General features: G+C 73.5%; 166 protein-coding genes and 6 pseudogenes (1 of these 172 only partly in view). 97 read left to right on the plus strand and 75 right to left on the minus strand.

What is annotated here, in order from left to right; genetic code table 11:
* Nucleotides 1-1,553 carry the 3' portion of a SpoIIE family protein phosphatase gene (locus tag ACFYMM_RS18225; RefSeq protein ID WP_388387550.1) on the plus strand. 610 nt of this gene lie to the left of the window's left edge, so 1,553 of the gene's 2,163 nt are visible here — the last part of the coding sequence; its start codon lies beyond the left edge, outside the window; its stop codon occupies nucleotides 1,551-1,553.
* Between the two features lie 82 nt (nucleotides 1,554-1,635).
* Here the strand turns inward: ACFYMM_RS18225 and ACFYMM_RS18230 are convergent, their stop codons facing one another.
* From ACFYMM_RS18230 to ACFYMM_RS18260, 7 genes are all read right to left on the minus strand, one after another.
* Nucleotides 1,636-2,820, minus strand: a complete 1,185-nt coding sequence (locus ACFYMM_RS18230) for a type III polyketide synthase (RefSeq protein ID WP_388387552.1) — start codon at nucleotides 2,818-2,820, stop codon at nucleotides 1,636-1,638.
* A gap of 250 nt (nucleotides 2,821-3,070) precedes the next feature.
* The gene (locus ACFYMM_RS18235; protein WP_388387554.1) at nucleotides 3,071-5,011 is read right to left on the minus strand and encodes an ArnT family glycosyltransferase; all 1,941 of its coding nucleotides are present in this window, start codon (nucleotides 5,009-5,011) and stop codon (nucleotides 3,071-3,073) included.
* Between the two features lie 56 nt (nucleotides 5,012-5,067).
* Nucleotides 5,068-6,150: an NlpC/P60 family protein gene (locus ACFYMM_RS18240; protein WP_388387556.1), complete on the minus strand. Its 1,083-nt coding sequence runs from the start codon at nucleotides 6,148-6,150 to the stop codon at nucleotides 5,068-5,070.
* A gap of 43 nt (nucleotides 6,151-6,193) precedes the next feature.
* Nucleotides 6,194-6,676, minus strand: coding sequence for a poly-gamma-glutamate biosynthesis protein PgsC/CapC (locus ACFYMM_RS18245; protein WP_388387558.1), 483 nt, complete (start codon nucleotides 6,674-6,676; stop codon nucleotides 6,194-6,196).
* Nucleotides 6,673-8,136 (minus strand): poly-gamma-glutamate synthase PgsB, encoded by a 1,464-nt coding sequence (pgsB, locus tag ACFYMM_RS18250; RefSeq protein WP_388387560.1) that lies wholly within the window; start codon nucleotides 8,134-8,136, stop codon nucleotides 6,673-6,675. Before pgsB ends, ACFYMM_RS18245 begins: the two co-directional genes overlap by 4 nt.
* Before the next feature lie 15 nt (nucleotides 8,137-8,151).
* A complete protein-coding gene (locus ACFYMM_RS18255) occupies nucleotides 8,152-10,401 on the minus strand; it encodes a HAMP domain-containing protein (protein ID WP_388387562.1) in 2,250 nt (749 codons plus the stop codon).
* Between the two features lie 308 nt (nucleotides 10,402-10,709).
* Nucleotides 10,710-12,071 (minus strand): alpha/beta hydrolase family protein, encoded by a 1,362-nt coding sequence (locus ACFYMM_RS18260; protein ID WP_388387564.1) that lies wholly within the window; start codon nucleotides 12,069-12,071, stop codon nucleotides 10,710-10,712.
* A 495-nt stretch (nucleotides 12,072-12,566) separates the two neighbouring features.
* Here ACFYMM_RS18260 and ACFYMM_RS18265 point away from each other — a divergent pair, with 495 nt between their 5' ends.
* From ACFYMM_RS18265 to ACFYMM_RS18290, 6 genes are all read left to right on the plus strand, one after another.
* Nucleotides 12,567-13,778: a glycoside hydrolase family 3 N-terminal domain-containing protein gene (locus tag ACFYMM_RS18265; protein ID WP_388387566.1), complete on the plus strand. Its 1,212-nt coding sequence runs from the start codon at nucleotides 12,567-12,569 to the stop codon at nucleotides 13,776-13,778.
* Nucleotides 13,779-13,875: 97 nt separating this feature from the next.
* On the plus strand, nucleotides 13,876-14,844 hold the full coding sequence (locus ACFYMM_RS18270) for a cyclase family protein (protein WP_388387568.1): 969 nt from the start codon (nucleotides 13,876-13,878) through the stop codon (nucleotides 14,842-14,844).
* 115 nt (nucleotides 14,845-14,959) lie between these two features.
* The gene (locus ACFYMM_RS18275; RefSeq protein WP_388387570.1) at nucleotides 14,960-17,788 is read left to right on the plus strand and encodes a SpoIIE family protein phosphatase; all 2,829 of its coding nucleotides are present in this window, start codon (nucleotides 14,960-14,962) and stop codon (nucleotides 17,786-17,788) included.
* Nucleotides 17,789-17,816: 28 nt separating this feature from the next.
* A complete protein-coding gene (locus ACFYMM_RS18280; RefSeq protein ID WP_388387572.1) occupies nucleotides 17,817-19,364 on the plus strand; it encodes a sugar ABC transporter ATP-binding protein in 1,548 nt (515 codons plus the stop codon).
* Nucleotides 19,361-20,440 carry an ABC transporter permease gene (locus ACFYMM_RS18285; protein WP_388387574.1) on the plus strand — a complete coding sequence of 360 codons (1,080 nt, stop codon included), beginning with the start codon at nucleotides 19,361-19,363 and terminating at the stop codon, nucleotides 20,438-20,440. The genes ACFYMM_RS18280 and ACFYMM_RS18285 overlap by 4 nt, the downstream gene beginning before the upstream one ends.
* A gap of 71 nt (nucleotides 20,441-20,511) precedes the next feature.
* Nucleotides 20,512-21,666, plus strand: coding sequence for a substrate-binding domain-containing protein (locus ACFYMM_RS18290; protein ID WP_388387576.1), 1,155 nt, complete (start codon nucleotides 20,512-20,514; stop codon nucleotides 21,664-21,666).
* Between the two features lie 10 nt (nucleotides 21,667-21,676).
* On the opposite strand, the gene ACFYMM_RS18295 is transcribed toward ACFYMM_RS18290, so the two are convergent.
* The 3 genes and pseudogenes from ACFYMM_RS18295 to ACFYMM_RS18305 all read right to left on the minus strand — a co-directional run bounded on the left by ACFYMM_RS18295 (nucleotide 21,677) and on the right by ACFYMM_RS18305 (nucleotide 24,812).
* The gene (locus tag ACFYMM_RS18295) at nucleotides 21,677-22,735 is read right to left on the minus strand and encodes a dihydrolipoamide acetyltransferase family protein (RefSeq protein WP_388387882.1); all 1,059 of its coding nucleotides are present in this window, start codon (nucleotides 22,733-22,735) and stop codon (nucleotides 21,677-21,679) included.
* Nucleotides 22,712-23,680, minus strand: a pseudogene (locus tag ACFYMM_RS18300) (alpha-ketoacid dehydrogenase subunit beta); the annotation flags it as partial. The gene ACFYMM_RS18295 and the pseudogene ACFYMM_RS18300, both read right to left, overlap by 24 nt.
* A 1-nt stretch (nucleotide 23,681) precedes the next feature.
* The gene (locus ACFYMM_RS18305; RefSeq protein WP_388387578.1) at nucleotides 23,682-24,812 is read right to left on the minus strand and encodes a thiamine pyrophosphate-dependent enzyme; all 1,131 of its coding nucleotides are present in this window, start codon (nucleotides 24,810-24,812) and stop codon (nucleotides 23,682-23,684) included.
* A 251-nt stretch (nucleotides 24,813-25,063) separates the two neighbouring features.
* Between ACFYMM_RS18305 and ACFYMM_RS18310 the strand changes: the two genes are divergently transcribed.
* From ACFYMM_RS18310 to ACFYMM_RS18330, 5 genes are read left to right on the plus strand one after another with little or no spacing between them, the layout of a single operon-like run.
* Complete coding sequence (locus ACFYMM_RS18310; protein ID WP_388387580.1) at nucleotides 25,064-26,374, plus strand: cysteate synthase; 1,311 nt, start codon at nucleotides 25,064-25,066, stop codon at nucleotides 26,372-26,374.
* On the plus strand, nucleotides 26,371-34,185 hold the full coding sequence (locus ACFYMM_RS18315) for an amino acid adenylation domain-containing protein (RefSeq protein ID WP_388387582.1): 7,815 nt from the start codon (nucleotides 26,371-26,373) through the stop codon (nucleotides 34,183-34,185). The genes ACFYMM_RS18310 and ACFYMM_RS18315 overlap by 4 nt, the downstream gene beginning before the upstream one ends.
* Nucleotides 34,186-34,191: 6 nt before the next feature.
* The gene (locus ACFYMM_RS18320) at nucleotides 34,192-41,889 is read left to right on the plus strand and encodes an amino acid adenylation domain-containing protein (protein WP_388387584.1); all 7,698 of its coding nucleotides are present in this window, start codon (nucleotides 34,192-34,194) and stop codon (nucleotides 41,887-41,889) included.
* A gap of 32 nt (nucleotides 41,890-41,921) precedes the next feature.
* A complete protein-coding gene (locus tag ACFYMM_RS18325; protein ID WP_388387586.1) occupies nucleotides 41,922-45,935 on the plus strand; it encodes an amino acid adenylation domain-containing protein in 4,014 nt (1,337 codons plus the stop codon).
* Complete coding sequence (locus tag ACFYMM_RS18330) at nucleotides 45,932-46,144, plus strand: MbtH family protein (RefSeq protein WP_388387588.1); 213 nt, start codon at nucleotides 45,932-45,934, stop codon at nucleotides 46,142-46,144. Before ACFYMM_RS18325 ends, ACFYMM_RS18330 begins: the two co-directional genes overlap by 4 nt.
* Before the next feature lie 22 nt (nucleotides 46,145-46,166).
* Here ACFYMM_RS18330 and ACFYMM_RS18335 read toward each other — a convergent pair whose 3' ends face one another.
* From ACFYMM_RS18335 to ACFYMM_RS18360, 6 genes are all read right to left on the minus strand, one after another.
* Nucleotides 46,167-47,945, minus strand: coding sequence for a hypothetical protein (locus tag ACFYMM_RS18335; protein WP_388387590.1), 1,779 nt, complete (start codon nucleotides 47,943-47,945; stop codon nucleotides 46,167-46,169).
* Nucleotides 47,942-51,565, minus strand: a complete 3,624-nt coding sequence (locus ACFYMM_RS18340) for a DUF5682 family protein (RefSeq protein ID WP_388387592.1) — start codon at nucleotides 51,563-51,565, stop codon at nucleotides 47,942-47,944. Before ACFYMM_RS18340 ends, ACFYMM_RS18335 begins: the two co-directional genes overlap by 4 nt.
* A 5-nt stretch (nucleotides 51,566-51,570) precedes the next feature.
* Nucleotides 51,571-52,740, minus strand: coding sequence for an AAA family ATPase (locus ACFYMM_RS18345; protein ID WP_388387594.1), 1,170 nt, complete (start codon nucleotides 52,738-52,740; stop codon nucleotides 51,571-51,573).
* Between the two features lie 34 nt (nucleotides 52,741-52,774).
* Complete coding sequence (locus tag ACFYMM_RS18350; protein WP_388387596.1) at nucleotides 52,775-57,772, minus strand: hypothetical protein; 4,998 nt, start codon at nucleotides 57,770-57,772, stop codon at nucleotides 52,775-52,777.
* Nucleotides 57,769-58,623: a DUF4132 domain-containing protein gene (locus ACFYMM_RS18355; RefSeq protein WP_388387598.1), complete on the minus strand. Its 855-nt coding sequence runs from the start codon at nucleotides 58,621-58,623 to the stop codon at nucleotides 57,769-57,771. The genes ACFYMM_RS18350 and ACFYMM_RS18355 overlap by 4 nt, the downstream gene beginning before the upstream one ends.
* An 88-nt stretch (nucleotides 58,624-58,711) precedes the next feature.
* Entirely contained in the window at nucleotides 58,712-59,104 is a 393-nt protein-coding gene (locus ACFYMM_RS18360) for a DUF5997 family protein (protein ID WP_388387600.1), read from the minus strand.
* A 59-nt stretch (nucleotides 59,105-59,163) separates the two neighbouring features.
* Here ACFYMM_RS18360 and ACFYMM_RS18365 point away from each other — a divergent pair, with 59 nt between their 5' ends.
* On the plus strand, nucleotides 59,164-59,916 hold the full coding sequence (locus ACFYMM_RS18365) for a LysR family substrate-binding domain-containing protein (protein ID WP_388387602.1): 753 nt from the start codon (nucleotides 59,164-59,166) through the stop codon (nucleotides 59,914-59,916).
* Between the two features lie 60 nt (nucleotides 59,917-59,976).
* Here ACFYMM_RS18365 and ACFYMM_RS18370 read toward each other — a convergent pair whose 3' ends face one another.
* Both ACFYMM_RS18370 and ACFYMM_RS18375 read right to left on the minus strand, forming a co-directional pair.
* Nucleotides 59,977-61,434, minus strand: a complete 1,458-nt coding sequence (locus tag ACFYMM_RS18370) for an MFS transporter (RefSeq protein ID WP_388387604.1) — start codon at nucleotides 61,432-61,434, stop codon at nucleotides 59,977-59,979.
* Nucleotides 61,435-61,524: 90 nt separating this feature from the next.
* Entirely contained in the window at nucleotides 61,525-62,001 is a 477-nt protein-coding gene (locus tag ACFYMM_RS18375) for an Lrp/AsnC family transcriptional regulator (RefSeq protein WP_388387606.1), read from the minus strand.
* Between the two features lie 168 nt (nucleotides 62,002-62,169).
* On the opposite strand from ACFYMM_RS18375, the gene ACFYMM_RS18380 reads away from it, so the two are divergent.
* Together ACFYMM_RS18380 and ACFYMM_RS18385 are read left to right on the plus strand one after the other, a co-directional pair.
* Nucleotides 62,170-63,648 carry an FUSC family protein gene (locus tag ACFYMM_RS18380; RefSeq protein ID WP_388387884.1) on the plus strand — a complete coding sequence of 493 codons (1,479 nt, stop codon included), beginning with the start codon at nucleotides 62,170-62,172 and terminating at the stop codon, nucleotides 63,646-63,648.
* Nucleotides 63,649-63,735: 87 nt separating this feature from the next.
* Entirely contained in the window at nucleotides 63,736-64,770 is a 1,035-nt protein-coding gene (locus ACFYMM_RS18385; protein ID WP_388387608.1) for a lactonase family protein, read from the plus strand.
* 82 nt (nucleotides 64,771-64,852) lie between these two features.
* On the opposite strand, the gene ACFYMM_RS18390 is transcribed toward ACFYMM_RS18385, so the two are convergent.
* The 4 genes from ACFYMM_RS18390 to ACFYMM_RS18405 form a co-directional block, all read right to left on the minus strand.
* The gene (locus tag ACFYMM_RS18390; RefSeq protein WP_388387610.1) at nucleotides 64,853-65,776 is read right to left on the minus strand and encodes a sirohydrochlorin chelatase; all 924 of its coding nucleotides are present in this window, start codon (nucleotides 65,774-65,776) and stop codon (nucleotides 64,853-64,855) included.
* Between the two features lie 150 nt (nucleotides 65,777-65,926).
* Entirely contained in the window at nucleotides 65,927-66,916 is a 990-nt protein-coding gene (locus ACFYMM_RS18395; protein ID WP_388387612.1) for an N-acetylglucosamine kinase, read from the minus strand.
* Nucleotides 66,913-67,590, minus strand: a complete 678-nt coding sequence (locus ACFYMM_RS18400; protein ID WP_388387614.1) for a uracil-DNA glycosylase — start codon at nucleotides 67,588-67,590, stop codon at nucleotides 66,913-66,915. Before ACFYMM_RS18400 ends, ACFYMM_RS18395 begins: the two co-directional genes overlap by 4 nt.
* An 18-nt stretch (nucleotides 67,591-67,608) precedes the next feature.
* The gene (locus tag ACFYMM_RS18405; RefSeq protein WP_388387616.1) at nucleotides 67,609-68,694 is read right to left on the minus strand and encodes a WD40/YVTN/BNR-like repeat-containing protein; all 1,086 of its coding nucleotides are present in this window, start codon (nucleotides 68,692-68,694) and stop codon (nucleotides 67,609-67,611) included.
* A 334-nt stretch (nucleotides 68,695-69,028) separates the two neighbouring features.
* On the opposite strand from ACFYMM_RS18405, the gene ACFYMM_RS18410 reads away from it, so the two are divergent.
* On the plus strand, nucleotides 69,029-69,613 hold the full coding sequence (locus ACFYMM_RS18410; protein WP_388387618.1) for a hypothetical protein: 585 nt from the start codon (nucleotides 69,029-69,031) through the stop codon (nucleotides 69,611-69,613).
* Between the two features lie 62 nt (nucleotides 69,614-69,675).
* On the opposite strand, the gene ACFYMM_RS18415 is transcribed toward ACFYMM_RS18410, so the two are convergent.
* Both ACFYMM_RS18415 and ACFYMM_RS18420 read right to left on the minus strand, forming a co-directional pair.
* Nucleotides 69,676-71,670 (minus strand): HEAT repeat domain-containing protein, encoded by a 1,995-nt coding sequence (locus tag ACFYMM_RS18415; protein ID WP_388387620.1) that lies wholly within the window; start codon nucleotides 71,668-71,670, stop codon nucleotides 69,676-69,678.
* Nucleotides 71,671-71,805: 135 nt separating this feature from the next.
* Nucleotides 71,806-73,473, minus strand: coding sequence for an acyl-CoA dehydrogenase family protein (locus ACFYMM_RS18420; RefSeq protein WP_388387622.1), 1,668 nt, complete (start codon nucleotides 73,471-73,473; stop codon nucleotides 71,806-71,808).
* A 73-nt stretch (nucleotides 73,474-73,546) separates the two neighbouring features.
* On the opposite strand from ACFYMM_RS18420, the gene ACFYMM_RS18425 reads away from it, so the two are divergent.
* Nucleotides 73,547-74,329, plus strand: coding sequence for a PaaX family transcriptional regulator C-terminal domain-containing protein (locus tag ACFYMM_RS18425; protein WP_388387624.1), 783 nt, complete (start codon nucleotides 73,547-73,549; stop codon nucleotides 74,327-74,329).
* Between the two features lie 66 nt (nucleotides 74,330-74,395).
* On the opposite strand, the gene ACFYMM_RS18430 is transcribed toward ACFYMM_RS18425, so the two are convergent.
* Nucleotides 74,396-75,199, minus strand: a complete 804-nt coding sequence (locus ACFYMM_RS18430; RefSeq protein ID WP_388387626.1) for a pectate lyase — start codon at nucleotides 75,197-75,199, stop codon at nucleotides 74,396-74,398.
* 579 nt (nucleotides 75,200-75,778) lie between these two features.
* On the opposite strand from ACFYMM_RS18430, the gene ACFYMM_RS18435 reads away from it, so the two are divergent.
* The 3 genes from ACFYMM_RS18435 (at nucleotide 75,779) to ACFYMM_RS18445 (ending at nucleotide 82,051) form a co-directional block, all read left to right on the plus strand.
* Complete coding sequence (locus ACFYMM_RS18435; protein ID WP_388387886.1) at nucleotides 75,779-77,083, plus strand: SGNH/GDSL hydrolase family protein; 1,305 nt, start codon at nucleotides 75,779-75,781, stop codon at nucleotides 77,081-77,083.
* A gap of 138 nt (nucleotides 77,084-77,221) precedes the next feature.
* Nucleotides 77,222-77,734 (plus strand): hypothetical protein, encoded by a 513-nt coding sequence (locus ACFYMM_RS18440; RefSeq protein ID WP_388387628.1) that lies wholly within the window; start codon nucleotides 77,222-77,224, stop codon nucleotides 77,732-77,734.
* A gap of 9 nt (nucleotides 77,735-77,743) precedes the next feature.
* Nucleotides 77,744-82,051: an HAD-IC family P-type ATPase gene (locus ACFYMM_RS18445; protein WP_388387630.1), complete on the plus strand. Its 4,308-nt coding sequence runs from the start codon at nucleotides 77,744-77,746 to the stop codon at nucleotides 82,049-82,051.
* A gap of 75 nt (nucleotides 82,052-82,126) precedes the next feature.
* Here ACFYMM_RS18445 and ACFYMM_RS18450 read toward each other — a convergent pair whose 3' ends face one another.
* The 3 genes and pseudogenes from ACFYMM_RS18450 to ACFYMM_RS18460 all read right to left on the minus strand — a co-directional run.
* Complete coding sequence (locus tag ACFYMM_RS18450; RefSeq protein WP_388387632.1) at nucleotides 82,127-83,425, minus strand: alpha/beta hydrolase; 1,299 nt, start codon at nucleotides 83,423-83,425, stop codon at nucleotides 82,127-82,129.
* Between the two features lie 151 nt (nucleotides 83,426-83,576).
* A complete protein-coding gene (gene rfbC, locus ACFYMM_RS18455; RefSeq protein WP_388387634.1) occupies nucleotides 83,577-84,173 on the minus strand; it encodes a dTDP-4-dehydrorhamnose 3,5-epimerase in 597 nt (198 codons plus the stop codon).
* Nucleotides 84,174-84,567: 394 nt separating this feature from the next.
* Nucleotides 84,568-84,741: pseudogene (locus ACFYMM_RS18460) on the minus strand (glycosyltransferase family 2 protein); the annotation flags it as partial.
* A 221-nt stretch (nucleotides 84,742-84,962) separates the two neighbouring features.
* Here ACFYMM_RS18460 and ACFYMM_RS18465 point away from each other — a divergent pair.
* From ACFYMM_RS18465 to rfbD, 3 genes are read left to right on the plus strand one after another with little or no spacing between them, the layout of a single operon-like run.
* Nucleotides 84,963-86,030 carry a glucose-1-phosphate thymidylyltransferase gene (locus ACFYMM_RS18465; RefSeq protein WP_388387636.1) on the plus strand — a complete coding sequence of 356 codons (1,068 nt, stop codon included), beginning with the start codon at nucleotides 84,963-84,965 and terminating at the stop codon, nucleotides 86,028-86,030.
* Nucleotides 86,027-87,010 carry a dTDP-glucose 4,6-dehydratase gene (gene rfbB, locus ACFYMM_RS18470; protein WP_388387638.1) on the plus strand — a complete coding sequence of 328 codons (984 nt, stop codon included), beginning with the start codon at nucleotides 86,027-86,029 and terminating at the stop codon, nucleotides 87,008-87,010. Before ACFYMM_RS18465 ends, rfbB begins: the two co-directional genes overlap by 4 nt.
* Nucleotides 87,011-87,042: 32 nt before the next feature.
* Nucleotides 87,043-87,891, plus strand: coding sequence for a dTDP-4-dehydrorhamnose reductase (rfbD, locus tag ACFYMM_RS18475; protein WP_388387888.1), 849 nt, complete (start codon nucleotides 87,043-87,045; stop codon nucleotides 87,889-87,891).
* A gap of 77 nt (nucleotides 87,892-87,968) precedes the next feature.
* Here the strand turns inward: rfbD and ACFYMM_RS18480 are convergent, their stop codons facing one another.
* The 4 genes from ACFYMM_RS18480 to ACFYMM_RS18495 all read right to left on the minus strand — a co-directional run bounded on the left by ACFYMM_RS18480 (nucleotide 87,969) and on the right by ACFYMM_RS18495 (nucleotide 91,179).
* Nucleotides 87,969-88,631 (minus strand): TetR/AcrR family transcriptional regulator, encoded by a 663-nt coding sequence (locus tag ACFYMM_RS18480; protein ID WP_388387641.1) that lies wholly within the window; start codon nucleotides 88,629-88,631, stop codon nucleotides 87,969-87,971.
* Between the two features lie 143 nt (nucleotides 88,632-88,774).
* Entirely contained in the window at nucleotides 88,775-89,464 is a 690-nt protein-coding gene (locus tag ACFYMM_RS18485) for an HAD family hydrolase (protein WP_388387644.1), read from the minus strand.
* Nucleotides 89,465-89,574: 110 nt separating this feature from the next.
* Nucleotides 89,575-90,510: a M56 family metallopeptidase gene (locus ACFYMM_RS18490; protein WP_388387646.1), complete on the minus strand. Its 936-nt coding sequence runs from the start codon at nucleotides 90,508-90,510 to the stop codon at nucleotides 89,575-89,577.
* Between the two features lie 96 nt (nucleotides 90,511-90,606).
* The gene (locus ACFYMM_RS18495) at nucleotides 90,607-91,179 is read right to left on the minus strand and encodes a DUF5134 domain-containing protein (RefSeq protein ID WP_388387648.1); all 573 of its coding nucleotides are present in this window, start codon (nucleotides 91,177-91,179) and stop codon (nucleotides 90,607-90,609) included.
* A gap of 145 nt (nucleotides 91,180-91,324) precedes the next feature.
* Between ACFYMM_RS18495 and ACFYMM_RS18500 the strand changes: the two genes are divergently transcribed.
* Complete coding sequence (locus tag ACFYMM_RS18500) at nucleotides 91,325-92,962, plus strand: FUSC family protein (protein WP_388387650.1); 1,638 nt, start codon at nucleotides 91,325-91,327, stop codon at nucleotides 92,960-92,962.
* The gene (locus ACFYMM_RS18505) at nucleotides 92,959-93,504 is read left to right on the plus strand and encodes a MarR family winged helix-turn-helix transcriptional regulator (protein WP_388387652.1); all 546 of its coding nucleotides are present in this window, start codon (nucleotides 92,959-92,961) and stop codon (nucleotides 93,502-93,504) included. The genes ACFYMM_RS18500 and ACFYMM_RS18505 overlap by 4 nt, the downstream gene beginning before the upstream one ends.
* A gap of 39 nt (nucleotides 93,505-93,543) precedes the next feature.
* On the opposite strand, the gene ACFYMM_RS18510 is transcribed toward ACFYMM_RS18505, so the two are convergent.
* On the minus strand, nucleotides 93,544-93,936 hold the full coding sequence (locus ACFYMM_RS18510) for a VOC family protein (RefSeq protein ID WP_388387654.1): 393 nt from the start codon (nucleotides 93,934-93,936) through the stop codon (nucleotides 93,544-93,546).
* Between the two features lie 69 nt (nucleotides 93,937-94,005).
* On the opposite strand from ACFYMM_RS18510, the gene ACFYMM_RS18515 reads away from it, so the two are divergent.
* Entirely contained in the window at nucleotides 94,006-94,545 is a 540-nt protein-coding gene (locus tag ACFYMM_RS18515) for a GNAT family N-acetyltransferase (RefSeq protein ID WP_388387656.1), read from the plus strand.
* A 3-nt stretch (nucleotides 94,546-94,548) separates the two neighbouring features.
* Here ACFYMM_RS18515 and ACFYMM_RS18520 read toward each other — a convergent pair whose 3' ends face one another.
* A complete protein-coding gene (locus ACFYMM_RS18520; RefSeq protein WP_388387657.1) occupies nucleotides 94,549-95,232 on the minus strand; it encodes a glycerophosphodiester phosphodiesterase in 684 nt (227 codons plus the stop codon).
* 428 nt (nucleotides 95,233-95,660) lie between these two features.
* Between ACFYMM_RS18520 and ACFYMM_RS18525 the strand changes: the two genes are divergently transcribed.
* From ACFYMM_RS18525 to ACFYMM_RS18540, 4 genes are all read left to right on the plus strand, one after another.
* A complete protein-coding gene (locus ACFYMM_RS18525) occupies nucleotides 95,661-97,058 on the plus strand; it encodes a DUF6421 family protein (protein ID WP_388387660.1) in 1,398 nt (465 codons plus the stop codon).
* Between the two features lie 38 nt (nucleotides 97,059-97,096).
* Nucleotides 97,097-97,843: an SDR family NAD(P)-dependent oxidoreductase gene (locus ACFYMM_RS18530; protein WP_388387662.1), complete on the plus strand. Its 747-nt coding sequence runs from the start codon at nucleotides 97,097-97,099 to the stop codon at nucleotides 97,841-97,843.
* A complete protein-coding gene (locus tag ACFYMM_RS18535) occupies nucleotides 97,840-98,910 on the plus strand; it encodes a threonine aldolase family protein (RefSeq protein WP_388387664.1) in 1,071 nt (356 codons plus the stop codon). Before ACFYMM_RS18530 ends, ACFYMM_RS18535 begins: the two co-directional genes overlap by 4 nt.
* Nucleotides 98,911-98,996: 86 nt before the next feature.
* A complete protein-coding gene (locus tag ACFYMM_RS18540) occupies nucleotides 98,997-99,599 on the plus strand; it encodes a transglutaminase domain-containing protein (protein ID WP_388387667.1) in 603 nt (200 codons plus the stop codon).
* A 252-nt stretch (nucleotides 99,600-99,851) separates the two neighbouring features.
* Here the strand turns inward: ACFYMM_RS18540 and ACFYMM_RS18545 are convergent, their stop codons facing one another.
* Complete coding sequence (locus ACFYMM_RS18545; protein ID WP_388387669.1) at nucleotides 99,852-100,580, minus strand: lysophospholipid acyltransferase family protein; 729 nt, start codon at nucleotides 100,578-100,580, stop codon at nucleotides 99,852-99,854.
* Between the two features lie 230 nt (nucleotides 100,581-100,810).
* Here ACFYMM_RS18545 and ACFYMM_RS18550 point away from each other — a divergent pair.
* The 5 genes and pseudogenes from ACFYMM_RS18550 to ACFYMM_RS18570 form a co-directional block, all read left to right on the plus strand.
* Nucleotides 100,811-101,157 (plus strand): annotated as a pseudogene (locus tag ACFYMM_RS18550) (TlpA family protein disulfide reductase); the annotation flags it as partial.
* Between the two features lie 220 nt (nucleotides 101,158-101,377).
* Nucleotides 101,378-101,887, plus strand: coding sequence for a flavin reductase family protein (locus tag ACFYMM_RS18555; protein ID WP_388387671.1), 510 nt, complete (start codon nucleotides 101,378-101,380; stop codon nucleotides 101,885-101,887).
* Between the two features lie 219 nt (nucleotides 101,888-102,106).
* On the plus strand, nucleotides 102,107-102,892 hold the full coding sequence (locus tag ACFYMM_RS18560; protein WP_388387673.1) for an electron transfer flavoprotein subunit beta/FixA family protein: 786 nt from the start codon (nucleotides 102,107-102,109) through the stop codon (nucleotides 102,890-102,892).
* A 72-nt stretch (nucleotides 102,893-102,964) separates the two neighbouring features.
* Complete coding sequence (locus tag ACFYMM_RS18565; RefSeq protein WP_388387675.1) at nucleotides 102,965-103,927, plus strand: electron transfer flavoprotein subunit alpha/FixB family protein; 963 nt, start codon at nucleotides 102,965-102,967, stop codon at nucleotides 103,925-103,927.
* Between the two features lie 173 nt (nucleotides 103,928-104,100).
* Entirely contained in the window at nucleotides 104,101-105,405 is a 1,305-nt protein-coding gene (locus ACFYMM_RS18570) for a DUF6986 family protein (protein ID WP_388387678.1), read from the plus strand.
* A 30-nt stretch (nucleotides 105,406-105,435) separates the two neighbouring features.
* On the opposite strand, the gene ACFYMM_RS18575 is transcribed toward ACFYMM_RS18570, so the two are convergent.
* On the minus strand, nucleotides 105,436-106,497 hold the full coding sequence (locus ACFYMM_RS18575; protein WP_388387681.1) for a LacI family DNA-binding transcriptional regulator: 1,062 nt from the start codon (nucleotides 106,495-106,497) through the stop codon (nucleotides 105,436-105,438).
* A 239-nt stretch (nucleotides 106,498-106,736) separates the two neighbouring features.
* Here ACFYMM_RS18575 and ACFYMM_RS18580 point away from each other — a divergent pair, with 239 nt between their 5' ends.
* From ACFYMM_RS18580 to ACFYMM_RS18615, 8 genes are all read left to right on the plus strand, one after another.
* Nucleotides 106,737-107,687 carry an ROK family protein gene (locus ACFYMM_RS18580; RefSeq protein WP_388387683.1) on the plus strand — a complete coding sequence of 317 codons (951 nt, stop codon included), beginning with the start codon at nucleotides 106,737-106,739 and terminating at the stop codon, nucleotides 107,685-107,687.
* A 536-nt stretch (nucleotides 107,688-108,223) separates the two neighbouring features.
* Nucleotides 108,224-108,427 carry a hypothetical protein gene (locus ACFYMM_RS18585; RefSeq protein ID WP_388387685.1) on the plus strand — a complete coding sequence of 68 codons (204 nt, stop codon included), beginning with the start codon at nucleotides 108,224-108,226 and terminating at the stop codon, nucleotides 108,425-108,427.
* A gap of 124 nt (nucleotides 108,428-108,551) precedes the next feature.
* Entirely contained in the window at nucleotides 108,552-109,595 is a 1,044-nt protein-coding gene (locus tag ACFYMM_RS18590; RefSeq protein WP_388387687.1) for an NUDIX domain-containing protein, read from the plus strand.
* A 266-nt stretch (nucleotides 109,596-109,861) separates the two neighbouring features.
* Nucleotides 109,862-111,682 carry an ABC transporter family substrate-binding protein gene (locus tag ACFYMM_RS18595; protein WP_388387689.1) on the plus strand — a complete coding sequence of 607 codons (1,821 nt, stop codon included), beginning with the start codon at nucleotides 109,862-109,864 and terminating at the stop codon, nucleotides 111,680-111,682.
* An 85-nt stretch (nucleotides 111,683-111,767) separates the two neighbouring features.
* Nucleotides 111,768-112,754 carry an ABC transporter permease gene (locus ACFYMM_RS18600; RefSeq protein ID WP_388387691.1) on the plus strand — a complete coding sequence of 329 codons (987 nt, stop codon included), beginning with the start codon at nucleotides 111,768-111,770 and terminating at the stop codon, nucleotides 112,752-112,754.
* On the plus strand, nucleotides 112,747-113,667 hold the full coding sequence (locus tag ACFYMM_RS18605; RefSeq protein ID WP_388387694.1) for an ABC transporter permease: 921 nt from the start codon (nucleotides 112,747-112,749) through the stop codon (nucleotides 113,665-113,667). Before ACFYMM_RS18600 ends, ACFYMM_RS18605 begins: the two co-directional genes overlap by 8 nt.
* Nucleotides 113,664-114,764 carry an ABC transporter ATP-binding protein gene (locus tag ACFYMM_RS18610; protein ID WP_388387696.1) on the plus strand — a complete coding sequence of 367 codons (1,101 nt, stop codon included), beginning with the start codon at nucleotides 113,664-113,666 and terminating at the stop codon, nucleotides 114,762-114,764. Before ACFYMM_RS18605 ends, ACFYMM_RS18610 begins: the two co-directional genes overlap by 4 nt.
* Complete coding sequence (locus ACFYMM_RS18615; RefSeq protein WP_388387698.1) at nucleotides 114,761-115,831, plus strand: ABC transporter ATP-binding protein; 1,071 nt, start codon at nucleotides 114,761-114,763, stop codon at nucleotides 115,829-115,831. The genes ACFYMM_RS18610 and ACFYMM_RS18615 overlap by 4 nt, the downstream gene beginning before the upstream one ends.
* Here ACFYMM_RS18615 and ACFYMM_RS18620 read toward each other — a convergent pair.
* The 3 genes from ACFYMM_RS18620 to ACFYMM_RS18630 all read right to left on the minus strand — a co-directional run bounded on the left by ACFYMM_RS18620 (nucleotide 115,804) and on the right by ACFYMM_RS18630 (nucleotide 119,074).
* Nucleotides 115,804-116,865: a protein kinase family protein gene (locus ACFYMM_RS18620; protein WP_388387700.1), complete on the minus strand. Its 1,062-nt coding sequence runs from the start codon at nucleotides 116,863-116,865 to the stop codon at nucleotides 115,804-115,806. The two genes, ACFYMM_RS18615 and ACFYMM_RS18620, sit on opposite strands and share 28 nt — an antisense overlap.
* A gap of 74 nt (nucleotides 116,866-116,939) precedes the next feature.
* A complete protein-coding gene (locus tag ACFYMM_RS18625; protein ID WP_388387702.1) occupies nucleotides 116,940-117,656 on the minus strand; it encodes an MBL fold metallo-hydrolase in 717 nt (238 codons plus the stop codon).
* 62 nt (nucleotides 117,657-117,718) lie between these two features.
* The gene (locus ACFYMM_RS18630; RefSeq protein WP_388387704.1) at nucleotides 117,719-119,074 is read right to left on the minus strand and encodes a dipeptidase; all 1,356 of its coding nucleotides are present in this window, start codon (nucleotides 119,072-119,074) and stop codon (nucleotides 117,719-117,721) included.
* A 131-nt stretch (nucleotides 119,075-119,205) separates the two neighbouring features.
* On the opposite strand from ACFYMM_RS18630, the gene ACFYMM_RS18635 reads away from it, so the two are divergent.
* Nucleotides 119,206-120,468, plus strand: coding sequence for a geranylgeranyl reductase family protein (locus tag ACFYMM_RS18635; RefSeq protein WP_388387706.1), 1,263 nt, complete (start codon nucleotides 119,206-119,208; stop codon nucleotides 120,466-120,468).
* Here the strand turns inward: ACFYMM_RS18635 and ACFYMM_RS18640 are convergent.
* Nucleotides 120,452-120,919, minus strand: a complete 468-nt coding sequence (locus tag ACFYMM_RS18640) for a nitroreductase family deazaflavin-dependent oxidoreductase (protein WP_388387708.1) — start codon at nucleotides 120,917-120,919, stop codon at nucleotides 120,452-120,454. The two genes, ACFYMM_RS18635 and ACFYMM_RS18640, sit on opposite strands and share 17 nt — an antisense overlap.
* A 126-nt stretch (nucleotides 120,920-121,045) precedes the next feature.
* Between ACFYMM_RS18640 and ACFYMM_RS18645 the strand changes: the two genes are divergently transcribed.
* From ACFYMM_RS18645 to ACFYMM_RS18655, 3 genes are all read left to right on the plus strand, one after another.
* The gene (locus ACFYMM_RS18645) at nucleotides 121,046-121,747 is read left to right on the plus strand and encodes a TetR/AcrR family transcriptional regulator (RefSeq protein ID WP_388387710.1); all 702 of its coding nucleotides are present in this window, start codon (nucleotides 121,046-121,048) and stop codon (nucleotides 121,745-121,747) included.
* A gap of 103 nt (nucleotides 121,748-121,850) precedes the next feature.
* Nucleotides 121,851-123,065 (plus strand): sensor histidine kinase, encoded by a 1,215-nt coding sequence (locus ACFYMM_RS18650; protein WP_388387712.1) that lies wholly within the window; start codon nucleotides 121,851-121,853, stop codon nucleotides 123,063-123,065.
* Entirely contained in the window at nucleotides 123,062-123,727 is a 666-nt protein-coding gene (locus ACFYMM_RS18655) for a response regulator (RefSeq protein WP_388387714.1), read from the plus strand. The genes ACFYMM_RS18650 and ACFYMM_RS18655 overlap by 4 nt, the downstream gene beginning before the upstream one ends.
* Here the strand turns inward: ACFYMM_RS18655 and ACFYMM_RS18660 are convergent.
* A complete protein-coding gene (locus tag ACFYMM_RS18660) occupies nucleotides 123,688-123,972 on the minus strand; it encodes a DUF6332 family protein (RefSeq protein ID WP_388387716.1) in 285 nt (94 codons plus the stop codon). The genes ACFYMM_RS18655 and ACFYMM_RS18660 overlap by 40 nt on opposite strands.
* Nucleotides 123,973-124,054: 82 nt before the next feature.
* On the minus strand, nucleotides 124,055-125,545 hold the full coding sequence (locus ACFYMM_RS18665; protein ID WP_388387718.1) for an MFS transporter: 1,491 nt from the start codon (nucleotides 125,543-125,545) through the stop codon (nucleotides 124,055-124,057).
* A gap of 88 nt (nucleotides 125,546-125,633) precedes the next feature.
* Between ACFYMM_RS18665 and ACFYMM_RS18670 the strand changes: the two genes are divergently transcribed.
* Nucleotides 125,634-126,026, plus strand: a complete 393-nt coding sequence (locus tag ACFYMM_RS18670) for a MarR family winged helix-turn-helix transcriptional regulator (protein ID WP_388387720.1) — start codon at nucleotides 125,634-125,636, stop codon at nucleotides 126,024-126,026.
* A gap of 6 nt (nucleotides 126,027-126,032) precedes the next feature.
* Here the strand turns inward: ACFYMM_RS18670 and ACFYMM_RS18675 are convergent, their stop codons facing one another.
* Nucleotides 126,033-126,779, minus strand: a complete 747-nt coding sequence (locus tag ACFYMM_RS18675; RefSeq protein WP_388387722.1) for a maleylpyruvate isomerase family mycothiol-dependent enzyme — start codon at nucleotides 126,777-126,779, stop codon at nucleotides 126,033-126,035.
* A 114-nt stretch (nucleotides 126,780-126,893) separates the two neighbouring features.
* Here ACFYMM_RS18675 and ACFYMM_RS18680 point away from each other — a divergent pair, with 114 nt between their 5' ends.
* From ACFYMM_RS18680 to ACFYMM_RS18700, 5 genes are all read left to right on the plus strand, one after another.
* Complete coding sequence (locus tag ACFYMM_RS18680; RefSeq protein WP_388387890.1) at nucleotides 126,894-127,676, plus strand: hypothetical protein; 783 nt, start codon at nucleotides 126,894-126,896, stop codon at nucleotides 127,674-127,676.
* 76 nt (nucleotides 127,677-127,752) lie between these two features.
* Nucleotides 127,753-130,935 (plus strand): amidohydrolase family protein, encoded by a 3,183-nt coding sequence (locus ACFYMM_RS18685; protein ID WP_388387724.1) that lies wholly within the window; start codon nucleotides 127,753-127,755, stop codon nucleotides 130,933-130,935.
* A 313-nt stretch (nucleotides 130,936-131,248) separates the two neighbouring features.
* The gene (locus ACFYMM_RS18690; protein ID WP_388387726.1) at nucleotides 131,249-131,644 is read left to right on the plus strand and encodes a luciferase family protein; all 396 of its coding nucleotides are present in this window, start codon (nucleotides 131,249-131,251) and stop codon (nucleotides 131,642-131,644) included.
* 102 nt (nucleotides 131,645-131,746) lie between these two features.
* Nucleotides 131,747-132,628 (plus strand): SIS domain-containing protein, encoded by an 882-nt coding sequence (locus tag ACFYMM_RS18695; protein ID WP_388387728.1) that lies wholly within the window; start codon nucleotides 131,747-131,749, stop codon nucleotides 132,626-132,628.
* Between the two features lie 28 nt (nucleotides 132,629-132,656).
* Nucleotides 132,657-133,544: a ketose-bisphosphate aldolase gene (locus ACFYMM_RS18700; RefSeq protein ID WP_388387730.1), complete on the plus strand. Its 888-nt coding sequence runs from the start codon at nucleotides 132,657-132,659 to the stop codon at nucleotides 133,542-133,544.
* Here ACFYMM_RS18700 and ACFYMM_RS18705 read toward each other — a convergent pair.
* On the minus strand, nucleotides 133,531-134,667 hold the full coding sequence (locus tag ACFYMM_RS18705) for a methyltransferase (protein WP_388387732.1): 1,137 nt from the start codon (nucleotides 134,665-134,667) through the stop codon (nucleotides 133,531-133,533). The two genes, ACFYMM_RS18700 and ACFYMM_RS18705, sit on opposite strands and share 14 nt — an antisense overlap.
* A 78-nt stretch (nucleotides 134,668-134,745) precedes the next feature.
* Between ACFYMM_RS18705 and ACFYMM_RS18710 the strand changes: the two genes are divergently transcribed.
* The 4 genes from ACFYMM_RS18710 to ACFYMM_RS18725 all read left to right on the plus strand — a co-directional run bounded on the left by ACFYMM_RS18710 (nucleotide 134,746) and on the right by ACFYMM_RS18725 (nucleotide 137,809).
* Nucleotides 134,746-135,396 carry an alpha-ketoglutarate-dependent dioxygenase AlkB family protein gene (locus tag ACFYMM_RS18710; protein WP_388387734.1) on the plus strand — a complete coding sequence of 217 codons (651 nt, stop codon included), beginning with the start codon at nucleotides 134,746-134,748 and terminating at the stop codon, nucleotides 135,394-135,396.
* A 36-nt stretch (nucleotides 135,397-135,432) separates the two neighbouring features.
* Nucleotides 135,433-136,671: an ROK family protein gene (locus tag ACFYMM_RS18715; RefSeq protein WP_388387736.1), complete on the plus strand. Its 1,239-nt coding sequence runs from the start codon at nucleotides 135,433-135,435 to the stop codon at nucleotides 136,669-136,671.
* Nucleotides 136,668-137,414 (plus strand): NUDIX hydrolase, encoded by a 747-nt coding sequence (locus ACFYMM_RS18720; RefSeq protein ID WP_388387738.1) that lies wholly within the window; start codon nucleotides 136,668-136,670, stop codon nucleotides 137,412-137,414. Before ACFYMM_RS18715 ends, ACFYMM_RS18720 begins: the two co-directional genes overlap by 4 nt.
* Nucleotides 137,415-137,518: 104 nt before the next feature.
* Nucleotides 137,519-137,809: an SHOCT domain-containing protein gene (locus tag ACFYMM_RS18725; RefSeq protein ID WP_388387740.1), complete on the plus strand. Its 291-nt coding sequence runs from the start codon at nucleotides 137,519-137,521 to the stop codon at nucleotides 137,807-137,809.
* A 129-nt stretch (nucleotides 137,810-137,938) separates the two neighbouring features.
* On the opposite strand, the gene ACFYMM_RS18730 is transcribed toward ACFYMM_RS18725, so the two are convergent.
* Entirely contained in the window at nucleotides 137,939-138,490 is a 552-nt protein-coding gene (locus ACFYMM_RS18730) for an ATP-binding protein (RefSeq protein WP_388387742.1), read from the minus strand.
* Nucleotides 138,491-138,684: 194 nt separating this feature from the next.
* Nucleotides 138,685-139,008: a hypothetical protein gene (locus ACFYMM_RS18735; RefSeq protein WP_388387744.1), complete on the minus strand. Its 324-nt coding sequence runs from the start codon at nucleotides 139,006-139,008 to the stop codon at nucleotides 138,685-138,687.
* Nucleotides 139,009-139,353: 345 nt separating this feature from the next.
* Between ACFYMM_RS18735 and ACFYMM_RS18740 the strand changes: the two genes are divergently transcribed.
* Nucleotides 139,354-140,478, plus strand: coding sequence for a PLP-dependent cysteine synthase family protein (locus ACFYMM_RS18740; protein ID WP_388387747.1), 1,125 nt, complete (start codon nucleotides 139,354-139,356; stop codon nucleotides 140,476-140,478).
* Nucleotides 140,479-140,491: 13 nt separating this feature from the next.
* On the opposite strand, the gene ACFYMM_RS18745 is transcribed toward ACFYMM_RS18740, so the two are convergent.
* From ACFYMM_RS18745 to ACFYMM_RS18770, 6 genes are all read right to left on the minus strand, one after another.
* Nucleotides 140,492-140,965 (minus strand): SRPBCC family protein, encoded by a 474-nt coding sequence (locus tag ACFYMM_RS18745; RefSeq protein WP_388387749.1) that lies wholly within the window; start codon nucleotides 140,963-140,965, stop codon nucleotides 140,492-140,494.
* A gap of 53 nt (nucleotides 140,966-141,018) precedes the next feature.
* On the minus strand, nucleotides 141,019-141,849 hold the full coding sequence (locus ACFYMM_RS18750) for a DeoR/GlpR family DNA-binding transcription regulator (protein WP_388387751.1): 831 nt from the start codon (nucleotides 141,847-141,849) through the stop codon (nucleotides 141,019-141,021).
* Nucleotides 141,850-142,043: 194 nt separating this feature from the next.
* Entirely contained in the window at nucleotides 142,044-144,488 is a 2,445-nt protein-coding gene (locus ACFYMM_RS18755; RefSeq protein ID WP_388387753.1) for a right-handed parallel beta-helix repeat-containing protein, read from the minus strand.
* Between the two features lie 126 nt (nucleotides 144,489-144,614).
* A complete protein-coding gene (locus tag ACFYMM_RS18760) occupies nucleotides 144,615-145,220 on the minus strand; it encodes a hypothetical protein (protein ID WP_388387755.1) in 606 nt (201 codons plus the stop codon).
* Between the two features lie 219 nt (nucleotides 145,221-145,439).
* Complete coding sequence (locus ACFYMM_RS18765) at nucleotides 145,440-146,261, minus strand: MOSC domain-containing protein (protein WP_388387757.1); 822 nt, start codon at nucleotides 146,259-146,261, stop codon at nucleotides 145,440-145,442.
* Nucleotides 146,262-146,303: 42 nt separating this feature from the next.
* On the minus strand, nucleotides 146,304-146,738 hold the full coding sequence (locus ACFYMM_RS18770) for a DUF6643 family protein (protein ID WP_388387759.1): 435 nt from the start codon (nucleotides 146,736-146,738) through the stop codon (nucleotides 146,304-146,306).
* Nucleotides 146,739-146,960: 222 nt separating this feature from the next.
* Between ACFYMM_RS18770 and ACFYMM_RS18775 the strand changes: the two genes are divergently transcribed.
* Nucleotides 146,961-148,283 carry a TerD family protein gene (locus tag ACFYMM_RS18775; RefSeq protein WP_388387761.1) on the plus strand — a complete coding sequence of 441 codons (1,323 nt, stop codon included), beginning with the start codon at nucleotides 146,961-146,963 and terminating at the stop codon, nucleotides 148,281-148,283.
* Between the two features lie 19 nt (nucleotides 148,284-148,302).
* Here the strand turns inward: ACFYMM_RS18775 and ACFYMM_RS18780 are convergent, their stop codons facing one another.
* Nucleotides 148,303-149,478, minus strand: a complete 1,176-nt coding sequence (locus ACFYMM_RS18780; RefSeq protein WP_388387763.1) for a glycosyltransferase — start codon at nucleotides 149,476-149,478, stop codon at nucleotides 148,303-148,305.
* A gap of 57 nt (nucleotides 149,479-149,535) precedes the next feature.
* Between ACFYMM_RS18780 and ACFYMM_RS18785 the strand changes: the two genes are divergently transcribed.
* Both ACFYMM_RS18785 and ACFYMM_RS18790 read left to right on the plus strand, forming a co-directional pair.
* A complete protein-coding gene (locus ACFYMM_RS18785; RefSeq protein WP_388387765.1) occupies nucleotides 149,536-150,321 on the plus strand; it encodes a glutamate racemase in 786 nt (261 codons plus the stop codon).
* An 80-nt stretch (nucleotides 150,322-150,401) separates the two neighbouring features.
* Entirely contained in the window at nucleotides 150,402-150,947 is a 546-nt protein-coding gene (locus ACFYMM_RS18790) for a hypothetical protein (RefSeq protein WP_388387767.1), read from the plus strand.
* 478 nt (nucleotides 150,948-151,425) lie between these two features.
* On the opposite strand, the gene ACFYMM_RS18795 is transcribed toward ACFYMM_RS18790, so the two are convergent.
* Entirely contained in the window at nucleotides 151,426-152,463 is a 1,038-nt protein-coding gene (locus tag ACFYMM_RS18795; protein ID WP_388387769.1) for an O-antigen ligase family protein, read from the minus strand.
* Nucleotides 152,464-152,697: 234 nt separating this feature from the next.
* Between ACFYMM_RS18795 and lnt the strand changes: the two genes are divergently transcribed.
* The 4 genes from lnt (at nucleotide 152,698) to ACFYMM_RS18815 (ending at nucleotide 155,980) form a co-directional block, all read left to right on the plus strand.
* Nucleotides 152,698-154,314, plus strand: coding sequence for an apolipoprotein N-acyltransferase (lnt, locus tag ACFYMM_RS18800; RefSeq protein WP_388387771.1), 1,617 nt, complete (start codon nucleotides 152,698-152,700; stop codon nucleotides 154,312-154,314).
* Nucleotides 154,315-154,330: 16 nt separating this feature from the next.
* Complete coding sequence (locus ACFYMM_RS18805) at nucleotides 154,331-154,810, plus strand: NUDIX domain-containing protein (protein WP_388387773.1); 480 nt, start codon at nucleotides 154,331-154,333, stop codon at nucleotides 154,808-154,810.
* 93 nt (nucleotides 154,811-154,903) lie between these two features.
* A complete protein-coding gene (locus ACFYMM_RS18810) occupies nucleotides 154,904-155,371 on the plus strand; it encodes an SPW repeat protein (protein ID WP_388387775.1) in 468 nt (155 codons plus the stop codon).
* Nucleotides 155,372-155,434: 63 nt separating this feature from the next.
* The gene (locus tag ACFYMM_RS18815; protein WP_388387777.1) at nucleotides 155,435-155,980 is read left to right on the plus strand and encodes a DUF1360 domain-containing protein; all 546 of its coding nucleotides are present in this window, start codon (nucleotides 155,435-155,437) and stop codon (nucleotides 155,978-155,980) included.
* 31 nt (nucleotides 155,981-156,011) lie between these two features.
* Here ACFYMM_RS18815 and ACFYMM_RS18820 read toward each other — a convergent pair whose 3' ends face one another.
* Together ACFYMM_RS18820 and ACFYMM_RS18825 are read right to left on the minus strand one after the other, a co-directional pair.
* Nucleotides 156,012-156,980, minus strand: coding sequence for a helix-turn-helix domain-containing protein (locus tag ACFYMM_RS18820; protein WP_388387779.1), 969 nt, complete (start codon nucleotides 156,978-156,980; stop codon nucleotides 156,012-156,014).
* A 130-nt stretch (nucleotides 156,981-157,110) separates the two neighbouring features.
* Nucleotides 157,111-159,408, minus strand: a complete 2,298-nt coding sequence (locus tag ACFYMM_RS18825) for a helix-turn-helix domain-containing protein (protein WP_388387781.1) — start codon at nucleotides 159,406-159,408, stop codon at nucleotides 157,111-157,113.
* A gap of 172 nt (nucleotides 159,409-159,580) precedes the next feature.
* Here ACFYMM_RS18825 and ACFYMM_RS18830 point away from each other — a divergent pair, with 172 nt between their 5' ends.
* The gene (locus ACFYMM_RS18830) at nucleotides 159,581-161,287 is read left to right on the plus strand and encodes a GMC oxidoreductase (protein WP_388387784.1); all 1,707 of its coding nucleotides are present in this window, start codon (nucleotides 159,581-159,583) and stop codon (nucleotides 161,285-161,287) included.
* Nucleotides 161,284-162,819 carry a patatin-like phospholipase family protein gene (locus tag ACFYMM_RS18835; RefSeq protein ID WP_388387786.1) on the plus strand — a complete coding sequence of 512 codons (1,536 nt, stop codon included), beginning with the start codon at nucleotides 161,284-161,286 and terminating at the stop codon, nucleotides 162,817-162,819. Before ACFYMM_RS18830 ends, ACFYMM_RS18835 begins: the two co-directional genes overlap by 4 nt.
* A gap of 74 nt (nucleotides 162,820-162,893) precedes the next feature.
* On the opposite strand, the gene ACFYMM_RS18840 is transcribed toward ACFYMM_RS18835, so the two are convergent.
* Both ACFYMM_RS18840 and ACFYMM_RS18845 read right to left on the minus strand, forming a co-directional pair.
* Nucleotides 162,894-164,027 carry a LacI family DNA-binding transcriptional regulator gene (locus ACFYMM_RS18840; RefSeq protein ID WP_388387788.1) on the minus strand — a complete coding sequence of 378 codons (1,134 nt, stop codon included), beginning with the start codon at nucleotides 164,025-164,027 and terminating at the stop codon, nucleotides 162,894-162,896.
* 125 nt (nucleotides 164,028-164,152) lie between these two features.
* Nucleotides 164,153-164,851 (minus strand): LuxR C-terminal-related transcriptional regulator, encoded by a 699-nt coding sequence (locus tag ACFYMM_RS18845; RefSeq protein WP_388387790.1) that lies wholly within the window; start codon nucleotides 164,849-164,851, stop codon nucleotides 164,153-164,155.
* A 200-nt stretch (nucleotides 164,852-165,051) separates the two neighbouring features.
* Between ACFYMM_RS18845 and ACFYMM_RS18850 the strand changes: the two genes are divergently transcribed.
* Both ACFYMM_RS18850 and ACFYMM_RS18855 read left to right on the plus strand, forming a co-directional pair.
* Nucleotides 165,052-165,720 carry a TetR/AcrR family transcriptional regulator gene (locus ACFYMM_RS18850; RefSeq protein ID WP_388387792.1) on the plus strand — a complete coding sequence of 223 codons (669 nt, stop codon included), beginning with the start codon at nucleotides 165,052-165,054 and terminating at the stop codon, nucleotides 165,718-165,720.
* A gap of 66 nt (nucleotides 165,721-165,786) precedes the next feature.
* Nucleotides 165,787-165,948 carry a hypothetical protein gene (locus ACFYMM_RS18855; protein WP_388387794.1) on the plus strand — a complete coding sequence of 54 codons (162 nt, stop codon included), beginning with the start codon at nucleotides 165,787-165,789 and terminating at the stop codon, nucleotides 165,946-165,948.
* 73 nt (nucleotides 165,949-166,021) lie between these two features.
* Here the strand turns inward: ACFYMM_RS18855 and ACFYMM_RS18860 are convergent, their stop codons facing one another.
* Nucleotides 166,022-166,717: a transcriptional regulator gene (locus tag ACFYMM_RS18860; protein WP_388387796.1), complete on the minus strand. Its 696-nt coding sequence runs from the start codon at nucleotides 166,715-166,717 to the stop codon at nucleotides 166,022-166,024.
* A gap of 94 nt (nucleotides 166,718-166,811) precedes the next feature.
* On the opposite strand from ACFYMM_RS18860, the gene ACFYMM_RS18865 reads away from it, so the two are divergent.
* The 4 genes from ACFYMM_RS18865 to pqqB all read left to right on the plus strand — a co-directional run bounded on the left by ACFYMM_RS18865 (nucleotide 166,812) and on the right by pqqB (nucleotide 170,557).
* A complete protein-coding gene (locus tag ACFYMM_RS18865) occupies nucleotides 166,812-167,780 on the plus strand; it encodes a threo-3-hydroxy-L-aspartate ammonia-lyase (RefSeq protein ID WP_388387798.1) in 969 nt (322 codons plus the stop codon).
* 234 nt (nucleotides 167,781-168,014) lie between these two features.
* A complete protein-coding gene (locus ACFYMM_RS18870; protein WP_388387800.1) occupies nucleotides 168,015-168,410 on the plus strand; it encodes an SseB family protein in 396 nt (131 codons plus the stop codon).
* A 78-nt stretch (nucleotides 168,411-168,488) separates the two neighbouring features.
* Complete coding sequence (locus ACFYMM_RS18875) at nucleotides 168,489-169,601, plus strand: hypothetical protein (protein WP_388387802.1); 1,113 nt, start codon at nucleotides 168,489-168,491, stop codon at nucleotides 169,599-169,601.
* Between the two features lie 59 nt (nucleotides 169,602-169,660).
* Complete coding sequence (gene pqqB, locus ACFYMM_RS18880) at nucleotides 169,661-170,557, plus strand: pyrroloquinoline quinone biosynthesis protein PqqB (RefSeq protein ID WP_388387804.1); 897 nt, start codon at nucleotides 169,661-169,663, stop codon at nucleotides 170,555-170,557.
* A gap of 63 nt (nucleotides 170,558-170,620) precedes the next feature.
* Here pqqB and ACFYMM_RS18885 read toward each other — a convergent pair whose 3' ends face one another.
* The 3 genes from ACFYMM_RS18885 to ACFYMM_RS18895 all read right to left on the minus strand — a co-directional run bounded on the left by ACFYMM_RS18885 (nucleotide 170,621) and on the right by ACFYMM_RS18895 (nucleotide 171,847).
* The gene (locus tag ACFYMM_RS18885) at nucleotides 170,621-171,025 is read right to left on the minus strand and encodes a MarR family winged helix-turn-helix transcriptional regulator (RefSeq protein WP_388387806.1); all 405 of its coding nucleotides are present in this window, start codon (nucleotides 171,023-171,025) and stop codon (nucleotides 170,621-170,623) included.
* A 72-nt stretch (nucleotides 171,026-171,097) separates the two neighbouring features.
* Nucleotides 171,098-171,448 carry a VOC family protein gene (locus ACFYMM_RS18890; RefSeq protein ID WP_388387808.1) on the minus strand — a complete coding sequence of 117 codons (351 nt, stop codon included), beginning with the start codon at nucleotides 171,446-171,448 and terminating at the stop codon, nucleotides 171,098-171,100.
* A gap of 141 nt (nucleotides 171,449-171,589) precedes the next feature.
* Entirely contained in the window at nucleotides 171,590-171,847 is a 258-nt protein-coding gene (locus ACFYMM_RS18895; RefSeq protein ID WP_388387810.1) for a hypothetical protein, read from the minus strand.
* Nucleotides 171,848-171,861: 14 nt separating this feature from the next.
* Between ACFYMM_RS18895 and ACFYMM_RS18900 the strand changes: the two are divergent.
* Nucleotides 171,862-172,215: pseudogene (locus ACFYMM_RS18900) on the plus strand (response regulator transcription factor); the annotation flags it as partial.
* 18 nt (nucleotides 172,216-172,233) lie between these two features.
* Here ACFYMM_RS18900 and ACFYMM_RS18905 read toward each other — a convergent pair.
* The 4 genes from ACFYMM_RS18905 to ACFYMM_RS18920 are packed head-to-tail and all read right to left on the minus strand — an operon-like array spanning nucleotide 172,234 to nucleotide 176,406.
* On the minus strand, nucleotides 172,234-173,265 hold the full coding sequence (locus tag ACFYMM_RS18905) for a LacI family DNA-binding transcriptional regulator (RefSeq protein WP_388387813.1): 1,032 nt from the start codon (nucleotides 173,263-173,265) through the stop codon (nucleotides 172,234-172,236).
* A complete protein-coding gene (locus tag ACFYMM_RS18910; protein WP_388387816.1) occupies nucleotides 173,262-174,167 on the minus strand; it encodes a carbohydrate ABC transporter permease in 906 nt (301 codons plus the stop codon). The genes ACFYMM_RS18905 and ACFYMM_RS18910 overlap by 4 nt, the downstream gene beginning before the upstream one ends.
* Nucleotides 174,164-175,093: a carbohydrate ABC transporter permease gene (locus tag ACFYMM_RS18915; protein ID WP_388387818.1), complete on the minus strand. Its 930-nt coding sequence runs from the start codon at nucleotides 175,091-175,093 to the stop codon at nucleotides 174,164-174,166. Before ACFYMM_RS18915 ends, ACFYMM_RS18910 begins: the two co-directional genes overlap by 4 nt.
* Complete coding sequence (locus tag ACFYMM_RS18920; protein WP_388387820.1) at nucleotides 175,090-176,406, minus strand: ABC transporter substrate-binding protein; 1,317 nt, start codon at nucleotides 176,404-176,406, stop codon at nucleotides 175,090-175,092. Before ACFYMM_RS18920 ends, ACFYMM_RS18915 begins: the two co-directional genes overlap by 4 nt.
* A 234-nt stretch (nucleotides 176,407-176,640) precedes the next feature.
* Between ACFYMM_RS18920 and ACFYMM_RS18925 the strand changes: the two genes are divergently transcribed.
* From ACFYMM_RS18925 to ACFYMM_RS19000, 16 genes are all read left to right on the plus strand, one after another.
* On the plus strand, nucleotides 176,641-178,668 hold the full coding sequence (locus ACFYMM_RS18925; RefSeq protein ID WP_388387822.1) for a beta-galactosidase: 2,028 nt from the start codon (nucleotides 176,641-176,643) through the stop codon (nucleotides 178,666-178,668).
* Between the two features lie 112 nt (nucleotides 178,669-178,780).
* Nucleotides 178,781-180,340: a glycosyl hydrolase 53 family protein gene (locus ACFYMM_RS18930; RefSeq protein WP_388387892.1), complete on the plus strand. Its 1,560-nt coding sequence runs from the start codon at nucleotides 178,781-178,783 to the stop codon at nucleotides 180,338-180,340.
* A 206-nt stretch (nucleotides 180,341-180,546) separates the two neighbouring features.
* On the plus strand, nucleotides 180,547-180,834 hold the full coding sequence (locus tag ACFYMM_RS18935; RefSeq protein ID WP_388387824.1) for an ArsR family transcriptional regulator: 288 nt from the start codon (nucleotides 180,547-180,549) through the stop codon (nucleotides 180,832-180,834).
* The gene (locus tag ACFYMM_RS18940) at nucleotides 180,831-181,838 is read left to right on the plus strand and encodes an SMP-30/gluconolactonase/LRE family protein (RefSeq protein WP_388387826.1); all 1,008 of its coding nucleotides are present in this window, start codon (nucleotides 180,831-180,833) and stop codon (nucleotides 181,836-181,838) included. Before ACFYMM_RS18935 ends, ACFYMM_RS18940 begins: the two co-directional genes overlap by 4 nt.
* 79 nt (nucleotides 181,839-181,917) lie before the next feature.
* A complete protein-coding gene (crcB, locus tag ACFYMM_RS18945; RefSeq protein ID WP_388387828.1) occupies nucleotides 181,918-182,379 on the plus strand; it encodes a fluoride efflux transporter CrcB in 462 nt (153 codons plus the stop codon).
* Nucleotides 182,376-182,756, plus strand: a complete 381-nt coding sequence (locus ACFYMM_RS18950) for a DUF190 domain-containing protein (protein WP_388387830.1) — start codon at nucleotides 182,376-182,378, stop codon at nucleotides 182,754-182,756. The genes crcB (ACFYMM_RS18945) and ACFYMM_RS18950 overlap by 4 nt, the downstream gene beginning before the upstream one ends.
* On the plus strand, nucleotides 182,753-183,115 hold the full coding sequence (crcB, locus tag ACFYMM_RS18955; RefSeq protein ID WP_388387832.1) for a fluoride efflux transporter CrcB: 363 nt from the start codon (nucleotides 182,753-182,755) through the stop codon (nucleotides 183,113-183,115). The genes ACFYMM_RS18950 and crcB (ACFYMM_RS18955) overlap by 4 nt, the downstream gene beginning before the upstream one ends.
* A gap of 72 nt (nucleotides 183,116-183,187) precedes the next feature.
* A complete protein-coding gene (locus tag ACFYMM_RS18960) occupies nucleotides 183,188-184,024 on the plus strand; it encodes an undecaprenyl-diphosphate phosphatase (protein ID WP_388387834.1) in 837 nt (278 codons plus the stop codon).
* 168 nt (nucleotides 184,025-184,192) lie between these two features.
* Nucleotides 184,193-184,870 (plus strand): FadR/GntR family transcriptional regulator, encoded by a 678-nt coding sequence (locus ACFYMM_RS18965; protein ID WP_388387894.1) that lies wholly within the window; start codon nucleotides 184,193-184,195, stop codon nucleotides 184,868-184,870.
* Complete coding sequence (locus ACFYMM_RS18970; RefSeq protein WP_388387837.1) at nucleotides 184,867-186,306, plus strand: amino acid permease; 1,440 nt, start codon at nucleotides 184,867-184,869, stop codon at nucleotides 186,304-186,306. Before ACFYMM_RS18965 ends, ACFYMM_RS18970 begins: the two co-directional genes overlap by 4 nt.
* A gap of 46 nt (nucleotides 186,307-186,352) precedes the next feature.
* On the plus strand, nucleotides 186,353-187,369 hold the full coding sequence (locus ACFYMM_RS18975) for an asparaginase (RefSeq protein ID WP_388387839.1): 1,017 nt from the start codon (nucleotides 186,353-186,355) through the stop codon (nucleotides 187,367-187,369).
* A gap of 247 nt (nucleotides 187,370-187,616) precedes the next feature.
* Nucleotides 187,617-189,029, plus strand: coding sequence for an aspartate ammonia-lyase (gene aspA, locus ACFYMM_RS18980; RefSeq protein WP_388387841.1), 1,413 nt, complete (start codon nucleotides 187,617-187,619; stop codon nucleotides 189,027-189,029).
* Between the two features lie 336 nt (nucleotides 189,030-189,365).
* The gene (locus tag ACFYMM_RS18985) at nucleotides 189,366-190,394 is read left to right on the plus strand and encodes a UDP-glucuronic acid decarboxylase family protein (protein WP_388387843.1); all 1,029 of its coding nucleotides are present in this window, start codon (nucleotides 189,366-189,368) and stop codon (nucleotides 190,392-190,394) included.
* Entirely contained in the window at nucleotides 190,391-192,262 is a 1,872-nt protein-coding gene (locus ACFYMM_RS18990) for a glycosyltransferase (RefSeq protein ID WP_388387845.1), read from the plus strand. Before ACFYMM_RS18985 ends, ACFYMM_RS18990 begins: the two co-directional genes overlap by 4 nt.
* A 42-nt stretch (nucleotides 192,263-192,304) precedes the next feature.
* On the plus strand, nucleotides 192,305-193,327 hold the full coding sequence (gene galE, locus ACFYMM_RS18995) for a UDP-glucose 4-epimerase GalE (protein ID WP_388387847.1): 1,023 nt from the start codon (nucleotides 192,305-192,307) through the stop codon (nucleotides 193,325-193,327).
* 35 nt (nucleotides 193,328-193,362) lie between these two features.
* A complete protein-coding gene (locus ACFYMM_RS19000; RefSeq protein WP_388387849.1) occupies nucleotides 193,363-194,790 on the plus strand; it encodes a UDP-glucose dehydrogenase family protein in 1,428 nt (475 codons plus the stop codon).
* Here the strand turns inward: ACFYMM_RS19000 and ACFYMM_RS19005 are convergent.
* The gene (locus tag ACFYMM_RS19005) at nucleotides 194,724-196,427 is read right to left on the minus strand and encodes a right-handed parallel beta-helix repeat-containing protein (RefSeq protein WP_388387851.1); all 1,704 of its coding nucleotides are present in this window, start codon (nucleotides 196,425-196,427) and stop codon (nucleotides 194,724-194,726) included. The two genes, ACFYMM_RS19000 and ACFYMM_RS19005, sit on opposite strands and share 67 nt — an antisense overlap.
* A 185-nt stretch (nucleotides 196,428-196,612) precedes the next feature.
* Between ACFYMM_RS19005 and ACFYMM_RS19010 the strand changes: the two genes are divergently transcribed.
* From ACFYMM_RS19010 to ACFYMM_RS19020, 3 genes are all read left to right on the plus strand, one after another.
* Nucleotides 196,613-197,539, plus strand: coding sequence for a glutaminase (locus ACFYMM_RS19010; RefSeq protein ID WP_388387896.1), 927 nt, complete (start codon nucleotides 196,613-196,615; stop codon nucleotides 197,537-197,539).
* Nucleotides 197,540-197,661: 122 nt separating this feature from the next.
* Nucleotides 197,662-199,065, plus strand: a complete 1,404-nt coding sequence (gene mptB, locus ACFYMM_RS19015) for a polyprenol phosphomannose-dependent alpha 1,6 mannosyltransferase MptB (protein ID WP_388387852.1) — start codon at nucleotides 197,662-197,664, stop codon at nucleotides 199,063-199,065.
* Nucleotides 199,062-200,432: a glycosyltransferase family 87 protein gene (locus ACFYMM_RS19020; protein WP_388387854.1), complete on the plus strand. Its 1,371-nt coding sequence runs from the start codon at nucleotides 199,062-199,064 to the stop codon at nucleotides 200,430-200,432. The genes mptB and ACFYMM_RS19020 overlap by 4 nt, the downstream gene beginning before the upstream one ends.
* Nucleotides 200,433-200,467: 35 nt before the next feature.
* Here ACFYMM_RS19020 and ACFYMM_RS19025 read toward each other — a convergent pair.
* Both ACFYMM_RS19025 and rho read right to left on the minus strand, forming a co-directional pair.
* Nucleotides 200,468-201,376, minus strand: a pseudogene (locus ACFYMM_RS19025) (D-alanyl-D-alanine carboxypeptidase family protein); the annotation flags it as partial.
* Nucleotides 201,377-201,482: 106 nt separating this feature from the next.
* Nucleotides 201,483-202,631, minus strand: a complete 1,149-nt coding sequence (gene rho / locus ACFYMM_RS19030) for a transcription termination factor Rho (protein ID WP_388387856.1) — start codon at nucleotides 202,629-202,631, stop codon at nucleotides 201,483-201,485.
* Nucleotides 202,632-203,089: 458 nt separating this feature from the next.
* Between rho and ACFYMM_RS19035 the strand changes: the two genes are divergently transcribed.
* On the plus strand, nucleotides 203,090-203,962 hold the full coding sequence (locus tag ACFYMM_RS19035) for a hypothetical protein (RefSeq protein WP_388387858.1): 873 nt from the start codon (nucleotides 203,090-203,092) through the stop codon (nucleotides 203,960-203,962).
* Here the strand turns inward: ACFYMM_RS19035 and ACFYMM_RS19040 are convergent.
* Nucleotides 203,898-204,252: pseudogene (locus ACFYMM_RS19040) on the minus strand (hypothetical protein); the annotation flags it as partial. The gene ACFYMM_RS19035 and the pseudogene ACFYMM_RS19040 overlap by 65 nt on opposite strands.
* A 43-nt stretch (nucleotides 204,253-204,295) precedes the next feature.
* Between ACFYMM_RS19040 and ACFYMM_RS19045 the strand changes: the two are divergent.
* On the plus strand, nucleotides 204,296-205,033 hold the full coding sequence (locus ACFYMM_RS19045) for a class I SAM-dependent methyltransferase (RefSeq protein ID WP_388387860.1): 738 nt from the start codon (nucleotides 204,296-204,298) through the stop codon (nucleotides 205,031-205,033).
* Nucleotides 205,034-205,064: 31 nt separating this feature from the next.
* Here ACFYMM_RS19045 and ACFYMM_RS19050 read toward each other — a convergent pair whose 3' ends face one another.
* The 5 genes from ACFYMM_RS19050 to ACFYMM_RS19070 form a co-directional block, all read right to left on the minus strand.
* Nucleotides 205,065-206,231, minus strand: a complete 1,167-nt coding sequence (locus tag ACFYMM_RS19050) for a serine hydrolase domain-containing protein (RefSeq protein ID WP_388387862.1) — start codon at nucleotides 206,229-206,231, stop codon at nucleotides 205,065-205,067.
* A 115-nt stretch (nucleotides 206,232-206,346) separates the two neighbouring features.
* Entirely contained in the window at nucleotides 206,347-207,315 is a 969-nt protein-coding gene (locus ACFYMM_RS19055; RefSeq protein ID WP_388387864.1) for an acetylxylan esterase, read from the minus strand.
* Nucleotides 207,316-207,401: 86 nt separating this feature from the next.
* Nucleotides 207,402-207,986 (minus strand): hypothetical protein, encoded by a 585-nt coding sequence (locus ACFYMM_RS19060; protein ID WP_388387866.1) that lies wholly within the window; start codon nucleotides 207,984-207,986, stop codon nucleotides 207,402-207,404.
* A gap of 161 nt (nucleotides 207,987-208,147) precedes the next feature.
* Nucleotides 208,148-208,927 (minus strand): ferredoxin reductase, encoded by a 780-nt coding sequence (locus ACFYMM_RS19065; RefSeq protein WP_388387868.1) that lies wholly within the window; start codon nucleotides 208,925-208,927, stop codon nucleotides 208,148-208,150.
* The gene (locus tag ACFYMM_RS19070; protein WP_388387870.1) at nucleotides 208,920-209,525 is read right to left on the minus strand and encodes a sulfite oxidase-like oxidoreductase; all 606 of its coding nucleotides are present in this window, start codon (nucleotides 209,523-209,525) and stop codon (nucleotides 208,920-208,922) included. The genes ACFYMM_RS19065 and ACFYMM_RS19070 overlap by 8 nt, the downstream gene beginning before the upstream one ends.
* Nucleotides 209,526-209,677: 152 nt before the next feature.
* Between ACFYMM_RS19070 and ACFYMM_RS19075 the strand changes: the two genes are divergently transcribed.
* Together ACFYMM_RS19075 and ACFYMM_RS19080 are read left to right on the plus strand one after the other, a co-directional pair.
* Nucleotides 209,678-210,607 carry an NADP-dependent oxidoreductase gene (locus ACFYMM_RS19075; RefSeq protein WP_388387872.1) on the plus strand — a complete coding sequence of 310 codons (930 nt, stop codon included), beginning with the start codon at nucleotides 209,678-209,680 and terminating at the stop codon, nucleotides 210,605-210,607.
* Nucleotides 210,604-211,356 carry a GNAT family N-acetyltransferase gene (locus tag ACFYMM_RS19080; RefSeq protein WP_388387874.1) on the plus strand — a complete coding sequence of 251 codons (753 nt, stop codon included), beginning with the start codon at nucleotides 210,604-210,606 and terminating at the stop codon, nucleotides 211,354-211,356. Before ACFYMM_RS19075 ends, ACFYMM_RS19080 begins: the two co-directional genes overlap by 4 nt.
* Nucleotides 211,357-211,446: the final 90 nt, after the last annotated feature.

A 211,446-nucleotide genomic window follows, 5' to 3' on the forward strand; every position in this document is an offset into this window, starting at 1 on the left:
CGGGCGAGGGAGTCCTCGGTCAGTCACAGGGGCGCATCCGGCTGCGGCGGGCGGCCCTGGTGCCGGACCGGGCGTGGCCCGAGGGCTATGTGACACCGGGCGACGACCTTCCCAGCGACGCGAGCCGCCTGCTGGCCCAGGCGGTGCGGCGGGACGACGCCCCGCAGGCCCTCGTGATACCCGACCGCGAGGCGGTCGAGCGGGTGCTGGGCAGTCCGCGAGTGATGCGTGCCCTGGTGCCGGGCGACCGGTCGGTGGGTGTGGCGTGCATACCGCTGGTCCTGGACGGCGTCCCGCCCGTCGTCCTGGGCGTGGCGGAGATCTGGCGGCGGGCGGACTGCCCCTTCCGCGACAGCGAGCTGTTCGACCTGCAGGAACTGGTCGCCAGGACCGCCCACCACATCGACCTGGCCCGTCAGCACCAGCGCGAGCACACGCAGGTGCTGGCACTGCAGCGCAGGCTGCTGCCCCGGGCCGGCGGCGACACCATCGAGATCGCCAGCGTCTACCAGCCCGCCACGCCCGACAGCGCGGGCGTCGGCGGGGACTGGGTGAACAGCTTTCCGCTGCCCGACGGCCGTACCGCGCTCGTGGTCGGTGACGTGGTCGGACACGGCCTGGGGGCCGCGGCGACCATGGGCCAGCTGAGCATGGAGGCCCGCGCGCTGCTGTCGGCGGGACTCGCGCCCGACGAGGTACTGGAGCACCTGGACGAGACCGTGACGCTGCTCGACGACGCGGAGTCCGGGCTGGCGGCCGGCTACAGCGCCCTCGGGTCGACCTGCTGCATCGCCCTCTACGACCCGGTCAGCCACCGAGTGACGATGTCCAGCGCCGGCCACCTCCCCCCGGTCCTCGTCTCCCCGGACGGGCGAGCGGGCCCGCTCGCGGTCCGCCCTCACCCCGGGCTCGGCGCCGAGTTCGCGCTGCGCGAGCCGTTCGACGTCCAGGTGTTCGGCGCGCCCCCGGGCTCCCTGCTCGCCCTGTACACCGACGGTCTGGTGGAGGATCCGGCACTGTCGATCGACGAGGGCATCGGAAAGCTCGCGGACGTCGTGTCCACGGTGCATCCCTGGGACTCCCTGCAGCAGGCCGCACGGCACGTGGTGTCGGCGCTGGCACCCGTGCGCCAGCGCGACGACGTGACCCTGCTGCTCGCGCGGATGATCGGCTACCGCAAGGGCGACACCGCGACCTGGCGGCTGCCCGCCCGCGACGACGCGCCCGCCCGCGCCCGCTCGCGGGTCTTCCCGCTGCTGCGGCAGTGGCGTCTGCGGGAGGACACCCGGGACGATGTGCTGCTGCTGGTCAGCGAGCTGGTCACGAACGCGGTGCGCTTCGCCGCCGGTCCCGTCACGGTGCGGCTGATCAGGTCCGGTCACGGCCTGCTGTGCGAGGTGGGCGACACCGGCAACGGCAGGCCGCGGCTGCGCCGGGGCGGCCCGCTCGACGACGGGGGGCGCGGCCTGCAGATCGTGCACCGGCTCACCACCCGGTGGGGCGTGCGGTGGACGGACACCGGCAAGGTGGTCTGGGCGGAAGTCGGCAGATGACCCGGCCGCGGGCCGGGAGTGCGGCCGGCGTGCGGGAGCCCGGCCAGGGCAGGAGAGGCGTACCCGTGGCCCGGCGCCACCGTTACAGCCACTCCCCTTCCAGCGCGGTGGCGGTGAGACCCGGGGCCGCCGCGTACAGGACGGCCCGACTTCCCGGCTTCTGCCCGGCGTCGTGCGCCCGCCGCAGGATGTCGAACACGGCGGCGCCCCCGCGGTTGCCGCTGGTGTAGCTGTCCCGGCTGTACTCCAGCAGCCCGGACGGCCACGCCTCGGGCATCGTCTGCTCCATGTACTCCAGCACCCGGGTCCCGCCGGGGTGCGCGAGCAGCAGGTCCGGGTGCCAGGAGTCGGGGTCGTCCTGGTATCGGACGCGCAGCCACTCCCACATCGCGGTGACCGTCTCCTGCACGGCGCGCGGTCCACGCCGGTCCATCACGAAGTGGGTGCCGTCCGCCCGAGTCTCCAAGCGGTGCAGGTCCTGGGTGCCGGGCAGGGTGTGGTGCCAGGAGGCGTCCAGCCGCAGCACCGACTCGCGCCGCGGGCGGCCCGTGACCACCGCGGCGACCGCGGTGTCCGCGAACAGCAGCCGGACGATCAGGGACTCCAGGGTGTCGTCCGAGGGCTGGTAGGTCGTGCTCAGCGCCTCCGCGATCACCACCAGGACCACCCGGTCGGGGTCCGCGGCCACGAGGTCCGCCGCCAGCGCCAGGGAGCGGGTACCGGCGATGCAGGCCCACTGCGTGGCCGGCAGCAGCATCACGTCGTCGCGGAGCCGGAGCTTGTTGGCCAGGGCGATGTCGAGGCCCGGCAGTGCCGGAGTGGTGGAGTGACTGGTGATCAGACAGTCGATGTCCGCGGCGTCCAGCCCGGCGATCTGCAGGGCTCCGCGCGCCGCACGCTCCCCGTACGCCTGCACGGCCTCCCAGGCGGGTGCGGTGCGTTCCTGGACGGTCTGCGGCCCGGGTATCGCCTCGAGTGCGGCGATCACACGGTCCACCTCCGGCCGGCTGAACCCGTCCCGCGCCAACGCCTCTTGGGCCGGCCCGGTGCCGACGGCCCCCAGGCCGCCGCCGCTGCCGGGCGCGACGGCGGCTTCCAGCGGCAGCATCCACCCGCGGGTCTCGATGCCGGTACTGGCCGCGATGCCGTCGATCCGGGGCGCCCACGCGGCGTGCGGATGCCGGTCGCGCACCTCCGCCACGATCTGGCTGGTCCGAACGCGGTGCTCGCCGTGTATCACGGCAGGAGGACAGAGGTAAGCGGCCATCAGGATGCACCTTTCCAGGGGAAAAAGTAGAAATGTCCCGAGTGGTGTGTCATGGGTCACTTTGCGACTTCATGCCCAAGGGGTTGCCGAGGGGCTCCACTTCGAGAGTCGGTATCCGCTTCGAGCATGGACGCTAAATGGACATTTCCGCTGTGATGCAGACAACTTAGGCGGCTGTGGGTATGCGTGACACAGCACACATGGCAACGCCTGATGCAGCCTGATGGTGTGTTGGGTCCGGGGCGCCGCCCTACCCGTTCGGGTTGCAGTCGTAGAGGGTGAAGCTGCCGTCGGTGCGACGGCCGTAGGCGGCGGGCCGGATGCGGGCGCAGTGGGACTTCACCCAGGTGGTGGCGGCGGTGGTGGGGCGCTGGGTGGTGAGCAGGGCGTAGCGCAGCTGGTGGGCGGAGATGAGGCCGCCGAGCTGCTGGGCGGTGGGGAAGGGGGTGCTGCCGGTGAAGCCGCCCATGACGAGGACGGGCTCGGACTTGGCGCGCAGCAGGGGCTCGGCGGTGTAGGCGGCCTGCGTGGCCAGCAGGTACTTCTCGCCGTGGCGGTGCGTGGTGAGGTAGTCGAGCAGGGCGGTGTCGCGGGCGCTGGGCCGGTCGAGACCCACCCGCCGCGGGACGTGGCGCAGATGGGCGTTGGCGCGGTAGGCGTTGCCGACCGGACCGGCCGTCGGGGAGGTGGCGGCGCCCGCGTAGAGCGGGTTGAGGCTGGCCAGAGCCCACCCGGCCGGCACCACCAGGGTGGCCGCGATCCCGGCGGCGAGGGCGCCGTGGACCATGCGCGCGGAGGTACGCGGCCCGCGGCTCCACAGGCCCGCCACGCCGCACATGGTGAGCATGACGGCGACCGGCAGCAGCCAGGAGACGAATCGCGTGGGCCAGTCCAGCACCAGCGCCCACGCCACCGTGAGCGTGATCGCCGCGGGCAGTGCCATGTGCCGCCGGCCGCCCGCCCCGTGCTCCGCTTCGCGCCCCGGCTCGTGGTGCGCCTCGTACTCCCAGTGGAAGAGCGCGAGGCCGCCGCCGGTCAGCGCGGCGAGCGCCGGGGCGATGACGGCCGTGTAGTAGGCGTGGTTGCCGTTGGAGACGCTGAACACCAGGGCGTGCACGGCCAGCCAGCCGCCCCACATCAGGAATCCGGCGCGCATCGGGTCGGTTCGCGGCCGTCCGGTACGCCAGAGGACACCCAGGACCGTGGCGAGCACGGCGAGCGGCAGGAACCAGGCGATCTGCGGGCCGATCGTGTGGTTGACCAGCATGTTCCAGCCGGTGTTGCCGGTGGTGCGGCTGGCCGCGGTGCCCGCGACGGCGCCGAACGCGGTGGCGTCGCTGCTGAAGCGGCTCAGGCCGTTGTAGCCGAAGACCAGGGCGAACGGATTGTTGTCGGAGGTGCCGTCGAGGTACGGGCGGTCGCCGGCCGGTGTCGCCCAGGCGATCAGCACCCACGAGCAGGAGACCGCCAGCGCGACCGCGCCGGCCAGCAGGACGCGCAGCGCCCGCTTCAACGGCGTGCCCGGCGCGACGAGTTGGTACACGCAGGCGAAGACGGGCAGCACCAGCCACGCCTGCAGCATCTTCGTCTGGAAGGCGAGCCCGACCCAGATCCCGCAGGTGATCAGGGGCAGCAGCCGCTCGGTCCGCACCGCCTTCTGCAGCGCTCCGGCCGCCGCCACCAGGAGCAGGGTGAGCGCGGTGTCCGGGATGGTGGCCCGGGTCAGGACCACGGTGACCGGGGTCAGGGTGAGCGTCACCGCGGCGATCAGCGCGGCGAACGGACCGGCCCACACCCGTACGATCCGGTGCAACAGCCATACGGTCAGCACGCCCTCGACGACCTGCGGAAGCGCGGCCGCCCAGGTGTGCGGGCCGAAGAGCCAGACGGAGACGGCGTCCGGCCAGAAGGCGCCGGGCAGCTTGTCGATGGTGATCGAACCGGCGGTGTCGAGCCCGCCGAAGAAGAAGGCGCTCCAGCTGCCGGCCATCGACCGTATCGCCGCACCGTAGAAGGGGTGGATCGCGGCCTGCCCGATGCCCCAGGAGTAGATCACCGTGGCGACGACCAGCACCGCGGCGAGCGCCGGGCGTTCCCAGCGCGGGGCGTCTTCCGGGCGGCCGGAGGGGCGGTCGGCCGCCCGGCGGCCTCGGCGCGCGCCGGTGGGCTGGACGGCGGGGATGGCGGTCATGGCAAGGGTCCTCGGATCTGCAGTTCAGGTCGGGCGGCTGGGCACGGGCGCCGGCATCACAGGCGGCGGGCCGCCCGGAAGCCGCGGGCGTAGAAGTCGGTGCCGTCCAGCAGCGAGCGGCCCGAAAGGTCGCCCAGCGTGGGGCCGTTGGCGGCGGAGCGGCTGGAGTAGAAGCGGTGCCTGCCCTGGTCGTCGAGCCCTATGTACATCCCGCAGTGGTCGATGAACCCCGGCCGCTCCTTGATGATCGCGAAGAAGACGAGGTCGCCGGGTTGCAGCGCGCCAAGATCGGTGGGCTGCTCGCCGGTGTCGGGGATCACCAGACGGCCGGGACCGTAGGCGGCGATGGCGAAGGCGCGGCGCGGCAGGCCGGTGCCCCGGGTGTTGGTGTTGTGCAGGGGCAGGCCCATGCGGTAGCCCCACACCAGGCGCTGGAAGCCGGAGCAGTCGACGTCGCCGTAGCGGTCCTTCTCCGGCTGCACGCGGGTGCCGTCGGGGAAGGTCCAGGGCACGCCCAGATAGTCGTAGAAGTCGGACTGTTCGTCGTGGTAGGCGAAGTCCAGCGGGTTGTTGACCTTGGAGTTGCGCGGGCCGAAGTGCGCGGTGCCCGCGTAGCGCACGCCGGCCGCGTTGTGCTTGTCGGCCGCCCCGACGCTGCTGTACTCGAACGCCACCGCGAAGACGTCCGGGCTGGTGTCGCCGAGCGCCTTGCGGAACCAGCCCTTGAACCAGGCGGACTTCTCCATGCCCCGCTGCCAGGTGTGGGGCAGCACCCGCACCCAGGCGTCCGTGGTCACGCTGGCCTCGGTGGTGCGCGGCTCGCTGAAGGTGCGACTGGCTCCGGTGAGTACGGCCGTGCGGGCTCCGTCGGTGAACGTGGCGAGCGTGCCGCCGTCGGCGGAACGGACCACGGTGCGGTCGGGGGCGGACAAACGCTCGAAGCTGTGGCCCCCGGTGGGCGGAGCGCTCGGACCGCTGCCCGTACCGGCGGCGGCCGCACCCCCGCGGTCGTCGCCGCCGCGCCCGGAGTGCTCCCAGGCGTACCCGCCCGCCACCCCGGCGGCCGCCACGCCCGCGATCGTCCCGAGCACGGCGCGGCGAGTCGGGCGGTTGCGTCCGCCGGCGGGTTGGGAGTGCATGGCCGATCCTCCTGGAGGTGTGGGGTGAGAGGGGGTGGGCGGGTCAGCCGGTGGGCAGGACGCCGATCAACAGCCCGCAGACCAGCACCACATAGGTGGCCAGCGTCACCGCCGTGGTCGAGATGAGGGTGGCCGCCATCGGCTGGCGGACCATCTGGTACGAGACCAGGCCGGGGACGATGAAACCAAGGGTCTGTGACGTGTACAGCAGCGGAAACTCATGGCTGAGGGCGAGCATCACGGTGGTCTGCATCAGCACCGCGCACAGCACCACGGCGGCGAACAGCCGCTTGCCGTAGAGGATCACCGTGCGCTGCACCAGCTTCGTCAGGAAGTACGTTCCCGCCGCCACGGCGACCATCAGGCCGGCCATCTGCACGTCGGTGACGAGTGTGAGGGCGATCCACCCCGGGGTGATCATCCCTCCGGGGGAGAGGTTGGTGGTCAGATAGCAGACGAGCGAGAAGACCAGCCCGAGGGCGATCCCGAGCGCGGCGGTCTGTGCGGTGAGGTTGGCGGGGATCACGGGTTCCTCGGGGACTGGGACGGAGCGTAGGAGTGGTGCGGGTCGTCTTCGGCGCGCTCGCCGTCGGCGCGGCCCTGGCGTTCGGCGGCCCGGCGGGCGAGGTCACGCGGCTCCGGGATGCGGAAGGCGTACGTCGGCGCGTCCAGCGGGGCCACCCAGCTGAACGGCTCGGGCTCGGGCGGCCGGGCCGTGGCGATCCGCGGCCGGGCCAGCGCGATCTGCATGGTCTCCTGGTCCAGACCGTCGCCGTCGGGTACGGCGTCGAACGGGTCCTCGGAGTCGTCCAGCGGCAGCTCGGCGAGGCATTCCAGGAACAGCTCGCCCCGGCCGTGGATGTTGCCGATCGCCACCAGTGAGGAGACCGGGCCGAGTTCGGCGAGGATCGCGGCGGTCAGCTCCTCGGGGTCCCGGCGGTCGCCGCCGAGATCCACCACCCGCCCGGTGAAACCGGCCGGAACGGCATCGCGGGCGCTCTTGGTCGGGTGGCCGATCAGGAACACCGCCTCGGCGCCGAGGTCGGGGACGATCGCGCCCATCTGACCGTTGCGTTCCACGCGGTCCGGGCGGCAGTTGATGACGACGTTGAGGGGCTGCCTGATCGCGCCCAGGTCCTCCAGCTGCTTGACGTTCATCAGCGTCGACTCGGGATCGTTGGCCGCGAAGACGTTGGCGAACCGCAGCCGCTTGCCCTCGGGGGCGACATAGCGCTCCACCGACAGCACGCCCGGGTCGGGCGGTGCCTCCCACATGCCCTGCAGCGCCGTCTGCCGGTCCACGCCGAGCAGTTCGGCGACGGTGAGCGCGATCGCCACGTTCTCCTTGAAGGTGAACCAGCTGAAGCCGCGCAGCTCCTCGTCGCTGACCGTCTCCGGGTCGGCGTAGACCAGCCTGCAGTTACGGGCGTCCGCCTCCTCCTGGAGGATGTGGAAGCGGTCCTGCTCCGCCGTCACGCACACCCCGTCCACCGGCATCGAGCGGGAGAGCGAGCGGGCGACGTCGTCCAGCGTCGGCCCCATCTCCTCCAGATGGTCCTCGCGGACGTTGCACAGCACGCCGATCGTGGAACGGATCAGCTTCTCCTGGTTGATCTCCTGCAGCGCGGGCATCACCGCCATGCACTCGATCACCAGCGCGTCCGGCCGGTAGGTCGCCGCCCGGCGCACGATGCCGATCTGCTCGACGATGTTGGAGATCCCGAACTTGCGGTACACCGGCTCCTCGGTGGCATCCGGATGGATGAACCGGGCCGCCGTGCCGGTGGTCTTGGCCACCGTGACCAGGCCGCCGCCGCGCAGCGCGCCCGCGCACAGCCGGGTGATCGAACTCTTGCCGCGGATGCCGTTGACCAGCACCCGCGTCGGTATCTGCTCCAGCGAGTCGAAGTGCCGCCGCTGCTCCAGGATTCCGGCGATCCAGAGTGCGGCGCAGCACAGGAGGACTATGACATAGAGGAAGAGCACGCCTGTTCCGTCCTTCTACCGCTGGAGGGTGTTCTCACGCAGGGGCCGCGAGGGCCCGGCGGCGTGGCCGGATCTGGCCGCCCGGTCGCGCTCCGCGAGGGCTTGGCGCGTCAGCTCCAGGCTGCGGGTGATCGAGCCGATCTCGTCGTGGTTGACCGGGTGCAGCACGGTGCGGCGGTCGCCGCCGGCGAGCCGTTCGACGAGCACGGCGACCGCGCGCAGCGGACGGATCACCACGACGTGCAGCCAGCCCAGGCAGGCCGCGCCCAGGGTGAGGCCCAGGATCCCGGCGAGCATGGTGCGCTGCTCGGCCTGCACCGCGGGGATCTGGAGCGCGGCCGCGGGCTCCGCGGTCACCACGTGCCAGCCGAGGCGGGCCGTCGGGCCGCTCTGCGCCAGTGGTGCGGCCGCGTCGAGCGAGGGGCCGGAGGACGTGCGGAGCACCGCCGAGGTCGCGGTGCCCGCGGTGCCCGCCGCGCCCTGGGTGGCGCGGGCGAGACGGGTCAGTCCGGCGTCGGGCAGCGACTGGAAGGCGCGGTATCCCACGCTCGACGCCAGCACCTTGTTGTCCCGGTCCGTCACCCAGACGCTGCCCAGTTTGGGCCTGGGCAGAATGGAGTTGAGCGCGTGCACGTCGATCTCGCCGAACAGCACCACCCCGGCCGCCGGGGTCTTGCCCCTGGCGGCCTTGACCTGGGCGTAGGCGGCGATCGCCGGGATCTTGCCCGAGGTGTTGACGGTGGTGATCCCGCCGCCGTCGGGCACGTGGACGAGGGTGCGCAGCGGTGTGCCCCCCACCCTCAGCGCGATGGCGCCGGAGCGGTCCAGGAGATACAGCGAGCGGTAGTGCTTGTGGTCGGCGAGGGTGCGCCGCAGGACCTCGGTCTGGGCGGCCCTGGTCTTGCCCGGCAGGGCGGCGGCCACGTCGTTCAGGTCGGTGTACGACTGGTCGAGGGACTGCCGGATCCGGTTCGTCGTGATCTCGGTGCGCGTCTGCTGGGCGGCGAGGACCGGGGCCGGAACCGCGGTCGTGGTGTCCGCCCGGTTCAACAGGAAGATCATCGGCACCGACCAGCAGGCCACCACCAGCACCCCGGCCACGGCCAGCGCCCGGTAGCCCGGTCCGCGCCGGGCCGGGAACTCCTGCGGGCCGATCTCGCCGAGCAGTTGCCGGCGCAGCGACTCCAGGGCCCGCCCGATCCGGGCCAGTTCCCCGAAGCCGTGCACCGGAACCGGCCGGGACAGCTCCTCCCACGCGGCCGGCCCGTCCTCCGTCGCGCTCCGGGCCAGGCGCCCGGCGGACAGATACAGCCGCAGCAGGGGCTGCTGCACCAGGAAGTGCAGTGCCAGCGCGAGCAGCAGCGCGACCGCGGCCAGCGCCCCGGCGGCCTCCAGCGCGAAACGCGAGTAGTCGGCGGCGCCGGTCGTGGCGGGTACCGAGCGGGAGGTGAGCACCACCAGGCCGAGGCCGTCGGTGTCGCCCGGACCGGTCGCCGAGGCGACCTGGGCCCAGCCGGCCACCGTGCTCCGGCTGTCCGTGCCCGCCCCCAGCATGCTTCCCGAGGCGTCGGTGCCGCGTCCCGACCCGTTCGCCGCGCGGGCCGCCGCCGTGGGCAGACCGCTGTCGGCGGCCGACGACGCGGTGCCGTGGGTCGTGGTGGCGAGGGCCGTACCGCTCGCGTCCAGAACCTGGGCGGTGCGTCCGTCGCCGTACGTGGTGAGGGTGGGCAGGGCCTCGGAGACCACCAGCAGCCACTGCCGGTCGGTCCGGCTCGGGGTCTGGTTCTGGTCCTGGTTGGCGTCCACCTGCTGCGCGGGCAGCGTGACCTCGGCGAAGTACAGGAGTTCACGCGCGCCGCCCGACGTCACCAGCCGGGGCGGGATCGTGACGTGCCCGGACGCCGTCGTGGAGACGTGCACGCCGGCCAGCGGGACCTGCTTGCCGCCGGTCGCCAGCAGCTTGCCGGTGCGCGCGTCGAGCAGCGCACTGCCGCGGACCGCCTTCCTGGCGGAGGTCAGCGCCTTGAGCGTGGACGCGGGAGTGGAAGTGTTCGTCGTCGGGTAGGCGTTGGCCGTACGGCGCAGGGTGCTCGCCTCGACGTCGATCGCGGTGCGTGTCGACAGCGCGGTGTCCGCGGCGATCTGCTGTTCGCTGTCCAGCACGGCCTGCGGTACCCGTGTCGCGTGGATGCCTTCGAGGCCGATCACGGTCAGGGCGGCGACCACCAGCAGGAGGACGACGAGCGAGGCTATGGGCGGGCGCACCCCGCCAAGCATCGGCATGTCGGCGCGGCGGCGGATGCGGTGTCGGCGCGGCGCCCGGGGTGCGGAGGGCAGGGGAGGGGATCCTTTCTCAATCGGCGTCGAGCGCCTGAATGTTCGATGCAACGAACACTTTAACTGCATGCGATCACATAACCATCACACTTTCGTCCCCGTGTCGTATGTGCGGACGGGGTACTGGGCGACGGCCGACGCATGCGGTGCCGCCACCCCCTGGGACGCCGAAGGGCGGACCCGTGAACAGGACCCGCCCTTCGGGATGCCCGGTGAGTGTGCGGCCGGATGTCCGGTCAGCGGACGAAGGAGATCTCCGGATAGCTCTTGGCGGGTCCGTCGAGCAGGGTGCTGTGCTTCTTGCGCAACTCCTGGTCGAAGAAGGCGGCCAGGTAGTCACGCTGGACCTTGACCGCCCGGTTGGGGTCGATCGTGCCGAACTGCTGCTGGAGCTGGGCCTGGGAGAGCCCGAGCAGGCCCGCCTCCTGGGGCACCATCCACTCGTTGTCGCTGAAGGACAGGTGCGCCGCGCCATGGAGCTGGACGTCGACCCGGTATCCCTTCAGGTGCGACCACAGCGTGCGCCACGACCCGTCGTTGTTGCGGTTGTGGGTGCCGGAGCTGAACAGCATGAAGGGGCGGTCCAGGTCCTTGCTCGGCGCCGTCCCGAAGAACTGGCCGTCCAGGTCGGCGCCGGCGGCGATCCGGTGGTCGAGCTGCATGGCGGTGTCGACCGCCGCGCCGCCCAGCGACCAGCCGAACATCCCGATACGGGACATGTCGACCGCCTTCGACAGCCCCGTGGGGAGCGTGGCGTGACCGGCGTCCGGGTTGCCGCCCTGGCTGATCGTGCCGAGCCGGTTGATGACGAACCGGATGTCGGCCGCGCGCACGTTGAGCGTGTCGGAGGAGTGGGCGCCCGCCGGCATCGTGTTGACCTCGACCCGGTTGCCGGGGAACTGCACCTCGTTGGCGTCGTGGGTGTGGTCGACGGTGACGACGAGGTAGCCGCGGCTGGCGAGGTCCTGGGCGAGCGCGGTGCCCATCGCCCGGTCCGAGTGCAGCCCGGTCGAGTACAGCAGGACGGGCAGCTTGCCGAGCGAGGCGTTCACCGGGGCGAGGACATGGCCCGCGGTCGTCGGCAGGGTCACCTGCTGCGGCGACAGTCCGCGCGTGGCGAGGAAGTGGGCGCCGGAGACCGACGGCATCCACGGCGCCTGGTAGTGCCCGGCCGTGTTGGTGGCCGGGTACCACAGCGAGACCATCAACTCGCGGGACTTGCTGCCCGGAACGTACGGATCCGTACGGGACGTGTCGACCAGGTGCAGGCCGACCATGCCCACGCTGTACGGCCCGGTGGGCGCGGGCATGTTGAGCTGGAGGGCCGAGCCCGCGGTGCGGCCGGACGACGTGAGCCCCTCGGGGTGTACGGCCTTGTGGTGCAGCGGCGCCTCGTCGTTCTCGGGTGCCCAGGGCGTCTTCGGGTCGGGCTGGTCGGGCTGGTCGGGCGAGAATCCGGTGGCCACGGGCTCGTTGGACGTCTTCCCGGCGGCCAGCGCCGGCGTCATCCCCGCACCCAGGGCGAAGGCCAGCGCACCCGCCGTACCGACCGCTCTGGCGATCGCTCTGCGATGTGGGCGCGGGCGGCGGTGTTTCATGGAACCCCCTTGTGTTCAGTGATCGTAGAACGAGCGATCGACTGCCGCATACGGTACCGCCGCGGCGGTACTGCTCCGCACGCCGGGCCGTGCCCCGGCGGCTGGAGCGCACCCGTCATGTCGAGGCGCCCGGCGGCGGGTTGGTCCGTGGCGGTGATCACGCTCCCCCGGAGCCGGGGCGGTGCCCGGTCAGGAGGGTGGAGGCCGGGTCCACGGTCGTCCTGCCGCCCCAGGCCGGCGACGGGCGCCCCAGGGCCGAGGCACAGGCCCACACGTGCACGGGCGCGGGCGCCGGCCCGAGGCAGGGGCTCGCGCCGGGCGGCGTGCGCCGCCGCGTCACCGCACCGGTCCGCCGCGCATTCCCCCCGTCCGCCGGGGAGCGAACAAATGCTCAATAACGTACGGTGTGATGGACGCAGCAAGCCGGGCTCGCCGTGGGGAAAGCGGGAGCACAGCACGCGGCAGCCCCGCCTCGTCCAGGCCGGGAGAAGAAGCATGACCATACGCGTCCGGCAGCAGCCCAGGAGCCGCCGCCCAGTACTGCGCACCGGGGTCCCACTGGTCACTCTGGCGCTCGCCGTCACCGCATGCGGTGCGTCGGTCGCGCCCGGGGCGATGGCCGACTCCCCCCGGTCCACCGCCGCCGGCCCGGCGGCCACCTGCACCGACCGGTACCTGTCCGGCATGACCACCGCCCAACGCGCCGGGCAGCTCCTCATGGGGGGCGTCTCCGCGGCCCAGCCCGACCAGGCCCAGCTGCGCACGCTGCGCGACAACCATGTCGGGTCCGTCATGCTGACCGGCCGCAGCACCGCCGGTACGGCGGCGACCAGAAGGCTCGTCGACGGTTTCCGGGGCCAGGCGGACCGGGTCGCCGGCCGGCAGATCGGCCTCCTGGTCGCCACCGACCAGGAGGGCGGCCGGGTACAGGTGCTCCGGGGACCCGGTTTCTCGGCCATGCCCACCGGCCTGTCCCAGGGCGGCCTGCCGACCGCGACCCTGCGCACCGAGGCCGCCGCATGGGCCCAGCAGCTCAAGTCCGCCGGAGTCGACCTGAACCTGGCACCGGTCGCCGATGTGGTCCCGGCCGCGCTGGGCACCCGGAACATCCCCATCGGCTCGTTCCAGCGTGAGTACGGTCATACCCCGGACGTCGTCACCTCCCACACCGCCGCCTTCGCCGCCGGCTTCGCGCAGTCGGGAGTGATGACCACGCTCAAGCACTTCCCCGGGCTGGGCCAGGTGATCGGCAACACCGACACCACCGCCGGCGTGGTGGACTCGGTGACGACCGCCGGCAGCGCCGCCCTCACGCCGTTCCGGGCCGGGATCCAAGCCGGCTCGCCTTTCGTGATGATCTCCTCGGCGACCTACACGAAGATCGACCCCAGGCATCTGGCGGCCTTCTCGCCGACGGTCGTCGATCAGCTGCTGCGCGGCCGGTTCGGCTTCAGGGGAGTGGTCATCTCGGACGACCTCGGCAACGCGGTCGCGGTACGGTCCTTCAGCCCCGGGCAGCGGGCCGTGAACTTCGTCGCGGCCGGCGGAGACATGATCCTCACGGTGCGGCCGAGCACCGTACCCGCGATGGCACAGGCCCTGCAGACCCGGATGCGGCAGGACGCCTCGTTCCGGGCCAAGGTCGACGCCGCCGTGCGACGGATACTCGACGCCAAGCGCAACGCGGGCCTGCTCGACTGCCGATGAGGGCGTACGACCGTCCGCCCCGGCCCGTGCTCGCCCGACCCGTCGCGACGTCGTGCGGACCGGGCAGGCCGGCCCGAGCTGGAAACGGTGAGCCGAGATGACCTCGAACCGCGCCGAAACCACCACTCCCGGCCCGGCCGGTGCCGACAACGGGCCCGCCGTCTCCCGTCAGGAGTTCGACGCGCTCTTCGCGGCGGTGCGCACCTGGGGGCGCTGGGCCCCGGCCGACCGCGGCGCCTGGAACCGGGTGACCGCGGACCACGTCAGGGGGGCCACGAGCGCGGTGCGGTCCGGCAGGGTCGTGCCGATGGCGCTGCCCTGGAACACCCGGCCCGGCCCGGACAACCACAGGCCCGCCCTGCACCACATGACCGACCTCGGGGACGTGGAGGCCCCCGAGCCCTCCACCCACAAGGACTTCATCGCCGTCGACTACCACGGCAAGGCGGTCACCCACCTGGACGCGCTGAGCCACATCGCCTACCGGGGGCGGCTCTACGACGGCCGGGCGGCCCGCGAGGCGGTGGATGCCGCGGGTGCCCGCTTCGGCGCGGTGTCGGCGCTCGGGCCGCTCGTCACCCGGGGTGTGCTCCTCGACCTCCCCGCCGTGTTCGAGATCCCCTGGCTGGAGCCGGGACAGGCGGTGCACGCCGGTGACCTCCTCGCGGCCGAGCGGGCGCTCGGTGTCACGATCGCCGAGGGCGACGCGGTACTGGTGCGTTCCGGACAGGTGCGCCGCCGCCGTGAGCTGGGTGCCTGGGACTCCGGCGCGGCCGGCGCGGGCCTCCACGTGGACGCCGTACCGCTGCTGGCCGAACGGGGCATCGCGCTGCTCGGCGGGGACGGCGACAGCGACGTACGGCCCTCGCCCGTGGACGGCGTGCACTCGCCGGTGCACGCCCTGGCCGTGGCCGCGATGGGGGTGCCCCTGCTGGACAACCTCGACCTGGAGGAGCTGTCGGGCGCGACCGCCGAAGCGGGACGCCATGAGTTCCTGCTCGTCGTCGCCCCGCTCAACGTCCCCGGCGGGACGGGTTCGCCCGTGAGCCCGGTCGCGGTGCTCTGACGAGGCGACGGCCCCGGGGCCGCCCGCTCATCGTGACTCGTGCCCGCAATGACCGTATCCTCGTCAATGTCAGATTTTTCCGGAAGTGGATTGACGGGCGTGAGCGAGGCGAAGCGTGGTGCGGTCCGGCGGGGAACCGACGCCGACGGGACGTGCGACAGGCGGCACGGGGCCCGTCCGTTTCCGTGAGCGGTTCCTGCAGGGTGAGCGGGTCGACGCAGGTGTGCGCACGTCCATCCTGAACTCCTGGCAGCGCTGCCGGTCCCTGGGCCTCTCGCCGGACCAGTCCGACCTGCCCTTCCGGGACGACTTCGACCTGGGCGGCCGGATCGTCCGCGCGGCCACGCCGGTGCTCGACCGGCTGCAGGCCCGGTTCTCCGGCAGCGAGATGAACATCTCCCTCGCCGACGCGAACGGTACGGTCCTGCTGCGCCGCTTCGGCCGGGCCTCGCTGGCCAGAACCCTCCCGGCGATCCAGACCGTCCCCGGATTCGTCTTCGCCGAACAGGTCGCCGGCACCAACGGCATCGGCCTCGCCCTGGCCGAGCGGCGGCTCATCCGGGTCCACGGCGCCGAACACTTCGCGGAGCGCTCCCAGCAGAGCGCCTGCCTCGCGCTTCCCGTCCGCGACCCGCTGAACGGGCGCATCGAGGGCGTCCTGTGTCTCGGATTCCCGCGCAGCGCCGCGTCCCCGGCACTGGTCGGCGTGATCCGCAAGGCGGCGGCGGCCATGGAACGACGACTGCTCGCCCAGAGTTCCGCGCGGGAGCGCGCCCTGCTGCGCGCGTACCTGGCCGCCGAGGCGGAGACGGCCACCGGCCTCCACCACGGCGTCGCGCTGGACGACCTGACCCCGCAGCTGTGCCCCCGCGACCGGGCGATCCTGCGGGAGAAGGCCACCGAGCTGATCTCCCGGGCCTACCGGGCCGCCGTCGACGTGACCCTGCCCGACGGCCGGCGGGTCACCCTGGTGAGCCGTCCCATGACGAGCGCCTCCGGGGTGCGGGGCATCGCCATCGAGGCCGTCCTCCCCGGCCCCGCGACGGCGGACACCCTCGTCGTCCCGCACCGGCTCGACGCCCTGCCGGGCCGTATCGTCGAGCCCGCCGCCGTGTCCGCGCTTCCTTCCCTGGCGCGCCTCTCGGTCGCCGCGCCGGCCATGGCCGCCCGGGACGGCGGGGGCGCCACCGCCGGCGCCAACGGCGGGACGAGGGCTCCCGCCGGACCACCGCCCCCGGCCCGGGGGCTGGTGATGGTGGGCGAGCCGCGGGTCGGGACGTACGCCCTGGCCGCGCGCCGCCGCCTGGAGCTGCTGTCCGAGGCCAGCACCCGGATGGGCACCACCCTGGACGTGCGCCGCACCGCCGAGGAACTCGCCGAGACGGCGGTCCCGCGACTGGCCGACTACGTCACCGTCGACCTGCCCGAGGCCGTACTGCACGGCGAGGAGTCCACCGACCCGCTGGGCGACCTGCACCGCACGGTGGTCCACGGCATCCGTGACGACCTCCCTTTCATCCCGGTCGGCAAACGGGCCGACTTCGGTCCGACCACGCCCCAGCTGCGCTGCCTGACCGGCGGGGAGGCGGTGCTGGAACCGGACCTGAGGGCCGCCGCGGGCTGGCTCGCCCACGACCCCGAGCACACCGAGGCCCTGCTCGCCCATGTGCACTCCCTGATCGCGGTCCCCCTGCTCGCCCGCGGCGTCGTCCTGGGCGTCGCCAGCTTCTACCGCGCCGAGGACCCCGCCCCCTACGGCGACGACGACCTGGCGCTGGCCCAGGAACTCGCCACCCGCGCCGCCCTGTCGGTCGACAACGCCCGGCGCTACACGCACGAACGCGCCATGGTCCTGGCCCTGCAGCGCAGACTGCTCCCGCACGGCCTGCCCGACCAGGACGCCGTCGAGGTCGCCCACCGCTACCTGCCCGCCGAGGCCGACGTGGGCGGCGACTGGTACGACGTGATCCCGCTCTCCGGCGGCCGGGTCGGCCTCCTCGTCGGCGACGTCGTCGGCCACGGCATGCTCTCCGCCGCCACCATGGGCCGGCTGCGCACCGCCGCCCGCTGCTACGCCGAACTCGACCTCCCGCCCGACGAGGTCCTCATCCACCTCGACAACCTCGTGGGGCGCCTGGACCGGGAGGACCCCGACGGCGGGGGCGCCGGCATCATCGGCGCGACCTGCCTGTACGCCATCTACGACCCCGCCTCCCAGCAGTGCGTCATGGCCCGGGCCGGCCATCCCCCGCCCGCGCTGGTCGCCCCGGACGGCACCGTGACCTATCCCGATCTGCCGGCCGGCCCCCCGCTCGGCCTCGGCGGTCTGCCCTTCGACACCGCCGAGGTCCACCTGCCCGAGGGCAGCCAGCTCGTCCTCTACACCGACGGACTCATCGAGGACCGCCACCGTGACGTCGACGTCATCCTCGACCGGCTGCGCGGCGCCCTGGCGCACGCGCAGCGCACGCCCGAGGAGACCTGTCAGGCGGTCCTGGACACCGTGGCGCCCGCCCGCCCCTGCGACGACATCGCCCTGCTCGTGGCCCGCACCCGGGCGCTCGACCCCCACCGGATCGCCACCTGGGACCTGACCGCGGACCCGGCCCTGGTCGGCGAGGTCCGCGCGGCGGCCCTGCGGAAACTGACCGACTGGGGACTCGACGAGACCGCGTTCGCCGCGGAACTGATCCTGAGCGAGCTGATCACCAACGCCATCCGTCACGGCGCCGGCCCCATCCGGGTACGGCTGCTGCACGACCGCACCCTGATCTGCGAGGTCTCCGACACCAGCAACACCGCCCCCCATCTGCGCCGGGCGTCCGCCACCGACGAGGGCGGGCGCGGCCTGTTCCTGGTCGCGCAGCTGTCGGAGAGCTGGGGCACCCGCTACCTCCCGCAGGGCAAGGTCATCTGGGCGGAATGCGGACTGGACGCCGGCTGAGGCATGGTGCCCGAAATATTGTGATTTGTTGAGCTACTATCCCCACGTGTCGGGAGCGTCGTGTGCGCCCTTCGGGGCGGAACCCCTGGTCCGCGTCCGCGGGCTCACCAAGCGGTTCGGTGGGACCCTCGCGCTGGCCGGGGTCGACCTCGACGTGCATCCCGGCAGCGTCCTCGCCCTCCTCGGGCCCAACGGCGCCGGAAAGTCCACGCTCATCAAGGTGCTCGCCGGAGTCCACCAGCCGGACAGCGGGCGGATCACCGTGGACGGACACCCCCTCGGGACCCATGCCGCCTCCCGCGCCATGTCCTTCATCCACCAGGACCTCGGCCTCGTGGAATGGATGACCGTCGCCGAGAACATCGCCCTGAGCACCGGATATCCACGCCGGGCCGGACTGGTCTCCTGGCGGCGGACCCGGGAGCACGGCACCGAGGCCCTGCGAACGGTCGCCGGACATCTCGACCCCGACGCGCCGATCGCCCGACTGGCCCCGGCCGAGCGCTCCCTGGTCGCGATCGCCAGAGCCCTCGCGGCCCGCGCGATGCTCATCGTCCTCGACGAGCCGACCGCCCGCCTCCCGGCCACCGACTGCGCCCGGCTGTTCCGGGTGCTGCGCGACCTGCGCGACCGGGGCCACGCCATCCTCTACGTGACCCACCGGCTGGACGAGGTGTACCAGGTCGCCGACGCCTTCGCGGTACTGCGCGACGGCCGCCTGGTGAGCCACGGTGCGCTGGCGGGCCACAGCCCCGTCCGGCTGGTGCGCGACATCGTCGGCGAGGAACCGGCTCCCGCCCCCCTCCCGGCCGCCCCGGCCGCAGGACCGGCCGTCCTGGCCCTGGAGGACGTACGGACCGCCGCCGCCGGCCCCGTCAGCCTGGAACTGGCGGCGGGGGAGGTGCTGGGCCTGGTCGGCCTCTCGGGCGCCGGGCACATGGACCTCGGCCGGGCCCTCGCCGGCTCCCACCCCCTGCTCGGCGGCAGGACCCTGCTCGACGGCCGCCCCTACCGTCCCCGCACGGTCGCCGACGCGGTCCGGGCCGGTGTCGCCCTGGTGCCCGGCGACCGGCAGCGCGAGGGCTGCCTCGCGGAACGGACCGTACGGGAGAACCTCCTGGCCAACCCCCGGGCGGGCGGCCGGCCGGCGCCGCGCTGGATCGGCCCCCGCCGCGAGCGTGCCGAGGCGACCGGTCTGCTGGAGCGGTTCTCGGTGCGGCCGCGCGACAGCGAGGCCGTCATCGTCACCCTGTCCGGCGGGAACCAGCAGAAGGTCATGCTCGGCAGGTGGCTGCGCGCCCGTCTGCGCCTGCTGATCCTCGAGGACCCGACCGCCAGCGTCGACGTCGGGGCCAAGGCCGCGATCCACCGGCTGCTCGACGAGGCGCTGGCCGGGGGTCTCGCGGTCCTGCTCGTCTCCACCGACTTCGAGGAGGTCGTCGGCGTGTGCCGACGGGCCCTGGTCTTCGTCCGGGGGACCGTGACGGCCGAGCTGGGCGGCCCCGCCCTCACGGTCACCGGGCTCACCCGGGCGGCTTCGGCCCTGCCCCCGTCCGGAACCGCGACCCACCCGTGACCGCCCCGCCCCGACGCCCGAGAGGTCCGAGCGGTCCGTGGCGCCCGCGCGGCCCGGCCGGACACCTCGTCGGCGCCTACGGTCTCCTCGGCCTCACCGCCCTGCTGTTCCTGGTCTTCTCCCTCGCCCTGCCGCGCACCTTCCCCACGCTGGACACCGTCGACGCGATCCTGTCCAACCAGTCGATCCCCGCCGTCCTCGCGCTCGCCGCCACCGTCCCCATCGTGACCGGAGCGTTCGACCTCTCCCTCGGCTACGGCCTCGGCCTGGCCCACGTCATGGTCATGCAACTGGTGGTCAACGACGGCTGGCCCTGGCCGCTCGCCTGCCTCACCGTGATCGCCGCGGGGCTCGTCGTCGGGGTCCTCAACGGGGTCGTCGTCGAACTCGGCCACATCGACTCCTTCATCGCCACCCTGGGCACCGGCAGCATGCTGTACGCCGTGACCGGCTGGGTCACCGGCGGCGGCCGGATCGTCCCCGGCCCGCAGGGCCTCCCGAAGGCCTTCACCGGCCTCTACGACTCCACCGTCCTCGGCCTTCCGGTCCCCGCCTTCTACGTGCTCGCCCTCGCCGGCGTCCTGTGGCTGGTGCTGGAGCGGCTGCCGCTCGGCCGGTACCTGTACGTCGTCGGCTCCAACCCGCGCGCCGCCGACCTCCTCGGCATCCCGGCCCGCCGCTGCACCGTGTACGCCTTCGCCGCCTCGGGGCTGATCGTCGGCTTCGCCGGGGTGCTGCTCGCGGCCCAGCAGCAGATCGGCAACCCGAGTGTCGGCCTCGACTACCTGCTGCCCGCCTTCGTCGGCGCCCTCCTCGGCGCCACGGCTATCAAGCCCGGCCGGCCCAACGCCCTCGGCACCGTGGTCGCCGTCGCCGTCCTCGCCGTCGGTCTCACCGGCATCGGCCAGCTGGGCGCCGACTTCTGGACGGTCCCGCTCTTCTACGGCGGCACGCTGCTCATCGCCGTGGGCCTGGCCGGCTACTCGGCCCGCCGCCGGCTGCGCGCCGCCCCCCTCGCGGCCCGCGACGCGCCCACCCCACCGCACGGCGACGGCACGGCGGGCGGCCTTCCATGAAGTGTCGGCGCGGGCGTCGCCGTTCGGCGCCGGCCGCCGTCCTCCCGCTCATCCCTCCGCGAGGAGCTTTCGTGCACCGCACTCCCGCCCGCACCCGCAGCCGCGCCCTCCTGGTCTCGGCGGCCGTCCTGGCGGCCGGTTGCGGGAGCGGGTCGTCGAACGGGCCGGCCGGGGAGCCCTCCTCGGGGCCGAACGGCTGCCCCGCGGTGCACGCCCGGGCCCAGGCCGCCGTCGGCCGGGCGGAGCGGGCCGACGTCCCCTGGAAAGGGCCGGCCGGCGGCCCCAGGGCAGTGTCCGGGAAGACCCTCGTCTACGTCGCCCAGACCATGACCAACCCCGGAGTCGCGGGCGCCGCCGACGGGGTCCGGGAGGCCGCGCGGGTCGTCGGCTGGAACGTCCGGGTGATCGACGGCGCGGGCACTCCGGCCGGCATCCAGGCGGCCATGAGCGAGGCGGTGACCCTCAAGCCCTCGGGCATCGTCATCGGGGGCTTCGACCCCGGCTCCACCTCACAACAGGTCGCGCGGGCCGACGCGGCGGGCATCGCGCTCGTCGGCTGGCACGCCGTCGACGCTCCCGGCCCCAGCCGCAGCCCCAGGCTGTTCACCAACGTCACCACCGAGGTCACGGACGTGGCCCGGGCCGCCGCGCGCTGGGTCGTCGCGCGCTCCGCCGGCCGCGCCGGGGTCGTGCTCTTCACCGACGACTCGATCCCGTTCGCCAGGAACAAGGCCGAGCTGATCAGGAAGGAACTCGCCACCTGTCCGGGCGTGCGGCTGCTGGCCTACGAGAACATCCCGATCCCGGACGCGAGCAGCCGTACGCCCCGGGAGATCTCCTCGCTCCTGTCCCGCTTCCAGGACCGGTGGACCTACTCCGTCGCCATCAACGACCTCTACTTCGCCGACGCGGCCCCGGCCTTCCGCGCGGCCGGCGTGCCCGGTTCCGGACCGCCCTTCAACATCGGCGCCGGGGACGGCGACCCCTCCGCCTTCCAGCGCGTCAACAGCGGGCAGTTCCAGGCGGCCACCGTGCCCGAGCCGCTGTCGCTGCAGGGCTGGCAGATCGTCGACGAGTTCAACCGCGCCTTCTCCGGCCGTCCCGCCAGCGGCTACGTGGCCCCCGTGCACATCGCCACGGCCGCCAACAGCCACGGTGCCACCTCCTGGGACCCCTCGGGCTACCGGGAGGGGTACCGGAGGATCTGGGGCCGAACGGCACCGTGAGCAGCGAGCGTCACCGGCATCCGGAGATCCCGTCGACGACGTGACGGAGGAAGCCCGCCGCCGTCCCGCCGTCGCAGACGCGGTGGTCGAAGGTCAGCGACACGTGGACGACCTTGCGGACCTCGACGCGGCCGTCCCGCGCCCACGGGCGGTCGGTGATGCGGCCCACCCCGATCATCGCCGCCTGCGGGTGGTTCAGGATCGGTGTCGCCCCGTCGACGTCGAAGCCGCCGTAGTTGTTCAGGGTGAACGTGCCTCCGGTGCGGTGCGCGGCGGGGAGCGTGCCGTTGCGGGCGAGCCGGGTGAGCCGCGCCAGTTCGCCGGCCAGTTCGTCGAGCGCAAGCCGGCCGGCGTCCCGGACCACGGGGACGACCAGACCGTGGTCGGTCTGCGCGGCGAAGCCGAGATGGACCTCGGGCTGTCGGACGATCTCCTGGCGGTCGGCGTCGACCCGGGCGTTGAGGTCGGGGAAGGCGGCGAGCGCGTCCAGGCACGCCCGGGCCAGCAGCGGCATCAGACCCGTTCCGTGGACGCCGCGGGCGGCGAGCAGGCGGTCGGCGTCGGTGTCCGCCCAGATGGTCACGGCCGGTGTGTCCCGGTGCCCGCGAACGAACTTCCCGGCCGCCGGTCCCCAGGGGATCCGGGTGGCGGACGCGGCGGGGGCCGGCCCCGCCGGCGGGGTCCGTCCCGGCCGCTCCGACGTCCCGTAGCCGGTCAGGACGGCGCCCGAGCCGGCTGCCTCGGCCGGTTCCTCCACGGTGAACAGGGGCGCCCCCACCCCGACGACCTCACCGGGCCGGCAGTGCACGGCGGTCACCGTCCCGGCGTACGGACTCGGCAGCGCCACCACGGACTTGGCCGTCTCGACCTCCACCACGGCCTGGTCGTGCGCGACCGGGTCGCCCACGGCGACCCGCCACTCCAGCACCTCGGCCTCGGCCAGCCCCTCACCCAGGTCCGGGAGCCGGAACGTACGCCCCGGCCCGTCGGCGACGGCGCGCTCGGGGCGGTTGCCGGCCGGCCGTCGTCCGGCGTCGGCGGGCAACAGACGACGAAGGGCGTCGAGCACCCGGCCGGCGCCCGGCAGATGGGCGTCCTCCAGCAGCGGGGGCGGATACGGGATGTCCAGGCCGGTCACCCGCAGGACCGGGCCGCGCAGCGCGTCGAAGCAGCGCTCCTGCACCCGGGCCGCGATCTCGGCGCCGACCCCGGCGAAGCCCTGGGCCTCGTGCACCACCACACACCGGCCGGTCCGCCGCACCGACGCGGCCAGCGCCCGGTCGTCGAGGGGGACGAGGGTGCGCAGGTCCAGCACCTCGACGTCCAGGCCCTCGGCGGCGGCCCGGTCGGCCGCCCGCAGGGCCACGGCGACCGACGGGCCGTACGCCACGAGCGTGGCGTCGCGCCCGGCCCGGCGTACCGCAGCGGTGCCGAACGGCTCGGTCCGCAGCGGGAGTTCGAGCGGCTCCTTGGTCCAGTAACGTCGCTTGGGCTCCAGGAAGACCACCGGGTCGGGGTCGTCGATGGCCTCACGCAGCAGCGAGTACGCGTCCGCCGCCGTCGCCGGCGTCACCACCTTCAGACCGGCCGTGTGCGCGTAGTACGCCTCACTGGAGTCGCTGTGGTGCTCCACGCCGCCGATGCCGCCGCCGTAGGGGATGCGGACGACCAGCGGCAGCGCGAGCGCGCCCCGGGTGCGGTTGCGCATCTTGGCCATGTGCGAGGCGATCTGCTCGAACGCGGGGTACGCGAACGCGTCGAACTGCATCTCCACCACCGGCCGCCAGCCCGCCATCGCCATGCCGACCGCGAGGCCCGCGATGCCCGCCTCGCTCACCGGTGTGTCGAAGCAGCGCCGGGCACCGAACGTCTCGGCCAGCCCGTCGGTGACCCGGAAGACGCCACCGAGTCGCCCGACGTCCTCGCCGAGGACGACCACGCGGTCGTCCGCGCCCAGCGCGTCCCGCAGGGCCGTGTTGAGTGCCTGTGCCATCGCCGTGTCGACCGCCGCCATCTCAGCGTCCCCCCGACTCGGCCGACAGGAGGGCCTGTTGGTCCGCCAGATGCGGAGGCGGTGAGTGGTACACGTGGTCGAGGAGCGCGGTGGGAGCCAACTCCGGGTCGGCGGAGAGCCGTTCGCGGACGTCGGCGGCGTACGCCTCCGCGTCGGCCGCCGCGGCCTTCACGTCGTCGTCCGTCAGCAGGCCGCGCTCGCGCAGCGCCGACTCCAGCAGGGCGACCGGGTCGCGTGCCAGCCAGGGGTCCGACTCGGCGGAATCACGGTACCGGGACGGGTCGTCGGCGCTGGTGTGCGGACCCATCCGGTAGGTGTGCGCCTCGACCAGCCACGGCCCGCCGCCCGCCCGCGCGTCCTCGACGGCCGCGGTCAGCACGGCGAGGACGGCCGCCGCGTCGTTGCCGTCCACCTGCTCCGAGCGGACGCCGTAGCCGACTCCCTTGTACGCCAGGCTCGGCGCCGCGCACTGCTCGGCCGACGGGACGGAGATGGCGTACCCGTTGTTCTGCACCAGGAACACGACCGGAGCCCGCAGCACGCCCGCCAGATTGAGCGCTTCGTGGAAGTCGCCCTCGCTGGTGGCGCCGTCGCCCACGAGCGCGAGGGCGACGGTGTCCGCCCCCTTGAGGCGTTCGCCGTGGGCCAGTCCCGTGGCGTGGGCGGCGTGGGTGGCCAGCGGGGTGCACTGCGGTGCGGTGCGGTGCCGTACCGGGTCGTAGCCGCAGTGCGCGTCGCCGCGCAGCAGTGTGAGCGCCTCGACGGCGTCGATGCCCCGGGCGACCAGCGCGACGCAGTCGCGGTAGGTGGGGAACAGCCAGTCCGTGGCGCGCAGGGCGAGCGCGGCGCCCACCTGGCAGGCCTCCTGGCCGAGGCTGGAGGGGTGGACGGCGAGCCTGCCCTGCCGGGCCAGCGCCGTCGCCTGCTCGTCGAAGCGGCGTCCGAGGACCATCGTCCGGTACGCCTCCAGCAGCGACGGCGCCGACGGCCCGGCGTACGCCCGGCCCCCCGTCCGTGCCTGTTCCGCAGCCCCTTCGCGCCCCGGCAGAAGCGAAACCGGAACCGGGGAGGGGAGCCAGTGGGACGGATCCGTCCGGGTCCCGGAGTTCGTGTGCGTCGGCGTTTCGCCCATGGTCGCGCCAGCCCTTTCGTCATGGCCCGTGCGCCTCGGATGATCTCCGCGGCCGATGCTTTCGCAACCCCCGGGCGGGATAAGGCCGGATGAAGCGGAACTGAACAGTCCGTCGAGTCGCGGCCTTCGCAGCAAGCGCTTCCATGCGTCAACCGGGCGTCGGGAAAAGGTAATTCCCTCGTCACTCACCGGTTGGGAAGCGCCGGTTCCAATGGATCAGCGAGACGCGGCACTGCGGAAGGCAAGCGAACATGTCCGGAGTACGCCCGGGAACACGCCACTACACGGTCGTCTGTTCCTCCTGCGGGACCCGATACGAGGACGACGGCCTCCTCCTCGACTGCTCCGGCCGGCACGAGCCGGCCTTCCTGCGCACCGAGTACCCGGTGTACGGCACAAGCGGAACGCGCGCCGGCGGGGACACCGGCCTGTTCCGGCACGCCCCGCTGCTGCCGGTGGCGCGCACCTTCCCCGACGTGCCGGGCCCGGTGGTCCACCGGGCCGAACGGCTGGGCCGCCGCATCGGCCTCGACCGGCTCTGGATCGCCTTCAACGGGTACTGGCCGGAACGCGGGGCGTACCTGCCCACCTGCACGTTCAAGGACCTCGAGGCCTACACCGTGCTCGGCCGGCTGCCCGCCGACCCGCCCGTTCTGGTGATCCCCTCGGCGGGAAACACCGCCGCCGCCTTCGCCTGGGCCGCCACCCGCCACCGCGTACCCTGTCTGCTCGTCGTGCCCGCCCCGGCCCTGGAGCGGATGCGCTTCCCGGCCCCGCTCGACCCCTGCGTACGGCTCGTCGTCCTCGACGGCACGGCCACCTACAGCGACGCCATCGCCTGCGCCGACCTGCTCGCCGCGCTCCCCGGCCACCATGCCGAGGGCGGCTCCCGCAACGTCGGCCGCCGGGACGGCCTGGGCACCGTCATGCTGGCCGCGGCCGACGCCCTCGGGCGGCTGCCGGAGACCTATGTACAGGCCGTCGGCAGCGGCACCGGGGCGATCGGTGCCCATGAGGCGGCGGGCCGGCTGCGCGCGGACGGCGAGGCACCGCCCCGCCTGCTGATGTGCCAGAACGCGCCCTTCGCACCGCTGTACGAGGCCTGGCGATGTACCGGCGCGGCGGCCCCCGCCGACCGCGAGCACGAGCCGCTGGCCCGCGAACTGACCAACCGGCGACCGCCGTTCGGCGTGCGGGGCGGAGTGCGTGACGTCCTCACCGAGAGCGGCGGCGACGTGCTGTGCACGGACAACGTCGCCGCGCTCGCCGCCATGGCCCTCTTCGAGGAGGTCGAGGGCGTCGACATCGAGCCGGGCGCCGGGGTCGCCCTGGCCGCGCTGGCCGACGCGGTACGGACCGGCCGCGTCCGCCGCGACGAACTGGTGCTGCTCAACGTCACCGGAGGCGGCCGGGTCCGCCAGGCGCACGACCTGCCGCTCGTGCCCGCCCGGCCCTGGCTGCGCGTGCCCTGGCCCGGCATCGAGCAGGGACCCCGGGCCGTGGCCGAGCAGGTGGCGCGGGAGCTGTCCGGCCTCGCGGCCGTCGCGGAGGGCGCCCGATGACCGCACCGCGCGCACTGGAGCCGTCCGCCGCCCAGCTCTCCATGTGGTTCGGGCAGCGGCTCGACCCCGCCGGGCCCGCCTACAACGTGGGCGAGTACACCGAGGTCCACGGCCCTCTCGATCCCGTCCTCTTCCGGGCGGCGGTACGACAGGTGGTGGACGCCACCGAGACGCTGAGGGTCCGGTTCACGGCTGACCTCGACGAAGCCGGCACCGTCCGTCAGTTGGTGGACCCCGACCCGGCCTGGGACCTGCCCGTCGTCGACCTCACGGGCGACACCGACCCCCGCCCGGCCGCCGGGGAGCGGACGGCCCCCGGGGAGCGCCCGGCCGTCGGCGCGTGGACGGCCGCCCGGGCCTGGATGGCCGCCGACTTCGCCACGCCGTTCGACCTGGACCGGCCCCCGCTCTTCCGGTACGCCCTGCTCAAGCTCGCCGACACCCACTGGGTCTGGTACCAGCGCTACCACCACATCGCCGTCGACGGCTACAGCTGCTCCCTCGTCGCGCGCCGGGTCGCCGACGCCTACTCCGCACTCGTCGCGGGGACCCCCCACACCCCGCCGTCGGCGCCGCTGGCCCCGCTGGCCGCGGCGGACGAGGCCCACCGGACCGGCGAACGCGGCGCGAGGGACCGGGAGTACTGGACGCGCGCCCTCGCCGACCGCCCGGAACCGGTGAGCCTGTCCGCACGGCCGCCCCAGGTGGCCGGGACCTTCCTGCGGCGCACCGGCCATCTCCCGCAGGCGGCCGGGGAGTTGGTGCACACGGCCGCGGAGCTGGCCGGCACCCGCTGGTCGCGGGTGGTGCTCGCGGCCATCGCCGCCTACCTGCACCGGCTCACCGGCGCCCGGGACATCGTCCTCGGGCTGGCCGTCACCGCCCGCGAGAGCGACACCGAACTGGCCACGCCGGGCATGGCGTCGAACGTGCTGCCGCTGCGGCTGTCCGTACGGCCCGACACCGGCGCCCGCGACCTCGTACGCCGGACCGCCTCGGCCACCCGGGACCTGCTGGCGCACCAGCGCCACCGCGGCGAGGACCTGCGCCGGGAACTGGACTGGCCACAGGACGGACGGCGGTTCTTCGGCCCCGTCGTCAACATCATGGCGTTCGGCCCGGAACTGCGCTTCGCCGGGCACCCCACCACCCGCCACAACCTGTCCACGGGGCCCGTCGAGGACCTCGCCGTCAACGTCTACGACCGCGCGGACCGGCACGGCATCCGCGTCGACCTCGACGCCGGACCCGCTCACTACACCGATGCCGAACTCACCGCCCACCACCGGCGCTTCGTCGTCTTCCTGGAGCGGTTCGCCGCGGCGGTGACCGGCCCCGGCACTGCGGTGGGCCGGGTCGAGGTGCCCCTGCCCGAGGAGCGGGCGGAGAGCGGCACCAGGGGCCCGGCCGTGGTCCGGGCGGAGGGCACGGCGCGTACGGTGCCCGGTGCCTTCGCGGCCCGTGTCGCGGCCCACCCGGACGCGACGGCCGTGGTGCACGGCGAACGGGCGCTCAGCTACCGGCAGTTGAACGCGGACGCCAACCGGATGGCGCACCGGCTGCTGGGCCTCGGACTGCGCCCCGAGGACCGCGTCGCCGTCCTGATGCGCCGCTCGGACACCCTCCTCGCCGCACTGCTGGCCGTCCTCAAGGCGGGCGGCGCCTATGTCGGCCTCGATCCGCGCGCCCCCGCCGCCCGGACCCGCCGCATCCTGGCCGGGACCGGCGCGGTCGCCCTGCTGACGGACAGCGCGCTCGCCCCGGCGGCGAAGGAGGCGTACGACGGCCCGGTCGTCGTCACGGACGCCGACCCGGAACTCGCCGGCGAGCCGGACACCGACCCGCGCGTGCCCGTCCTGACGGACCAACTGGCCTACGTCAGTCACACCTCGGGCTCCACCGGCACCCCCAAGGGCGTCGCCGTCACCCACCACGACGTCACGGCCCTGGCCGCGGACCCGGCGTTCGCCGACGGCGGCCACGCCCGGGTGCTCGTCCACTCGCCGACCGCGTTCGACGCCTCGACGTACGAGATGTGGGTGCCGCTGCTGACCGGCGGCACGGCCGTGGTCGCGGGCCCGGAGGAGGACGTGGACGCCGCCGCCGTGGCGCGTCTCGCCGCACGTCACGGGCTGACGGCGCTGTGGCTCACGTCCGGGCTGTTCCGGCTCGCCGCCGAGCAGGACCCGGGCTGCTTCACCGGACTGCGCCAGGTGTGGACCGGCGGGGAGGCCGTCCCGGCGGCGGCGGTCCGCCGGGTGCTCGCGGCCTGCCCCGGACTGACCGTCACCGACGGCTACGGGCCGACCGAGACCACCACCTTCGCCACCGTCCGCCCCTGCCCTCCGGACACGGCCGTCCCCGACCCCCTGCCGATCGGCCGCCCCCTCGCCGGCATGCGCGCCCATGTCCTGGACGGCTCCCTCCGGCCGCTGCCACCGGGGACGGTGGGGGAGCTGTACATCGCCGGGCCGGGTGTGGCCCGCGGCTACCTCGGCCGGCCGGGCGCGACCGCCGAGCGTTTCACCGCCGACCCGTTCGGACCGCCCGGCGCCCGCATGTACCGCACCGGCGACCGCGCCCGCCTGACCCCGGACGGCGAACTGGAGTTCCACGGCCGCGCCGACGGCCAGTTCAAACTCCGCGGCCACCGCGTCGAACCCGGCGAGATCGAGACGGCCCTCACCGCCCACCCGGACGTCGCCCAGGCGGCGGCGGTCGTCCGCGAGGACCGGCCCGGCGACCGGCGCCTGGTGGCGTACGCGGTCCTGACGGAGGGCGCGGCGGTGGCGGCTCGGGCCGACGGTACCGGGCACCCCCTGCGCGACCACCTCGCCGCACAGCTGCCCGGCTTCATGGTGCCCTCGGCCGTCGTCGTCCTGGACCGGATGCCGTTGACCGTCAACGGCAAGCTCGACCGGGCCGCGCTGCCGGTCCCGCCGGCCGCCGCCGCGCCGGCCGCTGCCCCGCGCACCCCGCACGAGGAGGTCCTGTGCGCCCTCTTCGCCGAGGTGCTGGGCCTGCCCGAGGCCGGTCCCCGTGACGGTTTCTTCGCGCTCGGCGGTCACTCGCTGCTGGCCCTGCGCCTCCTGGGCCGGATCCGCGCCACCCTCGGCGCGGAGCTGACCCTGCTCGACGTCTTCGAGGTGCCCACCCCGGCCGGACTCGCCCGGCTGGTGGCCGGCGCCCGCCATGCTGCGGACACCGCGCCCCGCCCCGCCCCGCGACCGGCTCCGCGCACCCTCCCCGGTGACGTCCCGCTGTCGTCCGCCCAGCGAAGGCTGTGGTTCCTGGACCGGCTGGAGGGGCCGAGCGCGGCGTACACCATCCCGCTGGCCCTGCGGCTGACCGGCGGCAGGCCCGACGCCGACGCGCTGCGCGCGGCCCTCGCCGATCTGGTCCGCCGGCACGAGATCCTGCGCACCCTCTACCCGGACGCCGACGGCCGCCCCCGCCAGCGCCCGGTGGACGCCCTGCGGCCCGAACTCCACGTCGAGGACCTGGCGGAGCCCCGACTGGCCTCGCGACTGGCGGAGCTGGCCGGGCAGGGCTTCCGGCTCGCCGAGCAGGTCCCGTTCCGGGCGCACCTCCTCGTCCTCGGCCCCGAGGACCACGTCCTGCTCCTCGTCCTGCACCACATCGCCGCCGACGGCTGGTCCCTGGACCCCCTCGTCCGTGACCTGGCGACCGCCTACCGTGCCCGGCTGGCGGGACAGGAGCCCGACTGGGCGCCGCTGCCCGTCCAGTACGCCGACTACTGCGTCTGGCAGCACGACGTACTCGAACGCGAGCAGGACCGGACCCTCGCCCACTGGCGCGAGACACTCGCCGGGCTCCCCGACGAACTCCCGCTCCCCACCGACCGGCCGCGTCCGGCCGGCGCCACCCACCGGGGCGGTGACATCCCCGTCCGGCTGGACGCGGACCTGCACCGGCGCCTGCGCCGGCTCGCCGCCGACACCGGGACGACGGTCTTCATGACCGTGCAGGCGGGGCTCGCCGCCCTGCTCACGCGGCTTGGCGCGGGCACCGACGTCCCGCTCGGCACACCGGTCGCGGGCCGCGCCGACGAGGCGCTGGACGACCTGGTCGGCTGCTTCGTCAACACGCTGGTCCTGCGCACCGACACCTCGGGCGACCCCGGCTTCCGGGAACTGCTGGGCCGCGTCCGGGAGGCCGACCTCGCGGCCTACGCCCACCAGGAACTGCCGTTCGAGCGGCTGGTGGAGGCCCTCAACCCGCCCCGCTCGCTCGCCCGGCACCCGCTCTTCCAGGTGATGCTCGCCTTCCGCCCCACCGCGGGACCCCGCCTCGACCTCCCCGGACTGCACGCCCGCACGCTGCCCGTGGAGACCGGGGCCACCAAGATCGACCTGACCTTCAACCTGGCCGAGCAGCGCGCCCCCGACGGCTCCCCGGACGGCATCGAGGGCATCCTCCAGTACAGCGCCGACCTCTTCGACCGGCCTACCGCCGAGGCACTGGCCGCCCGTCTGGAACGGCTGCTGCGGGCCGCGGTCGACGACCCGGACCGGCCCATCGGGACGCTCGGCATCCTCGCCGACGACGAACTCCGCCGTCTGCTCGACGAGTTCAACGACACGGCCCGGGACGTTCCGGGCACCACCTTCCCGCGGCTGTTCGAGCGACGTGCCGGCGAAACGCCCGACGTCGTCGCGGTGACGGACCCCGAGCGCAGCCTCACCTACCGCCAACTGGACCGCGCCGCAGACCGGCTGGCGCGTGTGGTGACGTCGTACGGCGCCGGTCCCGGCCGCGTCGTCGCGTTCTCGCTGCCCCGGTCGGTGGACCTCGCCGTCGCCGTCCTCGCCGTCCTCAAGGCGGGCGCGGCCTATCTTCCGCTGGACCCGGAGCACCCGGCCGAGCGCACCGCGTACCTCCTCGCCGACGCCGACCCCGTGTGCGTGATCACCCACGACCGCCTGGCCCACGACCGCCTCACCGCCGATCGCCTCACCGCCGACCGCCTCACCGCCGACCGGCCCGCCGGCTGTCCCGTGGTCCCTCCCGACGCGTCGCCCGCCGACACGGACGTGCCGCTCGCCGAGGCCCGCCCCGCCGACCCCGCCTACCTCATCTACACCTCCGGCACCACCGGCCGCCCCAAGGGTGTCGTGGTCGAGCACCGCAACCTCACCACCTACGTGGCCCGGTGCGTCGAGGCGTACCCCGGCCTGCGCGGCACCTCGCTGCTGCACGCCACGATGTCCTTCGACGCCACCGTGACCACCCTGCACGGGGCGCTCGCCGCCGGAGGCCGGGTGCACATCGCCGGCTTCCACGAGGCGGGCGCGGCCCCGCCGGCCGGCGGCTACTCCTTCCTCAAGGCCACCCCCAGCCACCTGCCCCTGCTGCCCGCCCTCCCGCACGACCTGTCGCCCACCGAGGAGTTCATGCTGGGCGGCGAGGCCCTGGTCGGTGAGGCACTGCGCGCCTGGCGCCACGACCACCCCGGTGTGCGGCTGATCAACCACTACGGCCCGACCGAACTCACCGTCGGCTGCACCGACCACCGCATCGAGCCCGGCGACGACCTCCCCACGGGGCCGGTGCCCATCGGCCGGCCGATGTGGAACACCCGGGCGTATGTGCTCGACGCCCGCCTGAACCCCGTGCCGGTCGGTGTGGAGGGCGAGTTGTACGTCGCGGGCGACCAGGTGGCGCGCGGCTACTGGCGGCGGCCGGCGCTGACCGCCGAGCGGTTCGTCGCCGACGCGTTCGGGCCGCCCGGCGGGCGCCTGTACCGCACCGGTGACCTGGCCGTGTGGCGGGCCGACGGCACGCTGGAACTGCGCGGGCGGGCCGACGGCCAGCTCAAGATCCGGGGCCTGCGGATCGAGCCCGGCGAGGTCGAGGGAGTGCTCACCGCCCATTCCCTCGTCGCCCAGGCCGCGGTGGTGGTGCGCGAGGACCGGGACGGCGTCCGACGCCTGGTCGGATACGTCGTCGGACCCGGCGAGGCCGACCGCCCCGCCCTCCTCGCGCACGCCGCCCGGCACCTGCCGGCCCATATGGTCCCCGAGGCGCTGGTGGCGCTGGACGCGCTGCCGATGACGCCCAACGGCAAGCTGGACCGCGCCGCCCTGCCCGCGCCGCCGGCCGCCGCCCTCCGTTCGAAGGGCCGGGCGCCCCGCTCCGCGCAGGAGGAGGCCCTCGCCGCGCTGTTCGCCGACGTCCTGGGGATCCCCGCCGCGGAGGTGGGCGTCGACGACGGCTTCTTCGACCTCGGCGGTGACAGCATCACCTCCATCCATCTGGTGAGCCGCGCGCTCGCCGCCGGGCTGCGGCTGACCCCGCGTGACGTGTTCGAACAGCGCACGGTCGCCGCGCTCGCCGCCGTGGCGGCGGACCGGCCGGCCACCGGTCCGGGCACCCGACAGGACTCGCCGATCGGGCCCCTGCCCCTCACTCCGGCCCTGCACCGGCTGCGGGAACGCGGTGGCCCCGTCGGGGCGTTCAGCCAGTCGGTGCTGCTCGTCACCCCCGTGGACGCCGACGAGCGGCGACTGACCGCCGCGCTCCAGGCCGTACTCGACCACCACGACGTACTGCGCATGCGGCTGGCCCCCGACGGCCGGACGGCGGACATCGCGCCGCCCGGGACCGTCGACGCGGCCACGGTGCTGGAGCATTTCACGCCGCCCGCCGACTTCACGCGGGAACTGGGCCGGTCGGCGTCGCGACTCAGCCCGGAGAAGGGCCGGATGGTGCGCGCGGTGTGGTGCGACGCCGGACCCGGGCGGCCCGGACGGCTGCTGCTGACGGTCCATCACCTCGCGGTGGACGGCGTGTCCTGGCACATCCTGCGCTCGGACCTGGCCGCCGCCTGGCGCGGGGAGACGCTTCCCGAGCGCGGCACCTCCTTCCGGCACTGGGCCCGGCTGCTGCGGGACGAGGCCCGCACGCCCGGGCGGACCGCCGAGCTGGACATGTGGCGGGCGGTCTCGGACGCCCCAGGGCCCCTGCTGGGTGCCCGTCGACCGGACCCACGGCGCGACCTGTTCGGCGCGATGCGGCATCTCACCCGGCAGCTGCCGGCCGAGATCACCGCCGACCTGCTCACGACCGTGCCCGCCGCCTTCCACGCCGGCCCCGAGGACGTCCTGGTCGCCGCCCTGGCCGCCGCGTTCGTACGGTGGCGGCGCCCCAGGGACGGGCACCCGGTCCTGCCGCTCGACATCGAGCGGCACGGCCGCGAGGAGATCGCCGACGGCATCGACCTGTCACGGACGGTCGGCTGGTTCACCAGCGTCGTGCCCGCCCGGCTCGACCTCGACGGAGTCGACACCGCCGACCCGGGCCAGGTCCTCAAGACCGTCAAGGAGCAGCTGCGGGCCGTCCCGGACCACGGCATCGGCCACGGTCTGCTCCGCCACCTCAACCCCGAGACCGGTCCGCTCCTCGCCGCCCTCCCGGCTCCCGAGATCGGCTTCAACTACCTGGGCCGGGCGGCCCGTCCGGCGGACGGAGACTGGTCCGTCGCACCCGAAGGGCCGCCCGACCTGGGCGCCGTCCAGGACCCCGCCATGCCCGTGGCCCACGGCCTGGAGATCACCGCAGTGACCGCCGGGGACGGCCGCCTCGACACCACCTGGTCCTGGGTCCCCGGCATCTGGACCGAGGACGACGTGCACGCCCTCGCCGAGCTGTGGTGCGAGGAGCTGACCGCGCAGACCGGCAGAGGCACCGGCGTGGCGGGCGGGCGCACCCCCTCCGACCTGCCCCTGGTGTCCCTGTCCCAAGCAGAGATCGACGAACTCGAAGCCGAGTTCGGCCATGAGTGGAGGTAACCCACGGTGACTCGGTCCGGTTCCGGAATCGCCGACATCCTGCCCCTGTCGCCGCTGCAGGAAGGCCTGCTCTTCCACGCCCTCTACGACGACGAGCGGTCCCCCGACCTCTACGCGACCCAGCAGATCCTGGAGCTGGCGGGTCCGGTCGACCCCGCCGCCGTACGCGCCGCCGGCCAGGCCCTGCTCGACCGGCACCCCAACCTGCGCGCCTGCTTCCGCCGCCGGGACGCCGGACAGCCCCTGCAGATCGTGCCCACCGACGTCGAACTGCCCTGGTCCGAGGCCGACCTGTCCGCCCTCGGCGAGACCGAGCGCGCCAGGCGGTGGGAGCGTCTGCTGGACGAGGAACGCGCCCGCCGCTTCGACCTCGCCAGGCCCCCGCTCCTGCGATACCTGCTGGTCAAGTGGGCCACGGACCGCTCCCGCCTGATCGTCACCAACCATCACATCCTGCTCGACGGCTGGTCGAAGCAGCTCCTGGTGCGCGAGTTCGCCGCGCTGTACGCGGGCGAGCATCCGACCGCCCTGCCCCCCGCGCCCGCCTACCGCGACTACCTCGCCTGGCTGGGACGGCAGGACCGCACCGCGGCCGAGGCCGCCTGGCGCGACGCCCTGTCCGAGGCGGCCGAGACCGCCCCCCTCGCTCCCGGCGGGGCCGGCGCCACGGCCGTCCTGCCCCGCGAACTCGTCGTCGAACTCCCCGAGGAACTGACCGGCGCCGCCGAGACCACGGCCCGGTCGCTCGGCTGCACGCTCAACACGGTCGTCCAGGCCGCCTGGGGCGTGCTGCTGGGCCGGCTGACCGGCCGCACCGACGTGATCTTCGGGCAGACGGTGACGGTCCGCCCGCCCGAGCTGCCGAACGTCGCCTCCATGGTCGGCTTCTGCATCAACACGGTGCCCACCCGCGTCCGCTGGGACGAGGACGGCGCCGTCGCCGACCTGCTCACCGCGCTCCACCAGCGGCAGGCGGCCCTGCTCCCGCACCAGCACCTGGGACTCGCCGACATCCGGCAGGCCACCGGCGCCCGGGGCGAACTCTTCGACACCCTGCTGGCCTTCGAGAACCATCCGGCCGCGAACGACCCGGCGGCGTCCCGGGTCACCCAGCTCACCGGCCGCGACGCCACCCACTACCCGCTGACCCTCGCCGCCCTGCCCGGACCCCGGCTCGCCCTGCGCCTGTCCTACCGGCCCGGCCTGTACGACGAGACGGGCGCCCGGCGGCTCCTGGACCGGTTCGCCGCCGTCCTGGCGGCCCTCGTCGCCGACCCGGCGCGCCGCGTCGGCGAAGTCGAGGTCCTGCTGCCGGGGGAGCGGCAGCTGCTGCTGGGCGACCGGCAGGGCACGGCCCCCACCGGCGCGCCGGCCAAGACCCTGCCGGAGCTGTTCGCCCGCCAGGCGGCCCGCGCCCCCGAGGCCACCGCCGTGATCCACGAAGGCACCCGGCTCACCTACGCCGAACTCGACGCCCGCGCCACCCGCCTGGCCCGCGTCCTCGCCGCCCGGGGCGCGGCACCGGAGCGCCTGGTGGCGCTCGCGCTGCCCCGCTCACCGGAACTCGTGGTGGCGGTCCTCGCGGTCCTGAAGACCGGCGCCGCCTATGTGCCGCTCGACCCCGAGTACCCGGCGGACCGGCTCGCCTTCATGCTGGCCGACTCCGCGCCCGTGCTGCTGGTGACCACCGGCGACCTGCTCCCGGTCCTGCCCGGCTCCGAGGTGCCCGTGGTCGTACTCGACGACCCCGAGCCGTCCGAGGGGCAGCCCGCGCCGGAACCCGGGCCCGCGGAGCGGCCGGGGCCGGCGGGACCAACCGGGCTGACGGGTGATCACCTCGCCTATGTCATCTACACCTCGGGCTCCACGGGTCGCCCCAAGGGGGTGGCGGTGACCCACCGCAACGTGGTGCGGCTCTTCGACCACACCCGGCACTGGTACGACTTCGGCCCGGACGACGTGTGGACGCTGTTCCACTCCTACGCCTTCGACTTCTCCGTCTGGGAGATGTGGGGTGCCCTGCTGTACGGCGGCAGTCTGGTGGTCGTGCCGTTCGCGGTGAGCCGGGAACCCGCCGCGTTCCTGCGGCTGCTGGCCCGCGAACGGGTCACCGTGCTGAACCAGACGCCGTCCGCGTTCGCCGCACTGGTCCGCGCCGACGCGAACGCGCCGGACGACGGGCGGGAACTCGCCCTGCGGCACGTCGTCTTCGGCGGCGAGGTGCTGGACCACGCGCAGGTGGCCGACTGGTACACCCGGCATCCGGACGACGCCCCCCGCCTGGTGAACATGTACGGCATCACCGAGACGACCGTGTTCGTCACCGGACTCCCGCTCCACCAGCAGTGGGTGACGGCCAGTCAGGCGGACGGCATCGGGCACGCCATCCCCGACCTGCGGCTGTACGTCCTCGACCACCGGCTGCGACCCGTGCCGCCGGGGGTGACCGGCGAACTGTACGTGGCCGGTGCGGGGGTGGCACGCGGATATCTGAACCGGGCCGGGCTGACCGCCGGCCGGTTCGTCGCCGACCCGTTCGGCGTCCCGGGCGAGCGGATGTACCGGACCGGCGACCTGGTGCGCCGGCCGGCCGACGGAGGACTGGAGTACGTCAGCCGGGCGGACCAGCAGGTCAAGATCCGCGGCTTCCGCATCGAACTCGGTGAGATCGAGACCGTGCTCGCCGGCCACCCGGGCGTGGCCCAGGCCGTCGTGCTCGTCCGGGACGGGCGGCTCGTCGGATACGTGGTCGCCGACGGACCGGCCGCCGCCCTCGACCCGGCGGCCGTGCGACGGCACGCCGCCGCCGCCCTGCCGGACCACATGGTGCCGGCCGCCGTGGTGGCCCTGGACCGGCTGCCACTGACCACCAACGGCAAACTGGACCGGGCCGCGCTGCCCGAACCCGCCGGCGGACCCGGCGCGGGCCGGCCGCCGCGCACCCCGCACGAGGAGATACTGTGCGGTCTGTTCGCCGACCTCCTCGGGCTTGCCGCCCACCAGGTGGGCGCGGACGACGCCTTCTTCGCCCTCGGCGGCGACTCCCTGACCGCCATGCGGCTCGTCAACCGCGTCAAGGGCGTCCTCGGCACCGCGCTGCCCGTCCGGGCCGTCTTCGAGGCACCCACCCCCGCCGGCCTCGCCCGGCTGATCGCCACCGGCCCCAACGCCGACGGCCCCCGGTTGACGCCCCGGCCCCGGGATGCCGCGCCGATCCCGCTGTCCTACGCCCAGCAGCGCCTGTGGTTCCTGAGCCGGCTCGGCGGCGGGAACAGCACCTACACCGTGCCGCTGGCCGTGCGCCTGACCGGCCCCCTCGACCGGACGGCCCTCGAAGCGGCCCTCGCCGACCTCGTGGCCCGGCACGAACCGCTGCGCACCCTCCACCCCGACTTCCAGGGCGTCCCCTACCAGCGGATCCTCGCGCCGGACGCGGGCAGCCCGCGGCCGGCCGTCGTCCCGGCCACCGAGACCGGCCTGCCCGCGCTCCTGACCGCCGCCGCCGGCCACCGCTTCGACCTGGCCACCGAGACGCCCCTGCGCGCCACCCTCTACCCGCTCGGCGACGACGTGCACGTGCTGCAGCTCGTGATCCACCACATCGCCGTGGACGGCTGGTCCACGGCACCGCTGATGCGCGACCTGGAGACCGCCTACACGGCCCGTCTGGCGGGGGAACCCCCGGCCTGGGCGCCGCTGCCGGTGCAGTACGCCGACTACGCGCTGTGGCAGCGCGAGCTGCTCGGCGAGGCGAGCGCGCCCGACAGCGTGATGAGCCGGCACATCGCCTTCTGGCGCCAGGCGCTGGACGGCCTCCCGGACGAACTGCACCTGCCCGCCGACCGCCCCAGGCCCGCCGAACCCACCGGCCGGGGCGACCGGGTCCGCTTCGCCGTCGACGCCGGCCTGCACGCCGCGCTCGTCGACCTCGCCGCCTCCTCGCGGGTCACCGTCTTCATGGTGCTGCAGGCCGCACTCGCCGCCCTGCTGACCCGGCTCGGCTCCGGCACGGACGTGCCCATCGGCACGCCGGTCGCGGGCCGGACCGATGCCGTACTCGACGACCTGGTGGGCTTCTTCGTCAACAGCCTCACCCTGCGCACCGACACCTCCGGCAACCCCACCTTCCGCGAACTGCTCGACCGCGTACGGGACTTCGACCTGGCCGCCTACGCCCACCAGGACGTGCCGTTCGACCTCCTCGTGGAGGCCCTCAACCCCGAGCGCTCGCTGGCCCGCCACCCCCTCTTCCAGGTGATGCTGGCCTTCACCGGCCACACCTCCGGCCCCACCCTCACCCTGCCCGGTCTCGGGGTCGACCACGAATACGTCGAGACCGGGGCGGCCCGCTTCGACCTCTCCCTGTACCTCGGCGAACACCGCCACGACGACGGCACGCCGGCCGGCATCGACGGCGTCGCCGAATACAGCACCGACCTGTTCGACCCCGCCACCGCCGAACGGCTCTGCCGGCGACTCGTCCGCCTGCTGGCCGCCGTCGCCGCCGACCCCGGCCGCCGCATCGGCGACGCCGACCTCCTCGACGACGCCGAACGCGAGCAGCTGGACCGCTGGGGCACCGGCCCCGCCGAGGTGCCCGCGGCCTCGCTCGCCGAACTCTTCCGGCGCCAGGTCCGCCGGACCCCCGACAACCCGGCGCTCGACGGGCTGACGTACGCCGGACTCGACGCCCGCGCCGACCGGCTGGCCCGGGTGCTGGCCGGACGCGGGATCGGCCCGGGTGACGTGGTGGCGGTGCTCATGCCGCGTTCGGCGGACCGTATCGTCGCGCTCCTCGCGGTGGCGCTGGCCGGAGCGGCCTTCCTTCCGGTGGATCCCGGGCTGCCCCGCGAGCGCGTCGCCTTCCTGCTGGCGGACGCCCGACCCGCCTTCACCATCACGGACTTGGCGGTGAACGGGCTGCCCGGCGAACTGCCGACGGCGTACCACCCCCGGCAGGCCGCCTACGTCATCCACACCTCGGGTTCGACGGGCACGCCGAAGGGCGTCGTCGTCGAGAACCGGGGGCTGGCCGCCCTCGCCGAGACGCAGACCGACCGCTTCCGCCTCGACGCGGACTCCCGGGTGCTGCAGTTCTCGGCCCCCGGATTCGACGCGTCGGTGATGGAGCTGCTGATGGCCCTCGCGTCGGGCGGCACCCTGGTGGTGCCCGACGAGGCCGGTCCGCTGGTGGACGAGGCCCTGCACCGGGCGCTCACGGACGGGGCCGTCACCCACGCCCTGATCCCGCCCGCGGTCCTCGCCACACTCCCCGCCGGCGACCTCCCCACACTGCGGACCCTGGTGGTGGGCGCCGAGGCGTGCCCCGGCGAACTGGTGGCCCGCTGGGCGCCCGGACGCCGTATGGCCAACGCCTACGGACCGACCGAATCGACGGTGTGCGCCACCATCAGCGCGCCGCTCTCCGGCGACCAGGCCCCACCCGTCGGACGCCCCGTCGCAGGCACCCGGGCGCGGGTGCTCGACGCCTGGCTGCGCCCGGTCCCGCCCGGTGCGGTGGGCGAGCTGTACCTCGCCGGCGCCGGCCTGGCACGCGGCTACCTCGGCCGGCCCTCCCTCACCGCCGGGCGCTTCGTCGCCGACCCCTGCGGCTGCCCCGGCGAGCGCATGTACCGCACCGGCGACCTGGCGCGCTGGTCGGCCGACGGCGAACTGGAGTACGCCGGCCGCGCCGACGACCAGATCAAGCTGCGCGGTCTGCGCATCGAACCCGGCGAGATCGAGGCCGTACTCACCCGCCACCCGCAGGTGTCCCGCGCGGCCGTGGTCGTACGCGAGGACGAGCCCGGACGGCGACGCCTGGTCGCCTACGTCGTCCCCGAACCGCCCGCCGTGCCCGACCCGGCGGCGCTCAGGCACCACGCGGCCGAGGCACTGCCCGACTACATGGTGCCCTCGGCCGTCGTCGTCCTCGACGCCCTCCCGCTCACCCCGCACGCCAAGCTCGACCGCAAGGCCCTGCCCGCCCCGGCCCCCACCGCGCCCGCCGGCGGGCGGGAACCCGCGACCCCGGCCGAGCGGGTCCTCGCCGGCCTCTTCCGCGAACTGCTGAAACTCCCCGAAGTCGGCCTGGACGAAGGGTTCTTCACGCTCGGCGGAGACAGCATCTCCTCGATCCGGCTGGTGAGCCGGGCCGCCGAGGCCGGCGTGGTGATCACGCCCCGTGACGTGTTCGAACACCAGACGGTGGCCCGCCTTGCGGCCGTGGCCCGAGGACCCGTGGCAGCCTCCGACCCGGACGACGACGGAGTGGGCACGGTCCCGCTCACCCCGGTGATGCGATGGCTGCTGGAACGCGGCGGACCGGTCGGCCGGCTCAGCCAGTCCGTGCTGCTGACCGTCCCGGCCGACGCAGGCCTGCCTGGTCTCACCGAGGCGCTGCAGACGCTGACCGACCACCACGGCATGCTCCGCGCCCGCCTCACCCCGGCACCGGAACTGGAGGTCGCACCCGTCGGCCACCTCCGCGCCGCCGACCTCCTCGACCGACGGGACGTGAGCGACGCCGACGACCTGCACGCCGCCGTGACCGAGGAGTTCGACCGGGTTCTCGGCCTGCTGGACCCTGCGGCCGGCGTGATGTTCCGCGCGGTGTGGTTCGACGCCGGACGCGACCGCACCGGCCGGCTGCTGCTCGTCGTCCACCACCTGGCCGTGGACGGAGTGTCCTGGCGGATCCTCGTACCCGACCTGGAGGCGGCCTGGACGGCGATCACCGAGGGCCGCACACCCAAGCTCCCGCCCGTCGGCACCTCGTTCCGCCGCTGGTCCGTCCTGCTCGAGGAGGAGGCCCACCGGCCCGCGCGGGTCGCCGAGACCGAACGGTGGCACCGTGTGCTCGCCGCCCCGCGCACCCCGCTGGGCACCCGCCCCCTCGACCCCGCCCGGGACACCGCGGCCACCACCCGCTCGCTCCGCCTCACCCTCCCGCCCGCCACGACCGGCCCGCTCCTCACCACCGTCCCCTCCGCCTACGGCACCGGCACCCAGGACGTACTGCTGACCGGCCTCGCCCTGGCCGTCGCCGACCGGCAGGGCACCCCGCACGTCCTCGTCGACGTGGAAGGCCACGGCCGGGAGGAACTGGCACCCGGGCTCGACCTGTCCCGCACGGTCGGCTGGTTCACCTCCCTCTACCCGGTCCATCTCGACCTCGACGGCATCGACGTGCCGGACGCGCTGGCCGCCGGACCCGCCGCCGAGACCGCCGCCCGGCGGGTGGGCGACCTGCTGCGCGCCCTCCCCGACCACGGCATCGGACACGGCCTCCTGCGCCACCTCAACCCCGGCACCGCACCCGGCCTGGCCGCACCGCCCACCCCCGAGATCGGCTTCAACTACCTGGGCCGCTTCACCGCGCCCGACAACGGGCAGTGGAGCTTCGCCCCGGAGTCGTCGGCGCTCGGCAGCGGAACCGACCCCGGCCTGGCCGCCGCCCACCTCCTCGAAGTCAACGCCGTCGTCCACGACACCAGCGGCGGCCCCCGGCTGGTGGCCGACTGGTCCTGGCCGGACGGCGCGCTGACCGAACCGGAGGTACGGGCCCTGGCCGAGGCCTGGTTCACCGCGCTGACCGCGCTCGCCACCCGCGCCGGGCGCTCCCAGGCCGCCGGGACGGACCTCACCCTGACCGGCCTGTCCCCGGACGAACTCGCCGAACTCGCCGCGGGCCTCGACGGCTGACCCACCCCACGAAACGACGGTGACCACACGCCATGACGCAGCCCGCGCCGGCCGACGTACTGCCCCTGACCCCGCTGCAGGAAGGCCTGCTCTTCCACGCCCTCCACGCGCGCGAGAGGGACGCCCAGGACGTCTATCTCGTCCAACTGGTCCTCGAACTCGACGGCACCGTCGACCCCGTCCGGCTGCGCGCCGCCGGACAGGCCCTGCTCGACCGGCACCCCAACCTGCGCGCGGCCTTCCGCCGGCGCCGTGGCGGACGGCCCGTGCAGGTCGTCCCGCACCGGGCCACGCTGCCGTGGACGGAGGCCGAGCTGACCGGCCCGGGCGTCGACACCGAGGAGGAGTGGGCCCGGCTCCTGGACGAGGACCGGGACCGCGGATTCGATCCGGCCACCCCGCCGCTGCTCCGCTTCACCCTGGCGCGCACCGGTGAGCGGCGGCACCGGCTGCTCGTCACCCACCACCACATCCTGCTCGACGGCTGGTCGGTCTCCGTCCTGGTCAGGGAACTCATCACCCTGTACGACACCGGCGGCGACCCCGGCGCGCTGCCGCCCGTCCCGCCCTACCGCACCTTCCTGGAGTGGCTGGACCGCCGGGACCGTACCGTCGCCGAGGCCGCCTGGCGGACCGCGCTGGCCGGGGTGAGCGAACCGACCAGACTGGCCGCCCCGGCCGACGGCGCCCGGGACTCCGCGGTGTTCGCGCAGGCCCGGGCCGAACTGCCGGCCCGGACCGGCGCCGCCCTCACCGACCTGGCACGGCGGCTGGGCATCACGGTGAACACCCTGGTGCAGACCGCCTGGGCGATCCTGCTGAGCCGTACGACGGGCCAGAACGACGTCGTCTTCGGCACCACCGTCTCCGGCCGCCCGGCCGAACTGCCCGGCGTCGAGTCGATGGTCGGCCTGTTCATCAACACGGTGCCCACCCGCGTCCGGCTGCGCCCGGACGAACCGGTCGGCGGCCTGCTGCGACGGGTCCAGGAGGGGTACGCCGGCCTCCTCGACCACCACCACCTCGGCCTGGCCGACATCCAGCGCGCGGTCGGTGTCCCGGACCTCTTCGACACACTCGTCGTGTTCGAGAACTTCCCGGCCGGCACCGCCGGTCCGGCCGCCGACGGTCCGGACAACGACGGCCTGCGCGTCGTCGGGTCGGGCGGACGCGACGCCACCCACTACCCCGTGACCCTGGTGGCGTTCCCCGGTGCCCGGCTCCGGTTCCGGCTGGCCCACCGCGCCGACCTCTTCGACGCCGGCTGGGCGGACGCCACACTCGCCCGTCTCGTACGGATCCTGGAGGACATCGCGGCCGGCCCCGACCGCCCGCTCGGCCGCCTCGGACTCCTCACGACGCCCGCACCCGTCCAGCCCGGTCCCGCCCCCGCCACCCGCACACTCACCGAACTGTGGACGGCCCAGGTCGCGGCCACCCCCGACGCGGCAGCGGTCCTCGACCACGGCCGCGTCCTGACCTACCGCGAACTCGACGCGCGGGCCGAACGGCTCGCCCACCGGCTGACCGCCCTCGGAGCCGGACCCGAGCGGATCGTCGGCATCGCGCTGCCGCGCACGGCGGACCTGGTCGCAGCCGTCCTCGGCGCGCTGAAGTCCGGCGCCGCCTATCTGCCTCTCGACCCCGCCTACCCGGCCGACCGCCTCGCCCACATCATCGACGACGCCCACCCGGTCGTCGTGGTCACCACCACGGCCGAGGCCACCGCCCTGCCCGCCACGACGCCACTGCTCACGCTCGACGCCCTGCCCGTACCGGCCGGCGCTCCGGCGGCGCCGGCCGACGCCCACCCGGACAACGTCGCCTGCGTCACCTACACCTCCGGAACCACCGGGCGGCCCAAGGGAGTGGCGGCCACCCACCGCGGCGCCGTCGAGTTCGTGACCTGGACCCACACCGCGCTCGGCCCCGAACGGCTGGCGAAGGTGCTGTTCTCCACCTCGCTCAACTTCGACGTGTCGGTGTTCGAGATCTTCGCACCGCTGCTGTGCGGCGGCCGGATCGAGATCGTCGACAACCTGCTGGCCCTGACCGCCGGGGGCCGCGACGACTGGGACGCCACACTCGTCAGCGGGGTGCCGTCGGTCATGGCCACAGTCGTCGCCGACCGCCCGAACGTCCCCGCCCGCACCGTGGCCCTCGGCGGTGAGCCCATCCCCGGGCAACTCCTCGCCGACCTCGAAACCGCCTTCCCCGACGCGCGGATCATCAACTTCTACGGGCCCACCGAGGCCACCGTCTACGCCACCGCCTGGCAGTCCGACCTCGACCCCCACGGCAAGGACGGCCCGCCGCCCCTCGGCCGCACCCTCGCCCGCAACCGCCTCCACCTCCTCGACCAGGCCCTGCGCCCCGTCCCCGACGGGGTGACGGGAGAGATCTACCTGTCCGGCGGCGGACCGGCCCGCGGCTATCTGGGCCGCCCCGGCCTGACCGGACAGCGGTTCGTCGCCGACCCGTTCGGCGGCCCGGGGGAGCGGATGTACCGGACGGGCGACCTGGCGGTACGCGACAGCGACGGCCGGCTGCGTTTTCTCGGCCGGACCGACCACCAGGTGAAGGTCCGCGGCTTCCGTGTCGAACTCGGCGAGATCGAGGCCGTCCTGACGGAACACCAGGACATCGCCCAGGCGGCCGCCGCCGTACGCGAGGACCCGCGCGGCGAGAAGCAGCTGGTCGCCTACGCCGTACCGGTCACGGCCCGCACGCTCACGCCCGACGGGCTGCGCGCCCACCTGGCGCGGACCCTGCCCGCCCACATGGTGCCCACGGCGATCGTCGTCCTGGACGCGCTGCCGCTCACCGCGAGCGGCAAACTGGACCGCAGGGCGCTGCCCGCCCCCGGGACACCGCGACGGACGCACAGCGCGCCGCGCACGGAGCGGGAGGCGCGGGTGCGGACGATCGTCGCCGACGTCCTCGGCCTCGACCCCGACCGGGTCGGCGTCCACGACAGTTTCTTCGACCTCGGCGGCCACTCCCTGCTGGTGCCGCTGCTGACCTCCCGCCTGCGCACCGAACTCGGCGCCGACGTGCCCCTGCGGGCGGTCTTCGCCGCCCCCACCGTGGCCCGACTCGCCGAGCGGTCGGCCGACGGCGGGGCCGGCACCGCCCCCGGCTCCGGTTCGGCGGCCTCGGCCACAGCGGCCCTCGGGCCGGTGGTCGCGCTGCGCACCCGCGGCGACCGCGAGCCCCTGTTCTGCCTCCCGCCGGCCTCCGGACTGGCCTGGGGATTCGCCGGCCTCACCCGCCATCTCGCCCCGGACCGCCCGCTGTACGGACTGCAGTCCCGAGGACTGGTACCGGGACAGGCGCGGCCGGCCGGGGCCGCCGGGGCCATCGCCGACCATCTGGCCCGGATCCGCGAGCTTCAGCCGCGCGGGCCGTACCACCTGCTCGGCTACTCGATGGGCGGCCTGGTCGCCCACGGCATCGCGACCGCGCTGCAGGCGGCGGGGGAGGAGGTCGCCCTGCTGGCCATGCTCGACGCCTTTCCGGGCACCGGCCGCGGCCCGGCCCCCACCGACCGGGCGGCCGTCCTGCGCGGCCTGCTCACCGTCCTCGACCGCCCCCTGCCCGCGCCGCACGCCGACCCGCTGACCGACGCCCGGTTCACCGAGCTGGTGCGACAGGTGCCCGACCTGCCGGGCAGCCTCGACGACGCCGAACTCGCCGCACTGGTCGAGGTGACGGCCGACAACCGCCGCCTGCTGGCGGACTTCCCCCTCACGCCGTACCACGGCGACCTGCTGCTCTTCACCGCCGCGAACGACCCCGACGCGCAGCCCGGCCGGGCCGGCTCCTGGCGGCCGTACGTCGACGGCCGCATCGACCACCACGACCTCCCGTGCGCCCACGGCGAGATGACCCGGCCCGGCACCCTCGACCGGATCGGTCCCGTCCTCGACCGACGCCTCCGTGCCACCGCGACCCTTCCCCCATCCCCATCCCCATCCCCATCCCCATCCCCTTTTCCTTCTCCATCCCCTTCCCGAGTCCCTTCCGACAGGAGGAACCCCGCATGACCACCAACCCCTTCGACGACGACAGCATCGAGCACCTCGTCCTCGTGAACGACGAGGGCCAGCACTCGCTGTGGCCCGCCTTCGCCGAGGTACCGGCCGGCTGGACCGTGGTCCACGGCCCCACGCGGCGGGAGGACTGTGTGCGGTACGTCGACGAGCAGTGGACCGACATGCGCCCCAAGAGCCTCATCCGGGCCATGGGCGAGTGACCCGCCCGGTGCCGCGGTCCGCTCACGCTCCCCAGGCGGCCGCGCACAGCGCGCGGTCGACCTGGCTCGTGTAGCGGGCCGCGGCCAGCCAGGCGCGGGCGAAGCCGTCCGTGTCCGCCGGGAGCAGACGGCCGAAGACATCACGGGAGCGGTCCGCCGCCGCCGCGTGCAACCGGTCCAGGAGGTCGCCCGCCGTGGACAGACCGGCCCGGTGCAGACGGCGGCCGTCGGCGCCGGCGTTCCCGGGAAAGGCCAGCACCCGCCGGCCGCCGGAGGCCGCCTGCTGGACGCGGCGGCGGAGCAGGTGCAGTGGGGCCTCGTCACCGGTGAGGACGGCGGTGGGGCGAGCTGTCAGAGCGGCGGCAGGCGCGGGGGAGCGTGGCACGACGGGCAGGTCGGCGTGCTGGAGCCGGTCCAGCCCCAGGTCGACCCTGGCCCCGGTGCCGGCCGGATGCCCGGTGGCGAGGAACCGGGCACGCGGATGCGGGGCCGGGGTGAGACGGGCGACGATCCGCAGCCTGCTGCCCCCGGCGGCGGCCAGCAGCCGCAGGTTGTCCCGGTCGGGGAGCGCGGGATGGTCGTGGGCGGCGGTCAGCCGCAGCGGCAGGCCGGCGCAGTCGGCCAGCAGACAGTCGCCCGCCGCCTCGCGGGCCGTACCGGTGAGGGTGACGTCCAGGAAGAGCAGGTCGTGGCCGCCGCCCAGGGCACGGGAGACCTGCTCGGCCACGGGCACCGCCCACAGCCGGTCCAGCGGCTCCGCGCTCCAGGCCGCACCGGACGAGCGCACGGCTCGTACCCCCGCCCCCGCGCCGAGCCGCCCCGTCGGCGAGACGGTGGCCCCGGACACCGCGAGCCCCGCGCGCGACAGCTCACGGTGGGTCAGGGCCGTGTCGCCGACCCGTACCGCCCGGTCGGCGGCCCCCACCGCCCGTCCCGCGCCGCCAGGAGCCACGTCGGAGACCTGGTACAGGCGGCCCTCGGCATCGGCGGTCCAGGTGACGGCACCCGCGTAGCCGCTCGCGGTGAGCACCGGCTCGGAGAAGACGCCGTACAGGCGCAGGGAACCGTCCGGGGTGTACGGCTGCCGTACGGTGCCGCGCAGCGCGGTCAGTTCGGGGCCGCCGGCGTCCGGGACCCGATGGGCCACGGACAGGACCTCTTCGAGGCCGGTCACCAGGTCGGCGAGACGGTACGCCGGGTCGGCGGAGCGCGTCGCGCGCAGCGCGGTGACCACCGCGACGGCGGCGGTCGAGGCCCTGGGCAGTCCGGCCAGCCGCGCGGTGTGCGCGGCGCGCAGCAACTCCGCCTGGAGCACGCCGCCGGAGCCGTCCGGGCCCGCTTCGAGGACGGCCGAAGCGGCGGCCAGCACGGCGCGGGCGGCGGCGCGCTGCTCGGGGGTGGCGGTGGCGTCCTGGTCGGTGGCAGGGGTGGCGGAGGCGGTGGCGGTGGTTTCGGGCGGGGTCGGCTGGGCGGGGGCTTCCGCCACGGCGGGGCCGTCGGCCGAGGGGGAGGGCTCCGCGATCGGTGCCGCCGAGGCCGCTGCCGCGCGGTGAAGGCAGTCCGGGGCCAGCAGACAGCCGCAGCGGATGGCGTCGGCGCTGGTCACCGCCCCGCCGGGGGCGTGCAGTTCGACGTCGGTGCTGTCGTCGACGGAGATCCGCACGCTGTCGCCGTCGCGGACGGCGGGCCGGTCGGCGAGCTTGGCGATGCCCGCGTCGAGCCGCTTGCGCAGCCGGGGGGAGAGGGCCGCGACGAGTTCGGCGGTCACCGCCGGGGCCACCGGGGGCAGGTCCGGGCTCATACGATCTTCTCCCCTACCCAGCGGGCGAGTTCCAGCGGACTGAGGGCGGCGACGGGCATCCCCGCCGCGACGAGCTGCCCGGCGACGCCGGTGGAGTACCGGGGGCGGCCCGTGTCGTCGAGGCTCGCGCAGCCCAGGACGTGGCAGCCGGCCCCGACCAGGGCCCGGACCTCGGCGAGCAGCCCGCCGATCGGACAGCCCTCCTCGAAGTCACTGACGACCACGACCAGGGTGCGGGCGGGCACGGTGACCAGTTCGCGTGCGTGCCGCAGCGCGGCGGCGATGTGGGTGCCGCCGCCCACGCGGACCTCCAGCAGCAGGGACAGCGGGTCCTGGACGTGGTCGGTCAGGTCGAGGACCTCGGTGGAGAACGCCAGGAAGTGCGTGGTCAGGGTGGGCACTCCGGCCAGCACCGACGCGGTGAGCGCGGCCCAGACGGTGGAGGCCTCCATGGACCCGGACACGTCGGTGACCAGGATCAGCCGCCAGTCGGCGGTCCGCCGGGCCCGGGTACGGAAGACAGGGCGCTCGGGGATCACCCGCACGGCGCCGTCGGGGCCCCGCCGGGCGGTGGCCAGGTTGGCCCGCAGGGTGCGCGGCAGGTCGAGACCGCCGCCCGGGCGCCGGCTCGGCCGGGGCAGGGTGGTGCCGTGCAGCGCCGGACGCAGCCGGGTGGCCAGCTGCCGGGTCAGTGCGTCGACCAGACGCCGTACCAGCGGACGCAGCGCGGCCAGCCGGGCCTCCGGCAGCCCGCCGGCGTGCCGCAGCACCGACCGCAACAGGTCCACGGAGGGCCGCACGCTGTCCGGATCCAGCTCCGCGAGCACGTCGTGCCGCCCGGACGCGGCGGCCGCCGCCAGCACCTCCTCGCGCACGCCCGGCCCGAACAGCGCCGCCAGCTCCTCGGACCACTCCCGCGCCCCCGGATACGACGCCTCCCGCCCGCCGCCGGTCCCGCCCTCGGTGAGGTCGCCCCGGCAGCCCTCGCCGCGTCCGGTGCCGTACAGCTCGTCCAGCGCGGTGGCCAACGCCCTGGCGGACCGGGGCAGCCGGTCCGCACGACGGCCAAGCACCAGGCGCCAGCGGTCGGCGGGGGCCAGCCGGTGGGCTTCACCGGCCGTGGGACCGACAGCCGCGGATCGCCCGCTCTCCGCTGCGACCCGGCCTTCCCCGCTCCCCCCGCTCTCGCTTCCCGGCCCGCCCGTCCCTCTCGCTCCGTGCTCCGGGGAGGGTGGCAGCAGGCCCCATGCCCGCAGGGACTCACGGGCCGCGAGGTCCGCGCGCGTCCAGGCGGCCAGGGCCACCGGGTCCACCGCGCCGGTGTCCGCCAGGTGACGCTCGTCGACCCGCTCCTCGACGGTGTCGAGCAGGCGTCGGCGGGCGGCCGGACTGAGCGTGTCGAAGCCGCCGCGCAAGGCCGGGAGCCGGTCGAGGAAGTCCCGGTCGGACAGCCCCGACACCCGGTCCAGCAGGGGCTCCAGGGCGGGCGCGGCGGACTCCAGGAGCTGCCCAGCCGCCGTCAGCAGCCCGGTGAGCCGTGCGGTGAGCGCGGAGCGTGCCTCGGGGTCGCCGGCCCCGTCCACCCAGGAGGCGACCCGGCCGCCGAAGGCCCCGGGGTCCTCGTGACCGAGCAGCACACGTACGGCTCCGGCGGCGCCGCGCATCAGCGGGGAGCCGCCGACGGCCAGCCGGGCCAGGGCGTCGGTGAGCCGTATGCCGCCCGACCGGTCCGCACGATGGGCCAGTTCGAGCAGGGCGTGGGCGTCCGCCGGATCCTCCGACCCGGTGAGGCCGTCCACCTGGCGCACCGCGGCGGCGGTGAGCAGCTCGGCCACGGCGGCGGCCCGGTCGGTACGGTCCCGGTCGGCGCCGATCCCGGCGAAGTGCCCGGCCCGCAGCCGGTCCGACAACGCCAGGGCGGCGAGCAGTTCGGGCAGGGTGCCGCAGTCGGGCAGCACCTCGGCGACGTCGGCGAGCCGCTCGTCGGTCAGAGCGGGCAGACCGCACTCGGCCGCCTGCTTCAGCCCGCGCAGGGTCTCGGCCGCCGTGGGGCCGCCCTCGTCCCGCTCCGCCCGCCGCCGCTCGCGCAGCAGGCCCTCGGCGGCCTGGGCGGGGGTGACCCCACGCACTCCCGCGGCGGTCAGCATGGCCGCCGTGGCCGGCGTCCAGCGCACCTCCCAGCGCGAGGTGAGGGCCTCGCCGCCGGCCGCGCCGGAGACCTCCTTGGGCTCGCCGTACGGCACCGCGCACACCGTGAGGCGGCGCAGCAGGAGTTCGCGGCCGCGGTCCAGGTCGGAGCGGAGCGGGTCGAGGCGCAGGTCCCTCGCGGCACCGGGGCCGGCGTCCGCCGGGCCGGGCAGGCCCAGTGCCGCCAGCTCGGCCTCGACGGCCGGTGCCAGGCCGCTGCGCGGGGCGCCCGGGGCGGGCCGGCCGGCGCGCGTGCCGACCAGCACCTTCTCCATCGCCCGCGCGACGGCCCGGCCCCGCCCGTACGGCTCGCCCTGCGCCAGGACCGTCTGCACCGCCTCCACCAGCTCGCCCCGGCCCGGCGCGGGCAGCCCGCGCAACCGTGCCAGGTCCCCGGCGATCCGCACGATCTCACGCGCGTCGGCGGGCCCCGACGGATGCCCCAGCCCGCGCAGTTCGGCACACACCCGTACGGCGGCCCCGGTCAGCGCCTCCTCCAGCGCGGCGGGATCGCCCGCGGCGGTCAGGACCAGGTGCTGCCACTCCGGGTCCCGGATGCCCGCGGGGTAGCCGGAGCGTTCGTCGAGGAGGGCGTAGGTGTAGGGGATGAGGGAGGTGGTCCAGGCCTGCGTGGCGCCCTTCACCGCTGAGGGCCCGTCGGCTGTCGGCCCGTCGGCTGTCGGCCCGTCGGCCGAGGGCTCGTCGGCCGAGGGCCCGCCCGTGGCCGGCCCGACCAGCGCCGGTGCGTGAAAGGCGCCGACGACCACCGCCGCCCGCGCGCCGTCGGCGGTCGCGGCGGCCAGGCACTCGCGCATCCGGCGCTCACGCCGCAGGTCCAGCTCCGGCACCCCGCCCGACGCCACCGCGTCCTCGCGCAGCGCCCACCCGGTCAGCAGCGCGGCCCGCCGCAGCGCCTCCGGCGCCGAACCGGGAGCGACGGCCTCGACGAGCCGGTCCCACAGATCCTCACCGGGCCGCCCGGTGAGCCGGGCCCGCAGAACGGACTCGAGCCGGGGGCCGGCCACGGAGCCCTCGGCACCGGGCGTCCCGGCCACCCGGCCCTGCGCACTCCAGCCCCGGTCCGCCAGCGGCAGGTCGCACGCGATGACCGGTACGCCCCTGCGGGCCGCCCAGCGCACCGCGGCGAGTTCCGGGGAGAAGTCGGCGAACGGGTAGAAGGCCGGCCCGCCGCCCCCGGCTGCCGGAGCGGCGGCCAGCGCGACCGGTGCCCGGGTGTCCTCGTGGGAGAGCCAGGGCAGCCAGTCCTGCAGCTCGGCCGGGAGTTCGACGAGCAGCACCTGCGGATCGGCGGCGTCGAGCAGCGCCGGTACGGCCGCGGCCAGCGAGGGGGCGTGGTGGCGTACGCCGATGAGACAGGGCGCCGTCGGATCGGTGAGGGCCGCGACGGCCGCCTCGGGGGAGAGGTGGGGCACGGCCGTCAGCCCTCCAGGACCGTGCGCAGGTCCCACAGGGTGCGCCAGGTGGCGGAGCCCTGCTCGGCGCGGCGCCGGACGGGACCGTCCCAGTAGCCGCGCAGCCGGGCCGCGTCGGCCGGGTCGTCCTTGCGGACCACGCCGAGGAGGTGGCCGGGCAGCAGCCCGAGCACGTCACGGTCGCCCGGGAAGTAGGCGGCGGCCAGCCCCAGTGCGCCCGCGACGGACACCGCCTCCGCCGTGCTCATCACCGTGGACGGCCGCTCCACCTCCCAGCCCTCCGCCGACCGGCCCTCGCGCAGGTCCCGGAAGGCGGTGACCAGCGCCTCCAGCACGGCGTCGTCGACCTGGAAGGGCGCCCCGGCCCGCTCCACCGACGCCCGTGCCTGGCCGCGCACCAGCGCGGTCTCGGCGTCGAGGTCCGCGATGGGGCCGACGGTCTCGAAGTTGAAGCGCCGCTTGAGCGCGGCGGACATCTCCGAGACGCCCTTGTCCCGCAGGTTGGCGGTGGCGATGAGGTTGAAGCCCGGCGCCGCGTGCGCCAACGCGTCCGCGCCGCCCGCGAGTTCGGGCACCGCGATACGACGCTCGGAGAGCAACGACACCAGGGCGTCCTGCACTTCGGGCAGACAGCGGGTGACCTCCTCGACCCGGGCGATGGCACCCCGGGACATCGCGGTGAGCACCGGTGACGGCACGAGCGCCTGGCGGCTGGGCCCCTGGGCGAGCAACAGGGCGTAGTTCCATCCGTACTTGAGCTGGTCCTCGGTGGTGCCCGCCGTGCCCTGCACCACCAGCCCGCTGGTGCCGCACACCGCCGCGGACAGCAGCTCGGAGAGCATGGACTTGGCGGTGCCGGGCTCGCCGACCAGCAGCAGTCCGCGCTCACCGGCGAGGGTGACCACACACCGCTCCACCAGGGCCCGGTCGCCGACGAACTTGTCGTCCACCACGAGCCGGCGCGGCACGCCCTCGGGCGCCTCGGCGTCCTCGGGCAGCCGCAGGGCCAGGCCGGCGCTGCCCATCACGAACGTGACGACGGCACGCGGCGTGAGCCGCCAGGCGGGGGGCCGCGGCCCGGTGTCGTACGCGGCGAGGAAGGCCAGTTCGGTGGCGTACCGGTCCTCGGGCGGCACGATCTGGCGGGTCGCGTCGGGCGCGAGCGTGGTGGTCATCGGCGGTGGCCCTTCGAAGAGGTACGGGTGGCGGTCATCGGCGTCGTCCCCGGCGCGTCGCCCGCGTGGTCAGCTCCTCGTACGCCGGCGCCTCGCCCGCGCGCACGCGGTCCCAGGCGCGGGCGAACAGCTCGGGCACGGGGAGCAGCGGTATCACGTACCTCCCGCGGTCCACCGGGTAGAGCCCCTCCTTCCAGGTCTCCACCGGCAGCGCGGGGGACTTCAGGTCCCGCCAGCCGCCGGGCAGGAACAGGGTCCGTCCGGCGCGCGGGCGCTTGGCCTCGACGACCAGGTCCGTGGCGGCCAGCTCGGCCCGGGCCTTCTTCGCGCGGGCGGGCTTCCAGCCGGTCCAGCGGGCACAGTTGCGGTCCGTCGGGTCGGGCAGGGCCAGCAGCTGGAGGTAGAGCGCCGCCGCGTCGTCGCCCAGGCCGTGCGCCCCGGCGACCTCGGCGACCAGCGCGGGAGCGCCGACCGCCGGGTCCTGCGGGTACCCGGCGACGCCCTCGGCGCCGGCCGCGACGGACCGGGTCAGTTCGTCGGCCAGGAGCGTCCGCAGTGCCCGTGGGCCCTGGGCGCGCGCGGGGCCGACCAGCCCTTCGAGGAGTCCGAGCACGGCGTCGTCCGGCCCGGTGAGCCCGGCCGGGCGGACCAGCACGGTCTCCGTGTCGCGGTACCAGGGACGCAGCACCAGGGCCTCCCCGGCCCGGGTCAGCCCGTCCGCGCCGGCGCCGCCGGTCTCGGGCATCCCGTAGGCCTTGCGGAGTTGGACGGCGGTCGTGCCGCCCTTCTCCGCCCACTGGACGTCGAGGTTCAGCAGCAGCTCCGGGTCGGCGACGCGGCGGCGCAGGGCGGTGAGCGCGTCCGGCAGACAGGCGCGCAGGGGATGCCCGTACGGCAGCGCGTAGGCGAGCCCGGCGAGAGCCTCGACGGCGCCGGTCAGCTCGTGCCGGCTGGGGACGGCGGCCGGGTCCTTCGGCACGGGGGTGCCGTCCGGGCCGGGCTCCAGCACCGTGGTGCGGCTGAGCCAGGGCGTGCGCGCGGGATTGAGCACCGTCTCGGCGCACCCGGCGCCCACGCCGGCGAGGTCGGCCAGAAGGTCCTCGGGCACCCGGACGAACGAGCCGAACCGTTCGTCCCACAGCCGCCCCGCGGCCGCCGTGTCCGGGCCGGCCGTCCACAGGTCGGCGGGGTCGGCCGGCAGCAGCGCCCCCAACAGGGCCACCTGTTCCTCTCGTTCGAGCCCCTGGAGCAGCGCCATGGCGGCGTCCTTCTGGCGCGGCTTGAGCCCGATGGCGGCGAGCCCGTCCGCTCCGGGCGCCCCCGGCCGTCCGGCGAGCAGCACGGTGGACTGGAGGGGGCCGACGCTGTCGCGGGTCGCCTTCGTGAGCGCGGCGGGTGCGTCGGGCCGCCAGGGCGCGGCGCCCTTGTCCCGGACCAGCCGGACGACGGCGGTCAGGTGCTCGGCGGTGATCGCCGAGGTGTGCCGGGTCTCCCGTTCCAGGGTGAAGTGGGCGACCGCGCCGAACGCACCGGACGGGTCATGGTCCAGCGCCAGCCAGTTGACGCGGTCCCGCTGGGGTTCGACGCTCTGGCAGCCGAGCACGACCACGGTGCGTCCGTCCCGGCGCAGCACCTGTCCGGCCCGCTCCTGCTTGTCGTGCGGCTCGCCCAGGACGATCTCGCGCAGTGTGCCGCCGGGCGCGGCCAGCGGGCCCTCGGCCAGTGCCTCGAACAGCAGCATGAGCGCCTCCCGCTCGGCGGCCGGCAGGGCGGGCGAGGCGGACCGGTAGGCGAGCGCGCGCAGTGCGGACAGGACCGGCGGCCACACCAGTCCGATGCCCGGAACGGTGTGCTCGTCGCAGGCCCAGCCGTCGCCGGGTGCGCCGATCTTGCCGCGGCCCGGGAGCGGTTTGCCGTCGGCGGGTTTGCCGGACAGCACGTGGTTGACCGCCCGGATCTGCCGGAGCACGCTCCACTGCTCGCCGCCCCACCAGCCGCTCACGCCGGCGATGCCGGTGGCCGCCGCGTGCAGGTGGCGGTCGCTGCCGTGCCGGGGGCTGTAGTCGGCGAACATGCCCTCGGTGCGCTCCCGGGGCCGGCGCGGCCGTTCCTCGGGCGGATGCGCGAAGGAGGTGGCCGACTCGGTGATGCGCAGCGCGGAACGCACCAGAGAGGCGACACCGGCGAGCAGCCGGCCGTCGGTGAGGTCCGGCAGGGCGAGGGCCACGGCGCCGAGGACGACCTCGTCGGCGGGCGGTACGGCGGCCCTGGCGGCCTCGTCCGCGCCGGCGCGGTCCAGCGCCTCCTGCCGTCCGGTCAGGGCCTGCGCCGTGACCCGCAGCACGTCGGCCGCCTGTTCGTCGGTCAGGGCGCGCAGCACGGCCGAGCCCTGCTCGTCGCGGGGGCGCAGGGCGTGCCAGAAGGCTGCCGGGGGGACCCATCGGGTGCCGGCGGCGAACTCCCCGCCGCGCTCGGCCGGCGTCACCTGGCCCACCGCACCGCGCTCGGCGGAGTCCTCGCCCGCGAACAGGGTGATCTGCCTGAAGCCCTGCACGACGAGGAGTTCGCCGCCGGCCGGCAGCCGCAGCGGCCCCAGCGGGTGGACACCCTGGCCGCCGCGGGAGCGCGCGGGCAGGGACACCGTCCGCCCGTCCGGCGTACCGGCGGTCCTGACCGCCCCGGCCCCCTCGCCCTCGTCCCGCACCCAGCGGCCGAGGACCGTGCCGTCGGTGCCGAACGGGCTGTTCTCCAGGCCGGGCTGGAGCGGCAGCACCTCGCAGAGGCCGTGCAGCAGGGAGGCGTCCGCACGGATCCCGGACCGTAGCAGGGCGGGCAGCGAGGCACGCCCGTGGGTGCCGGTGACCGGGTCGTACTCCAGCCACACGGTGTCCCGGCCCTGCCTGCCCTCGCGCCAGAGCGTGGTGCCGTCGCCCAGCACGGGACGGCTGGGCGGCAGGACCGTGTCCCCGGCGTGCAGCGTCCGGCCACCGGTGGCGCGACCGCCGCCGGGCAGCGGGATCGACGGGTTACCGGTGTCGATGCCCGACCACCAGGTGGGGATCTGCTCACCGCCGAGGTCGAACACCTGGGCGGGGCGGGACGACCAGTACCCGGACTGCTTGGCGCCGTGCCGCCACATCACCAGCAACTCGCCGTCCGTGTACCGGAACCGGGGGCGCTGCCAGCGGTCCAGGGCCACCGGAATGCGCAGCTCGTGTTCGAGCAGCACCCGCTCGGGGCCGACCACCACGGCCTTGTGCTTGCGGGCCAGGATCAGCGCGGGCCACGCCTCGTGGACGGTCAGGGTGTCGTCCTCGCCCGGCCCGGTCGCGGCGTCGAGCAGGCTGAGCGCCTCGTCGAGGGCGGGCCAGCCCAGCTCGTCGAGGATGCCGGCGCGCAGGGTGCGGCCCAGCAGTGGCGCGATCGCGTGCCCGGCGATCCGGGCGACCGAGTCCGGGCCCACCTCGGAGGCGACGACGCGGACGGGACGCAGCCGGTCGAGTGCCGCGCGGGCGCCGGGCAGGCCCACCGCGCCGGTGAACTCCTCGGCCGCCTCCCGCAGCCACTCGCGCAGCACGGCGGAGAGGACCGGATGCGCGGCGGCCTTCTTCAGCAGCTGCTGCCCCAGCCGGTCGTTGCCCACCGTGCCGACGGCCTCGTGCAGCAGCCGCCGCAGTCGCGGATGGGCCGCGACGGCCACCAGGTCGCGCTCGTCCGCCCGGGTGTCCTTCAGCCAGGACCCGAGGGCCAGGTGCACGTTCACCTCGGCACCGGGTACCGCGAGGGGTACGCCCTCGGCCACGCACAGGTCCAGCAGGTCGAGATCGGCGCCCGCGTGCCAGCGGCCGGTGAACAGGTCGACCGGACGGGCACCGGCCCGCAGCCGCGGGGCCATCCGCGCGACGAGACCGAGGGTGGCCGGGGAGCGGTGCGAGACCGATCCGCCGTGCTTGCGGAAGGCGGCCCAGCGGGTCAGCCAGTCCGCCGGATCGACGCCGTACTCCGCGCCCGCCTCCGCGTCCGTCAGCAGCCGCTCGGCGCCGCTCTGGGCGAGCAGCGCCAGCCAGAACTCGTCGTCCTCGACCTCGCGGCCCAGACCGGACGGCATGATCTCCAGCAGCCGGGCCCGGACCTCGGGACGGCGTTCGGCGAGGACCGGCAGCACCGCGCGGTAGGTGTTCCAGAAGGACGCCGGGGCGCGGACGGCGGCCGGGGAGGCGATCAGGTCGGCGACCAGGGCGCACTCCTCGGTGACGCGGTCCAGACTCGCCGCCTTGATCAGCCCGCGCGCGTCCTGCGGCAGCGAGGCGTACGGCGCCATCCCGGCCGCGCAGCGCTCCACCGTCAGCTGCCGGAACTGCGCCCAGGCGAGGGCCGGTTCCAGCCGCCTGGACAAATCCTTGACATGTTCCTTGAGCGCCTTGACGGTCAGCGCCCCGGCGAAGGCGAACTCCAGGTGGACGGACCGCTGCCGCTCCTCGTCCACGGGGAGCGCGTGCACCCGCTCCGCCTCGCGGGCCTTGCCGAAGAAGGCGGCGGCGTACGTGGTGTTCTCGTACCGCAGGAAGACCCGCGCGGCCTGTTCGTAGAACGTCGGCAGGAAGTGCGGGACGGCCCGGCCGAGCCGCTCGCCGAGCGCCTCGAAACCCTCCTTGGCGTTGCCCGGCCGGGACTTGGCCTGCCGGGCGAGCCGCTCGACGTCCTTCACCAGGGCGAGCGCGTGGTGGCCGTTGGCGGGGTCGTTGACCAGCGCCCAGGCCGGGAAGCCGAGCGTCTCCCGGCGCACCTGTCCGACCTCGGGCGCCCGCGGTTCCCGGGCGAGCCCGAGGAACTCCAGCGCCAGGTCCTCGGCCTCGCCGAGGGTGCCCGGCACCAGGCGGACCACCTGCCGCCCGTCCAGGGCCGGGTGGGTGTAGGTGCGCACGGTGAGCACGTCGGCGTCCTCGCGCGCGGTGCTGCCCGGGGGCAGGACGGCGCCGGCGTCCAGCAGCGCGGCGGAGGCGGCCTCGTCGTACCCGGTGGTCGCCGTCATGCCGCCTGCTCCTCGTCCTCGATGTCCCGCCCGGCGTACAGCGCGGCCGCCATCCGCATGCCCTCCGACCAGGCGACCGGCCCGATCTGTCCGAGCCGCAGCGTCCGGCCGGCGGGATCGGCCCACATCAGGGATCCGGTCTCGGCCCGCTCGTAGCTCTCGTAGTCGCCGATCCACACGCGGGCCTCGACGGCGCGGCCGCCCTCCAGCACGGAGCAGACGGCGTACCCGCCGCGCACGCGGTAGCCGAGCTGGGTGGTCCTGCCGTGCAGGAAGCGCAGCTCCTTGAACACGCCGCCCGCGTACTCCTCGACCTGTGTGCCCTCGGCGTCCACGGCGGCCGGCCGGTGCCAGACCTCGCGGAACAGCTGCTGGGCGCGCTGGTCCACACCGAGTTCGACGGCGAACTCCCGCAGCTCCTCGAGGTCTTCGAGCAGGACGGGGTGCGGGATGCGGACGAGCGCGGGGGCGATGCGTACGGTGTCGCCGTCGAGGTCGACCAGTCCGAGGCCGCGCTCGGGGTCGGCGTCGCGCAGGAATCCGGCGACCTCCCCGTCCTCGGCGGTGACGACGAGGTCGCGCAGGGCGTCCTGCCAGGCGGGGTCCGGCCAGACGCCGGTCAGGACGGCGAGCGGTACCGGCAGCGAGCGGGTCATCCAGCGTTCGACGTCCCCCCGGCACTGCCGCTCGTGCCGCTCCAGCCACTCGGCGAGCTGCCGCAGTCCGACGACGGTGGGATCGTCCGCGAGCTTCGCGGGTACGGACTTCAGGCGCCGCCCCGCCGCGTTGCGGCAGACCACCTTCCCGCCGTCCAGGGCGACTTCGTAGTCGCCGGCCGTGACCCACCCCATGTGTGCCTCCCCGCACCGCAGTGATCAAGTGACGGGAACTCTAGGGGAGGCCACTGACAACGCCCTCCGACCGGGGAGGGCGGGGGTGTCAGCCCTGCTCGGCGCCCTTCTCCTGCTTGAGGTTCCGGATCCGGACGGCTTCCTTGCGGACCTCGGCCTGGGTGGCGCGCTCCTTCTCCAGCCACTCGGGCGCCTCCTGCTTCAGCGCCTCGATCTGCTCGGTGGTGAGCGCCTCGCTCACTCCGCCGCGCGCCAGCCCCGCGATGGACACGCCGAGCTTGGCCGCGACCACCGGACGGGGGTGCGGGCCGTTGCCGCGCAGCTCCCGCAGCCACTGCGGCGGGTTGGCCTGCAGCTCGTTCAGCTCGGCGCGGGAGACCACGCCCTCCTGGAACTCGGCGGGCGTGGCGGGGAGGTACACACCCAGCTTCTTGGCCGCGGTGGCGGGCTTCATCGTCTGGGAGGACTGGTGCGACTTCATGAGGTCAAGGGTATCGGCCGCGTACGGGCCGCCCGACCAGGGCGGGTAACCTGGCGGGCGTGACAGGCACGGAGGAACCACCGACGTTCCGGCTCGCGTACGTCCCCGGCGTGACGCCCGCCAAGTGGGTACGGATCTGGAACGAGCGCCTGCCGGACATCCCGCTCACGCTCCTCCAGGCCCCGGCCGGCGAGGCGTTCGAGCTGTTGCGCGCCGGTGCGGCGGACGCGGCGTTCGTACGGCTCCCGGTGGACCGGACGTTCTTCAGCGCGATCCCCCTCTACACCGAGACGACGGTGGTCGTCGTCCCGAAGGACCACCTGATCACGGCGGCGGACGAGGTGACCCTCGACGACCTCGCCGAGGAGGTCCTCTTCCACCCCCTGGACGACGTCTTCGACTGGGCGGCCCCGCCCGGCGAGCCCGCCTTCGAGCGCCCCGCCACGACCGAGGACGCCATCGAGCTGGTGGCGGCGGGGGTGGGCCTCCTCGTCGTCCCCCAGTCCCTGGCCCGGCTGCACCACCGCAGGGACCTCACCTACCGCCCGGTCACCGACGCCCCCCGGTCGACCGTCGCCCTGTCCTGGCCCGAGGAGGCCACCACGGACCTGGTCGAGGACTTCATCGGCATCGTCCGCGGCCGCACCGTCAACAGCACCCGGGGCCGCGCCCCGGCCACGGCCCAGCAACAGCGCAAACGCCCGGAACAGCCGGCCTCCCGCCAGAAGCCGGCGGCCGCCAAGCAGACGAGCCGCAACCCGAAGGGCCGGACGGCGGCCCCGAAACGCGGCAAGCCGCGACGACGGTCGTAGGCCGGCCAGGCTGCTCCCACGAGGAACCAGCGGCAGGTGGGGCTTCGGCCGTCGCCGGGGTCAGTCGCCGCGCGGGGGGACGGGTTCTCGTGGCTCGGGATGCGCTGTGCGTTCCCGCAGGTCGGCCACCGCCAGGCAGAGCGCGAGCAGGATGATGCCGGTGGCCGTCAGGAGACCCAGCCGCAGGGCGTCGGCGGCGCGGGCGTGGTGGGCGAGGTGGGCGAAGTACACCGCGCCCACGGCGGCGATGCCGGCGGCCGAGCCGACCCGTTGCGCGGTCTGCAGTACACCGCCGGCCGCCCCCGCGCGCCGTACCGGAACCCGGGCGAGAGTGAGCGTCGTGTTGGGGGAGACGGTCAGCCCCGAGCCGACACCGGCGACGAGCAGCGGCAGCGCGGCCGCCCACCCCACCCCCCGGCCCGGCACCAGCTGTACGGCCAGGACGGCTCCGAGGAGGCCCGCGGCGACCGCGCCCAGCCCGTACACCACCAGCCTGCGGCCGTACCGGACGACCAGCCGCCCCCCGGCCAGCGCGGCGCACGCCGAGCCGACCGCGAACGGCATCGCGGCCGTCCCGGCCGCCAGCGCGCTGTAGCCCATGCCGTTCTGCAGGAACAGGGTGTAGACGAAGAAGACCGAGGTGAAACCGGCGAAGTACACGAGGCTCAGCAACGCCCCCAGCGAGTACGACCGCCGGGCGAACAGCCTCAGATCGATGAGCGGCGCCCGCCCGCGCCGCCCCTGCCGCCGTTCCCACGCCCAGAACGCCGCCAGCAGCAGCAGCGCCAGAGGAACCAGCGCCCACTTACGCCGTCCGGGCCACTGCTGCTCCTGCACCAGGGGCAGCATCAGCGTGAACGCGCCCGCGCCGAGCAGCAGGACGCCCGGCAGGTCGAACCCCTCCGGCGGACCGTCGCGCGGCGCGGTCCGGGGCAGCAGCCGCAGCGCCGCCGCGAACACCGCCAGCCCGATCGGCAGGTTGACGTAGAACACCCAGCGCCAGCTGCCGGACGCCTCGATCAGCAGGCCGCCGGAGAGCGGTCCGACCGCCGTGGACACGGCGACCACACTCCCGAACATGCCGAACGCGCGGGCCCGCTCCGCACCCTGGAACATCTGCTGGATCAGCCCCGACGCCTGCGGCGCGATCATGCCCCCCGCCATGCCCTGGAGCAGCCGGAACAGCACCAGCCAGCCGGCGGCCGGGGCCAGTCCGCAGGCCGCCGAGGCCAGCGTGAACAGCGCCACCCCGGTCAGGAAGGTCTCCCTGCGCCCCCGCAGATCGCCCAGCCGGCCCGCCGGCACGAGCGTCAGCCCGTACGCCAGGGCGTAACCGGAGACCACCGCGGACAGGTCCGCCTGGGTGGCGCCCAGGCCGCGTTCCATCGAGGGCAGCGCCACATTGACGATCGAGGTGTCCAGGAGGGTCATGAAGCCCGCCGTGAGGCAGACCGCGAGTGCCTTCCACCGCCGGTCGTCGACGCCCGGCTCGTATGCCCGGGACTGGAGTGTGGTCATGGCACCACGCTAGGTAACCGCGGCGCACACCGCCCGTCGAGAAGTCCGCCCGCCGGCCGGTCCGCCCGGCCCGGAGCCCGGGCGGAGGGGTCAGCCGCGGGCCGCCCGGCCGAGGGACTCCACCAGCGGCAGCAGCCGGTGCGGGACCCGCTCGCGCAGCGCCACCTCGGTGCGGGTGCGCACCACTCCCGGCAGGCTGATCAGCTTCTGGATCACGTCCTCCAGATGGGCGTTGTCCCGGGCCACCACCCGGGTCAGCAGATCCCCGCCACCCGTGATGGAGAACGCCTCCACGATCTCCGGTACGGCCGCCAGCGCGTCCCCGACGTCGTCCAGGTGGCCCTGGGTGACCTCGATGTGCACGAACGCCAGCACCGGATGGCCCAGGGCGGCGGGGGAGAGCGAGGGACCCGTGCCGGTGATCACGCCGTCGCGTTCGAGACGGTCGAGGCGGGCCTGGAGCGTGCCGCGGGCGACGCCGAGGATCCGGGCGTACTCGCGCACGCTGGTGCGCGGCCGCTCCAGCAGCAGTCGAAGGATGCGGGTGTCCAGCTCGTCCACGTTCATGCCACCGGACTGTACCAATGGCTCACACAAAACGCGCTGTGCCAATGGACCAGTGATCCGGGGGAGACTTGAGCCGGGCGCCCGCATGGTGTTGTGATGGATCCGTCGATGGCGCTGCGGACCCCGCGGCGCCTTTTCCATGCGGATGTCCGGACGGGGCGGGTGGCAGTGCTGAAGAGGATGTTCGTGGCTCCGGACCCGGGGCGGGCGCGGATGCGGTTCGCCGCACGGGCCGTCCTGGGCATCGGAGTGGCGGTCGTGGTCTGCGGCCTGGCCGGACAGTCCCTCGCGGGTGCCGTCACCGGCGGTCTCGCCGCGCTGCTCGCCCTGTTCACGGTCGCCGACGCCACCGTCCGCGGGCAGGCGGTCACCACCGCGCTGCTGCCCGTCGTCGGCCTGCCGGTGCTCACCGTCGCGGCCGGACTGCACGATCTGCCCGTCGCCCGCGACCTGGCCTTCCTCGCCGTGGTCGGAGCGGGGGTGTACGCCCGCCGCTGGGGGCCGCGCGGCCACAGCCTCGGCGTCTTCGCCTTCATGACCTTCTTCGTGGCCCAGTTCCTGCACGCCACCCCCGGCCGGCTGCCCGAACTGTTCACCGCCGTCCTGCTGTCCCTGCTCAGCGCGGCGGCGGTGCGCTTCGGCCTGTGGTGCTACGAGCGCCGCCTGCCCCCGGCCCCCGTACCCGCCCCGCCCGCCGGCGGCGGCCTGGCCCGGGTGACCACTCGGCAGGCCGTCCAGGCGACCGCGGGTGCCGGTTTCGCGCTGGTCGTGGGTCAGCTGGTGTCCGGCCAACGCTGGTACTGGGCCGTCGGCGCCACCTGGTGGATCTTCGTGAACACCGCCTCGCGCGGTGAGACCCTGGTCCGCGGCTTCCGCCGGGTGGCCGGCACCGTCGTCGGGATCGCGCTGGGTCTGCTGGTCGCCGTCCCGGTGCACGGCGCCCCGGTGCCCACCGCGGTGCTCGTCGCGGTGGCCGTCTTCGGCATCTTCTACACGGCGGCGGTGTCGTACACCTGGATGATGCTCTGGGTGACGCTGCTCGCCGAGCTCCTGTACGGCCTCCTCGGCGTCCTGAGCCCGGACCTGCTCGCCCTGCGCCTCGCGGAGACCGGTGTCGGCGCTCTCGGTGCCGTCCTCGCCGTGCTGTTCGTGCTGCCCGTCACCACCCACACCACCACCGACGCCTGGATCCAGCGCGCCCTGCGCTGTGTGCACGCCTGCACCGCCGAGGCCGCCGGCCGCCTGGCCGGCTCCACGACGGCGGATCCGGCACCCCGCGTGGCCGAACTGGAGCACCTGCTCGGCCGGGTACGGCTCTCCGTCGCGCCGCTCGTGCACCCGCTGAACCCGATGCTCGGCCGCAAGCGCCGGGCCCACCGGGTGCTGGCCCTGCTCGACGACTGCGCCCGCGAGGTCCGCGGCCTGGTCGCCGTCGCCGCCGACCCCGAGGCCTCCCACGACGCCCGCCTCGCCGCCGCCTGCTGGCGCGTCGAGGCCGCCGTCGAGGCACTCACCCGGGGCGGTCCCGAGCACCTCGCCTGCCCCGCCGAACCACCCGCCGAGCCTGCCCTGGCCCATCTCCACGGCCTGGAACGCGCCCTCGCCGGCCTGGCCGAACCGCTGCGCACCCCCTCGGGCGCGACATGAACCGCCCTCTTGGTCTAGACCGCAGCTGATCGACTGCTACCGTCGGCCCGGACCGGCTCGTACGGCTCGGACCGAGAGGGGACAGCGGTGGCAGAGGGTGACAGGCGGCGCAGGGCGTTCATCGGGTCGTTCACCGCGGCGGGCGGCCCCGGCCTCGTCACGGCCGAGGTCCATCCGGACAGCGGCGCGCTGACCCTGCTCGACAGTCTCGACGGCGTCCCCGACCCGTCGTACCTCGCCCTGTCGCCCGACGGGAACACGCTCTACGCGGTCAGTGAGACCGCAGACGGCGCGGTCGCCGCGTACCGCGTCCACAGCGACAAGCCGGAACTCGCCGGACCTCCGGTGCCCGTCGGCGGCGGACCCACTCACCTCGGCCTGTACGACGGTCACCTCCTGACTGCCGACTACGGCTCCGGAACCGTCACCGCCGTACCCCTGCGCCCGGACGGCAGCCTCGCCGGCGCCCCGTCGGGGCTGCTCCGGCACACCGGTTCCGGGCCCCACGAGCGGCGCCAGCGCGGGCCGCACGCCCACCAGGTGCAGCCCGACCCCAGCGGCCGCTGGGCCGTCAGCGTGGACCTCGGCACGGACTCGGTGCGGGTGTGCGTCCTGGCCGACGGCACCCCGGCCGTGCACCGGGAGACCGCGCTGCGACCCGGCTCCGGCCCGCGCCACCTGGCCTTCCATCCGGGCGCCGAGTACGCCTACGTCGTCAACGAACTCACCCCGACCGTCACCGTGTGCCGCTGGGACGCCGACGGCGGCCGGCTGCAGCCGCTGACCGAGATCCCGGTCCTGCCGGGGGCCCCGGCCGGCGACGCCTACCCCTCGGGCATCGCCGTCTCCCCCGACGGCCGCTTCGTGTGGACGGCGACCCGAGGCGAGGACGTCCTGTCGTTCTTCGCCGTGGAGGGCGGCGGCGAGACACTGCGCCTGACCGGCACGGTGCCCTGCGGCGGCCACTGGCCACGGGCGCTGACCGAGTCGGCCGGATTCCTCTACGCCGCCAACGAACGCTCCGGGAACGTGACCTGGTTCGCCCTCGACCCCCTCACGGGCCGCCCCCGCTACGACGGCTCCGTGGACGTGCCGGCGGCGTCCTGCGTGGTCTTCGACTGATCGAATCTACCGACGTGAAGGGCCCGCTCCTTGCCGGAGCGGGCCCTTCCTTCACGTGCGGACGTCGTGCTGCCGTGGCGCGTCAGCGGACCGGGGCTCCCTGGGCCTGCTGCGGGGCGATGCCCAGGGCCGTCGTGTACTTGGCCAGGGCCAGCTTGCCGATCGCCGGGTACGCGCCGAGCGCCTCCGCGGTGGCGCAGCCAGCCTCCTCGGCCGCCGCCGCCAGCAGCCCCGGGTCGATCTCCGGACCGATCAGATAGGGCGCGAGGGCCAGCTGCTGGGAGCCGGAGGACCGCAGCTGCTCGGCCACCGAGGAGATCGAGCCGTCCTGGTCCAGGGCCGCCGCCATCACCGGCACGGCCAGCCGCGCGGCGAGCAGCATGCCGGTGATGCCGGCCGCCTGCACGGCCTCGTCGCCGCCCACGGAGGCCAGGATGATGCCGTCCGCGGCGGTGGCCACGGTGAACAGTCGGGCCCGGTCGGCGCGCGCGAGGCCCGCCTCGGACAGGCGCACGTGCAGCGCCTCGGCCAGCAGCGGGTGCGGGCCGAGGACGTCGGTCAGGTCGGCCGCCACGCGGCTCTCCATCACGGCCTGGCGGACCTGACGCAGCAGCGAGCCGTCCGGACCCGCCAGCAGCGGTACGACGACGGCCACCGGACCGTCGGGCTCCTTGACGTCCAGGCCGGCGGCACGCGCCTGCTCGTAGCGCGCCGTGCGCTCGGCGGCGGCGTGCGCCAGCACCGACTGCAGGGCCGGGAACTCCGTGTCGTCGCCGTCCAGGTAGCCGATCCGGGCGTCGAGGCCGGGCAGCTCGGAGCGGGCGATGCTCACGACCTCCTCGGCGAGGCCGCGCGTGGCGGCGCTGGGCGCGCCGGGCACCGCGAGGACGAGCGCCGGCGCGTCCTCGGGAGCCACCAGCGGTTCGGGGCGGCGGTGCCGTCCGGGCTGGCGGGGTCGCGGCATTCGTACGGGCAGGCCGGACGCGGGCCCAGTGGGGGAGCTCATGGCGCCGCATGTTACTAACTTATTGGGCTCCCCTGTTCGGGGAGGGTGCAGGTGAGCGGTATCCGTCCGGTTTTGTCTGATGAGTTACGGACGGTTTGGAAGTGATCCGGGCATGTGCCGGACACTTCATACCCCGAGTGACCAATCCCCTTATGTGATGACGACGCGGAACATCGCCTGATCACCCGGGAGAGTGAGCCGCCCGGCGGCCAACTCGCTCGCGACCAGCACCGCGCCGTGCAAAGGGTCCCCCTCGGCCGGGACCAGGCGCGCGTGCGGGAGCCGCCGCGCCAACTCCTCGCGCACGGGTACGAGGAGCGGGTCGCCCGTCCTGAACAGGCCACCGGTGAGGGCGATGTGCGGCTCCCCGCCCGGCCCACAGCGCGACGGGCAGACCGCGGCGGCCGACTCGCCCATCTGCCTTGCCGCCGCGCGCAGGATGCCGGCCGCGACCGTATCGCTCACGGCACACGCGGCCACGTCGGGTGCGAAGGAGGCGAGGAAGGCGGGCCGGTCGGGGCGCGGGTAGAGCAGCCCGGGCAGCCCGGGCAGCGGTCCGAACCGCTCCTCGGCCCGCGCCCGCAGCACGGCGGACCCGCCGGCCCGCCCGTCATGCGCGCGCAGCGCCGCCTCCAGGCCCTTCCGCCCGATCCAGGCACCGCCGCCGTGGTCGCCCAGCAGATGCCCCCAGCCGTCCGCTCGCCGCCAGCCGGTCAGATCGGTGCCGATGGCGATCAGACCGGTGCCGGCGGCGATCACGGCCCCGGCGCGCGGGCCGAGGGCGCCCACATAGGCGGTGACGGCGTCGGCAGCGAGCGCCACCTTGCGTACGCCCAGCTCCCGGGCCAGGGCGCCCGGCAGTTCCGCGCGCAGGGCGTCGCCCAGGCTCGCGAGACCGGCGGCTCCCACGGCCGCCGTCTCCAGCCGGCCGACCCCCGCCTCGGCCGCCAGCTCCCGCGCCATCGGCAGCAGTTGCTCCAGCAGGTGCCCGGGGTCGATGCCCCGCGCCCCCGTACGGACCGGCTCCCGTGTCTCCCGCACGCCCCGCGCCCCCTGCCCGGCCACGCCGACCGTGACGCGGACGCCGGAGCCCCCGGAGTCCACCGCGAGGAAGCCCGGCCCCGCGGCCGTGCCGGTCACGGCAGGCGCCAGTCCACCGGCTGTCCCCCCTGCTGGATCAGCAGGTCGTTGGCCCGGCTGAACGGCCGGGAGCCGAAGAAACCCCGGTCGGCCGACATGGGCGAGGGATGCGCGGACTCCACGGCCGGCAACCGGCCCAGCAGCGGACGGAGGTTGCGGGCGTCGCGGCCCCACAGGATGGACACCAGCGGCTTCCCGCGCCCGGCCAGGGCACGGATCGCCTGCTCGGTGACCTCCTCCCAGCCCTTGCCGCGGTGCGCGGCGGGACTGCGCGGGGCCGTGGTCAACGCCCTGTTGAGCAGCAGCACGCCCTGCCGCGACCAGGGCGTCAGATCACCGCTCGACGGCTGGGGCAGCCCCAGGTCGGTGTTCAGCTCCCGGAAGATGTTGATCAGGCTGGGCGGCAGCGGACGAACCTCCGGCGCGACGGAGAACGACAGGCCCACCGCGTGCCCCGGGGTCGGGTACGGGTCCTGGCCGACGATCAGGACGCGTACCTCGTCGAAGGGTTGCTGGAAGGCCCGCAGGACGTTCGGGCCGGCCGGCAGGTAGGTGCGTCCCGCTGCGATCTCCGCGCGCAGGAAGTCGCCCATCCCGGCGATCCGTTCGGCCACGGGTTCCAGGGCCTTCGCCCAGCCCGCCTCGACGATTTCGTGCAAGGGTCGTGGTGCCACGGGCGCCACCCTACTGGCTCAGCCGACCACCGCCGCCCGCACGCAGAGCACGTCCGGCAGGTGGGAGGCCAACTGCCGCCAGCTGTCGCCGTCGTCGGCCGAGGCGAACACCTCGCCGTTGCGGTTGCCGAAGTAGACACCCGCCTGGTCCGCGTCGTCCGTGCACAGCGCGTCGCGCAGCACCGTGCCGTAGTGGTCCTCCGCCGGCAGCCCCGCCGTCAACGGCTCCCAGGTGCTGCCCGCGTCCGCCGTGCGGAAGACCCGGCAGCGGCGGTCGGCGGGCACCCGGTCGGCGTCGGCGTTGATCGGGAAGACGTACGCCGTATCGCCGCGGTGCGGGTGGGCGGCCACCGCGAAGCCGAAGGTGGACGGCAGACCCGCGCCGATGTCCGTCCAGTGCGCGCCCGCGTCGTCGCTGCGGTACACCCCCCAGTGGTTCTGCAGATAGAGCCGGTCCGGGGTGCCCGCGTCCTGGGCGACCTTGTGCACGCACTGGCCGAACTCCGGGTCGGGGTCGGGCAGGAACACCGCGGAGACGCCGGAGTTGGACGGCCGCCAGCTCGCGCCGCCGTCCGTGGTGCGGAAGACGCCGGCCGTGGAGACGGCGACGGTGACCGCCCGCGGGTCGCGCGGATCGGTGACGACCGTGTGCAGCCCCTCACCGCCGCCGCCCGGTACCCACTTCGAGCGGGTGGGGTGCTCCCACAGGGGGCGGACCAGCTCGAAGCTCTCCCCGCGGTCCTCCGAGCGGTACAGCGCGGCCGGCTCCGTGCCCGCGTACACCACGTCCGGTTCGGCGGCCGCCGGGTGCAGCTGCCAGACCCGCTCCAGGGAAGCGCCGGTCTCCTTGGGGAACTTGACGGCCGGCCGGGCCGGCTCGGTCCAGGAGCGGCCCAGGTCGTCGGAGTGGAACACGGACGGACCCCAGTGCGCGCTGTCGCCGCCGGCCAGCAGCCGGGGAGTGGCGCCCCGGGTGTCGATGGCCACCGAGTAGACGGCCTGGGCGTTGAAGTAGGGACTCTCGTCGAAGTCCCAGGCGCCACCCCGCCGCCGCCCGATGAACAGGCCCTTGCGGGTACCCACGGCGAGCAGTACCTCGGTCATGCCGACCACCTCCGGGACGTCTTTGTCACAGGTGCTAGTCACAGGTGCTAGTCACAGCTGTTTGTCACAGCTGTTTGTCACAGGTGTTTTTCGGACACCGGTCAGTCTGCACCCCACCACTGACAGACACCCCTCCAAGCGGTGTTCGCGCAGGTCAGAGTGGTGTCGCCGGTGGTTCGCGGAGATCGGCGGGATCCATTGCGGCATGCGCCTGCGCGAACCGGGGGACTCGTGCGACCGTCGAGGGAGAGGTACGCCGTGAGCAACGGGGCGGTCTCTCCCGTATGGGAGGGCGGTCCGGCCTGTCCGTGCGCTCGTGAGGAGGATGCCTTTGATGGCGTTCCGTGGTCCGAAGGTGTGGCTGTGGCGCTGGCGGCGCAACCCGCTCAAGCGTCGTGCCGACAAGGTGGAGGCCTGGCTGGTGCTCGGCGCCTGGCTGCTCACCGTCCTCGCCGGAGTGCTCGCCGGGCTGACGGCGGCCAGGTCGGTGGAGCACGGGCTGGCCCGGGAGCGCGCCACCTGGCAACCCGCCGTGGCCCGTGTCGTCGGGAGGGCTCCGGGATCGCCCCCCGCGAAGACCCGCGCCTCGGGCGGCGAGCGGGTCTGGGCGAAGGTGCGCTGGACCGTGGCCGACGGCTCCGCCCACACCGGACAGGCCCGGGTCACGCCCGGCAGCCCGGCCGGCTCACCGGTCACCGTCTGGACCGACCCGGGCGGCCACCTCGTCACCCGGCCCGCCACCGCCTCGGAGGCAGGTCTGCGCGCCACCCTCATCGGCGGCCTGGTCGGCCTCGGCGCCGCCGCCGTGCCCCTGGTCGGCGGATTCCTCCTGCGGGGCCGTCTGGAGCGGCGGCGCATGGACCACTGGGACGCCGAGTGGGCCCGGCTGGGCCCGCAGTGGGGCCGGACGACCGGGTGAGGAACCGGACGACCGGGTGACCGGGAGCGGGTGAGGCCCGCGGGGAGCCTTCCCGGGGGTTCCTACCAGCCCGCCGCCACCTCCCGGCACGTCCTCAGCAGCGCCTCGTCCTTGGCGATGTCATGGCTGCCGTACCCGCCCGCGCGCGCCGTGTGCCGGCGGGCGGCGGCCAGCTCCGTCCCGACCAGGTCCCGCAGCGGCACGCCCGCCGGGCCCAGGTCGAGGAGGCACCGTGCGACCGTGCCGCGCGTGAGGCGGTTCTCCTGCCAGGCGGCGCGCAGCACGGGAAGGACGGGGCCGGGGTCCCGGCCGACGTGCCACAGCGCCCGCCCGGCCGCCAGCCGTTCCCACACCCGGCCCGAACGGGCCGCACGACGCAGTTCCGGCAGGGCGGCACGGGCGGCGGGCCCGAGCCGGGCCAGCTGCTCGGCCGCGAGCCGGCGGCTCCCGAGTCCTCCGCCCGTCAACTCCCGCACCAGGACCGGAAGTACGGCGTCCGCGTCGCCCTCCGCCGACCACAGCGCACCCGCCGCCACCGGCGCGTACCGGGTGGTCAGCAGCTCCCGGAGCAGCGGCGCGATCTCGGCCGCGGCTCCCAGCGCGTCCAGCGTCGCGACCACCTGGCCGACGAGTCTGTCCCGTACCCCGAGGTCTCCCGGGGCGCCCCGCAGCAGCCGCCGCACCTCCGGCACCGCCTCCGCACAGCCCAGGGCCCGGGCGGCGGCGAGCAGCGGAGCGGCACGCTCGACGACCTCGGGGGAGTCCAGCACGAGCCGGCCGAGCCGGTCGCGCACCGCCGGTGCGAGCGGGGCCGCCGCCCGGCCGAGGTGGACGACCTCGAAGCCGAGGCCACCGGGCGTGACCGGTCCCGCCAGCAGCTGGGCGAGGACCGGGACCGCCCGCGCGTCCCCGCTCCTGGCGAGGGCCTTGACGCAGCCGCCGAGGGTGGGCGTCCCGCGCTCCCAGCGGTGCGTCCACAGGTCGGGCCGGGTGGTCACCAGGGCGTGCAGGTCGTCGGCGGCGGGCGCGGCCAGCTCGAACAGCTCACCGAGGACCGACACCGCGGCATCCCGCAACGGGTCCTGATCCGCCGCCAGCTGGGCGCCGATCAGCGCGACGGGCTCGGTGTAGTCGGCACGCCACGCCCGCAGCAGCCCCGCAGACATCCACACCGCGTTGCCCCGGTCCATCGCGTCAGGGCTCGCCAGCTGTCCGGTGAGCAGGGCGATCCGGTCGTCCACCCGGTCGCCGAGCGCGGTGTGCAGGGTGCGCAGCAGGTGCGAGCCCTCCTCGTCCGAGGGGCGCAGCCGCCGTATCCGGCCCACCAGGGTGTCCGCGCCCCAGCGGTCCGGCTCGCCCGGGACGCCGGAGCGGCGTGCGGACCTCTCCCTGAGCAGCCGCACCGCCGTCGGCACCAGGTCGGCCGGAAGCCGGCCGGGCGCACCGAGGGCGAGCTGGCCGAGCGCGGCGAGCCGCAGCCCGGGGTCGTAGGGCGGGGCGCTCTGCGTGGTCAGCAGGTCCAACGCCCCGGCGGCGTGCGCGGGGTGCCGCCGGACGAACAGGCCGAGGCCCTCGGTCAGCGCGAGCAGCACCCGGGCGTCCCGCTCGACGGTGATCCGCTGCCGTAACAGCCCGAGCACACGCGCCGGTTCGTCGAGGAACCGGACGAGCGCCCCGGCCGCCGCCTGCCGTACCCCCGCGTCCGGGTCCCCGGCCAGCGGGACGAACGCCTCCGCACCCGCCCGCACGGCGGCCTGCGCCCGCGCACCGGCGCCGCCGACGCTCTCCGAGCCGATGCTGACCAGCAGTTCGACTATGCCGCCCCGGTCCGCCACCTCCTCGCGCGCCGCCAGCGAGAACAGGAACGGAACGCAGGCCAGCGTCGAGTCGTAGACGTTGCCCTGGTGGTGCACCGCGCCGTACATCCCGTCGAGCGCGACCTCCCGTTCGGCCGCGTCCGCGGAGGCCAGTCCCCGCAGCAGAGCGGGCACGTCCTCCGCGCTGCCGTACGCATGCCGCAGCGAGGCCCAGTCGACCTCGTCGATCCCCGTGAACACAGTGTCCTCCCCAGGCGAATGCCACCTGATCGCGAGTGTGCACCACGGCACTGACAACCGAGCGGAATCGTGCGACGACTGTGTGCGATCCGTGGGCTGTTACCGGCCACGCACCGCGCGCGGGGAAAGGAGGGGTCAGTTCCGGCCGGGCAGCGCTCGCTCCAGGATCGCGTCGAGGCCGGCGGAGGCGGGCAGCGTGCCGAAGGCGTGCCCCCAGTCGCCGGCGAGCCGGCTCGCGCAGAAGGCGTCGGCGACCGGGTGCGGGGCGTACCGGACGAGGAGTGAGGCCTGCAGGGCGAGGGCCATCCGCTCCACCAGCCGGCGGGCGCCGACCTGACCGGTCTCGGCCAACTGGTCCTTGAGTCCGGACACGGCCGCGTCGAGACGGGCGTCCGCCCCGCGCGCCTGGGCGAGTTCCCCGAACAGGGCCTCGGCGGTGGCGGGCTCACGGCCGAGCGCCCGCAGCACGTCGAGCGCGTTGACGTTCCCCGAGCCCTCCCAGATCGACAGCAGGGGCGCCTCCCGGTAGTGGCGGGGCATGCCGGACTCCTCGACATAGCCGTTGCCGCCCAGGCATTCCAGGGCCTCGGCGGTGAAGGCCGGCCCGCGCTTGGTGATCCAGTACTTGCCGACGGCGGTCGCGATCCGCCTGAAGGCCCGCTCCCCGGCGTCACCGCGCACCGCCCGGTCCGCCGCCCCGGCCAGCCGGAGCGTGAGCGTCGTGGCGGCCTCCGACTCCAGGGCCAGGTCGGCCAGTACGTTGCGCATCAACGGCTGGTCGAGCAGCCGGGCGCCGAACGCGCGGCGATGGCGCGCGTGATGCCCCGCCTCGACGAGCGTCCTGCGCATCAGCGTCGCCGAGGACATCACGCAGTCCAGGCGGGTGCAGTTGACCATCTCGATGATGGTCTTCACGCCCTGCCCCTCGGGGCCGACCAGCCAGGCCACGGTGTGGTCGAACTCCGGCTCGGAGGAGGCGTTGGAGCGGTTGCCCAGCTTGTCCTTCAGCCGCTGGATGCGGAAGGTGTTGCGGCTGCCGTCGGGCAGGACGCGCGGCACCAGGAAGCAGGACAGGCCGCCCGGAGCCTGGGCCAGCACCAGGAACAGGTCGCACATCGGTGCCGAGGTGAACCACTTGTGCCCGCGCAGCGTGTACACCCCCGGTTCGGCGGTGGGCGTCGCCGCGGTGGTGTTCGTCCGGACGTCCGAGCCGCCCTGCTTCTCGGTCATGCCCATCCCGGCGAGCAGCCCGGGCTTCTCGGCGGGCACGCGCAGGCCGGGCTCGTACGCGCGGCTGGTCAGCAGCGGTTCGTAGACCTTGGCGAGGTCCGGCTGGGCGCGCAGGGCGGGTACGGCGGAGTACGTCATCGACGTAGGACAGCCGTGCCCCGCCTCGGTGTGCCCCCAGACGAGTCCGCCGGCGGTGCGGGCGACATGGGCGCCGGGCCGGTCCTCGGCCCACGGCGCTCCCGCCAGGCCCTCGGCCACCGCGGTCCGCATCAGGTGGTGCCAGCTGGGGTGGAAGTCGACCTCGTCGACCCGGTGGCCGTACCGGTCGTGGGTGCGCAGCACCGGCTCGTGCCGGTTGGCCAGCTCACCCCACTCCTGCGCCTCCGCGCTGCCGGCCCGCGCTCCCAGCCGCCGGATGCCGTCCTCGGCCCACCCGGCACCCTCCCGGCGCAGCCCCTCCAGCAGGGCCGCGTCCTGGGAGGCGTCGTACGGGGCGAGGGGCGGGGCCTGGTTGGTCACCTCGTGCGTGAGGTGCTGCGGCTGCGGTCGCGGCTGCGCGGGTAGGAAGACCATGAGCCAATGTTGCACTCCTTCTTCGGCCGCAGCAATGATGCAACAAGGAGAGGCGCCCCTACAGTACGAGGTCATGAACGTGTCGGTCGAGGAAGGCGGGCCGGGTGAGCCCGACGACTCCGGTGGAGCCGGTGAGGCGGCGCCGCGGCCCCTGTCCGCCCGGTCGGTGGTGCTGAGCCTGCTGCTCGGCGCGCACCCGCCGGAGCTCGCGGTGAAGGACCTGGTCCGGCTGGTGGAGCCCTTCGGAGTCGGCGGCTCCACCCTGCGCGCCGCGCTCAGCCGGATGGTGGCCGCCGGTGATCTGCGCCGCACGGACGCCGTCTACTCCCTCAGCGACCGGCTGATGGCCCGCCAGTGTCGCCAGGACGACGCCGTACGGCCCGGCACGCGCGCGTGGCGCGGCGACTGGGAGATGCTGCTGGTCACCGCGACCGGCCGCGGCCCGGCCGAACGTGCCGAACTGCGCGCCCGGTTGACCGCGCTGCGCCTGGCCGAACTCCGCGAGGGCGTGTGGCTGCGCCCGGCCAATCTGGACCGGGCCCTGCCCGACGACCTGGCAGAGATCGTCCAGTTCTGGACCGCCCGGCCCGAAGGCCACCCGCGGGAGCTGGCGGAGCGTCTCTGGCCGCTCGACGACTGGGCCGCTACCGCCCGCTCGCTGCTCGCCCACGTGACCGATTCCCACCGTCCGGCCGACCGCCTGGCCGCCTTCGCCGCCGTCGTCCGCCACCTGATCACCGATCCGGTCCTGCCCCCCGCCCTGCTGCCCGCCGACTGGCCGGGCGAGGCCCTGCGCGCCGCCTACGCCGGCTACCGCCGCCGGCTCACCGGAGCGGCCGGCGGTGGGGACGCGTGACGCGGCGGCCGTACGAAACGCCGTGCCGGGACGCTTCGTACGGCCGCCTTCACCGGGCCGGGGCGCTCACTTGTAGGTGATGTCGGACGGCGAGTACTTGCAGTAGGTCCCGTCCGGGTCGGAGCCGTTCTTGGGCGGCTCCTTGCCCGTGTTGTTCCCGATGTACTTCTGGCAGGGGACGATCTTCCTGCCGGAGTCCCCGACGATGGTGATGTTCCGCAGGGTCGCGCTGTCGCCGTAGTTGGTGTTGATGCCGACGACGGCGAGCCCCTTGTAGGTCGCCTCGATGTTGCTGATGTTGATCGTGCGCTTGTACTGCGTCTTGCAGTTGCCGCACGAGCGCACCAGCTTGCCGAAGTTCTGCACCGCGAAGCCGGACACGTTGAGGGTGCCGGCTCCGTTGAACTGGAACACCTTGTCGCTCGCCTCTTTCGCGCCACCGCCGGTGACGGTGTACACGTTGGACGGCGAGGACCCCAGGAAGGTCGCCGCGTCCTCGCCGACGTCCTCCCACCAGACGTTCTGCAGCGTGCAGCTGCCCAGGCAGTGGATGCCGTCGGCGGCGGGGGCGCCGATGACGAGGTTCTTCAGCACCGTGCCGGGCGCCAGTTCCAGGATCGGGGGCTGGTGCTCGTTCTGGCTGCCGGTGCCGAGCTTGCCGCTGCCGTACAGGCGCAGCATCCCGTAGTCCTTGGTGCCGGAGACGGAGATGGTGGAGGTGACGGCCTTGCTGCCGCTGGGGGTCGGCCAGGTGGCGGCGCTCGCCGTGGACCCATTGGTCATGATCATGCCAACCGATAGCCCGAGGGCGGCGAGTCCGCCCATCAGTGCGCGGGTGGTACCCGCGTGGTTCCGTGCTCGTGAAGTCATGTCCCGAATGCCTTCTTCCGAGTGGGGGTGGTGGCGGTTGTCCGGGAAAGCCTTTGCGCCAGTGTGCGGGTGCGTCCCTTCGTGGGGATATGGCGACATGTACATGAACCATGTGCACCCTGTGGAACGCGACGCCCTGACCGGTGACCATATGGGGGAGATGCCGGGCCCCGTGGTCACTGTTCTGAACGGACCGTAGAAGGCAAGCGCTTTCTAGTCAACGCTTTGCGCAGAACGTGGAGGGTGGCGTTCAGGTCGGCCCGGAAGTGGTGTGGGAGCGCTTCCATGACGGCCGTGTCCATGTCACCATGCCCCCTGGACCGCCCTGCTCCTGTCGCACCGGGAAGGGACCAGCCATGCCCCGCACCGCTCCGCTACGCCGCACGGCGACCAAGTCCACCCACACCGGCGACAGCGCGGCGCCCACCGCCCACTCCCTCAACGGCACCGCCTGCACGACCGGCTGACCAGCCGGCCGACCGGCCCGGGGGCGCGTCGCAGGGGAGTGCGGCGCGCCCCCGCCCCCACGTCAGGAAGGCCCCCTTGAACCCGCCCAGACGCATGCCACCGCTCGCCACCATGATCGCCACCTGCGTCCTCGCGCTCGCCCTCGTCGTGACGTCCTCGGCCGTCACCGCCCTGCTGAGAAGCCGCGCCGAGGCCGCGCCACGGACCGCTCCGGGCATCGCCGTCCGCACCCACTGGGTGAACACCTGGACCGCGATGCCGCAGCTCACCGAGCCCGCCAACCTGCCGCCCGCGCCCTTCACCGGCGAGAAGTCCGTCCTCGTCGACACCACCCTGCGCCAGACCCTGCGCGTCTCCACCGGCGGACACCGCATCCGGCTCCGCTTCTCCAACGCCTACGGCGACACACCGCTGCCGCTCACCGCCGTGACCGTGGCGCTGCCCCAGGGCGGAAAGGCCGGCGTCAGCGCCACCGAGCCCGGCAGCACCCGGCCGGTCACCTTCTCCGGACGCGCCGCCACCACCGTCCCGGTCGGCGCCCAGGTCGTCTCCGACCCCCTGGACTTCCCCCTGCACTCCGGGTCCGTCCTCACCGTCACCGCCTACCTCGCCGGGGGCCAGCCGTCGCTCGCGCTCACCTCGCACCCCGGCTCGCGCACCACCTCGTACCTGGTGACCGGCGACCACACCCGGGACCAGGACCTGACGGGCGCCATCCCGGTCAACCACTGGTACCTGCTGAGCGACGTCGAGGTGCTGTCCCCCGGGGACACCCGCGCGGTGGCGATCCTCGGCGACTCACTGACCGACGGACGCGGCTCCACCACCAACGGCAACGACCGCTGGCCCGACCAGTTCTTCGACCGCCTGCAGACCCGCCCCGCCACCTCGCACCTGGCCGTCCTCAACCAGGCGGCCGGCGGCAACCGCGTCCTCAACGACGGACTCGGCCCCAACGTCCTCGCCCGCCTCGACCGCGACATCCTCTCCCGCAGCGGCGTCTCCTGGCTGATCCTCTTCGAGGGCGTCAACGACATCGGCACCGCCGACGCCACCCCCGAGGCCCAGCGCCGCGTCGCCGACGACCTGATCGCCGGCTACCAGCAGATCATCGTCCGTGCCCATGCCCAGGGCATCCCCGTCTACGGCGCCACGATCACGCCGTTCGGCGGCAACACCCCCTACGACGATCCCGCGGGCGAGCGGGAGGTCGCCCGGCAGCGCGTCAACGCCTGGATCCGGGCCGCCGGCCACTTCGACGCGGTCATCGACTTCGACCGGGTGGTACGGGACCCGGACAACCCGCGCCGCCTGCTGCCCTCCGTGCACGTCGGCGACTGGCTGCACCTCAACCCGCAGGGCTACCGGATGCTGGCCGACGCCGTGCCCGCCACACTGTTCCGCCGTTCGCCCTGACCCGGCGGAACCTTCAGCGACGACCGCCCAATGAATCTCCCTCCCGAACACTTCCTGACGAGACGCCGTGAAGACGCGTGACCTGCGTGGCAAGGGGCACCCGGTGGGCACGTAGGGCGATCTCACCCGAGGAGAGTCATGGCTGAGCAGAAGTCGTCGGTCCTTGCGGCGCCGCTGCACGGCGCGGCCTCGGTGCTGCGCAGGGTGCGCGGCGCCGGGACGGTGGGCAAGGCCGCGCAGGGAACGCTGGACAAGGTAGGTGCCGTCTCCCCGCGTGGGCGGCGGCTCGCGGTGTACACCGGCGCCGGGGTGCTCGGCGCCGCAGGTGTGGTGGAGTGGCCCGTCGCGCTCACCGGCGCGGCCGTGGCCTGGCTCACCCAGCCCCGGCCGGGGGAGGCCGGGCGACCGGCACGGCCGGAGGGCGGCGGCATGGCCGAGGAGCCCCCGCACGACATCACCAGCGCGGCACTGAGGTCCGCGCCGGAGACCGGTACCGGGGGCGAAACGCCGGCAGGAGGCGCCAAGGCGTCCGGCGGCCGGGTCAAGGGCGCCAAGGGCGCCAAGGGTGCGAAGGGTGACAAGGGGGCCAAGAGCGTGGCATCCGGTGGCCCGCTCGGTCCGACCGCGCGGCCAGACCGCACCACTCTCTGAGGGAGCGCGATGGTGTCCGGACTGCTGACGGCGCCTCTGGCGGCGGGCCGCCTGCTCACCCGCGTGGCCGTCCCGGCGTACGGGGCGGCCGCGGGCGCGGCGGCGGGCACGGCCCGGGCCGGCGTACGGGGCGCCGACGCCGCCGTACGGGTGGCCCGGGTCGCCCGTATGGCGCTGCCCGGCGCGGGAGTCCACTGGCGGGCCGGCGCGCGGGCGCATCTGGCGCTGCGGGCCGTCGAGCCGGAGCTGGTGCGGCGGGCCGGCGGAGTGGAGCACCTCGCACGCCGGGTCGCCGTCGCGCTGGCGGAGCGGCCCGACGTCCTCCTCGCCTACTGGGACGAGGGGCTCGCCCGTCTGGTGGTGACCGCCACCGAGGACGAGTTCACCGACCAGGTGGTGGAGCACGCCGCCGACCTCGCCGAGCGGCACGGACTGACCCTGGCGTCCGGCGAACCGGACGAGACCACGCATCCGGCCGATCCGGCGGGGGTGCGCGCCGCCGCGGCCACGCTCGCGGCCGACGCCGTCGGCATCGCCGCGGGCCTCACCGCCTCGTCCCTGCGCCTGCCACCGTCGCCCCGCGTGGTGACCGCGGCGGTGACGCTGCTGCGGGAGAACCCGCGCTTCCGTGCCTGGCTGAGCGCGCGGATCGGACCCTCCCGCATGGACCTCGCGCTGGCCTGCGCCAACGCGGCCGTCCACGGCGCCGGCCAGACCCCCACCTCCCTCGTCCTCGACGGCACCCTGCGCGCCTGCCAGCTGGCCGAGACGCTCGCGCGCGCGGCCGCCTTCGACGCCGTGCACGACCGGCTGTGCGCCCCCGACCGGATCAGCGTCGCCGGCGACGACTCCCCCCGCCCGCCGCTGCACGTCTCCCCGGCCCAGGAGTACGCCGCCCACGCCTCGGCCGGCAGTGTGCTGGGCGCGGCCGTGACCCTGCTGGTCAAGCACGACGGCGCCGAGGCGGCGGAGGCGGTCCTCGCCGGTTCGCCCAAGGCCGCCCGCTACGGACCCGCCGCCTTCCACGCCGTGCTCGGCGCCGCGCTGGCCCGCACCGGCGTGCTGGTCCGCGACCCCGAGCGGCTGCGGCAGCTGGAGATGGCCGGCACCGTCGTCCTGCACCCGAGCGCCCTGCGCACCGAGGACGGTGAACCGGACCCGTGGACCGAGGCGGTCCTGGACGCCGCACGCCGGGCGCGCCTGAAGGTCGTCCTGGTGGACGACCCCGCCCTGGAGGACGTCACCGGCCTCGCCGACCGGGTCGTGGACGCGCGCCGCCCGCTGGACGACGTGGTCCACGAACTGCGCGGCGACGAGGGCGCCGTCCTCACGGTCGCCCGGATGCGCTCCGCCGACGAGCACCACGTCCTGGCCGGGCTGCGCGCCGCCGACATCGCCGTCGCCCTCACCGACCAGGACGGCGCCGTCGTGTGGGGCGCGGACATCATGGCCCTGCACGGACTGTCCGACGTGTGGCGGCTGCTGACCGCGGTCCCGGCCGCCCGCACCACCGGCCACCGGTCCCAGACCCTGGCCCGCTCGGGCGCCGCCCTCTCCGGACTGCTGGTGGCCGTCGGCGAGTCCAAGGGCGGCCGTGGGCGCCACGCCCTGCTGCCGGGCCTGCGGCACGCCCCGGTCGACGCCGGCGCGGCCGCCGCCCTGCTGAGCGGCGCGCGCGCCGCCCTCGGCGTGGCCGCCGCCCACGCCCCGCACCCGCGTCCGCGCGTGCACTGGCACGAGCTGGACCCGGAGGAGGCCAGGGAGCGGCTGACGCACGAACCGGTCGCCGAACCCCCGCTGGAAGAGGCCACCTCCCGCACCCGCAAGGCGGTCGACAGGGTCGTCGGGCACCCCGCGCTGGCGCCCGCGCGCTGGAGCGTCCAACTCGGCCGGGCGGTGCGCGGCGAACTGCACGACCCGCTCACCCCGGTCCTGGCCGTCGGCTCGGCGGCCTCGGCCATCCTCGGCTCGGTCGTGGACGCCCTGCTCGTCCTCGGCGCCCTCGACCTGAACGCCCTGGTCGGCGGCGTCCAGCGGCTGCGCGCCGAACGGGCGCTGTCCGGGCTGGTCGCCGAGCAGAAGCGGAAGGCGCGCATGGCGCCCCCGAAGGGCGAGGCACCGGCCGGCGGTACGCGCACCGTCGAGGCGGGAAAGCTCCGGCCCGGTGACGTGATCGAGCTGCAGGCGGACGACGTCGTACCCGCCGACGCCCGCCTGCTGTGGGAGGACGGTCTGGAGGTCGACGAGTCGGCGCTGACGGGCGAGTCCCTGCCGGTGCAGAAGCAGACCGACCCGACCCCGCACGCCGTCGTCGCCGACCGCAGCTGCATGGTCTTCGAAGGCACCACCGTCGTCGCCGGCCAGGCCCGCGCGGTCGTCGTCGACACCGGTGAGAGCACCGAGGCCGCCCGCGCCGTCCACCTCGCCGCCCGCACGCCCCCGGCCGCCGGAGTCCAGGGCAGGCTGCAGGAACTCACCCGCGAGGCGCTGCCGTTCACCCTGGCGGGCGGTGCCGCCGTCACCGGGCTGGCGCTGCTGCGCGGCACCCCCATCCGCGAGGCGGTCAGCGGCGGGGTCGCCGTCGCCGTGGCGGCGGTCCCCGAGGGCCTGCCGCTGGTGGCCACCGTGGCCCAGCTGGCCGCCGCCCGGCGGCTCAGCCGGGGCGGCGTCCTGGTCCGCACCCCGCGCACCCTGGAGGCGCTGGGCCGCATGGACACCATCTGCTTCGACAAGACCGGCACCCTCACCGAGAACCGGCTGCGGCTGGTGAAGGTCTCGGACGCCGACGGCACGATCCACGCGGTCGCGGACGCCACCACCACGGACACCCTGCGCACGGCGGCCCGCGCCTGTCCGCGGCTGAACGGCGGCTCCGACCGGCCGGTGCACGCCACCGACGAGGCCGTCCTCGACGCGGCCGGTCCCGATCCGGACTGGACCCAGCTCGACAGCCTGCCGTTCGAGGCCGGGCGCGGCTATGCCGCCGCCGTCGGCCGCGCCGGGGACGGACCGCCGGTGCTCGTCGTCAAGGGCGCCCCGGAGACCGTCCTGCCCGCCTGCGCCGACCGGCCCGGCCACGCCGAGGACGCGGCGCACGCCCTCGCCGGGGACGGCCTGCGTGTCCTGGCGGTGGCGCGGCGGCGGCTCGGCGCGCACGAGAAGGAGCCGGACGTCCTCGAACAACCCCTCGGCGACCTGGAGTTCACCGGCCTGGTGGCCCTCTCGGACGTACCCCGCGAGACCTCCACGGCGCTGGTGCACGGCCTGTACGAGGAGGGTGTGCGACCGGTCATGCTCACCGGCGACCATCCGCAGACCGCCCGGGCCATCGCCGCCGAACTGGGCTGGCCCGAGGACACGGCCGTGGTCACCGGGGACGAACTGGCCGCCGCGGACCGCGCGGCCCGGGCCCGGATGCTGCGGGACGTCGGCGTCGTGGCCCGGGTCGCGCCCGAGCAGAAGCTCCAGGTCGTGGAGGCGCTGCGGGACGCGGGCCGGGTGGTCGGGATGGTCGGCGACGGCGCCAACGACGCCGCCGCGATCCGCGCCGCCGACATCGGCGTGGGCATCAACGCCCGGGGGTCGGCGGCCGCCCGCAACGCGGCCGACATCGTCCTGACCGACGACGACCTGACCGTGCTGATCGACGCGGTCGGCGAGGGCCGTGCCCTGTGGCACGGTGTCGCCGACGCCATCGCCATCCTCATCGGCGGCAACGCGGGCGAGGTCGGCTTCGGCATCCTGGGCACGCTGCTGTCGGGCCGCGCCCCGCTGTCCACCCGTCAGATGCTGCTGGTGAACCTGTTCACCGACCTGTTCCCGGCGATGGCCGTCGCGGTCACCCCGAAGCAGGAGGCGGATCCGGACTTCGGGGCGACGGCGGCCGGGGTGCCGGAGGAGGCGTCCGCCGTGCTCGGCGAGCCGCTGATGCGGCAGATCCGGCACCGGGCCCTGACCACCTGCCTGGGCGCGGTACTCGCCTGGCTGATCGGCCGCTTCACCCCCGGTACGGCCCGCCGCTCCAGCACGATGGCTCTGTGCGCCGTGGTCACCACCCAGCTCGCCCAGACCCTTCTCGACCGCCGCGACAGCCCCCTGGTCCGGGCCACCTCCCTGGGTTCGGCGCTGGCGCTCTTCGCCCTGATCCAGACCCCCGGCGTCAGCCGCGCCCTCGGCTGCACCCCGCTGGGACCGGTCGCCTGGGCGGGCGTCGCCGTGTCCATCGCCCTTGCCCTCGCGACCCAGCGGACCCTGCCCCACCTGGAGGAGACCGTCGTACGGCTGCTGCCCTCGAAGGCCTGGAGGACCGCTGGGTGACGCCCCGGCCGGCGCCATCGGGTTCGAGTACCGGACCGTACGCGGCGGCCCGGCCGAAGCGGTAGGGGCCGCCCGTCACCTGCGCTTCGCCTCGGTGGGCGTGGGCTCCGGGCCTCCGGCTCGCACGTTACTGGTGTGGCCCGGGGCGGGCCGGCCGGTGGCGGCCGGTGCCTTCTGCTTCGGGTGGTGGCGGATCGCCAAGTCCTGGGGGAAGGTGAGCTGCTGGTTCATCCACGTCAGGGCGGCGGGCATCTCCCGTACCCAGGTCGGGAAGTTGTGGCTGCCCTGCTCCGGCAGGATCGACGCGACCCGCATGGGTGCCTTGACGGCCTTGATGAAGGCCACCGTCTGCGCGTAGCCGCGCTCGCCGTGCTTGCTCTCGGCGACCAGGACGGACACCGGGGGCACCGGCAGGTGCTGGAGCCGCCACATCAGATCGTGCTCGTTGACCCGCTTGACGCGGTCCGGGCCGTTCCCGAACAGGTTGCCGGTGGTGGGGTCGTCCTTGACCTTGTAGTCGGGCGACAGCGCGGCGGCGGTGGTGTACACGTGCGGGTCGCGCATCGCCAGCTGCAGGGAGCAACTGCCCCCGGAGGAGTAGCCCATGACGCCCCAGGCGTTGGCGTCGTGGCCCACCCGGTAGGCGGACCTCAGGGCGTCGGGGAGGTCCTGGGCCAGGAAGGTCTCGGTCTGCGGGCCGCCCGGGACGTCCACGCACTCGGTGTCGCGCGGCGGGGCGACCGTCGGCCGGATCATCACCACGATCGTCGGCTGCATCCGGCCGCTCTTCTGCAATTGCCCGGCGATCTGCGACACCCGCAGGTGCTGCGCGAGGTTGAAGATGCTGCCCGGGTAGCCGCTGAGCGCGACGATCACCGGGAAACGCTGCAACTGGTAGGCCTTCTGGAAGTACTGCGGGGGCAGGTAGACGAACGCCGGGTCGACCACGCCCGTGCGGCGGCCGATGACCCTCACCGACTCCACCCGCCCGTTCACGGCGGCGGGACCGGTGGGCAGTCCGCTGACCCGGCTCAGCTGCTCGTTGCCGGCCGGCTGTATGAGCGCCCCCTTCGCGGAGACGCCGTCGATCGGGCCAGGGCCGCCGTCGCCGACCGCCTGCGTCAGGTCGACGGGGGCGGTGTCGACGTTGCCGAACAGCTCGCCCCACGACCCGAAGAACTGGTACGACGAGTTCAGCGCGCAGGCGAACGCGGCGAGGATCGTCACCTGGGTCACCCCGATGGCCGCCAGCCGCCCCAGCACCTGCCACAGCCCCGCACTGGCCAGCCGCGGCCACACCCAGACCAGCAGCGCCACGCAGCCGGCGGCGACGGCCGCCAACACGTACACGGTCGTCTCGCTGGTCAAACCCATGCCACTCAACCCGGTTTTCCTTGCCCGTTCGGTTTCTTTCACCCAGAAGGAGGGTTCTGGATGCTCCCGCGTTCCCTGACGATCACTTGGAGATCGAAGATGCGGGCTCTTTCGTGCGTCCGCGAAAGGGCCCGAGTCTTCTGAGTGACTGTCAGTCGCGGCGCGGTGCCCTGCGGTAGGCGACACAGTCCTCGTAGGCCGGGAGCAGACCCTCGGCCTCGGCCTCGGCGAGCGTCGGCGCCTGCTCGTCCTTCGGGGACAGCAGCGGTTCGATGCCGGCCGGCCACTCGATGCCGAGTCCGGGGTCGAGCGGATGGATGCCGTGCTCGCGCTCGGGGGCGTACCCCTCGGAGCAGAGGTAGACCACGGTCGCGTCGTCCGTCAGGGCGAAGAAGGCATGGCCGAGGCCCTCCGACAGGTAGACGGCGTGATGGGTCTGGTCGTCGAGCCGGACCGCCTCCCACTGCTTGTACGTCGGTGAGCCGGCGCGGATGTCGACGGTCACGTCGACGACCGCGCCGCGCACGCACTTGATGTACTTGGCCTGGCCCGGCGGGACGTCGGCGAAGTGGATGCCCCGCAGGGTTCCGCGCCTGGAGACCGAGCAGTTGGCCTGGGCGAGGGTGAGGTCCTGGCCGGTCGCCGCGCGGAAGTCGGCGCCCCGGAACCACTCGTGGAAGCTGCCACGCTCGTCGGGGAAGACCTTGGGCTCCAGCACCCAAGCGCCCTCAATGGCCAGTGGTCGCATATGTCGTTTCCTCGCTCGCTCGGTTCGGCTGCTTCGTCGGACGGGCGGCGACCGGGCGGGCCGGGCCGGCCGCGCGGGCGGTCTGCGTGGCCGGAACGCGGACGGCGCTGTTGCCCGCGGCGTCCGTCGGTGTCAGGGTGACCTCGGTCTCGCCCGGCACGTGCAGCGGCAGGGCAACGGTGAGGCGGCCGGGGTCCGCCGTGACGGCGACGTCGGCGGGGGACAGGCCGGCGAACTCGTGCGAGATCCGCTTGGTCTGCTGGTCGACGTCGAGCGAGAGGTTGCCGTGCGGGCCGGTCCAGTACGGGAGAACCAGGTGCGGCGGGGAGCCGATCAGGGCGGCGCCGCGCCCGCGCCGCGCCTGTCCGCCGCGCACGGAACCGAGGCGGGTCTCGAACTGGATGAACTCGCTCAGGGCGGCGGCGATGGCGGCATTGCGCGGCTTGCCCGACCACCCGGACGGCTCCTGGTGGATGTCACGCATGTGCGGGTGTTCGGCGGCGAGCCGGTCCTCGGTGCACTCGCCCGGGTTGTAGACCGGGACCACCACGCTCACCTTGATGGGCATGTGTCTTCTTCCGCCTCGGTTACCTCGGGTCACCGCCTCATGACCCGGCGCGCGCGCCGCTCACACGTTCGGGTAAGGCTAGCCGGTCACGGTCACGTCGCGCGCACGTCACATGACACCCCCGGGCGCAAACGGATCACAAAAACCCCGCAACGGTTTGGTGAACTATGATCGAACACATGCGCCGGGGCTTGACGAGAACCCCCGTTAGGATGCGCCGCATGAAGGCCCTCGTTCTCTCCGGTGGCTCGGGCACCCGCTTGCGTCCGATAACCCACACCTCGGCCAAGCAGTTGGTGCCCGTCGCCAACAAGCCCGTGCTGTTCTACGGGCTGGAGGCCATCGCCGACGCCGGCATCACCGAGGTGGGGATCATCGTGGGTGACACCGCCGAGGAGATCCGGGAGGCCGTGGGTGACGGCTCGAAGCTCGGGATCGAGGTCACGTACATTCCGCAGGACAAGCCGCTCGGTCTGGCCCACGCGGTGCTCGTCGCACGCGAGTTCCTCGGTGACGACGACTTCGTGATGTACCTCGGCGACAACTTCGTCGTCGGCGGCATCACCGGCCTCGTCGACGAGTTCCGTACCGAACGCCCCGACGCGCAGATCCTGTTGACCCGGGTCCCCAACCCGACGTCGTTCGGTGTCGCCGAACTCGACGAGAACGGCCGCGTCAAGGGCCTGGAGGAGAAGCCGAAGCAGCCCAAGAGCGACCTCGCGCTGGTGGGTGTGTATCTCTTCACGCCCGCCATCCACGAGGCCGTCCGCTGCATCGAGCCCTCCTGGCGCGGCGAGCTGGAGATCACCCACGCCATCCAGTGGCTGATCGACGAGCGCAAGGACGTCCGCTCGACGACCATCTCCGGTTACTGGAAGGACACCGGGAACGTCGCAGACATGCTGGAGGTGAACCGTTCCGTCCTGGAGACGCTCGAACCCTGCGTCGAGGGGTCGGTCGACGAGTCCAGCGAGATCATCGGCCGGGTGCGGATCGACGCCGGTGCCGAGGTCCGCGGATCGCGCATCGTCGGCCCCGCCGTCATCGGCCCGGGCACGGTGATCAGCGACTCCTACATCGGGCCGTTCACCTCGGTCTCCGGCGACTGCCGGATCGTCGACAGCGAGGTCGAGTACTCCATCGTCCTGCGCGAGTCCTCCATCACCGGCGTGCGGCGGGTCGAGGCCTCACTCATCGGCCGCAACGTCGAGGTCACTCCCGCACCCCGCAACCCCGCAGCCCACCGACTCGTCCTCGGCGACCACAGCAAGGTGCAGATCTCTTCATGACCACCAAAATCCTGGTGACCGGCGGCGCCGGCTTCATCGGCTCCCACTACGTGCGTACCGTGCTCGGCCCCGAGGGCCCGGGCGACGTGGCGGTCACCGTGCTGGACAAGCTCACCTACGCGGGAAATCCGGCCAACCTCGACGAGGTGCGCGACCATCCGGGCTTCGCGTTCGTCCAGGGCGACATCTGCGACCCCGAGCTGGTCGCGAAGCTGATGGCCCAGCACGACGAGGTGGTGCACTTCGCCGCCGAGTCGCACGTGGACCGGTCCATCGACGGCGGCGCCGAGTTCGTCCGCACGAACGTGGTGGGCACGCACACCCTGGTCGACGCCGCCCACCGGGCCGGCATCAAGACCTTCGTGCACATCTCCACCGACGAGGTCTACGGCTCGATCGACGAGGGCTCCTGGCCGGAGACCCACCCGCTGCAGCCCAACTCGCCCTATTCCTCGGCCAAGGCGTCCAGCGACCTGATCGCCCTGTCGTACCACCGCACGCACGGCCTCGACGTGCGGGTGACCCGCTGCTCCAACAACTACGGGCACCACCACTTCCCCGAGAAGGTCATCCCGCTGTTCATCACGAACCTGCTGGACGGCAGGAAGGTCCCCCTGTACGGCGACGGCGGCAACGTCCGCGACTGGCTGCACATCGACGACCACGTCCAGGGCGTCGACCTGGTGCGCACCAAGGGCCGGCCCGGCGAGGTCTACAACATCGGCGGCGGCACGGAACTGACCAACAAGGAGCTGACCGACCTCCTGCTGGAGGCCTGCGGCGCCGGCTGGGACAGCGTCGAGTACGTCCAGGACCGCAAGGGCCACGACCGCCGCTACTCCGTCGACTGCACGAAGATCCGTACGGAGCTGGGCTACGAACCCCGCAAGGACTTCGTCACCGGCCTCGCCGAGACCGTCGCCTGGTACCGGGACAACCGCGACTGGTGGGAGCCCCTGAAGGAGCGCGCGGCGCTGTGACATCCACCTGGCTGATCACCGGTGCGGGCGGAATGCTCGGCAAGGACCTGCTGGCGCGCCTCGCGGCCGACGGGGAGCGGACGGTGGGGCTGACCCGGGGCGCCCTCGACATCACGGACCCGGAGGCGGTGCACGGCGCGGTCGCCGAGCACCGGCCCGACGTGGTGGTCAACTGCGCCGCCTGGACGGCCGTGGACGACGCGGAGACCCAGGAGGCCGACGCCCTGAGGATCAACGGCGACGGTCCCCGGAACCTGGCGGCGGCCTGCGCCAGGACCGGCGCCAGGCTGCTCCAGGTCTCCACGGACTACGTCTTCGCGGGCGACGGCTCCTCTCCGTACGCGGAGGACGATCCGGCGGCGCCACGCAGTGCCTACGGCCGCACCAAGTTGGCCGGCGAACAGGCGGTGCTGAGCGCGCTCCCCGACGCGGGCCATGTGGTGCGCACGGCGTGGCTCTACGGTGCGGGCGGCGGCAATTTCGTCCGTACGATGATCAAGCTGGAGGGCGTCAAGGACACCCTCGACGTGGTCGACGACCAGCGGGGCCAGCCCACGTGGACCGTCGACCTCGCCGACCGGCTGGTCCGCCTCGGGCGCCTGGCGCTGGCCGGGGCCGCCCCGGCCGGGATCTACCACGGCACCAGCGGCGGCGAGACCACCTGGTTCGCCCTCACCCGGGAGATCTTCCGGCTCCTCGGCGCGGACCCCGAGCGGGTACGGCCGACCAGCAGCGCCGCCTACGTCCGCCCGGCTCCCCGGCCGGCCTACGGTGTCCTCGGCCACGACCGCTGGCCGGCCGTCGGCGTCGAGCCGATCCGTGACTGGCGCGAGGCCCTGCACGAGGCGTTCCCGGCGCTGCTGGCCGCCGAGCGGCCCTGATCCGGCCGCGCACGTCCGCTACGGGGAAGAACGCCTGCGGCGGCGCAGGTCGATGACTCCGCCGCCGGCCGGACCCGCTACTCGCCCCGTTCCTCCGTCGCGAAGAACCGCGACAGATCCCGCTCGCACACCCCCGCGCCCGCGTCGCTCTCCGGCGGGACGCCCAGCTCCCAGTCGAGCCCGTACCGCTCGAACAGCTCGGCCCGCAGCACCGGGACGGGCATCGCCACGCCCGGGACCAGCGCCGCGTACACCGCCCCCATCAACAGGGCGCGCAGCATCGGATAGCCGGCCGCGAGGTCCCCGGAGCCGTACCGGGCGACCGTCTCACCGAGCAGTTCGCCCAGCCGTCGCTGCTCCGGGCACTGCACCAGGCCCTCGTCGTGCAGCAGTCCGGCCATGTGCTGTCGCATCAGTACCGGCCGGTCGCGCGCCAGTCCCAGGATCGCGTCGATGGCCCGGGCCAGCCGCTCCGGACCGTCCTCGGTACGCGGTTCGCGCTCCAGCGCCTCCTCCAGCGTGCGGTGCATCAGCCGGTGCACGGCGGACTGCACCAACTGGCGTTTGCCGGGGAAGTAGTACGAGACCAGCCCGCGTGCCGAGCCCGCGCGGTCCGCGATGTCGCCCAGCGTGGTCGCCTCGAAGCCGTGCTCGCCCACGAGTTCGACCGCGGCCTGCAAAAGCCGCTCCCGGGAACGCCGTCGCAACTCTTCATTGACCGAGGCGCTGCGCGGGGACATCCTGTAACTCCTGCGTTGACTGGCTGCCGGCCAACTGTACTCAGCGCGGCGGCTCCGCCCTGCGTGGGCCCCGCTCAGGGCTGCCGTCCGTCTGGGGCGACACGGGGGATCGTCTCAGACGGACGGCGCGCGGGCGCCGGACCTCAGCTCACCAGGTCCAGCACGGGCAGCAGCGCGTCGGGCCGTTCGGCCACCGGCAGATGGTCCACGAAGTGCACCCGGCAGCCCAGCGCGGCGGCGCCGCCGTCGGCCGGCCGGCTGTCCCCGACCATCAGCGTCTTCTTCGGATCGACGCCGAGCGCGTCGCAGGCGGTCGCGAACAGCCGTGGGTCCGGCTTCTGGACGCCGTGCTCGTACGACAGGACGTACGCGTCCACATAGGCGTCGAGGCCGTGCTCGCGGAAGACCGGCCGCAGGTCCCAGCCGATGTTGCTGACCACGCCGACCCGGATCCCGCGCTCGCCCAGCGTGCGCAGCACATGCCCGGCGTCGGGGTACGGCGACCACGCGGCCGGTGACATGTGACGGTCGTACAGCGCGTCGTGCAGGGCGGGGTCGGGCAGCGGAACCCGCCGGGACAGGCCGGTGTACGCGGCCCGGTGCAGTTCCGCGCTCTCGTCCCGCACCGCCCACACCCCGGCGAGATCCTCCGGCAACCCGGCCGGGGGCGCCCCGCCGGCCAGCGCGCCCGCCGTGTCCAAGGCCTGTGCCGCCTCGGCCAGTTCCGGCTCGGGCAGGACGAGTCCGGCCTCCGCCAGTACGGCACGCAGCCAGGACTCGGTGGACTCGACGCGGAAGAGCGTTCCGGAGAAGTCGAAGAGCACAGCGGTCATGCGCCGGACTCTACCCGCGCTCGTGTACGGCGCGCTGGCCTGACCACCGCGGCGGCCGCCCGGGACACGGGCCGGGCCCGGCGGTCGCGCCGCCGGGCGGCCCGGCGCGGTCAGCCCAGGGTGCGCAGTGCCGGGACGAGTGCCACGAGTACCGGGATCACCGGCACCAGCGCGGCGGCCGCCGTGAGCCGGAAGCGGTGCATCGCGGTGAGGCGGTCCGGGGGAGTGAGCAGCCGGTGCACGCGCTGCGGGACGTGCGCCTGCGGGGTCGGGGAGGGACCGAACACCCCCCGGTCCTCGTTCAGTTCGACCAGGGCGAGGGCCGTCGTGAGGCGGCCGAAGCGGCGGGAGGCCATGTCGTCGGCGGCCAGTTCGACCAGCCGGTGCATCTCGTCACGGAACCCGGCGAACACCGGCACCTGCGGGAACCCGCCCGCCAGCGCGGCCGAGCAGTGCAGCAGCCAGTCGTGCCGGGCCTGTGCGTGCCCCTGCTCATGGGCGAGCAGGGCGTCCAGCTGACGCCCCTTCAGCCGGCGCAACGCGGCGGTGGTGACCACCAACCGCGGTGCCGTCCCGGGCAGCCACCAGGCGTCGGGCCGCTCGCCCTCCAGGATGACCAGTCGTCCGCCCGCGGGCTCCTCGCCCGGCAACAGCGGCGCTCGCACCAGGAGTTCGGCCCGTCCCCGGCGCCGTCGCGCCCTGGCCCGTACGACCTCGCGCACCAGCATCGCCAGGCTCCACAGACCGGCGCAGGCGAGCGTCACCGCGGTCGCCGCCGCCCAGGGGCTCCGCGCACCGAGGCCGTAGGCGTCGGCGATCCCACGGGGAGCGGTACCGAACACATGCCCCCGCACCGCCTGCCAGGCCGCCGCCGCGCTGAGCGTCATCGCCAGTGCGCAGCACAGCAGCACGGCCGCCACGACGCACTGCCACACCCACAGGGCGACCACCGGCTCCTGGTCCGCCCAGTCGGCCCGGGCGAGCAGCCTCGGGGCGACCACGGCGGTCAGGGTGCCGAGCAGCAGCAGTGCCACGGGGACCGTCATGGTCAGCACCCTATGAGCGCCGGACCGCTCACGGGTACGGTCCATCGAGCCAAAGTGACGCAGGCAACGGCTGCGCAGCGCGCGGGAACGGGCCCGTCAGAGTGTCAGCAGCATGGCCACCATCCCGATCCCCATCGACAGCCGGCACGCCCGCGCCAGCTCGGGCCGGTCCCCCCACCGCACGACCCCCGTCCCGCCCGCCACGGCGGAGGGCACCAGCCGGGCACCGGACAGCAGTACGTAGCCGGTGAAGTAGAGGAGCAACACCGCGGTCAGCGGGGGCACTCCGGCACCGTGGTGCGTGTGCTGGTGGGCGGGGGAGGCGGCCATCACGACCGCCATGTAGGCCATGGCCGCCGTCCCCACCAGATGGTGCAGGTGGTGCAGGCCTCCCCGGCCGCCCCGGCCTCCCCGGCTGGTCCGGGCGGCCCACAGGGCGCGCAGCGCGGCGGCGCCGAACACGGCCGCGTACAGCGGCCAGGTCCACGGCGGCGGGGTGAACACCGTGGCCGGCACGGCCATCGCGGCCATGCCGAAACCCATGAGCGCCTCGCCGCCGGCGGCGCGCCGCTGCTCCTCGACGTTGCTGCGCATCCGCAACAGGCAGTAGGCCCCGGTCGCCGCGCACAGCGCGACCAGCAGCCAGCCGGGCGAAGCCGGTCCGTGCACACGCGCCTCCCCGCACCCCGCACCCTTTCGACGTCCCGTCGAGGGATGCGATGCCCGGGACACGCGGCGCGCACGCGAGCGCAGGGGGGCACGCGAGGAGCATTCGGAAGTGTTTTACTTGTAAAACACATGCTAAATTAGTCGCATGAGCAGTGCGACCCCCTTGCGCCTCCCCCTCGCCGGGGTGCTGCGCCTCGGCCGGCCCTCCGACATCTGGTTCAAGCCGGCGCTGAGCGCGGTCGCCGCCGTAGCCCCGCCCCTTCTGACCCTGCCGGCCCTCGGCCGCCTCGATCTCGCCATGTACACGATGGCCGGATCCCTGTGCGCGCTCTACGGCCACCACCGGCCCTACGCCACCCGGGCCCGCGTCCTGGGCCGGGTGGTGGCCGGCATGGTCGGCGGACTCGCTGTCGCCCTGGTCAGCGCGTCCCTCACCGGTGACGCCGCGGTGCTGGTCGCCGTGGGCGCCCTGCTGGCCGCCGTGCAGAAGACCGTGTGCGACGCCTCACGGGTGGGGCCGCCCGGGAACGTGGTCCTCACCTTCGTCAGCTCCGCCTCCCTGTTCGTGCCGCAGGACCTCGGTCAGGTCCCCGGCCATGTCGCACTGGCGCTGGCGGCGGGCGCCTGGGCCTGGCTGATCGGCATGGCGCCCGCGCTGGTGCGCCCGCACGGCCCCGAGCGCCGCGCCACCGCCCAGGCGCTGAACGCCGCCGCCGCGTACGCCACCACGCACGACATCCGAACGCGTGCGACGGCCGCAGCGGCCGTGCACGCGGCCCGGCAGGCCCTGCACGCCACCGGCCAACGGCCCGACCCCACCCGTCACGCCCTCGCCCATCTCCTCACCCACGCCGAAACCACCCTCGTTCTCCCCGCCGCCACACCCCCGGAACGACTCCGCACCTGGGCCCACACCGTGCGCGGCACGGGACGCGCCCCGCGTGCGGCGGCCGGCGAGGTCGCCGGCGTGGAGGTCCTCGGGGGCGGATCCGCCGCCCCGCGTGCCTCCCTGCCGTACCGGACCGGCCCCCTCGTGCCGCTCGCCGTCCGTACCGCGACCGGGTGTGCCCTCGCCGGGTACGTCTCCCTCGCGCTCGGCGTCGGCCGGCCCTACTGGGCCGTGGTCACCGCGGCCTCCCTCTTCCAGGCCAACGTCACCCTCACCTGGAGCCGGGGCGTCCAGCGCGTCGTGGGGAACCTGCTCGGCGTCCTGGTGTTCGCCGCCGTCGTCCCGCTCGCCCACCTGCATCCGGCGCTGCTGGTGCTGCTCTGCCTGGCCTTCAACTTCGGGGCCGAGGCTCTGATGGGCCGCAACTACTGGCTGGGCAGCGTCTGCGTGACCCCGATGGCCCTGCTCGTCACGGAGTTCGCCCGCACACAGGACCCGGGCCGGCTGATCACCGAGCGGGTCGCGGACACCCTTGTCGGAGCGCTGGCCGGCTTCCTCGCGGCCGTGGCCGTCACCAACCGGCGGGCCGGCGACCACCTCGAACACGCCCTGACCGCGGCCGAACAGGCTCGCGAACGCGCCGCTCGCCTGCTCGCCGAGCGGCATCCCGAGCCCCGCGCCCTCGAAGCGGCCCGCCGCTCGCTGGCCGCCGCCCTGGTAGAACTGCGCGCCACGGCCGACGCCGCATCCGGCGAGTGGTGGCAACGCGCGCTGCCCGAGGAGCGGGTCGTGCTCACCGAGCGGTCCGGACACCGTACGCTCGCGGCGACGGTACGACGCCAGGAGCTTCCGCCCGAGGTGGAGCCGAGGACTACGGAGGACGTACGGCCATGACGGCGACGAACGGACGACCGGCGGCCGGCGACGCGGCGGGGGGCGACACCGTCGCCGCGGTCGTGCGGCAGTGGCGGGCCGTCCACCCCGAGCTGGACACCGGGCCCATGGAGGTCATCGGCCGCATCAACCGCTGCGCCGCCCTCCTCCAGCAGGCCGAGGACGCCCCGTTGCGCCGCGCCGGCCTCAGCCGCCCCGAGTTCGACCTGCTCGGCGCGCTGCGCCGCACCGGCCACGAGCTGACCCCGAGCGAACTGACCAGGGAGACGTTCTCCTCGGGCGCCGCCGTCACCAAGCGGCTCAAGCAGCTCACCGAGCGCGGCCTGGTCGAGCGCCGCGGCGACACCCGGGACCGTCGGGTCGCCCACGTCCGCCTCACCGACACCGGCCGTGACCTGGTCGACGGCATCCTGCCCGAGCAACTCGCCTACGAGACGGCTGTCCTGTCCGTCCTGGCCCCCGAAGGCCAGGACGAACTGGCCGCACTCCTGGCCGACCTGCTCGGCCGCCTGGAGGGCAGGATGGGCGCACTGCGGACATGAGCCCCAGCCCCCGTCCCGCGCCCCACACCGCCCCGACGTCTAGATCCCGGGCCGGGACCGCAGCGGATGGTCCCCCGGGACCTCCACCAGCACGATCCGCGTCCCGTCCGGATCGTTGATCCACATCTCCACCAGGCCCCACGGCTCCTTCACCGGCGGACGCGCGATCTCGACACCCCTGGCCAGCAGCTCCTCCTGGACGGCGGCCACGTCCTCCACCTGCAGCCACAGCCGCACGGCGGGCGAGGGCGGCGTCTGCGAACGGCCCGAGACCTCCAGGAAGCCGCCGCCGAGGAAGTAGACGGTCCCGCGCTCCGGGCCCTCACCGAACTCGCGGTAGACGGAGAGGCCCAGCTGCTCCCCGTAGAACACACGGGAGCGCTCGGGGTCGCGGGGGTGGAGGAGTGTCCGGCTGCTGAGTACGTGCACCATGCACCCGGAGCTTAGTGGCAGGGTTACGCTCAACCCCTCTTCACCCGAGCCCCGACCGGAGACCGCCCCATGGACACCACCGCCACCGGACTGACCTTCCGTGACGCCACCGACGCCGACGTGGACGCGCTGGTCGCGCTGATCGAGTCGGCCTACCGGGGCGACGACAGCCGGGCCGGGTGGACCACCGAGGCGGACATCCTCCAGGGGCAGCGGACCGATCCCGAGGGCGTGCTCGCGGTGATCAAGTCGGCCGGCAGCCGGCTGCTGACCGTCGAGCGGGACGGCGCGGTGATCGCCTGCTGCCAGCTGGAGCACCGCGGTGACCACGCCTACTTCGGCATGTTCGCGGTCAGCCCGGCCCTTCAGGGCGGCGGCCTGGGCAAGGTGATCATCGCGCGGGCGGAGCACGAGGCCCGCGAGACCTGGGGCGTCACCGAGATGCACATGACGGTGATCTCCGTGCGCGAGGACCTCATCGCCTGGTACGAGCGCCGCGGCTACCGCCGTACGGGCCGCATGACGCCCTTCCCGTACGGCGACGAGCGCTTCGGCGTCCCGCAGCGCGCCGACCTCCAGTTCGAGCTGCTGGTCAAGCCGCTGGTGTGACGGTCAGGCCGTGAAGCGGCCGGTGCGCTTGATCTCCGGGTAGTCGGTGGTGGCGCCGTCCAGCCCGAGGGCCCGCACCAGCCGCAGGTGGTCCTGCGTGTTGACCACCCAGCCGATGACCCGGAGGTCCGCCTCGCGGGCGTGCTCGACCACCTCCAGGGTCAGCCGGCGGATGTCGAGGCACACGGTCGCGGCGCCGACCTCGACGGCGCGTTCCACCACCTCGGTGCCGTAGCGGTCGGCGATCAGCGCCGTCCGCACACCCGGCACCAGCCGGGCGATCTCGGCGACCGCCTCGTCGTGGAAGGAGGACACCTCCACCCGTGAGACGAGGTCCCGCCGGTGCAGCACCTCGGCGAGCGCCCGGGCCGCCGCCACATCCTTGATCTCGGCCTGCAGCGGGGCCGTCACCGCGTCCAGGACCTCTTCGAAGAGCGGCACGCGCTCTCCCAGACCCGCGTCCAGGGCACGCAGCTCGGCGAGGGTCTTCTCGGCGACCGGGCCGCTGCCGTCGGTCGTGCGGTCCACCTCCGTGTCGTGCATGACGACCAGCGCGCCGTCCTTGCTCAGGTGCAGATCGAGTTCGATCAGGTCGAGGCCGGCCTGCTGGGCGGCGACGAAGGAACGGAGGGTGTTCTCGGGCTCGACACCCATGACCCCGCGGTGACCGATGGTAAGGAAGTTCAAGGTTCAACTCGCTTCCGTCGACGGCGGCTCGGCGCCCGCGCGGAACCGGACGGACGTCACTGTCCACGCGGCAGAGTCGCAGCCTAATGGCCGGGACCTGCGATGAACCCGCACCTGCGCGGGGGATTGGGCCGACAGGGCGGACGGCGCCTGGCCGGTACCCGACCCACGGTCACCCTGGGGTGGGCGAGTCCCCCAGGGATTGACCACTCGGATCAGGCCGGAACCGAGCGGTCGCCGGAGCCGGTCCGGCGCCGGGGCCGCCGTACCCTCATCGAAGCGAAAGTGAGCGCCATCACGGTTTACGACAGGAAAAACGTCGGTGACCATGCGGGTGCACAGGATAATTTCCCGAGCCTCCCCTTGCTGGGAGAAAGGTTGTATGCATACGGTGTCCTTACGCGAGCTTCTCCCGTGGAGGATGGGTCATGACGGAAATTCTTGTGCAGGTGGGTGTGGAGGGTCAGATTCCTCCCGCGACCAGGGTGGTCGAGCACCCGGCGTGGCCCGTGCTCAAGGATGCCGTGGAACGGATCCGGCCATGGCAGTCCAAGGACGGGTCCATCGACTTCGACGCCGAGGGCGCTCCGGACCCGGCCGAGGCCGACCTCGCCGTACGCCGGGTGATCGACGCCGTGGCCGAGCTGTCCCCGCTGCTGCCGCATGACGCCGCCTACCACGAGGCCCTCGTCAAGGACCTGCGCGGCTGGGCCGACGACGGCTTCCGGGTGCCGGACTTCCTCGACTCGCTGCTGGCCTTCCAGCCCGCCGCACACCGCGCGGACGGCCTGCAGCACCTGGTCGTCTTCCCGATGTACACGCAGAACGGCAACCCGGACCGCAACCTGGAGGCGGTCGTGCTGCGGATGGTCTGGCCCGACTGGCTGGCCGAGCTGGAGCGCAGCCGCTACGACAACCCGCTGTTCTGCGGCATCACGTTCGAGGACTTCACGGCCGGTTACGACACCAACTCCGCCGTCCTCTTCCCCGAGACGATCGCCGTGCGCGAGGCGCCGGAACGATTCTCCTGGGGCGGTATCTTCTGCGACCGCGAGGCCGCCCGCTTCCGCCGGGTGACCGACGCGGCCGTGGACATCCTGGGCCTGCGGCTGCCCGAGGACATCGCCGCGATGGTCCACGACCAGAAGCGCTGCGAGGAGGCCTTCGTCCTGTGGGACATGGTCCACGACCGCACCCACAGCCACGGCGACCTGCCGTTCGACCCGTTCATGATCAAGCAGCGCCAGCCGTTCTGGATGTACGGCCTGGAGGAGCTGCGCTGCGACCTCACCGCCTTCAAGGAGGCCGTCAAGCTGGAGGCGGACGGCGTCCCGCAGGCCCGTGACGTGCAGTACGCGGTGCTCTTCGACCGCATGTTCCGCTTCCCGGTCACCGGCGAGCGGGTGCGCAACTACGACGGCCTCGGCGGCCAGCTGCTCTTCGCCTACCTGCACAAGCACGACGTCGTCCGCTGGACCGACAACAAGCTCGCCATCGACTGGGAGCGCGCCCCGCAGGTCACCAACCAGCTGTGCGCCGAGATCGAGCAGCTGTACAAGGACGGCATCGACCGCCCCAAGCTGGTGCACTGGTTCGCCGGCTACGAGCTGGTCTCCACCTACGTCGCCCCGCACCCCGGCTCCAAGTGGGCCAAGGGCCCGGACGCCCTGGACCTGACCCAGCCGCCGCGCAAGCTCGTCGACGACGTGCTTCCGGACGAGTTTCCGCTGAGCATGTTCTATGAGGCGCTGTCCAAGAAGCTGAAGAACGTGATCGCCTCCACCAAGGGCATCACGGCGGACGACGCCGAGCGGATCGCCGCGTGAGCGACCGCGACCGGAACACTGCTCAGGAGGCGAGGAACATGCGGAACGGGGCTCTCAGCGGTGCGGTGATCGCGGTGGCCGGCGCGGGCGGACCGGCGGGACGCGCGGCCCTGATGCGCCTGGCCGAGGCCGGGGCGACCGTCATCGGCGCGGACAACGACCCGCAGCGGCTGTCGGAGGCCGTGGACGCGGCCCGCTACGCCTCCGGGGGCGCCAGCGTCATCGGCGACACGGTGGACCTGCTCGACCTGCAGTCCACCCGGGACTGGGCCGCCCACATCGAGAAGGACTTCGGGCGCGTCGACGGCCTGGTGCACCTGGTGGGCGGCTGGCGCGGCAGCGAGACCTTCACCAAGACCGTTCTCGACGACTGGGACTTCCTGGAGCTGCTGCTGGTCAAGACGGTGCAGCACACCTCCCTCGCCTTCCACGAGGCGCTGCGGCGCAGCGAGCGCGGCCGGTACGTCCTGATCAGCGCGGCCGGTGCCTCGAAGCCGACCGCCGGCAACGCCGCCTACTCCGCGGCCAAGGCCGCCGCCGAGGCCTGGACGCTGGCCATGGCCGACTACTTCCGCAAGGCGGCCGGCGCCGAGGAGCTGACCTCCGCGGCTACGATCCTGGTGGTGAAGGCGTTGGTGCACGACGCGATGCGCGCCGACCGCCCCAACGCGAAGTTCGCGGGCTTCACGGACGTCAAGGACCTCGCCGAGGCCATCGAGGACGTCTGGAGCCGGCCCGCCGCCGAAGTGAACGGAAACCGTCTGTGGCTGACCGAGAAGCCGTGAACCCTGCCAGGACCGACGCCCGTCGCCACCACGACCCGCAGATCCGCGGTTTCGCCAGTGACAACTACGCGGGAGCCCACCCGGAGGTGCTGGCCGCACTGGCGCTGGCCAACGGCGGCCACCAGGTGGCCTACGGCGAGGACGACTACACCGAGAACCTCCAGCGGATCATCCGCAGCCACTTCGGCGCGAGCGCGCAGGCCTTCCCCGTCTTCAACGGCACCGGCGCCAACGTCGTCGCGCTCCAGGCGGTCACCGACCGCTGGGGCGCGGTGATCTGCGCCGAGAGCGCCCACATCCACGTGGACGAGGGCGGGGCGCCCGAGCGCATGGGCGGGCTGAAGCTGCTCACCGTACCCACGCCGGACGGCAAGCTCACACCCGAGCTGATCGACCGGCAGGCGTACGGCTGGGAGGACGAGCACCGGGCGATGCCCCAGGTCGTCTCGATCACCCAGAGCACCGAGCTGGGCACCCTCTACACGCCCGGAGAGATCCGCGCGATCTGCGAGCACGCCCACGCACGCGGCATGAAGGTGCACCTGGACGGCTCCCGGATAGCCAACGCGGCCGCCTCCCTGGACGTGCCCATGCGGACGTTCACCAACGCGGTCGGCGTGGACATCCTCTCCCTGGGCGGCACGAAGAACGGCGCCCTGTTCGGCGAGGCGGTCGTGGTCCTCGACCCCGACGCCGTCAGCCATATGAAGCACCTGCGCAAGCTGTCCATGCAGCTCGCCTCCAAGATGCGTTTCGTCTCCGTGCAGTTGGAGGCGCTGCTCGCCAAGGACCTGTGGCTGCGCAACGCCCGGCACGCCAACGACATGGCCCAGCGGCTGGCCGAGGGCGTGCGGGCCGTGCACGGCGTGGAGATCCTCCACCCGGTGCAGGCCAACGGGGTCTTCGCCAGGCTTCCGCACGACGTCGCCGAGCGGCTGCAGCAGCGGTTCCGGTTCTACTTCTGGGACGAGGCCGCCGGGGTGGTGCGCTGGATGTGCTCCTTCGACACGGCGGAGGAGGACGTGGACACCTTCGTGGCGGCCCTCAAGGAGGAGATGGCGCGATAGTCACTCTCCCCACGGACATGCATAGGTATGCGGTTACCTGAAAAGTCATTGACTCTTGGGTGATCGCATTCCTATGCTCTTTGGGCATGGAGCCGACCGAGCTGATCCAGGACACCCCCGACCTGTCCCGCTACTTGACCGCCGACGAGGTCATCGACCACGACCACCCGCTCGTGCGGGAGACCGCCGCCCACCTCGCCAAGGAGGCGGCGGACTCGTATGCCTATGCGAGGGCCGCCTACGAGTTCGTGCGCGACGTCATCCCGCACTCGGCGGACGCCGAAGACCCCCGGGTCACCTGGCGCGCCTCGGACGTCCTCGGACAGCGCACCGGCATCTGCCACGCCAAGGCGCACGCCCTGGCCGCGCTCCTGCGTGCCGAGGACATCCCGACGGCGCTGTGCTACCAGCGCCTGCGGCACGACGACGGCAGCGGTCACGTCGTCCACGGTCTGGTCGCCGTACGCTTCCACGGCGCCTGGCACCGGCAGGACCCACGCGGCAACAAGCCGGGCGTGGCCGCCGGATTCTCCCTCGACGGCGAACGACTGGCCTGGCTGCCCGACCCCGAGTCGGACGAGGCGGACTACCCCACCCTGTACGCGGCGCCCCATCCGGACGTGCTCGCCGTCCTGAAGGCCGCGCCTGACCGCTCGCACCTGTGGCGGACGCTGCCGGCCGCGCTCTAGCCGCTACGACCGGAAAGGTTCACCGGCTCGCGACGCCCGGCACGGCGCTCCCCCAGCCTTCGGCCGGGGGTACCCCCACGCCGCGTTGTCGCATCACCCGAGTACGTCCAGTACGCGGGCGACGCTCCGCCTTGCGATGTGTTCCCCCACTGCCTGAACGGCGTGGGAGGTGCCCCCAGCACCGGACGCCGCGAGCTTTTCGGCAAACCTTTCCGGCCACAGCACCAGCCGGGCCCGCCGGCCCGCGCGGTGTCAGTGTGCCTGCGCCGCGCGCAGTGCCTCCGGCGTCGGCGCCGTGCCGCCCAGGTGGGCGGGCAGCCACCAGGAGTCCTCCGCGCCCCTGGGGCCGGCCGGGTAGGTGCGCTGGGCCGCCTCCAGCAGCTCCTGGACGCGCTCGCGCAGGCGGCGTGTGATGGCACCCGCGTACTGCTCGCGCGGGGCCTCCACCGCCTCGCCGACCCGGATGGCGATCGGGGTGTGACTGCGCCTGAAGTTGCGCGGGTGTCCCTTGGTCCACAGCCGCTGGGTGCCCCAGACCGCCATGGGGATCAGCGGGACGCCCGCCTCCTGGGCCAGCCGGGCCGCACCCGACTTGAAGCTCTTCAGGGTGAAGGACTCCGAGATCGTGGCCTCCGGGAACACCCCGATGACCTCACCGGAGCGCAGCGAGTCCAGCGCGTGCGCGTAGGCCGTCTCACCCTGCTCGCGGTCCACCGGGATGTGCTTCATCCCGCGCATCAGCGGCCCGGACACCTTGTGCCGGAAGACCGCCTCCTTCGCCATGAAGCGCACCAGACGCTTCTGCGGAAGGGCCGCCAGGCCGTTGAAGATGAAGTCCAGGTAGCTGATGTGATTGCTCACCAGCACCGCGCCGCCCGAGCGTGGGATGTTCTCCGACCCCTTGCAGTCGATCTTGAGGTCCCAGACCTTGAACAGCGTCCTGGCGAAACCTACGACGGGACGGTAGACCAGCTCTGCCATGGGCGGGGTGGACCCTTTCTGCTCTGCCTGGGAAAGGGAGGGCTCCCGGCGGGAAAGTTACGCAGCCGTAGGTTTACGGCGTCTCGCAGATCGTGCCCGAATAACGGGCGGGGAGCCAGCCCTGGTGCCCCGGCGCGGCGAGATCCTCGTCACGTCGGCCCAGCGGCGGCAAGGGCGGGAATCTTCGGGGGCCGACGGGCGCTTGTCCGGAGGAGGACCGGCCGAACGGGCGGCGGAGCGGGAGGGTGCGGTGCGCGGACGGGACGACGACAGGCGCCTGGGTGCGGCCGAACTGGGCGGTGAACTCGGCGAGCGGGCCACGCTCGTGCAGTTCTCCAGCGCCTTCTGCGCGCCCTGCCGGGCCACCCGGCGGGTGCTCGGCGAGGTGGCGAGGATGGTCCCGGGCGTCACCCACGTCGAGATCGACGCCGAGGCCCGTCTGGACCTCGTACGCGACCTGGAGATCCTCAAGACGCCCACCGTGCTGGTGCTGGACGCGGACGGCCGGGTGGTGCGCCGCGCCGCCGGACAGCCGCGCCGGGCCGATGTCATCGCGGCGCTGGGGGAGGCGGTTTGACGGCCGCTCGAAGGGCGGTGCGGGCCGCGGTGAGGCATCTCCCAGATCCCGGAACGTACTTGACTGCGCTCACCACGTATCGTCAGCCTGACCCTGTGCCTATGGAACTCCTTCTCTTCGGACGGGTCCACGTCGACCTCGCCCGCACCGCGAGCGCGCGCTGTCCGGGCTGTTGAGCAGCCACGAATCCGCTCGTCACTCCCCGCAGAAGGACAATTCCATGAGGGCCACACCCGAACTCGGCACTCCCCAGCTCGCCTCTCCCGACCTGCTGCGCTCCGCCTTCCGGCGCCATGCCGCCGGTGTGGCGGTGATCACCGCCCGTGGCGCCTCGGGCCCGGTCGGCTTCACCGCGACCTCCCTCACCTCCGTCTCCGCCGAGCCGCCGATGCTCTCCTTCGGCATCGGCACCGGCGCGTCCAGCTGGCCCGCCATCGCGGAGACGGACCACGTGGGCGTCCACATACTCGGCGAGCACCAGAGCGGGCTGGCCGCCACCTTCGCCCGCAGCGGCGCCGACCGCTTCGGGGCGCCCACCGCCTGGCGCGAGGGCCCCGAGGGCGTCCCCCTGCTCGACGACGTCCCGGTCTGGCTGGTGTGCCGGATCGCCGGGCGGGTCCCGGCCGGCGACCACCGCATCGTGCTCGCCGAGGTCGTCCAGGGGGATCCCACCGGTCCCGGCCGGCCCCTGCTGTACCACCAGGGCGGCTTCAACGGACTGCGTGACTGATCACGCGGCTCCCGGCCTGCGGAGTCGTCGAGTTCCGGTTACGCTGCGTTGCGAAGGTCACAGTTCAAAGCGCTTGCTTAGCGGGAACGAACTGGGTGTACTGACGAGTAATATTTCGGTCGGAGCGCGCGGACGCCCCGACCGGGATCGGCCGCTTGTGGCGCCTATGCTGCCTGCAAGAGGCAGCCCGGAAATGACGATTGCAGTAGGAGAGCCGGCGTGAGCTTGAGGATCGTTGTCACTGTGAAGTACGTGCCCGACGCCACTGGCGACCGGCACTTCGCCGATGACCTGACCGTCGACCGCGACGACGTGGACGGGCTGCTCTCCGAACTGGACGAGTACGCGGTCGAACAGGCCCTCCAGATCGCGGAGAACGCGGACGACGCCGAGGTCACCGTCCTGACCGTGGGCCCGGAGGACGCCAAGGACGCGCTGCGCAAGGCGCTGTCCATGGGTGCGGACAAGGCGATCCACGTCGAGGACGACGACCTGCACGGCACCGACGCCATCGGCACCTCCCTGGTCCTGGCCAAGGCCATCGAGAAGGCCGGCTTCGACCTGGTCGTCTCCGGCATGGCCTCCACCGACGGCACCATGGGCGTCGTACCGGCGCTGGTCGCCGAGCGCCTGGGCGTCCCGCAGGTCACCCTGCTGTCCGAGGTCTCGGTCGAGGACGGCACGGTCAAGGGCCGCCGGGACGGCGACGCCGCCTCCGAGCAGCTGGAGGCCTCCCTGCCGGCCCTCGTGTCGGTCACCGACCAGTCGGGCGAGGCGCGTTACCCGTCCTTCAAGGGCATCATGGCGGCCAAGAAGAAGCCGGTGGAGTCTTGGGACCTGTCCGACCTGGACATCGAGGCCGAGGAGGTCGGACTCGAGGGCGCCTTCACCAAGGTCGAGACCGTCGCCGAGCGCCCGGCCCGCACCGCCGGCACGATCGTCAAGGACGAGGGCGAGGGCGGCAAGCAGCTCGCCGAGTTCCTCGCGAGCCAGAAGTTCATCTAAGGGTCTGCGGCCCTTCGCGGCTCAACCCCCTCACCGCCCGCCAGACTTCGCATTCCGCAGGAGAGCATTCCCATGGCTGAAGTTCTCGTCTACGTCGACCACGTGGACGGTGCCGTCCGCAAGCCCACCCTGGAGCTGCTGACCCTGGCCCGCCGAGTCGGCGAGCCGGTCGCCGTCGCGCTGGGCAACGGCGCCGCCGACACCGCCGCCGTCCTCGCCGAGCACGGCGCGGTCAAGGTCCTCACCCACGAGGCGTCGGAGTACGCCGAGTACCTGGTCGTCCCGAAGGTCGACGCGCTGCAGGCCGCCGTCGAGGCCGTCTCCCCGGCCGCCGTGCTGGTCCCCTCCTCCGCCGAGGGCAAGGAGGTCGCCGCGCGGCTGGCGCTGCGCATCGGCTCCGGCATCATCACCGACGCCATCGACCTGGAGGCCGGCGACGAGGGTCCGGTGGCCACCCAGTCGGTGTTCGCCGCGTCGTTCACCACCAAGTCCCGTGTCGTCAAGGGCACCCCGGTCATCACGGTCAAGCCGAACTCGGCCGCCGTGGAGGCCGCCCCGGCCGCCGGCGGCGTCGAGGCGCTGTCCGTGACCTTCTCCGACAAGGCCACCGGCACGAAGGTCACCGGCCGCACCGCCCGTGAGTCGACGGGCCGCCCGGAGCTGACCGAGGCCGCGATCGTGGTCTCCGGCGGCCGTGGCGTCAACGGTGCCGAGAACTTCTCGATCATCGAGGCCCTCGCCGACTCCCTCGGCGCGGCCGTCGGCGCCTCGCGCGCCGCCGTCGACGCCGGCTGGTACCCGCACACCAACCAGGTCGGCCAGACCGGCAAGTCCGTCTCGCCGCAGCTCTACATCGCCAACGGCATCTCCGGCGCCATCCAGCACCGGGCCGGCATGCAGACCTCGAAGACGATCGTGGCCGTCAACAAGGACGCCGAGGCCCCGATCTTCGACCTGGTCGACTACGGCGTGGTCGGCGACCTCTTCGACGTCGTCCCGCAGCTCACCGAGGAGATCAAGACCCGCAAGGGCTGATCCCGGGCACCGACACCACGAGGCCCCCGCGACCGGCACCGGTCGCGGGGGCCTCGTGTGTGTCGCGGGGGAGGGACCATGGGACGGACGGGTGTTGACCTGCGCGAAGGAGCCCGGATAACTTCACTCTACGGATTGTTGATTCCGTACAGCGGAAATATGGAGGGTGTGGGATGGGTCAGGGCCAGCAGGAGCACGTGGCGACGAGCCTCGCGGGCGCCGTCAGCGAGGAGATCAGCGCCTCCCTCGCCCCGGTCGACGCCGAACTGGAACGCCGCTACCCCGGAGACCCGGGCACCCGCCAGCCGGTCCACACGGTCTACGTCCCGGCTGACGCCTTCGCCGCCGACACCCTGCGCACCTGGGGCGACCGGGCCCTGGCCGCCCTCGACGCGCACGCGCCGGACGCCGCCTCCTTCGCCGCCGTCCTCGGGCTCGGCGAGGACCTCGCCGAGCCCGTCTACCGCAGGGTCCGCGCCAAACTGGAGCGCGAGCCGGTGGAAGACCTGCGCGTCGACTTCGAGGACGGCTACGGCCCCCGCCCGGACGCCGAGGAGGACGCGGCGGCGGCCCGCACGGCCCGGCTGATCGCCGAGGCGTACGCGAACGGCACGGCGGCGCCGTACATGGGCATCCGTATGAAGTGCATGGAAGCCGCGGTGCGCGACCGGGGGATCCGCACCCTGGACGTCTTCCTCACCGCTCTGCTGGAGGCGGGCCCGCTGCCCGACGGCCTGGTGCTGACCCTCCCGAAGGTGACGTACGCCGAGCAGGTCGGCGCCTTCGTACGCCTCCTGGAGGCCTTCGAGAAGGTCCATGGCCTGGAGGCCGGCCGCCTCGGCTTCGAGATCCAGATCGAGACCAGCCAGTCCATCCTCGCCGCCGACGGCACCGCCACCGTCGCCCGCATGATCCAGGCCGCCGAGGGGCGGGCCACCGGACTGCACTACGGCACCTTCGACTACAGCGCCTGCCTCGGTGTCTCCGCCGCCCACCAGGCCAGTGACCACCCGGCCGCCGACCACGCCAAGGCGGTCATGCAGGTCGCGGCCGCGGGCACCGGCGTCCGGGTGTCCGACGGCTCCACCAACGTGCTCCCCGTCGGCCCGACGGCGAAGGTCCACGACGCCTGGCGGCTGCACTACGGCCTCACCCGCCGCGCCCTGGCCCGCGCCTACTACCAGGGCTGGGACATGCACCCCGGCCACATCCCGACCCGCTACGCGGCCGTCTTCGCGTTCTACCGCGAGGGCTTCGAACAGGCGGCCGGCCGTCTCGCCCGCTACGCGAACCGGGCCGGCGGGGACGTCATGGACGAGCCCGCCACCGCCAAGGCCCTGGGCGGCTATCTGCTGCGCGGCCTGGACTGCGGGGCTCTGGACATCGCCGAGGTCGCCCGGCTGACCGGTCTGACCCGCGCCGACCTGGAGGGCTTCGCGGCACCCCGGCGCGGCGACCTGACGGCCTCCGCCAAGTGACGCGGTCCCGCACGAGGCGCCGGTGGTGGCTCAGTCCGCCGGGGGCAGCTCGCCCGAGCCGCGGGTGATCAGGCGGGTGGGCAGCTCGATGCGCTCGGGAGCGACGAGGGTGCCGTCCAGTTGGCGGAACAGACGTTCGGCGGCCGTACGTCCGAGGGTCGCCGCGTCCTGGGCGACGACCGTGACGCCCGGCTGGAGCAGGTCGGCCAGCTCGATGTCGTCGAATCCGACGAGGGCGACGGGCCGGGCCTGTTCGGCGAGGACGCGGATCACGGTGACCGTCACCCGGTTGTTGCCGGTGAAGAGCGCGGTGACGGGGGAGGGGCCCGAGAGCATCTCCTCCGTCGCCCGGCGCACCCGCACCGGATCCGTCGCACCGAGGGACATCCAGCCGTCCTCGACGGGTATCCCGGCGTCCTCCATGGCCGCCCGGTAGCCGCGCAGCCGCTCGGCCGCGGTGTGGATGCGGGGCATGTCGCCGATGAAGCCGATCCGGCGGTGGCCGCGGGCGATCAGATGGGCCACGCCGTCGCGGGCACCGCCGAAGTTGTCGGACAGGACGACGTCCGCGTCGATCCGGCCGGCGGGGCGGTCCACGAACACGGTGGCCACCCCCGCCCTCATCTCCGGTTCCAGGTAGCGGTGGTCGTCCCCGGCCGGGATCACCACCAGCCCGTCCACGCGCCGCGCGCACAACGCCAGCGCCAGTTCCTGCTCGCGCTCCGGGTCCTCGGCGCTGGAGCCGTTGATCAGCAGGGCGCCGTGGGCCCGGGCCACCTCCTCGACCGCGCGGCTGAGGGGGCCGTAGAAGGGGTCGGCGAGGTCCTCCAGCACCAGTCCTATGCTCGCCGTACGGCCCTTGCGCAGCACCCGCGCGCTGTCGTTGCGGCGGAATCCGAGCGCGTCGATCGCCTCCTGGACCCGGCGCTCGGTGTCCGCGGTCACCCCGGGCTCGCTGTTGACCACCCGGGAGACCGTCTTCAGGCCGACGCCCGCGCGTGCCGCCACGTCCTTCATGGTCGGGCGGTTGCCGTAGCGAGTCCCGGAGGTGCGGTCGGCGGGGCGGTCTGCGCGGCGGGTGGTCTCGGGCACGATGCGGCGTCCTGTCCTGTCGTCCACGGGGATCGTCGCCCACGGGGGATGCGTCGATCCCTTGTTTGTATGAGGATGTGGCGTCGAGCATAGAGCCTGGACAACGTTGTCAGATGCGGGAGAGACTGTCCACCGCTGTTCTCCGGCCCGCGCCCCCACCGCTCGGCCGGTCCGACGGCTCTGCCTTGCTTCGCGAGGTCCTTCTTGCCTCTCAAGGTTCTACGGGAGATCTGACTCTGATGCACACCGACATGGTGGCGGCTCTCGACATCGGCGGCACCAAGATCGCCGGCGCGCTGGTGGACGGCGACGGACGGATCCAGGCGCGCGCCCAGCGCGCGACGCCCGCGCGGCAGGAGGGCGAGACGGTCATGCGGGCCGTCGAGGAAGTGCTCGGCGAACTCGCCGGGTCACCCCTGTGGGGACGCGCCGACTCGATCGGCATCGGCAGCGCCGGTCCGGTGGATGCCTCGGCCGGTACGGTCAGCCCGGTGAACGTACCGGGCTGGCGGGACTTTCCGCTGGTGGAGCGGGTACGTGCGGCCACCGGCGGGCTGTCGGTCGAGCTGATCGGCGACGGCGTGGCGATCACCGCCGCCGAGCACTGGCAGGGTGCGGCGCGTGGCCACGACAACGCGCTTTGCATGGTGGTGTCCACGGGCGTCGGCGGCGGCCTGGTGCTGGGCGGCCAGCTGCATCCCGGTCCCACCGGCAACGCGGGCCACATCGGCCACATCAGTGTCGACCTGGACGGCGATCCCTGTCCGTGCGGCTCGCGGGGCTGCGTGGAGCGCATCGCGAGCGGCCCCAACATCGCCCGGCGGGCGCTGGAGGACGGCTGGCGGCCCGGCCCGGACGGCGATGCCTCGGCCGCCGCGGTGGCCGCCGCCGCCCGGGACGGCGACCCGGTCGCCGTGGCCTCCTTCGAACGGGCCGCGCAGGCGCTGGCCGCGGGCATCGCGGCCACCGCGACCCTGGTCGAGATCGACATCGCGGTGATCGGCGGCGGGGTGGGCAAGGCCGGCGAGGTCCTCCTCGCCCCCCTCCGCAAGGCCCTCGCCGACTACGCGACCCTCTCCTTCGTCCAGCACCTGACGGTCACACCCGCCCAGATGGGCACGGACGCGGGCCTGGTCGGCGCGGCGGCGGCCGCCCTGACGCGGCGGCCGGACGCCACGGCGGTGGTCTGAGGTTCCGCTCGGCGCGGCCGGCGGTTGTGGGCGCGGGCCTTCTCGGCCGTCAGCCACCGCGGTCGCCTGGGGGCTTGACCTGGCTGCGGCGGCGGACGTCCGGCCTCGGTCGGTCCGGGCACGCCCCGGGCACGCCCCGGGTGCGACGGGGGCCGGGGACCGGCTCAGCGGGGTGGGCCCGGCGCACGGTGGCGGGGCTCGGGGCGGTTTCCCCGGGTAGGCCGCACGGCGACGGTGGCGGGGTCTGGGAGGGAGGGCGCGCCGGGCACGCCGGGCCCCGTGGTGACGGCGGCCTGGGACTGGTCGGGCCGGGCGGCCGTACGGCGACGGCGGCAGGGGATGAGCTCGGTTCGGGGAGGCAGCCCGGTTGGGCTGGTTGGGCTGGTTGGGCTGGTTGGGCTGGTTGGGCTGGTTGGGCCGGTGGGGCCAGTGGTTCGGTGCTGGGCATTCCTCGCCGGGTGCGTCTTCGGTGTCCTCGTGGCACCGCCTGTTCGGTTTGGCGTGACTCCGGGGCCGGTTCCGCAGTTGAACCGGGCATGAAGAAGCGCAGCATGCTCGCCATCGCCAGTCTCGCCACCGGATTCGTCGTGGCCGCCATCACCCCGTCCCACGGCACCGGGCACCCGGACCAAGGCGCCCTCGGCGACCCCCGTGTCTCGGGCAGCACCCTGGACGGGACCGGCCACGTGGCCGGCCAGGAGGGCCCCGTCGCCGAGGACAACGCCCCCGGGGGGCAGTGACCCGAGCCGGGAGCGAAACGCCGGTGCCGGTGTTCCGGCGTTTCGCGCGCCCTCAACTGGATCTGGTTTCCGTGGCAGTGTGGAGCGGGCAAGCCACAGGGGGCCAACAGAAGAGGGGGAGTCCGTGACCGTCGTCTGGATCAACGGCGCGTTCGGTGCGGGGAAGACAACCGCCGCACGGGAACTGATCGAACTGATCCCGAACAGCACGCTCTTCGACCCCGAGGTGATCGGCGGAGCACTCGCACACCTGCTCCCGGCCAAACACCTCGCCGAGGTCGGCGACTTCCAGGACCTGCCGATCTGGCGACGGCTAGTGATCGACACGGCGGCCGGGATGCTCGCCGAGCTGGGCGGGACCCTGGTGGTCCCCATGACCCTGCTGCGCCAGGAGTACCGCGACGAGATCTTCGGAGGCCTCGCCGCCCGCCGCATCACCGTTCGCCATCTGCTCCTCGCCCCGGCTGAAACGATCCTGCGAGAGCGAATAGCCGGGCGGGAGATCCCGCCGGACCTCACCGACGGCGAGATGCGGCAACGGCAGTGGGCGTACGACCACATCGAGCCGTACCGCACCGCCCTCGCATCCTGGCTCACCGCCGACGCCCACCTCGTCGACACCAGCGCCCTCACCCCGTACCAGACGGCCCGCCGCATCGCCGACGCCCTCGGCAGCGGTGCCGTACCCGCCCGCGACATCGTGCAGACCCCGGAGCCCACCGCCGAGACCCTCGCCGCCGGAGTGCTCCTCTTCGACGAGCGGGACCGGGTGCTGCTCGTCGATCCCACCTACAAGGCCGGCTGGGAGTTCCCCGGCGGTGTCGTCGAGCCCGGTGAGGCCCCCGCCCGGGCCGGCATGCGCGAGGTCGCCGAGGAGACCGGGATACGGCTCACGGAGGTGCCCAGGCTGCTGGTGGTCGACTGGGAGCAGCCCGCGCCCCCCGGCTACGGCGGACTGCGGCTCCTCTTCGACGGCGGACGGCTCGAGGCCGCCGAGGCCGGCCAAGTGCTGCTGCCCGGACCGGAGTTGCGCGACTGGCGCTTCGTCACCGAGCAGGAGGCCGCCGAGATGCTGCCGCCCGTGCGCTACGAGCGGCTGCGCTGGGCGCTACGGGCCCGCGAACGCGGCGCCGCCCTGTACCTCGAGGCCGGCGTTCCCCTCGGCTGACGGCCGGCGGCACCCGAGTGCGCGTCGAATCCCCGCCGACATAAGGGAGTTGGCGGGGATTCCGCCGTTCCGGTGCCGTGATCATCCGACTTTGCGCGGTGTGGGGGGTTCCTATGGGAAAGCGAGGGTGAATTGACGCCTTCCCGGTATGAACAAGAACCTGAAGAAGGTACAGAAGCGCTCTAACGTTCATGCGCAGCTCAGTTTCCTCGCGGCCGCGCCGGCCGCTGTGACAAGGCCGGACATCCGCCGGTCGAAGGAGGGACATGCGCGCTCGATCCTCGACCCTCACAAGGGGGCTCACGCTGGCCGCCGGGCTCACCCTGGCGCTCGCCGCCTGCAGCAGTGGCGGCGGCGGGGGCGGCTCCGGGAGCAAGGACACCTCGGCCGGTCTGACGTCCTGCTCCACCCAGGGCAAGGCCAACACCTGCAACTCGGGCACCACCAAGGCAGGCGGAACGTTTACCTACGTGCTGGAGAAGAACATCCAGCAGTGGAACGTCCAGGACACCAACGGCAACACCTTCGAGAACGCGGAGGCGCTGGAGGCGGTCCTGCCCCAGGTCTTCGTGCCCCAGCCGGACTTCTCGGTCTCCCTCAACACCGACCTGGTCACCTCGGCGACCCAGACGAGCGCCGGCCCGCAGACCCTCGTCTACAAGATCAACCCGAAGGCGGCCTGGAACGACGGCACGCCCATCAGCGCCGACGACTTCATCTACTACTGGCGCACGAACAACGGCAAGGACTGTCCGCCACCGCCCGCCAGCGACTCCACCCAGACCAAGGGCTGCCTGCCGCAGTCCACGGCCGGGTACGACCGCATCAAGTCGGTCACCGGCTCCGACGGCGGCAAGACCGTCACCGTCGTGATGAACAAGCCCTACTCCGACTGGAAGAGCCTGTTCGGCGGCGGCTACCCGCTGTACCCGGCCCATGTCGCCGAGAAGCTCTCCGGTGCCACGGCGGGCGACGCGGCGCACATGACGGGCGCCCAGATGACGCAGGGCTGGCAGTACTTCCAGAAGACGCCGCCCACCAAGTACGCGACGTCGGGCCCGTACAAGATGCAGGAGTGGGTCGACAACGACCACGCCACCTACGTCCCCGACCCCACGTGGTACGGCACGAAGAAGGCGACGCTGCAACGGCTGATCTTCAAGGTCATCACGGACGCCACCCAGGAGCCGACCGCGCTGCGCAACAACGAGGTGCAGGGCATCTACCCGCAGCCCGAGGTGGACCTGGTCAACCAGGTCAAGGACATCCCGGGCGTCACCTACAGCATCGGCAACGGCCTGACCTGGGAGCACTTCGACCTCAACCTGCACAACCCGGCGCTCGGCAAGTACACCGCGCTGCGCCAGGCGATGTTCACCGCGATCAGCATCAAGGACATCGTCGCCAAGACGGTCGGTCAGTTCGACCCGTCCGTGAAGCAGCTCGGCAACCACAACTTCGTGCCCGGCCAGCAGGGCTACCAGGACCTGGTCACCGCCACCGGGCAGGGCTCCGGTGACCTCGCCAAGGCGAAGAAGTACCTCACCGACGCCAAGTTCACCGGGGTCGGGACAGCGCTGAAGACCCCCGACGGCAAGGCCGTCGGCCCCTTCAACTGCCGGTACACCACCGGCAACCAGATCCGGCAGAGCGAGTGCCAGATCCTGCAGAGCGACCTGGCCAACCTCGGCATCAAGATCACCATCAAGCCGATCGGCGCGGCCGACCTCGGCACCGTCCTGGCCGGCCACCAGTACGACATCATCGTCTTCGCCTGGGTCGCCGCGCCCTTCCCGACCTCCGGCGCCCAGCAGAACTGGACCACCGGCGGTGGCGGCAACTACGGCGGCTACAGCAACAAGAAGGTCGACGCCCTGGTCGCCCAGTCCGTCGGCGAGACCGACGCGGCGAAGGCCGCCGACCTGCTCAACCAGGCGGACAAGCTCATGGTCGACGACGCCTACGTGCTGCCGCTCTACCAGAAGCCGACGTTCCTCGCCGTGCAGTCACGGTTCGTGAACATGCGCAACAACTCGACGAACGTGGGCCCGGCGTACAACACCGGCGAGTGGGGCCTGAAGAAGTAGCCCCACCGGCCGTCGCCACCCCCGTGCGCCCGGCCCCGGTTCTTCCGGGGCCGGGCCGCGGACCCACCTTCTGAGGGAAGACCGCATGCTCGCCTACACCGTGCGCCGCGTCCTCGTCTCCATCCCCGTCCTGATCGCCTCGACGTTCATCGTCTTCCTGGTCGTCGTCAACTCCGGTGACCCGGTCGCCAACTTCGCCACCTCCCGCCAGCCGGCCCCCAACAAGGCCGCCGTCGCCGCCTTCGCCCGGCACATCCACGCCGACCAGCCGGTCGTGGAGCGCTACTGGAACTGGATCACCGGAGTGCTGCACGGCGACTGGGGGCCGTCCGTACAGGCCAACCTGGACATCGGGCACGACCTGTTCACCCGCTTCCGGGTCACCGTCGTGCTGGTCGCCGCCGCGATGCTGATCGCCCTGGTGATGGCCGTGCTCTTCGGGGTGTTCAGCGCACTGCGCCAGTACAGCGCCGCCGACTACACCATCACCTTCCTCGGCTTCCTGTTCCTCGCCATGCCGGTGTTCTGGTTCGCCGTCCTGCTCAAGCAGGCGGGAATCTGGTTCAACGAGCAGACCGGCAGCCAGTTCCTCGGCACCATCGGCGAGAAGTCGCCGTACCTCGAAGTGGACACCACCTGGAACGAGTTCACCGACCGTGTCGGCCACCTCATACTGCCCACCATCACCCTGGCCCTGGTGTCCTTCGCCTCCTGGACCCGCTACACCCGCGCCTCGATGCTGGAGGTCATGGACAGCGACTACGTACGGCTGGCCCGCGCCAAGGGGCTGCGCCGCGGGCGGGTCATGGTCCGGCACGCCCTGCGCACCGCCCTCATCCCACTGGCGACCGTCACCGCCCTCGACGTGGCGATCATCCTGGGCGGCGCGGTGATCACGGAGACGATCTTCCAGTGGCACGGCATGGGCGAGATGCTCGTCCAGGCGGCGACCACCCTGGACGTCTACCGGACCATGGCCTGGCTGCTGCTCTCCGCCGTCGTCGTCATCGGCTTCAACCTGGTCGCCGACCTCCTGTACGCCGTACTCGACCCGAGGATCCGCTATGACTGACATCGAGGCACCCGGATCCGCCGGCACCCAACTCCCGCCTGCCGAGCACGAGTTCACGGTACGGCAGCGAAGCCAGACCCAGCTGGTGCTGCGCCGGTTCCTGCGCCACCGGGCCGCCATGATCAGCCTTGTCGTGTTCCTGCTGATCGTGCTGTGGGCGTTCATCGGCCCGCACCTGTGGCACTACTCGTACCAGAAGTACACCCCCGACAACTCCAAGCCGCCTTCACTCAAGCACCCGTTCGGCACCAACGCCTCCGGATACGACGCCTACGCGCAGGTCATGCGCGGCACCCAGACCTCGCTGCAGATCGCCATCCTGATCGCCCTCGGCTCCACGCTGGCCGGCGCCGTGTGGGGTGCCGTCGCCGGCTTCTACCGGGGCGTCGTGGACGCGGTGATGATGCGCATAGCCGACCTGGTGCTGACCCTGCCGCTGTTCGCGATCGCCCTGGTGATCTCCTCGCGCAGCGGCGGCTCCTGGTACTGGATCGCGATCGTCATCGCCGGACTGACCTGGGCGTACGTCTCCCGGGTGGTGCGCTCCACGGTGCTGTCGCTGCGCGAGAAGGAGTTCGTCGAGGCGGCGCGCGCCCTCGGTGCCTCGGACGCGCGGATCATCTTCCGCCACCTGCTGCCGAACGCCCTCGGCCCGATCATCGTCAACGCGACGATCCTGGTGGCCACCGGCATCCTCACCGAGACCGCCCTGTCCTTCCTCGGCTTCGGCGTCCAGCCGCCCGACACCTCGCTGGGATTGCTGGTCGCCCAGGCGCAGACCGCGGTGGACACCCGGCCCTGGCTCTTCTACATCCCCGGCGCGTTCATCATCGCCATCGCCCTCACCATCAACTTCATCGGCGACGGTCTGCGCGACGCCTTCGACCCCCGGCAGCAAAGGGTGCGACAGTGACGGTCATCGGCACAGGAGAGGACTCCGGGGCGATCCTGGAGGTGACCGACCTCGGGGTGGAGTTCCCGACCGAGGACGGGACCGTACGGGCCGTGCGCGGGGTCGGTTACCGGCTCGACCGGGGTGACTCGCTGGGCATCGTCGGCGAGTCCGGGTCCGGGAAGTCGGTCACCGCGCTCGCCGTGATGGGCCTGCTGCCCGGCTCGGCACGGGTGCGTGGCTCGGTGCGGTTCGAGGGCACGGAACTGCTCGGACTGTCCGACGCGCGGCTGTCGGAGATACGCGGCAGCGGCATCGCGATGATCTTCCAGGACCCGATGACCTCACTGAACCCGGTCTACTCGGTCGGCTACCAGATCACCGAGACCCTGCTGCGGCACAACCCGGACCTCAAGGCGCGCGCCGCCCGCGAGCGGGCCGTCGACCTGCTCGGCACGGTGGGCATCCCGAGCCCCGAGCGGCGGGTGGACAACTACCCGCACGAGATGTCCGGCGGGATGCGCCAGCGCGTCGTCATCGCCATCGCGATGGCGAACGACCCGGACGTGATCATCGCGGACGAGCCGACCACCGCGCTGGACGTCACCGTGCAGGCACAGATCCTGGAGGCGCTGGAGACCGCCCGGGCGGAGACCGGTGCCGCCCTCGTGCTGATCACCCACGACCTCGGGGTGGTCGCGGGCCACACCGACCGGGTCGCCGTCATGTACGCCGGCCGGATCGTGGAGACCGGCTCGGTCGAGGACATCTTCTACACCCCGCGCATGCCCTACACCCTGGGACTGCTCGGTTCCCTGCCCCGCCTCGACCGTGAGGAGGAACGGCTGACCCCGATCACCGGCTCCCCGCCGTCCCTGCTGAACCTGCCACCCGGCTGCCCCTTCGCGCCCCGTTGCCCGATGCGGCGGGGGGCCTGCGACAGCGCCGAGCCGCCGTTGCGCCGGGCCGGCTCGGGCACGCATCTCAGCGCCTGCCACTTCGCCGACGAACTCGTGGACACCGACGCCGGGGAGGTCTTCGACGCGGTCGGCGCCGACGCCGAGGCACTGGCCCGGTTCGCCGACACCGCCAAGAGCACCGAGGAGGACTCCGCATGAGCGCCCCCGCGCGGGTCGAAGGTTCGCTGCCCCCGCTGCCGGGACACGGTGGCACCGGCGAACCGGTCCTCCAGGTCCGGGATCTCGTCAAGCACTTCCCCGTCATGTCCCGGGGCGTCGTACGCCGCAGGGTGGGCGATGTGCACGCGGTGTGCGGGGTCTCCTTCGACCTGTACGAGAACGAGACGCTCGGTCTGGTCGGTGAGTCAGGCTCGGGCAAGACGACCATCTCCCGTACCGTCCTCAACCTGGAGCGCGCCACCTCGGGCCAGGTGCGCTACCAGGGACGCGAGCTGACTGAGCTGAGCAGACGTCAGATGCGGCCGCTGCGCAAGGAGTTGCAGATCGTCTTCCAGGACCCGTACGCCTCCCTGGATCCCCGGATCTCCGTCCACGAGATCGTCGCGGAACCGCTGCGCATCCACGGCCGCTACGGCGCCGGTGCGGCGGAGGAGGTGCGCGAGCTGCTGCGGCTGGTGGGCCTCAACCCCGAGCACGGCAACCGCTTCGCCCACGAGTTCTCCGGCGGTCAGCGCCAACGCATCGGCATCGCCAGGGCGTTGGCGCTGCGTCCCAAGGTGATCGTGCTGGACGAGCCGGTCTCCGCACTGGACGTGTCCATCCAGGCGGGGGTGCTCAACCTGCTGATGGACCTGCAGGCCCAGCTCGGGCTGTCCTTCCTGTTCGTGGCGCACGACCTGTCGGTGATGCGGCATGTGGCGGGCCGGGTCGCGGTGATGTACCTGGGCCGTCTGGTGGAGATCGCCCCGGCCAAGCAGCTGTTCGCCCGTCCCGCGCACCCCTACACCCAGGCGCTGGTCTCGGCGATCCCGCTGCCCGACCCGCGCAAGGAACGCGCCCGTACCCGCATCACCGTCCAGGGCGACGTCCCGAGCCCGGTCCGTCCGCCGAGCGGCTGCCGCTTCCGCACCCGCTGCCCCAAGTTCGCCGGCCAGCTCGGTGAGGCGGAACGTGCCGCCTGCGTGGACAAGGTGCCGGAGCTGGTCGACCGGGGCGGCGGCAACCCGGTCGCCTGTCACTACGCGGAGAGCGTGGAACTGCTGTAGAGGCGCTCCAGCTCCCGGTGCGGGAAGGGAGTCATCCTGCTCTCCCGCTCCACCTCCCGGCAGAACTCGCCCATGGTCACGGCGAGGGGCGCGTGCCGGGTCAGCAGTTCGGCGGCGGCCCGGGGCACCCCCTCGGGCCGCGCCCCGCCGGCCAGGGCCCGGACGAAGTCCGCGCGCTCCTCGCCGCGGTGCCCGTACAGGGCCGTCACCAGCCAGATCACCAGGAAGTAGGCGGTGTAGGCGCGGTCGTAGTGCCGGTGGCGGGCGAGGAAGTCCCGCTCCCCCTCGCCGAGCCGGAAGCGGGCGTCCAGGGCGAGCCCGAAGTCGGTGAGGTAGAGCCTGCGGCCGTCGGTGAGGATGTTGCGGAAGTGGGCGTCCAGGTGCAGGAGCCCCGCCTGGTCCAGGAACCCGGTCAGCTCGCCCAGCCCCTGGGCCACCCGTGCGCAGGCGGCGTCCGCGCGTTCCGTCCGCAGTTCGGCGTCGAACCAGTCGTGCAGGGTGCGCGGGACGTGCTCCAGGAACAGGGTGAGGCTCGCGGAGGCGGTCCGCAGCCCCTCGACGCGCTCGCGCACCGCGGCACCGCCGCCCCAGTACGCCACCACCCGCTCCACGTCGGCGAGTTCGTCCGGCAGGGGATGCGGGCCGTCGGGCAGCACCCGCCAGTGGTGCAGCAGCGGGAAGCCGGGGAACCGTCCGGTCAGTACCCAGCCGGTGGTCGTCGTGTGGGCGTCCAGTTCCCGCCAGGCGCCGTGTCCGGGGCCGCCGATCGCGCCGATCCCGTAGTGGCAGTACGGCGGCAGGCCGTAAAGGTCCGCAGTGGAACGCACGTTGTCCGGCAGCCGCTCCAGGTCGGTCAGCGGCACCCGCTTGACGAAGACCGGCCGGCCCCCGACGCTCAGCCGTACGGCCCGCCCGCCGATCCCGGCCCCCAGCGGCTCACCGGCCGCCACCAGCTCACCCAGCTCGCGGTCGCCCAGCGCACTCAGGAAGGCGGCGATCTCGGTGTGGGCGGCAAGCCTCTCGGCAAGGGTCATGCCCCCATGGTCGGCGCGACACGGCCGGCTGTCCGCCGCTTTGCGAAGCGGTGGAGGGGCGGACGTCGTGGTGGTCAGCGCGGTGGCGGGTGGTCGGCCGCCGCTTGGCGGAGTGCGGTGGAGGCCCGGGTCAGTACCGGGTCTCCGTGACCGAAACAGGCCACCTCCGTGTCGAGTGCGGCCAGGCGGCGCAGGGTGGCGAGGGTGCGGGTCCGGTCCAGGTTGAAGACGCCCGGGATCACCGTCCCGGTGTCCGGTGCCGCGGCCACCGCGTCGCCGGTGAACAGCACGCCGTGGGCCGGGAGGTGAAGGGCGATGCTGCCGTCCGTGTGCCCGGGGGCGTGCACGACCCGTGCCCCGCCGCCGAAGTCGAGGAGGTCGCCGCCCGACACCTCGGTGACCCGGTCCGGGCGCAGCGGTTCGCCCGGGGGCAGACGAGCGGCCGCCTCGGCGTGGAGCGGCAGCTCCCAGTCCTCGAACACCGGCGGCGGGCCGGGGAGTTCGCCGCGCACGAACGGGGCGTCGAGGCGGTGCGCCAGCACCTCGGCGCCGCTCAGCGCGGCGAACTCGCCCGCCCCGCCGGCGTGGTCCTCGTGGAAGTGGGTGAGCACGATCCGCCGTACCTCCCCGGGAGCCCGCCCCAGCCCGGTGATCGCCTCGGCGATCCGCCGGCCGGAGCCGATCGTCCCGGCGTCGACCAGGGTCAGCTCGTCGGCGTCCCGCCATGCATAAGCCTGCCCCACCGGGAAGCGCAGCAGGTGCAGGCGGGGGAGCAGCTCGACGACGTCCATGCGCCGACCGTAGGCGGGGCCCCCGCCCGCGGGCGAGGGCCTTCTGCCCTGGGCAGAGCGGTTCAGCCGGCCGCGTAGTTGCGCAGGAACAGGGCCTCCGCGACCGAGAGCCGTTCCAGTTCCTCGGGGGAGACGCTCTCGTCGACCGCGTGGATCTGCGCCTCCGGCTCGCTCAGGCCGATGAGCAGGATCTCGGCGCGCGGGTACAGACCGGCGAGGGTGTTGCACAGCGGGATGGAGCCGCCCTGGCCGGTGTACTGCATCGTCTCGCCGGGGTACGCCACCGCCATCGCGTCGGCCATCGCCTGGTACGCCGGGCTGGACGGGTCGGCGCGGAACGGCTGGCCCTGGCCGATCTGTTCGGTGTGCACCACGGCGCCCCACGGCGTGTGCGCCTCCACATGGGCCTGGAGGAGCTTGGCCGCCTGTGCCGCGTCCACGCCCGGCGGCACCCGCAGACTGATCAGCGCGCGGGCACTGGACTGCACGGACGGGGTGGCGCCCGCCACCGGCGGGCAGTCGATGCCGAGGACGGTGACGGCGGGGCGGGCCCAGATGCGGTCGGCGACCGTGCCGGAACCGATCAGCCCGACGCCGTCGAGGACCTTCGCGTCCTCGCGGAACTGCTCCTCGCCGTACTCCAGTCCCTCCCACCGCGCGTCGGCGGCGAGACCGTCCACGGTCGTCGAGCCGTCCTCGGCGCGCAGCGAGTCCAGGACCCGGATCAGCGCGGCCAGCGCGTCCGGGGCGGCGCCGCCGAACTGACCCGAGTGCAGGTTACCGGCCAGGGTGTCGACCTGGACGCGGACCAGGGTCATGCCCCGCAGGGTGGTGGTCACGGTGGGCAGGCCGACCCGGAAGTTCCCGGCGTCGCCGATGACGATCGCGTCCGCCTCCAGCAGTGCGGGGTGCTGCTCGGCGTACCGCTCGAGGCCGCCCGTGCCCTGTTCCTCCGACCCCTCGGCGATCACCTTGACGTGCACCGGCACGCCGCCGTCGGCCTTCAGGGCACGCAGCGCGAGCAGGTGCATGATGACGCCGCCCTTGCAGTCGGCGCTGCCGCGCCCGTACCAGCGGCCGTCCCGCTCGGTCAGCTCGAACGGCGGGCTGGTCCAGCCGGCCTCGTCCAGCGGCGGCTGTACGTCGTAGTGCGCGTACAGCAGGACCGTTTTTGCGCCCTCCGGGCCCGGCAGGTAGCCGTACACGGACTGGGTGCCGTCCGGGGTGTCCAGCAGGGCCACGTCCGTGAAGCCCTCGGTCCGCAGCGCCTCGGCGATCCAGCTCGCGGCCCCCTCGCTCTCGCTGCGGGGGAACAGGTCGAAGTCCGCCACCGACCTGAAGGCGACCAGCTCGGTCAGCTCCGCCCTCGCTTTCGGCATGAGCGAGGCGACGGTCTCGGCGACCGGATTCGACGACATGGGCACGCTCCTCGTGGGTGCGACGTTGAACTGCTGAGTACACCGATCCTCCCACAGCGGCCTGCGGCGACGGCCGCCGTAGGATGCGGAGGACAGGTGCGGCAACGGCTTGATCGGAGCGGTAGACCATCGTGAGCGGCGAGAACTCTTCGGCGGACGACGTGCAGCGGGTGTGGGACGTCGTCGTGGTGGGCGCGGGACCCGCGGGGGCCTCGGCCGCCTACGCGGCGGCGGTCGCGGGACGGCGCGTGCTCCTGCTGGAGAAGGCCGAGCTGCCGCGCTACAAGACGTGCGGCGGCGGCATCATCGGCCCCTCCCGCGACGCGCTGCCCCCCGGCTTCGACCTGCCGTTCCAGGACCGGGTGCACGCGGTCACCTTCTCCCACAACGGCCGGTTCGCCCGGACCCGTCGCTCCAGGCAGATGCTGTTCGGGCTGATCAACCGGCCCGAGTTCGACCAGCAGCTGGTCGAGCACGCGCAGAAGGCGGGCGCCGAGCTGCGCACGGGCGTGACCGTGCAGCGGGTCGAGCAGCACGGCTCGGCGGTCCCCGACCGGCGGACGGTTGCGGTCGTCCTGCAGGGCGGGGAGACCGTGCTGGCCCGGGCGGTGGTCGGCGCGGACGGCAGCGCCAGCCGGATAGGGGCGCACGTCGGGGTGAAACTGGACCAGGTCGACCTCGGTCTGGAGGCGGAGATCCCGGTGCCGGAGACGGTCGCCGAGGACTGGAAGGGGCGGGTCCTCATCGACTGGGGCCCGATGCCCGGCAGTTACGGCTGGGTCTTCCCCAAGGGCGGCACCCTGACGGTAGGGGTGATCTCGGCGCGGGGCGAGGGCGCGGCGACCAAGCGGTATCTGGAGGACTTCGTCGCCCGGCTGGGCCTGGCCGGTTTCGAGCCGGTCATCTCCTCCGGGCACCTGACCCGCTGCCGGGCCGACGACTCGCCCCTGTCGCGCGGCCGGGTGCTGGTCTGCGGTGACGCGGCGGGACTGCTGGAGCCGTGGACCCGCGAGGGCATCTCCTTCGCGCTGCGTTCGGGACGGCTCGCGGGGGAGTGGGCGGTCAGGATCGCCGAGGCGCACGACGCCGTGGACACCCGGCGCCAGGCGCTGAACTACGCGTTCGCGGTCAAGGCGGGGCTCGGCGTCGAGATGAGCGTCGGCAAGCGGATGCTGACCCTGTTCGAACGCCGTCCCGGCCTCTTCCACGCGGCCCTGACCGGCTTCCGGCCCGCCTGGAACGCGTTCCGGGACATCACCCGCGGCTCCACGTCCCTGGGCGAACTCGTCAGGACCCACCCGCTCGCCCAGCGCGCCCTGAACGCGCTCGACCGGGGGCAGGCCGCCCCGGCGGAGGAGGCCGCCACCCCGGATCCGGTCACTTCCCGACAGTGATCCGGAAGACCGGGTGGTCGGGGGCGGACGCCAGGATCTCCGCGTCGGAGGACTGCGCGGTGACGCCCTGGAAGAACTGGTTCACCTGCCACCCCCACCGCTCCAGGTAGGTCCGCAGCACCGCCAGCTTCTCCTCGTCGGCAAGCTCCACCGCCGTGAACTCCCGTACCTTGCGCCCGACCCGCAGCTCCCCGCGGCCGGCGGCGCGCATGTTGCGCACCCACTGCGAGTGGCCCCGGGCGGAGACCAGGTACTGCTCGCCCTCGTACGTGTGCGGGTTCACCGGGATCCGCTGCGGCTGCCCGCTGGTCCGGCCCCGCACGGACAGCTCCGCCGATCCGGCGAGGCTCACCCCGTGCCGGGCCAGCCAGCCGATGGCGCTGTTCATGCGGACCTGGAACGCGCTGCCCTTGAAGTAGTACGGCGACGGCGACGGCGATGACGACGACATGGGGACCCCCACGGATTGGGAGAGCGGTGCTCTCGCTTGACTCCAGTGTGGACGAGACAGGTGCTCCATTGCAAGAGCGGTGCTCTCTTTTGTGTGCGGTGCTCTATTCCATGGCACACTGACGGCATGACCACCGCACAGGGCGTCCGCGCGAGAGCCAGGAAAGAAGTCACCGCGGCCATCAAGGACGCGGCCCGCAGACAGCTCGCGGCGGACGGCGCCGCCAAGCTGTCCCTGCGGGCCATCGCCCGTGAACTGGGCATGGTCTCCTCCGCGCTGTACCGCTACTTCCCCAGCCGCGACGAACTGCTGACCGACCTCATCATCGACGCCTACAACTCCCTGGGCGAGGCGGCGGAGGCCGCGCGCGACGCGGCGGCCGACGACCCGCCCGTACGGCGGTGGACCACCGTCTGCGAGGCGGTACGCCGCTGGGCCCTCGCCCATCCGCACGAGTACGCGCTGATCTACGGCACCCCGGTGCCCGGGTACTCGGCGCCCGAGACGACGGTCCCGGCGGCCGCCCGGGTCGGCCTCGTCCTCATCGGCATCGTCCGCGACGCCCACCGCGGCTCCGGCCTCGCCGACCTGCCCCTGCCCGACGAACTGCGCCCCGAGGCCGAGCGCATGGCCGCGGAACTCGTTCCCGACCTCGCCCCCGATCTGCCTCCCGCCGTGCTGGCCGCGCTGGTGGCCGCCTGGGCCCAGCTGTTCGGACTGGTGGGATTCGAGCTGTTCGGCCAGTTCCACCGAGTGGTGGAGGACCGCGAGACCTTCTTCCGGCACGCCTCGGCCCGCCTCGCCGAGAGTGTGGGGCTCCGCCCCTGAGATCGGTGTGCCGACGCCGGCGCCGCCGTACTCCCGGGGGAGTACGCGTGATCACCACGCCGGGCGGACGCCCCGCGGGCGCGCTCCGTCTAGCGTGGCGGGCATGGAAGAGCCGGGCGGTGCGCGGGAGCGGTGGCGGTACGGTCCCCCGTGGTCGGACCGCCCGGACGGTGCGGGCGGCCACCGCCCGCGCCGTCCCTGGCGGTCCACCGCGCTGCTCACCGCCTTCGTGCTGATCGGCTCGACCTACGCCGCGCACCACCAGCCGCTGCGCGAACCGCTCGACGGCTACGCGCGCGTGCTGATGCTGGTGGCCTCGGCGCTGCTGCTGTGGCGCCACAGCCATCCGGCGCTCGTGGCGTACGGCACCTGCGCCGCCGCCCTGGTCTACCTGGGCGCGGGCTACCCGTACGGGCCCGTCTTCCTGACCGTCGTCGTCGCCTGCTTCGGCGCCGTCGTCGCAGGACACCGCCGGGCCGCCTGGGGCGCCGTCGGCCTGCTGTGGGCCGGGCACGCCCTGATCGGGCTCTGGCTCTACCGCCGGCTGCCGCCCCCCGGCGACAAGGCGGCCGGTATCGGCCAGGAGATCGTCGTCGCCACCTGGGTGCTGGCCGTCCTGGCACTGGCCGAACTGGCCCGGGTGCGGCGCGAGCAGTGGGCCAGGGAGCGGGCCGACCGCGCCCAGGCGGCCCGGCGCCGGGCGGACGCGGAACGCCTGCGCATGGCCCGGGAACTGCACGACGTGCTCGCGCACAGCATCTCCGTCATCAACGTGCAGGCGGGCGTCGGCCTCGCCCTGCTGGACACCGACCCGGAGCAGGCACGGGCCGCGCTCACCACCATCAAGGACGCCAGCAAGGAGGCGCTCGGCGAGGTGCGCCAGGTGCTCGACACCCTGCGCGCGCCCGGTGAGGCCCCGCGCGCCCCGGCACCCGGCCTCGACCGGCTGCCCGAGCTGGTGGAGCAGGCCGCGTCCGCCGGTCTCACCGTCGAGGTCGAGGGCGGGCCGCCGCGCCTGCCGCCCGGCGCCGACCTGGCCGCCTTCCGGATCGTCCAGGAGGCCCTCACCAATGTCGTACGGCACTCCGGTTCGCGCCACGCGCGCGTGCGGCTCGACCACGACCGTGCCGCGCTACGGCTGCGGATCGACGACGACGGCCCGGCGACCGGCGCGGACGCGGGCGGCAGCGGCAACGGGCTGGCCGGAATGCGGGAGCGGGCGGCGGCCCTGGGGGGCACGATCGAGGCGGGACCGCGTCCCGACGGCGGCTTCCGGGTGCTCGCCGTCCTGCCGCTGACGACGGAGGGGGACCAGTGATCCGGGTACTGCTCGCCGACGACCAGTCGCTGGTCCGCGCCGGGTTCCGGGCGCTGCTCGACGCGCAGCCCGACATCGAGGTGGCCGGGGAGGCGGCGGACGGCGAGGAGGCCGTACGCGCGGTGCGCGAACGGGCCCCCGACGTCGTCCTGATGGACATCCGCATGCCGGTCCTTGACGGCCTGGCCGCGACCCGGCGCATCACCGGGGACCCGGAACTGAAGGACGTGAAGGTGGTCATGCTCACCACCTTCGAACTCGACGAGTACGTCTTCGAGGCGATCCGCTCGGGTGCCTCGGGATTCCTGGTGAAGGACACCGAGCCGGACGAACTCCTGCGCGCCGTACGGGCGGTGGTCGGGGGCGACGCGCTGCTGTCCCCGGGCGTCACCCGCCGGCTGATCGCCGAGTTCGCCGCCCGCTCCAAGGAGCCGGCCGCCGCCGACGCCCTCGGCCGGCTCACCGAGCGCGAACGGGAGGTGATGGCGCTGGTCGGCATCGGCCTGTCCAACGAGGAGATCGCCCGCCGCCTGGTGGTCAGCCCGCTCACCGCGAAGACCCACGTCAGCCGCACGATGGTCAAGCTCGGCGCCCGGGACCGGGCCCAGCTCGTGGTCCTCGCCTACGAGTCGGGACTGGTCCGTCCGGGCTGGCTGGGCTGAGCCGCCCGCCGGAAACGCACCAGGACCGCCACGACCCGCGCGACGAAGACCACGAATGCGACCGCCGCCCCCACGCCCAGCAGCACCGCCGACACCGCAGGCGGCGCATCGAAGAGCAGCGCCGGCCCGACGAAGGCCCCGAACACCACGGCCCCCGCGAAGGCGGCGGTCAGCAGCGCGTACCCGAACTCGACCACCGCCGCGTCCTGTTCGGCCTTGTTGCGCCGTCCCCCGTACCCGTCCATACGACGAGTCTCACAGACGTGCGCCCGGCGGGCAATCAACTCCCGCCGGGCACCGGCCCGTAGCGCACCCGCCCGAGGGCCCCTAGTCGCGGACCGCGACCCGCTCCGGCTCGGCCGTCGTCCGCTGCTGCGGCGCGGAGCCGGCGACGACGACCGACGGCCCGCCGCGACGCCCGCGCAGCCCGGTCAGCGTGATCAGCAGCCCGGCGAGGGCGACGCCCGTGACGACCGCGAAACCGGGCCGGTAGCTGTCGAGCACGTCCTGTGGGGTGGCGTGGGCCGGGGCGCCGGCGGTGACCACCGCCGTCACGACCGCCAGGAAGATCGCCCCGCCCACCTGGACCGAGGTGTTGAGCAACCCGGAGACCATGCCCTGCTCGTGGTCCTCGACGCCGTTGGTGGCCTGGATGTTGAGCGAGGGGAAGACCAGCGCGCAGGCCGCGCCGATCAGCAGCATCGAGGGCAGGATGACGGCCGCGTACACCGGGTCGAGGTCCACGCGCAGGAACAGCGCGTACCCGACGACCATCAGCGTGAAGCCGGCCGCGATCAGCCGTCCGGTGCCGAACCGGTCGACGATCGCCCCCACCTTCGTCGAGGACACCGCCACCAGCGCACCGGCGGGCAGGAAGGCGAGCGCGGTGTGCAGCGCCGACCAGCCCAGCAGCGACTGCATGTAAAGGGTCGTCAGGAACTGGAAGCCGACGTACGACCCGAAGAAGGCCACCGCGCCGAGCTGGGCACGGATCTGGCCGCCCGAGCGCAGCACGCCGAGCCGGACCAGCGGGCCCGGCGAGCGCCGCTCGACCAGGACGAACACGGTGAGCAGCACGGCGACGGCCAGGAAGGACAGCAGGGTGCGGGCCGAGGCCCAGCCGGCCTGGGGTGCCTGGACGACGGTGAAGACCAGCAGCAGCATCGACGCGGTGCCGAGGACGGCGCCGGGGATGTCGTACCCGTTGTGGTCGCGTTCGCGCTCGCTGCGCGGCAGCAGCTTCAGGCCGGCCGCCAGCGCGACCAGGGCGATGGGTGCGGGCAGCAGCATGGTGAAGCGCCAGCTGACCTCGGTGAGCAGGCCGGACAGCACCAGGCCCATGGAGAAGCCGGTGGCCGCGCAGGTGGTGTAGATGGACAGCGCCCGGTTGCGCAGCGGGCCCTCCGGGAAGGTCGTGGTGATGATCGACAGGCCGGCGGGCGCGGTGAACGCGGCGCTCAGGCCCTTGATGAAGCGGCTGGCGATCAGCAGCGGCCCGGAGTCGACGAGCCCGCCGAGCAGCGAGGCGAGCGCGAAGACGCCCAGCGCCACCAGGAACACCTGGCGGCGGCCGAGCAGGTCGGCGGTGCGTCCGCCGAGCAGCAGCAGCCCGCCGTAACCCAGGATGTAGCCGCTGACGATCCACTGCAGGGTCGAGGTGGACAGCTGGAGGTCGGAGCCGATGGACGGCAGGGCGACGCCGACCATCGAGACGTCGAGCGCGTCCAGGAACATGGCGGCGCACAGCACCAGCAGGGTGCCCCACAGCCGGGGGGTCCAGCGCCCCTGGGACGGGGAAGGGGTGAGCGGAGAGGTCATGCCGAAGAAACTACTACATGCACATGCATGAGATGCAAGCTCATTTAATTCCGACGCAATAAATTCGTTTCTCTGCTACGGTGCGTCCATGGCGGCGAAGAAGGCCGAACAGGCGCTCGTGGACCAGTGGCGGGACATCCTGGCGCTGCACGCCCGCACCCAGTGCGAGCTGGACCGGGCCCTGCACCAGCACGGCCTGTGCGCCAGCGACTTCGAGGTGCTCGACCTGCTCGCCGAGGGCTCGGCGGCGGACGGCGGCTGCGCCTATCGCGTGCAGGAGATCTCGGAACGTGTCCACCTCAGCCAGAGCGCGCTGTCCCGGCTGATCGGCCGCCTGGAGAAGGACGGCCTGGTCGAGCGCGCCATGTGCGCGGAGGACCGGCGGGGCGTGCGGGTGGCGCTGACCGGGAAGGGGCGCGCGCTGCACGGCGAGGTACGGCCGGTGCAGCGCGCGGTACTGACCCGGATGCTGGCGGACTGACCGGCCTCAGACCCCGGACGTCTCGCGCCACAGGTCGGCCAGCGCCGGGTCGCCGGTCACCCTCGGCAGCGGCTCCCGGTTCCACAGGGCGAGGTACAACCGGTCGGCCGGACCGGCGAGTTCGACCTCGGCCTCGTCCGACGTACCCCGGGTGGCCACGAGCGGCTCGTCCGACAGCCGTACGGTCCACACCGCGTCCCCGTCCCCGTCCGCCCCGAGCGCGCGCACCCGCAGCACGCGCGGCCGCTCCGTGCGGACCCGGCTCTTGGGGCGGGCATGGAAACCGAGCAGCAACTCGTCGATGCCGTCCACCGCGAAGTCCGGGTCGATCGCGGACGCCGCGCCGCCCCGCGCCGACTCGGCGTCGTAGCGGTGGACGGTGGTCTCGTGGGCCTGCCGGCGGGTCCAGAAGGCCAGCGGCGAGGGGGAGGGCGCCGGCAGGAAGGTCCAGCACTCCACGTCGGCCGGCGCGGCGGCCAGGGTGTCGACGAGCCGGCGGTGGCTGTCCCGGTACCAGCTCACCAGCTCCGGGCCGTCCAGCTCGGGCGGATCCCCCAGGGGACGCGGAGCGGTGAGCCCCTCGGCGACGAACCCGGCCGCCCAGCGGTGCACCGCGCCGGTGTGCCGCAGCAGATCGCGCACCCGCCAGTCCGGGCAGGTCGGAACCCTGGCCCCGGTCCCCGCCGCATCGGCGGCAGCGGCCAGCAAGGCGCCTTCGCGGTCCAGGGTCTCAAGGAATTCGGCAGTCTTCATGCAGGGGAGTGTGCCGGACGGAGGGCGGTCGAGGCGGCCCCATTTCGGCTCGGGCGGCTCTGTGACAGCCGTGGCGGATGTTGCAGACTGACCCCCATGACCCCCATGACCCCCATGACCCCCATGAGGAAGGCCGCCGCCGCGCTGTTATCCGTAGCCGCGGTGCTGCTCGCCGTACCCCCCACCGCCTCGGCCACCCCGCTCCCGCACCACACCTTCGTACGGGAGAACTTCGACCGGCTGCCCCTCGGGCCGGTCACCGCGGGCCGCGGCTGGACCACCGACACCTCCGACGGTTCGCTGACCATCGAGCCCAGCACCACCGGCCACGGCCGCGAACTGCGCCTCCACACCGAGGGCAACGGACGTGCCTTCCTCGTGCTGCCCGGCCCGGCACCGGCCGGCAACAGTCTCTGGGCCCGGCTGCGGCTGAACGTGGGGCGGTTCCCGACGGCACCCGACTGGGCGCACTGGACCATCGCGGAGGCCTCCGGCTCCGACGCCCCCACACTGGTACGCCCCCTGGGCGGTCAGTACGTTCCCACCTCGCAGGGCAATTTCTGGGGCGTCGGCTCCGACCTCGGACCCACCGGCGACTGGACCGCCTGGCGGACCTCCGCTCCCGCCACGGCCGCGACCTGGCAGTGCGTCGAATTCCACCTCGACGCGACCGACAACCGCGTCACCGTCTACCTGGACGGCGCCGAGCGGTCCGAGCTGACCGTCTCCACGAAGGAACACGGCGGCACGGCGGACGACTTCGTCTTCCCGCGCTTCGACCGGCTCAAGCTCGGATGGCAGCTGTACCAGGCCGGCCCCACGCCCTCGTCGTACGACGTCCGCATGGACGACGTGGCGCTGAGCGACCGTCGCGTGGGCGGCTGCGACGACAAGTAGCCTCGTGTGAACGGCAACTGACGACACGTCGGCGGATCTTGAGGCCGGGGCGGTCGGTGCGCCAGGGTGTACTGCCATGGACCGTGACCGGCGCAACTCCTTCCGTCCCACCCGCCGTCAACTCCTCGTCGCGGCAGGCGCCGTGCCCCTGGTGGGTGCGGCTCCCGCGGCGGTGGCCCGACCAGACACCGGCTCGCCCACCCTGACGTTCACCCGCGCCACCAACGGCGCGGCGACCCTCGCCCCCGCCGGTGACCGGCTGGTCGCCGAGGTGCAGGGCACCCTGTGGTCACTGCCCCGCACCGGCGGCCCGGCCCGCGCCCTGACCCCGGCGGACCTCGAACCGGGCCGGCCCACCCACTCCCCGGACGGCGGACTCATCGCCTTCTGCGCCTACCGGGGCGGCGGATTCCACCTCTGGACCGCGCGCCCCGACGGCTCCGGCCTGCGGCAGCGCACCGACGGCCCCTGGGACGACCGCGGCCCGGCCTGGTCCCCCGACGGGACCCGGCTCGCCTTCTCCTCCGAACGCGGCGGCGACCCCGTCGCGGGCACCCCGTACCGCATCCACGTCCTCGACCTGCGCACCGGCCGGATCACCCGCGTCACCGGTCTCACCGGCCAGGACGGCCCGCTGCAGGACGGCCCCTGGGAGGACTTCGACCCCACCTGGTCACCGGACGGCACCCGCATCCTGTTCGTCCGCGCGAAGACGGTCAGCACCCCCCAGGGCGTCGGCCTGGAGGCCCGCACCATCGCCGCCGTCCCCGCGGACGGCGCCGGCCCGGTCGCCGTACGGCACACCGAGACCGAGGCCGCACAGGTGATGACACCCGCCCTCGCCGCCGACGGCCGCCTGGCCCATCTGCGCACCACCGCCTCCCCGGACGCCTCCTGCACCCTCGTCGTCGACGGCCGCGCCGTCCCCGTCGCCGGGGACATCGCCCCGGTGCCGCCCCGCTGGACACCGGCCGGGCAGCTGCTCCTGACGCTCGACGGCGCCTTCACCCTCGTACGGCCGGACAGCCCCCGGCAGCGGGAGACCATCCCCTTCCGGGGTGTGCTTCCCGTACGGCGGCCGCGCTACCGGACCAAGGCGTACGACCTCGGCGAGGCCCGCACCCGTCCGGTGCGCGGCGTCCATCTGCCCGCGCTCTCGCCCGACGGCAGGCAGATCGCCTTCGCCGCCCTCAACTCCCTCTGGCTCGCCGGAAGTTCCGGCGGACGGCCACCCCGGCGACTGGGCACGGCGCACCCCACCCGGTACCTGCTCGCACCCGCCTGGGCACCCGACGGGCGCTCGCTCCTGTACGCCGACGACCGCGACGGACTCCTGGGCGTGTACCGGCACGACCTCGCCACCGGCGAGGAGACCGCCCTCGCGACCGGCGGCCGGGTGCACCCGGCGCTGTCGCCCGACGGGCAGCGGCTGGCCTGCCTCGACCTGACCGGACGGCTCCTCGTCCGCGACCTGGCGTCCGGCGCGGAACGCGTCCTGGCGACCGCCCTCGGCGGCGGCGGACTGCCCGGCCGCCCGAGCTGGTCGCCCGACGGCCGTCATCTCGCCCTGTGCGACCGCAACCGCCTCAACGCGCGCTTCCGGGAGGGCTACAACGTCATCCGGATCGTCGACACCACGACCGGCGCCGACCGCCTCCACCCGGTGGCCCCCCACACGTCGATCGCCGACCGGTACGGCTCCGGGCCCGTCTGGTCGCCCGACGGCCGCCGGATGGCGGTGATCGTCGAGTCGGCGCTGTGCCTGCTGCCCGTCGACCCCGACGGCACCCCGCGCGGCGACCTGCGCACCCTCACCGACGAACCCGCCGACCACCCCTCCTGGTCCGCCGACTCGACGACCCTGCTGTACCTGTCCGGCAGCCGGCTGCGGCTCCTCGGCGTCGACGGCGGCACCGCCCGCACCGTCCGCGTCCCCCTCGACGCGGCCGGTCCCGCCCCCGCCGACGTGGTGGTGCACGCCGGACGCCTGTGGGACGGCACGGGCGAGACCACCCGCGACGACGTGGACATCCTGGTGCGCGGCGGACGCATCGCGGCCGTGGAGCCGCACCGCGCGACCGGCCGCGCCGGCGTCCGCCGGATCGACGCCTCGGCCCGGACCGTCATCCCGGGCCTGTGGGACACCCACACCCACCCGTGGCAGAGCACCTACGGCGGACGCCAGACCGTCGGCCAGCTCACCTACGGCATCACCACGGCCGTCTCCCTCGGCGGGTTCGCCCACGAACAGGCCCGCATCCGCGAGGCGGTGGCCGCCGGACAGCTCGCCGGGCCCCGGCTGCTGACCACCGGCGAACTCCTCGACGGAGCACGGGTCGCGTACAGCATGGGCCGCGCCCACCGCACCCGGCCGGGCCTGCGCCGCTCCCTGGCGCGCGGGGCGGCCCTGGACTGGGACTTCGTCAAGACGTACGTGCGGGCGCCCGGCTGGGTCATGGAGGAAGCCGCACGCTTCGCCCACGACCGCCTCGGCGTACGCGCCGGCAGCCATCTGCTCTCGCCCGGCGTCCAGCTCGGCCAGGACCTGACGACCCATCTGCAGGCCACCCAGCGGGCCGAGTTCGGTCACGCGGTCACCGCCACGGGCCACGCCTACCAGGACGTGGTGGAGATCTACACCGCGCGCGGAGCGCGCTTCCACATGATCGCCACCCCCTTCACGGCCATCCCCCTGATCGGTGCGGACCCCACCCTCGCCGACGACTCCCGGGTCACCGTCGTCATGCCTCCCTGGGACACCGCCGCCGTACGCCAGTACGCCGCCGCCGCGCCCGCACCCGCCCAACTCGCCACCCTGCACACCGAGATCGACGTGTACCGGCGCATCCTGGCGGCCGGCGGGCTCGTGGCGCTCGGCACGGACCAGCCGCTGGTGCCCGTGGGCCTCGCCCTGCACATGGGGCTGCGCGCCCTGCACCAAGGCGGTCTGTCCCCGGCGCAGGCCCTGCGCACCGCGACCGTGCTGCCCGCCCGGCTCTTCGGCCTCGACCACGACCTCGGCACGGTCGAGGAGAGCAGGCTGGCCGATCTGACCGTCGTCGACGGCGACCCGTTCACCGACTTCTCCACCCTCGTCCGCACCGTCTCGGTACTCAGAGGCGGAGTGCCCTACAGCACCGAGGAGTTGGTCGCGGCCTTCGAGCCGTCGGCCCGGCGCACGGTGGCGGCCGAGGACGACTGGCTCGGCATCGGACGCCTGATGCGGCGGGACGGATGCTGCGACGGCCACGGAAACTAGTGCCGCAACAGGCGACGTTCGCCCCGTCGCGACGCCCGGCACGCGCCCCCGCTCTCGAACCGGCTTCGCCGCCTCGGGCGGGGGGACCCCCTTCGCCGCACCGGGCACGGGCCCAAGTACGTCCAGTACGAGGGCCCGCACCCGGCACTCCCCCCAGCCTCCGGCCGGGGGGACACCCAGAGCACGCACCGGACGCCGCTCCTTGACGGGCAGACGTTGCCTGCCGCGGCACCAGCGCCGCACCGGGCGAACAGGTTGGTTAATGCTTGTTCACGATCTGGTTGCGAGGGGGTGAGCGCGTCATGATGGGCCCATGACGTTGGCCTCGCGCGCACTCGCGCAACTGGCGACCTGGCCGGACCTGAGCCGAACCGTCCCGAGCTGCGGCCTGGGACGGGCGGTCGCCTCGGCGCAGGGCGAGATCGCCCACTTCCACTCGGAACGCGATGTCGACCTGCGCCTGACCGACCGGGCCGTCCGGCACTTCGCCAAGGACCTCAGGGGTTCCGGCGCGATCAGGATCGTGCCCGGCTCGCAGTGGGTGACCATACGCCTCGACGCCGCGAGCGACGTCGACCTGCTGCTGACCCTGGTGAGCGTGGCCCTCCAGGCGCGGCAGACCTGGCCCGACCCGGTGGGCCGGCCCGTGTTCGGCTGCAACGACCAGCGCGGGACCGGATTCGTACGGGCGGTCCCCGGCTGGATCTGACGCGACCCCGCCCACCGGAGGGGCGTGCTTGATTCTGCTCGAATGCGCGCTATACGTTGCACGAACGAGCAGGCAGGCGCGAGCGGAGCGGGGCGGTGCGTCATGAGCCACGTCGAGGACGAGCTGAACAGCCAGCCCGAGTGCTGGACCCGGGCCGCCGAGGAGACCGGGCGGCACGCCGGGGCGCTGCCGGCGCCGGGGGAGCGGGTGGCGCTGGTGGGGTGCGGGACCTCGTACTTCATGGCCCAGGCGGCGGCCGCCCTGCGGGAGAGCGCCGGACAGGGCGAGACCGACGCGTTCGCCGCCTCCGAGTTCCCGCACGGGCGGCCCTACGACCGTGTCCTGGCCCTGACCCGCTCCGGAACCACCACGGAAGTACTCGACCTGCTGCGGCGGTTGCGGGGCACCACCCGGACCACCGCAGTCACCGCCGACCCGGACACTCCCGTGACGGCCGCCGCCGACGAGATCGTCGTCCTGGACTTCGCCGACGAACGCTCCGTCGTGCAGACCCGCTTCGCCACCACCGCGCTCACCGTCCTGCGCACCCACCTCGGCCTGCACACCGACACCGTGGTGACCGACGCCCGTACTGCCCTGTCGACCGCCCTGCCCGCCGGGCTCGTCGAGTGCGCGCAGTTCACGTTCCTCGGGCGCGGCTGGAGCGTCGGACTCGCCAACGAGGCCGGACTGAAGATGCGCGAGGCCGCCCTGTCCTGGACCGAGGCCTACCCGGCGATGGAGTACCGGCACGGGCCCATCAGCGTCACCACCCGGGGAACGGCCACCTGGATGCTCGGCACCGCACCCGACGGACTCGCCGAACAGGTGCGCGGCACCGGCGGACTGTGGATCGAGGGCACCCTCGACCCGCTCGCCGAACTCGTCCGCGTCCAGCGCCTCGCGGTCGCTGTCGCCGCCGCCCGCGGCCTCGACCCGGACCGCCCGCGCCACCTCACCCGCTCCGTCATCCTCGCCCCCTGACCGGCACCCCGGAAGAAGGAGCACGGCCGTGTCCCTCGCGACCACCGGCGAGCTGGTCACCCGCGCCGCCGCGGCACACTCCGCGGTCGCCGCGTTCAACATCATCACCCTGGAGCACGTGGAGGCGGTCATCGCCGGCGCCGAGTCGGCCGCCGCACCCGTCGTCCTCCAGGTCAGCGAGAACGCCGTCAGGTTCCGCTACGGACGGCTGCTGCCCCTGGCCCGCGCGGCCGTCACCGCCGCCGAGCGCGCCGCCGTACCGGTCGCCCTGCACCTCGACCACGTACAGAGCGACGAGCTGCTGCGCCAGGCGCCCGGCGCAGGTTTCAGCTCGGTCATGTTCGACGCGGCACGCCTGCCCTACGCCGAGAACCTCGCCGCCACCCGGACCGCCGCCGACTGGGCGCACGGCCAAGGGATGTGGATCGAGGCCGAGTTGGGGGAGATCGGCGGCAAGGACGGGCGGGCCCCGCTGGATGCCCACGCGCCGGGCGCCCGCACCGACCCCGGCGAGGCCCGCGCCTTCGTCGCCGACACCGGCGTGGACGCCCTGGCCGTGGCCGTCGGCAGCGCGCACGCGATGACCCGGCGCACCGCCACCCTCGACCACGGCCTCCTCGAACGGCTGTCGGCCGCGCTGCCCGTCCCGCTCGTCCTGCACGGCTCCTCCGGAGTGCCCGACGACGGACTGGTCCGGGCGGTCGCGCGCGGCATCACCAAGGTCAACGTCGGCACCGCGCTCAACGCGGCGATGACCCGCGCGATCCGCGACTTCCTCGCCGCCCACCCCGAGGCCGTCGACTCGCGCAAATACCTCGGCGTGGGCCGGGAGGCCATGGCCCGCGAGGTCGCCCGGATCATCGGCGTCCTCGGCGCCGGCCGATCCTCCCCGACGGCGCCGGCTAATCCTTCCTGACGGCCTTCAGCACCACGAACTTCGGGTCGCTCGCCACCAGCCGGCTGTTGCCGAACAGCCGGCGCAGCTTCACGTGGTAGCCCAGGTGCCGGTTGCCGATCACCCACAGCTCACCGCCCGGCCTGAGCGCACGTCTGGCGCCGGCGAACATCCGCCAGGCCGTCGCGTCGGTCGTCGCCTGGTGGGAGTGGAACGGCGGATTGTTCAGGACGACGTCGACGCTGCCGGCCGCGACCCCGGCCAGCCCGTCGCCGACCCGGAACTCCGCGTGCCCGGGCACCCCGTTGGCCTTGTACGTGGCCTCCGCCGAGGCCACCGCCTGGAACGACTCGTCCACGAACAGGACCTCGGTCCGCGGATCGGCCAGCGCCACCGCCGTACCGACCACGCCGTTGCCACACCCCAGGTCCACCACCCGCCCGGCACCCCGGCCGGCCGGCAGGTGCTGGAGCAGGAACCGGGTGCCGATGTCGAGGCGGTCGGCGCAGAACACCCCCGCGTGGTTGACGACGGTCCGCCCGGACACCGCGCCGACGCCGTCGGGCAGGACGTAGCTGTACGGCCACGGGTTGGCGGGCCGCTCGAGCGACGGGTCCGGAGCACAGAGGACCAGCCGGGCCTTCTGCTCGGCCAGCGAGGTCCGGGTCGGCCCGAGGATCCGCTCGAACAGCTCCAGCGTCGAGGTGTGGATCTCCTTCACCATTCCGGTGCCGACCACGACCGTGCCCTCGTGCACGGCGGGCGCCAGCCGCAGCAGCTGGTCCTCCAGCAGCGCCAGGCTCTTCGGCACCCGCACGAGCAGCACGTCCACCCGGTCGGGCGGCGGGTCCTGCGTGGTGAGCAGGGACACGGCACCGGGCTCCACGCCGGCCCGAGCGAGGTTCGCCCGGGTCGCCTCCTGGGTGAGGAAGGAGTCGGTGATCTGTACCGGCCGGTGCTCCGCCAGTGCCGTCACCAGCGCGCCCCAGCGGTCCCCGACGACCACGACGGTCCCGGACAGCGCGACGCCCTCGCGGGCCAGGTGCCGCAGCAGATACGCGTCGGAGGCGTCCCAGGCTCGCAGCCGGTCGCGCGGATCCTCGGGAAAGCGGGACAGCTCGAAGTCGCCCCACGCAGTCGTCATACGGTCGCTCATCGTGCGTCCAGGCTAGCCGAGCCGCAGATCAGGACCGCCCGGTGCCGGTCGGGCAGGATGGGGAGCATGGACGCGGAGCTGTTTCCCCGGGAGCGCACGCAGGTCGTCCCGGGCGCCGTGCACGTCCCGGACTGGCTGGACGAACGGGCCCAGCGCGAGCTGCTCACCGCCTGCCGCCGGTGGGCCCGGCCACCGGCCGGCCTGCGCACGGTCCGCGTCCCGGGCGGCGGTACGATGACCGCCCGCCAGGTCTGCCTCGGCCGGCACTGGTACCCGTACGGCTACGCCCGCACCGTCGTCGACGGCGACGGCGCCCCCGTGAAGCCCTTCCCCGAGTGGCTGGACGAACTGGGCCGCCGCGCGGTGGCCGACGCGCTCGGCCCGCGGGCGGTGACGACCGCCTCGTACGACATCGCACTCGTCAACTTCTATGACGCCGACGCCCGCATGGGCATGCACCGCGACAGCGACGAGAAGTCCGACGCGCCGGTGGTGTCGCTGAGCCTGGGAGACAGCTGCGTCTTCCGCTTCGGCAACACGGAGACCCGCGCCAGGCCCTACACGGACGTGCGGCTGCTCAGCGGCGACCTGTTCGTCTTCGGCGGCCCCGCCCGGCAGGCGTACCACGGCGTACCCCGGGTGCACCCGGGGACGGCACCGGCCGCACTGGGGCTGACCGGGCGGCTGAACATCACACTGAGGGTCAGCGGACTGTAGACCGGCGGGTCAGCCGATCATGGGAGACTCGCCCTCATGAGCGGCAAGGCGGACCCCCGCGCGGCGGGGGATGGGACCACCTCGAGGACGCGGCTGGACCGGGGGCGAGGCGCGCTCGGGCCCGCGTTGGAGCTGGTGCACACCGGGCGGGCGCCGACCCGGGCCGTGCTCACCGCCGAACTCGGCGTCACCCGGGCGACCGCCGGTGCCGTCGCCGCCGAGCTGGAGGCGCTGGGCCTGATCCGGGTCGACGCCCGGCCGGGGGCCGCGGCCGGCTCCCAGGGACGGCCCTCGCACCGGCTGGAGGTCGCCGAGGACGGGCCCGTGGTACTCGCCGCGCAGGTCCACGCCGACGGATTCCGGGCGGCGCTGGTCGGCCTCGGCGGACGGATCGTGGCGACCGCGCCGGGCTGCGAGACCGTCGACGCCGATCCGGCGAAGGTCCTGGGATCCGTGGTGGAGGCCGGTGCCGAACTGCTGCGCCGGACCGGCCGGCGCTGCGTCGGGGCCGGTCTGGCCGTGCCGTCCGCCGTCGCCGAGCCCGACGGACTGGCCCTCAACCCGTTGCACCTGGCCTGGCCGGTGGGCGCGCCGGTCCGCCGTATCTTCGCCGAGTGCGTGCGCGCGGCCCGGATCACCGGCCCGGCGTTCGCGGGCAACGATGTCAACCTCGCCGCGCTCGCCGAGCACCGGCACGGCGCGGGCCGGGGCGCCCGCGACCTGCTGTGCGTGGCCACCGGGCACCGTGGGGTGGGCGGGGCGCTGGTCCTCGACGGGCGCCTGCACACGGGCAGTTCGGGCCTGGCCCTGGAGGTCGGCCACCTGACCGTCAACCCGGAGGGCCGGCCCTGCCACTGCGGCGGCCGGGGCTGTCTGGACGTCGAGGCGGATCCGCTGGCCCTGCTCATGGAGGCGGGGCGCGCACCGGGCCCCGAGGTGTCGCTGCTGCAGCAGGCCATCGACCTGATCCGGCACCACTACGCCGATCCGACCGTGCGCACGGCGACCGAGGCCCTGATCGACCGCCTCGGTCTCGGGCTGGCCGGACTGGTCAACATCCTCAACCCCGACCGGATCGTCCTCGGCGGTCTGCACCGGACCCTGCTCGACGCCGACCCCGGACGGCTGCGCGCGGTGGTCGCCGACCGCAGCCTGTGGGGGCAGAGCGGCGGCGTGCCCATCCTGCCCTGCTCCCTGGACCACAACAGCCTGGTCGGCGCGGCGGAGCTGGCCTGGCAGCCGGTGCTCGACGACCCCCTGGGAGCACTGCGGTGACGGCTCGCGCCGCCGACTTCCTGCCCGCCCGCCGTATCCGGCTCGTCGAGACGCCGGCGCCCGTACTCTCCCCGGAGCAGCGTGCGGCGATGGATCACGCCTGGGACGTGACGGTCCGCGCCAACCCGGCCTTCTTCGACGGCCCCGTGGCCGCGCTCACCGGAGTCGGGTGGCGGGACGGAGGGCACGACCTGGTCCTGTCCTGGGCCCGCGCGACCTACCGCTTCCGGGCACTGCGCCGGGTCCCGGGCGCTCCGCCCCTGGCCTCCCTCTTCGTCACCGTCCTCCAGCCGGCCGACGACGGCCGTCTGCTGGTCGGCCGGACGGGCCGCTCGACCGCCTCCCCGGGGCGCTGGCAGCTGCCCGGCGGAACGGTCGAACCCCCCGATGCGGATGCCGAGTCGGACATCTCGTGGCTTCGCCGGCATGCGGCCCGGGAACTGGCCGAGGAGACCGGTTCCGACACGGCTCCGGAGGCGCTGGCCCTGTGGCGGGCCACCCGGGGCGCCAACGGCTCCGTCGGCGTCCACTTCCTCGCTCCGCCCCGGCCGGCGGCCCAACTGCGCGAGCGGTACGAGGCGTTGGTCGCGGCGGAGACGGCCCGGGGTGTCGAACCGGAGCTGGACAGGATCGAGCTGGTCGGCTCGACGGGCGGACCTGCGGCCCTCGAAGGTCCGCAGGCGGACTATCTGCGTCCGGTGGTGGACCACTACGGGCGCACGGCGTCCCCGCGTACTCCCTAGGAGGTACGTCCACTGCCGCCGGCCGTACGACGACCCGGACCCCTCCCAGGAGCCAGTCTCGAGACAGCAGACCGAGATGCTTCGGACGAGGGAGACGAACCGAGATGCAGACCCTGGCGAACTGGGACGGCGGGCCCGGCCCGTGGATCCTTTTCTTCCCGCTCATCTGGGCGGCCGTGGTGATCGGCGCCGTGACCTTCCTGCGCCGCACCGTCCGGCGCGGACGCGGTGGCCCCTGGCGCCCGGTGGACGGCGGACGCCCGGCGGGCGACTCACCGCTCGCGGTCCTCGGCCGGCGCTTCGCCTCCGGCGAGATCGACGAGGACGAGTACTGGCGCCGGCTGTCGGTCCTGGCGGAACAGTTCGGCCGCCCCGGCAGGACCAGCACGGCCTGAACCCCGCGACAGCACCGCCCGTAGCCGGAAGGGAGACGGGCGGCGGGCGCCCCGCGATTGGCGTGAGGCGCCCGTGGCCGGGCCGGAGGGGCTTGCGCCGGTCGTGCCGGACGGCAGGTCACCGCCCGGTCAGCCGGGAACGGTCGACCGGGCGGGAGCGGGTGCCGGGGCCGGGGTTCGGGCCATGACGGGCTCGACCTCGACGAACTGGCGTACCGGCCGGCGGTCCAGGAGGCGCGGCAGACGGGCGGTCGGCTTCGGCGCCGCCGACGGCGCGGGCAGCGTGAACCACACGACCTTGCCCTGCTCACCGTCCGGCCGGGCTCCCCAGCTCTCGCTCATCGCCGCCACCATCGCCAGACCACGGCCGCAGGTGGCCAGCGGCGCGATGTCCGACGCCGCCGACACCTCCGCGACCACGGGCAGGCGTGGATCGTGGTCGTGCACCGAGACGGTGAGCCTGTCCAGCAGCAGTTCCAACTCGACGGTGCACAGCTTGTCGGGCTCGGCGTGCCGGTGGACGTTGCTCAACAGCTCCGTCACACCGAGCGCGGCCCGGTCGATCAACGGGTCCAGATGCCAGTAGCGCAACTGCGCAGATACGATTCTGCGGACCTGGCCGATCCGCGACGGCAGGGCTTGGAGCTCCACCGTGCAGTGCCTGTTCGGGTGACTGATCACGGCTGCGACTCCCCGATGTGAGGCCCGGAGGAAACCGGAAGAACACGGAGAACGGATCCAGCAGGGTGCTTGCGTCCAAACATCCGCCTGCTGTCGTGGCCGGCGGGCTGGTTCGCAGCGTTATCGCCGGTAAACCCAGAGTGACGTGAGACCAGAGTGACGCAGGGGTTGCGGTCCCGCAACTCGCGCACGCGTCAGCCGCCACGCCCGGCGGCCCGGCGCACCGCCTCGATGAACCGGCGTGCGGCGGGCGGCCCGGGCTCGCCCGGGGCGGGATCCTGCTCGCCCAGGGTCAGCAGGTACCGGTTTCCGTTGAGGTCGGCCATCGCCCGGTCGTCCGGGGCGAACCAGGGCCTGGAGGCACGTACCGCCTGCACCGGCGCGCTGTCGATCTCGCTGCCGTAGCTGGTGAGCAACTCCAGCCTGCCGTCGTTGATCCGGACCTGTCCGGCCCGGGTCAGCGACCGCAGCCGCTTCCCGATCCGCACGCCCGTGGCCGTGAACTCCGGCTCCGCCATCCTTCCCCGCCCCCTTGTGCGTGTCGGCCGCCGCACCCGTGCCCGCGCGGGCCCGTCCGGCGTGTCGTCGTGATCCAGTGTGCGCCCCCGTCCGGGACGGTCGTCCCGTCCGGTGCAGTCTGCCCGGCCTCGGCGGGGAGCACCAGTACGCCCGGGCCGCGGGCGGCCGGCGCCCGGAGCACTCGCCCGAATGCGCCCCCGCGGGGTTCGCACGGCCGTGCCCCAGGGTGTCTTTGGCTGCCTCAAAGATGCGTTTATGCAGGTGGGAAGTGGTGTGAAAGGTGCATATGATCGAGGTGCCGACCACGTGAGGCGGCGTTGGCGTACCGCGTAAGGAGCCCCGCCGTGAGCACCACCCCACAGATCCGCACCGGCGCCACCCTTGACGTCGACCACAGTGACGCCACCTATCGCGACTGGCTGAAAGAAGCCGTCCGCAAGGTGCAGGCGGACGCCAACCGCTCGGCGGACACGCACCTGCTGCGCTTCCCGCTGCCCGAGCGGTGGGGCATCGACCTGTACCTCAAGGACGAGTCGACCCACCCGACCGGCAGCCTCAAGCACCGGCTCGCCCGCTCGCTCTTCCTCTACGGACTGTGCAATGGCTGGATCCGGCCGGACCGCCCGGTGATCGAGGCGTCCAGCGGCTCGACGGCCGTCTCCGAGGCCTACTTCGCGAAGCTGATCGGCGTGCCCTTCATCGCGGTCATGCCGCGCACGACGAGTGCCGAGAAGTGCCGCCTGATCGAGTTCCACGGCGGCCGGTGCCACTTCGTGGACGACTCCCGCCGTATGTACGAGGAGTCCGCCCGTCTCGCGGTGGAGACCGGCGGCCACTACATGGACCAGTTCACCTACGCCGAACGGGCCACGGACTGGCGTGGCAACAACAACATCGCCGAATCCATCTTCCGGCAGCTGGAGTTGGAGCGGTTCCCGGAGCCGGCGTGGATCGTGGCGACGGCGGGCACCGGCGGCACCTCGGCGACCCTCGCGCGCTACGTCCACTACATGCAATATGACACCCGCATTTGTGTCGCCGATCCGGAGAACTCGTGTTTCTTCGAGGGCTGGACCACCGGCGATCCGGACGTCGGCTGCGACTGCGGCTCCCGCATCGAGGGAATCGGCCGCCCGCGCATGGAGCCCAGTTTCGTGCCCGGTGCCATCGACCGGATGATGAAGGTCCCGGACGCGGCCAGCGTCGCCGCCGTACGGGCCCTGGAGCGGGTCATCGGCCGCAAGGCGGGCGGCTCCACGGGTACCGGCCTGTGGAGTTCCCTGAAGATCGTCTCCGAGATGGTGGCCGAGCGCCGTACGGGCAGCGTCGTCACCCTGCTGTGCGACCCGGGGGACCGCTACCTCGACAAGTACTACTCGGACGCCTGGCTGGCGGAGCAGGACCTGGACATCGCGCCGTACACGGCCGCGATCGAGACGCTGCTGGCGACGGGGGTGTGGCCGGACTGAGCGGCCGGCCCGGTCAGACCGGCCGCCGCTCCAGCCGCCCGTCGAGCGCCCGGACCGCCTCCCGGACCGCCCGGCCCACACCCGGCCGGCTCAGCCGGCACACCGCGCGGAACAGGGCCGTTCCGTCGAGGGCGAAGGTCATCCGGAGCCGGGTCCCGGCGCCCGCCGGAGCGAGCCGCCACTCCTCGATCCAGGCGCGGGCGCCCGGCACGTCGATCGTGTCGACCCGGTAGGCGTACAGCTCGGGCGCCCGCGCCGCCAGCACCGACTCCGTCGCACGAGTGCCGCTGCGCAGCCGTACCTCCCGGCCGCCCTCGGTGGGCCGGATCGAGGCCACCGCCGAGAACCACTCCGGCCAGCCCGAGAGGTCCTCGGCGAGGGCGTGGAACACCGCATCGGGAGTCGCGGCCATGTCCTGGGTGAACACCAGCCGTACGGGCGCGGTCCCGACGAAGTCGAGCCCCACCGGGCGCAGACGCTGAACCATCGACGACGAAACCCCCCTCGACCCGTGGACGGCTCAGCTTAGCTGACGCTCCGTCAGATGTCGTCGGTCTCTTCCGGCTCGCCCGCCACCACCAGCCGCCGCAGGTGCTCGGAGATCTCCGCGCGCGCCGGGGCCGGCAGGCCCGCGTCGGTCACCAGGGTGTCCACCTGCTCCAGCGCGGCGAAGGAACTCAGGCCCACCGTCCCCCACTTGGTGTGGTCGGCGACCACCACGACCCGCCGCGCCGACTGCACCAGCCGACGGTTGGTCTCGGCCTCCGCCAGGTTCGGCGTGGACAGCCCGGCCTCGACCGATATCCCGTGCACACCGAGGAAGAGCAGATCGAAGTGGAGCGCCGCGATCGCCTGATCGGCCACCGGCCCCACCAGTGAGTCGGACGGGGTCCGCACCCCGCCGGTCAGGACGACCGTCGCCGCGCCCTGCCGCTGGCCCGAGGTGCGCTGCGCCGCGTGGAAGACGTCCGCGACCCGCACCGAGTTCGTCACCACGGTCAGGTCGGGCACCTCCAGCAGCTGATGCGCGAGCGCGAAGGTCGTCGTACCGCCCGAGAGGGCGATCGCGGCACCCGGTGCGACCAGCTGGGCGGCGGCGTGCGCGATGTCTTCCTTCGCGCTCAGCTCCAGACCCGACTTCGCCTCGAAGCCCGGCTCGTGGGTGCTGGCCTCCACCACCGGCACCGCACCGCCGTGCACCTTCTCCAGCACGCCCTGCCGGGCCAGCGCGTCCAGGTCGCGGCGCACCGTCATGTCCGACACGCCGAGCTTGCGGGTCAGTTCATTGACCCGTACGCCGCCCCGGCGCCGGACCTCGTCCAGGATCAGGGTGCGCCGCTGCTCCGCGAGGAGGTTCTGATTCTCGCTCACGTACGCTCCGGTCCTTTCGCCGCAAAACCGTCCGACAGGCCCTTGGTCACCGCTCCGACCAGGACGTTCGTCCTTGTCCGGTGCGCGGGCGTCTCATCTTTTCACGGGTGGGCACCGGTTGCGCCACTACCTGTCACTACTGACTCTCGGCACCCGAGCATACTCGAACATGCGCTCGAAAGCCTTGGATGTCTTCACCGGGGCAGCTCCGGCAGGTCCTGCGCGTACAGGAGACTCAGGTCGTCCGTGCTGGGGTCGTCGACGTGGGCCACGCGGCTGGCGTGGCGTTCCACCATCGCCTCGAAGGTCTGACGGGCGGTGCGGCCGTTGCCGAAGGCCGGGCCCTTCGGGATCTCGGTGAAGTACGTCAGCAGCGCTTCCGGCGCGCCCGGCGCCAGCCGGTACTCGTGCTCGTCGGCCTGCTGCTCCACGATCCTCAGCAGCTCCTCGGGACCGTAGTCGCCGAAGGTGATCGTCCGGGAGAAGCGCGAGGCCACACCGGGGTTCACGGAAAGGAACCGTTCCATCTCCGCCGTGTAGCCCGCGACGATCACCACCACCGCGTCCCGGTGGTCCTCCATCAGCTTCACCAGCGTGTCGATCGCCTCCTTGCCGAAGTCCCGGCCGGCGTCCTCGGGGGACAGCGCGTAGGCCTCGTCGATGAAGAGCACGCCGCCGCGCGCCCGCTCGAAGGCCTCCTGGGTGCGGATCGCGGTGGAGCCGATGTGCTCGCCGACCAGGTCGACGCGGGACACCTCGACCAGATGGCCCTTCTCCAGCACACCGAGGGAGGCGAGGATCTCGCCGTAGAGCCGGGCCACCGTCGTCTTGCCCGTACCGGGGGAGCCGGTGAAGACCAGGTGCCGCTTGACCGAGGCCGCCTTCAGACCGGCCTGCTGACGACGCCGGCCGACCTCGATCATGTCGGTGAGCGCCCGCACCTCGCGCTTGACGCTCTCCAGGCCGACCAGCGCGTCGAGTTCACCGAGCACCGCCTTCGACGTACGGGCCGCCGGTTCCGGTGCGGCGGGGGCGGCCGGCGACGGCTCGGCGTCGCCGGTGCGCTGACCGGGGATCAGTCCCAGCAGCCCCGGAGCGTGGTGTGCCGTCTGGACGGCAGTCTCCCGAGCGGCGGGCTGCCGCGGGGCGCCGCTCTCGTCGCTGGTGCAGTCCTCCACCACCGGTCCGGTGCCGGACGCCGCGTCCGGGCCGCCGTCCGCGAACTCGTAACCCCCGCGCGCGCACCGCTCCGTACGGCACTTGCGCAGTGTCGTACGGCAGCCGTCGATCACATGGAAGCCGTACCCGCCGCTGCCCGTGACCCGGCAGCCCAGGAAGCTGCCCCGGCCTCCCGCGGACACGTAGAACCCGGCCTCGGCGGGGGAGTCGACCGTGCAGCGCTCGATGGTGGGGTCGGCGCCCTTGGTGACGATCACGCCCGTCTGGGTGCCGTCCAGGGTGCAGTTGCTGAGCGTGCCGCCGCTGCCGTGGTCGCGGAACCAGGCGCCGGTCGCGGCGTCCCGGATCCGGCAGTCGTCGAGCTGAGCGGTCGCGCCGTCACTCACCGACACGGCCGTGTTGCGCACCTGCGACAGGTCACTGTCCACGACGTCCGCCCGTGAACCGCGGTCCAGCACGAACAGGGCATCCGGTACGTCGTGCACCCGGCAGGAGTCGAGCACCGCGGTGGCGCCGTCGCTGACCCACACGGCCGGATAGTCGCCGGTGCTGTCGAAGATCTCGCACTGGTTGGCGTCCACCCGGGTGCCCGGATCCCACACCGACAGGCCGTTGCGCCCGAACTGACGCACCGTCGTCCGGGTCAGCGTCAGCACCGAACGCGACCGCAGATCCACCGCGTTCTCCGGGATGTCGTGGATCCGGCAGTCGGCGAGCGTGAGCACCGCGTCCGTGTCGAGGGTGACGCCGTCGGCGGTGGTGCGGTGCACATCGCAGTCCGTCAGATGCGCTGTGGCCCGCGCGGTGATCTGCACTCCCGAGCCCCGGACCTCGTAGACCTCGCACCCCACGGCCTCCAGCGCGGAGTCCTCACCGGTCACCGACAGACCGGTGCCCGAGGCGTGGTGCACCCGGCAGCGCTCCAGCCGGGGGTGAGCGCCGCCACGGACCGCCACGCCCGCCTGGCCGGCCGCGACGACCTCGCAGTCCTCGAACACCCCGCCCCCGCCGTCGAGTACCGCGATGCCGACACCGGCCGGGTTGTCGACGGTGCAGCGCCGCACGGTCGGGCGGGCCCCGCCGCGCACCTCGATGCCCGCGGCGGACCGGGTGACGATCCGTACGTCCCTCAGCTCGGGCGTGCCCTCCTCGACCAGCAGCGCGGGCGCGGCCGCGTCCTGACCCTCCACATGCAGGTCGCGCACCACGGCCGAGGCCCGCACGGTCAGCGGCACGCCGTCCACGGGCGCGATGCGCACCGAGCCGGGCGAACCGTCCGGCCCGCGCAGCGTCACCGCCCGCTGGACCACCAGGTTCTCCCGATAGGTGCCGGGGGCGATGGTGAGGACGTCCCCGTCGGCCGCGGCCTCCAGGGCGGCGGCGAGCGAAGGGTACTCACCCGTTCGGCGCCGCCACCTCGAAGTGCCGGTGTGCGTCACCTGGACCGTGCCCTGTGCCATGGCGTTGCCGTGCCCCCACCTCGTAGTACTGATGGCTCGCTCGCGCGGGTCGCCGCAGCTGCGTGCGCTTCGGCCGGTCCACCGTAGCGTGCGCGCGAGCGGTGGGTGACCAGAGCAGGAAGGCCGTCAGCTGCCGGTGCCGGCCTTGCCCCAGTCCGGGCCCGCGCGGTCCCAGGCCTGGTCCCAACGCGCGTACCGGCGGCGGACCAGGCGCCAGACGATCAGCCGTCGACCGCCCTCGACCAGGCCGGCGGCGATCATGGCCGCGCCGAACCCGGCGAGCACGGCGTGCGTGGTCGCCGTGGCGGAGTCCAGTGGGCGGCCCGCTATTCGGCCGTGCGGATCCGTCCAGAGCCCGAAGTGGTCGCCGTGCCGCGGGGACTTGAGGTCGGCCAGGACCGGGCCGTGCTGACGGGTGCCGTCCGGCGCGGTCCAGTCGGCGAGCACGCGGGTGCGGACCTCCTGGGCGGTGGCACTGTCGGGATCGGGTTCCAGGAAGGCGCCGTCCAGTGTGCGCACGACGGTGGCCGTCACGACATGACGGGTGTGCTGCTGCTCCCGGACCGACCGTTGCAGCGTGTCCTGCGCGACGGCGCCGACCAGTGAGCCGGTCAAGGGCGCGGCCACCGCCATCAGCAGCAGGGCCACCAGGGCCACCCAGGCCTCGGCCAGGTCGGTGGCACGGCGCAGCGGATTGTGCCGCCAGCGCCACAGACCGCGGATCGCTCCCACCGTCCCGCACCCCCTCCCGCCCCATGACAAACCCCGCGGAGCCGTTCACCCGAGAACCCGTCCGAAGAGAGCGAAATCACCTCGGACCGGGACCTCTCACGCACTGCTCAGACATCCAACGACCGGGCCGGGGCCCCCGGTTCCCGCCCGGGTGCTCCGATCCGGGGGATCGTCCGCGCGAACGGCTGCCCCACAAGCAGAGCGTGCCGTGCTGGAGGCCTACACGACCCGCACCGGATCCCCCACCCGGATCGTGCCCGGCGTCAGCGGAACCAGGTTCTGGCCGAAGACCAGCCTCCCGTCGAGCCTGCGGTGCCGGGCCAGGGTGCGCAGGGGCTCCTTGCCGCGCTCGGCGGTCCTCTGGTCGGTGGTGGTCACGATGCAGCGCCCGCACATCTTGGCGACCCGGAAGTCCACCTCGCCGATGGAGACGCGCGACCAGTGGTCCTCGGCCCATGCCTCGGTGCCCGACACGACCACGCTGGGCCGGAAGCGGTTCATGGGAAGCGGGCCCTCGTGGGCGTGATCGCCCTCGGCCACCAGGGAGTTCAGGGCGTCGAGCGAAGCCTCGGTGGTGACCAGCAGCGGGTAGCCGTCGGCGAAGCTCACCATCTCGCCGGGCTCGGCGAAGTCCGGGTCGACGGGGCGGCGGGTGGCCGGATCGTCCATGTGAACCAGGCGGACGTCCGCCTCCAGATAGGCGCCGCACCAGTCATGCGCGGTCTGGGCAGCGGGGACCGCCTCCACCTTCGTGCCGAAGATGTTCACGGGCACGGTGGGGGCCGGCTCCGGAACGGACACCGTCAGCGGTGCGCGTCCGGGTGCGGACAGACGGACGCCGCCGCCGGGCAGGGGCTCGGCGACGGCCAGCGCGAGGTGTGGCCGCTCGCGCTGGGTGACGACCTTTCCCCCGTCGTCGATCAGTGCCCAGCGCCGGTCCTGGGCCAGCCCCCAGGGTTCCACCACGGCCTGCCGGGGCGAGAAGCCCCGGAACGCCTTGACCGGATGGACGTGGATCGACTGCAGTTCGGCATTCCCCATGACGCCATGGTGCCAGGCGGCGCCGACATCCGGGGCTTGCGATCAGTAGCCGCGGTACTGCTGGTTGTTGTACGGCTCCTGGTAGGGGGCCTGCGCGGGCCGCGGTGCGGCGGGGCGCATCGCCTCGTACCCGTTGCCCGCCATCGGGCGGGGCTGCTGCTGGGCCTGCGGACCCGGATAGCCGCGCGGGGCGCTCGCCTGCTGCGGAATGTACGCCGTGGGCGCCTGCTGCAGCGGAGCGGGATGCTGCGCCTGCGGATAGCCGTAGGCGGGGACCTGGTGGGAGGGTCCGGCCGGGAGCGCGGGGAGCGCCGACGGCAGCGCGGGCAGACTGCTGCCCGTGTCGTAGGCGGCGGGGACCCGGATCGGGGCGATCTGCGGGGTGCCCCGCTCGGCGACGAGCGAGTCGTAGATCGGAGTGTCCGGGAAGGAGGCGGAGTAGTAGCCGCCACCATAAGTGGAGCGGGGGGAGGTCATGGCACATAAGTTAAGCCCACGATGTGCTGGTTGGGGAGACCGATAAGAGAGTTGTTTTCCGTGTCGCCGGTGGTCAGGGACCCCCAATCCGAGCGAACTCGGCAAAAATGGACGTCGGTCAACGTTTTGATCGTGTAAAGGCCGAGTTCCTGCGGGGTTACCGGTGGTTGACCGGCGATCTTCCGGCGCCCGGTGAATAAGTTGGATCTGTCGACAGAACCGATGGGGGCGTACATGTCAATGCCGAAAGGATCGAATGCGCCGGTGCCGGCGACGGCCCTGCGCGTCGAATTGGGCTGGCGCTCCGGACCGGGTGTCCCCGACGCGGACGCCTCGGCCCTGTTGCTGGCGGCCGGAAAGGTCCGCTCCGACGGGGACTTCGTCTTCTACAACCAGCCGGCGCACTCCTCGGGAGCGGTCAGGCACGAAGGCAAGCGGAACGCCGGCGGGCGGGTGACCGACACCCTGTTCGTCGACCTCGCGCGCGTGGAGGCCGCGATCGAGCGGGTGATCCTCGCGGCCTCCGCCGACGGCGGCACGTTCGGCCAGGTCCCGGACCTGTACATCGAGGTGAGCGACACCGTCGGGGGCGACGTGGTGGCCCGCTTCGACAACCCCGGCGCGAGTGTCGAAACGGCCTTCGTGCTCGGCGAGTTCTACCGCCGGCAGGGCGGCTGGAAGTTCCGCGCCGTCGGACAGGGCTACAGCAGCGGACTGGACGGGCTGGCCACCGACTTCGGCATCACCGTGGACGAGCCGCAGCACCCGCCGTACGCGGCACCGCCCACGCGGACCACGCCGGTCACTCCCGTTCCCGCGCCGGCCGTGCCACCGCCGGCCGTGCCACCGCCGGCCGTGCCTCCGCCCCCGGCGGGCCCTCCCGTCACGCCACCCCCGCCGCCGGCGTCACCGGTCCGCCTCTCCAAGGTCACCCTCACCAAGGCGGCCCCCTCCGTCTCGCTGGCCAAGCAGGGCGGCACCTCCGGCCGCCTGCGCGTCAACCTCAACTGGCAGACGCGCAAACGATTCCCGGGCCCAGCCGGTAGCCCATGGGGCGGAGGGCAGGCGGACCTCGACCTCGACCTGTGCGCCCTGTACGAACTCGCCGACGGCCGCAAGGGGGTCGTACAGGCCCTCGGCGGCGCGTTCGGAGCGGTGGACCGGCCGCCGTACATCCATCTCGACGGCGACGACCGCACCGGGGCCACGGCGAGCGGCGAGAACCTCACCGTCAACCTCGACCACAGGCGGGACTTCCGGCGCATCCTGGTCTTCGTCACGATCTACCAGGGCGCCACGTCCTTCGCCGACCTGCACGCCACGGTCACCCTGCGGCCGCAGCACGGCGCCCCGGTCGACTTCTCGCTGGACGAGTGCACCGTCCCCTCGACGGTGTGCGCGCTCGCCCTGATCACCCACACGGGAGGCGATCTGGTCGTCCAGCGCGAGGCGCGCTACCTGGTCCCCGAGCGCGGAGTGAGCCCGCAGCGGACCGTGGACCGCGCCTACGGGTGGGGCATGAACTGGACTCCCGGCCGCAAGTAGCCGCCGGCCGGAGTCGAGTTCAGCCCTCGTCGGGCAGGGCCCCGGGACGCGCGTACGTGCGGCCCTTCCAGGCCGCACCGCGCCCCTGGTAGTGCCGCACCGCGGAATCGACCGTCATCAGGAGGTAGAGGAACGCGGTGAACGGCAGCAGCGGGGCCTGCCACAGCGGCTGCCGGTAGTAACGGAGCATCGGCGCGTAGGTCGCCGCCATCACCAGCCACGCCGCCGCGCCGACGACCGCCGCGGTCGTACCGCCCATGGCCACGCCCGCGACCACGGACGCGGGCGGCACCAGGTACACCAGGGCGAGCCCGGCGACCGTGCCGAGGAGCAGCAGCGGGTTGTGCCGCAGCTGCGCGTACGCGCTGCGCGAGACCATCCGCCACAGGTCGTTCAGCCGTGGATAGGGCCGCACGCTGTCCACCCGGTCGGCGAGCCCGAGCCACACACGGCCTCCGACGCCCTTCACCGCGCGTGCGAGTGCCACGTCGTCGATGACGGCCTGCCGGATCGCGTCCGGGATGCGGGCCGTCTCGACGGTGTCCGCACGCAGCAGCACACAGCCGCCCGCGGCGGCCGCCGTCCGCGACCCCTTCCGGCCGATCCGGCGGAACGGATACAGCTGTGCGAAGAAGTAGACGAAGGCCGGGACGACGAGCCGCTCCCACAGACTGTCCACCCGCAGCCGCGCCATCTGCGACACCACGTCGAAGTCGCCGGTGTGCGCGGCCGCCACCAGGGTGCGCAGACTGTCCGGGGCGTGGGCGATGTCCGCGTCCGTCAGCAGCAGGTACTCGGGGGCACGCGCGCGTGCGAGAGCGATGCCGTGCCGCACCGCCCACAGCTTCCCCGTCCAGCCGGCGGGCGGTTCGCCGGGCGAGTCCACGGTGAGCGGCAGTCCGCCGTGGAGCCGGGACAGCTCGCGGGCCAGCTCACCGGTGGCGTCCGCGCTGGAGTCGTCGACGAGGAAGACCTCCGCCCGGCCCGGATAGTCCTGCGCCAGCAGCGACGGCAGGCTCAGCGGCAGGACGGCGGCCTCGTCACGGGCCGGTACGACCACGCAGACCGGCGGCCACCGACCCGGATCACGGCGCGGCGGCAGCCGGACGTCCGTGCGCCAGAAGAAGCCCTGACAGAGCAGCAGCCAGCACCAGGCGGCGAGGGATACGGCGGCGGTCCACACGATGGCGCTCACCCGCGCAGTCTGCCCCACCGGCCGGGGCGGCAAGGGCCCATCGTCTATCGTGGCCGGGTGAAGATCGCGCTCATGGACTCCGGAATCGGCCTGCTTCCCGCCGCTGCCGTGGCACGTCGGCTGCGGCCCGACGCGGACCTCGTGCTCTCCTGGGACCCGGACGGGATGCCCTGGGGCCCGCGGACCCCGGAGGACATCACCGAGCGCGCCCTCGACGTCGCGACGGCCGCCGCCGCGTACGGCCCCGACGTCCTGATCGTCGCCTGCAACACCGCGTCCGTGCACTCGCTGCCCCAGCTGCGGGCCCGCCTCGAACCGGACGTGCCCGTCATCGGCACGGTCCCGGCGATCAAGCCCGCCGCGGCGGGCGGCGGCCCGGTCGCGATCTGGGCGACGCCCGCCACCACGGGCAGCCCCTACCAGCGCGGACTGATCGAGGAGTTCGCGGTGGGCGTGGACGTCGCCGAGGTGCCCTGCCCGGGACTGGCGGACGCCGTCCACCACGCCGACGACGCGGCGATCGACGCAGCGGTCGCCGCGGCCGCGGCCCGCACCCCCGACGACATCACGACACTCGTCCTCGGCTGCACCAACTACGAGCTGGTCGCCGACCGCATCCGCGCGGCCGTGCAGCGGCCGGGCCGCGCCCCGCTCATCCTGCACGGCACCGCCGGAGCGGTCGTGGCCCAGGCACTGCGCCGTATAGGGGCGCGGCCCGCCCCCGACGCGCCCGCCGCCGGCTCGCTCACGGTGCTGCTCAGCGGCCGGGAGGCCGAGCTGCCGGAAACCGCGCTGAGGTACGAGGAAGGCCGGCTGCTCAAGGCCACCATCCCGGTCCGCTGAGCCGTCCCGGCCCCGCCGAGTGGGTCGTCACCCTGCGCGAGCCGGTACCCGCGCAGCGAAACCTGAGTAACCTCATAGGCATGAGGGACCACGCCCACGCCGAGGACGCCTCGCACCCCGACGTATGGACCGGACGCGCCACCAACCGCGTCCAGTGGCTGCTGGCGCTCGTCGGCGCGGCCTGTCTGGCGCTCGGCATCGAGCTGGCCGTGGACTCCGCCTGGACCGCGGGAATCGCTCCGCTGGTGATGTCCGTCGTGGGCTGCATCGCGGCCGGCCTGCTGGTCCTGTTCGGCACGCTCGCCTTCGTGCACGTCGACCTGAGGCTCGACAGGGAGTGCGTCGAGGTGCGCTGCGGCCACATCGGCGTACCGCGCCGCCGCATCCCGCTCTCCCAGGTGGCCGGCGCGGACTTCACCGAGCATGTCACCCCGCGCCACTGGGGCGGCTGGGGCTACCGCTGGCGTCCCGAGAAGGGCACCGCGGTCGTCGTCCGCCGGGGCGAGGGGATCGTCCTCAGCCTGTGGGACGGCCACACCTTCACCATCACCGTGGACAACGCGGAATCGGCGGTACGGATCATCAGGGACCGCCTGGGCACGATCACGCCCGGCACAGCGGGCTGAACCCTCCGCCTGGGCGGGGCCGACCGGCCCGTGGCCGACGAGGCCCCCCGGGCCAGGGCGTCACCCGCCGGGCGGCCCGGACACCCCGGCCTGCGGCCATGGTGTCGTCCGCCGCGCGGCCCGGAAGGTCCCCGGCCGCAGCTGCTGCGGCGCAGTCCGCCGGGTGGGCCCGGGTCCCTGCTTCACGGGGCCAAGGTGTTGCCAGCTGGGCGGCCCTGAAATGTTCTCGCCCCCGGCCACCGTCTCGTCGGCCGGACGTCCCCGGGAAATCCCGATCCCCTCCGCACCGTCCAACCACTGGACGGGCGCGGCACGACCACGGCGCTGTCTGCCGGGAGGCCCCCGGAGGGCCCCGGCTCCCGCCGTCCCGGTGTCACCCGCCGCCCGGCCCCGGGATGCCCCCGCCCCACGCGGTCACCGTGTCGTCCGCCGGACAGTCCGGTGCGTCCCCGGCCTCCGCCGCGCGGGCCTCATCACCTCATCCGCCGGACAGCCCCGGAGACTCCCCGGTCCATGGGCGGGCCGTCGCCCATCCGGCCAGTAGGCCGGCGCCCGCCGACACCGTGGTGAAGCTCAGGGCGTCGCCGACCGAGGCGATCGCGGCCAGTGCGGTCAGCGCCGCGCCCGCGGTGAGCGCCACGGGGGTGGGGCGCGGGGTGCGCCACAGGGCGTAGAGGATCCAGCCGAAGGCGACGGCGAGCAGCAGTACGCCGACGACGCCCTGCTCGGCCGCCTGCTGCAGCGGTGCGGAGTGTGCCCTGCCGTCGGGCAGCAGGGCCTGCGGCGCCGTCGTGCTCAGTTCGCCGAAGCGGCCGGGGCCCACGCCCAGCGCGCTGTGGTGAGAGGCCAGACGCAGGGCGTCGTGCCACAGCTGGATACGGCGGTCGGTGAGGCCGCCCCTGAGGGACGCGATGACGCCGTCGGGCAGCGCGTTCGCGGCGATCGCCCAGGTCGCGCCGGTCACCAGGGCCGCCGCCAGGGCCAGACCGGCGATGCCCGGGCCACGGCGACGCAACCGGCCGGCCGCCAGCGAGCACAGCAGTACGGTGACGCCGGCGACGCATCCGGCGACCGAGCCCACGGCCGGCGCCACCAGCGCGATCCCGCAGGCGAGCAGGCGCAGGCCGAGCCGCAGGCCCGGCACGGGCGTCGACCAGGCGGCGCAGCACGCGGCCCCGGCCGCCAGGGCCAGCAGGGCGGCGGTGGCCCCGGCGTGCCCGAGCGGGGTGGCGAACCGGGGCCCGGGGGCGACGTCCGGCATGGCCACCGCCAGTACGAGCCCGGCCAGCGCACCGGCGGCGGGCGCCGCGACCGGCAGCAGCGCGCCCGAGATCCGGCCCGAGGCATAGCCGGCGGCCACCGCGAGGACCGCGAGCAGCACACCCTCGGGGCGCCCGTCGTGCGCCGCCCCGCTGATCAGGGACCACACCGCACAGGCCCCCAGCACGACCACGCCCGCCAGATCAGAAACGTTTCGTCGGTCGCTGTCCGCATCCCTGTCGGCCACGGACGCCATCCCCGTCGAGCCCAACCCCGTCGCCCCTCGCACCCGGCCCCCCGACCTGTGGCAGCCCCCGGCCGCCCGGACCCCGAACGGCCGTACGACTGAAGCTGGGCACACCGTATCCGCTGATGGCCGGTTTGTGGATGACTTGTGCAGGAACGATCCGGTTCCTGTGGGCGAGAGGGCTCCGTGCCGCCGTACGGTCCGCGCTGTCCGCATCAAGGTCAACCGCCGTACACTCCCCGGGTGACCGTCACCGCAACTTCCGTGGACCACTCGGATCAGCTTCGGCCGCGCCCCGCGCCCACCGCGGGCCGCGCCCGGCTCCAGCGTCTGGTCCCGGCAGCAGCCTCCGCGCTCTGTGGTGTGCTGCTGTACCTCAGCTTCCCGCCGCGCACCCTGTGGTGGCTGGCCCTGCCCGCCTTCGCCGGTTTCGCCTGGGTGCTGCGCGGCCGCAGCTGGAAGGCGGCCCTCGGCCTCGGCTACCTCTTCGGCCTCGGCTTCCTGCTGCCGCTGCTGGTGTGGACCGGCGTGGAGGTCGGCCCCGGCCCGTGGCTCGCGCTGGTCGCCATCGAGGCGGTCTGCATCGCCCTGGTCGGCGTGGGCATCACAGCGGTGGCCAAGCTGCCCGCCTGGCCGGTGTGGGCCGCCGCCGTCTGGACAGCCGGCGAGGCGGTCCGCGCGCGTGTGCCGTTCCGCGGCTTCCCCTGGGGCAAGATCGCCTTCGGTCAGGCGGACGGCGTCTTCCTGCCGCTCGCCGCGGTGGGCGGTACCCCGGTGCTCGGGTTCGCCGTCGTCCTGTGCGGCTTCGGTCTGTACGAGGCCGGGCGTCTGGCCGTCGACGGGCGCCGCAGCCGGGCCCTGCGGCGCGGAGCCGCTGCCGCCGCCCTGCTGAGCGTGGCCGTTCCCGTAGCGGGCGCGCTGGCCGCGCGGTCGCTGGTGAGCGACAAGGCGGAGGCCGGCACCGCCACCGTCGCGCTCATCCAGGGCAACGTGCCCCGTTCCGGGCTGGAGTTCAACGCCCAGCGGCGGGCCGTGCTCGACTACCACGCGCGGGAGACCCGGAAGCTCGCCGCCGACGTCAAGTCCGGCAAGGTCCCCAAGCCCGACTTCGTGCTGTGGCCGGAGAACTCCTCCGACGTCGACCCCTACGCGAACCCCGACGCGGCCCTGGTCATCGACAACGCGGCCAAGGAGGTCGGCGTGCCCATCTCGGTCGGCGGGGTCGTCGAGAGGGACGGCAAGCAGCTCAACGAGCAGATCCTGTGGGACCCGGCCAAGGGGCCCACGCAGACCTACGACAAGCGGCAGATCCAGCCGTTCGGCGAGTACCTCCCGCTGCGCTCGCTCGTCGGGGCGATCAACAAGAACTGGACCGGCATGGTCCGCCAGGACTTCAGCCGCGGCACCAAGCCGGGCGTGTTCGACATCGACGGCGCGAAGGTCGGCCTGGCCACCTGCTACGAGGCCGCCTTCGACTGGGCCGTACGCGACACGGTCACGCACGGGGCGGAGATGATCTCCGTGCCGAGCAACAACGCGACCTTCGACCGAAGCGAGATGACCTACCAGCAGCTCGCCATGTCCCGCATCCGTGCCGTCGAGCACAGCCGGACCGTGACCGTGCCGGTGACCAGCGGCGTCAGCGCGGTCATCATGCCGGACGGGAGGATCACCCAGAGGACGGGCATGTTCGTGCCCGCCTACCTGGTCCAGAAGGTGCCGCTGCGCACGTCCGAGACCCCGGCAACCGAGTGGGGCGTCCTGCCCGAGATCGCCCTGGTGCTGGTCGCCGCGGGCGGGCTCGGCTGGGCCGTCGGCGCCGGGATGCGCGGCCGGCGCGCCGTCGGCGCACAGGCCTGACCCTTAGGGTCTGGCCATGGCAACTCCTGACTTCATCCATACGCTCCGGGCCTCGGCGGGCCACCAGCTGCTGTGGCTGCCCGGGATCACCGCCGTCGTCTTCGACGACGAGGACCGAGTGCTGCTGGGCCGCCGGTCCGACACCCGCAAGTGGTCGGTGATCGGCGGTATCCCGGAGCCGGGCGAGCAGCCGGCGGCCTGCGCCGTGCGGGAGGTCTTCGAGGAGACGGCGGTGCACTGCGTCGCCGAGCGGGTGGTCCTGGTGCAGGCTCTGGAGCCCATCACCTACCCGAACCAGGATGTCTGCCAGTACATGGACATCACCTTCCGCTGCCGCGCGGTGGGCGGCGAGGCCCGGGTCAACGACGACGAGTCGCTGGAGGTGGGCTGGTTCGAGGTGGACGCCCTGCCGGAGCTGAACGAGTTCGGCCTGTTCCGGATCAAGCAGGCGATGTCACCGGCGCCCACCTGGTTCGACGCCACGTCTCTCGGCTGAGACGGCCGAGGTGTATGGGTGAGTTTGCGGCTCTTTGGTGGGTACCTGGCTTGCACTGGGACGCGGAGTGGACACACGACGCAGGAGGCGATCATGACCGACCAGACCCACACCACGATGGAGTCGCACCCCGACATTCTGGAGATGCGGGAGCGCCACGCGCTGGCCGAGCGAGCAGCGTCGACCCAGCAGGGTCAGGCCGTGGAAGCGCTGGCCCTCCTCACCGGCCTGTACATGGCCGCGTCGCCCTGGATCGCCGGCTTCAACGGCTTCGGCACCCTGGCCGTGAACAACCTGATCACCGGAATCGCCTACGCGTTCCTGCTGAGCGGGTTCGGTCACGCGTACGAGCGTACGCACGCCAGGGCCTGGACCGCCGCCCTGCTCGGCGTCTGGACGATCGTCTCGCCGTGGGTGGTCGCAGGCCACGTGAACACCACACGTACCGTGGTCAACAACGTCATCGTCGGCGCCATCGCGCTGCTCCTGGCGCTGGCGGCCAGCGCGGCGGCGAGCCGGACCGACAGGCGCGGCGGCCGCTCCGCCCGGATGGCTCGCTGACGCAGCTCTCGTCGTCCGCCCGGTCCCCGCGGCCGGGCGGACAGGGCAGAGACGGGACGGTCCATGGAGACAGCAACCGACAACCGCCTTCCGAGGCGTCTGCACCGGCTCCTGCACCGTACGCAACGGGGTTACTCGGCAGGGCACGACCGGCCGCTGGGCCACTATCTGGCGGTCATGGCCGGGTTCGGCGCGTACACGACCGCGTGGGCCACGGCGGTACGGTGCCGGGGGCGTCCACTGCCCGACCGGCCCGAGCCCTGGGACGTCCGCCTCACCTCGCCGGCCACCTTCCGGCTCAGCCGGCTGTTGACCAAGGCATCGGTCACCAGCCCGCTGCGGGCGCCCTTCACGAGGTACGTCGGCCCGCAGGGCCCGGCCGAACTGCACGAGGAGGCACGGCCGGAGAACGGCGGAGACACCCTCGGCGCACTGGTCACCTGCCCCTTCTGCGGCGGCGTCCGGGTGGTCTCGACCCTGACCGCGGGCCAGCTGATCTGGCCGCGCCCCACGCGCACCGCCATGAGCGCGCTCGCCGCACTGACCGGTGCCGACGCGCTCCAACTGGCGTACAGCGCGCTGGTGGACGCGACCACCGGGGACGAGTGAGGGCCGCTCGGCTGCCGGTCGCGACGGGACATCACCGGCCTCGCCCCGTCCGCCACTCCACGGGAGAGCGGCCGTAGAAGTCGCGGAACACCCGGCTGAAGTGCGCCGGGCTGACGAACCCCCACCGCTGGGCCACGGCGGCGACGGTCGGAGCCGCCGCGCCGCCGCGCGCCAGTTCGCGGGCGCTCTCCTCCAGCCGGCGCCGCTGGATGAGCCGTGCCACGGTGACGCCCTCGTCCTCGAAGACCCGGTGCAGGTAGCGGACGGAGATGTGGTGGGCCTCCGCGACGGCCGCCGGGGTCAGTGCCGGGTCGGCGAGGTTGCGGTCGATGTGGTCGCGGATCCGCCGCGCCAACTGCCTTCGCGCGCCGTCCGGCGGGCTGTCGGGCCCCGCCTCGCCCGGCCGGGTCCGCTCGGCCACGAGGGTGAGGAAGAAGTCGACGACGGTGGCGGCGAGTTTTCCGGCGACCGCCGGGGAGTAGGTGTGCGTCGAGGCGACCAGTGTGGCCAGGAACGGCATGAGGACGGAGCCGATGCCGTCCGCCGTGCCGATGACCGTGCCGGTGACCCGGCGGATCTGCTCGTCCGGCAGGCCGATGGCCCGCCGGGGCAGGTGGACGACGCGGGTCGAGAACCGCTCCGGGTAGGTCAGCGAGAACGGCCGGGTGGTGTCGTAGACAACGATGTCCCTCTCCTCGACGGTGGCCCGCCGGCCGTCCTGGACGAGGGTCGCCGTGCCCCGCATCTGGACGCCCACGGCCACGAACGCGTCGGGGGAGCGCGCGATATGGGCCGCGGTACGGCTCGCACGCTGCGCGTCCGCCTCGATGGCGGAGACCTTGAGGTACCCGAGGCGGCCGCTGACGATCCGTCCGGAGAACGGTCTGCCGGCGCCGTGCGGCGTCACGGTCATCGGCACCAGCGCCCTGCTCAGGGCGGTGCGCCAGTAGTCGAGCTTCTGCCTCTCGGGGACCGAATCCGTCGTCAGCACCAGGCTCACCCGGCTCTCCTCTCCTCCCGGCAGGAGCCGTGCGCAGGCGCCGCTGTCCAGTTCCCCGCCACGGTCAGCCAATCAGCGGGGCCGCCCCGGTCTCCAGGCAGAACACAGGCAGAAAGAGGGCGAGGACGGCTCAGCCGGCGTCGAGACGGGCGAGCTGCTGCCGCGCCCTGAGGACGCGCTGCGGGTCGGCGTCCGGCCCCAGCGACAGGCAGCGGACCAGAACCTCACGGGCCTGCGCCGGCCTTCCGGCGGCCAGCAGCGCCTCGCTCAGGTCGGTGAGTTGCCGGCTCTCCAGGGCGATGTTGCCGCCCGAGCGGCAGATCCGGGTGGCGGTGCGCAGGTGGAAGACCGCCTTGTCCCATTGGCGCAGACGGCTGTAGCTGGTGCCGATGCCTCCGTGCGCGCCGAGCCGGGCCATGTCGGCGACATGCGGTTCGATGCCGGGACCCACCTGCCCGAGCCAGGCCAGCATGTCCTGATAGGCCGCGATGGCCTCCTCGTGACGGTCCCGGCCCGCCAGGATCAGCGCGCGGACGTGCCTGCTCTGCAGGACTCCGTGCAGATCACCGGCGGCCTCGAACAGCCGGGCGGCGCGCTCGTTGTGGTCGGCACCCTCGTCGGGTTCGTCCAGGACGCGGTGGGCCCAGGAGCCGTAGTGGTGCGCCCAGGCCTGCTGTCCCAGGTCCCCGGCGTGTTCGGCGGCGGCCAGCGCCTGCGCGGACCGCACGAGGCTGTCCCGGGGCCGGCTCTCGCAGATGAGCAGAGCCCAGGCGTGGTAGTTCAGCTGGGTCGCCTCCAGCAGCGGATCGCCCAGGGCCTGGGCGGAGCGGGCGGCGCTGTCGAAGATCTCGGGCCAGTGCCCCCAGAAGATCCACTGGTCGGAGAACCAGTGCAGGGACTCGGCCACCTCCACCACGGTGGCGTGTTCGCCGGCCGCCGCGGCGGCCCGCAGGGCGGCCAGCCAGTTGGTTCCCTCGGCCTGCAGCCACGCGCGGGCCCGGTCGGCGCTGGACAGATCGACCATGCCCTGCCAGGTCGCCGGCGGAGCCCCGTGGTCGGGCTCGTACCAGCGGCCCGCCACGACGGCGGTCTCCAGCAGCCAGCGGTACATCGTCGCCCGGGCCCGGTCGGTCTCGTCGGCCCCTTCCTCGGCCGCCAGCCGCGAACGGGCGTACAGACCCAGCAGGTCGTGCAGGCGATAGCGGTCCCGGTCGGTGCCGAGCAGCCCGGCCTCGACCAGTTCCTCCAGGGTGTCCTCGGCGTCGAACAGGTCCTGGCCGGTCAGCTGGGCCGCGCAGGCGGTGCTCACATCCGGGCCGGGGACCAGCGAGAGACGCCTGAACATGCACGCGGCGGCGGACGTGAGCTGGCGGTACGACAGGTCGAACGCGGCCACCACCCGGACGTCACCGGCGGACAGCGCGTCCAGCCGCCGTTCCTCCCGGGCGAGCCGGTCGGCCAGCCGCCGTACCGTCCAACCCGTGCGGGTGGCCAGCCAGTTGCCGGCCACCCGCAGCGCCAGCGGCAGGTGTGCGCAGCGCCGGGCGACGTCCGCGAGGGCCGCCGGGTCGGCCGCGGCACGCCCGGCCCCGACGAGCGAGGAGAGGAAAGCGGCGGCCTCCTCGCCGCTCAGCTCGCCGAGCGGCATGCGGTGCACGCTTTCCAGGCCCGTCAGCATCCGCCGGCTGGTCACCACGACCATCCCCGCGCCGGCTCCGGGCAGCAGGGGGCGTACCTGCGCCTCGTCACGGGCGTCGTCGAGGATGAGGAGGCACCGCCGCTCGGCCAGCATCTGCCGGTACAGCCCCGGGTGACCCTCCGGCCCGGCCTTCGCGAGATCACGGTCGGGCAGGCCGAAGGCCTTGAGGACGACGAGCATCAACTCGGCCGGTGCGGGCGGGTTCTCGTCCGTGCCGCGCAGGTCCAGCACCAGTTGTCCGTCCGGGAACCGGCCGGCCAGCCGGCGGCCGGCGTGCAGCGCGAGTGTGGTCTTGCCGGTCCCGGGGGACCCGGAGACGGCCACCACGACGGGATGGGCGACCGGGCTCCCGGACTCGACGGACTCCCCGGACACGGCCCCGCCTGCCGCCCGCTCGGCGAACTCGGCGAGCCGCCCCAACTCCTGGCCCCGGCCGACGAAGTCGGCGATGCCGCGCGGCAAGGCCTGCGCCCCCGCCGGGCTGTAGGCCGGGCTGCGTCCGCTCCGGGCGGACGCCAGCAGACGCTCACGCTCCGCCTCGGACAGCTCCAGGCCGTCCGCGAGCGCTGCCACGGTCCGCCGCTGCGGAGCCGCCCGGCGGCCCCGCTCCAGATCACCGATGCCCCTGACGCTGACACCCGACGCCTCGGAGAGACCCTCGATCGTCAGCGACCTGGCCATCCTCAGCTCTCGCAGCAGTGCCCCGAACGCCGCCCGCTCACTCGTCAAACCGGTCCTCCCGCCCCGCCCGGGACGATTCTAGGAGAAACCGCGAGGTCGCAGCTCGCAGACCGCCGGGCCGTGCGCCCGGCATGCGCGGGGCGAGTGCCCGCGTCACACTGGGAGCACAGGGGTGTGCGCCCGTCCCGCGCAGGGCTTGTGCTTCTCGAAGGCGGCCGGCATGGACTTCTTCGACGCGGTGGTGATCGGGTCGGGTTTCGGCGGCTCGGTCATGACGTCAAGACTCGCGGAAGCGGACCTGCGTGTCTGCCTGCTGGAACGCGGCCGGGCCTATCCGCCGGGCACGTTCCCGCGCGGACCGCACGCCACCGCCGCGAACTTCTGGGCTCCCGAACGCGGGCTGTACGGCATGTTCGACGTGTGGAGCTTCTCGGACCTCGACGCCGTCGTCTGCAGCGGACTCGGAGGAGGTTCGCTGATCTACGCCAACGTGCTGCTGCGCAAGCCGGAGAGCTGGTTCCCGCAGGACGACTCGGCAGCCGGGGCGGGGGAGTTCTGGCCGATCGGCTACGACCAGCTCGTAGCGCACTACAAGCGGGTCGAGACCGCGCTGGGAGCGCAGCCCTACCCGGCCGCACACGAGCCCTACCGCGGTACCCGGAAGACCGCGGCGATGCGGGAGGCGGCGCGGCGGCTGGGACTGGACTGGGAACTGCCCCCACTGGCCGTGACGTTCGGCAATCCGGGCCAGGAGCCGGCGCCCGGAGTGCCCATCACCGGCGGCGAGAACAATCTGCACGGAGTGCCGCGTTACACCTGCCGGCTCGTCGGCGAGTGTGACCTCGGGTGCAATTTCGGCAGCAAGAACACCCTCGACCTCACCTACCTCAGCACGGCTGTGCGGCGGGGCGCCGAACTGCGCACCGGCTGCGAGGTGAAGTCCTTCGAGCCCACCGACGAGGGGTTCGCGATCTCGTACGTCGAGCGACCGCTGAACGGGAACGGCGAGGTACCGGACCGCGCCGAACGGCACGTCGTCGGGGCGCACCGGCTGATCCTCGCCGCCGGGGCGCTCGGCACGCCCTATCTGCTGCTGCGGAACCGGAGCCAGTTCCCGGGCATCAGCCCGGCCCTCGGCACCCGCTTCTCCGGCAACGGTGACTTCCTCGGGTTCGTCCTCGAGGCCCGGGAGAAACGCGGTGGCGTGGAGCTGCCCCGCCTGATGGATCCCAGCTTCGGTCCGGTCATCACCAGCGCGATGCGTATGCCGGACCGGCTCGACGGCGGGAGCGGACGCGGGTTCTTCATCGAGGACGCGGGCGTTCCGGACTTCGTCAACTGGCTGGTGGAGCAGAACGCCCTCGCCGCCCCGAAGCACCTCCTGCGCTTCCTGCTGCACAGGGGCTGGTCACATCTGACCCGCGACCCGCGAAGCGAGGTCGGCCGCCAGTTGTCCGGCGCCCTGAGCAAGGGACTGCTCACCGCCACGTCGCTGCCGTTGCTCGGAATGGGGCGGGACGTGCCCGACGGCAGGATGCGGCTGCGCGACGGACACCTGGACCTGGACTGGGACACCGCCGCCTCGGACGCCTACTTCGGCCGGATGAACCGGACCATGCGCGAGGTGTCCTCGGCGCTGGGCGGACACTACGCCTCCGACCCACTGTCGTACCTCAACCGGCTGATCACCGTGCACCCGCTCGGCGGGGCACCGATGGGCCGCAACCGGCAGGAGGGCGTGGTCGATTCCCACGGGCAGGTGTACGGCTGTCCCGGCCTGTCGATCGCCGACGGGTCGATCATGCCGGGCCCGGCGGGCGCCAACCCCTCGCTCACCATCGCGGCGCTCGCCGACCGCGCGGCCGACCGCGTCATCGACGACTTCGGGCGCGGCAAGCGGCCCTCAGAGGCGGTGAACGACTCATGACGGACGGTCAGGGCACCGATGACACCCGCCGGGCGCTGGTGCTCGCCGGTGGCGGGCTCAAGGTGGCCCTCCAGGCGGGCGTGCTCCAGGTCTGGCTCGACGAGGCGGGCCTGCGGTTCGACCACGCGGACGGGGCGAGCGGCGGCACCTTCAATCTCGCGATGTACTGCCAGGGAATGACGGGACGTCAGATCGCCGACAACTGGCGGGACATGCGCCCCCTGAAAGGGGTCACCCCCAACTGGCCCCAGTACCTCAAGGGGCCGTACGCCGCGTCGCTGTTCACGCTCGACGGCTACCGGCGGCACGTCTTTCGGGACTGGGGCCTGGACTGGGAGAAGATCCGGGCGACCGACCGGCTCGCCACCTTCAACCTCTACGACTTCTCCCGCGACGAGCTGGAGGTGCTGACCGCCGACCGGATGGACGAGGAGCGGCTCGCCGCCGCCGTGTCGCTGCCGATGTGGTTCCCGGCCGCCGTCGTCGACGGCAGGACCTACATCGACCCCGTCTACGTCACCGACGCGAACATCGGCGAGGCGATCCGCCGGGGCTGCGACGAGCTGTGGATCATCTGGACGGTCAGTCAGCGCCGCCGCTGGCACGACGGCTTCGTCGCGGACTACTTCCAGATCATCGAGACCGCGGCCAACAGCCGGCTGCGGGAGTGGCAGCGACGGATCGACGCCGGCAACGCCGCCCTCCGCGCCGGGGAACAAGGCGAGTTCGGCCGGCCGATCACCGTCAGGACGCTGCGCTGCGAGGTCCCGCTCAACTACCTGGTCAACTTCAGCCGCGACCGCTTCCGGCAGGCCGTCGAACTCGGCGTGCACAGGGCCCGCACCTGGTGCGCCGAGGAGGGGATCCCGCTGTCCGCGCCGCTGCCGTGCCCGTCCGCCGACGGCACCCGTCTCCGGTTCTCCGAACGGATGGCCGGGGCCATCGCCTTCGGTCCCGCGGCGCCCGGCGACCGCCCGGAGTCCGGCGGCCGGCCGGACGGGGAGGACCTCTCGGTGCGTCTGACCGTCCGCATCGAGGACCTGGACCGTTTCATCGTCTGCCCCGAGCACCGGGCCGCGGTCACGGGACAGATCCACTGCGAGGCGCTGGGCGGCCGGCGCGAGGTGGAGTCGGGCAGTGTCGACCTCCTGGTGCAGGAGGACGACCCGGAGCATCTGCGCATGCGGTACCGCCTGTTCTTCACCGACCGGGCCGGACACCCGCTCACGCTCAGCGGCCACAAGACCGTGGACGAGGACTCCGGGCACGGGCCGTGGGCCGACACCACGACGCTGTACACCCGGATCCTGCGCGGGCATGTGGGGGCCGAGGAGGAGAAGGGCGCCGAGGTGGTGGCCACCGGGGTCGTACGGCTCCGGCTGCCCGACTTCGTCCGGGAGCTGGCCAGCTTCCGGGTCGGTTCGGACACCGCCCGGGGCCGGCTGGCCGCGCTGGGCAGGTTCGGTCAGTTCTTCGCCGGCCGGCTCTGGGACGTGTACCTCCAGGGGGTCCTCGCCTGGTCGCCGGTCTGACGGGCGGGCGGTCCCGAACAGGTTCCGGCTGCCGGTGGCGCTGTCGCCGACGTCGCCCGGGGAACCGGTGTGGGTCAGGCCGGCGACGTCGGCGACGAGGCCGCTCCGGCGCGCACTGCGGCCGTACCGGGCCCGGTGGGCGAGGATCCGGCCGTGCGGGTCCGGGACGGCGGTGGCGCGGTCGAGGCGCGGATGATCAGGTCGACCGGCGGGTCACCGGCGGGGAGGGGCTGTGCCGCCGGGTTCTCGATGGCGTGCACGAGGTGCTTGAGTCCCTCCTGTGCCACGGCGTCGAACGGCTGCCGCACCGTGGTCAGCGGAGGGGTCACGTAGGCGGCGACCGGAATGTCGTCGAAGCCGACGACGCTGACGTCCTGCGGCACGCGCCGTCCGGCCTCGGACAGCGCGCGGATCAGGCCGATCGCCATGTCGTCGTTGGCGGCGAACACGGCCGTGACAGCACCGTCCTCGGCCAGCGTGCGACCGGCCGCGTACCCGGAGGCGGCGGACCAGTCGCCCTCGACGACCGGCGGCACATCCCGGCCGTGCGCGTCGAGCGTGGCCCGCCATCCCGCCAGCCGGTCGCGGGCGGCGTACCACCGCTGGGGGCCGGCCAGGTGATGGACCGTCGTGTGCCCGAGGTCCAGCAGATGTCCGGTGGCCGTACCGGCCATCACATCGGCTCCGCCGCCCGCGCTCAGCACGGTGGGGGAGGTGACGGGCGACGGAGCGCCGAGGAAGAGGACCGGGACGTCGACGCGGAGGAAGACGTCCGCTTCCGGCCCCTCCTCGTCGATCGGCTCGGAGACGACGATGCCGTCCACGCCCTGGTCGAGGAGCGAGTCCACGGCACCGGCGACGCCCGCCGGGTCGCCCTCCACCGTGTTGACCACACGCAGCGCGTAGCCCGTGTCCCGTACGACGCGTTCGACGCCCATGAGCAGCGAGGCCGGCCCGTACAGGGCCGTGCCCAGCGTCACCACGCCGATGGAGCGGGTGCGCCCCGAGGCCAGTGCCCGGGCGGCGTTGTTGCGCCGGTAGCCGAGCTGCGCGGCGGCCTCGAGGACGCGCCGGCGGACGTCGGCGGAGACGTACGGCTCGTCGTTGAAGACCCTGGACACGGTCTTCTGGGAGACGCCGGCCAGCCGGGCCACGTCCACGCTGCGGGGTGCGGCGGGGTTCCCGCCCCGTCCTGTCCCTCGCGTCATGGCGTCTCCCGGTGACCGCAGTGTTCGCGCCCATCATGTCAGAACCCGACCGGCTGACTGCGTAGACATATCGGCCTGTCATGTCGGCGCATGCAGGTCAGGTGTCCGGGCCGGGCCGGCCGGGTTCAGGCCGCCGGGCGTACCAGGCCGGTCTCGTAGGCGTAGGCCACCGCTTGTACCCGGGCGCGGGCGCCGATCTTGGCGAGGATGTGGCTGACGTGGGACTTGACCGTGGTCGGTGCGATGGACAGGCGGTCGGCGATCTCGGCGTTGGACCAGCCGGAGGCGACGGCGGTCAGGACGTCGCGTTCGCGTCCCGTGAAGGCGTCCAGGCCGCTGCCCCGCTCGGCGGGGCGGACGGGGGTCTCCTGACGGACGGCGTCGATGAGGGCGCGGGTCAGTCCGGATGTGATGACGGCGTCCCCGGCGGCCACGACATGGAGCGCGGCGGTCAGTTCGTCCGGGGTGGCGTCGTCGAGGAGGAATCCGCCGGCCCCGGCGCGCAGAGCGGCGTAGGCGTGCGCCTCCTGGCCGGAGGGGAGCAGGACCAGTACGCGGGGAGGCGGTGCCTGCCTGCCGCCGGGTTCGGCGGGCAGGGCGAGGAGGGGAGGGCGCGTGACGCGGTGGATGACCTCGGCGCCGTCCGGCGCGGACAGCCGGCCGTCCAGCAGGACGACGTCGGGACGCAGCGCCGCGCTCAGGCGAACCGCTTCCGCCCCGCTCGCCGCCTCGCCCACGACGTCGAGGTCGGGATCGGCGGCGAGCAGCATGCGCAGGCCGAGGCGCTGCAGCGACTCGCCGGTGACGATGAGTACGGAGACCATGGCTGTCGTTCTCCATGTGACCCTGCTAAACGAAACGGTTTCGTTTAGTCCGGGTCCAGGATATCTCCGGGCGTCATCGAAACGGCACCGTTTCTTTTATGGTGTGGGTCACATCGGGCAGGGGTTTCGACGGCGGCCGATCACGGACGTGCTCCCTGCCAGAATGGAGCCGCCGCACGTTCCGCTCCTTCGAGATTGCCGTGACCAAGCCCGTCGCCCGCGAGCCGCAGCGCCGCAACGCGCGGTCCAACCGGGTGCGCATCCTGGCCACGGCCCGCCGGGAGTTCGGGCGCGACCCGGACATCACCCTGGAGGAGCTGGCGCGCGCCGCCGGTGTCGTACGGCGCACCCTGTTCGGACACTTCCCCGGGCGCGCCGCGCTCCTGGAGGCCCTCGCCGAGGAGGCCTCCGAGAGTCTGCGCGGTGTGGTGGCGGCGGCCGGAGAGCCGGCGCCGCGGCCGGCCGAGGAGGCGCTCGCGGGCTTCGTGCTCTCCGTGTGGCCGGTGGGGGACCGCTACCGGATGCTCCTGTCCCTGGCCCGGCGCGACCTCGGTGCGGACCGCGTGGCCGAGATCCTGGCACCGGCCCGCGACGCGGCCACCGGCATCCTCCTCAGGGGGCAGCGCGACGGCGTCTTCCACACCCATCTGCCGCCGGACGTGCTGAGCGCCGCCCTGGAAGCGATGACGATCGCCCTGCTGGAGTCGGTCAACACCGGGGCGCTGCGGGACGACGGCACGCGAGGCGCGGTCGCCGCGCTCATCGCCGCCGGCGTCGCCGAGGCGCGGGCCCGGGCCGTGGTCGACGCCGTGGCGTCCGCCGCGCAGCCGGCCGACGGCGACGCGTGGGCTCACCTGTCGCCGGGGTGATGGACCGCAGGTCCGGCGGGTACTCGGCGGTTGCTCGGGTCGACCCCCAGCACCGGGAGGCACCGGATGAGCGAGTACACCACCCCTTCCCAGGCGGAGGGCGAGCCGGAACCCGCCGACGTCGAGCCCGCGCAGGCCGACCGGCGCGACGCCGCGGAGCCGCCCCGCACCACACCCTCGCAGGCCGAGGGCGAGGCCGAGGAGGACGGCGACGCACAGCTCGGCTGAAAAGCCTGCCGGCGGCAGGGACGAACGGAGCGGCGGGGACGGTGAGGGTGACGGCGTCCGACGCCGGCGAGGGTCAGTCCGCGGGCGTGTCACGGGCGGCGGCCAGATAGGTGTAGGCCGAGGCGCGGGAGATGCCGAGCCGGGTCGCGACCTGCTGGACCGCGCCGCGCACGGCGAACACCCCGCGCCGGTCGAGGTCGCGGAACAGCTCCAGGCGGCCGGCCCGGCCGAGCCGGCTCCACTCCTTGTTGTCGCGCAGTTGGCGGGCGTCCACGATCGCGTCCAGCACGGCACCGATGTCGTCACCGAAGGTGGTGGTCGGCAGACCGGCGGCCGGGCCCGTCACGCCGGCGAGTTCCCCGATCAGCGTGTGCACCTGGTTGACGGCGGTGACGTCGAGGTTCACGCACAGTGCGCCGAACACCGTGCCGCGGGCATCGCGCAGGAGCATGGTCGAGGACTTGACCAGCTTCCCGTCCGCCGTCCGGGTGAGGTAGTTCAGCTCGTCGCTCGCCCGGTCCCCGCCGGCCAGCAGTCGCATGCCGATCTCGCTCATGGATCCGCCCACCCCGCGCCCGGTGACCGAACCCGCCAGCGCCACGATGGAGTTCTCGGGCCGGCGGAAGTCGTGGATCACCACTTCGCACAAGGAGCCGAGGCTCGCGGCGATCCCGTCGATCACCGGGGTGAGCGCGCCGATGATCGCGTCCTGCTCGGCCACCGCCGCCGCGGCGGCCCTCCCGTTCTGCTCTGTCCGCGCGTCTGTCATCCGCTCGCCTTCGGCAGGGTCTGGACTTTCCATCCATATGCTAGACAATAATTCCAGACCCAGTGCTCAGGTGCCTCAGAACGGAGTACGGCCCATGCCCGACACCCAGCGCGTGACCCTCCAGGACGTCCGTGACGCCGCGGAGCGGATCAGCGGTGCGGCCCACCGCACGCCCGTCCTGCGCTCGCGCACCCTGGACGCGCTGGTCGGCGCCGAGGTGTTCCTCAAGTGCGAGAACCTCCAGCGGATGGGCGCCTTCAAGTTCCGCGGCGCCTACAACGCCGCCTCCCGGCTGCGCGCCGAGCAGTTGGCCAAGGGCATCGCCGCCTACTCCTCCGGCAACCACGCACAGGCCGTCGCCCTGGCTGCCCGGGAACTCGGTACCAGCGCCGTCATCGTGATGCCCTCGGACGCGCCGCGCGCCAAGCTGGAGGCGACCGCCGGATACGGGGCGGAGATCGTCACCTACGACCGCTGCACCGAGGACCGGGTGGCCATCGGCGAGGCCCTCGCCGCCGAACGCGGCCTGGCGCTGATCCCCCCGTACGAGCATCCCCACGTCATCGCCGGGCAGGGCACGGCCGCCCTCGAACTCATCGAGGAAGTGGGGGAGTTGGACGCCCTGGTCGTCCCGGTCGGGGGCGGCGGGCTGATCGCCGGCTGTGCCACCGCCGCCAAGGCGCTGCTGCCCGCGATCCGGGTCGTCGGAGTCGAGCCGGAGGCCGGGGACGACACCAAGCGGTCCCTGGAGGCGGGCCGGCGCGTGTCCGTTCCGCTGCCCCGTACGATCGCCGACGGTCAGGCCGCGGACATCCCCGGGGAGCTCACCTTCTCCGTCAACCGCCTTCTGGTGGACGGGATTTCACTGGTCGGCGACGATCACCTCCGGGACGCGATGAGGTTCGCCTTCGAACGGCTGAAGACCGTCCTCGAACCGAGCGGCGCCAGCGCCCTGGCCGCGCTTCTCGCCCACCGCGTCGACGCCCTGCCGCGCCGGGTCGGCGTCATCCTCTCCGGAGGAAACGTCGGTGCCGAGCGGTTCGCCGAACTCCTCGGCCGGTGAAGCGCGGGCGCGGACGCCCGGGCCCGACGTGAGCGGCACCGACCGCAAGATCTTCATGAGCCTTCTAGGTGACGCCCTCGCGGAGGCACCGCGTGGGCGCCGTGGCGGCGCTGGGCGTACGAGCCGGGAAGCCCGTGCGCATGGCCCGGCCCCGACCGGGTACGCGAGCCGGAGCACACCCGGTGCCCACGGCTCCGGGCGGACCGTAAGACCGCCGCTACCTGGGGATCTGCCATGGAGACACCCGCACACGACGACCTTCCGACGCCGGCCCAGCGGGCGCTCGACGCGCTGGCCGAGAACGCCGAGGACCAGGCCGCACTGGACGCGCTCGCCCACAGCGACGTGCTCGTCCCGGTGCCGGACGACGCCGGGGACACGTCCGCCGACCCCTCGGCGGTCGCCCTGCCCGTGCTGGAACAGCCCGGAGGCGAGCCGGTCGTCCCCGTGTTCACCTCGGAGGGGACGATGGCCGACCTGCTGCCGTTCGTCTCCCGCTACCGCCTGGTGCCGCTGGGCGCCCTCGCCTCGCAGTGGCCGGACGAAAACCTCTCGCTCGCCATCGACGGCAGCTCATCCCACGCCCTGACCCTCACCTCGGAGGGGGTGCGCACCCTGCTGGCACGGTAACCGGCCGGCGCCGGACGGCGCCGGGCCCCCGCTCGTCCTCGCGGCGATCCGCGGAGCACCGCGGGACACAATGACCGCATGGAATGGATCGCCGGCCTGGCCGGGGGACTGGTGCTGGCACTCGTCCTCAGCAGTGTCCTGCGCACCCTGGTGGTGCCCCGCGGCCTCTACTCCGCGCTGGTGTTCCGCCTGTGGTGGACCCTGCGCAGGCTGCTGAGGCTGGCCAGTCTCCGCGGTGGCTACGAGGCGGTGGACCGCGCCCAGACCTGGCTCGCCCCGCTGGTGCTGATCGGCATGCTCACCAGCTGGCTCGGCGGCGCCCTGCTGGCCTTCGGGCTGCTGCTGTACGCCTTGTCCCCGCTCTCCTGGCACACCGCCTTCCGGGAGGCGGGCTCCAGCCTCTTCACCCTCGGCTTCGCCGGCGGCGACCGGCTGCGACTGTCCGCCCTCGACTTCGTCGCCGCGGCCACCGGCCCCGTCGTCATCGCCCTGCAGATCGCCTACCTGCCGACCCTCTACGCCGCCTACAACCGCCGCGAACTGGAGGTCACCCTCCTGCAGTCCCGGGCCGGCGAGCCCGCCTGGGGCCCGGAGATCCTGGCCCGGCAGTGGCTGGTCGACACCGAGACCGCCCTGCCGGAGCTGTACCGCTCCTGGGAGCGGCTCGCCTCCGACATGGGCGAGAGCCATTCCACGTACCCCGTCCTGCTGACCTTCCGCTCCCCGCGCCCGCACCGCAGCTGGCTGGTCGGCCTGGTCGCCGTCATGGACGCGGCCGCCCTGCAGCTCGCGCTCACCCCCCGCCCGGCCCCGCCGGAGGCCCGCCTGGTGCTGCGCGCCGGCTTCACCGCCCTGCGTGACATCGCCCGCGCGCTGCGGCTGCCCTTCGACCCCGATCCGGCCCCGGACAGCCCGGTCCGGCTGACCTTCGCCGAGTTCGACGCCGCGGTCGCGCTGCTGGAGGCGGCCGGTTTCCGGGCCGAGCGGACCAGCAAGGAGGCATGGCCGCACTTCCAGGGCTGGCGGGTGAACTACGAGTCCCTCGCCTACGAGCTGTGCCGGCGCTGCGACGCCGTGCCCGGCCTGTGGACCGGCCCCCGCGACTTCCCGGGCAGCCCCATCCCGCCCCGGCGCCCCATGGACCGGAGACCCGGCGAAGATCGGCCGGAACTGCCCCCCGCCGACAGGTAGTCCGGGCGCCGAGGACGGGAAGGTCCCAGCGGAGGGACCGGGCGAGGGCGAAGGAGCGGATGCTCGTGAGGGTCGTCCTGCTGGGCACCGCCGCCGGGGGCGGCTTCCCGCAGTGGAACTGCGCCTGCGCCCTGTGCACGGCCGCCCGGGACGGCACACTGCCCTCCCGTACGCAGGAAGGCGCGGCGGTCACCGGCAACGGACGCGACTGGTGGCTGCTCAACGCCTCGCCCGACCTGCGCACCCAGCTCACCGCCACCCCCGCGCTGCGGCCCGGCCCGGGCCCCCGTCAGAGCCCGCTGCGCGGTGTGCTGCTCACCGATGCCGAGGCCGACCACGTCACGGGCCTGACCGTGCTGCGCGGGGCGCCCGGCCTGAGGATCTACGCGGCGGCGCCGGTCCTCGCCGCGCTCGCCCCCGTCCGCGCGGCCCTGGACCGCTACGCCCCCTGGACCTGGACCGACAGTCTGTCCGACGGCGGATTCGTGCTGGCCGGCGGGCTGGTCGTCACGGCCCGCCCGGTGGGCGCCAAGACACCCAAGTACCTGCCGGCGGCCATGGCGCGGCCCGCCGACGCCTGGGTGACGGCCTACCGGGTGGAGGATCTGGCCACCGGCGGAGTCCTGGTGTACGCGCCCTGTGTCGGTGTCTGGACGCCCGGGCTGGACGAACTGCTGTCCGAGGCCGACTGCGTGCTGCTCGACGGAACCTTCTACGCGGCCGACGAGATGGGCACGGCCGTGGGCGCGCGCTCCGGGCAGGCGGCCATGGGACACCTGCCGGTCACCGGGCCGTCCGGCACCCTGGCCGCGCTGGCCCGCCACCCCCGCCCGCGCCGGATCTACACCCACCTCAACAACACGAACCCCTTGCTCGACCCGGCCTCCCCGGCCCGCGCGCGGGTGGCCGGGATGGGGATCGAGGTCCTGCCGGACGGCGCCGAGTCGGCGCTCTGAACGGGGCCGGGCCGGCTCCGGCCGCTCCGGCGGAGGGACCGGGACGGGGCCGGGGGGCCCGGGTCAGCTCCGGCCTGGGGCCGCTGTCAGCATGCGCTCCAGTACCGCGCGTTGCAGCGGCAGTACCTCGCCGTGCAGCTCGCGGCCCCTGCGGGTGAGGGTCACCCACACCCCGCGCCGGTCCTCCGCGCACACCGACCGCTCGACCAGGCCGTCCTTCTCCAGCCGCCCGATCAGCCGGGACAGCGCGCTCTGGCTGAGATGGACCCGTCCGACCAGGTTCTGCACCCGGCACTGGTCACCCTCCCGGGCCGACTCGGAGGCAAGGATGTCCAGCACCTCGAAGTCGCTCGCGCCCAGGCCGTGCGGATGCAGGACGCGGTCGATCTCGCACATCGTGCGCGCGTGCACCGACAGGATGTCCCGCCACTGTGCCTCCAGCCGCGCGCCGGCCGTCTTGACTGCCATACCCGCACCGTAGCACCGATCCGGCCATTCGTTGAGTGTGCAACTAGTGCGGGTGCAAGCAGTCGTACGGGTTCAGGAGGCCGGGTCCTGGAGCAGCCCCACCAGGTTGCCGTCCGCGTCCTTCACCGAGGCGATCAGCCGGCCGCCGCCCACGTCCTGCGCGTCCTGGAGCAGTTCGGCACCCGACTCCACCAGGGCCGCGAGCCGCTCGCGGAGATCGGTGACGTGCCAGTAGGGCACCGGCCCGGTCATGCCCTTGGAGTGCCCGTTCGGGTCGAGACCGACGTCCTGCCCGGCGGCCTTGAAGCCGACGTAGTAGGGCTCGTCCGCGTACGGCTCGACGCCCAGCAGGGTGGTGAACAGCGCCTTGGCCCCTGCCAGGTCCTTGACGGGGTAGATGATCGTCTGGACGCCTGCGGTCATGGAACTCACTCCTTCGAGGTGCGTGCGCCGACGCGTTCGCGCCGGTGCCCTCACGCTAGGACGGGGGAGCCCGCCACCGCTTCTCCGATCCTGACCGGTTGCGGCGCGGGCTTCCCCCCGGGCACATCCCGCCCCCCGGCCTCACTCGCTGCGCAGCACCTCCGCCACGGTCAGCCGGGCCGCCCGCCGGGCCGGTACGAGCGCGCCGAGCACCGCGATCACCACTCCGGCCAGGGCCGGCAGGGCCAGCTGCGGGGCGTGCCAGACGTCCGTCATGTACGACGGCAGGGTGATGTCGACGGCCGCCGCCGTCCGGGGCACCACCAGCTGGTGGGCGGCCATGCCGAGCGGAACGTCGAGCAGGGAACCCACCGCGCCGAGCACCGCCATGGAGGTCACGTCACCACCGTCACCTGCCGCGGGTCACCCCGGAACACCTGGCCGCCGCCATGCGCCTGGTCGACACCGGCGACGCGCTGCCGGCCCCGTCCATCACCCGGCGTCTGGTGGAGCGGTACGCGGCCGAGGCCGGCCGGCCCCCCTCCGTGCCGGCCGACCTCGCCGCCCTCACGCCCCGTGAACTGGAGGTGCTCACCCTGATGGGCCGCGGCCTGTCCAACACGGAGCTGGCCGCGCAGCTCACCCTGAGCGAGGCCACGATCAAGTCCCACGTGGCCCGGATCTTCGCCAAGCTCGCCCTGCGCGACCGGGCCCAGGCGGTCGTCCTCGCCTACGAGACGGGGCCGGTCAGACCGGGCGAGCGCTGACCGGCCCGGTCCGCCCGGTCAGGTGGACTCGCGGCGCACCAGCACCGTCGGCAGGATCACCGCCGCCGGGTCCTCGCCGCCGATCTGGGCCAGCAGCACCCGCACCATCTCGGCGCTGATCCGGTCCCAGGGCTGCCGGATGGTGGTCAGGGCCGGGGTGGCGGCGGTCGCCGCCGGGGAGTCGTCGAAACCGCCGACGGCGATGTCGTCCGGCACCCGCTTCCCGGCCCGCCGCAGCGCGGCCAGCACCCCCTGCGCCATCAGGTCGGAGGCGACGAACACGGCGTCCATGTCGGGGGCCTGGGCCAGCAGCCGTTCCGCGCCCGCCTCGCCGCTGGCCCGGCTGTAGTCGCCGGAGACGATCAGCCGCTCGTCGGCCTCGACGCCCGCCTCGGCGAGCACCTCCTTGTAGCCGGCGAGCCGCTCCACACCGCCCGGGGTGTCCAGCGGGCCGGTGACCACGCCGATCCGGCGCCGGCCCAGCGACAGCAGATGGCGCACCATGTCCCGGGCGCCGTCGCGGTCGTCAGCGGCCACGTAACTCACCTTCGAACCGAGGCCGATGGGTTTGCCGCAGGCCACCAGCGGCACGCCCGCTTCCCGCAGTTCCTCGGCGACCGGGTCCCCGGAGTGGCTGGAGACCAGCAGCACCCCGTCGACGTGTCCGGCCGTGATGTACCGCGTGATGCGCCGCCGTTCGTCCTCGGTGCCGGCCAGCATCAGCAGCAGCGGCACGTCGTGCGCGGCCAGGGCCTGGGTGCACCCGCGCAGCAGCACGTTGAAGTTGGGGTCCTCGAAGAACCGCTCCTGCGGCTCGGTCAGCAGGAAACCGACGGAGTCGGACCGTCCGGTGATCAGCGAGCGGGCGTGCCGGTTGACGACGTACCCGGTCTTGCGGATCGCCGCGTTCACCGCCTCCTGGGCGGTGGGGCTGACGTAGTGGCCGCCGTTGAGCACACGTGAGACGGTGCCGCGGGAGACGCCCGCCTCGCGCGCCACGTCGTGGATCGTCGGCGGTCTGCGCCGGCCCCCCGTATTGCTCATGGTCATGACTTTACGGCTCCGGAGAGCAGGTCGAGGCTCCAGAACCGCTGGACGACCAGGAAGAGCGCGATCAGCGGCAGGATCGCCAGACCGGCACCGGTGATCACCAGGGTGTACAGCGCCGGGGTGTTGGCGCCCTGTTCCAGCAGGGTGTACAGACCGAGCGGGAGCGGGAACTTCTCGTCGTCGCTCAGCATGATGTACGGCAGCAGGAAGTTGTTCCACACCGCGACGAACTGGAACAGGAACACCGTGACCATGCCGGGGATCATCATCGGCAGCGCGATCCGGGTGAAGATCCGCCACTCGCTCGCCCCGTCCATCCGGCCCGCCTCGACCACGTCACCCGGGACGGCGGCGGCCGCGTAGATGCGCGAGAGGTAGACGCCGTACGGGGAGAGGATCTGCGGCAGCAGGACCGACAGGTAGGAGTCGGTGAGGTCGGCCTTCGCCAGCAGCAGGTACTGCGGGATGGCGAGGATCACCGGCGGCATCAGGACGCCCGCGAGCAGGACGTTGAACACCGACTCGCGGCCCCTGAAGCGGTAGGTCGCCAGCGCGTAGCCGCTGAACGCCGACACGGCGGTCGACACCAGGGCGCCGAGACCGGCGTACAGGGCGGAGTTGCCCATCCACTTCCAGTAGATGCCGCCCCGGTAGGCGCTCAGTTCCTTGATGTTGCTCGCCAGACCGCTGCCCGGCAGGAAGGTGAAGGTGGAGAACAGCTCGCTGCCGGACTTGGTGGAGGCGACCACCACCCAGGCCACCGGGAGCAGCGTGTAGATCGCGCCGAGCAGCAGGGTGATCGTCGGGACCAGGGCGATCCGGCGGCGCAGCGGCGGGCCCTGGGCGGTCCCGGGTGCGGTGCCCGCGGTCGGGGCGACCTTGCGGACGGCAAGAGAACTCATCGTGCTGCTGCCTCCTGCTTGTTACGGCGGTTCGCGGCCCGGAGGAACCCGAAGGAAAGGACCAGGGTGACCAGGGCGATCAGCGTCGCCTCGGCGGCGGCCGAGTAGACGTCGTTGCGGCCGAAGGCGTCCTGGTACACCTTCATCAGCGGACTCCACGTCGTGTTGACGGAGTTGGTGAGCGGCTTGAGGGTGGTCGGCTCGTTGAACACCTGGAGCGTCGCGATGATCGAGAAGAAGAAGGTCAGCACCAGCGAGGGAGCCACCATCGGGATCTTGATCCGCAGGGCGATCTGCGTCGGGGTGGCGCCGTCCAGCGTGGCCGCCTCGTACACCTCGGCCGGAATGGCCTTCAGCGCGGTGTAGATGACGATCATGTTGAAGCCGGTGCCGCCCCACACCGCGATGTTCGACAGGGCGAGGTAGAGCGGGCCGCCGTCCAGCAGGTTGGGCTGCGGCAGGTGCAGCTTCTGCAGCAGGTAGTAGAACGGGCTGACGTCGGGCAGGTACAGGAAGCCCCACAGCAGCGCGGCCACGACGCCGGGGATGGCGTACGGCAGGAAGATCGCGAGCCGGGTGAACGGGGCGAGGCGCACCTTGTCGCTGTCCAGCATCAGGGCGAACAGCAGGGCCAGGCCCAGCATCACGGGGATCACGATGCAGCCGTAGCCGAGCACCCGCAGGGCGCCGTGCAGCAGTTCGCTGTCCTGGAAGGCCTGGGTGTAGTTCTCGAGGCCGGCCCAGACCTCGTCCCGCGCACCGGCGCCCAGGCCGAGGCCGGAGACGTGCACCTTGCGGAAGCTGAGCCAGACCGCGTACCCGATGGGGAGCGCGAAGAAGAGGGCGAAGAGGACGGTGGCGGGGAGGAGGAAGACGTAGGGGGCCCCCTTGACCCCGTACGCCTTCCGGCCGGCGGGGCTGGTCACCGGGAGACCCCGAAGCCCTGCTTCTTCATGTCGGCGACCGTGTCGTCCTGCATCTTGTTCAGGGCGGCCACGAAGTCCGACTTGTTCTTCGCGGCGGCACCGAACGCGTCGTTGAAGGAGGTGTAGGCGACGTTCACGTTCGGCCCCCAGGCGGAGGGCGCGGTGGTCTTCGCGATGTCGGCGGCCTGGGTGTAGAAGTCGGCCTGGTTGGAGAAGTACGCGGGCGGGTTGGAGAAGGCGCCGCTGAGCTGGGCGGAGGTGGAGGCCGGGTAGATGCCGCTGTCCTTGGCCAGGGCGTTGAGCGCGTCACCGTCGGTGTTCAGCCAGGCGGCGAACTTGGCGGCGGCGGCCTGGTGCGGGGAGTCGGTGGTCACGGCGGTCGAGGAGCCGCCCCAGCTGCCGGTGACGTCCTTGTCCAGGGACCACTGGGGGAGCGGGGCCATGGCCCACTTGCCCTTGGTGTCCGGCGCGGCGGTGGTCAGCGTGCCCGGCGCCCACACGGCGCTGACCCAGGCGATCTGCTTGCCGGTGTCGAGCGCCTTGTTCCAGGCCGGGGTGTACATCGGCTGGTTGTCGATGGCACCCTCCTTGACCAGGCCGCCCCAGAAGCCGGCGACCTTCTGGGTGGCCGCGTCGTTGATGGCGACCTTCCACTTGTCACCGGAGGTGGTCCACCACTTGGCGCCGGCCTGCTGGGCGAGGCCCGCGAAGAGACCGGAGTCGTTGGCGGAGAACGTGGTCAGGTCCTTGTCCGGGGCCTTCTTCTTCAGGTCACGGGCGGTCTGGGCGAACTGGTCCCAGGTGGCCGGGACCTTCAGGCCGTACTTCTTGAAGAGGTCCTGGCGGTAGTAGAACATCATCGGGCCGATGTCCTGCGGCACCGCGTAGACCGCGTCCGTGCCCAGTGTGGTCTGCTGCCAGACGCCGTCGGCGAACTCGCCCTTGATCCGGCCGACCTCCTTGGAGATGTCGGCCAGCGCGTTGTTGCTGACCAGGGTCGGCAGCGCCTGGTACTCGGCCTGCACCAGATCGGGGGCCTTCTTCGCCTTGTGCGCGGTGAGGATCTTGGTGACCAGCGTGTCGCCGGACGCCTGCTTCTTCACCGTGACGGTGATCTGGTCCTTCTTGCCCGGGCCCTTGTTCCACAGGTCCACGACCTTGTCCATGCCGGGCGTCCAGGTCCAGTACGTCAGCGAGACCGGACCGGATTCGGCCTTGCTGTCGTCGGACGAGCCGCAGGCGGCGAGGGCGGTGGCGCCGAGCGAGACGGCTACGGCGGTTGTCACGAGGCGGCGGCGCTTCGTGTGCGGCATGGATCTCTCCCCTGACCTGGGTCCCCGCCTGCTGCGGAGACCTGCCATGCAGATGTGCACGTTCACACGGCCGGGTCCCGCCCGTCGCGAGACCGTGCCATGCTTCTGTGAGCGTTCACAGTAGAGAAACTTCCCGGACACTTGTCAATGGTTGTTGCTGTGCGGTTATGTTGGGCTCGTGCCGCTGGTCATGTGTGTGCACGTTCCCAAATGATCGATACCCGGGAGAGATCCATGCCGGAGACCACCCCCAGGGGCCTGACCAGGCTCGCCTTCGGTGGGGACTACAACCCCGAGCAGTGGCCGGAAAGCGTCTGGCACGAGGACGTCCGGCTGATGCGCGAGGCCGGCGTCACGATGGTGAGTGTCGGGATCTTCTCCTGGGCGCTGCTGGAACCCTCGCCCGGCGTGTACGACTTCGGCTGGCTGGACCGGATCCTCGGCCTGCTGCACGAGAACGGCATCCGCGTCGACCTCGGCACCCCCACGGTGGTGCCGCCGGCCTGGTTCTACCGGGCCCACCCCGAGGCCCTGCCGGTGACCGCCGAGGGCGTGCGCTACGAGTTCGGCTCGCGCGGCGCCATCTGCCACAGCAACGCCGACTACCGCGACGCCGCCGCCCGCATCACCACCAGGCTCGCCGAGCGCTACCGCGACCACCCGGCGCTGGCGATGTGGCACGTGCACAACGAGTACGGCGTCCCCGTCTCGGCCTGCTACTGCGACTCCTGCGCCGCCCACTTCCGCCGCTGGCTCACGGACACCCACGGCGGCGTCGAGGCGGTCAACGAGGCCTGGGGCACCGCCTTCTGGGGCCAGCGCTACACGGACCTGGAGCAGATCAACCCGCCGCGTGCCACGCCCACGGTCGGCAACCCCGGCCAGGCGCTCGACTACAAGCGGTTCGCCGACGCCACCATCCGCGAGAACTTCCGCGCCGAGCGGGACATCCTGCACCGCCTCTCACCCGGCGTCCCGGTCACCACCAACTTCATGACCGCGCTGAGCCAGTGCGACTCCATGGACTACTGGGCCTGGGGCCGCGAGGTCGACCTCGTGACCAACGACCACTACCTGATCACCGACGGCCGCCGCACCCACGTCAACCTCGCCATGGCCGCCGACCTCACCCGCTCGGTGGCGGGCGGCGCCCCCTGGCTGCTCCTGGAGCACTCCACCTCGGGCGTCAACTGGCAGCCCCGCAACCCCGCCAAGGCCCCCGGCGAGATGGCCCGCAACTCCCTCGCCCATGTCGCCCGGGGCTCCGAGGGAGCCATGTTCTTCCAGTGGCGCCAGTCCCGGCGCGGCGCCGAGAAGTTCCACTCGGCGATGCTCCCGCACGGCGGCACCGAGACCCGGGTGTGGCGCGAGGTCGTCGAGCTGGGCGCCTCCCTCGACGCGCTGAGCCAGATCGCCGGGACCCGTACCCGGGCCGACGTCGCCCTCCTGTGGGACTGGCAGTCCTGGTGGGCGCAGAACCTCCAGTGGCGCCCCACCGAGGACCACGACCCGCGCGAGCGCGCCGACTCCTTCTACGAGGCCCTCTACGACCGCCACCTCACCGTCGACTTCGCCCACCCGGAAGCCGACTTGTCGGCCTATCCCCTTGTCGTCGTACCGGCTCTGTACCTGATGACGGAGGCGGCCGGGAACAACCTCAGGGAGTACGTGGAGAACGGCGGCACCCTCGTCGTGTCCTACTTCTCCGGCATCGTCGACGAGCACGACGCCGTGCACGAGGGTGCCCATCCGGGCCCCTTGCGGGACGTGCTGGGCCTGACCGTCGAGGAGTTCTCGCCGCTGCTGGGCAACCAGCGGGTGCGCGTCACCGGCCCCGGGGACCCGGAGCTGACCGGCGACGTGTGGACGGAGTTCGTGGTGCCGCGCGGCGCCGAGACGGTGTGGACGTACGCGGACGGACTCACCGCCGGGCGTCCCGCCGTCACCCGGCACCGGCTCGGCCGGGGCACCGCCTGGTACGTCTCCACCCGCCTCGACACCCACGGCCTCGACGAGGTGCTCGACCGTGCCGCCCGGGACGCGCGGCTCGCGCCCCGCGCGGATCTGCCCCGGGACGTCGAAGTGGTGCGCCGCACGGACGAGCCGGGCGGCCGCACCTTCCTGTTCGTGATCAACCACACCGCCGCGGACGTCAAGGTGCCGCTGGAGACACCCGGCACCGAGCTGCTGACGGGTGAACGCGCCGCGGGCCGCCTGCCGGTGCCCGCGGGAGCCGTCCGGGTCGTCCGACTCGACGGCTGAGCCGGCTCCCCTCCGCCCGTGCGAGCCGCTGGAGCCGCGGGCGGAGGGGTCTCGTCCTCCCCTGCCGAGGACACCCCCAACCCCAGTTACGTCGAAGGGACGACGGACGATGATGTTCCATCCCAGACGCACCATCAGGGCACTGCTGCCGCCGCTCGCGGCCGGCCTCGCCCTCACCGCCCTGCCCGCGCAGACCGCCCACGCGGCCGGCACCCTCACCAACGGCGGGTTCGAGTCCGACGGCACCGGTGTGGCCGCGCCCGCCGGCTGGTCCGAGTACGGCGACACCGGCGCCTCCTACACCGAGTCCGGCGGCCACAGCGGGAACTACCGCCTCAGCCAGTACTCGTCCTCCGCCTACAAGGTGGAGACGTACCAGTACCTGTCCGGCCTGGCCAACGGCAACTACACCCTCACCGCCTGGGTCCGCTCCAGCGGCGGACAGAACTCCGCCTACCTGGCCCTGAAGAACTGCGGCAGTCCGGAACAGCGCACCGACATACCGGTGTCCGCCAGCGGCTGGGTCCGCGTCGTGACCTCCGTAGCGGTGACCGGCAACCAGTGCACGATCAGCATCGACTCGGACGCCAACGCGGGCAACTGGATCAACGTCGACGACCTGAGCTTCACCCCCGGCAGGACCGGCCTCGCCGTCAAGGGCGCGGACATCTCCTCGCTGGCCAAGAGCGAGGCCAAGGGCGGTGTCTACCGGACCGCCTCCGGCGGCACCGGTGACGCGGTCACCATCCTGAGGAACGCCGGGATGAACTACGCGCGCCTGAAGGTCTGGGTCGACCCGGCCGACGGCTTCAACGACAAGGCGCACGTGCTGGCGATGGCCAGGCGCGTGAAGGCGGCCGGCATGAAGCTGCTGGTCGACTTCCACTACTCGGACAGCTGGGCCGACCCGGGCAAGCAGAACAAGCCCGCCGCCTGGTCCGGCCACAGCTACAGCCGGCTGAAGACGGACGTCTACAACCACACGTACGACGTGCTCAACGCGCTCAAGGCCCAGGGCACCACGGCCGACATGGTCCAGGTCGGCAACGAGATCAACGGCGGAATGCTGTGGTCCGAGGGCTCCACCGACAACTGGCCGCAGCTGGCCGGCCTGATCAACTCCGGCTACAGCGCGGCCAAGGCGGTCTCCTCCGGCACCAAGGTCGCGCTGCACCTGGCCAACGCCGGTGACGACGCGACCGTCCGCTGGTGGTTCGACAACGCCAAGACGTACGGCATCGACTACGACGTGATCGGGCTGTCGTACTACGGCTACTGGCACGGCTCGCTGGCGGCCGCGCAGACCACCCTGGACGACGCGGCCGCCCGCTACGGCAAGCCGGTCTTCATCGCCGAGACCGCCTACCCGTTCACCCTGGCCCAGGACGACTCGCTGGAGAACCAGATCGACACCACCGGCGAACTGGTCGCCGGCTACCCGGCGACCACGGCCGGCCAGACCCGCTGGATGAACGACGTGGCCTCCGTCGTGGAGGCCGTCCCGAACGGCCGCGGCCTCGGCGTCTTCTACTGGGAGGCGACCTGGACCGCCGTCAACGGCAACGGCTGGGACCCGACCGACGCCACCTCCGGCAACGGCTGGGAGAACCAGGCCCTGTTCGGGTACGACGACAGGGCGCTGTCCTCCATGTCGTGGTTCGGCCACCGCTGAGCCGCCACCGACCGGGCCCGGCCGTAAGGGGACGGCCGGGCCCTTCCGCGTCCTGCCACGGCCTCCGCGGCGCCGGCCGCTTCCCGCACGGCGGTTCGGTACCGGACAACGAGCCCCGAGTGCCGTACACGAGGGCGTCGACCGCGGGACAGTGGGCAGACGGGGTACGAGGAGAACCGGGGCAGAGCGGGACGGAGGCGACAGACATGCTGAGGACGCCCACGAGCGGTACGCGCATGGACATCCTGGACTGGCTCAAGGATCCGACCGCGCACTTCCCGCCACGGCGTCACCGCCGCCCCGCCGAGGACGGTGTCACCGCCCGGGCCGTCGCCGCCAAGCTCGGTGTGCCGCCACGCGTCGCCGACACCCACCTCTCCCTCCTCACCGGCCTCGGCCTGCTGCGCACCCACAGGATCGGCCGCCGCACCTACTACCAGCGCGACGAGATCCGCATCGCCGAAGTGGCCCGCTTCTTCGAGAAGGGCTGGTGAGCCGCCCGCCGGGGGGAGCGGCCCGCACGCGCCGCACCGCCCCCCTCGTCCCCCTGCACTACCTCGCCCTCGGCGGGCGCGGCCCGGAGGACGTGGTCGCCGACCCCGAGGGCCGGGTGCTGACCGGGCTGGAGGACGGACGCGTCGTGCGCCTGTGGCACCTCACGGACCCGGCCCGGGCCCGCACCGAGGTGGTCGCCGAGACCGGCGGCCGCCCGCTCGGACTCGAACTCCTGCCGGACGGGCAGCTGTTGGTGTGCGACGCCGAACTCGGCCTGCTGCGCATCGACCCCGCCGACGGTGTCGTACGCGTCCTCGCGGACTTGGTGGCGGGAGAGCCGCTGCGGTTCTGCAGCAACGCCGTCGCCCTGCCCGACGGCAGCGTGTACTTCACCGTCTCCAGCCGCCGCCACCCCCTCGGACGGTGGATCGGCGACATCGTCGAACACACCGGCACCGGCCGCCTGCTGCGCCTCGCGCCCGGCAGCGACACCCCCGAAGTGCTCCTGGAGGGGCTGCAGTTCGCCAACGGCCTGGTGCCAGGCGCCGACGGCTCCTTCCTGGTGGTCGCGGAGACCGGCTCCTGCCGGCTGACCCGGTACTGGCTCACCGGCCCCCGGGCGGGCCGCCGCGAACCCTTCGCCGACCTCCCGGGCATGCCGGACAACCTCTGGCGCGCCCGCGCCGCCGGCACCGCCCGCGCCGACGGCCCGATCTGGGTCGCCCTCGCGGGCCCCCGGGTGCCTCCGCTGGAGCTCCTGCACCGCACCCCGCCCGCCGTCCGCGGCGCCGCCGCCCGGGCCGCCGTGCACGCCCCCTTCCGGCCGACCGGCCACGCCGGCGTCCTGGCCGTCGACGACGGGGGCGAGGTCGTCCACCACCTCGCCCGCCGCCGCTCCGGCTTCCGCATGGTGACCAGCGTCTGCGAGACCGGCGGCCACCTGGTGCTGGGCAGCCTCTGGGAGCGTGGAGTGGCGGTCTGCGAGGCGCCCGCCACGAAGTGACCCCCGGGTACGCCCGGCGGTACCCTGAGGCCCGGCCATTGATCAGACGACGGGGCCGAACAGGAGCGTACGGACCACCATGACAGCCCCCGAAGCCGAGAGCGTGCGCGTGCGGGCCGCCGCCGCGAGGCCGTCGGCCCGGCGTGCCCAGGCACCCGTGGTCGCGGTGGTCGCGCTCGGCGGCGCGCTCGGCGCGACCGCCCGCTACGCCTGGTCCCTGGCCTGGCCCGCCCCCTCCGGCGGCTTTCCCTGGGCGACCTTCTGGACCAATGTCATCGGCTGTGCCGTGATCGGCGTGTTCATGGTGGTCATCACCGAGGTGTGGGCCGCCCACCGCCTGGTGCGCCCCTTCTTCGGCACCGGCGTGCTCGGCGGGTTCACCACCTTCTCCACCTACGCGGTCGACATCCAGAAGCTCGTCGCCGACGGCCGTCCCCGCACGGGTCTGGCCTATCTCGCCGCGACCCTGGGCGCGGCCCTCGCGGCGGTGTGGCTCGCCGCCACCGCCACCCGGCGGGTCCTGAAGGGGAGGCGGCCATGACGAGGCTGACCGGCAGCGCCCTGCGCCTGACCGTGTTCGTCGGTGAGAACGACACCTGGCACCACAAGCCCCTGTACAGCGAGATCGTGCACCGGGCCCACGCGGCCGGGCTGGCCGGCGCCAGCGTCTTCCGCGGCATCGAGGGTTTCGGCGCCTCCTCCCTCATCCACACCTCGCGGCTGCTGTCGCTGAGCGAGGACCTGCCCGTGGCGATCGTCGTCGTCGACACCGAGGACCGCGTCCGCGCCTTCCTGCCGCAGCTCGACGAGCTCGTCGGCGAGGGCATGGTGACCCTCGACGAGTGCGAGGTCATCCGGTATGCCGGCCGCCGCCCCGGACCCGGCGAAGCGGGCACCCAGGGTGAGGGGCCGTCGTGAACTGGCTGTTGGTCGCCCTCGGGGCCATGGTCGGCGCACCGCTGCGTTACCTGACCGACCGCGCCGTCCAGTCCCGGCACGACTCGCTCTTCCCCTGGGGTACCTTCGTGGTGAACCTCGTCGGCTGCCTGGTCCTCGGCCTGATCACCGGCTCCTCGACGGACCCGCATCTGAGGCTGCTGCTCGGCACCGGCCTGTGCGGCGGCCTGACGACCTACTCGACCTTCTCCTACGAGACCCTCAGGCTGACCGAGACCGGTGCGGGGCTCTACGCTGCCGCCAACGCCGTCGCGAGCGTGGCGCTGGGTCTCGGCGCGGCCTTCGCCGGCGTGTCGATCGCCCAGGCCGGGTGGGCGTAGGCACGTGCCGGTCACCCCGGCGTAGTAAGACTGCCCACAGCACTGTCGACCAACTCCCCAGAACTGGATCCCATGAGCGCCATCTCTGTCGGTCAGGCCGTCGTCCTCGGAGTCGTCGAGGGGGTGACCGAGTTCCTCCCCGTGTCCTCGACCGGCCACCTCAAGATCACCGAGGGGCTCATGCACATCCCCGTCGACGACAAGTCCGTGGTCGGGTTCTCCGCGGTCATCCAGGTCGGCGCCATCGCCGCCGTGCTCGTGTACTTCTTCAAGGACATCAGGCGCATCGTCTCCGCCTGGTTCCGCGGTCTCACCAACCGCGAGGAGCGTTACCACCACGACTACAAGTTCGCCTGGTGGGTGATCTACGCGACCATCCCGATCGTCCTGGTGGGCCTGGCCGCCAAGCCGCTGATCGAGGGTCCGCTCGCCTCGCTCTGGGTGGTGGCCGGCTCGCTGATCGCCGGGTCCGTGGTGATGTGGTGCGCCGACCAGATGGGCCGGCACAAGCGCGGTGAGGACGACACGTCCTTCAAGGACGCGATGCTGGTCGGCTGCTCGCAGATCCTCGCCCTGCTCTTCCCCGGCTTCTCGCGTTCCGGCGCCACCATGTCGACCGCGCTCGTCCTGGACCTCGACCGCGTCGCCGCCACCCGCCTCTCCTTCTTCCTCGGCATCCCGGCGCTGACCGGCGCCGGCCTGTACGAGCTGAAGGACGCCCTGGGCGCGGGCGTGGGTGCGGCGCCGCTGGCCGCCGGCACCATCGTCTCCTTCGTGGTCGCCTACGCCTCCATCGCCTGGCTGCTGAAGTTCGTCGCCAAGCACTCCTTCAACGCCTTCGTGATCTACCGGATCGTCATCGGCGCGGCGCTGCTCGGCCTGCTCGCCACGGGCACCCTCGACAGCTGACCGTACGCCGTACCGCCACGGGGCGTGATGCAGAGATTCATGCATCACGCCCCGTGAATGTTTCCTTTCCTGGCGCCTTGACAGCCGCGTCCCGCACCCCGCAGGATCGCTCTCGTGAACCTGTCAGACAGCCAGACAGGTGGCGGGGCTCCCCGGCGCGTCAGCGCCATGGAAGCGGTCCTCGGCCACCTCCGCGGCGCCATCGAACGCGGCGAGTACGCGATCGGCGACAAGCTGCCCTCCGAGGCCGAGCTGTGCCGCGGCCTGGAGGTGTCCCGGCCCGTGCTCCGCGAGGCGCTGCGGGCCCTGCAGACCATGGGCCTGACGGTCTCCCGGACCGGCAAGGGCACCTTCGTGGTGGCGAGCGCGGTCGAGGACCCCACCTTCGGCGACTACGCGGCCAGCGACCTGCTGGAAGTGCGCCGGCACATCGAGATCCCGGTCGCCGGCTACGCGGCCCTGCGCCGCACCCCCGAGAACCTCGACCACCTGGCCCATCTGCTCGACCGCATGGAGCGGGAGACGGACACCACCGCGTGGGTCGCGATGGACACCCTCTTCCACCTCGCCGTGGCCGAGGCCGCCCAGAACCCGGTCTTCCGCCGGGTCATCGAGGAGATCCGGGACGCACTGGCGCGTCAGTCGGCCTTCCTCAACGAGCTGGGCGGCCGTCGCGAGCAGTCCAACCGCGAGCACCGGGCGATCGTCGAGGCGCTGGTCGACGGCAGCGAGCACGACGCGGTGGAGGCCATGAGCCATCACCTCGACCGCGTCGAGACGACCCTCACCGACATCGTGCGCCCCGCGCGCGCGGACATCCCCACGGAAGGCGGACCCGAGGCGTGAGCGAGCAGCACCTCAAAGACGAGACGCGCCCATCGTCCGGTCACATCGACGCCGGAGACGCGGGCTACAGCAAGTCCCTGAAGTCACGGCACGTCAACATGATCGCCATCGGCGGAGCCATCGGCACCGGCCTCTTCCTCGGCGCCGGCGGCCGGCTCGCCGACGCCGGCCCCTCCCTGTTCATCGCCTACGCGGTCTGCGGCGTCTTCGCGTTCCTCGTGGTGCGTGCCCTCGGCGAACTGGTGCTGTACCGGCCGTCCTCCGGCGCCTTCGTGTCCTACGCCCGGGAGTTCCTCGGCGAGAAGGGCGCGTACACGGCGGGCTGGATGTACTTCCTGAACTGGGCGACCACCGGTATCGCCGACATCACCGCGGTGGCCACCTACACGCACTACTGGGGCATGTTCTCCGACATCCCGCAGTGGGTGATCGCGCTGATCGCCCTGGCCGTGGTGCTGACGGTGAACCTGATCTCGGTGAAGATCTTCGGCGAACTGGAGTTCTGGTTCGCGATCGTCAAGGTCAGCGCCCTGGTCGTCTTCATGTGCATCGGCATCTTCCTGCTGGTCACCCAGCACCCGGTCGACGGCCACGCCCCCGGCCCGTCCCTGATCAGCGACAACGGCGGCGTCTTCCCCAACGGTCTGCTGCCGATGCTGCTGATCATCCAGGGTGTCGTCTTCGCCTACGCCTCCGTCGAGCTGGTCGGTGTCGCCGCCGGTGAGACCGAGAACCCCGAGAAGATCATGCCGAAGGCGATCAACTCGATCATGTGGCGGGTGGGCCTGTTCTACGTCGGCTCGGTGCTCCTGCTGTCGATGCTGCTGCCCTGGAACCAGTACCACGCGGGGGAGAGCCCCTTCGTGACCGTGCTGTCCCACATCGGGGTCCCGGCGGCGGGCGGGGTGATGAACCTGGTCGTCCTCACCGCGGCCATGTCCTCGCTCAACTCCGGTCTCTACTCCACCGGCCGCATCCTGCGCTCCATGGCGATGAGCGGTTCCGCGCCGAGGTTCACCGCGCGGATGAGCCGGAGCCAGGTGCCGTACGGCGGGATCCTGCTGACCAGCGGAATCTGTGTGCTCGGCGTCGGACTGAACTTCGTGGTCCCCGCCGACGCCTTCGAGATCGTCCTCAACTTCGCGGCGATCGGCATCCTGTCCACCTGGGGCATGATCATGCTCTGTCACCTGCTCTTCTGGCGCAAGACCCAGAAGGGCGAACTGACCCGGCCCGGCTACCGGCTCCCGGGCTCCCCCTGGACCGAAGTCGTGACGCTGGCCTTCCTCGCCTCCGTCCTGGTCCTCATGTACGCCGACGGCGGCGCCGGACGCACCACCGTGCTGTGCCTGCCGCTGATCGTCGCAGCGCTGGTCGCGGGCTGGTACGGCATCCGCGGCCGCATGGCGCGCAAGTCCACCGGGGCCGACGCGTGAACCGCGGACCGGTTCCCTCCCACCCACCAGTGATCCAGGCAGTGTGATGTACAGCAGTTCTCCCGCGGCCGCACCCCTTGTCCGCGAACCCCTCCACGCCCCCGTCGCCCACCTCATACGCGGCGGGGTCGTCGAGGGCATCCACTACGGTTCGGTCGTCGTCCTCGGCGCCGACGGCGAGGTGCGCTTCCAGCTCGGCGACATCGAGGCGGCGTTCTATCCGCGCTCGGCCCTCAAGCCGGTGCAGGCCGTGGCCATGCTGCGGGCCGGGCTGCCGCTCGACGGCGACCTGCTCTCGCTGGCCGCGGCGAGCCACTCCGGTGAGGAACGGCACCTGGCGGGGACCCGGCGGATCCTCGAACTCGCCCGTCTCGCCGAGTCCGACCTGCGCAACGTCCCGGACATGCCCTTCGCCCCGGCCGTCCGGGACGACTGGATCCGGGAGGGCCGCGCGCCCTCCCGGCTCGCCCAGAACTGTTCCGGCAAGCACGCGGCGATGCTGTGGACGGCGAAGCTGAACGGCTGGTCCCTCGAGGACTATCTGGATCCGGGCCACCCGCTGCAGCAGGCGATCGCCGAGATCGTCGAGGACCTCACCGGCCAGCGGATCGCCCGGGTGACGGTCGACGGCTGCGGCGCCCCGCTGTTCTCCGTCTCGCTGCACGGCCTGGCCCGCGCCGCCGCCCGGATCGCCTCGGCCGCACCGGGAACCCCCGAGGCGCGGGTTGCGGACGCCATGCGGGAGCACGCCGAGATGGCCTCCGGCTCCGGACGGGACGTCGCCGCCCTGATGCGGGCCGTCCCCGGTCTGCTCGCCAAGGACGGCTTCGAGGGCGTCCAGGTCGCCGCGTTGCCCGACGGCCGGGCGATCGCCGTCAAGATCGCCGATGGCGCCGACCGGGCCCGGATCCCGGTCGCCGCGGCCGCGCTGGCCCGCGCCGGCGTCGACCCCGCGCTCCTCACCGAGTTCGCCGGCGAACCGCTGCTCGGGGGAGGAGAGCCGGTGGGCCGCGTCAGCCCGGTGCGCGCGCTGGACCCGCTCGCCCTGACGGCCTGCCCCTGAGCCGCGTACGAGGCGACGCGCGGTGCCTCGCCTCCCGGCGGCGCGGGCCGGAACCGGAGCCCGGGGCGAGCCCGGGGCGCCTCGGCGGTGCCGGCCGTGCACCGGACCCCGCCGTGTGCGGCGGCGCGCTGCTCGTCGGCCTGCCGACGTGACGATCTGTCGATCTGTCGACCTGTCCGGTCTCCCGCCCCGTCGGCGTACCAGCCCGACGATTCACCGACCTACTGACGCAAAGGACCGCACCCTCATGAGCGCCGCCGTTCGAAGCGAACACGACCTGCTCGGTGACCGGGACGTTCCCGTCGACGCGTACTGGGGTGTCCACACCCTGCGCGCGACGGAGAACTTCCCGATCACCGGCACCCCGATCTCCGCCTACCCGCACCTGATCGACGCCCTGGCCGCCGTCAAGGAGGCCGCCGCCCTCGCCAACGAGGAACTCGGGCTGCTGGAGCCCGCGAAGTCGGCGGTGATCGTCGCCGCCTGCCGGGAGATCCGCGCGGGCAAGCTGCACGACCAGTTCGTGGTGGACGTCATCCAGGGCGGCGCGGGCACCTCCACGAACATGAACGCCAACGAGGTCGTCGCCAACCGCGCACTGGAGCTGCTCGGGTATGCCAAGGGGCAGTACCAGTACCTGCACCCCAACGAGGACGTCAACCTCGGCCAGTCGACGAACGACGTCTACCCGACCGCCGTCAAGATCGCGACCGTGTTCGCGGTGCGCGGGCTGCTCAAGGCCATGGCCGTGCTCCAGGACGCCTTCGCCCGCAAGGCCGTCGAGTTCCGGGACGTCCTGAAGATGGGGCGCACCCAGCTCCAGGACGCCGTACCGATGACGCTCGGCCAGGAGTTCTCGGCGTACGCCGTGATGCTCGACGAGGACCGCAGCCGGCTGGCGGAGGCCGTTGAGCTGATCCACGAGATCAACCTCGGGGCGACCGCGATCGGTACCGGCCTCAACGCCCCGGCGGGTTACGCCGAGGCAGCCCGCCGCCACCTCAGTGCCATCACCGGCCTGCCGCTGGTCACCGCCGCCAACCTCGTCGAGGCCACCCAGGACTGCGGTGCCTTCGTGCAGATGTCCGGCGTGCTCAAGCGGATCGCCGTCAAGCTCTCCAAGAGCTGCAACGACCTGCGCCTGCTGTCGTCAGGGCCGCGCGCGGGTCTCGGTGAGATCAACCTGCCGCCGGTGCAGGCCGGTTCGAGCATCATGCCCGGCAAGGTCAACCCGGTGATACCCGAGGTCGTCAACCAGGTCGCCTTCGAGGTCATCGGCAACGACGTCGCCATCACCATGGCCGCCGAGGCCGGGCAGCTCCAGCTGAACGCGTTCGAGCCGATCATCCTGCACTCCCTGTCGGAGAGCATCACGCACCTGCGGAGCGCCTGCCTGACCCTCGCCGAGCGCTGCGTGGACGGCATCACCGCCAACACCGAGGCGCTGCGGGCCACCGTGGAGAACTCCATCGGCCTGGTCACCGCCCTCAACCCGCACATCGGGTACACGGCCGCCACCGACATCGCCAAGGAGGCCCTCGTCACCGGCCGGGGTGTGGCCGAACTGGTACTGGAGAAGGGCCTGTTGCCCGCGGAGCAGCTGGCCGCGCTGCTGCGCCCGGAGGTGCTCGCCGGCAGCGGAACCCCGCAGGCGAGCTGACGCCCCGGCAGGGACCCGCGAAGAACCCGGAACCGGGGCCCGGAACAGCGCACCGGATCGTCGCGGCACGCGGGTGCCGTCACGCCCAGGGGTGAAAGCCCCCGGGCGTGACGTGCCCCCGTGGCCGGGCGGTGGCGGGCTTTTGGCCGCCGCGCGCGCTCGCGCGCCACCGGCCGATCGGCGCAGCCCGACTCGCCATTCTTAGGAATGTGCTACTAACGCTCATATGGTGAATTCGCGGCCTTGGTAAAGGCCATCTCCTGTCCTGGCAAACGGCCCCTACCCGCCCTGCGCCGGACGGAGCGACGGAATCCCTCGGCGAATCCAGGAGAATTCATGCGTGTGGCCGTGACAGGTGGCGGCGGTTTTCTCGGGTCGCATCTCTGCGAGGCGCTCCTGCGTCGCGGTGACGAGGTCGTGTGTCTCGACGACTTCTCGACCGGAGATCCCGCGAACATCACCCCCTTCCTCGGGAATCCCGCTTTCACACTCGTCCGCACCGACGTCAGCCGCTCGGTCGGAGTGCCGGGCACCGTCGACGCGGTGGCCCATCTGGCGAGTCCCGCCTCGCCCCCCGACTACCTCGGGCGTCCGCTGGAAACGCTCGCCGTGGGCAGCCGCGGCACCGAGAACGCCCTGCGACTGGCCACGCAGCACGACGCCCGTTTCGTTCTCGCCTCCACCAGCGAGGTGTACGGGGACCCCGAAGTGCACCCGCAGGACGAAACGTACTGGGGCCATGTGAATCCGATCGGACCGCGCAGCGTCTACGACGAGGCGAAAAGGTTCTCCGAGGCCATCACCCAGGCCTATCGGACGCACTGCGCGACGAACACCGGAATCATCCGGATCTTCAACACGTACGGTCCGCGTATGCGTCCGCACGACGGGCGGGTCGTCTCCAGCTTCGTCGTCCAGGCACTCGCCGGAGAGCCGTTGACCGTCTACGGCGACGGAAAGCAGACACGCAGCTTCTGCTACGTCGACGACCTGGTGCGCGGCATCGTCGCCATGCTCGACCACGACGAACCGGGTCCGGTGAACCTCGGCAACCCCGTCGAACTGACGGTCCTCGAACTCGCCGAACGGGTACTGACCCTGACGGGCTCCCGGGCCGAGGTGCAGTTCCATCCGCTCCCCGTCGACGACCCCACCCGCCGCCGGCCGGTGATCGACCGGGCGTTCGCCCGCCTGGGCTGGATCCCCGAGACCGGCATCGAGGAGGGCCTGCGACGCACGGTGGACTGGTTCGCCGCCCGGCCCGACGGCTTCACCGCCGCGCTGGCCGCGATCCGCGGCGGGCAGCAGGACGGCGTCGTCCCCGCCAGGCCCCGCCCGCTCGGCGCGACCCCCGCCGCGTCGTGACCCAGACGGACCCCGGCCTCATGGCCGGCGGCTCACTCGACACCGCGCTCCGCCCGCCGGACACCGCCGCCGACCCGCTGCGAGCGCACCTGCGGACCCTCTCGGCGGGCAACGTCGTCGAGGCACCGGCCGACGGGCCGCTCTTCGCCGAGCCGCGCAGAGCGCTCCGGACGCGCCCCGGCACCTGGATCCCCCGCCTGCAGTGGACCGACCGGGCGACGGTGGCCCTGCTCTCGGTGTGCTGGCTGGCCGCCCTCGGCTGCTTCTGGCAGTGGTGGCTGCGTCCTGAGCACCGGGTCGGCTGGCTGGGGTTCGCGGTCAACAGCGCGCTGCTGCTGTACCTGTCCCTGCTGCCGCTGTACTTCCTCGTCGCGGTCCTGCGGCTGCGCACCCTCGACCCGGCCGTCGGGGTGCCCGCGCTGCGGACCGCGTTCGTGGTGACCCGCGCACCCTCGGAGCCCTGGCCGGTAGCCCGCACCACCCTGGACGCCATGCTGCGCCAGGACTTCCCGCGCCCCTACGACGTCTGGCTGTGCGACGAGGACCCGGACCTGGAGATCCTCGACTGGTGCGCGGCGAACGGCGTGCACGTGTCGTGCCGGCGCGGAGTCCCGTCGTACCACCGGGACGTCTGGCCGCGCCGCACCCGGTGCAAGGAGGGCAACCTCGCGCACTTCTACGACCACTGGGGATACCGCGACTACGACGTGGTGGCCCAGCTCGACGTCGACCACGTGCCCAGGCCGCACTACCTGACGGAGATGGTACGCCCGTTCACCGACCCCGCCATCGGCTACGTCGCCGCCCCGAGCGTGTGCGACGCCAACGCCCGCGCCTCCTGGTCGGCCCGCGGCCGGCTGCACCGCGAGGCCACCTTCCACGGACCGATGCAGCTGGGCCACTCGGACGGTCTGGCCCCGCTGTGCATCGGCTCCCACTACGCCGTGCGGACCCAGGCGCTGCGCGACATCGGCGGACTCGGGCCCGAGCTGGCCGAGGACTTCTCGACCACCTTCCTGCTGAACTCGGCGGGCTGGCACGGCGCCTTCGCCATCGACGCGGAGGCGCACGGCGACGGCCCCCTCACCTTCGCCGCGATGGTGACCCAGGAGTTCCAGTGGTCACGGAGCCTGGTGGTGATGCTGCTCGGCATGCTCCCGCGGCATCTGCGCCGCATGCCCGGCCGGCTCAGGCTCCGCTTCGCGTTCGCCCTGTCGTACTACCCGCTGCTGGCGCTGACCACCACCGGCGGTCTGCTGCTGCCCCCCGTCGCCGCGGTCACGGGCGTCCCGTGGGTCGACGTCGACTACCCGTCCTTCCTCGGACACTTCTGGGCCATGTCGTTCTTCCTGGTTTTGATCACCGCGCTGCTGCGCCGGCGCGGTCTGCTGCGGCCGGTCGACGCACCGCTGCTCAGCTGGGAGGGCTGGCTGTTCGGCCTGACCCGCTGGCCGTACGTGGCATGGGGAGCCGGGGCCGCGCTGGTGCAGCGGATGCGGCCGAGGAAGGTCGTCTTCAAGGTCACGCCCAAGACCCGCGACGGCCTGGAGCCGTTGCCGCTGCGCCTGATGCTGCCCTACCTGCTGATCACCGTCGTCCTGTCGGTGGCGGCCGTGGTCGGGGAACTGACCGGCCCGGCGGTCGGCTATGTGTTCCTGTGCCTCCTCGGCTCGCTCTGCTACGGCCTGGTGACCCTCGCGGTAGGCGCACTGCACATCCGTGAGGCCGCTAGGTCGGCGGGCGTCGGCCTGCGCGGGGCGGCGCGGACCGCCGCCCTGCCGCTGACCGCCGGCCTCGTCGCCCTGCTGCCGCTGGCCTGGGCCCTGCTGCTGTTCCCCCTCTACGTGCGCGGCTTCGTCACCGGCTGACGCCGCCCGCCCGCCCCCTCCCCGACGAACCGAGGTGCCCCCATGCCCGAAACGGTCCTGGTGACCGGTGGCGCAGGATTCATCGGCAGCCACACCTGCGCCGAACTGCTCGCCCACGGCTACGAAGTCGTCGTCGTCGACAACCACGTCAACAGCTCGCCCCTCGTCCTCGACCGCATCGCCAAGACGGCCGGCCGCCCGCTCGCCGGCGCCTACCGCGCCGACGTGCGCGACCGGCGGGCGCTCACGGAGGTGTTCGCCGCCCACCGGGTGGACGCGGTCATCCACTTCGCCGCCCACAAGGCGGTCGGCGAGTCCGTGGCACGTCCGGTCGAGTACTACGACACCAACGTGGGCGGCACCTGCACCCTGCTGTCGGTCATGCGCGACCACCGGGTCGACCGGCTGGTCTTCTCCTCGTCGTGCTCCGTCCACGGCGACGCGCGGACGGTTCCGCTGACCGAGCACAGCCCCGTGGCGCCCACCAACCCCTACGCCCACACCAAGCTGACCTGCGAGCGGATCCTCGAGGACGTCTGCGCCCACCTGGCGCAGATGCGCGTGCTCGCCCTGCGCTACTTCAACCCGGTCGGAGCCCACCCGAGCGGCCTGCTCGGCGAGGACCCGCGAGGCGTCCCCGGCAACCTCATGCCGTACGTCGCCCAGGTCGCCGTGGGCCGGCGGGAGCGGCTGAGTGTCTTCGGGGACGACTACCCGACGCCCGACGGCACCGGGGTGCGGGACTACGTCCACGTCATGGACGTCGCCGAGGGCCACCGGGTGGCCGTGGAGCACCTGGACGACCGCACGGGCATGCGGGTGTTCAACCTCGGGACCGGCACCGGCACCTCCGTGCTCGACCTGGTCGCGGCCTTCGCCGAGGCGAGCGGCCGTCCGATCCCCCACCAGGTCGTCGACCGCAGGCCGGGCGACGTCGCCGCGCTCGTCGCCGACGCGAGCGCGGTGGCCGCGGCCTGGGGCTGGACCACGACCCGCGACCTCGCCGCCATGTGCCGTGACGCCTGGCGGTTCCAGCAACTCCACCCGGACGGCTACACCCGCTGACCCCCGGGCCGGCGACCAGCAGACAGGAGAACTTCATGCGGTTGACCGTCATCGGCACCGGATATCTCGGGGCCGTGCACGCCGCCTGCATGGCGGAGATCGGACACGAGGTCCTCGGCGTCGACACGGACCGGAGCAGGACCGAGGCGCTGGCGGCGGGGCAGGCGCCGTTCTTCGAACCCGGCCTGCCGGCGCTCCTGACCCAGAACACCAAGGCCGGACGGCTGCGCTTCACCACCTCGACCCAGGAGGCCGCGGCCTTCGCCGACGTGCACTTCGTCTGCGTCGGCACGCCGCAGCGCGCCGACTCCCTCGCCGCCGACCTGCGCCATGTCGACGCGGTGGCGGACACCCTGGCGCCCCTGCTGACCCGGGACAGTCTGATCGTCGGCAAGTCGACCGTGCCGGTGGGCACCACCCGCTCGCTCAGCCGCAGGGTGAGCGCACGGCTGCGGTCCGGCGTCGACGCCGAGGTGGCCTGGAACCCGGAGTTCCTGCGCGAGGGACACGCGATCAAGGACACGCTCAGCCCCGACCGGCTGGTCCTCGGGGTCACCTCGCCGCACGCCGAGCGGGTGCTGCGCGAGGTCTACGCACCGCTGCTGCGCGCCGGCACCCCCTGCATCACCACCGATCCCGCCACCGCCGAACTGGTGAAGGTGGCCGCCAACTCCTTCCTGGCGACGAAGATCTCGTTCGTCAACGCCATGGCCGAGGTCTGTGAGGCCGCCGGCGCCGACGTGGTGACGCTGGCCGACGCCCTGGGCCACGACCCGCGCATCGGGCGCCGCTTCCTGTCGGCGGGCCTCGGGTTCGGCGGCGGCTGTCTGCCCAAGGACATCCGCGCCTTCCTCGCCCGGGCCGAGGAACTGCGGGTGGGGGAGTCGGTGTCCTTCCTGCGCGAGGTCGACCGGATCAACCGGCGCCAGCGGGCGCGTACGGTCGACCTCGCCCGTCAGCTGGCCGGCGGCACCTTCGAGGGGCGGCGGGTGGCCGTGCTGGGCGCCACCTTCAAACCCGACAGCGACGACGTGCGCGACTCGCCGGCGCTGGCCGTCACCGCCGAGATCGCCGCCCAGGGCGCCGAAGTCGCCGTACACGACCCGCAAGGCCTCGACAACGCGCGGCGGGCGCTGCCCGGGCCGGCGTACCGCGCGGACGTCCTGGAGGCCTGCCGGGGCGCGGACCTGGTGCTGCATCTGACCGAGTGGCGCCAGTACCGCACGCTCGATCCGGCGGAGCTGGCCGAGGTGGTACGGGCGCCGCGGCTGCTGGACGCCCGCAACGCCCTGGACCCGGCGGCCTGGCGGGCGGCCGGCTGGCACCTGCGGTCCCTGGGCCGCCCCGCTCCGGTCCCGTCACCCGGCCAGGGCGAGTCGCCGCGGGTGAGCATCCCTCACGCCTTGGGACCGTCCTGTACGGCACCCGGCGCGGCGGACTCGCTCAGCGGCGCCCCGAAGTAGTCCACCCGCCCCGGGTCGACGCCGAGGGTCCGCAGGTCGACGGCGGCGCCGGCCAGCGCGTGGGGGCACTGGGACGCCAGTGCGCCGCGCGTGGGGCCGACGCCGTACAGGTCCGGGCCGGCGGCGGGCAGCGCCACCCGGGCGAGACAGGGGTCGACGTCCGTGCCGGTGGCGCGCGAACCCTGCAGCTCCTGCCCCGCCGCCCGGCGCCAGGAGGCCAGGTCGCCGTACCAGCCGTCGCCCCACTGCAGGGTCCAGCCGCCCCGGGTGTAGTAGTCGTTGCCCTGCATCAGCACGGCCGAGGTGTCGAAGGTCCCCTGGCCCTGCACCACGGGAGCGCCGTCGGTGACGAACACGTTGTTGCGTACGGTGACCGAGCCGAGGTTGGGCTGCAGCCTGAGCGCCGGCGCCCGCACGGAGCCGTTCGCCGAGGTCAGCACCGTGTTCTGGTAGATGGACAGGCGGGTGACGCGGGATCCCTCCGCCACGATGCCGCCGTAGTCCTGGATCTTGCGGGCGTTGTCGTGGCTGACGTTGTAACGGATCGTGTTGTCCGTGTGGACCGAGTTCCAGACGGCGGAGTACGCCAGGAAGCCCGACCCGTCGTTGCCGTAGGCCAGGTTGTACTGCATCAGCGAGTGGGACACGTTGTTGTCCAGGCCGAAGCCTCCGCCGTCCACCTGGGAGCCGGAGTGGTTGGCGTAGGCCACGTTCCACTGGAACGTCACCGCGGTCGAGTCGTACGTCCAGATGCCCTCGGGGCCCTCCATGGCGGTCGCCGAGGAGGACGCCCCGTTGTCGCGGGCGACGGACTGCTGCACCGTGCCGTGGCGGACGCTGCCGAGGACGATCCCGCTTCCGGTGTTGCGGCCGGACGCCGAGGGATCACCGACGTTGTCGTACGCCGTCACCTTCGACACCGTCACGTCCTCGTGCGCGTACGCGGGCGCGTCGGCGTCGAAGGCGGGGCCGTCGGTCACCAGCCCGGCGTCCTGGTTGGTGTGCAGCGCGCAGTCGGAGATCTCCACGTCCCGGAAGCCGGACGCCTCGGTGCCGCCGTGCAGCCGGATGCCGTTGCGGAAGCCCGTCACCTCGACGCCCGTGACCCTGATGTAGGGCAGCTTGCGGTGACCGGGCAGATCGTTGATGAAAGCCAGTCCGTCCTGGTCCCGGTAGGACGCGGCGTCGCCGAACACGATCAGGTCGCGGATGACGACCCCGCTCGTGTTGTGCACCTCGATGCCGCGCGTGCCACGGGCCGAAACGGTCGCCCGGCCGTCGCCGTAGGACTCGATGACCACCGGCCTGCGGGCGTCCCCCGCGTCCCCCTGGCCGATGCTCAGCGTGCCCGGGAAGACCGCCCCGCCGCGCAGCAGCAGCCGGTCACCCGGTCTGAACCGCAGGCGGTCGGCGTGCCCCAGCGTGCGCCAGGCGGTCCCCGGGGTCCGGCCGTCCGCGCTGTCGTCGCCCTGCGGGCTGACATAGAAGTCCCGTCCGCCCAGTGCGTTCGTCCGCAGGGGCACGTGCGGGGCGGGCAGGCCGCATCCGGCGAGCAGCACCGCCGTCGCGCACAGGCCCACCGCCACGCCCCGCCTCGTCGGGCGCGGGGCACCGGTGCCTTCGTTCCGCTGGCGCAATCTCGCTCCTGTCTCGGTGGCCGTGCGGCCCCCGGTGCGTGGAGACCGCGTCGGCCCACCTTGACGTGCGGGAACGGGGATCGGCGGCCCAGCACGCGGAGTGCGGCCCAAGACATGCCTGATTGGACTCCTGCCGCCGCGGTGAACGGGGGCCGCACCGGGTGGCGGCACGCGCATGCGGCATGATGCTGATCATGTCCTCGCAGTTCCAGCCGGTCCTTGACCGCATCGCGGCGGAAATCGATCGCACTCCGGGACGCGGCCGGTCCGCCGACTACATCCCGGCGCTCGCCTCCCGCGACCCGCGCCGCTTCGGCATGGCGGTCGCCGAACTCGACGGCACGGTCTACGGCGTCGGGGACTGGCGCGAGCCGTTCTCCACGCAGTCCATCACCAAGGTCTTCACCCTCGCCCTCGACCTGGCCCGCGAGGGCGACGAACTCTGGGAGCACGTCGGCCGCGAGCCCTCCGGCAACCCCTTCAACTCCCTGGTCCAGCTGGAGTACGAGAACGGCATCCCGCGCAACCCCTTCATCAACGCGGGCGCGCTCGTCGTCACCGACCGCCTCCAGACCCGTACCGGAGACGCGGCCGGGGAACTGCTGGCCTTCCTGCGCGCCGAGAGCGGCAACCCGGCACTGGACTTCGACCGGGAGGTCGCCGCCTCCGAGGCCGCGCACGGCGACCGCAACGCGGCCCTCGCGCACTTCATGGCGTCCTACCGCAACATCGACAACCCGGTGCCGGTCCTGCTCGACCAGTACTTCCGGCAGTGCTCCATCGCCGCCTCCTGCGCCGACCTGGCCCTCGCCACCACCTTCCTGGCCCGGCACGGCGTCCGCGCCGACGGCACCCGGCTGCTCACCCAAAGCCAGGCCAAGCAGGTCAACGCGGTGATGCTCACCTGCGGGACCTATGACGCGGCGGGCGACTTCGCCTACCGGGTCGGCCTGCCCGGCAAGAGCGGTGTCGGCGGCGGAGTCATCGCGGTCGTACCGGGCCGCTGCACGCTGTGCGTGTGGAGCCCGGGGCTCGACGAGCGCGGCAACTCGGTCGCCGGGGTGGCGGCCCTGGACCGCTTCACCACGCTCACCGGGGTGTCGGTGTTCTGACCGGCCGAAGCGCCCGGGCGCACGCCCCGACGGCACGGCGCTCACGTTCCGGTCACGCCCAGGCCGCCCACCGGTGCCCGGCAGGTCGCCTTCCGGCCACCCTTCGTTGACACGCTTCCCCAGTGTTGGCCAAGGCTTTCCCCCTCGATCTCCGTCGCTGCCAGGCGCTCGGACTGGCCGGTACCGCCTGCCTCGCGCTCGGCGGTGAGACGGCCGGTGCCCTGCCGGTGCGGGACCTGTTCGCGCCCGCCTCGGCCCAGGCCGCGCTGGGCCTGGTCGGGGTCTACTTCGGCGTCGTCCTGCTGATAGCGGCCTGGCTGCTGCTCGGCCGTCGGGTGCGCGGCGCCGAACCGCCGACCCCGCGCGCCCTGCTGCTGGTCCTCGCGACCTGGGCGGCCCCGCTGCTGCTCGCACCGCCGCTGTTCAGCCGGGACGTCTACAGCTACCTCGCACAGGGCGCCATGGTCGACGCGCACATGGACGTCTACGCCCACGGGCCCGCGCAGCTCGGCGGACCGCTGGCCGAGGAGGTCGCCCCGGTGTGGCAGCACACCGCCGCCCCCTACGGCCCGGCCTTCCTCTCCCTGGCCTCCGGACTCGCCCGCCTCACCCGCGGCGAACTCCCGGCGGGACTCTTCGGGATGCGGCTCGTCGCCCTGCTCGGCGTGGCGCTCATGGCGGCGGCGCTGCCCCGCCTGGCCCGGTACAGCGGCGCCGACCCGGCCGCCGCGCTCTGGCTGGGCGCCCTCAACCCCCTGGTGCTGCTGCACCTGGTCGCGGGCGCCCACAACGACGCGATCATGCTCGGCCTGCTCGGCCTCGGCCTGGTCGCCGCCCTCGGCGGCAGGACCGTCCCGGCCGCCGTACTGGTCACCCTCGCCGCCCTGGTCAAGGCGCCCGCCGCGCTCGGTCTGCTCGCGGTCGTGGTCCTCCAGGTGCGCGCGGGCCGCCGCCCGGCGCGCGCCATCGCCACGACGGTGGCCGCTTCGGCCGCCACCACGGTCCTCGCGACCGCCGTGGCCGGCACGGGTTACGGCTGGATAGGCGCCCTGAACACCCCCGTCTCCCCGCACAACTGGGCGCTGACCAGCCTGCTGGGCCGGGCCACCGGCGCGCTGCTGGCCCGGCTCGGCAGCGATCTGGCACCGCTGGCCGTCCCCGCCTGGCATCTGCTCGGTCTCGCGGTCACCGCCGTGGCCGTGGCGGCCATCTGGCTGCGGCTGCGCCCGAGACCGGTGTACGCGCTCGGGCTGAGCCTGCTCACCGTCGCGGTCTTCGGCCCGGCGATCCGCCCCTGGTACGTCCTGTGGGGGCTGTTCCTCATCGCGGCCGCCGCGCCCACCACGTCCGTACGGCACCGGGTGGCGGCCCTGACCGGGGTGCTCGCGCTCGCCGTCCTGCCCAGCGGCGGCCCGGCGGACCCGGGCCAGCTCGTCCTCGCGGTCTGCGGCGGGGTGCTCGGCGTGGTCGTGCTGTGGCAGGCCCACCAGGCGGTGCGGGCCCCGGCGCTCGGAGGTGCGGCATGACCGGGCCGCGCACCGGCCGGGGCCGGCTGCTGCTCGTCCTCGGGCTGGCCGCCGCCGTGGCCGTGTTCACCGCGACCGTGCCGCTGCTGCGCGGCTGGTTCGACCTGCGCGTCTACTTCGGCACCGTGCACACCTGGGTCCACCACGGCGGCCGGATCTACGACTACCGGGTGCCCGGCACGGCGTACGGCTTCACCTATCCGCCGTTCGCCGCCCTCGCCATGCTGCCGATGGCACTGGTCGGGCTGGGCGCCGCCATCACCGTCTCCCTGCTGATCAACCTGGCCGCACTGGCGGCCGTCCTGCGGATCCTGGCCGGGCCGCGCTGGCGGCGGCACGGCTGGTACCGCTGGTCCCTGGCGCTGTGCGCGCTCGCCCTGTTCGAGCCGCTGCGCGACACCTTCAGCTTCGGCCAGGTCAACCTGGTGCTGCTGGCCCTTGTCCTGGGCGACTCCTGGCTGCTGGCGAGCGGGCGGGGCCGCTGGGCGGGCGCCGGGACCGGGCTCGCGGCGGCGGTGAAGCTGACGCCGGCCCTGTTCATCGGGCTGTTGCTGCTCGCCCGGCGGTGGCGGGCGGCCGGTCTGGCCACGGCGGTCGCGGCGGCCGCGACCGCGCTGGCCGCCTGGGCCGACCCGGGGGCGTCCCGCTTCTACTGGACCGAGGCGCTGTGGGACACCGGACGGGTGGGCCGCCTCGACTACGTGTCGAACCAGTCGGTGCAGGGTGTGCTGGCCCGGCTGGGCGAGCCGGGCCGGGCCTGGTGGGCCACGGCGGCCCTGGTGGTGCTGTGCGTATGGGCGTGGCGGGCCCGGCGGGCTGCCCTGGCCGGCGACTGGCCGGCCGCCTTCGCCCTCACCGGCCTCGCGGCCTGCCTGGTCAGCCCGATCACCTGGGTGCACCATCTGGTGTGGCTGCTGCCGTCCTTCGCGGTGCTGGCCCGCGCCGGACGCCCGCGGCTGGCCGGCGCCCTGTACGCGGTGCTGTGCACCAGTGTGGTGTGGCTCTGGTTCGACGACGCCTCCGGCATCGACGGCTTCCTCGGCGCCAACGCCTACACCTGGGTCACGCTGGGCCTGCTGCTCGGCCTGCCGGCCGGTCAGCCCCGGTCCGGTCCGTCCCGTCCGGGCCGGCCGCCCCTGCCCCGCCGTCTCATGGCGACCACTCCCGCGCCGAGGCAGGCGAGCCCGGTGACGACACCGGCCGGCGACCAGTCCGGGTCGTCGTCCGCCGTCGACGAGGCCGCCGCCACCGGTACCGCGGGCGACGCCTTGCGCGGCCCGGCGCGCAGCGCGTCCAGCGAACCCACCGGATCGACCTGTCCGGCCGCCGCGAAGCCCCAGTCGAGCAGCTCGCGCGCCTCCTCGTAGACGGTGAGCCCGCCGCCGGCCTGCGGGTTCATCACGGTCACCAGGAGCGTGCGGCCGCCCCGGCGGGCGGCGGCCACCAGGGTGTTGCCCGCGTTGCTGGTGTAGCCGTTCTTGACGCCGATCAGCCCGGGGTAGGGATCCACCCCGTCCTCGCCGGTCAGCAGCCGGTTGGTGTTCTCGATCCGGAAGGCGGACCCCTCGCCGGGGAACCAGGCCCGGGCGGTGGAGCAGTACCGCGCGAAGTCGGGGTCGCGCAGCCCGGCCCGGCCGAAGACCGCCAGGTCGTAGGCCGAGGAGACCTGGCCGGGCATGTCGTAGCCGTCGGGGGAGACCACATGGGTGTCCAGCGCGCCCAGCGAGCGGGCCTTGTCCTGCATCCGGGTGGCCGTCGTCCGCCAGCCGCCGTCGAGCGAGGCGAGCACGTGCACGGCGTCGTTGCCGGAGCTGAGGAAGACCCCGCGCCACAGGTCGGAGACCTGGTAGGTGTGGCCCTCCTCCACCCCGACCAGGCTGCTGCCCTCGCCGATGTCCGCCAGCTCCTCCGCGCTGACGGTGTGCCGGGTGCCGCCGGGCAGGACCGGGAGCACGGTGAGGGCGAACAGGGTCTTCAGGGTGCTGGCCGGCGGCAGCCGGCGGTGCGCGTCGCTCGCGGCCAGCACCTCGCCGGTGCCCGCCTCGGAGACCAGCCAGGACAACGCCGAGACGTCCGGCAGCTCGGGCGCCCCGCGGTGCGGCCGGACCTGGGTACCGGATCCGTAGAGCAACGACGGCCCTGGCACCGCCGTCCGGGGCGCGGGCGGGGCGGGTTCCCCGGCGCGGGCGCGGGCGGTCCGGGCGGTCCGGTCGGTCCCGGCATCGGCCGCGACGGAGGCGAGCGCCAGCAGGCCCGCCGCGCAGACGGCACAGGTCGACACAACCACCCGGTGAGAGAATCCGATCGTCATACGAGCAACGTAGGAACGGGGGCGCCGTACGGCGCGCTGCCGGGGCCGTTCGGCCCCGTCGAGCAACCCGGATGCGGGACGCGCGGCGGACGCGGACGGCGTCGCGTCAGTTCGCGGGCAGGGTGGGCTGCACCCGGCGCAGGAAGGTCGCGTTGTCGGGGGTCTCGCGCAGCCGCTCCAGCAGGGTCTCCAGGTGCGCCGGTCCGCCCTCCCGGGGCCGCAGGGCGCGGCGCAGTCCTCGCACGGCGGTCAACTCGGCCGGGGTCAGCAGGAGTTCCTCCCGGCGGGTGCCGGAGGAGGTGAGGTCCACGGCCGGGAAGACGCGGCGGTCGGCCGGCTCGCGGTCCAGACGCAGCTCCATGTTGCCGGTGCTCTTGAGTTCCTCGAAGAAGTAGCCGTCGGCGCGGGAGCCGGTGTCCACCAGGGCGGTGGCGAGGATGGTGAGCGAGCCGCCCTCCTCGGCCTGGCGGGCGGCACCGAAGAACCGCTTGGGGCCGAGCAGCGCGGCGGCGTCGACGCCGCCGCTGAGGGTGCGGCCGCCGGAGGCCGCCGCGTTGTTGTGGGCCCGGCACAGCCGGGTCAGGGAGTCCAGCAGGATCACGACGTCCTGGCCGTCCTCGACGAGCCGCTTGGCGCGCTCCATGACGAGTTCGGCGAGGGCGATGTGGTCCTTGGCCGGACGGTCGAAGGTCGAGGCGTACACCTCGCCGCGCACCGAGCGGCGCATGTCGGTGACTTCCTCCGGGCGCTCGTCGACCAGCACCACCATCAGACGGCACTCGGGATGGTTGCCGGCGACGGCGGCGGCGAGCTGCTGGAGCAGCACGGTCTTGCCGGTCTTCGGAGGGGCGACGACGAGGCCGCGCTGGCCCTTGCCGACCGGTGCGAACAGGTCGGTGATGCGTCCGGCCGGTCCGGCGGCCGGGTGTTCGAGGCGGAGCCGCTGGTGCGGGTGCAGGGGGGTGAGGTCGCGGAAGTGACGGCGCCCCCGGAGTTCCCCGGGGGCACGGCCGTTGACCCGGGTGATCTCGGTCAGGGCGCGCTGCGCCCCCGGGACGCCTTCGACGAGGTCGCCCTTGCGCAGGCCGTGACGGCGGATCAGCGCGGCGGGCACCTGCGGGTCGGCGGGCGTGGGCAGGCAGCTCGCGGCGCGCAGCCGGCCCTTCCCGCTCGCGTCGACGTCGAGGACGCCGGAGACGATCCGGGCGGTGGGAGCCTGCTGTTCCACAGGAGGGTGTTCCAGTGTGGTGGTCATGGGGTCGGTCCTTTCGGGGACGCGATGGGTGAAGCCGGAAAGAGCGGGGGAGGGGGAGAAGGCCGCGAGCGGAGGCGTGTGTGACTGCCTGCGGGCGGCGGGGAAAGCACCTCGGGCCCCCGGGTGAGGCAGGAAAAGCCTGGTCAGGAGGTGCTGCGGAGAAGCCTGCGCGCCGGTCGGAAAGCCGAGCGCGGAGAGGTGGCTGAAGAGAAGCCGACACCGGCGCCCTGGAACCGGGCGGAACCGCGTGCTGATCGCACTATACCCGCCGACCCGCAGGGGGCAAACATGGCGTGGTTCACTCCCGGGCGGCCGGGCCGCTCGCCGCGCGGTGTGTCGACTGGTGTGCGGGCTGGTGTGCGGGCTGGTGTGCGGGCTGGTGTGCCGACGAGGTTCCCAGACCGTAACGATCCAGGACAGCAGGGGACTTGGGGCGTAGTGTGCATTATCTTCACGACATGTCCACGCCACCGCAGCCATCGCCGCAGCCATCGCCGCAACCCGATCAGCCCGGGCAGCCGCCGGCCGTTCCGCCGCAGCCGACCGCCTATCCCTACCCGAGCCCGCAGTCGCCCGGACCGCAGAACTTCTACGCCCAGCCCACCGTGATCGGCCAGCCGGGCCAGCCTCAGCCGGGGAACCCGTACGCCCAGCCGCCCCAGTACGGCCCCCTGCCCGTGCCGCCCGCCGGCGGCGGTGGTGGTGGCGGCGCGGGGAAGGCGGTGCTGTGGGCCGTCGTCGGCGCGGTCGTAGCCTCCGCCGCCTGGGCCGCCGGCGTCCTCGTGCTCGGCGGCAGGAGCGGCTCGGCGGACCTGCGCGGCTACCAGGCCCCGGCCAACCTCTGCTCCAGCGGGGACTACTCCTCCTTCAAGGACGAGTACCCGCAGAGCGACTCCTCCCCGGGCCACAACGCCCTCAAGGACAAGGCACTGGACGAGAGTTACTGCAGCCTCGGGCTGAAGAAGACCGGGTCCAGCTACGCGGACGCCTACCTCAACCTGGAGGTGGACCTGCACAAGAAGACCGACCCGGCACCGGAGTTCACGGCCACCTGGAAGAACTACGGCGACAGCCACACGGGTTACGACGTGGAGAGCGTCAAGGGCATCGGCGACGAGGCCTACCTCGTCAGCCAGGACACCACCAACGGCTCCACCAGCGGCTCCCGCAACGCCACACTCGCCGTACGGGACGGCTGGATGACGTACACGATGAGCTACAGCGCCTACCTGTCCTCCTACGACGAGGACAAGAACCCGCCCAAGCTCACCGACGTGGACGACTGGCTGAAGTCGGACACCAAGACCACGCTGGGCCAGCTGAAGAACTGACCTCCGCCTGCGGGGCGGACCGCGTGGCGGCCTCCTCGGCGATCCGCTCGAACTGGGCGCCCATGGCCCCGGCCAGTGCCTGGGCGCCCGAGAGCGGGCGCACCATGACCGTGCACTCGTCGATCGGACCTCCTCGTCGAGGTGCGGGAAGTCGCGGCCCGTCAGCTCGCGATCGCCCACCCGGGCACGGAAGACCAGCGCGTGGTCGCGGCCGTCGGCCCCGGCCGGCTCACGCTCGTACCGAAGTCCTCGAAGACCCGGGTGACCCCGCGCAGGATCGCGGCTGCGAGGACAGCCGCCGACCGGTCCGGCGCGTGCGCCTAGGCTGGTCGGATGTTCAGTCCCGAGGGCCCCAGCCTCCGCGAACTCGCCGTGCAGGCGTTGTCGTCCGTCGAGCACGGCTACGACCTGCTCGCGCCGAAGTTCGACCACACCCCCTTCCGGACGCCCGAGGCGGTGCTGGAGTCCGTCGCGACGGCACTCGCCCCGCTCGGGCCGTTCGAGGACGGACTCGACCTGTGCTGCGGCACGGGCGCCGGCACGCAGGTGCTGACGCGGGTGTGCGGCGCCGGCGTCACCGGGCTCGACTTCAGCGCGGGCATGCTCGACATCGCCCGGCGCAGGGTGCCCTCCGGACCCGGCACGGGCGGCCCCGGCGTCGCCTGGGTGCGCGGCGACGCCCGGGTGCTGCCGTTCACGGCCGCCTTCGACCTGGTGGTGAGCTTCGGGGCGTTCGGTCACTTCCTGCCCCGGGAACTGCCCGGCCTGTTCGCCCAGGTGCACTCGGCGCTGCGGCCGGGCGGCCGGTTCGCCTTCCCGGTCCTGGCGCCGCCGCGCCCGTCGAGCCCGGCGTTCTGGGCGCTGCTCGGGTTCGACACGGTGATGCGGCTGCGCAACGCGGTGTGGCGGCCGCCGTTCGTCATGTACTACCGGGCCTTCCGGCTGGGGGGCGTCCTTGAGGAGCTGGAGCGCGCCGGGTTCGCGGTGGAGCTGTACGCCCTGCCCGAGTTCGGGTCCCGCGAGGACGGCAGTCCCCGCGCCCGGCTGGTGTCGGCACGGCGGCCGGGATGACCCGGCTCCACCCACCCGCCGGGACCTCTGCTCACAGGGCGCTGTAGAGGGCCTTCACCAGCGCCGTCTTGCGCGGGTCGTCGGCGATGTGCGGCCCCATCCGGTTCATCGCGTAGCCGAGCGACACGCCCGCCTCCGGGTCGGCGAGCCCGCACGAGCCGCCGAACCCGTCGTGTCCCACAGCGCGCGGATTGGGGCCGTACGAGCCGTTCGGTCCGCTCAGCCACAGCCCGAGCCCGACCTCGGTGTCATGCGCGAAGCCCGCGCCGAGGACCAGGTCACGGCAGCTGCCCTGCCCTTCGCGCACCCGCTCGGCCGCCTCCGGCGACAGGACGCGCCGGCCGCCGTACGCACCCCGCCCGGCGAAGACGCCGTACAGCGCGGCGATCGCCCGGGCCGTGCCGTGGCCGTTGGCGGCCGGGATCTCCGCCGCCCGCCACTCGGGCGTGTTCGCCTCCGTCGCGCCCACCACCGGGTTCGTCAGCGCCGCCAGCGCAGCGGGCGCCAACTGGCCGAAGACCCTGGCCTGTTCGCCGGCCGGCGCGGCGCGTGGACGCACCAGTCGGGCCGCCCGTCCGGACTCCTTCTCCGGCAGGCCCACGGTGAAGTCGATGCCGAGCGGCCCGGTCACCTCCCGTTCCAGGAAGGCCCCCGGCAGCAGCCCCGAGACCCGCCGGACGACCTCGCCCACCAGGAAGCCGTAGGTGAGCGCGTGATAGCCCGACCGCGTCCCCGGCTCCCACCAGGGCTCCGTCGCCGCGAGCCGCGCTGTCGTCAGCTCCCAGTCGTACAGCTGGGCGACCGAGTGCGGCTCACGCAGGCCGGCCAGTCCCGCGCGGTGCGACAGCAGATGCCGTACCAGGACCTTCTCCTTCCCGGCCGCCGCGAACTCCGGCCAGTACGCGGCCACCGGCGCGTCGAGGTCGAGCAGCCCCCGGTCGGCCAGGACGTGCGCGCACAGCGCCACCGGCCCCTTCGTCGTCGACCACACATTGACCAGCGTGTCCCGGTCCCACGGCCGGGTGCGGGCCGCGTCCGCCCAGCCGCCCCACAGGTCCACCACGGTCGTGCCGTCGACCGTCACCGCCAGCGCGGCGCCCAGTTCGTCCCGGTCCCGGAAGTTCTCCTCGAACGCCTCCCGCACCGCCGCGAACCGCGCGTCGCAGTGACCGTGAACCTGTGGCTCGTGCTCGGACATGGGCCCTCCGTCGTCACCGGAACCCGGGCCGCGCCACCGCGACCCGGACCCCTGAACATACCGACTGGTCGGACCGGGGGAAAGGGGGTGGGGAAGCGGATGGTCGCGGGTGGTCTCAGACGTACGACCGCAGCCAGCGCACCTTCTCCGCCTCGTGGAAGGGGCCGCCGCCCTCGTGGTCGTTGAAGTCGTACACCTCGATCGCCTTGTCGTCGTGCGCCCAGGCGTTGAAGGCCGCGAACACGGTGGACGGCGGGCAGGTCTGGTCCTCCAGGGCGGCCGAGAACAGGGCGGCGGACGTGCCGCGGGCCGCGAAGTGGACGCCGTCGAAGTAGGACAGGGTGCGCAGCACCTCCGCCGTCCGGCCGCGGTGCGTCTTGAGGAACAGACCGATCTCCCGGTACGGGTGACGGTCCGTCATCGTCGTCGCGCGCGGGAAGTCGCACAGGAACGGCACGTCCGGGGCGACCGCGACCAGGTCCGGCACCAGGCCGCCGACCGCGAGGGTGATACCGCCGCCCTGGCTCCCGCCGATCGCCGCGGTGCGTGCCGCGTCCGTCAGCGGATGGGAGCGGGCCGCCTCGACGGCCCGTACCGCGTCCGTGAAGACGCGCCGGTAGTAGTAGTTCTCGGGCGCGTCGATGCCCCGGGTCATGAAACCGGGGTAGGCGGGACCCGCGCCCACCGGATCCGCCGTGCCGCCCCCGCCGCCCCAGGCGCTGCCCTGGCCGCGGGTGTCCATCATGAAGTGCGCCCGGCCGGTCGACGCCCACAGCAGGTTCTCGTGCGCCAGCCCGCGCCCGCCTCCGTAACCGATGAACTCCACCACCAGCGGCAGCGGTTCCGACGCGTCCGCCGGCAGCCGCAGCCAGCCCTTCACCGGGTGCCCGCCGAAACCGGAGAAGGTCACGTCGTACACCCGCACCGTCGACAGTCCGGTCTCGACCGGCTCGAAGCGGGCGTCCAGGTCGTGGTCACGGGCCTCCTGGAGAGTCTTGGCCCAGAAGGCGTCGAAGTCCTCCGGTTCCGTGGAGGCGCTGTGGTACTCGCGGAGTTCATCGAGGGGAAGGTCGAACAGGGCCATCAACAACCGCCTTTGGGAAGGGGGAGAGCGGATCGTCCCACCGTACGTGCGCGGTCACGGAACCCGCCAGGCCGGGCGGAGCCCCCTCAGCCGCTCCGTTGCGTCCACCTCGGTTCGGTGCCGGCCCACTCCCGTTCCCACTCGTCCATCCGGTGGCGCAGCGCCACCCGGCGGGCGATGCCATGGCCGAGGAGGACCACGGCCGCCGTCCCGCCGGCCGCGCACAGGCCGACCGTGACCGTGTGCTGCCAGACCGCGACATCGTTCGGCGGCGGGGCGACGGCACGGCCGCGGGCGTCGAACCACACGTCCACCACCTCACCGGGCCGCATCCCGGCCGGCACCCGGGCCAGGGTGGTACGCGTCCCCCGGCCCGGCTCGGTCCAGCGGACGTCGGCCCGGTAGGCGTGCTGCCGGTCGCCCCGCACCGAGGGCAGCCGCTCGGGCCTGTTGCCGACCACCACCGCCCGCACCCGGTGCCGCTCGGCCCGCTGCGTCACGGCGACCGCCTGCGCCGCGTCATGGGCCCACAGCCCCGCCACCGCCCCGGCCAGCGGCGCGGCCACCGACAACAGCACGGCCACGGCCAGTGCCGTCCACGCCTCCACCACGTCCGTCCGGCGCCGCAGCGGATTGCGCCGCCAGCGCCAGCCACGCACCCGGGTACGCATGTCCACCTCCTCGCCACCGCCGGAGCCACCGGAGGGGCCGGGCCCGCACGGCCGGCCCGCCGCTCCCGCTCCCGGACGCGAACGCCCACACCGGTCTCGTACCCCGAACGGAGCACCTCGCTCACCCGGAGCACCGGTGCCCGCCCCCTGGACGGGGAGTTTCAGCCGAAGCGTTCGATGCGGATCCGGTCCACCGGCTGGCCGGCCGCCACGAGCAGGCGCGAGGCGTGCTCGGCGAACCCGTTGGAGCCGCACACGTACGCCTCCCAGCCGCCGACGGGCCGTTCGGCCAGGAGCGGCGCCACATGCGCGGCCGTCATGCGGCCCACCGGCGTACCCTCCGGGGCCCGGCGGGTGAAGACCGTCGTCGTCTCCTCACCCAGCTCGCCCGCGTAGATCAACTCCTCGGGGCCACGCGCGGACACCAGCAGCCGCAGCGGCACGGACAGACCGCGCGCCCGGTGGTGCCGCACCATCGACATCAGCGGTACGACACCGGAACCGGCCCCGATCAGCAGCGCGGGCCGGTCGCCCGGCCACGCGAAGAAGCCGCTCACCGGGCCGCGCACCTCGACCGTGTCACCGGGCCTGGCCTGCGTGTGGAACCAGCCGGACACCTCCCCGTCCGTCACGTGGTCCAGGGTCAGCTCGATGTGCCCGGAGTCGTCCGGCGCGGACGCGATCGAATAGTGGCGCTGGGCCGTGTAGCCGTCCCCGGCGGTCAGCCGCAGCATCAGGTGCTGTCCCGGCAGATGCCCGGGCCAGCCCGGCACCGCGAACCGGAAGGTGGCCGCGTGCGGGGTCTCGCGCCGGATCCCGGTGAGGGTGGCCGTCCGCCACACCGCCGCGGCCGGGCCGCTCACCGCGATACGGCCGGGCACCGCGAAACGCGTCGGGGGAGTGAAGCCACCGGAAACCTTCTCAGCCGCCGTCTCAGTCACCGGAGTACCGCTGCTCCTCCCACGGATTGCCCCGCGCGTGGTAGCCGTTCTGCTCCCAGAAGCCCGGCTCGTCGTGGTCGAGGAGGGTGAGGCCCGCGATCCACTTGGCGCTCTTCCAGAAGTACAGGTGCGGCACCAGCAGGCGCGCCGGGCCGCCGTGCTCGGGCGCCAGCGGCCGTCCGTCGTACTCCCAGACGATCCAGGCCCGTCCGCCGGTGAGGTCCGCGAGCGGCAGGCTGGTCGTGTAGCCGGTGTGCGAGTAGGCCACGGCATGGGTGGCGGACCCATGGGGCCCCGCCGCGTCGAGGAACGCGTCCAGCGAGACGCCCCCGAACCGCACCCCGAACTTCGACCAGCCGGTCACGCAGTGGATGTCACCCCGATACGCCGACGCGGGCAGCGCGTGCGCCTGCTCCCAGTCCCAGGTGCGCGGCCGTGCCACCAGCCCGTCGACACGCAGGGACCAGTCGGCGGCGGCGAGGTCGGGCGTGACCTCGGCGGACAGGACGGGCCAGTCGTCGCCCGCGTCGTACTGGCCGGGTGGCAGTCCCGGGTTGTGGACACGCGCGCGACCCGTGAAGCCTCGGGTGACGTTCATGGTTCAACCGTACGCTGTCGCTGATCCCCGCTCCGCGCCTGGTCAGTGCCCCGATCATTGCGGGCGTGTGAACTCCGCGCGGGCAGGGGAATAGCCGCCCCGCGCTCCTCCTTGGCGCTGAGTGCGAAGAGCGCGAGGAGAGCGAGGAACAGATGCCCAAGGCGTACGTCTTCACCCGGTACGGCGGACCGGAGACCGAGGCGTTGGTGGACCTGGACCGGCCGGTTCCCGGACCCGGTCAGCTGCTGGTCGCGGTCCGGGCGGCCGGGGTGAACCCCGTCGACTTCAAGCTGCGCTCGGGCTACCGCCGCCCCGGCGAGAGCGGCGACCCGCTCTTCCCCGCCGTCCTCGGCAACGAGGTGTCCGGGGTGGTGGCGGAGGTCGGCGTGGGCGTGACCGGGTTCGCCGTCGGTGACGAGGTCTTCGGCAACACCGCCACCGGCGGGTACGCGGAGTACACCCTGCTGCCCGCCCAGGTCACCGCGCACAAACCCGCCGCGCTGTCCTTCGCCGACGCCGCCACCCTGCCGGTCGCCGCGGCCACCGCCTACGACGGCGTGCGCCAGCTCGGCCTGCCGGAGGGCGCCACCCTGCTGGTCACCGGCGCGGGCGGCGGCGTGGGCGCCGCCGCCGTGCAGATCGCCCGCGCCTCGGGGCTGCGGGTCGTGGGTGTGGCGAGCGACGGGAAGAAGGACTTCGTCGAGTCGCTGGGCGCCGTGCACGTGCCCTCCGGGCCGGACGGCCTCGCCGAGCGCGTGCGGGCCGCCGCGCCGCAGGGCGTCGACGCCGTCTACGACCTCGTGGGCGACCGTACGCTCGCCGAGGCGGCGACCCTGCTCACCGACCGCGCCAAGCTGGTCACCGCCGGTGCGTCGCCCGAGGCCGTGGCCGAGCTGGGCGGCGCCCGGGTGGCCCGCGCGCGCACGGCCGCCGTCCTGGACGCGCTGGCCCGGCTGGTGCTGGACGGCGCCCTGAACCCGCACGTCACCCGCACCTTCCCGTTGGACCGGGCGGGTGAGGCGCTGCGCGGTGTGGAGGACGGTCACGCCCTCGGCAAGACCGTGATCGAGGTGGCCGGATGAGCCGGGTGAGCGATCCGGACCGGCCGGGCACCGACGCCCCGCACGTCCTCGACAACCCCGCCCTCGCCTCCCTCACCGGCCCGCACGCCGATTTCGCCGAGCGGCGCGGCCGGGTGCTGCGGTACCCGGTCGACGTGTCGCCCTGGCTGGCGCTGCCCGACGAGCCCGACGCCCGCGACTGGGCGGACGTCGCGGCGCTGGCCGGTCCCGGCACCGAGGTCCCGCTGGCCGGCTTCGGCGGGCGGGTCCCGGACGGCTGGGAGATCACGTTCCGGATCGAGGGCGTACAGCTCGTGGACGACGGTCTGGCCGCCGCGCCGGACGCGGAGGCGGTGCGGCTCGGCCCCGCCGACGTCCCCGAGATGCTCGACCTGGTCGCCCGCACCCGGCCCGGCCCCTTCCTGCCGCGCACCGTCGAACTCGGCACGTACCTGGGCATCCGCCGGGACGGCGCCCTGATCGCGATGGCGGGGGAGCGGCTGCACCCGCCGGGCTGGACCGAGATCAGCGCGGTCTGCACCGACCCCGCCTTCCGCGGCGAGGGCCTGGCGACCCGGCTGATCCTCGCGGTCGCGCACGGCGTCCGGGAGCGGGGCGAGACCCCGTTCCTGCACACGGGCGCGGGCAACACCGACGCGATCCGGCTGTACGAGTCACTGGGTTTCCGGCTCCGCCGCCGGACGGCGTTCCTCGCCGCCCGAGTCCCCGAACGGCTGACGGACAGCCAGGAAGCCGTACCCGTCGGCTAGTAGAGCTTGGTCAGCTTCACTCGTGGGTGGCGTGTCCGCTGGTCCGTGAGGGTCGTTGAAATGGTGTGACACCTGAGGAGATGGCCGTGG

Source organism: Streptomyces sp. NPDC006739 (genome assembly GCF_042869815.1).
In the GTDB taxonomy this organism is placed as follows: Bacteria; Actinomycetota; Actinomycetes; order Streptomycetales; family Streptomycetaceae; genus Streptomyces.

Excerpts from the sequence above, each read along its gene's own strand:
- ACFYMM_RS18230 (WP_388387552.1), bottom strand. The coding sequence starts at position 2,820 with ATGGCCGCTTACCTCTGTCCTCCTGCCGTGATACACGGCGAGCACCGC.
- ACFYMM_RS18235 (WP_388387554.1), bottom strand. The coding sequence starts at position 5,011 with ATGACCGCCATCCCCGCCGTCCAGCCCACCGGCGCGCGCCGAGGCCGC.
- ACFYMM_RS18240 (WP_388387556.1), bottom strand. The coding sequence starts at position 6,150 with ATGCACTCCCAACCCGCCGGCGGACGCAACCGCCCGACTCGCCGCGCC.
- ACFYMM_RS18260 (WP_388387564.1), bottom strand. The coding sequence starts at position 12,071 with ATGAAACACCGCCGCCCGCGCCCACATCGCAGAGCGATCGCCAGAGCG.
- ACFYMM_RS18265 (WP_388387566.1), top strand. The coding sequence starts at position 12,567 with ATGACCATACGCGTCCGGCAGCAGCCCAGGAGCCGCCGCCCAGTACTG.
- ACFYMM_RS18270 (WP_388387568.1), top strand. The coding sequence starts at position 13,876 with ATGACCTCGAACCGCGCCGAAACCACCACTCCCGGCCCGGCCGGTGCC.
- ACFYMM_RS18305 (WP_388387578.1), bottom strand. The coding sequence starts at position 24,812 with ATGGGCGAAACGCCGACGCACACGAACTCCGGGACCCGGACGGATCCG.
- ACFYMM_RS18310 (WP_388387580.1), top strand. The coding sequence starts at position 25,064 with ATGTCCGGAGTACGCCCGGGAACACGCCACTACACGGTCGTCTGTTCC.
- ACFYMM_RS18315 (WP_388387582.1), top strand. The coding sequence starts at position 26,371 with ATGACCGCACCGCGCGCACTGGAGCCGTCCGCCGCCCAGCTCTCCATG.
- ACFYMM_RS18325 (WP_388387586.1), top strand. The coding sequence starts at position 41,922 with ATGACGCAGCCCGCGCCGGCCGACGTACTGCCCCTGACCCCGCTGCAG.
- ACFYMM_RS18330 (WP_388387588.1), top strand. The coding sequence starts at position 45,932 with ATGACCACCAACCCCTTCGACGACGACAGCATCGAGCACCTCGTCCTC.
- ACFYMM_RS18335 (WP_388387590.1), bottom strand. The coding sequence starts at position 47,945 with ATGAGCCCGGACCTGCCCCCGGTGGCCCCGGCGGTGACCGCCGAACTC.
- ACFYMM_RS18345 (WP_388387594.1), bottom strand. The coding sequence starts at position 52,740 with ATGACCACCACGCTCGCGCCCGACGCGACCCGCCAGATCGTGCCGCCC.
- ACFYMM_RS18350 (WP_388387596.1), bottom strand. The coding sequence starts at position 57,772 with ATGACGGCGACCACCGGGTACGACGAGGCCGCCTCCGCCGCGCTGCTG.
- ACFYMM_RS18355 (WP_388387598.1), bottom strand. The coding sequence starts at position 58,623 with ATGGGGTGGGTCACGGCCGGCGACTACGAAGTCGCCCTGGACGGCGGG.
- ACFYMM_RS18360 (WP_388387600.1), bottom strand. The coding sequence starts at position 59,104 with ATGAAGTCGCACCAGTCCTCCCAGACGATGAAGCCCGCCACCGCGGCC.
- ACFYMM_RS18370 (WP_388387604.1), bottom strand. The coding sequence starts at position 61,434 with ATGACCACACTCCAGTCCCGGGCATACGAGCCGGGCGTCGACGACCGG.
- ACFYMM_RS18375 (WP_388387606.1), bottom strand. The coding sequence starts at position 62,001 with ATGAACGTGGACGAGCTGGACACCCGCATCCTTCGACTGCTGCTGGAG.
- ACFYMM_RS18390 (WP_388387610.1), bottom strand. The coding sequence starts at position 65,776 with ATGAGCTCCCCCACTGGGCCCGCGTCCGGCCTGCCCGTACGAATGCCG.
- ACFYMM_RS18405 (WP_388387616.1), bottom strand. The coding sequence starts at position 68,694 with ATGACCGAGGTACTGCTCGCCGTGGGTACCCGCAAGGGCCTGTTCATC.
- ACFYMM_RS18410 (WP_388387618.1), top strand. The coding sequence starts at position 69,029 with ATGGCGTTCCGTGGTCCGAAGGTGTGGCTGTGGCGCTGGCGGCGCAAC.
- ACFYMM_RS18420 (WP_388387622.1), bottom strand. The coding sequence starts at position 73,473 with ATGGTCTTCCTACCCGCGCAGCCGCGACCGCAGCCGCAGCACCTCACG.
- ACFYMM_RS18425 (WP_388387624.1), top strand. The coding sequence starts at position 73,547 with ATGAACGTGTCGGTCGAGGAAGGCGGGCCGGGTGAGCCCGACGACTCC.
- ACFYMM_RS18430 (WP_388387626.1), bottom strand. The coding sequence starts at position 75,199 with ATGACTTCACGAGCACGGAACCACGCGGGTACCACCCGCGCACTGATG.
- ACFYMM_RS18435 (WP_388387886.1), top strand. The coding sequence starts at position 75,779 with ATGATCGCCACCTGCGTCCTCGCGCTCGCCCTCGTCGTGACGTCCTCG.
- ACFYMM_RS18440 (WP_388387628.1), top strand. The coding sequence starts at position 77,222 with ATGGCTGAGCAGAAGTCGTCGGTCCTTGCGGCGCCGCTGCACGGCGCG.
- ACFYMM_RS18445 (WP_388387630.1), top strand. The coding sequence starts at position 77,744 with ATGGTGTCCGGACTGCTGACGGCGCCTCTGGCGGCGGGCCGCCTGCTC.
- ACFYMM_RS18450 (WP_388387632.1), bottom strand. The coding sequence starts at position 83,425 with ATGGGTTTGACCAGCGAGACGACCGTGTACGTGTTGGCGGCCGTCGCC.
- rfbC (WP_388387634.1), bottom strand. The coding sequence starts at position 84,173 with ATGCGACCACTGGCCATTGAGGGCGCTTGGGTGCTGGAGCCCAAGGTC.
- ACFYMM_RS18465 (WP_388387636.1), top strand. The coding sequence starts at position 84,963 with ATGAAGGCCCTCGTTCTCTCCGGTGGCTCGGGCACCCGCTTGCGTCCG.
- rfbB (WP_388387638.1), top strand. The coding sequence starts at position 86,027 with ATGACCACCAAAATCCTGGTGACCGGCGGCGCCGGCTTCATCGGCTCC.
- rfbD (WP_388387888.1), top strand. The coding sequence starts at position 87,043 with ATGCTCGGCAAGGACCTGCTGGCGCGCCTCGCGGCCGACGGGGAGCGG.
- ACFYMM_RS18480 (WP_388387641.1), bottom strand. The coding sequence starts at position 88,631 with ATGTCCCCGCGCAGCGCCTCGGTCAATGAAGAGTTGCGACGGCGTTCC.
- ACFYMM_RS18485 (WP_388387644.1), bottom strand. The coding sequence starts at position 89,464 with ATGACCGCTGTGCTCTTCGACTTCTCCGGAACGCTCTTCCGCGTCGAG.
- ACFYMM_RS18490 (WP_388387646.1), bottom strand. The coding sequence starts at position 90,510 with ATGACGGTCCCCGTGGCACTGCTGCTGCTCGGCACCCTGACCGCCGTG.
- ACFYMM_RS18500 (WP_388387650.1), top strand. The coding sequence starts at position 91,325 with ATGAGCAGTGCGACCCCCTTGCGCCTCCCCCTCGCCGGGGTGCTGCGC.
- ACFYMM_RS18505 (WP_388387652.1), top strand. The coding sequence starts at position 92,959 with ATGACGGCGACGAACGGACGACCGGCGGCCGGCGACGCGGCGGGGGGC.
- ACFYMM_RS18510 (WP_388387654.1), bottom strand. The coding sequence starts at position 93,936 with ATGGTGCACGTACTCAGCAGCCGGACACTCCTCCACCCCCGCGACCCC.
- ACFYMM_RS18515 (WP_388387656.1), top strand. The coding sequence starts at position 94,006 with ATGGACACCACCGCCACCGGACTGACCTTCCGTGACGCCACCGACGCC.
- ACFYMM_RS18525 (WP_388387660.1), top strand. The coding sequence starts at position 95,661 with ATGACGGAAATTCTTGTGCAGGTGGGTGTGGAGGGTCAGATTCCTCCC.
- ACFYMM_RS18530 (WP_388387662.1), top strand. The coding sequence starts at position 97,097 with ATGCGGAACGGGGCTCTCAGCGGTGCGGTGATCGCGGTGGCCGGCGCG.
- ACFYMM_RS18540 (WP_388387667.1), top strand. The coding sequence starts at position 98,997 with ATGGAGCCGACCGAGCTGATCCAGGACACCCCCGACCTGTCCCGCTAC.
- ACFYMM_RS18545 (WP_388387669.1), bottom strand. The coding sequence starts at position 100,580 with ATGGCAGAGCTGGTCTACCGTCCCGTCGTAGGTTTCGCCAGGACGCTG.
- ACFYMM_RS18555 (WP_388387671.1), top strand. The coding sequence starts at position 101,378 with ATGAGGGCCACACCCGAACTCGGCACTCCCCAGCTCGCCTCTCCCGAC.
- ACFYMM_RS18565 (WP_388387675.1), top strand. The coding sequence starts at position 102,965 with ATGGCTGAAGTTCTCGTCTACGTCGACCACGTGGACGGTGCCGTCCGC.
- ACFYMM_RS18570 (WP_388387678.1), top strand. The coding sequence starts at position 104,101 with ATGGGTCAGGGCCAGCAGGAGCACGTGGCGACGAGCCTCGCGGGCGCC.
- ACFYMM_RS18580 (WP_388387683.1), top strand. The coding sequence starts at position 106,737 with ATGCACACCGACATGGTGGCGGCTCTCGACATCGGCGGCACCAAGATC.
- ACFYMM_RS18585 (WP_388387685.1), top strand. The coding sequence starts at position 108,224 with ATGAAGAAGCGCAGCATGCTCGCCATCGCCAGTCTCGCCACCGGATTC.
- ACFYMM_RS18595 (WP_388387689.1), top strand. The coding sequence starts at position 109,862 with ATGCGCGCTCGATCCTCGACCCTCACAAGGGGGCTCACGCTGGCCGCC.
- ACFYMM_RS18600 (WP_388387691.1), top strand. The coding sequence starts at position 111,768 with ATGCTCGCCTACACCGTGCGCCGCGTCCTCGTCTCCATCCCCGTCCTG.
- ACFYMM_RS18605 (WP_388387694.1), top strand. The coding sequence starts at position 112,747 with ATGACTGACATCGAGGCACCCGGATCCGCCGGCACCCAACTCCCGCCT.
- ACFYMM_RS18615 (WP_388387698.1), top strand. The coding sequence starts at position 114,761 with ATGAGCGCCCCCGCGCGGGTCGAAGGTTCGCTGCCCCCGCTGCCGGGA.
- ACFYMM_RS18620 (WP_388387700.1), bottom strand. The coding sequence starts at position 116,865 with ATGACCCTTGCCGAGAGGCTTGCCGCCCACACCGAGATCGCCGCCTTC.
- ACFYMM_RS18625 (WP_388387702.1), bottom strand. The coding sequence starts at position 117,656 with ATGGACGTCGTCGAGCTGCTCCCCCGCCTGCACCTGCTGCGCTTCCCG.
- ACFYMM_RS18630 (WP_388387704.1), bottom strand. The coding sequence starts at position 119,074 with ATGTCGTCGAATCCGGTCGCCGAGACCGTCGCCTCGCTCATGCCGAAA.
- ACFYMM_RS18640 (WP_388387708.1), bottom strand. The coding sequence starts at position 120,919 with ATGTCGTCGTCATCGCCGTCGCCGTCGCCGTACTACTTCAAGGGCAGC.
- ACFYMM_RS18645 (WP_388387710.1), top strand. The coding sequence starts at position 121,046 with ATGACCACCGCACAGGGCGTCCGCGCGAGAGCCAGGAAAGAAGTCACC.
- ACFYMM_RS18650 (WP_388387712.1), top strand. The coding sequence starts at position 121,851 with ATGGAAGAGCCGGGCGGTGCGCGGGAGCGGTGGCGGTACGGTCCCCCG.
- ACFYMM_RS18660 (WP_388387716.1), bottom strand. The coding sequence starts at position 123,972 with ATGGACGGGTACGGGGGACGGCGCAACAAGGCCGAACAGGACGCGGCG.
- ACFYMM_RS18665 (WP_388387718.1), bottom strand. The coding sequence starts at position 125,545 with ATGACCTCTCCGCTCACCCCTTCCCCGTCCCAGGGGCGCTGGACCCCC.
- ACFYMM_RS18670 (WP_388387720.1), top strand. The coding sequence starts at position 125,634 with ATGGCGGCGAAGAAGGCCGAACAGGCGCTCGTGGACCAGTGGCGGGAC.
- ACFYMM_RS18675 (WP_388387722.1), bottom strand. The coding sequence starts at position 126,779 with ATGAAGACTGCCGAATTCCTTGAGACCCTGGACCGCGAAGGCGCCTTG.
- ACFYMM_RS18680 (WP_388387890.1), top strand. The coding sequence starts at position 126,894 with ATGACCCCCATGAGGAAGGCCGCCGCCGCGCTGTTATCCGTAGCCGCG.
- ACFYMM_RS18685 (WP_388387724.1), top strand. The coding sequence starts at position 127,753 with ATGGACCGTGACCGGCGCAACTCCTTCCGTCCCACCCGCCGTCAACTC.
- ACFYMM_RS18690 (WP_388387726.1), top strand. The coding sequence starts at position 131,249 with ATGACGTTGGCCTCGCGCGCACTCGCGCAACTGGCGACCTGGCCGGAC.
- ACFYMM_RS18695 (WP_388387728.1), top strand. The coding sequence starts at position 131,747 with ATGAGCCACGTCGAGGACGAGCTGAACAGCCAGCCCGAGTGCTGGACC.
- ACFYMM_RS18705 (WP_388387732.1), bottom strand. The coding sequence starts at position 134,667 with ATGACGACTGCGTGGGGCGACTTCGAGCTGTCCCGCTTTCCCGAGGAT.
- ACFYMM_RS18710 (WP_388387734.1), top strand. The coding sequence starts at position 134,746 with ATGGACGCGGAGCTGTTTCCCCGGGAGCGCACGCAGGTCGTCCCGGGC.
- ACFYMM_RS18715 (WP_388387736.1), top strand. The coding sequence starts at position 135,433 with ATGAGCGGCAAGGCGGACCCCCGCGCGGCGGGGGATGGGACCACCTCG.
- ACFYMM_RS18725 (WP_388387740.1), top strand. The coding sequence starts at position 137,519 with ATGCAGACCCTGGCGAACTGGGACGGCGGGCCCGGCCCGTGGATCCTT.
- ACFYMM_RS18735 (WP_388387744.1), bottom strand. The coding sequence starts at position 139,008 with ATGGCGGAGCCGGAGTTCACGGCCACGGGCGTGCGGATCGGGAAGCGG.
- ACFYMM_RS18745 (WP_388387749.1), bottom strand. The coding sequence starts at position 140,965 with ATGGTTCAGCGTCTGCGCCCGGTGGGGCTCGACTTCGTCGGGACCGCG.
- ACFYMM_RS18755 (WP_388387753.1), bottom strand. The coding sequence starts at position 144,488 with ATGGCACAGGGCACGGTCCAGGTGACGCACACCGGCACTTCGAGGTGG.
- ACFYMM_RS18765 (WP_388387757.1), bottom strand. The coding sequence starts at position 146,261 with ATGGGGAATGCCGAACTGCAGTCGATCCACGTCCATCCGGTCAAGGCG.
- ACFYMM_RS18770 (WP_388387759.1), bottom strand. The coding sequence starts at position 146,738 with ATGACCTCCCCCCGCTCCACTTATGGTGGCGGCTACTACTCCGCCTCC.
- ACFYMM_RS18775 (WP_388387761.1), top strand. The coding sequence starts at position 146,961 with ATGGGGGCGTACATGTCAATGCCGAAAGGATCGAATGCGCCGGTGCCG.
- ACFYMM_RS18790 (WP_388387767.1), top strand. The coding sequence starts at position 150,402 with ATGAGGGACCACGCCCACGCCGAGGACGCCTCGCACCCCGACGTATGG.
- ACFYMM_RS18795 (WP_388387769.1), bottom strand. The coding sequence starts at position 152,463 with ATGGCGTCCGTGGCCGACAGGGATGCGGACAGCGACCGACGAAACGTT.
- ACFYMM_RS18805 (WP_388387773.1), top strand. The coding sequence starts at position 154,331 with ATGGCAACTCCTGACTTCATCCATACGCTCCGGGCCTCGGCGGGCCAC.
- ACFYMM_RS18810 (WP_388387775.1), top strand. The coding sequence starts at position 154,904 with ATGACCGACCAGACCCACACCACGATGGAGTCGCACCCCGACATTCTG.
- ACFYMM_RS18815 (WP_388387777.1), top strand. The coding sequence starts at position 155,435 with ATGGAGACAGCAACCGACAACCGCCTTCCGAGGCGTCTGCACCGGCTC.
- ACFYMM_RS18830 (WP_388387784.1), top strand. The coding sequence starts at position 159,581 with ATGGACTTCTTCGACGCGGTGGTGATCGGGTCGGGTTTCGGCGGCTCG.
- ACFYMM_RS18835 (WP_388387786.1), top strand. The coding sequence starts at position 161,284 with ATGACGGACGGTCAGGGCACCGATGACACCCGCCGGGCGCTGGTGCTC.
- ACFYMM_RS18840 (WP_388387788.1), bottom strand. The coding sequence starts at position 164,027 with ATGACGCGAGGGACAGGACGGGGCGGGAACCCCGCCGCACCCCGCAGC.
- ACFYMM_RS18845 (WP_388387790.1), bottom strand. The coding sequence starts at position 164,851 with ATGGTCTCCGTACTCATCGTCACCGGCGAGTCGCTGCAGCGCCTCGGC.
- ACFYMM_RS18855 (WP_388387794.1), top strand. The coding sequence starts at position 165,787 with ATGAGCGAGTACACCACCCCTTCCCAGGCGGAGGGCGAGCCGGAACCC.
- ACFYMM_RS18860 (WP_388387796.1), bottom strand. The coding sequence starts at position 166,717 with ATGACAGACGCGCGGACAGAGCAGAACGGGAGGGCCGCCGCGGCGGCG.
- ACFYMM_RS18865 (WP_388387798.1), top strand. The coding sequence starts at position 166,812 with ATGCCCGACACCCAGCGCGTGACCCTCCAGGACGTCCGTGACGCCGCG.
- ACFYMM_RS18870 (WP_388387800.1), top strand. The coding sequence starts at position 168,015 with ATGGAGACACCCGCACACGACGACCTTCCGACGCCGGCCCAGCGGGCG.
- ACFYMM_RS18875 (WP_388387802.1), top strand. The coding sequence starts at position 168,489 with ATGGAATGGATCGCCGGCCTGGCCGGGGGACTGGTGCTGGCACTCGTC.
- pqqB (WP_388387804.1), top strand. The coding sequence starts at position 169,661 with ATGCTCGTGAGGGTCGTCCTGCTGGGCACCGCCGCCGGGGGCGGCTTC.
- ACFYMM_RS18885 (WP_388387806.1), bottom strand. The coding sequence starts at position 171,025 with ATGGCAGTCAAGACGGCCGGCGCGCGGCTGGAGGCACAGTGGCGGGAC.
- ACFYMM_RS18890 (WP_388387808.1), bottom strand. The coding sequence starts at position 171,448 with ATGACCGCAGGCGTCCAGACGATCATCTACCCCGTCAAGGACCTGGCA.
- ACFYMM_RS18905 (WP_388387813.1), bottom strand. The coding sequence starts at position 173,265 with ATGACCATGAGCAATACGGGGGGCCGGCGCAGACCGCCGACGATCCAC.
- ACFYMM_RS18910 (WP_388387816.1), bottom strand. The coding sequence starts at position 174,167 with ATGAGTTCTCTTGCCGTCCGCAAGGTCGCCCCGACCGCGGGCACCGCA.
- ACFYMM_RS18920 (WP_388387820.1), bottom strand. The coding sequence starts at position 176,406 with ATGCCGCACACGAAGCGCCGCCGCCTCGTGACAACCGCCGTAGCCGTC.
- ACFYMM_RS18925 (WP_388387822.1), top strand. The coding sequence starts at position 176,641 with ATGCCGGAGACCACCCCCAGGGGCCTGACCAGGCTCGCCTTCGGTGGG.
- ACFYMM_RS18930 (WP_388387892.1), top strand. The coding sequence starts at position 178,781 with ATGTTCCATCCCAGACGCACCATCAGGGCACTGCTGCCGCCGCTCGCG.
- ACFYMM_RS18935 (WP_388387824.1), top strand. The coding sequence starts at position 180,547 with ATGCTGAGGACGCCCACGAGCGGTACGCGCATGGACATCCTGGACTGG.
- crcB (WP_388387828.1), top strand. The coding sequence starts at position 181,918 with ATGACAGCCCCCGAAGCCGAGAGCGTGCGCGTGCGGGCCGCCGCCGCG.
- ACFYMM_RS18950 (WP_388387830.1), top strand. The coding sequence starts at position 182,376 with ATGACGAGGCTGACCGGCAGCGCCCTGCGCCTGACCGTGTTCGTCGGT.
- ACFYMM_RS18960 (WP_388387834.1), top strand. The coding sequence starts at position 183,188 with ATGAGCGCCATCTCTGTCGGTCAGGCCGTCGTCCTCGGAGTCGTCGAG.
- ACFYMM_RS18965 (WP_388387894.1), top strand. The coding sequence starts at position 184,193 with ATGGAAGCGGTCCTCGGCCACCTCCGCGGCGCCATCGAACGCGGCGAG.
- ACFYMM_RS18975 (WP_388387839.1), top strand. The coding sequence starts at position 186,353 with ATGTACAGCAGTTCTCCCGCGGCCGCACCCCTTGTCCGCGAACCCCTC.
- aspA (WP_388387841.1), top strand. The coding sequence starts at position 187,617 with ATGAGCGCCGCCGTTCGAAGCGAACACGACCTGCTCGGTGACCGGGAC.
- ACFYMM_RS18985 (WP_388387843.1), top strand. The coding sequence starts at position 189,366 with ATGCGTGTGGCCGTGACAGGTGGCGGCGGTTTTCTCGGGTCGCATCTC.
- galE (WP_388387847.1), top strand. The coding sequence starts at position 192,305 with ATGCCCGAAACGGTCCTGGTGACCGGTGGCGCAGGATTCATCGGCAGC.
- ACFYMM_RS19000 (WP_388387849.1), top strand. The coding sequence starts at position 193,363 with ATGCGGTTGACCGTCATCGGCACCGGATATCTCGGGGCCGTGCACGCC.
- ACFYMM_RS19010 (WP_388387896.1), top strand. The coding sequence starts at position 196,613 with ATGCTGATCATGTCCTCGCAGTTCCAGCCGGTCCTTGACCGCATCGCG.
- ACFYMM_RS19020 (WP_388387854.1), top strand. The coding sequence starts at position 199,062 with ATGACCGGGCCGCGCACCGGCCGGGGCCGGCTGCTGCTCGTCCTCGGG.
- rho (WP_388387856.1), bottom strand. The coding sequence starts at position 202,631 with ATGACCACCACACTGGAACACCCTCCTGTGGAACAGCAGGCTCCCACC.
- ACFYMM_RS19035 (WP_388387858.1), top strand. The coding sequence starts at position 203,090 with ATGTCCACGCCACCGCAGCCATCGCCGCAGCCATCGCCGCAACCCGAT.
- ACFYMM_RS19045 (WP_388387860.1), top strand. The coding sequence starts at position 204,296 with ATGTTCAGTCCCGAGGGCCCCAGCCTCCGCGAACTCGCCGTGCAGGCG.
- ACFYMM_RS19050 (WP_388387862.1), bottom strand. The coding sequence starts at position 206,231 with ATGTCCGAGCACGAGCCACAGGTTCACGGTCACTGCGACGCGCGGTTC.
- ACFYMM_RS19055 (WP_388387864.1), bottom strand. The coding sequence starts at position 207,315 with ATGGCCCTGTTCGACCTTCCCCTCGATGAACTCCGCGAGTACCACAGC.
- ACFYMM_RS19060 (WP_388387866.1), bottom strand. The coding sequence starts at position 207,986 with ATGCGTACCCGGGTGCGTGGCTGGCGCTGGCGGCGCAATCCGCTGCGG.
- ACFYMM_RS19070 (WP_388387870.1), bottom strand. The coding sequence starts at position 209,525 with ATGAACGTCACCCGAGGCTTCACGGGTCGCGCGCGTGTCCACAACCCG.
- ACFYMM_RS19075 (WP_388387872.1), top strand. The coding sequence starts at position 209,678 with ATGCCCAAGGCGTACGTCTTCACCCGGTACGGCGGACCGGAGACCGAG.
- ACFYMM_RS19080 (WP_388387874.1), top strand. The coding sequence starts at position 210,604 with ATGAGCCGGGTGAGCGATCCGGACCGGCCGGGCACCGACGCCCCGCAC.